Source organism: Streptomyces fragilis, assembly GCF_003112515.1.
GTDB lineage: Bacteria > Actinomycetota > Actinomycetes > Streptomycetales > Streptomycetaceae > Streptomyces > Streptomyces fragilis.
This window is the reverse complement of the sequence record NZ_BEVZ01000001.1, coordinates 1-228,546: the sequence shown is the minus strand read 5'-3', so window position 1 is coordinate 228,546 and position 228,546 is coordinate 1. Positions and strand designations below refer to the sequence as shown.

The following is a 228,546-nucleotide window of genomic DNA, read 5'->3' as shown; positions in this document are numbered from 1 at the left end:
CGTCGGCCGGCACCCGGACTCGGCCTACAACCTGGCCTGGTACGGCGGCATGCACCCGGTCTCCTACAGCGTGCTCTCGCCCTACCTGATGCACGTCCTCGGCGTGCGGACCACGATGATGCTCTCCGGCACGCTGTCCGCCGGGCTGCTCACCCTGATCCTGTGCCGCACCCGCCCGGGCCCCGGTCACCGCCAGGTGTGGCCGGCCGCGCTCGCCGGCGTCTTCGGCCTGCTCTGCAACGCGATCTCCGGCCGCGTCACCTTCGGCCTCGGCGTGCTGTTCGCGCTCGCCGCCGTCGCCGGCGTCTTCTGCCTGCCGCTGCGCGGGCGGCCACGACGGTGGGCGAAGGCGCTGTGGGTGGCCCCGCCGGCCGCCCTCGCCACCATGGCGTCACCGGTGGCGGGGCTCTTCCTCGGCCTGATCGCCGTCGCCCTGTTCCTCCAGCGCCGCCGCCCCGGGGCGTGGGCGCTGGGGCTGGGCCCGTCCGTGGTGGTCGCCGCCTCCGCCTGGCTGTTCCCGTTCTCCGGGACGCAGCCGATGGGCATCCTCACCGCCGTGCTCCCGGTGACCACGGCCCTCCTGGTGTACGCCGTGGCCCCGGCGCAGTGGCGGACCGTGCGGACCACCTGCCTGGTCTACGCCGTCGCGGCCCTGCTGGTGTGGGCGGTCAGCTCCCAGATCGGCTCCAACATCACCCGCCTGCCGATGATGTTCGCCGGCGTGGCCCTGCTCGCCGCGCTGCCGGCCACCGCGCCGCGCTCCCGGGGGCGGTACGCGGTGCTGGCCTCCTTCACGCTGTTCACCGCCTGGGTCGGCGTCAGCACCGTCAACGACGTGATCAGCATGAAGCCGGACGCCATCTGGGCACGCGACCTCGCCCCGCTGGTCGACCGGCTGCAGCGCGACGACGCCCGGACGGGCCGCGTCGAGGTGGTCCCCGCCAGCTCGCACGCCGAGTCCTCCGCCCTGGTCCCCTACGTCAACCTGGCCCGCGGCTGGAACCGCCAGGCCGACCGGGAACGCAACCCGCTCTTCTACGACGGCACGCTGGACGCCGGGACCTACCGCGCGTGGCTGCGCCGCTGGGCCGTCCACCAGGTGGTGCTGCCCCTGCACGGGTCGCCGGACGGCGAGGGCGGCCGCCGGGAGCGCCAGCTGATAGAGGGCGGCCTGCCGTACCTGGAGGAGGTGTGGGCCGACGACAACTGGCGGCTGTACGCCGTGGTCGACCCCACCCCGCTGGCCGACGCGCCGGCCGAGGTCCTGCGCGCCGACGAGGGCGAACTCACCGTCCGGGTGCCGCGCGCCGGCCGCTACACGGTGCGGGTGGCCCACTCCCCGTGGCTGGGCCTCTACGACGCCGACGGGGAGCTGCTTCCGCCGCCCGGGCCGGACGGCCGGAACGTCCACGGCTGCCTGGCGCCCGGCGAGGAGGACGCCTGGGGCGTCGCCTGGACCGTCCTGGACGCCCCCGGCCCGGGCACGTACCACCTCGCCGCCCGCTACCGCATGCAGCGCGGCACCCCGTGCCCGGAGCCCGACGACGCCCTGCCGATCCCTTAGGCCCTGTCCGACGGATCATGCACGTGGGTCGCGGTGACAGGGGCACCCGGCAGCAAGAACGGCAAGATCCGCCGGACAGGCCCCAGGCGCCCCGGACGCCCAAGGGTTCGGCCACTGCCGTGGGGCGGAGCCCTCAGGGACCCGACGGCGTCCGCACCGGGTACGCCACGTCGCACACCGGGTCCGTCGGCCCCGCCGCCGCCCAGTCGGCGAAGTAGACCTCACGGCACGGTCCGGCGACCCGCAGGTCCCGCTCGGTGATCCACCGCTCCACCGCCTCGAAGGCGTTGAGGATCATCGGCTGGGCCACCTCGGCCTTGGTGATGCGGGTGTACGCCAGCCGCCGCGCGGGCTCCTCGCGCACGCCCACGCCGTTGCCGTGGCGCGCGGCCCACTCCCGTGCCGCCCGGGCGTCCCGCACCGGGACGCAGACCTCGGCGGGCCCGTCGCTCTCCTGCGACACCTCGGAGTGGTAGACCACGAACGGCGCCGCCGCGACGCCTCCGCACTCCTCGGCCGCCACCGCGTGCAGCCGGTCCAGGGTGGTTCCGATCCAGGCGGGCAGTTCGCCCACCAGGACGTGCCGCTTCAGGGAGAGCACCGTGCACCCGGGCACGTCCGCCGTTTCCGTCGTGTACCGCTCGCTCATCAGGGAGGTCCTTCCGTCCAGTCGCGCACGGAGGAAGTCCACGAGGGCCCGCTGCCCGGCGAGCCGCGCCTCGACGTCCGCCCAGTAGGCGCCCACCCGCTCGGCCGCCGCCGGACCGTCCCGGCCCATCAGCGCGACCACCTCGGCGACCTCCGCCAGCGGCATGTCGAGATGCCGCAGGTGCACGATCGTCCGGGCCCGCTCCACCTGCTCGGGCCGGTAGTAGCGGTAGCCGCTCACCGGGTCGACGTACGCCGGGGGCAGCAGCCCCAGCCGGTCGTACAGCCGCAGCGCCTTCGCCGACAGCCGGACCCTGGCGGCGAACACGCCGATGCTGATCAGCTCGTCCTCGCCCGCGTCCATGCCCATGGCCTCCTCCGTCACCGGACCCTCGGCCCGGTGACGGGGAGACTGGGCCCTGCCCCAGGGGCAAGGTCAACCGCACGCGGGGCGGTTATCGGCCCAGTACCCGCTCGATCGCGGAGACGACCTCGTCCGACTCCGGCTCGGTCTGCGGGGCGAAGCGGGCCACGACCCGGCCGTCCGCGTCCACCAGGAACTTCTCGAAGTTCCAGCGGACGTCCCCGCTGTGGCCCTCGGCGTCCGGGAATCCCGTCAGCCGCCGGTACAGCGGGTGCCGGTCCTCGCCGTTGACGTCCACCTTCTCGGTCATCGGGAAGGTGACACCGTACGTCGCCGAGCAGAACTCCGCGATCTCCTCGGAGGTCCCCGGCTCCTGCCCCATGAACTGGTTGCACGGCACGCCCAGCACGGCGAACCCGCGCTCCGCGTACCGCTCGTGCAGCTTCTCCAGCCCGTTGTACTGCGGCGTGAGACCGCACCTGGACGCCACGTTGACGATCAGCAGCGCCGTGTTCCCGGCGAACCGGCCCAGCTCCGCGGACCCGCCCCGCAGCGCACCGATCTCGACGTCGAACACCGAACCCTCAGCATTGGTCATGCCACGGAGCCTAACGGGCGGGACGCCGCCGACGCCCGACCCCCGCGGGGTCGGCTGACTACGCTGCCCCTCGGCAGGAGCCATGGGCACTCCACGACTTCACGACTTCACGGGGGTGGGCGCATGTCGGGTACGGACCAGCCGGCCGGTCCGGCGACGGGCCGGGGGGCGACGCCGGGCACGGGACCGGCCGCGGCGGTCCTCGTCACTCCCGCCGAGGCCCGGGCCGCGCTGCTCGCCGCCGACCGGGCCTTCCTCACCGCGGCCGTCGCGCCCCCGCCGCCACGCCGGTGGATCCCGTCGACGGCCCTCACCCTGGGCGCCGCCGCGACCCTGGCCACGGCTCCCCCGCTGCACACCGCGGACAGCCGCCCCCTCCGCCTCGGCCTCCAACTCCTGGTCTGCGCGCTGGTGTTCGCCTTCCTCGCCCTGTACGCCACGCGCGTCGTGGGCAGGCGGGTCCACCCCCGGCCGCCCGCCTGCACCACCGGGCAGCGGGTGCTCCGCGACGGCGCGCAGGCGGCCGCCGTGATCCTGGGCGGCCTCTCCTTCGTCCCGCTCGGCCGGACCGGCGGGGCCCTCGTCCTGGGCGTCCTGTGCGCCGCCGCGACCTGGTGGCGGGAGACCTCCGTGGCCGCCGGTCACGCCCGGCTCGCGTCCCGTCTGGCGGAGCTGGAGGCGCACCGGTGAAGCGGCGCGACGCACACGTCCCCGCCCTCGACGCCCTCCTGGCGGACCCGGTCCACCTGACGGCGCTCGCCTTCCTCGCCGGCTGCCACACGGCGGAGCGGGGGGCGGTCCGCGACCACCTCGCGGTGTCCGCCGAGGCGGCCGACGCCGCCCTGGCCGCCCTCCGCGACGCCGGTCACCTCACCGCCCGCCGCTCCGGCGCCCGCACCTGGCTCAGCCTCACCACCACCGGCCGCACCGCCCTCACCGGCCACCTCGCCGCCCTGAGGGCGATCGCCGGCGCCTCCTGGCCCGCCCGGTCCGCCCCGGCCACGGCGTCGGGGTACTCACTCCCGACTGAGTACGCGCACTCTGCGGACGGACGGGGGCGGACGTCCACGATGGGCCCATGACCGAGCGAACGATCACGTCCTCCGCCCTCCGCCACGTCCTCGTGGCACTCCTCCTCGCCGTCGTGGCGGCAGCCCTCTGGGCCGCCTGGCTCGGCTGGGACCAGCACTACGACGTCCACCCGGACGGCTCCACCACCGGCCCGTACCAGGCCTGGCAGGTGATCGGCCTGGTCCTCACCCTCCTCCCGCCCGTGCTGTGGGCCGCCTACCGCCGCTGGTTCACGGGCGCAGTGCTCGGGACGACGACCGGCCTCGCCGCGGCCGCCTGGTACGACTGGTCGGACGACGCCAGCGGCCTCTTCGCCGTCGGCGTCGCCATGATCACCATCGGCTCCCTGGCCGGCACCGCGCTCCTCTGCGCCGTCACGGCAGCCGTGAGCGGCAGGAAGTCCCCCGGCCGCGGCGCGTGAGCGGGCTGCGACGGGCGGTGCCCCGGCCGCGGGGCGTGAAGGGCTGCGTCGGGGGTGCCACGGACAGGCGCCGGGGGCCGTTGGCTGCCGGGCGGGTGCCGCGGCGAGGTCAGGGGACGGGGCCGGAGCCGGGGCGGCGGGAGCGGGGCGGCCGGCGGGACGGGCGGCGCGCGGCGAGGGTCGCGTAGGCCGGGGCCGCCTTCGCCGCCCGGCGGGCCAGCGCGCCGGCCCGTCCCGCCCGCTCACGGCACCACACCGTGGTCGCCCGGTAGGTGGCCGCGGCCTGACCCGGCGGGCTGTGGTGGGGGAGGAGCCGCTGCGGGTCCACCGCGACCGCGCGGGCCGCGACCTGCTCCCACACCCGCGCCGCGGTCTGCACCGGCACCGGCCCGAACCGCGTCATCAGGACGGCGCCCACGCCGATGCCGATGCCGAGGCCCACGTAACGCCGCACGGGACGGCCCTGCCGCCGGCCGATGTTCTTCGCCATGCCCGCACGCTACGGCCGCCGCGAGGGCCCGGGCATGAGCGTTCGTACTCACGGGCCCGTGGGTAGGGCGGGCCGCTGCGGTTCCACCCACCGGGACCCGGTCGCCGCCCCCGTGCGCCGCGTCTCCGGCGGCCGCGGGCCCACCGCGCTGATGCGGCAGGCCCGGCCGGCGCATGAGAACGCCGCCCCGGTCGGCGGCGGGGCGGCGGACGCAGCGGTGCGCGACGGACGGTGCCGTCAGGTCTTGCGGTAGCGGGCGCTGGCGAACGAGAAGCCGGCGAAGGCCACCAGCCCCACGGCGATCGCGACCAGCAGCCACGGACCGGCCGAGGTCTGGGTGAAGGCGCGCAGGGTGTCGTCCATGCCCTTCGCCTTGTCGGGGTCGAACCGGACGGCCGCGACCAGCGCGAACACGCCGATCGTGCCGAAGAGCACGCCGCGCGCCACGCCGCCGCTGACGCCGAGCACGTCGACGGTCCGGCGGACACGGTGGCTCATCTCCGCCGTCTTGAGGTGCTTGCGGAACTTCCGCCGCACCGCCCGGACGAGGATCCAGCCGCCCGCGACGATCACCCCGATCGCCACGGCGCCCACCAGCCAGCGGCCCGCCGGCATCTCCAGCGCCTTCGCGGTGAAGTCCTTGGACTGCCGGTCGGAGGAGTTCCCGCCCCCGGCGCTGCCGTGATGCGCGGCGAAGGCCAGCACCGAGTAGGCCACGAAGCCGTAGAAGACGGCGCGGCAGGCGGAGAACAGACGCTTGTGCGCCTTGTGCCCGTCCGGCCCGGACGCGCCGAAGGCCGCCTCGGACAGCCGCCACAGCGCCATCCCGGCCGTGGCGATGCCCAGCGTCCACAGCAGCACCGAGCCCAACGGCTTGTCGGCGATCTCGGCCAGCGCGCCGGAACGGTCCGCCTGCTTGCCGCCGTCCTCGTTGAACGCCACGCGCAGCGCGATGAGCCCGATGAGCAGGTAGAGCACGCCGCGTGCCGCGAAACCGGCCCGGGCCGCACGGTCCATCGCGGTGCTGTTGGCGGCGCGCCGAGCGGTGCTCCGGGCGCGCCACGTCGTCGATATACCCGTCATGCCGCCCGCTTGCCCGCTGCTTCCCCCAGGAAACGGAGCGGCACGCCCGCCGGGAACGCCGACCGCCCGGAATCAGCCGCTCCGGCGAGCGGTGCGGCCGGCGCCCGGGTCAGTGCGGCAGACGGCAGGCGTCGTACCGCAGGTGCAGGCGGCGCAGGTCCTGCAGCGGGCCGGCCGGGAAGGGGTGCAGCACCCACCGCGCGCGGTAGCCGGCCTCACCGTGCTCGGCGAGCACGCCCTGCGCCGCGGCCAGCACGGCGTGCGCGAACACCCCCCGCGGATGGGCCGACCGCCACAGCACCGTGCCCTCGGCGTCCGGGAGCGCCGGACTGACGCCCACGTCGGGGAACTGGTAGACGGTGACGTCCACCTCGTCCGCGGCGCCCTCCTCGCCCGCCCGGACCACCCAGCGCAGTTCCTGCGGTTCGGCGTCGAAGAAGAACCGTGCCGTGCGCCGCTCCCCGTACAGCAGCCCGGCCGCGGAGACGAGGTCCGCCAGCGCGTCCGTGCAGTAACTCACCGTGAGCGAAGTACGCCGCGATCCCTCGGCCAGATGACACCTGGCCCAACCATGCTTCCGTAGTTCCCACGTGAGCTGGAAGGCGCCCGTTGACGCCTGATCGACCGGCACGAGGAGCAGGTTAGTGGCCCTGGTCCGGCACAGCCAGGGGCGCGTCACGACGGGATGCCGGCCAGCCGTTCCGGCCGCCCGCATCCGCTCGCTAACGGCCACGCCCGACCACGGTGCGTGTCCTCCCCCGCGCAGCAGGCCGCGCGCAATCGGGGGGACCGGCGGCCCCGGTCCCCGCCGTGACCGCGCTGTCGTCCGTCGTCATTCGTCCCAGGCCTCGATCATCACCTGCTCGGAGATCCTGCCGTCCCGCAGCGTGACCATCGACTCCGACAGGACGCGCGGTCCGTCCGGATACCGGCAGGATTCGCTGAAGGCGGCTTGATCGCCCTGCACCACGCAGCGCTCCAGCTTGTGCGTCATGTCCCGGCTGTAGACGTCGGCGAGCATCTCGCCGATCGCGGCCCGGCCGGACACGACCCGGGGGCGGCTGGGGGTGGCGTCACGGTTGACGACCCGGATCTCGGCGTCGTCCTGGTAGAGAGACAGCAGCGTCTCGGGAGTGTGGCCTTCCAGACCCCGGCGCAGTGTGTCGGTGTCGAAGGCGGGGCGTGTTCCGGTAGCCATGACGACCTCCTTCGTCACCTTCGAGCCTGCTCCGCGCCGGTCACCCGGGCAAGCGTGAACGAGCCGGTCCTGGGCGCGAGGCCGGAGGAGGGCGCCGCGTACGCGGAGCGCCGCGGGCACCGGTGGCCCGGTGCCCGCGGACGGCGCCCGGGGCGCCTAGGACTTCGCGTAGCTGTTCGCCATCTGGCCCGCGAAGTCGTACACCGTGCAGGGTTCGTCGCCGACGGTCCACGCGTCGTGGCCGGGGGAGCACACGAACACCTCCCCGGGGCCGACCTCCGTCTCGGTGCCGTCGTCCATGCGGATGTGCATCCGTCCCTGTGCCACCAGCCCGTTGTGGTGGACCTGGCAGCTGTCGGTCCCGGCTATCGGCGCGAGGTCCTGCGACCAGCGCCAGCCGGGCTCGAAGGTGGCCACCGCGCAGTCCAGCTCGGAAAGGTGGACCGCTTCGAGGTGACCGTGCGGGAAGTCCCGGTGCTCGTCCGGCTTACTGGGGGTCTTGACCTCCAACATGACGATGCCTCCTTGTGCCTCTGGTGTCCTGGTGAGCCACACCTCCATCGTGTGCACCTCGCGGCGGCCGGTGCAACGTCCGGCCGCGGCGACCGGCACGCCTCCTATGTCCGTCGCGTCCGTCGAGTGCCGAGAAGTAGCCTTCAACAAGAAAACACCGAACAAAAGCGGAATTGCAGGGAAAACCCTGGGATGAACCCTCGGTGTTCCGCAAGTTTCTTGTGAGATCTCCGCGTGATCGAACGGTGACTATTCGGTGACGGACAGAAATGCCGATTGTCCGCTTCGTGCTCCGGCCCCCTGCTTGAATGATCAAGGCTTCCGGGGGGCCCGATTGCGCGGGGTATTCATATTCACAGCCGGTCTCATTCTGCGTATTGACGTGTTCCGTTCCCGGGAGAATTCTCTTTTCCTGAAGGGGCTGGAATGAAGACTCTTGGCAGGTACGCCGGTGCCTCCCTCGCCACCGCCGTGGGCGCCGCTCTCGCCGTGCTCGGCCCGGTGCAGACGGCCAGCGCCGTCACCACGTACAAGGTGAACAACAACTGCGACTACCGCAGTTGTGCGATCGGGTACAGCGGACGGCTGTTCCTCTACTACAACTCCAAGGAGAACGACGGCTACTACTCCGGGCTGGCCCACTTCTACGGGAACGTCTACGACTACGCCGGTGAGACGGTCTCCCCCAACGGGGCGATCGCCGTCCGCTACGACTTCGTCTTCGGCAAGAACAACGTCGGCAACACCGCGTCCGGTACCGGTGTCGCCGTGAAGAACAACGCCGCGATGGTCGAGAACTGCGCGCCGTACGACGGCTACCGCGTCTACTACAACTCGGGCTACCAGGGGTCTTCGCAGTACTTCGACCACACCTACGGCAGCGTCAACTGCGCGGGCGGCAAGTCCGTGAACCTCAACTCCACCCTCAAGAACAACAATGCGTCGCAGCACTTCGCGTGACCGGCGCCTCGCGCTGATCGCCATGACCGTGCTGGCCGGCACGGTCATGGCGGGGTGCGGCCCCGAGGAGGGGACGGCGGACGACGCGGCGTCGTCGGCGGCACGGAGCCTGGAGAACGTCGACCGGTCGAAGTGGCCCGAGGCCACTCCCGAGCGCGGTCTCGCGAAGGGGCTCACCCTGCCGCTGGAGCGGTACATGCAGACCTACGAGCAGCGCGTGGTCCTCGACCAGGCGGTGCGGGACCTGCAGACCGAGTGCATGGCGGGGTTCGGGTTCGACTTCCGCCCGCCTCCGGCCGGCGCCACTCCGCCGCCCAACGCCAACGACGCCAACATGGAACGCCGCTACGGCATCACCGACCGCGTCGTCGCCGAGCGGTACGGATACGGAATTCCCGAGAACGGGCCGCAGACCGGTTCGTCCTCCCCGGAACTCACCGAGGCCGCCGGAATGGTTCTCAGTGGAAGCGTACGCACCGGCAAGAAGGAATCTCCCGCACCCCGGTCGTTCCAGGGGAAGGACATTCCCGAGGGCGGCTGCACCGGGTGGGCGAAACGGAAGGTCGGGGTCGAAGGGCTCGATTTCTCGCTGGTGAGCAGACTCAATTACGAGAGCCTCGCCCAGTCGCAGGAATCGCCACAGGTGCAGCGTGCGATCGGCGCCTGGTCCCGTTGCATGAAAGGCAAGGGGTACGAGGTCGCCATTCCCTTCGAGGCCATCGACCTGACCAACGACACCGGCATCGACAGCGACAAGGCGGTCACCATCGCGGTCGCCGACATCGACTGCAAGAAGTCGGTCGATCTGGTGCCGGTCTGGTTCCGCGTCGACTCCGGCATCCAGCGCGACCAGATCGAGAAGCACCAGCTGGCTCTCGAGGAGAGCAGGAAGAAGAACGAAGTCGCCATCAAGGCCGCGGAGAAGATGCTGCGGGGCTGAGACGCCCCGCGTCACCCGGAAAGGAACGGCCATGTCCGATGGCTCCACCTCTGCCGGCGAGCACCACGAGGGTGGCTCGGGGCTGACCCGCCGGCGTCGCTGGGCGGCGGGAATCGCGACCGGTGCGGTCCTGGTGTCCGGCGTGGGCCTGGCCGCGGGGCAGATGATCAAGTCACCCGCGCAGGCCGCCGCCGACTCCCTGCCGCCACCGCCGTCGGTGCTCACCGCGCCCGTGGAGCGACGGGTGCTCGAGGACTCCGTCACGGTCCGCGGCACGGTCACCGCGGCGCAGACGGTGGACGTCGCCCCGACGTCCGGCGCGCCCGAGGGCGGGGCGCCGGTGGTGACGAAGCTGCCGGTCGGCGCGGGCCAGCGGCTCCGGGCCGGGCAGCTGCTGGTGGAGGTGTCCGGGCGGCCGGTGTTCGCGCTGCGGGGCGACCTGCCGATGTTCCGGGACCTGAAGCCGGGAGCCGAGGGCGACGACGTGGCTCAGCTGCAGCGGGCGCTGGGCGACGTCGGGTACAGCACGGCCGGGGACCGGGAGGGCCGCTTCGGCGAACGGACGAAGGCGGCGCTGACCGCGTTCTACTCGGGCATCGGCTACGCGCCCCTGCCCGCGCAGCCGGACGGCGAGCAGAGCGTGGAAAGCGCCGAGGCCGCCGTCACCCGGGCCAGGCGGGCCGTCGAGGACGCGGAGAGCGGCCTGTCGGCGGCCCGACGGCCCTCCACGGACGGCACCGCGGCCGGTGACGACGACGGAACGCCGGACGGTGACGACGGCACGGCGACGGGGGCACCGGACACGTCCGCGCTCGGGCGGCAGGCCCAGCGTGCGCGGGAGGACCTGGCCACGGCGCGCGAGGAGCTGACCCGGGTGCGGGCGGCCGCGGGCCCGACGCTGCCCGCGTCGGAGGTGGTCTTCCTGTCGCGGTTCCCGGCCCGGGTGGACGAGGTCCACTCCCGGGTCGGCGGCCGTGTCGAAGGAAACGTCATGTCGCTGTCGGCGGGGGCGCTGGTCGTCGACGGCCTGCTCCAGCAGCACGAGAAGGGCCTCGTGCGCCCGGGGCAGAAGGTGGAGATCCTCTCCGAGGTGACGGGGCGGAGCGCGTCGGGGAAGGTCACCGGCGTGGCCGACACCCCCGGACGCGCACAGGAGGCCGGCGCGCCGGACGCCGACGGCGGGAACGGGGCCAAGACCGACGGCGCCTCGGGCTACCTGATGGTGGTGAAGCCGGACAAGGCGCTCCCGGCCGACCTGGCCGGACAGGACGTGCGGCTGACCGTGAGGGCCGCGTCCACCAACGGCGAGGCGCTGGTCGTCCCGCTGTCGGCGATCTCGGCCGGGGCCGACGGGAGGACCACGGTGACCGTGGTGCAGGACGACGTGCGGCACCGCGTCCCGGTGGTCACCGGGACGACCGGCGACGGCTACGTCGAGGTGCGCCCCCTGCGGCAGGGCGCCCTGTCCGAGGGCGAGCGGGTGCTGGTCGGCGTGCGCGCGGGCCCGCGGGCCGGTGCGGGAGCGGACCTGTGACGGCCCCCGTCATCGAGCTCCGGCAGGCCGGGCTGACCTACCCCGGGCCGCCGCCGGTCCAGGCGCTCGCGCCCTGCGACCTGCGGGTCGAGCGGGGCGAGTTCGTGGCCGTGGTCGGCCCCTCCGGGGCCGGCAAATCGACCTTCCTGAACATCGTGGGCCTGCTCGACGCCCCGACCTGCGGCAGCTACCTGCTCGACGGGGTCGACACCGGCGCGCTCAAGGACGCCGACCGCACCACGCTGCGCGGCCGGCGCATCGGGTTCGTCTTCCAGTCGTTCCACCTGCTGCCGCACCGCAGCGCCGTCGAGAACGTGACCCTGGCCCTGATCCACAACGGGACACCGCGCAAGGACCGGGCCGCCCGGGCCCGTCACGCCCTGGAGCAGGTGGGGCTCGGGCACCGGATCGACGCCCTTCCCACCGCCCTGTCCGGCGGCGAGCGCCAGCGCGTGGCCATCGCACGGGCGCTGGTGGGGGAGCCGTCCCTGCTGCTGTGCGACGAGCCCACCGGCAACCTGGACTCCGCCACCGCCCACTCCGTCCTGGAGCTCCTGGAGGCGGTGCACGCCAAGGGGATGACGGTCCTCGTCATCACCCACGACCCCACCGTCGCCGCCCGCGGCCGGCGCACGCTGACCATCCAGGACGGCGCCCTCACCGAAGCCGGGCGGAGGTCACGGTGACACGACGTCTCCGCCCGCGCCTGCCGGTGCGCCGTCCCGCGCGGCGCCGGGCGGCAGCGACCGACCGGATGCCGCGGAACCGCCTGTCGGTGCGCGACCTGCTCGCCGAGGCCCTGGCCGGGGTGCTCCAGCGGCCCGGCCGCTCCGTGCTCACCTCGCTGGGCACCGTGCTCGGCGTGGGCGCCTTCGTGGCCGTGCTGGGGCTGACCGCCACCGCCTCCTCGCAGATCGACGACCGCTTCAACGCGCTGACCGCGACCGAGGTGACCGTCGAGGACGTCTCCCACGAGCAGGGCTCGGACGCCGCCGTGGGCTTCCCCGCCGACGCCGACCGGCGCGTCGAGCGGCTCAACGGCGTCCGCCACGCCGGCGCCTACTGGCCCGTCGACCTGGACCCCGGCCAGCAGGTGCACTCCGCGCCCGTGGGCGCCGCCCGCGGCGGAAGCCGGATCCAGGTCGTGGCAGCCGGCTCGGGCGTGCTGCGGGCCGCACGGCCCACCCTCGCGGAGGGACGCGTCTACGACACCTGGCACGACCGCACCGGGCAGCGGGTCGCCGTGATCGGCGCCGGCGTCGCCACCCGCCTCGGCATCACCACCCTGGAGACCCAGCCCGCCGTCTTCATCGGCGACGAGGCGTTCACCGTCGTCGGCATCGTCGAGGACGTCGAGCGCCGCGCCGACCTGCTGCTGTCCGTCGTCGTCCCCCGCTCCACCGCGGAGGAGGTCTGGGGCGCGCCCAGGGGGACGGCGAAGATGCTCGTCGCCACCGACCTGGGGGCGGCGGCGCAGGTCGCCGCCGAAGCACCGCTCGCCCTGGATCCCGCGCACCCCGAATGGTTCAGGGCCGTCCCGCCGCCGGACCCCAGGGCGCTGCGCACCGAGGTCGGCGGCGACCTGGACCAGCTGTTCCTCCTGCTGGCGGCGATCTGCCTGTTCATCGGGACCGTCGGCATCGCCAACACCACCCTGGTCGCCGTTCTGGAACGCACCGGCGAGATCGGCCTGCGCCGTGCGCTGGGCGCCCGCGGACGGCACATCACCGCCCAGTTCCTCACCGAATCCGGGGCCCTCGGCGCGCTCGGGGGCCTCGTGGGGACCTCCCTGGGCATCCTCACCGTCGTCGGCGTCGCCCTGGCCCGTGACTGGACTCCCGTCATCCACCCCGAGGTCGCGGCCTCTGCCCCCGTCATCGGCCTGGCCACCGGACTGGCCGCCGGCCTCTACCCCGCCTGGCGCGCCAGCCGCATCCAGCCCGTCGAGGCCCTGCGCCGATGACACCCGCGGGCCGGCCGGACGACGACCTCCTCCCCTCGGCACCTTCGTAGACAAGGAAACCCGTGCAGGTCCTCAGACACACGACCACCGTCGCAACTGTCATGCTCGCGGCAATTGTGCTCGGCGCATGCTCGTCGTCCGGACCGGCCCCCGGCCCGGCGCAGCACGACGCCCCGGTCGACCGCAGCCACTGGCCCGCGGAGACCCCCGCCTCCGGACTGGTCAAGGGCATGGAACTGCCGCTCGAGGCCTACCTGCCCTCGTACGCGGACCAGGTCACCGTCGACACCGCGCTGCGCACCCTCCAGACCCGGTGCATGGCCGAGTACGGGCTCACCGTCGACCTGCCGCGCCCCGGCGCCAACCCGCCGCCGTACAGCAACGCCCTCGGCATCGAGCGCCGCTACGGCATCACCGACCGCGCCCAGGCCGAGAAGTACGGCTACGGGGTGCCGAAGGAGCAGACGCACAGCCTCGACTCCGTCGAGGAAGGGCTCTCGGGCATCGAGGTGGAGGTGCTCACCGGACACACGAAGCCCGACCTGAGCCCGCCGAAGGGCGCCGAGGGCGACGGCGCGTACATCAGCGGCTCGAACACCGGGCCCGCCCGCGCCGAGTACCGCGGCAGGAAGCTGCGTGAGGGCGGCTGCGAGGGAGCGTCGAAGCGCCGGCTCGGGATGAACGAGGAGGACGCGGGCCAGGTCCAACTGCTCGCCGCGACGAGCCACTCCGAGTCCCGGTCGGACAAGCCGGTCGAGAAGGCCCTCAAGGACTGGTCGGCCTGCATGAAGAAGCGGGGACGGTCCGCCGCCGACCCGTACCGGGCCATGGACCAGGCCTACGCCAAGGGCGACGGCACCACCCAGGACGCGATCGAGCTCGCGCTGGACGACATCGACTGCAAGGAGCGGACCCGCCTGGTCGAGGTGTGGTTCGCGCAGGAGTCGAAGGTCCAGAAGCGGCTGATCGAGGAGAACAAGGGCCGGCTCACCGCCGTCAAGAAGCGCATGAGCGAGGTCCTTGCAGCCGCCAAGGCTGTCAGGTAACCGGAAGAAGAAGGAACGACGTTGAGACGCAGACTGACCCGCCTGCGCGTGCCGGTCACCCTCGCGGTGGCCACCGTGCTGGCTATACCCATGAGCCTGCCCGCGCAGGCCGGCGAACCCGAGCCGCCCAAGGGCGCGGCACAGGGCTGGAGCGACACCGGACAGGAGCGGAAGAAGCTCTCCCTCGAGCCCTCCGCGATCCCCGCCGAGGACCGCCCCGGCCTGCTCGGCGGGGACTACGAGGACTCCGCCGACACCGCCGTCACCGCCACCGGCGACGGCACCGGCTTCCACCTCCTTGCCGGCAAGGAGAAGGACGGCTACCAACTGCGCACCGTGGCCAGCCTGTTCGAGGACGGTTTCGCCTCGGACACCTGGATCGGCAACCACTGCGTCACCGAGTCCGGGAAGTACGCGGCCGTCTCCTACGCGCCGCGCATGTTCACCAACAAGCCCGAACTGATGGTCCGCGGCGCGTTCACCGCTGTGGTCGACCTCCGGTCGGGCGAGGTCACCAAGCTGCCCTTCCAGTCGTCGCTCGCCTACTTCTCGCCCGGCTGCGGCCAGGGCGACAGGGCGGTGTTCACCCAGCTCACCCACGACGGCGACAAGAAGCAGCAGACCCGCCTGATCACCGTCGACGCGGCCACCGGCGAGAAGTCCCAGCCGGTCACGCTGCCCGGTCAGGTCACCTCCGCCGTCCCCACGGACGCCGGCGTCGTCGCCGCGCACGGCAACAGGCTGGTCCGCATCGACGGCACGAGCGAGAAGACCCTGGCGGCCACCACGACGGTGCCCTTCCAGATCACCGCCGACGCCGACGGAGGCGTCACCTTCATCGACCGCGAGCTGGACAAGAAGGCGTCCGCGACGCCGACCAGCTGGGCCAAGCACCTCGACCGCGCCACGATCCGCAAGGGCCGGACCGCCGCGCCCGTCACCGTCGCCTCCGGCGAGCTCGAGGCCTGGGACCTGACCCGCTCGGCACGCGGCGAGGTGTTCGTCACCGGTGAGGCGACGTCCGGGAAGCTGCCCGCGCGGGTGCACAACCCCGGCGAGCTCCCCAAGGGCGCGGCGATCTCCAGCCACGCCCGGACGGCCCTGACCACCACCTGGTCCGACGGGAAGACCACCCTGGTCAACCCGGAGGACGCCGCCAAGCCCCGGCCCGCGCGCACCGTCCTGCGCGTGCTGGAGTCCGGCAGGTCCGTGACCCTCGACCTGCGTCCCGGCGCCCACCGCGTGGGCGACGCGGCCCAGGGGCGCGCCCTGTCCCCCGCCCTGCCCACCGGCGGCCCGGTCGAGTCCGGCCCTGACACCGGCGAGCGGGGCGGAGACGGTCCGTCCCCGCAGACCGTCGGCACCCGGGCCCTCACCGCGCAGGCCGACAACCCGAGCGAGGGCGCCGGGGAACGCTACTGCGCGGTCGCCCGCAACGACGCGCAGAAGCAGGCGTTCCAGCCCACCCCGCGCCAGGTCGAGTGGGCCGTGGACCAGGCCGTGGTCGGCGAGCTGGACTTCTACCGCGAGGGCAACTGGAAGAACACCGGAACCGGCGGCTACCAGCCCCAGGGCCTCTTCCCGCCGACCGTGCTCGCCGGTGACCCGAACGGCACCCTCGACAACGAGGACCCCGACGTCACGGACAAGTGGCACATCCCCGCGCAGGTGATGCTGGGCATCACCGCGCAGGAGTCCAACATGTGGCAGGCCACCCGCTTCGCCGTGCCCGGTGTCACCGCCAACTCCCTGGTCGGCAACTACTACGGCGTGGACTACGCCGCCGACGGCGAGCAGCTCGACCCCTGGCAGATCAACTGGGCCGACGCCGACTGCGGCTACGGCATCACCCAGGCCACCGACGGCATGCGTCTCGCGGGGAAGACCAAGCCGGGCGAGACCGCGCTGTCCCCGCTCGCGCAGGAGGCCGTCGCCCTGGACTACACGGCGAACATCGCCGCCGGCGTGCGGATCCTGTCCGAGAAGTGGAACCAGACCTACAACGCCGGGATGAAGATCAACGGCGGCCACCCGAAGTGGATCGAGAACTGGTTCTTCGCCCTGTGGGCGTACAACTCCGGCTTCTACGACAGCACCGACTCCGCGGGCCACTGGGGCGTCGGCTGGACCAACAACCCGGCCAACCCGCTGTGGAAGGCCAACCGGGTGCCGTTCCTGCAGAGCGCGTCCAACATCGCCGGGGACGACTACAGCCACGCCGCGCACCCGCAGGACTGGCCGTACGAGGAGAAGGTGATCGGCTGGGCGGCCCGCCCGATCTCCGCCATGTTCGCCCCCGGCGACTTCCAGGCCGGGTACCGGGCCGCGTGGTGGACCACCAACCAGGACCGTGCCGACGCCAAGCCGCCGACCGACCTGTTCTGCGACGCGTCGAACTACTGCGACCCGTCGAAGATCGGTGACAACGACTCCAACGACCCGGGCCTCGGCGCCTGCACCGCGGACGCGGGCGACAGCGACTCCAACCCGCACTGGCTGCACTGCTGGTGGCACGACGAGGTGACCAAGGCGGACTGGAAGGACTGCGAGAAGCTCGCCGAGTGCGGAAACGGCGTGCACCGCTTCGGCACGTCCTACGGGGAGCAGGCCGACGCCGGCTCCTACCCCCCGAACTGCTCCACCGGCGCCCTTCCCACCAACGCCCTGGTGGTCGACGACCTGCCCGACGGCACCACACCCGCCGGCGTCGACAGCAGGCGCGGATGCGGGGCGGTGAAGTCCAGCGGCACGTTCTCGTTCACGTACGTCCCGTGGGACACCACCATGGACCTCACCGACGACGGGACGGACAACCCGACCACGGTCACCACGTACCCGGGGAAGATCGACACCCACCAGATAGGCGCCGGCTACGGCAACCACTTCTGGTTCACGCACACCCGCTCCCCGGAACCCCGCGCGGACCAGGCGGACCGGCTGAAGGTCACCGGCACCTGGAAGCTCAGGGCCCCGCTGACCAACACCTCCCGCCAGGCGAAGGTCTTCGCGCACATACCCGACCACGGGGCGCAGACCTCCAACGCCGTCTACCGGATACAGACCGCCGACGGCGAGGAGGAGGCGGCCGTCTCCCAGACGGCCAACCAGTCCAACAAGTGGGTCGACCTGGGCGCCTACGACTTCGGCGACCAGATCCCGGAAGTGCGGCTCGACAACTTCAACGGCGGCAACGGTTCGGCCGACATCGCCTTCGACGCCCTGGCCTTCGTGCCCGGCACCTACAACGGCCAGGCGCTGACCGGCAGCATGACCGCCAACCCGACGGCACCGGAACCGGCGCCCGTCGAGCCCCCCGAGGACATCACCGGCTCGCTCTTCGCGGGCGCCGCCAGCAGCACGGCCGGCGGTACCGCGACGGCTCCGATGACCATGGCCGGTGCCACCGTGGCCTGCTCGACCATCTCGGACTCCGCGGTACGCACACGCACCAGCGGCTGCCTCCACGGCGAGGCGACCCTGACGCACCTCAAGGACGAGGTGCCGGACGGGACCGCGACGTTCGACTACTACAGCACCATTTACCTCGACGCGGCGAGTGACGAGTGGTCCGTGGTCACCACGCTCGAGCTGCAGACGATGACCGGTGTGGTGACCACGGCCAACCCGGACTTCCAGTTCAGGTGCCGCGGGTACTGCGACGTCACCAGCGTCGACTGGGACGGATCGAAGACCTTCAACAAGTTCGACTTCCTGGAACGGACCATCACCACGCGGTTCAAGTGGGCACCGGCCGGAGCCACCAAGGGCACGGTCACCCCGTACCTGTACTTCGCCGGGACGGCCAACGGCACCCCGGCGAGGCTCCCCCTCGAGATCGAGAAGTCCAAGCTGGACATCCGCTGCGACAGCGAGATCACCAACGCCGGAACGGGCTGCGTGTTCTCCGGCTACAAGCCGACCTACGTCATGAACTCCGCGAAGTACCCCGGGGCCGCCGCGCACATCGACATGATGTGGCGCAAGACCAAGATCACCTGGGGCAAGCGCAACGGCGGCAAGCCCCTCACCTACCTGGGCGACAAGATGGCGCTCGACGGCTCCGACAAGACCCAGGTGGACCAGAACCGGCAGTTCATCTGCGGCAGGCAGTGGAAGGCCTACAAGGACACCGGTCTGTTCAGCGACATGTGGAGCCTGGACTCGGGGAAGCCGATCACCGACCTGAAGAGCTGCGACGAGTTCGTCTTCGCCAACGCCTTCCAGAGCGCCGGAAATCCCAAGGGCCCCAACCCCGTCGTGTACAGCGGCAAGGAGTGCGTGCAGACCTACCTCAAGCGCAACGCCGACGACACCATGACGCTCCACCTGCGTCCCGATGCCCCGGCGCCGACGTGGAATGAGCCCTGCGGCCGGTCCTCGATGTCGAACTGGCAGAACACCCAGTCGATGCGTCCGTTCGGCACCTTCATCAAGGAACAGCGCCTGATGGAGGACGACGACTACTGGCTCGACCTGGCCGGGTTCACCGCGCCGACCCCATGACCAAGGACTGAGAAGTGCCTCCCGGATGCTCCGGGGGGCACTTTCGGTTCACCGCCAGACGAGCCGTCCTTCGGTCACCGTGCAGTTCGGATGGTTGCCCTCGGCGATCCTCGTCAGCATCGCCGCCACGGTGTCGAAGTAGTCGGCCAAGGAGGCGTACTCCTCCGCATTCGTGGCCGTACCGATGAACCACCTGCCGACCCGGCCGTCCCGCACGTCGACGAACTTCCCCGTCCAGCCGTCCTGGTCCGACAGGAACGGGATCCACTCGTTGCGCCAGAACGGATCGTCCGGATCGTCCTGAGGATCGACCCCACCGGGCACGCTGCGCATCGCGTACAGCTTCTCGATGGCCCGCAGACCCAGGAAGAAGATCCCCTCGTCCGGGAAGCCCTCGAAACCGCAGCACGCCACGTCGTCGTCCACGTCTTCCTCGGGAAGGTCCAGATTGTTCTGCAGCAGCCACGCCCGCAGGTCCGGATGCAGCGCAATTCCCATCCGCTCCTCGGCCGCCGCGAGCATCTCCTCCGTGGCCGGCCCGGGCAGATCCGCGTAAGTGGCCGGGGCGTGCTGCCTCAGCAGATCCATCACCCGGGACCAGCTCTCCACCGCACCCATGTGCCCGCCACCCTCTCCGCCTGCCCGGAACCCCGTACGACCGCGCGGGCACCGTACCTCGCGGACCGCTGACCGTGCAGCGGTCACAGCGCGCAGGAGCCCCGGTCGACGTGGAAGTACCGGGCGTTCGCCCAGCGGCACAGCCGGACGCCGACGACGATGCCGGCGATGGTGACCAGGGCGGGCAGGTATCCGCCGGCGACCTGGACGATCGGAATCGCGGGGCACCCGCCCGAGATCGCCCATCCCGTGCCGAACAGCACCGCGCCCGGGACCACGCCCCCGTGGATCCGCTCCGGCGTGCGGCGGACCCGCAACACGGCGAAGGCGCACACGATGATCACCACGGCGCCGGCGAAGGAGAGGAACATCCGCAGGTCCTGGAAGGTGAACATGCGGTTCAGCTCGGCGTAGTCGCCGAAGCCGATGTTGGCGACGGTGAAGCCGAGGGCCAGACCGGTGACGACGGTGGCCAGCAGTATCGCGCCCCGGGTACGCATCAGATCACCTTCCACAGGAGGAACGACACCGCGACGGCGGTGCCGAAGAACACGGCGGTCGCCAGGATGCTCACCGGCCGCAGACGGCCGCACCCGTTGAGCCCGTGGCCGGAACTGCACCCGCCCGCCAGCCGCGTGCCGAAACCGACCAGCACGCCTCCCGCGAACAGCAGGACGGTCATCCAGACCGGATCGGCGGTCACCAGGCTCCGGAACCCCGGGCCCATGTCGAGGCGCAGTTCGAACCGCCCCGAGGTGACCGCGGCGATCAGCCCGCCCACGAAGACCGATATCAGCAGGGCGGCCTGGGTGAACAGCGGCGCCGGTCGCCCGCTCGTGGCCGCGGGACGGTCACCCGCCGGCGGTTCGACGTCCACCCGGAGCGTTCCCGGCTGTCCGTACGGGTGCTGCCGCACAGGGGACGGGCCGGGGCCGAAGTGCTCCGCGGTGGCCGCGGCGAGTGCCTCGGCGAGAGCCCGGTCGTCGGCGAACTCCTCGTCCATCCGCTCGAGGCGGCGTTCGCGCCGCCAGTGCACCACGCGGTCCCACGCGGAGGACACGCCGAAGGACCTGTCGGTGGCGAGGGCGTGGTAGACGGTGACCAGGGCGAGCCCGACGGCGCCCGCCCACCAGGGCCAGTAGGTGGTCATGCGGGTCGGCTCATCCAATCGGTCAAGCGGGCCCACAGGCCGCGCTTCGGGCGGGACGCGCGCGGCGCCTGCTGCGCGGGCGGGGCGTGATGCCGGGCGGTGTGCGGAGACGGTGACGGCCGGCCGAGCGTGAGCGGCACCGACGGAGTCTCCGTCGCCCACGGCGTCACGCTCTCCGGAGCCGCGACCCGAAGCCCGGACGGTGCGGGCGGCCGGCCCGACGGCGGCTGTGTCCCGTACGCGCCCTGCGGTTCCCGGTACGGATACGCGCCCTGCGGTTCCCCGTACGCGTCCTGCGGTGACCACGGCTCGCGTCGTACGGCCTGCGGGGGCGCCTGCCCCGAGGCGGGTGCGCAGGTCCCGCCCGCGTCACCGGCGTCCTCGAAGTGCCGCGCCTGGGCCCCGTTGGGCAGCAGGCTGATCGGCACGCGCTCGCCGGTCAGCGACATCTTGTAGCGCGCGCAGCCGCGCCACTGGTCGTTGCTGTCGCAGTAGTAGTCGCGCCAGCCCCGCAGGCTCTCCCTGAGCAGCGGGAACAGGGGACACCCTGTGGCGTGCGAGCAACCCACGTCGCTTCCTCCGATCGGCCGCACCACCCGTGCGGAAAGGGCGGCCGCCGTTCTCGATTTCATGTCTTCGCCGAAACTGAGGCATTCCCCGGTTTCTCCGACCGGCGCGATGGAATCACCGTTCCGCATTCCAGGCAACTTCCGGCGAATTTCCCGGGCTCGGCTCGCTCGACAATGCCGAGTGAGTTGTGCCATGCGCCGCCCATGCCTCTTTGTCCGCCATGTCGGGACATTAACGGGCGACGGTGCGGCCGTTCGGGCCGTCGCGCGGCACCGGGAACGGCGTTCGTGTCGGTGGTGCGCCCAATTTTCGCGGGGGCGGTGAGCGTGTTGATTGCCTTGTGGTGAAAGCGTGAATTCGCGTGTGAAGGAATTGTCAATCTTCCGTGCGCCGCACGCAGAAACCGATCACCTTGTCGTGCCGGGGCGGGGATCGGCTGACCGGATGCGTTCGTGCAGGGAAGCGAAGGACACCGGTGCGCCTGCCGCCTCGCGCACCGTGCCCAGACTGACGCTGTCCGCGTCCAGGGAGGCGACCACCGATCGGGGGAGTACGTAGAAATCCCATTGAGCCGTGTCGAGCGGATCGTAGGCAGCGTGCTCACGGGCGGTCTGGACCGCGAAGACGTAGACGTCGGCATTGCACGACTTCGCCTCCGCGTAACCGCCGTCAGGTGACCACGCACGAGCGCGGAGCCCGCTGAAGCGGATCTGCGAAGGTGCCCGCTGCTCCCAGGCCTGAAGGTAGGCGCCGGCCTTGACTTCGATGCGCAGCCCGTCGTCGGTCTCGACGTCGTGGCTCGCCCACTCCACCCGGGGTGCGCCGGAGCCGACCGCCTGGTGGACCAGGAACTCGGCGAACAGGCCGCGTGTGTTGTTCATCCGGAGATCCGGCATGGCGAACCGCCAGAAGTCGACGACGGTTCTGTCCGGGACGCCGGCGATCGACTCGTCGCCGCGGAGCGGAGGCATCGGCCGTGGGGTCAAGGGCGGACCGGCAGGCTGCGTCATTCGCGGCAGTCTGCCAGCGGGGCGTGGAGCTTGCACGTCTGCGGCCGGCAGCCCTTTCCGACTGGGCGGTAGGGGGGAGAGCACGTCCAGCACCAGCCGGGTCAGCGGGCGCGGACCGGGCCGGCTCCGGGGCGAGCGGACGGGGCGGACGGACGGGGCGGGCCGGCGCGGTCCACTCGACCGGGCCGGCCCGCCCCCGAGGGGCCGCCGCTCCGGGCTACTCCGTGCGCAGCCCCTCCGGCCGCATCAGCCGCAGCAGCGGTGGCAGGCTGAGGAGGGTCACCACCAGGACGACCGCGGCGCCGATACCGGCCATGGCGAGGACACCGGTCCAGTCGACGCGGACCGGGGTGGCCGTCATCTTCAGGAGCACCGCGCCCAGCGTCAGACCCACGACCGAGGCCAGCAGCAGGCCCAGGGCGACGGGGATCGCGGTCTGCCACAGCACCGACAGGCTCAGCGTGCGGCGCCGGGTGCCGAAGGCCACCAGGGCCGACAGCAGCTTCTTCCGCTCCCGCAGCTGCTCCAGCTGCGAGACCAGCAGGCTCGCGCCGATCAGCGCCAGTACGCACGCCGCCCCGACGAACAGACCGGTGCGGACGGCGTCGAACCGTCCGGTGCGCTCCGTCTCCGTCCACGTCACGGTGCTCGCCAGCGGATCGACGGCCGCCACGGTGTTCCGCACCCGGTCGTGGACGTCCGGTACCGACTCGTCCAGCCTGAGGTAGGCGTGCCCCTCCAGGGCCGGCGCGAGCGTGTCCGGCGCGGCCTTCGGCGTGAGCAGGACGCCGCCCCGGTCGATCCCGGCCAGCAGACCGCGACGCGGCTTCGCCGCCTTCACGTCCCGCGGCACCGTCCAGGGGATCTCCAGGCTCTTCGGGCTGCCCTCGTACGACGGGTCCAGGTACAGCTTCCGTCCCGGGGCGGCCAGCTTCGCCATGTCGACCCCCGTGTCCCACTCGGCGCCGTGGACGGCGAACACGTCCCCGTCGGCGCACGAGGGCAGATCGGCGATCTCCCGCAGCGCGGCACAGCCGCCCACCGTCAACGTGGTGGTGGCCTCGGGGTCCAGGGCACGGTCGCCGAGGTGGCCCTCGGAGTAGTCGTACACCTCGTTCACACCTCTGGTGTCCCGCAGCTTCCCGGCCGCCGCCGAGGACACCGGCACGGCGCTCGGCAGGGTCACCTCCATCTGCGCCCACGTCACGTCCTGCCCGGTGGACCTCGTGTAGTCGCCCTCCGCGCCCGCGAACAGCATCTGCAGCGCGATCGCCCCGGCCACGGCCACCGCGATGCCGTTGACCATGCGGGCCGCCGTACCGCTGCTCATCTGCAGCCGGCGCACGGCCAGCTGCCAGGCGACGCCGCCGGCACCGAGCCGGGCGACGACCGTCTCCACGACCCACGGCAGCAGCGCGGTCACGCCGACCAGGACCAGCACCACACCGCCGGTCACCAGGTACTGGTTGAAGTCCCCGTTGTCCCGTCCGGCGCCGATCATCGGGTAGAGCATGGCCAGCCCCGCGAGCGGCAGCAGCAGCCGCCACCACAGCCGGCGCCGGGGCGGCCGGCCCGCGCGCACCACACCGAGCGGCTCGATGACGACCCCGCGCAGCGCCAGCAGCGTCACCAGCACCGCCGCCGTCGGCACGGCCACCGCGACCAGCAGGGCGAGCAGCGGCGAGGGGTTGAGGTAGCTCGGGAACACGCTGATGTCGAACACAACGGCGGTCCCCGCGAGCTGACGCCCGGCCATGAAGAACCCGGCGCCGAAGACCAGCCCCAGCAGCGCGCCCGCCAGCGCCTCACCGGCGGCGATCCGCCGGGTCATGCCGCTGTCGGAGCCCACCAGCCGCAACGCCGCCAGCCGCCGGTCCCGCCGCTCCCCGCCGAACCGCACCGCAGCGGCGATGAAGACCACGACCGGCATCAGCAGCACCACGAAGATGACCAGGATCAGCAGGAGCAGCACCGGGTCGGACCGCTCGGAGGTCGGGTTCGGGTCGCCGTATCCGTCGATGCGGACGATCCGGCCGCCTTCGATGTGCGGCGCGAGCCCCTCGGCGCCCTGGTAGAAGGCGAGTTCGCCCGAGCCGATCAGCCCGCTCTCCCCGATCGTGCCGACGATCCGGTCCGGCAGCCGCTCGCGCAGCAGCGCGCCGGAGTCCGACGCCAGCAGCTCCTTCAGCGCGGGGGAGACCACCATCTCGCCCTTCGCCGGGAACCGCTCCACCCCCGGAGGCAGCGGCGCCCGCGGCCCTTCGGGTTCCAGCGCCCGGCCCCGGATGCTGTCGTCCCGGAAGTCCGAACCGACGTTGGCGACCACGAGGGTGTCGTCGGCCTTCGGCAGCCGCTCGTCGACATAGGTGATGTCGGTCCGGGCGGTCTCCCGCTCGTGGCGGACCTCGAGCGCGTTGGGCAACGCCGTCGTCAGCAGGAGCAGCGCCACGCCGAGCCCGACGCCGACCGCCGTCAGCACCGCCCGCGTCCACCCCTCGCGCCCGCCGGTGAAGGCGAAGCGGACGCCCATGGCCAGGTCCGCGGCCACGCGCCGCGTCCGGCTCCGTCCGCCGTCCGGGACGGGACCCGTCGGCAGGGCCCGCGGCCGTTCTCCCGTGGACAGGCTCATACGGCGCGCTCCATGTTCCTGGACCTGCCGTCGCGCACCACGACCTCGCGGTCGGAGTAGGCGGCCACCCGTGCCTCGTGCGTGACCAGCACGACGGCGGCGTCGGTGGAGCGGGCGGCGTCCGTGAGGAGTTCCATCACGCGCTCGCCGTTGAGGGAGTCCAGGGCGCCGGTCGGCTCGTCGGCGAAGAGCACGCGCGGCTTCGTCACCAGCGACCGTGCCACCGCGACCCGCTGCCCCTGGCCGCCGGAGACCTCACCGGGCCGCTTCTTCCTCAGGTCGTCGACCTCCAGCCGCTCCATCCACGTCAGCGCGGCGCGTTCGGCCTCCTTGCGGGAGGTGCCGTTCAGCCGCAGCGGCAGGGCGACGTTCTCGACGCACGTCAGCTCCGGCACCAGCTGCCCGAACTGGAACACGAAACCGAAGTCGGAGCGCCGGAGCGCACTGCGTTCGGCGTCGCTCATGGCGGACAGCTCCCGTCCGCCGTACATGATCGTCCCCGAGTCGGGCGTGACGATCCCGGCGAGGCAGTGCAGCAGCGTCGACTTGCCCGACCCGGAGGGCCCCATCACGGCGACGACCTCGCCCGGGTGGATCGAGAACTCCGCGCCGTCGAGGGCGAGGGTCGGGCCGTACGCCTTGCGGAGCTGCTCGGCCGAGAGCAGCGAACCTGCGGGAGGAGTCATCGGGTCACCGCCTCACGGAGCTTGTCGAGGCGCGCCGCGGTGAGCTCCAGCCAGCGCAGGTCGGCCTCCAGGTGGAACAGGGCGTGGTCGCAGATCAGCTGGTCGGCGAGGTCACCCCTGCGCTTGCGTTCGGTGAGGACGCGCATGCTGCGCAGGTGCTCCGACCGCTGGGTGTCGAGGACGTCGGCGGCGTCGCGACGGGTGAGCAGCGCGAGGACGACCTTGGTGTACAGCGTCGACTGGAGGTACGGCTCCGGCTTCTCCGGCGTGGCGAGCCACTGCTGGACGTCGGTGATCCCGGCGTCGGTGATCGCGTACCGCTTGCGCTCGGGACCGTCGCCGGCCTCGATGCCGTCGACGACGACGAGGCCGTTCTTCAGCAGGCGGGACATCGTCGAGTAGACCTGGCCGTAGTGCAGCGGCCGGTCGTGACCGAACTGCTCGTCGAAGGCGCGCTTGAGGTCGTAGCCGTGGCGCGGCCCGGACTCCAGGAGTCCCAGAAGGGTGTGACCGATGGACATGCCGAGGACTCTACACACGGTGTATACGCACCATGTATACGCACGGTGCATACGGTGCCGCCGCAGGTGCTGGAGCCCAGGTCGGAGGTGGTTGTCACGGTTTCGCTACGACGGGGCCCGCGCCTCCCCGGTGCGGGGGCGGCGCGGCCTCACGGGCATGCGGTGGCGCGGCTCGGCCGCCGACGGGACCGCCGCCCGGACGAGGGGCGCGAAGTGCGTCCGGTGACGTGGTCCGGTGCGGGGCGCATCAGGAATCGACGGCCTCGTCCACCGTCCGTCGTATCTCCAGGAGGGTGTCGACGCCGGTTATCTCACAGAGCCGCCGAACCTGCTGTGACGGCGCGACCACGCGCAGGGTGCCCGCCTGGTGGGTGAGGATCAGCAGGTTCAGAAGCGTCGAGTCCGCGAAGGTGATGCCGAAGGCGTCCAGCACCACCTTCGGGTGCCGTTCGACGCCGGCCTTCAGCGCGTCCGCCAAGGGTCCGACCGTGGACGTGTCGAAGGGGCCGTGTGCGGTGACGACCCAGGCGCCACGCCATTCGTACTGATGCACCGAGACCCGCGCCGGTGCGGCATCGACGGGCTGTCTCGGCGTCGGCGTCCCACCGGCGTCGCTCGTGAGCGTCAGCGACATGGCCTCGTCCAGGGGCGCCATCGGACTCCTCCTCCTGTGCCACTCCTTCGCAGGAGCAGGGCATCGATTACCGGAAAAGTATGTCACGTATCTGTGTTCCGGCAACGATGAGCCTCTAAAATGCGGAGCATGGCTGGAGTGCCCGAATCCCACACCGGATGGACGTTCATCACCAATCACGCGCGTGTACTTGCAGTGATCGCCGATAACCCGAACGTCCGGATCCGTGACATCGCCGCCCACTGCCGACTCACCGAGCGCGCGGTCCAGCGGATCATTTCGGATCTTGAACATGACGGTTACCTCTCCCACACCCGCGACGGGCGCACGAACACCTACCGCATCGAGCCGGACAAGGTGCTGCGTCACCCGGCGGAAGCGGGCCTCCCGGTGGCCTCCCTGCTGTCCCTGCTCGTGCAGGACGAGACCGAGCGCGTCAACAAGCCGGTCACGCAGCACAGGCGGTTGAGGTCGAGCGCCGCGATGTAGTGCTGGGTCACATGGCCGCCAAGCTTTCTGGCGCTCCCCGCACCGACAACCGTGAGCGCAGGAAGCGTCGTAGTCGCCGGGGACCCGCGTAAACGCGAGGAAACAGGCTACTGACTCGCGGAAAGCGTGCTGGGTGGTTCTCGTGAGTTCGTGCCGCTTCGCGCCCTCATGTGTGCTGGATGCGTGCCGATGGACGGCGGCGTAGGCGCTTGGGAGTGTCAGACCTTCTCGATGCGAACCGGGTGGTCGGCGAGAAGTCGGGTCATGTCGTCGGTGTCGGAGGTGAAGACGGTCACCTGGATCCCTGATGCGGTCTCTCGGGCGGCGATGGCTGCGAGGACGGCGTCGACGGCGTACTTGTGCCCGTGCACGCCGGCGGTCTTCAGCATCTTGCGGGCTGTCGCGATCACTTCGTCGTCTGTGTGGACGACGCGGATGCGGGACAGCGTCCAGTTCCACAGGGACTGCTGGGCGCCCTCGCGCGGGTCCCATGCCTCCAGGGTGGTGAGCGCCGGGGTGATGACCGGAATGTCCAACTGCGGGGCTGCCTTGATCAGGGCGGTGACTTCCCGGTTCCCGTGGACGGCCTTGGACAGGGCTTCGCGGTCGAAGACGAAAAGCCGCTGCGGCGGGCGACGTGGGGCTGGCCTGCGGACGCGGCTCACGCGGCCTGGTCCGACTGCGACTGCCGCTCGTCGTGCCAGGCGTCGACGGCGGAGATGCGGTCCAGCGCGGCCTGGTACTCGTCGTCCGTAACGGGACCGTGCTCCTCCTCCAGGCGCTCGGCGAGCTCGCGCAAGCGGTCCATCTCATCCTGGTGGGCAGCGGCGGCCGCGATGTAGGCGGACACTCCGCGGGCCTCGACCCGCTCCTTGATCGACTCCACCAGTTCTTCCGGCACAGTGACGGTGATCTTCCGGGTGGCCATACTCCGAGCATGCCAGGTGCCCCACGTGCACTGCCGCGTTTCGGCATCGGGGGTTCGCACCGGGACAAGGTGCGAAGTAGGCGGCTTCCTCATACAGATGGAGCGTAGATGTCGGATCCTTCAGTCTGGGCCGCCTACAGACCGCGCAGAGCCTCGTACAGATCGACGTAGGCTGCCCAACAGTCGACGCTGCCGTCGTCGTACAGGCTGCCCATGTACCAGTCGTCATCGTCAACAGGCTTCACAAGGCACAGGCTGTGGAACCCGAGAACGATCTCAGGGTGCAGGACCTCGTCAGCGGCTCCGGGGTGGGCCACCCACTTCACCGCCCGGTTTGGATCCAGGGCGACAGCCTCTTTGTCCCCGGATACGTCACGGATCTGCTGGAGAGACCATCCAGGGGGGAGCTGTGCTTCTGCCATCCACCGATGGTCTCACCCGCCAGATGTGAAGCACCGCTTTAGGAGAGCGGGAGGGCGGTGCTGTACCTGACCTGCACGGATGCTGCGGGAACTGAGCAACGATCCAGGACCCGCCAACGCCCCTCGTTCCCCGTGGCTCCCCGCTCGATCTGGCACGGATGTGGCACGAGTCCGAACGGTGCTGTGTGCACTCGGTAGCTCCCGCCACGGGGTTCGTGACACGTTGACGTGATGAGTGAGACGACAGATTCCTACAACCCGAACGGCATCCAGGTGGGTGACATCTACGAGGACTGCTCGTTCCACCCGGTCCTGTGCACAGCGGTCGATGAGGTGGCGGGTGTCGTGCTCAGCGGTATCTCGCTCATCGACGGCAGCTTCCCCCGCTCGTGCGACGCCCTGCACTGTGGGCCGATTCGTATCCGCGTGGAGGAGGTCATGGCCATCAAGCGAGACCTCGACGGCTACGCCCGCCGGCGAAAGGAAGAGCTGCGATCTCGCGACAGCACCTGATTCGTAGCTCTGTAGAGATCGGTCATTGAACGTCATACAGGCTGTCGGGAAGCCCTCGGGGGCCAGCGTGGGGCGCTGCCGGTCGCTGGGGTTGCGCCGTTTGGGGTCGTCGCTGCTGGTGTCCCCAGGCGAACCGCGAGGCGGCGTGAACGCCGATGGCGAACTCGACCACGAGGCCCTCGGCGGTGTAGGCCGTTCGGTGCAGTTCGACGACCGGTTCACCCGGGGGCAGTTGCAGCAGTTTCACTTCGTCGGCGGTGGGGACGCGGGCCGACAGCTGCTCCTTCATGTGGTCGATCCCGTAGCCGGCGTCGTACAGCACCCGGAACCCGCCACCTAGTCCGGCCGGTCCTGGTGTCGGGTCGACAAGACGGGTTCCCTCGACATGCTCGGGCAGGTAGTAGCTCGTCAGCGTGTGGGTGGGCTGCTCGCCTTCCTTCACCAGCCGTGCGCGTGCGTTCACCTCCGCGGCGGCGAGCGTGTTCCCGGTATGCCGGAGATCGTGGAAGCGGGCTTCCTCGGTGATGCCACTTCGGAGCCTTGTCGAAGAGCGCCCCGGACTGAAGCGGGCCTCAGCACCCCACGGACGGCGCTGATCTACCAGCACATGGTCGACGGTCGTGACCGCGAGATCGCCGATCGACTCGGTTCGATGATCCGCCGCGTGGTGGACGAGAAGGGGTCCTGACCGGGCCCTGTGCCACGTGTGTGGCACGGCCGCCAGCACGACGAAGGGCCAGTTCGAGAGGTTCTCGCCTCCGAACTGGCCCTTCCTGCTTGCCGTCGCAGCATTCGAACCTGCGACACCCGCTTCAGGAGTGGAATCGGATTCCTGGCTGGCGGTGCCTGCGTCTCCCGTGAGGCTTTGCCTCTCCTGGTCAGGGTCATGCGGCAGGTCAGCCACTCCTGCTCGTGTCGCCCCTGCTGCGTCGTCCGCTCGCGCACCGCTCACGCAAGGCGGACAGACAACTCTGGCCAACCCGGAACGGTCCAGAGACCAAGGGGTGCAGCGTGAGTTTTGGTCCGCAGACTGCCTAGACGGCCTGCCCCCTATTCGCTGCTAGGAGGTCACGCTGTAAACGTTGGAGCAGTAAAGTCCCGCACTGTTGCTTCCGATGCAGGCCCAGAACGTGTAACTCCGGTTTTCGGTGAGGTCTCGATGGGCCGTCGCAGTGTACGGAGACGCGTGTCCTGCAGTGTCGGCTATCAGATACGGGTCGGTCGTCACGTATCCAGATATGCCGTAGCCGTCGGCCTTGGAATCGGTTGCAGTGAGCTTGTCGCCAGTAGCGGTCCACTTCACAGTGCCAGCGGTGGTGCCACCAGTGATGATGGTGATGGTACGGGACCCGTCGCTCTGCATGGCGCCCACCGAGAACGACGCAGTGGGAGCTGCGGAGGCAGTCCCGGCACCAACGGTAATGGCAATGCCAGTAGTAAGAGCCGCTGTGGCGAGAATTGACGGAAGGCATGAGCGGTGCACGATCCGGGCAAATTCCTGCTGGGCGTTGCGTTGGCGGTCGCGCTGGGTGGAGGGCTCCCTCGCGGACGTCGGCATGTTGCGGGCCGAGCCGATCGTGCTCGGGCGGGTTGCTTCCGATCCGACGGCCTCGCGCCTTGCCGACACCCTTGCTGCCTTCGGGGAAAAGACTCTGCGGGTGGTCCACACTGCGCGGGCCGAAGCACGCGAGCGGGCTTGGCAGTTGGCCGACGGCCGCCTGGGTTCGCCTAGCTCACCGACGACGTCCTGGACGGCCGACCGAAGGACAGGCGGCTGATCGTCAGGAAGAAACGGCCGCACTGCGAGCCACAGTTGAGGCTCACGGACGCGGACGGCATGCGGCTGACCTGCTTCGCCACCAACACGTCGGGCCGACCGGTCGCCGAACTCGAACTGTGTCACCGGCTGCGAGCGAGAGCCGAAGACCGCATCCGGGCCGCCCGCTCGACCGGCCTGCGGAACCTGTCCCTGAAACGCACCGCTCAGAATTAGATCTGGCTGGAGATCGTCCAGATCGCGATTGGCCTGCTGGCCTGGATGCCGAGGTCGTCCCGACCGGCAGGGCCCGCCTCGGGGAGGCCCGCCGCCTGCGGTTGTGCCTGTCCACCGCGGCCGGACAACTCGTGACCACCGGCCGCCGGCGGATACTCCGCCTAATCCAACATTAGCCCTGGACCAGCCACATCACCGCCGCTCTCGAACGGCTCACACTCCTGCCGACCCCGGCTGACCAACGGATCTCCCGTCCCTACGACAGCACCCCCACACCCGGAGCAGTGGAACCTGGCGCCACCCCGAGGCGACACTCGGGCCCTCAGCCTGCGCAGGCTCAGCCCATGGCACGAAAACGGTCCACCGACTCCGTCGGTGGACCGTCACGCAAGACCGAGGCTGCTTCACTTCTCGGCCAGGACTGGGTCAATCATTTTATGTAGCCTGCTGTAATTGACCTCCCCAAATGCCCTCGCCGCAATTTTTCCTTCCCGATCCAATACCACGGTTGACGGCACCCCTTGCAGGCTGAGAGTTCCTTTCGGGAAGCCCGACAAGATAATTCTTCCTGTCGGGTCGTACAGGCTAGGGTATGTGATCGAGTAGTCTTTTTCGAAGGCTTGAGGGAGTCGCTTGTCTGCATCCCTAGTGTTGATACCGACAAATGCAACCCCGTCACCTTTCAACTCTTTGGCCACCTCGTTGAGGTAGGGAGCTTCGGCTCGACAGGGGGCGCACCATGATCCCCAGGCGTTGATCACGACAATCTTCCCGCGATAGCTGGAAAGATCGAGGGAGTCACCATGCAAGGTTTCGCCTTTGATCTTCCCAACGCTCTTTCGATTTTCCTTTGGGATGGTTTGAATGCCTTCTTCGCCTGAGACAAAGGAAGTCCCGGCGCGGTCGGGCGTTCCGCCGTCTCCGCAGGCGGACAGAGCGGCCGCAGTGACAACGAAGACCGAGGTGAGTGCGACTGCACGAGCAGCGATCTTGAGAGGCATGCGTCAAGCTTCCCATGGGGGACCGCAGCGTTGTACGACGGCCCACTGCGGTTGCTGCTTGTCGGTTCAACCCTGGCTTCGTCAGCGGTGATCCTTGCTTGTCCGGGTTAGCCGGCCCCGTAGCGCCCCAACCCTCACATGTGGATCACTGGGGTTGTCGCATTGCTGCGCCGGGTTCTCCAGCTCGGGTGCGGCGTTCTCCTTGTTCTTATGGGAACGGCTCTGGGCTGTTCTGTTCAGGTGCTCTGGGGGAGGCTGGTGTGCCGTTCCAGCTGAGGGCGAAGGCGGGGGCGCAGGGCCATGATGCGCCGAGTAGGGAGTGCCGCATGTGGGGATGGTGGGCGAGGCGGCAAGCCTGACGGTGGGTCCGCACCCATCGTCCGGAGTCGTCTACGGTTCCGCCTGTCCCCGTGGCGGGCGACTCGTCACCACCGTCGGCGCCCGCTGCCGACCCCGAACCGGGGGCCTTCATCGACCGCGTTGCTGCAGCCTGCGTCACAAGTCCCATCCGACCAGTTTTGACCTCACACTTGGCACTCAGATCGAAACCTCGGCACAGAGAATAAAAGCTCCACATGCTTTTTCCGAGTGCAGATAGTTTTCAGGCAATGCAGATATTCCAGTAGGGGTCGATTGCCGTTCGGGGCTTGCGGAGAGGTGGGATGCCGCCGAATATTCGCCGCGCGGTCATCGAAAATAGCGCAAAATGCGCAGGGGTGGCTGTGGTGGTTGCTTCGCTTTTTGACTGCCGCCGCCCCGGCCCCAGGGCGCTGGGGCGTGGGACGCCCTGGGAGGCTGTGCGATCGCAGAGAACAATGGAATCTGCGCAGCGAAATATTTCCACTTCGGGGGTGTGGATCTCAAGGCGTGCTGGTATACGACCACGGATGGCGGAAATATCTATGGCCTGTGCGAGTATGACCCGGGTGATGCGGGCGATGAAGTCGGGACAATGCACTGGCAGGCCCGGTAGCTCATTGTTTAGAGGGTTTGGCGTTCTCGTCGGCTAGGTGCATTTTGAATTCTGTGGAATCCAGTCGATTGCGGATTTGAGTTCCACCAGTATTCCGCCGACATCCTCGCGAGGTCCGTAGTATGTAAACTCTATCGCTGGAGCCCTTCCGTACGTCCGCAGGGCGCTAACCCCCTCTCTCTCCAGGCGCTCCTCGTCCAATACCCAATCGATACCTTCCGCGGCTATACACAAATTGGTTGTGGGTGGCAGTTCACTCACTCCGCATCGCAAAACCGCAGAGGCGTTGCCCCAAGCTGCGACTCCATTCCCTAGGGTCCAGTCGCGCGTTTTGTCAGATACCTTGCCCGGCGCAAGAGAAGCGACCTTCGTGCACTCGGGCCTATCTCCCTGGGGCGCGGACGAAATATTGTGGATCTTCGTCAGGGCAAGTGCCGAGGTGGCGCAGACGAGTATGGTTGCCACGCTGGCCCATACCCACAGTCTGCGGCGTGAGCCTTTGCGGCGAGGGCTGTTGTGTTCCATGGTGGGTAGACCTATCGAAGTGATCTGGCGAGCGCTGTGAAGGTGTTCTGCTGGCTCCGAGGATTCATCCTAGACGGCCTACCTCCTGCAGTACCCCTGTACTCCGAGACTCCCCTGCCGTGGAGTGCCTGGACCAGGCGGACTTGTGCAAGCGGGTGAGGGCTGGCCGGCAAGGCTTGAAGGCCAGTTGGCGAGGCTCTTTCATCTGACGCAGTTGTCGACGGGGCGGACGGGTTGACGGGGCGACAAAGCAGCTTGAGGAGAGTGCACAGGAGGTGTTGCGGATGTCTGTAAGAGGCTGGTGATCGCGCGTGCAGTAATGCTTGTCGGTCACTCCCCAGCGATTTGGTCCGGGCGATACCCAAATTCCGGTTCCGGTGAAGCCGTAGTGGACCCAGACGTCCTGATGGTTGGTGGGGCCGGGTGCCGGAACAGGCCGCGTGGCGGCTGGAGGCCGCCGGTCTGCACGGTGAGGGAGTGTGTGGTCCAGTCAGGGCAAAGCCCACCCGGGCGGGGGTGGTGGTGTGGCCGAGCATGCAGCGGAGGAGGGCGCCCAGGTCGTCGAGAACGGCGAAGGTGTCGGCGATGCCGCAGACTCCGCCGAGGAGACGGGCGGAGAAGCCATGGGCGATGCCCCTGAGGCGGGTGCCGGTGTCCTGGTTGAGTTCGGTGGGTGCACAGCGTGATGCGGTGTCGGCGGCCAGCGGGCCGAAGCGGATGGAGCTCATCTCGAGTGGGCGCCAGGTACGGATTTCGCAGAGTTGGCCGAGCGGCTGGCCGGATAGGTGTTCCTTCTGGAACGAGGTCACCGACTACCCGTGCCGAGCGGGGCGGCGAGGCCGAGGACGCCGTCTCCCCAGGAGGCTCCGACGGAGGACCGGACTGCGAGGATCGTGGTGATGCCGACGACGTCGAAGACGGGCGGAGTCCCGGCCCGAAGTCCGTGCCGGATGGTGCTGATCCGTCGGGCGATATGCCAATGAACAACTCCCCATCCGCTCACGCAAACGGCCCCGGACGAGACGTCCGAGGCCGAATAGGAGCCCTCCCTGGGGGATAAACCCCCAGGTCGGAGCAGTATTGCGTTGTGCCCCCGGCAGGATTCGAACCTGCGACACCCGCTTTAGGAGAGCGGTGCTCTATCCCCTGAGCTACGAAGGCAGGAGGCCTGGCCGAGGGCCGGGCCGCCGGGGTCAGTGTAGCGGGTGGGGGCTCGTGGTCGAGGGGAGTATGTCGCGTGAGCTGTGCTCGTCGGTGGTGTGGGCGGCGGGGGGCGGTGGGCCTAGGCTCCGCGGCATGGACAAGGAACTGAGGGGCGAGCGGTGCGGGCAGTGCGGGGCCGGGGAGCTGGAGCCCGGGTTCGTCGAGGATGCGGGGGAGGGTTCGCGGGGGTTCGCGCGGTGGGTGGCCGGGCCGCTGGAGCGGGGGATCTTCGGGGGCGCCAAGCGGTTCGGGCGGGAGAGGTGGGAGATCGAGGCGTTCCGGTGCGTGGGGTGCGGACACCTGGAGCTGTACGCGCGGCACCGGGCGTAGAGGGCGGTGGGCTGTGGGCCCCGGCGACGGCGGAGGGCCGGCGGGGTGAGGTGCGGGGGTGGCGGGGCCGGTCAGTCGCGGGTGACGCGGAGGCGGTAGGTGTCGCCGGGGCCCTTGGCGAGGACGCGGAGGCGGATGCCGTTGTCGCGGTCGGTGAAGGTGTCGCCGGGGGTGAGGGTCGCGTCGGAGAGTTCGGCGTGGACGTTGGGGGCGTGGGTGCAGCCGCCGCTGTCGCGCCGGTGGTCGTGGACGGTGACCGGGCCCTGGCCGGTCTCGACGCCCGCCTCGACGCGGTAGACGAGGACGCCCGGGCGGCAGACCAGCTCGTCGTTGCCCTCCTGGGTGCGGACCTCGACGGCGTAGCTGGAGTCCGCGTCGAGCGGGAGCACCACCAGCTTGGGGCCGCCGGCCCGGGCCAGCGGGGTCAGCACGTGGTCGGAGGTGGAGTCGGCGCGCGCCGCGCAGCTGACCTGGCCGGCGTCCAGCCAGCCGAGTTTCCACTTGTGCCAGCCCAGCAGGTCGTTGTTGGCCCCCCAGTCCTCGCTCATGATGTCCCAGTGGCCGGCCGCGCCGCCGCCGTCCTGGGTGTAGAGGTCGGGCAACCCGAAGACGTGGGCGTTCTCGTGGGGGAGGACCCGGTAGCCGGTGCGGCCGTAGCTGCCGGAGCCGTCGTCCTGGCGGGAGTAGACGAACGAGGTGTGGGAGACGGGGACGCCGTCGGCGACCGGGGCCTCGGTGTTGGCGGCGAAGGTCACCGAGAGCACGGTGTCCAGCGCGGAGGGGCCGGCGTTGGGGGTGACCAGGATGTTGAGCAGGTCGTACCGGCGGAAGTCGACGTCCGCGTCGGCCTCGTCGACGATGTCCTCGACCAGCCCGCGGTAGGACGGGTCGAAGGGGGCGCCGCGTTCTATCCCGTACTCCTCGAAGTCCTTCGGCATGCGCAGCCACCGCTTCACCGGGGCGTCGGCGCGGTAGTCGAGGCGGCCGTAGGAGCTGGTGCGGAACCAGTCCTGGGTCTGCGGGAAGAACTCCGCGTACCGGTCCATCGCGTCGCCCTCGCCGTGCGCGTCGGGGAAGTCGACCATCAGGGTCAGGGCGCGGACGGTGCCGGTGGCGGCGGAGTAACCGGCCGGGGTGGGCACGCCCTCGGACATCTGGGCGTCCAGGCCGCCGCTGATCATGCAGGGGGCCAGCCCCACGGCGGCGCGGGCCGGAGGGACGGGGCCGGCCGCGGTCGGGTCCTCGGTGCGCTCGTTCACCGCGGAGGTGCACACCGCGAGGCTGAGGGCGCACAGGGTGGCCAGCGAGGCGATGCGACGGGAACGGGCGGAGCCCGCCCCGTCGCCGGGTATGGAGCGGCGGTACACGCTGCGCGGCATGCTCGGCCTCCCACTCCGCCGTGGCGGCCGGTCGGTTCACCGGGCCGCCCCTGCGATCACCCTGGGCCGGACCGGTGACCGTCGCTCGCTGGGAGGGGCCGGTCGGGGGTTTTCGCGGAGAAGAGGTTTGGCGGAGCGCGCGGGCGTGCGGAAGGCACCGGACGTGCGGGAAAAGGGCCGAGCCCCGGACGTCCACGGGGGGAGAGGACGCCGAGGCTCGGCGGGCGGGACCCGATGCCGGGGGGAGTGCACCGGGGCCCGGTATTGGAGGGGCGGCCTGTCAGGGGCCGGCCCAGTTGTTGTGCCCGCGCTCGGAAGCTTCACGCGGTCTTTTTCCGCCGTTGCGCGGGGGCCGCAACGGCGGGATCACGGCGGAAAAGTCACGCTGCGGCGTCGAACCCGGTGTCGCGGGCCAGCTTCTTCAGTTCGAGCAGGGCGTGCTTCTCGATCTGCCGGATGCGCTCACGGGTGAGGCCGTGTTCCTTGCCCACCTCTGTCAGCGTACGCTCCCGGCCGTCCTCGATGCCGTAGCGCATCTTGATGATCGACGCGGTGCGCTGGTCGAGGTGGTTGATGAGGTCGTCGAGCTCCTCGCTGCGCAGCAGCGTGAGCACCGACTGCTCCGGCGACACCGCGGAGGTGTCCTCGAGGAGGTCGCCGAACTGGGTCTCGCCCTCGTCGTCCACCGACATGTTCAGCGAGACCGGGTCGCGCGCCCAGTCCAGCACGTCGGTGATGCGCTCGGGGGTGGCGCCCAGCTCCTCGGCGATCTCCCGGGGCTCCGGGTCGCGGCCGTGCTCGCGGTTGAACTCGCGCTGCACGCGGCGGATGCGGCCCAGCTCCTCCACCAGGTGGACGGGGAGCCGGATGGTGCGGGACTGGTCGGCTATGGACCGGGTGATGGCCTGACGGATCCACCAGGTCGCGTAGGTCGAGAACTTGAAGCCCTTGCGGTAGTCGAACTTCTCCACCGCGCGGACCAGACCGGCGTTGCCCTCCTGGATCAGGTCCAGCAACGGCAGCCCGCTGCGCGGGTAGCGGCGGGCGACCGCCACGACCAGACGCAGGTTGGACCGGATGAAGACGTCCTTGGCCCGCTCCCCCGCGTCGACCAGGGCTTCGAGTTCCTCACGGGTGGCGTCCGACTTCGACTCCGCCTCGCCGTCGAGGATCTGCTGGGCGAAGACGCCCGCCTCGATCGTCTCGGACAGCTCGACCTCCTTGGCGGCGTCGAGCAGCGGCGTGCGCGCGATCTCGTCCAGGTACATGCCGACCAGGTCGCGGTCCGCGATCTCGCCGCCATGGGCGCGAACGCTGCGTGCCGCGTCGGACGTCCCGCCGGAGGTGGCGGACTTGCGACGGGCGACGGCACGGGTTGCCATGCGTGTGCTCCCTAACGATGGTGGGCGGACGTTTTCCTGCTGTGGACACCGGCCTCCCGGGCGGCCGTTCACCACCCCCGGCGGGCTCGGTGTGACGCTGAAGCGTGTGAGCCTCACTGTCACCGGGTGCCCGGCATCCGTGGGATACAACGACCGGAAACGGGACAGAATTCCCGCACGGTCCCACCAGTCCCTCCCGCATGCAGTACCCTGCCCGCCCGCACCGCGGAGACGGAGGAACACGGTGGGTGAGGAAGTACAGGTCAGAGCCGGTGCCGAACGGGACCTGGCGGCACTGACGGCCATCTACAACCACTACGTGTGTGAGACGCCTTACACGTTCGACACCGAAATCTTCACGCCTGAGGACAGACGCGTCTGGCTGGCCGCGTATTCCCCCAAGGGCCCGCACCGCCTGCTGGTCGCGGAGGACACGGGGACGGGAGAGGTGCTCGGCTACGCGACCTCGGGCCGGTTCCGTCCGAAGCCCGCGTACCTGAGCTCGGTCGAGTGCACGGTCTACCTGGCGCCGGGCGCCACCGGCCACGGGGTCGGGGGCCGGCTGTACGGGGCGCTGTTCGAGGCGCTGGCGGACGAGGACGTGCACCGGGCGTACGCGGCGATCGTCCCGCCCAACGAACCGTCCGAGCGACTGCACCGGCGCTTCGGCTTCGAACCCGTCGGAGTCCTCCGGGAGGTCGGGCGGAAGTTCGGGCGGTACTGGGACGTGGCCTGGTTCGAGAAGGCCCTCTGACGGCTGCGCCGACGGCTGCCGCTACGGGGCGACGCGACGTTCCATCGCGGCCCGCGCCGCCTCCTCGGTCGGGTAGACCTCGCACATGTGGCGCCCGTCCGGCGTCGCCGTGTGCTCGACCTCCCACAGGGAGGTGCGGCGGCCGCCCGGAAGAAGGAAGGCGTGCTCGTACAGCGACAGGCACACCCCCGCCCCGGTGCGGCAGGGCGGTCCGAAGGCCTGGATGATCTCGTGCGCGTACGCCGCCCGCAGGGCCGCCGCGGCCTCCGGGCCCGGACGGTCCGGGTTCTCCGCGCGCCGCAGCAGCCGGCGCAGGTGGTCCGCCGAGTCGTCGGGCGCGTACGGCGGAGCGGAGCCGGTCAGGGGAGGCAGCCTCACCGGCGGCAGGCGCAGCGCGTCCATCGCCGCCGGCGCCGGCTCGTCGGACGGCAGGGGGAGCCGGCCCGTGGCCGCGGACAGCTCCTCCTGGTCCGCGTAGACCTCGTGCCGCACCAGGCCGTCCGGCGCGGTGTTGTGGACCAGCTCCCACAGCGTGAGCACGGAGCCGTCGGAGAGCAGCCAGGTGTGCCGGTGGGTCTCCCGGTACAGGCCCGCGCTGTGGTGGGCGGAATGGAGCGAGCCGTCGTACGCCAGCGCGGAGTCCAGCCGCGTCAGGACCTCGTCGGGCAGTTCGAAGGAGTTCAGGGCGCGGCCGAGGAGCCGGTCCAGGTGCTCCTCCGGGTACGCCGCCGTCTCGTACGGAACGCTCAAGGCTGCTCCCAGCGTCGCTGCTTGTCACCTTGTGGGTGCATACCGTAGCCCCTCGCTCGGACATCATGTCCGGGAACCGAGAAAACGTACGGTTGTTGAGACGCGTACTTCCCCTGGGAGGTTGCCCCGAAGCGGAGGCGTACGCCGGTCGTACGCTTGACGGATGAGTTCCTCCCCCGACGACGCCGGGACCGACGCCCCGGCCGACGCCTCCGGCGGCACCCCGCCCGGCTCTTCTCCCGACGCGGCTCCGGCTCCCGCCGACGCGTCCGCGCCCCGCAGGCCCAGGGCCGCGCTGGTCTTCGACGACCCGCTGGACCAGCAGTCCTCGGACGACACCGACCAGGGATGGGGCGAGCGCCCCCATGGTGGGGGCACCGCCGCGGACCTCCGCCGCTTCCTCGACGAGAAGCCGCCGCACCACCTCTGAACCATCGGGCTGCACGTCCGGACCGTCGGGCTTCGAACCGTCGGGCTCCGAGCCGTCGGGTCCCCCTCCGAGCCGCCGGGTCCGGGCCGGGTCGCCGCCCCGACGCCGCTCAACGTCCGCCCCGGAAGGCCACCGTGAGCCGGTCGTCCGGCGCCGTGCCGAGCAGGCGCACGGCGGCGGGGAGGGGCGCGGAGAGCACCACGAGCGCCCCGCCGCCCGCGCCGCCCGTGTCGAGGTCGCCCGGGCCGGCCCCGGTCGGCCCGGGCAGCCGGACCACCCGCACCCCGCGCGCCAGCACCCGCGGACGGCCCCGCGGTCCCGCGGCCACCACGTCGACCAGGTCCCCGCGCCGCAGCAGCGCCGCCACGGCAGGGTCCGCCAGCCGTACCGGCGCCTCCACCCGCTCCCCGCCCGGCGGAGGCCCGCCCTGCGGCGCGCCCCCTGCTCCGCCCCCGCCCCCGGGGTCCGACGAAGCCGAGGACGCCGCCGGTGAGGCCGAGGTGGCCGGTCCCGGCGCGAGGGCGGCCACCGCGACGGCCGTCAGCGCGGCGGCGAGAACCCGGGGCGCGGCGCGGGCCGGCCGGCCGCCGCGGCGGAGGCGCCCGCCGGGCACCCGCAGCGGGGCGAAGAGCGGGACGCTGCCCGGGGCGGGCACCCCGCCCGGCCCGAGTCGCCGCAGCGGGGCGGCGGATGAGCCGGTGGAACCGGAGCAGTCAGGGGCGCAGGTGTTCGCGGCGTACAGGGGCGTGTTCATGGGCCTACGCTGACCCATTTCCGCAACCCCCGCCGGAGGCTGTGGACAACCCTCCCCGCACCCCCGTCCACAGCTCACTCGGGAGAGTGAAGGGCGGGGGAGCCGGGACTACGGGAGGGCGAAGCCCGGGTCCTGGGCGCCCAGCGCACCCGCGCAGAGGCAGGTGCGCGCGTCGGTCGCCGGGAGTGCCGCCACCGCGTCGAACAGGACGTCCCGCAGGCGGTCCACGTTGGCGCCGAACACCTGGAGCACCTCCTCGTGGGAGACGCCCTCACCGGTCTCCGCGCCCGCGTCCAGGTCGGTGACCAGGGTCAGCGAGGTGTAGCAGAGCTCCAGTTCCCGGGCGAGCGAGGCCTCGGGGTGGCCGGTCATGCCGACCACGGACCAGCCCTGGGCGGCGTGCCAGCGGGACTCGGCGCGGGTCGAGAAGCGGGGCCCCTCGATCACCACCAGGGTCCCGCCGTCGACGGCCTCCCAGTCGCGGCCGCGCGCCGCCTTGAGGGCGACGGCCCGCCCGGAGGGGCAGTAGGGGTCGGCGAGGGAGACGTGGACGACCTGGGGAACGGTGCCGTCGGGAAGGGGGAGCCCGTCGAAGTAGGTGCCGGCCCGGGACTTGGTGCGGTCCACCAGCTGGTCGGGCACCAGCAGCGTGCCCGGCCCGTACTCGGGCCGCAGACCGCCGACCGCGCAGGGACCGAGGACCTGCCGGACGCCCACCGACCGCAGCGCCCAGAGGTTGGCGCGGTAGTTGATGCGGTGCGGCGGCAGGTGGTGCCCGCGGCCGTGCCGGGGCAGGAACGCCACGCGGCGGCCGGCGATCTCGCCGACGAACAGCGAGTCGCTGGGCGGCCCGTAGGGGGTGTCGACCGCGACCTCGGTCACGTCGTCGAGGAACGAGTAGAAGCCGGACCCGCCGATCACGCCGATCTCGGCGCTCACCGTGTTCACCATGGCCCGAACCCTAGGCCCTCCGCCACGGGGACCGACACGGCCCCGACCCCACGACGGACGCGCGAAGGCCCCGTTCCGGTCCCGGTGACGACCGGAAACGGAGCGGGGCCCGCGAGGCGTGGTGGGTCAGGCGGCCGAGCTGCTGCTCGACGAGGACGTCGAGGCCGAGGCCGACGAGGCGGCCGGGGCCGACGTCGACGACGTGGACGAACCCGACGTCGAGGAGGAGGCCGAGGCCGACGCGCTCGAGCCCGTGCTCGAGGAGCCGGACTTCGCGGCCGGGGAGCTGCTCGACGAGGAGCCCCGGCTGTCGTTGCGGTAGAACCCGGAGCCCTTAAAGACGATGCCGACGGCCGAGAACACCTTCTTCAGGCGGCCCTGGCAGTTCGGGCACTCGGTCAGGGCGTCGTCGGTGAACTTCTGCACCGCCTCGAGGCCCTCGCCGCACTCGGTGCACTGGTACTGGTAGGTCGGCACTGTCTTCCTCCTGGCACTCTCACTCAATGAGTGCTAACGACGATCCATCTTGACGCATTCCACGCCGTCAGTCCACTGCCGCACCCCGTCCGGTGACCGAAACCACTGAACGACCGCCTCGCGCACACCCCGCCGCACCCTCACCGGGCCGCGCCCGAAGTGCCCAGCCAGCCGGCCAGCTTTCCGCCCCGGGCCACCGCCCGCAGGCGCCGCTCGGCGGCGTCCTGCACCTGGTCGGTGGCGATCACCAGCAGCTCGTCGCCCCGCTGGAGCACCGTGGCGGGGGACGGCACGAAGGAGGCGCCGGCCCGGACCACCAGGGTCACCGAGGCGCCCACCGGCAGCCGCAGCTCGCCGACCTCGACGCCGTGCATCCGGGAGTCCCGGTCCACGGTCAGCGAGAGCAGGTGCCCGCGCAGCCGCTCCAGGGGCGCGGACTCGATGCCCAGGTCGGAGGCCTCGTTGTCGTCGCCCAGGCGCAGCTTGCGGGCCAGCCAGGGCAGCGTCGGACCCTGGATCAGCGTGTAGACCACGACCAGCACGAAGACGATGTTGAAGATCCGGCGGCTGCCCTCCACCCCGGCCACCATCGGGATGGTGGCCAGGATGATCGGCACCGCGCCCCGCAGGCCCGCCCACGACATCAGCGCCTGCTGCTGCCAGGGTACCCGGAACGGCGACAGGCAGGCGATCACGCTCAGCGGCCTCGCCACCATCGTCAGGACCAGTCCGATCACCAGCGCGGGCAGGATGTCGTCGCCCAGCTCCCGCGGGTTGACCAGCAGGCCGAGCAGCACGAACATGCCGATCTGCGCGATCCAGCCGAGCCCGTCGGCGAAGCCGCGGGTGGCCGGGTGGTGCGGCAGCCGGGCGTTGCCCAGCACCATCGACGCCAGGTAGACGGCGAGGAAGCCGCTGCCGTGCGCGATGGCGCCCGCCGCGTAGGCCGTCACCGCCATCGACATCACGGCGATGGGGTAGAGGCCGGAGGCGGGCAGCGCGACCCGCCGCAGCCCCCAGGCGCCCAGCCAGCCGACCGCCAGGCCCACGGCCGCGCCGATCGCCAGCTCCATCGCCATCTCCGCGAGCAGCAGGTACCAGTGCTCGACCGGCCCGGTGGTGGAGAAGGAGACGACCAGGATGACCACCGGGGCGTCGTTGAAGCCCGACTCGGCCTCCAGGGTGCCGGTGATGCGGGACGGCAGGGGGATCCGGCGCAGCACCGAGAAGACCGCCGCCGCGTCGGTCGAGGAGACCACCGCGCCCACGATCAGCGCCTGCCGCCACTCCAGTCCGGCCAGGTAGTGGGCGGCGGCTGCGGTGACCGCCACGCTCACCGCGACGCCGGCCGAGGCCAGCACGGCGGCGGACGGCAGCACCGGTTTGATCTGGCCCCACTTGGTGCCCAGGCCGCCCTCGGCGAGGATCACGACCAGGGCCGCGTAGCCGATGACCTGGGTCAGCGCGGCGTTGTCGAACTCGATGCCCGCGATGCCGTCGGAGCCCAGCGCGATGCCGATGCCGAGGTAGACGAGGAGGCTCGGGAGCCCGCTGCGCGAGGACACGCGCACGGCGGCCACGGCCACCAGGAGGACGAGCGAGGCGCCGAGCAGAAGCTGGTTGAGGTGGTCGACAGTCAGTTGGCGCCCTTCCCTTCCCTCCGAGGTGCTGCGAACCGAGGTGCTGTGAACCGAGGTGCTGTGAACCGGGGTGCTGCGAACGGCCCCGTGCGAGAACGGGGCGGCAGCGGCAGGTCTTTCGTTACCTTACCTAACTCTTGACGCTTTCTTGACGCGCTTTCGCCATTCCGCGCCCCGCCGGAGTGCTTCGCCGGGGGTCGCACCGGGACGAACGGGACACCGTGGACACCGCGCTCGCTTGATGCCACGGGTTCACAGACGCCGCGTCAAGCCGCCGCGCCCCGTGCGCCTATCGTTGCTCCAGCGCGACGTCGGGCCACGCCGCCGCGCCCAGAACTGACCACCGCCCGCCCCGCCGCTCGCGTGAGGACAGCAAGGACAGCGATGCCCCCCAACACCACCGCCTCTTCCGGTCAGCAGCCCGGCAAGTCCGGCAGGAAGAAGGGGCGCAAAGCCCGACTCCTGGTCCTTCTCGTCGTCCTCGCGCTCATAGGCGGCCTGGTCTACGGCGGGTACTGGACGGTCAGCACCGTCCGTGCCTCGTTCCCGCAGACCAGCGGGTCGCTGACCCTCAAGGGCCTGTCCGGCCCGGTCGAGGTCCGGCGCGACGGCCAGGGCGTGCCGCACGTCTACGCCGACTCCGAGGAAGACCTGTTCATGGCGCAGGGCTTCGTCCAGGCGCAGGACCGGTTCTACGAGATGGACGTGCGCCGCCACCTGACCGCGGGCCGGCTCTCCGAGATGTTCGGCGCGAGCCAGGTCGGCACCGACGAGTTCCTGCGCACCCTCGGCTGGCGCCGGGTCGCGCAGCAGGAGTACGACAAGAAGCTGTCGGCCTCCACCAAGAAGTACCTGCAGGCCTACACCAAGGGCGTCAACGCCTACCTCGGCGACCGTGAGGGCGACGAACTCTCCCTGGAGTACGCGGCGCTCGCGCTCACCGGCGACTACACGCCGGAGCCGTGGACCCCGGTCGACTCGGTGGCCTGGCTCAAGGCGATGGCCTGGGACCTGCGCGGCAACATGCAGGACGAGATCGACCGTTCGCTGATGACCAGCAGGCTCGACGCGCGGCAGATCGCCGACCTGTACCCGGGCTACCCGTTCGAACGGAACCGGACGATCGTGCAGGAGGGCGCCTACTCGCAGGCCACCGGCACCTGGGACCAGAAGGCCACCGCGAGCCAGCAGGCCACCGGGAACCAGCAGGCCACCGGGAACCAGCAGGCCACCGGGAACCAGGAGGCCACCGGGAACCAGCAGGGCCAGGGCGGCGCCGCCGGGCTGCCGGGGGTCGCGGCGGAGGACCAGGCCGGGCTGCAGAGCCAGCTCGCCGGTCTCTACGGCGCGCTCGACGAACTGCCCACCGCGGTCGGCGTCAACGGCAACGGCATCGGTTCCAACTCCTGGGTGATCGCCGGGAAGCACACCGTGGGCGGGGCGCCGCTGCTGGCCAACGACCCGCACCTGTCGCCCGCGCTGCCCTCGGTCTGGTACCAGATGGGCCTGCACTGCCGCACCGTCTCCGAGAGCTGCCGCTACGACGTCTCCGGCTACACCTTCTCCGGCATGCCCGGCGTGGTCATCGGCCACAACGCGCAGATCGCCTGGGGCATGACCAACTCGGGTGTGGACGTCAGTGACCTGTACCTGCAGAAGGTCACCCGCGAGGGCTACCAGTACGACGGGAAGACCGTCCCGTTCCGCAGCCGTGAGGAGACCATCAAGGTCGCCGGCGGGGCGGACAAGAAGATCGTGGTGCGCGAGACCAACAACGGCCCGCTCCTGTCCGACCGCGACGACGAACTCGTCCAGGTCGGCAGGAAGGCCGGCGTGAAGGCCGCCGCCCCCGACCGGGGCGACGGCTACGGGGTCTCGCTGCGGTGGACCGCGCTCGACCCGGGCACCACCATGGACGCCGTCTTCGCCATCAACACGGCGCGCAACTGGCAGGAGTTCCGCAAGGCCGCCCAGCTGTTCGAGGTGCCTTCGCAGAACCTCGTCTACGCCGACCGGAAGAACATCGGCTACCAGCTGCCGGGCCGCATCCCCGTCCGCGCCGAGGGCTACGACGGCGCGCTCCCGGCGCCCGGCTGGGACCGCGCCGCCCGCTGGACCGGCTGGATCGACCAGGACGAGCTGCCCTTCGAGTTCAACCCGGAGCGCGGTTACATCGTCACCGCCAACCAGGCCGTGGTCGACGAGGACGCCTACCCGTACCTGCTGACCGGCGACTGGTCCTACGGCGCGCGCAGCCAGCGGATCAACGACCTGGTCAAGGCGAAGATCGAGGGCGGCGGCAAGGTCTCCACCGAGGACATGCGGGAGATGCAGACCGACAGCAGCAGCGCGATCGCCAAGCTGCTGGTGCCCGAGCTGCTGAAGATCGACCCGAAGGACGACGACGTCCGCGACGCGCAGGAGCTGCTGGAGAGCTGGGACCGCACCCAGACCCCGGACTCGGCGGCCGCCGCGTACTTCAACGCGGTGTGGCGCAACATCCTGAAGCTGGCGTTCGGCAACAAGCTGCCCAAGGAGCTGCGGGTCGAGGGCCAGTGCCTGTGGGTGGAGCCGGTGAACACCACCGGTCCCGCCGAGGAGGCGGACAAGGTCCGCGAGTGCGGCCGGCGCAGCGCCACGCAGGCGCAGCCGGACGGCGGCGACCGGTGGTTCGAGGTCGTGCGGAACCTGATGGAGGACGAGGACAGCGAGTGGTGGACCACCGGTAAGTCGCTCAACGGCCGCGAGGGCGCGAAGAACGACCGGGACAAGCTGCTCGAGCGGGCCATGGTCGACGCGCGGTGGGAGCTGACGGCGAAGCTCGGCAAGGACATGGACAGCTGGAGCTGGGGCCGGCTGCACACGCTGTACCTGAAGAACCAGACCCTGGGCACGGCCGGTCCGGGCTTCCTGCAGCACATGCTCAACCGCGGACCCTGGGAGCTCGGCGGCGGCGAGTCCACCGTCGACGCCACGGGGTGGAACGCGGCAGGCGGGTACGGGGTGGTCTGGGTGCCGTCCATGCGGATGGTGGTGAACCTCGCCGACCTCGACAAGTCGAAGTGGATCAACCTCACGGGCGCGTCCGGGCACGCGTACAGCTCGCACTACGTGGACCAGACGGACGCGTGGGCGAAGGGGGAGCTGTACGACTGGCCGTTCTCCGCGGCCGCGGTGAAGCGGGTCACGGAGGAGACGCTCACGCTGAAGCCGTGACTCCGCGCCCGCCGGGCCCACGACACCGGGGCGGTTCCCCCACGGGGGAGCCGCCCCGGCGGCGTTCCCGGGCGCGGCGGCGCGGGGCCCGGGCCGCGGTGTGGGGGCGCGAGGCCCGCGTCAGGCGCCCGCGTACGGTCAGCCGAAGCGGTGCAGGCCCGAAGGGGTGACCGCTGCGGTGACGGGGCGGTCGTGAGGTTCGGCGGGGACCGTGTCGCGCAGCTCGGCGTCGTGCAGGAGGACCACCAGCGCCGGGGCGGCGCCCGCCGCGTCCAGGCGGGCGAGGACCCGGTCGTAGGAGCCGCCCCCGCGGCCGAGCCGCAGCCCGCCGCGGTCCACCGCGAGCCCCGGCAGGAGGACCACGTCCGCGGCGAGCACCGCCTCGACGCCGTCCGGCGCGCCGCCGGGTTCCAGCAGCGTCATCCGCCCCGCCCCCAGCGGCCGCGCCACCAGCGCGTCCGCGCCGCGGTACTCCCCCCAGTCCAGGTCGTCGTCCTCGCGCAGCACCGGGAGCAGCACCCGCACGCCGCGTCCGCGCAGGGCGTCCAGCAGCGCACGGGTCTCCGGCTCGGAGCCCACCGAGACGTACGCCGCGACCGTCCGCGCCCGCGCCAGCTCCGGCAGCTCCAGGGCTCGCGCCGCCAGCGCGCGCCCGGCCGCACGGCGCTCGTCGTCCGTCAACCTTCTCCTTGCCGCAAGGATCTCCGCGCGCAACCTTCGCTTGGCATCCTCTTCAGTCACTGTTGTCTCCCACCGCGGTGTCTCCCACCGCTTCCCGGCCGCACGATCGGTTCAGTTTTCCGCCCGAATGCAGCCATATGACGTGGAATCGAATGGAGCTACCGATTCCGTACAACTCAATGGATATGGTTGCGAACATGATGAAGGCACATCCTCGGATCAGTAAGGCTGTCATCCCGGCGGCCGGTCTCGGCACGCGGTTCCTGCCGGCCACCAAGGCGACGCCCAAGGAGATGCTCCCGGTCGTCGACAAGCCGGCGATCCAGTACGTCGTCGAGGAGGCCGTCCAGGCCTGCCTGCGGGACGTGCTGATGGTCACCGGCCGCAACAAGCGCCCCCTCGAGGACCACTTCGACCGCAACTACGAGCTGGAGAACGCCCTCGCGCGCAAGGGCGACAACGACCGGCTGGCCCGCGTACAGGAGCCGACCGACCTCGCCACCATCCACTACGTCCGCCAGGGCGACCCCAGAGGCCTCGGCCACGCGGTGCTCTGCGCCGCCCCGCACGTCGGCGACGAGCCGTTCGCGGTCCTCCTCGGCGACGACCTGATCGACCCGCGCGACCCGCTGCTCTCCCGCATGATCGAGGTCCAGGGGGAGTACGGCGGCAGCGTCGTGGCGCTGATGGAGGTCGACCCGGCCCAGATCCACCTCTACGGCTGCGCCGCCGTCGAGTGCACCAAGGACGCCGACGTCACCCGGGTGACCGGCCTGGTGGAGAAGCCCGATCCCGCGGACGCGCCGTCCGCCTACGCCGTCATCGGCCGGTACGTCCTCGACCCGGGCATCTTCGAGGTGCTGCGGCACACCGCGCCGGGACGCGGCGGCGAGATCCAGCTGACCGACGCCCTCCAGCACCTGGCGGCCGACGAGAGCATCGCCGGCCCCGTCCACGGCGTGGTCTTCAAGGGCCGCCGCTATGACACCGGAGACCGAGGCGACTATCTGCGTGCGATTGTCCGACTGGCATGCGAACGTGAGGACCTGGGGCCGGACTTCCGGACCTGGCTCCGCCGATTCGTAGCCGAGGAGATGTAACGGACTTGAGCACCACCGCACCCCGCAGCACCGCGTCGCCGTCGCAGGAGGACCGCCTGTGGACGGTGGAGGAGCACCTCGAGGACATCCTGTCCACCGTCCGCCCCCTCGAGCCGATCGAGCTGCAGCTGCTCGACGCCCAGGGCTGCGTCCTGGTCGAGGACGTGACGGTGCCGGTCTCCCTGCCGCCCTTCGACAACAGCTCGATGGACGGCTACGCGGTGCGCGTCGCGGACGTGACGGGTGCGAGCGGGGAGTTCCCCGCGGTCCTCGAGGTGGTCGGGGACGTGGCGGCCGGTCAGGCCCCCGGGCTGAAGGTGGGCCCGGGGCAGGCCGCCCGCATCATGACCGGCGCGCCGCTGCCGCCCGGCGCCGAGGCCGTCGTGCCCGTCGAGTGGACCGACGGGGGTCTCGGGGGCGGGCCGGCCACCGGCATGAAGGCCCGCAGCAAGGCGCCCGAGGGCGCCTCCGGGCAGGTCCGGGTCTACCAGGGCGCCGAGGCCGGGGCACACGTCCGCCGGGCCGGCAGCGACATGAAGGCGGGCGACCGCGCCCTCGCCGCCGGCACCGTCCTCGGGCCCGCCCAGCTCGCCCTGCTCGCCTCGGTGGGCCGGGCCACCGCGAAGGTGCGGCCCCGGCCGCGCGTCGTGGTCCTCTCCACCGGCAGCGAACTGGTGCCGCCCGGCGAGCCGTTGAAGCCCGGGCAGATCCACGACTCCAACAGCTTCGCGCTCACCGCCGCCGCCCGGGAGGCCGGCGCGATCGCCTACCGGGTGGGGGCGGTGGCCGACGACGCGGAGACCCTGCGCACCAGCGTCGACGACCAACTGGTGCGCGCCGACCTGCTGGTGACCAGCGGAGGCGTCAGCGTGGGCGCCTACGACGTGGTCAAGGAGGCGCTCACCGCACCCGAACCGGCGCGGCTCGAGGCCGGGGACGGCGAGGAAGGCGACGGCGAGCACGGCGGCGCGGAGCCGGCCGCCGCCGGCGTGGACTTCCGGCGCGTCGCCATGCAGCCCGGCAAGCCGCAGGGCTTCGGGCTGATCGGGCCCGACCACACGCCGGTGCTCACCCTGCCGGGCAACCCGGTCTCCTCGTTCGTCTCCTTCGAGATCTTCGTCCGCCCGGTGATCCGGGCCCTGATGGGCCTGCCCGAGGACCAGCTGCACCGGCCGCGCGCCCGGGCCGCCCTCGACGCCGGCAAGGCGCTCTCCTCGCCCCGGGGCCGCCGCCAGTTCCTGCGCGGGCGCCTCGACGGCGACCGGGTCACCCCGGTGGGCGGTGCGAGCTCCCACCTGGTCGGCGCGCTGGCCCAGGCGAACGCGCTGATCGTCGTACCCGAGGACGTCACCTCGCTGGAGCCCGGCGACGACGTCGAGGTGGTCCTGCTCGGCTGACGGACGGATCCTGGCGGTACCGTGTCGCGCATCGCCGTGCACACCTCGCACGGCAGCGCACGGCAGCAGCCCTGAACGACTAAGGACGCCTTCCGCATGGGTACGCAGGACCGACTGACCCACATCGACGAGGCGGGCGCCGCCCGCATGGTCGACGTCTCCGGGAAGGACGTGACCGCCCGCACCGCCCGCGCGAGCGGCCGGGTCCTCGTCCACCCGCGCGTGGTGGAGCTGCTGCGCGGTGAGGGCGTGCCCAAGGGGGACGCCCTCGCGACCGCGCGGATCGCCGGGATCATGGGCGCGAAGAAGACGCCCGAACTGATCCCGCTGTGCCATCCGCTGGCCCTCTCCGGGGTGAAGCTCGACCTCGCCGTCGCCGACGACGCCGTCGAGATCACCGCCACGGTGAGGACCACCGACCGCACGGGGGTGGAGATGGAGGCGCTGACCGCCGTCACCGTCGCCGCGCTCACCGTCGTCGACATGGTCAAGGCGGTCGACAAGGGCGCCGTCATCACCGACGTGCGGGTCGAGGAGAAGACCGGCGGCAAGTCCGGCGAGTGGAGGCGGGCGTGAGCGGCCCGCGGGAGGACGGCCCGCAGGGGTACCGGGCGCTGGTCGTCACCGCCTCCAACCGGGCCGCGGCCGGGGTCTACGAGGACCGCGGCGGGCCGCTGCTGAGGACGGGCCTGGAGGCGCTCGGGTTCGCCGTGGACGGGCCCGTGGTGGTCCCCGACGGCGACCCGGTGGAGGCCGCGCTGCGGGACGCCGCCGCGGCCGGCTACGACGTGGTGCTCACCACCGGCGGCACCGGCGTCTCGCCCACCGACCGCACCCCCGAGGCGACCCGCCGGGTCGTGGCGTACGAGGTCCCCGGCATCCCCGAGGCGATCCGCGCCCAGGGCCGCGGGAAGGTGCCCACGGCGGCGCTCTCGCGGGGGATCGCGGGCGTCGCGGGGCACACGCTGATCGTCAACCTGCCCGGGTCCACCGGCGGGGTGAAGGACGGCCTCGCCGTTCTCGGCGACCTGCTCACGCACGCCGTGGACCAGCTCCGCGGCGGGGACCACCCCTCCTCCTCCGCGCCGTCGGGGGGCCCGTCCTCCGGGGGTGCGAGCTGAACGGCCTGCTCTGGCCCGTGGTCCTGGAACACGGTGACGTCCGGCTGCGGCCGATGCGTATGCGCGACCAGGGCGACTGGCGCGAGGTGAACCGCCGCAACCGCGACTGGCTGCGCCGCTGGGAGGCGACCATCCCGCCGCCGATGCCGGGCGGCCCGGTCACCCACCGGCCCACCTTCCGGCAGATGGTCCGTCACCTGCGCTCCGAGGCGCGGGAGGGCCGCATGATGCCCTGGGTCGTCGAGTACCGGGGGCGCCTGGCCGGGCAGTTGACGGTCGGCAGCATCACCTGGGGCTCCATGTGCTCGGGGAACATCGGCTACTGGGTGGACCAGGCGGTGGCCGGCCGCGGGGTGATGCCGACGGCGGTCGCGCTCGCCGCGGACCACAGCTTCCGCTCGGTGGGACTGCACCGCCTGGAGGTCTGCATTCGCCCGGAGAACGGCCCGAGCCGCCGGGTGGTGGAGAAACTGCGATTCCGCGAGGAAGGGCTGCGGCCGCGCTATCTGCACATCGACGGGGACTGGCGCGACCACCTCGTCTACGCGCTCACCGCGGAAGAGGTCCCCGAAGGGATGCTGACGCGTCTGTCCAGGCTGAGGGGCCGCACGCCCTGAGAGAGGGCCGAGAAGGCACCCGGCCAACGGTAATTGAATAAGTGTTCGAATTTGGGTCCGTTGCGCTCACATTTGGGTGCAGGAATTCATGCTTCCGGCGGTCTGTGATCACATCGGTCGCCTAAAGGCTCGAAATATCAGCCAGATCGTGCGACACACCGTGTGAATTGGCAGATGGCCTCACCCAAACCGCTCTACCGTGTGACCGTGAGCAGCAGCGGCCTCATCTACGCAGTCATTGTCGGGGCCTGGGCCGCCTACTTGGTGCCGATGTGGCTCCGTAGGCAGGACGAGCTGAACGAGGCCCGTCCGACGGAACGCTTCAGCACCGCCATCCGGCTGCTGTCCGGAAGAGCGGGGATGGAGCGCCGTTACGCCAAGGACCTCGCGCGCTCCTCCGACGAGGCGGAGCCCGCGGCCGACACGGTCGACCCGGACGCCGTGACCGACTCGGTCGACGTCCGGGCCTTCGCCGTACCCCCGGACGATCCGCGCCCCGCCGGGCCGGAGCAGCGCCGTGGTGAGGCTTCCGGCGTCCGGCGACGGGGCGAGGGTCCCCCGGCGGGCAGGCGGCCCGGCCATGAGGCGGCCCCGGGCGATCCGGGGCCGGGTGCGCAGCGGCCCGACCGCCCGGACCGCGCCGAGCACCTGGCCAGCGCCGAGCACCTGGCCCGCACGGAGCGCCTGGAGCGGCCCGACCGCCTCGACCGGGCCTCCCGGGCGGCCGCGGAGCGGAAGGCGGAGGCGGCGCGGGCGAAGATCGCGCGCTCGAAGGTGATGGCGCGCAGACGCCGCACCATCACCCTGCTGTTCGTCGCCTTCAGCGTCGGCGCGGTCGCCGCCGCGGTCGGCGGTGTCGCCTTCCTCTGGGCGCCGGCCCTGCCGGCCGTGCTGCTCAGCGTCTACATCGCCTACCTCCGCACCCAGGAACGCCGCCGCTTCGCCTACCGCATGGACCGCGGTCAGGCCGAGGAGGCGGCGCGGCGCGTGCGCGAGCGGGGCCGTGAGCGGGAGCGCGAGCGCGGCGGACGCCGTCGTCCGCGCCCGTCGCCCGCGGCGGACCCCGAGCGCGGCACCGAGCGCATCCCGCGCGGGCCCGGGCACGTTCCTGGCGTCCAGCGGCCCGCCGGCCGTCCCGGCGACGGCGTGCCGGAGCCCGAGGGCCACGACCCCGGGCCGGCCACGCTTTCCTCGCTCGCCGCCGACCGGCTCGCCCTCATCGAGCAGACCGACCACGCCGAGTGGGTCGACCAGCAGCGCGAGCCCGAGCGGGAGGCGGGTCCCTCCGACAGCTGGGAGCCGGTGCCGGTCCCGCTGCCGACCTACGTCACCGCGCCGGTCGCCCCGCGCGCCACCTCCGACGTCGACCTCACCGACGACGCCTGGAGCTCCGCCCGCGCCGCGGTCGGCGCGCAGCGCCACGACCAGCCCGCGGAGCCGCAGGCCGCCGCCGGGGAGGCCGAGGCGTCCGACGCGTCCGCGGCCGAGGAGCCCCAGGCCCACCCGGAGCCCCGCGGCCGTTCCGGCGGCCGCCGGGGCCGTGGGCGGGGCCGCACCCCGCTCTTCGACCAGTACGCCGAGGGTGACCGGGACCGGCCGCGGGCGGCCAACGAGTGAACCGGCGGACGGACCGGCTTCCGGCCTGCGGGGATCGCGCGGAACGGATTTCCAACCACCCGGACGGGGATGCTAGAGTTTCACTCGTTGCAAGGGCCTGTGGCGCAGTCCGGTAGCGCACCTCGTTCGCATCGAGGGGGCCAGGGGTTCGAATCCCCTCAGGTCCACCTGCACGACAAGATCCCGCCGATCTCACGATCGGTCGGGATCTTCGTCGTTTCCGGGGCTGGCCGCTCCCGTCCGCGGCCGCCCCGGGCCGGGCGGAGTGCGCCCGGCCGGGGGGTACGGGTCAGACCGTGGAGCGGGCGCCGGGCAGGGCCTCGCCGAACCTGAGGTCCGCGTAGCGGCGGGTGAGACCGACCCCGTTGCCGCTGATGGTCGCGGAGCCGCCGGCCACCGGGCCGGACGCGGCGCCCTTGGCGAGCCACACCACGCCGTACGCGTTCTCGTTCGGCACGCCCACGACGGTTTCCGCGCGGCCGTCCTTGTTCAGGTCGCTGAGGTGGACGGACCCGCCGAACATGTCGCCGGCCTCGGCGGCGCCGGGCACCCCGGCGGTGTCCTGGGAGTGGGACGTGGAGCCGGCCGCGGTCAGGCCGGCGGCCGACCCGCGCAGCAGGGTCGTGGAGCCGGCGTAGCTCCGGGAGCCGACGGCCTCGCCCGGGGCGCCGATCAGGACGTCGGCGTACCTGTCGCCGTCGACGTCGCCGACGCTGAGCGAGGACCCGAACATGTCGCCGTCCTCGGCCGCACCGGGCACGCCGGCGGTGGCTTGGTGGAAGACCTGGGGCTTCTGGTCGGGAGTGATGCCCAGCGGGCCGCCGTAGAGGACCTGGATTTCGCCACCGCGGTGGGCGGGCGTCTCCCCGGACGTCAGCGACGCGTCGTACGGGACGCCGGTGACCAGGTCGCCGTAACCGTCGCCGTCGATGTCGCCGATCCGGCCCGTGAGGCCGTCGGCGAGGGGGAGAGCGGTGTAGGAGCCGGGGTGGTTCTCCCGGTGCACCGGTCCGGAGGCGTCTCCGTCCATCGGGCCCGGCAGCCAGAACCGTTCGGCCCTTCCGTCCCCGTTCACGTCACCGATGACGACGCCCCGGTTGGTGCCGAGGTCCATCACGAACGCCCGGGACGCCGGGGCCCCGGTGCGGGTGAAGGGGCCGGTGTACGTGGTGGCGCCGCACCGGCCGGTGACCCCGAGGTCGGGCGCCCCGTCGCCGGTGACGTCTCCCGCCGCGACGCCGGCGGCGAAGCCGCAGCCCTCGTCCAGGCCGGTCGGGGTCGGAACTGTGGCGCCGCCCTTCAGGCCCGCGGATCCGCCCCAGACGACGGTGAGCGCTCCGGTGCCCGCCATGGTCCCCGCGGACTCGTTCGGTGTGCCGACGAGCAGGTCGGCGTAGCCGTCCCGGTCGAGGTCGGCGGAGGTGACGGACGAGCCGAAGCCGTCCCACGCCTCCGGGGTGCCGGGGACGCCGGTCGTCGCCTGCGTGACGACGGTGCGGCGGGAGGCGGTGACGCCGGTCGCGGAACCGTAGAACACCACGACCGCGCCCGCCGCGTCGACGGAACCGGCCGCGGCGCCGGGCGCGCCGACGGCCAGGCCGCGGTAGCCGTCACCGTTGAAGTCGTCCTGCACGGCGGCGGTGTTGGCGCCCCGGTAGGGGGAGGCGGCCGCGGCCGGTGCGGCGGGGAGGGCCGACGTGGCCGCCGCGCAGAGCGCGGCCGCGGCGACGAGCGCGGCGCGCGGCGTTCCGCCCGTCCTCCGGCCGGACGCGGGCGGACGGGGCACGGTGGACCGACGGGACGGCATGGCTGCTCCTGGTAGGGGGGACGTGGCGCCGGAGGAACGGACGAAGGGCTGGGCGGCGTCGGGGCGGAGGGAACTCATCGGCCGGTCACCACGTGCGCGAAGCGTGCGGCGCCGGCCGTGCCGAGCCCCACGCTGCCGGGGGTGACGGAGACCGAGCCGGTCGCGGTGACGGAGGAGGCCGAACCGCGCAGCACCCATAGGCCACCCGTCCGGTCGTTCTCGCCCGGAGCACCGACCAGCAGGTCCGCGCTGCCGTCCTTGTTCACGTCGACGAGCTGGACGGCCGTGCCGAAGGCGTCCCCGGCCTCGGCGGCGCCTGGGACGCCGGCGCTGCTCTGCATCCAGGTGCGGGCGTGGGCGGTGTCCAGGCCGTCCGTGGCGCCGCGGACGACGGTGACGGCTCCGGCCGAGCCGTTCTCGCCCGGGGCGCCGATCACCAGGTCGGCCCGGCCGTCCTTGTCGGTGTCGCCGATGGCGACCGAGGCGCCGAAGCGGTCGCCCGCCTCACCCGCGCCGGGGACGCCCGCGGTGTCCTGGGTGATGGTCCGCACGGAGCTGGGCGTGCCGTCGTAGGTGATCCCGAAGTAGACGGTGACCTGGCCGCCGAGCGCGGTGCCGGGGCTCTGCGAGGGGTCCTCGGGGTTGCCGACGACGAGGTCGAGGGAGCCGTTGCCGTCGAGATCGCCGACCGCGGAGCTGGTGCCCGCCGGCAGGGCGGCGGGCATGAAGCCGCCGGGGCGGACCAGTTGCGCGCGGGGGTCGTCGCCGTACCCGTCGTAGCCCCAGCCGCCCTGCCCGTAGCCGCGGCCGTGGATGACGAGGCCGTCGTCGGAGCTGGGCTGGTCCAGGACGGTCAGGGCGACGACACCGTGGCCCGGGTTGAAGTCGCTCCCGGTGCCGCTGGTGCCGGAGGACGCGGACAGGTCCGCCGGCGCGAAGGTGACGGACGAGTCGTTGGCGCCGACGGCGATCGACAGTGCGCCGCCGTTGACCGGGTTGAGGGAGCCGAACGTGCCCACCGCCAGGGTCCCGCCGAACGCGTCGTGCTCGTACGGCCAGGGGTCGGGGACCGTCTTCGCCTTCACCGGGCCGGACGCCGACCCCCACACGACGGTGACCGAACCGCCGCCCACGTCCCCGGCGACCTCCTCGCCGGGGGCGCCGACGACCAGGTCGCCGTATCCGTCGGCGTTCAGGTCGTGGACCACCACGGAGGCGCCGAAGCGGTCGCCCGTCTCGGCGGAGCCGGGTATGCCGGTGGAGTTCTGCGTCAGCACGGTGCGCCGCTTCGGGTCGACGCCCCGGGCGCCGCCGTACAGGATGACCACCGCGCCGGCCCTGGCACGGCCCGAGACGGTGGCGTCCGGGGCGGAGACGACCACGTCCCGGTACCCGTCCTTGTCGATGTCGCCGTGGGTGCCGGCGGCGGCCTGGGCGCCCGCCGCGGTGAGCGGGGTGAGGCCGCAGGCCAGCAGGGCGGCGGACATCAGCAGGTGGCGTTTGCGCATGGGGAATCCTCCAGGACACGCGGAGCGCGAGGTTGCCGGGTGAGGGGCGGCCCCGCACCGGACGGCGCACGGAAGACACCTGAAGGGGCTGGAGGGTTGTACGGGGCGCGAGTTCGGAGGAGCGGGACCGTCGAGGCGGCTTCCGGCGGGAGGTGGCCGCGGAAGCTCGTGTGTATGGTGCGTGCCAACTGCTCGGCGACCGCGGGAGGTTCCCTTGCACGCACTCACGAGTCTGGCCGGCCGGCCGATCTCCTCCCACGAGTGGGCGGTCGTGCTGCTGCTCTTCGGGGGCTTCGCGGGGCTGACGGGCCTGCTCCTCGTCCTCAGGCCCGCCGTCCCGGCGGACTGGAGCGTCCAGCAGCAGCAGGACAGGTACGACGCCTACGGGCGCGGAAGGCCGCCGGCGGCCGCCGACCGGCACGCTCAGCAGGTCCTGGCGCGCGCGATGGGGGGCTTCTTCGCGATCCTGGGACCCGTGCTGATGATCGCGGGAGTGGTGCAGCTGGTCTCGCAGTAGGGCGGCCGGCGGGCCCGGCCCGCGGCTACGGCTTGCGGAGCCGCCGGTCGAGGGCGAGCGAGAGCTCCGCCTGGACCACGCTGCGCGCCAGGGGGCGCAGGCGCTGGGCGTCCTCCTCGGGGGCGTGGGCGCCGATCAGGTCGGCGAAGAGGTCCGCGATGGCGTCGGCGTGCTCGCGCACCCGCCGTCCCGCCTCCAGGACCGCGGCGAGCGGGATGCCCTCCCGGACCAGGGCGGACGACACGTCCAGCAGGTTCCGGCTGATGTGCACGAACTCCTCGCCGTCGACGGCGACATAGCCGAGCTCCATCGCCGCGACCAGGTTCTCCGGGGACACCTCGCCGGCGAAGCGTTCCGCCAGTTCCTCCGGCGAGAGCCGCACCGGCGTCTCCTCGGTGGGGGCCACGCCCAGCAACTCGCCTACGCCCCGGCCGTGTTCGAAGGCCTCCGCCAGCTCGGCGATGCCGCTCAGGGTGTGGCCCCGCTCCAGCAGGGCCGCGATGGTGCGCAGCCGCGCCAGGTGGCGGTCGTCGTACCAGGCGATCCGCCCCTCCCGCCGCGGCGGCGCCAGCAGCCTGCGCTCGCGGTAGAAGCGGAGGGTGCGCGTGGTGATGCCGGCCAGTCGCGCCAGTTCCTCCGCGCGGTACTCCCGCCCCCCGTCGTGTCCCACGGTGTCGTGCCCCACGGTCTCCGCCTCGTCCGTCACGCGATCACCCTAGGCCGTACCGTCGGTAACTTTCCTCGCCCGGACCCCTACCCATCAGTACGCCACTGCCCTACGCTCCCAACAGTGCCAGTGAACACTGGCAGGGTTCGCGAGGGTCACCGGGCGAACCGCGGCACGGCACACGGAATTCGGCACGGCACCAGCAACAGCCAGACACAGCGCGGGAGGCGGCTCGATGGCCGACTACGAGCACGAACACGTACGAGTGGCGGTGATCGGCGCCGGGTTCGGCGGACTCGGCGCCGCGGTCCGGCTGCGCCGGGAGGGCGTCACCGACTTCGTCGTCCTGGAGCGCGCCTCCGCCATCGGCGGCACCTGGCGCGACAACAGCTACCCCGGGTGCGCCTGCGACGTCCCGTCGCACCTGTACTCGTTCTCCTTCGCCCCCAACCCCGACTGGCCGCGCGCCTTCTCCGGCCAGGAGCACATCCACGCCTACCTGGAGAAGGTGACCGACACCTTCGGCCTGCGCCCCCACATCCGCTTCGACTCCGAGGTCGAGCGCATGACCTGGGACGGCGAGAAGCTGCGCTGGGCCATCGAGACGAAGAGCGGCAGCCTCACCGCCGACGTGGTGGTCAACGCCACCGGCCCGCTCTCCGACCCCAAGCTGCCCGACGTCCCCGGCCTCGACTCGTTCCCCGGCAAGGTCTTCCACTCGGCCCGCTGGGACCACGACTACGACCTCACCGGCAAGCGCGTCGCCATGGTCGGCACCGGCGCCTCGGCCATCCAGATCGTGCCCGCGATCCAGCCGAAGGTCGGCCGGCTCACCGTGCTGCAGCGCACGCCCCCGTGGGTGATGCCCCGCGCCGACCGCCCGATCGGCGGACTGGAGCGCAAGGTCCACCGCGCCCTCCCGCTCACCACCCGGATGCGCCGCGGCGTCCTGTGGGGCATCCGCGAACTGCAGGTGCAGGCGTTCACCAAGCACCCCGACATGCTCGGCGTCGTCGAGAAGCTCGCCAAGGCCAACATGGCCAAGGCGGTCAAGGACCCCGAGCTGCGTCGCAAGCTGACCCCGGACTACCGGATCGGCTGCAAGCGCATCCTGCTCTCCAACACCTACTACCCGGCGCTCGCGCAGCCGAATGTCGACGTGGTGGCGAGCGGCCTGGCCGAGGTCAGGGGCTCCACCCTGGTGGCCTCCGACGGCACCGAGGCCGAGGTCGACGCGATCGTCTTCGGCACCGGCTTCCACGTCACCGACATGCCGATCGCCGAGCGCGCGGTCGGCGCCGACGGACGGACCCTCGCGGAGACCTGGAAGGACGGCATGGCAGGCCTGCGCGGCACCACCACCGCCGGCTTCCCCAACTTCCTGCTGGTCATCGGCCCCAACACCGGGCTCGGCAACTCCTCGATGATCCTGATGATCGAGGCCCAGCTGAACTACCTCGCCGACTACCTGCGCCAGCTCGACGTCCTCGGCGGCCGCGCCGCCCTCGACGTGCGGCCCGAGGCGCAGGACGCCTGGACCCACCGCGTCCAGGAGCGGATGAAGCGCACGGTGTGGAACACCGGCGGCTGCACCAGCTGGTACCTCGACGCAGCCGGCCGCAACACCACCGTCTGGCCGGGCACCACCTCCGAGTTCCGCAGGGCCACCCGCCGCGTCGACCTGCTGGAGTACGACGTGGTCCGCCCCGCCCCCGCCGCAGCCGAGGCCGACTCCGGGCCCGGCGCCACCGCCGCCGTGGAGGCCGCCGCATGAGCAGCACGCTGGACCACCTGAAGACGCTGGGCCGCTACCAGCCGCCCGCGCCCGCCCGCGAGCTGACCGCGCTCTCCGCGGACGGCGCCCGCATCTCCGTCGAGGTGCACGGACCCGAGGGCGCCCCCGCCGTCGTGCTGGCGCACGGCTGGACCTGCTCCGTCGCCTTCTGGGCGGCGCAGATACGCGATCTGTCCGACCGGTTCCGGGTCGTCGCCTACGACCAGCGCGGACACGGCGGCAGCCCGCTGCACGCCCCCGTCGGCACCCAGCAGCTCGCCGACGACCTCGAGGCGGTGCTGGCCGCCACCCTCGCCCCCGGCGAGAAGGCCGTGATCGCCGGGCACTCCATGGGCGGCATGACGATCATGGCGGCCGCCGGACGCCCCGGCTTCCGCGAGCACGCCGCGGCCGTCCTGCTCTGCTCCACCGGCGCCCGCGACCTGGTGCCGGAGTCCACGGTGCTCCCGATCCGGCGCGGAGCCGTCCGCACCTGGCTCACCGGGCAGATCCTGGGCTCCCCGCTGCCGATCGGCCGCCGGCCCACCGGCTTCAGCCGGAAGGTCCTCACGTACGGCACCATGGGCGCCACTTCGACGCCGCAGATGGTCGAGGCCTGCGCACGCGTGGTGCACGCCTGCCCCACCAAGGCGCGGCACGCCTGGTCCCACGTCCTGTCCACCCTCGAACTCACCGAGGACGCACGGATGCTGGACCTCCCCACCGAGGTGATCGTGGGCGGCGCGGACCGGCTGACACCGCCGGTGCACGCCCGTAACCTCGCCCGGGAACTGCCCGACTGCCTGCGGGTGACCGAACTTCCGGGCCTCGGCCACATGACGCCGATCGAGGCGCCGGACGTGGTCACCGACCGCATCAGGGCCCTCGCCGCCGACCACCTCATCGGCGCCGGGACCGACGCACGCACCGGGGACACCGGCACGACGGGTACGACGGGCACGACCGGCACGACCGGCACGACGAAGGAGAGCGCGGCATGAGCAAGGTCAACCTGGAAGGGCGGGTCGCCGTCGTCACCGGCGGCGCGCGGGGCGTCGGCGAACTGCTGGCCCGCAAACTGTCGGTGCGCGGCGTGAAGGTGGCGCTGGTGGGCCTCGAGCCGGAGCGGCTCAAGGAGGTCTCCGGCCGCCTGTACGCCGAGAGCGACTGGTGGCACGCCGACGTCACCGACCAGGACGCCATGAACCAGGTGGCCGCCGAGGTCAAGGAGCGGTTCGGGCGGATCGACATCGTGATCGCCAACGCGGGCGTCGCCACCGGCGGTCCGCTCGTCAGCTCCGACGCCGACGCCTGGCGGCGGGTGATCGAGGTCAACCTGATCGGCTCGGCGGTCACCGCGCGGGCGTTCCTGCCGGCGCTGATGGAGACCCGCGGCTACCTGCTGCAGATCGCCTCGCTGGCCGCGCTCACCCCGGCCCCGATGATGTCGGCGTACTGCGCCTCCAAGTCCGGCGTCGAGGCGTACGCGCACTGCCTGCGCGGCGAGGTCGGCCACAAGGGCGTGGACGTGGGCGTCGGTTACCTGTCGTGGACCGACACCGACATGGTGCGCGGCGCCGACCAGGACGACGTGATGCGCGAGCTGCGCAAGCGGCTGCCGTGGCCGACCAACAAGACCTATCCGCTCGGCCCCGCCGTGGACCGGCTGGTGGACGGCATCGAGCGGCGCTCCGCGCACGTCTACGGGCAGTGGTGGCTGCGCGGCATGCAGTCGATCCGGGGCGCGCTGCCCACGCTGATCGGCACGATCGGGCCCCGCGAGGTGCGGCGGTTCGACGACCGTCTCGACCAGGTCAGGCCCGGTCTGGTGGGCGCCGGAGGCGCCGCCGACGAGCAGGAGAGGACGGCCCACCACAGTGGGTGATGATCGAAATGCGCTGCGTGCACGGCCGTGTCACGCTGGTCGAGCCCCGATCCCCTCACCACTCTTGGAGTGACCGACATGGGCATCAAGGACCAGTTCCAGGACAAGGCCGAGCGTCTCCAGCAGGAGGCCGGCCAGCGCATGGGTCAGAACCGTGAGCAGCAGGAGGAGCGCCCGTCGCGCCCGCAGCGCGACCGTTCGTCCTCGCCGCAGCACGAGAACGACCGCCAGCGTCGCTCGCCGTCGGAGGACGACATCTACGACGAGGACACGATCTGACGCAGGCCCCGGCACCGCGCGCAGCCTGATCCTGTGACGAGGGCGCCCCCTTCACCGGGGGCGCCCTTCGCGTGTCCGCCTGCCCGCGCAGGCCGTCGCCTAGAGGTCGTAGACGACCGTCACCGGCGCGTGGTCCGACCAGCGCTCCTCGTGGGTGGCCGCCCGCTCGACGAAGCCCTTGACCGCGCGGTCCGCGAGGCCCTTGGTCGCCGCCTGCACGTCGATGCGCCAGCCGCTGTCGTTGTCGAAGGCGCGGCCCCGGTAGGACCACCAGGAGTACGGCCCCTCCGTGTCCGGGTGCAGGGCGCGGACCACGTCCACGTAGCCGCCGTCGCCGGGCGAGAGCACCCGGGTCAGCCACTCGCGCTCCTCCGGCAGGAAGCCGGAGCTCTTGCGGTTGGCGCGCCAGTTCCTGAGGTCGGCCTCGGCGTGGGCGATGTTCCAGTCGCCGCAGACCAGCACCTCGCGGCCGTCGGCCGCGGCGCGCTCGCGCAGCGCCTTCAGGTACACCAGGAACTCGTCCATGAACCGGTACTTCTCGTCCTGCCGCTCGGTGCCGACCTCGCCGGAGGGCAGGTAGAGGCTGGCGACGGTGACGCCCGGCAGGTCCGCCTCCACGTAGCGGCCGGTGGTGTCGAACTCCTCGGACCCGAACCCGACGCGCACCGCGTCCGGCTCACGGCGGGTGTACAGCGAGACGCCGGCCCTGCCCTTGGCGGCGGACGGCGCGTGGACGACGTGCCAGCCCTCCGGGGCGCCGGCGGCCTGCGGGAGCTGGCCCGGCTCGGCCCGCACCTCCTGCAGGCACAGCACATCGGCGGAGGTCTCCGCCAGCCACTCGACGAAGCCCTTCTTGGCGGCGGCGCGGAGCCCGTTGACGTTGACGGAGGTCACAGTAAGCACCGGAGCACAATACCGGCACACTGGACGGACCCGCCCGTCAGTTCGCCGAAGAGCACGGAAGTACGATCCCCGCCATGAACATCCGCACTGTCCCGTTCGACCACCCCGACGCCGTGAAGCTGAACGACGAGGTCCAGGAGGAGTACCGGCGCCGTTACGGCGACGGCGGCGACGCCACCGTCCTGCACCCCGACGACTTCCGCCCGCCGAACGGGCTCTTCCTGATCGCCTACGACGAGCAGGACCGCCCGGTCGCGACCGGCGGCTGGCGCGCGCAGGACGAGAACGAGGAGGGCAACCAGGACGGCGACGCCGAGCTCAAGCGGATGTTCGTGATCGAGCAGTGCCGCGGCCTGGGCCTGGCCCGCCGCATCCTCGCCCTGCTCGAGGACGACGCCCGCGCCGCCGGCCGCACCCGCATGGTCCTGGAGACCGGCGACCAGCAGCCCGAGGCCGTCGCCCTGTACGGCTCCTCCGGCTACGAGCGCTGCGGCAAGTTCGGCTACTACCGCTTCCACGAGAACAGCATCTGCATGGCCAAGCGGCTCTGACCGCCGGGCGGGCACCGACCGCGCGGTCACGGCCTCGGCGGGAGCGGGGGACGGGTGCGGTCGGGAACGGCGTCGTGGGACGGCGGGGTGGCGGCGGGGCGCTCGGAGAGCAGGTCGAGGGCGATGCGGACGGCCTCCTCGAGGCCGGTGAGGCGGCCCTCGGCCCAGTCCAGCGGCGTGCGCAGCGCCTCGACGTCCGGCTCCACGCCGTGGTTCTCGACGGACCAGCCGTACGCGTCGAACCAGGCCGCGTTCATCGGGACGGTGATGACCGTGCCGTCGCCGAGGCGGTGCCGGCCGGTCATGCCGACCACGCCGCCCCAGGTCCGCTGGCCCACCACAGGGCCGAGCTCCAGCAGCTTGAACGCCGCGGTGATCATGTCGCCGTCGGACGAGGTCGCCTCGTCGGCGACGGCCACCACCGGGCCGCGCGGGGCGTTGGAGGCGTAGGAGACCGGCTCCGCGTGGCGGGTGACGTCCCAGCCGAGGATGGTGCGGGTCAGCTGCTCCACGACCAGTTCGCTGATGTGCCCGCCCGCGTTGCCGCGCACGTCGACGATCAGCGCGGGCCGGGAGACCTCCATCCGCACGTCGCGGCTGAACTGGGCCCAGCCGGATCCGCCCATGTCGGGGATGTGCAGGTAGCCGCACCTGCCCTCGCTGAGCTCCCGCACGATCTCCCGCCGTTCGGCCACCCACGTCTGGTAGCGCAGCGGCCGCTCGTCGGTCAGCGGCAGCACGGCGACCCGGCGGGTGGGCCCGCCGCCGGGGGAGGCGAAGGTGAGCTCCACGGTGGTGTCCCCGGTGCCCGCCAGCAGCGGGAAGGGGCCGGCGGTGACCTCCACCGGGCGGCCGTTCACGTGGGTGAGCACCGCGCCCTCACGGATGCCGGTGCCGGCCAGCGGGGAGCGGGCACGCGAGTCGGAGGAGTCGCCCGGCAGGATCCGCCTGACCTGCCAGCCCGCCGGGCTGCGCACCAGGTCCGCGCCGAGCAGGCCCTGACGGCGCTGGTAGTGCGGCGGGCCCTCGTTGCGGCGGGCCGGGGTGACGTAGGCGTGCGAGGTGCCCAGCTCGCCCAGCACCTCGCGCAGCAGGTCGGCGAACTCGTCGGGGGTGGTGACCCGCTCCACCAGCGGCCGGTACTGGGCGAGGACCGCGTCCCAGTCGATGCCGCACATGCCGGGGTCCCAGAAGTAGGCCCGGGTGATCCGCCCGGCCTCCTCGAAGGCCTGCCGCCACTCGGCGCCCGGGTCGACCCGGTGCGAGATGCGCCGGGCGTCGATCCACACGGTGGTGTCCAGGTCCCCGGGCTCGGTGGCGGGCATCGCCCGCAGCTCGCCGTCCTGGACGACGACCAGCCGGCTGCCGTCCCCGCTGACGCCGAACCACTCCAGGTGGTGGACCAGTTCGGTGCGCCGCGCCTTGGCGATGGTGAAGTGCTCCAGGGACGGCCGGTCGCTCGGGTCGTCCGGGTTGGCGAAGGTCTCGCCGAGCGCCCCGGAGATCGGCCAGCGCAGCCAGACCAGTCCGCCGCCCGCCACCGGCGTGAGCGAGGAGTACTTGGACGCGGCCACCGGGAACGGCGTGACCCGGCTCTCCAGTCCTTCCGTCTCGATGGAGACCACGCCGGGCTCGTCGGACCCCTCCAGTTCCAGTCCGCCCGCCGCCGGGCGGCCCTCGGGGGAGAGGGCGAACGGCGACGGCGTGGCGGAGGACAGCGGCACCAGGTAGGGGCGGGAGCCCAGCGGGAAGGACAGGTCGCCGGTGTGCACGTCGTACACCGGGTCGAAGCCGCGCCAGGACAGGAAGGCCAGGTAGCGGCCGTCGCTGGTGAAGACCGGGCTCTCGTCCTCGAAGCGGCCGTCGGTGACGTCGACGACCAGGCCGTCCTTGATCCGGGCCAGCCTGATCTTGCGCAGGGTCCGCCCGACCGTCGGGTGCGACCAGGTCAGCCAGGCGCCGTCGGGGGAGAAGGCGAGGTCGCGGACCGGGCCGTTGCCGGAGCGGACCAGTTCGGTGACCGAGCCGTACGCCTCCGTGTCGGACCCGGCGTCGTCCGAGACGGTGATCAGCATCAGCCTCCCGTCGTGGGAGGCGACCGCCAGACGGTTGCCGTCCGGGTCGGCGGTCATCTCCAGCACCCGGCCCAGCCGGCCGGAGGCCAGCCGGTGCGGGGCGCGGTCGCCGGTGGCGCGGGGCAGGTAGGCGATCTCGACGGCGTCCTCGCCCTCCGCGTCCGTCACGTAGGCGATGCGTCCGCTGCCGCCCAGCGTCTCCGGCAGCCGCACCCGCACGCCCGGCACGTCGGTGATGGTCCGCGCCGGACCGTCGCGGTGGGTGAGCCAGTACAGGCTGCCGCGCACCACCACGGCGCTCGCCCGGCCGGTCTCGTCCACCGCGATCCCCCCGACGTGCTGCGCGGCCGGCACCTGGTGCACGCGGCGGCCGGCGCGCGGCCCCGAGGTGCGCACGTCCAGCCTGCGCGGCTCGGAGTCCGCCGTCAGGTCGTCGACGATCCACAGGTCGCCGGCGCACTGGTAGACCACCCGGGTGCCGTCGCCGGAGGCGTGGCGGGCGTAGAACTCGGCGTGGTCGGTGTGGCGGCGCAGGCCGGTGCCGTCCAGGGCGCAGGAGTAGAGGTTGCCGACGCCCTCGTGGTCGGAGAGGAAGGCGATCCGGTCGCCGACGAACTGCGGGGAGTCGAGGTGGCCGCCGAGATCGGCGAGCAGCCGCTGCCCGTCCAGCCACAGGCGGCCGGCGGCGCCGCCGCGGTAGCGCTTCCAGGAGGCCGGCTCGTGCGGGGGCGTGCCGGTGAGCAGGAGGGTGCGCCAGTCGTCGCTCGCCCCGCCCTGGGCGGCGGCCTCGGGGGCGGCGGTGAGGTCGATGTCGGAGACCGGGCCCCAGCGCAGCGGCGCGCCGGGGCCGCCGTCCAGCGGGACGGCGTGGGAGAAGGTGACCGGGAAGGGCCGGCCGTGCGAGGAGACGGCGAGGATGTCGCTGCGGCCGCCGAGGTCCGGGTCGGGCGGCGTCCAGCCGCAGACCCGGGCGTCCGGGCCGCCCCAGTAGGTCAGCCGGGTCGGCTCGCCGCCCTCCACCGGCAGCACGTGGACCTCGGGGACCAGGGTGTGCCAGGAGGTGTAGGCGATCAGCGTGCCGTCCGGCGAGAAGCGGGGGTGGCCGACCTTGGTGCGGTCGGAGGTGAGCCGCCAGGCCCGGCCGCACTCGCCGCCCTTCTCCAAGGGCGCCAGCCAGAGGTCGTCCTCGGCCACGAAGCACAGCAGGTCGCCGCGGATGTGGGGCAGGCGCAAAAAGGTCACCCCACCATGCTTCGGCGGCCCGGCCGGGTGGGCAACTCGGGCGGCGGACGGCCGGTGGGGCCCGCGACGCGGGACGGGCCCGCGCGGGGGGCGGCGGAACGGGCCCGCGCGAGGGCGGCGGGCCGGCGCGACGGTCGTCGCCCCCCCCGGCGGGCGGGCCGCCGGGGCGGACGGGTGACGCCGCCGGCGGGCCGGTCCCCGCACCGCCGGCGCGGCGGGGGAAAACGCGTTGTGGGGGTGGGCCGGGGAGGGGAGGATCCGGGGATGGAGATCCGTGAGGCGACCGGGGACGACTGGGCCGGCATCTGGCCGTTCTTCCGGCGGATCGTGGCGGCCGGCGAGACCTACCCGTACCCGCCGGCCCTCGGCGAGCAGGAGGCCCGCGGCTGGTGGGTGCTGCCCGCCCCGGACCGCACCGTCGTGGCCGTGGCGGACGACGGGCGGATCGTCGGCTCGGCGAAGATGAACTGCAACGCGTCCCGCGCCGGCAACGCCGCCCACATGGCCAGCGCCAGCTTCATGGTCGATCCCGACCACCACGGCCGCGGCGTCGGCCGCGCGCTGTGCGCGTACGTGATCGCGTGGGCGCGCGGGTCCGGGTTCCGGGCGATCCAGTTCAACGCGGTGGTGGAGACGAACACCCGCGCGGTGCGGCTGTACGAGTCGCTCGGGTTCCGCGTGGTGGGCACCGTCCCGGAGGCGTTCCGGCACCCCGTGCACGGCCTGGTCGGCGTGCACGTGATGCACCTGCCGCTGCAGGCCCCCTCCTAGCCGCCGGCCAGGGACTCCCGCACCGCCCGCACCAGCGCCTGGGCGCGGGGGTCGGCCGTGACGGACTTCAGGAAGCCGTTGGTGACGTAGCCGAAGGCGACGCCGCTCTCCGGGTCGGCGAACCCCAGGGCCCCGCCCCGGCCGGGGTGGCCGAAGGAGCCGGGGCCGAGCAGCGGTGAGGCCGGGCTGTGCAGCATGTACCCCGCGCCGAAACGGGTGTTGACGACCAGCACCCGGTCGGCGCCCACCGAGTGTTCGGTGCGGGCGAGTTCGAGGGTCTCAGGGGTGAACAGCGCGGCGCGGCCGTCGAGTCCGCCGGACAGCGCCGCGTAGAAGCGGGACAGACCCTCCGCCGTGGCGACGCCGCCCGAGGCGGGGGACTCGCCCGCCCGGTACGCCGGGTCGTTCTCGTCCGCCGCGGGGGAGACCGCGCCGAACGCCCGCCGGGTGAGCGACCGCGGGTCCGCGTACGCCTGCGACACCTCCCGCTTGGGCCGCGCCTTGATTCCGGCCCCGCCCCCCGGCTCCGGCGCCGGCAGCGGCCCGCACCGTCCGGCCCGGGCCGCCTCGGCCTCCGGGAGGCCGATCCACAGGTCGGCGCGGGACGGCCCGGTGACCTCCGCGGCCAGCCAGGAGCCCAGCGACACCCCGGTCACCTGCCGCACCAGCCCGCCGAGCAGCCACCCGTAGGTCTGCGCGTGGTAGCCGTGCGCGGTCCCCGGCTCCCAGGCGGGGGCCTGCGCGGCGATCGCCGCCTCGGTGCGGTCCGGGTCCAGGGACTCGGCGGGGGTCAGCGGGCGGTCCACGGCCGGTACCCCGGCCCGGTGGGCCAGCAGGTGCCGGACGGTGACCCGCTCCTTGCCCGCCGCCTTGAACGCGGGCCAGTACGAGGCCACCGGCTCGTCCAGGTCCAGCACGCCCCGCTGGTGGAGCAGCAGCACCACGGCCGCCGCCACGCCCTTGGTGGCCGACCGCACGATCTGCGCCGTGCCCGGCTGCCAGGGCGCGTCGTCCCCGCCGCCGTCGACGTCCCGGGCGCCGCCCCACAGGTCGACGACCTTGCGGCCGTGCAGGTGGACGGCGACCGCCGCGCCGCGTTCGCCGCGGTGCGTGAAGTTGCGCGCGAAGGCCTCCCGGACCGGGGCGAACCGGTCGGTCACCGTGCCGTCGACGTCCACCTGGTCCACCGCTCCCTCGTGTTCTCGCGGCGCCCTGGACGTTCCCACGACGCCGGTACGCCTTCGCGGCGCGCTGCGCCAACGGGCGCAACAAGCGTGCCACGGCCCCGATTCCGCGCCACCGCGTGGCGGCGGTCACAGGACCCGCGGTCGCCGGGCCGGGTGGTGGCGGGCCGCCGCGGTTCCACAGGACCCGGCTGCCCGGTTCAGCGGGGCGAGAACCCGTACGGCAGCTCCAGCCGGTTCGCCCGCAGCAGCGCCTCGTCGGCCAGCAGCTTCGGCGTCGGCCCGTCGGCCACGATCGTGCCGCCGGAGAGGACCAGCGAGCGCGGGCAGAGCTCCATCGCGTACGGCAGGTCGTGGGTGACCATCAGGACGGTGACGTCCAGCGAGGTCAGGATCTCGGCGAGCTCGCGCCGGGAGGCGGGGTCGAGGTTGGAGGACGGCTCGTCGAGGACGAGGATCTCCGGCTCCATCGCCAGCACCGTGGCCACCGCGACCCGGCGCCGCTGCCCGAACGACAGGTGGTGCGGGGGCCGGCCGGCGTGCTCGGCCATGCCGACCCGTTCCAGCGCCCGGGTCACCCGGGCTTCCAGCTCCGCGCCGCGCAGCCCGGCGTTGGCCGGGCCGAAGGCGACGTCCTCGCGGACGGTGGGCATGAAGAGCTGGTCGTCGGGGTCCTGGAAGACGATGCCGACCCGCTGCCGGATCTCCGCCATGTGGGCGCGGTCCACCGGCAGGCCGGCCACCCGCACGCTGCCCGCGCCGGCCGTGAGGATGCCGTTGAGGTGCAGCACCAGGGTGGTCTTCCCGGCGCCGTTGGGGCCGAGGAGCGCGACGCGTTCACCGCGCTCCAGGGCGAAGTCGACGCCGAACAGGGCCTGGTGGCCGTCCGGGTAGGCGAAGGCGAGGCCGGAGACCTCCAGGGAGTACGTCACATCGTCCGTGGTCACAGGGTCCATCATTCCTTCCAGGGGACCACCGGCTTCAGCCGGTGGGAGAATTGGACCTCCCGCTGCGTCACGGAGTGGCGCACATCACGAGCTCGCCCGGATGTACTCAGCGTGTCGGATCGAACACGTTGTGCGTATATGCTCGTGATGTGTCTCTGTCGGGGCCGTGTCCGCCGCGACCGTGCAGCGGTACATCGACACCCAGTGGGAACGCCCGTGGAAGAAGGAGAGCGGCGAGTGATCCGCGCGTACAAGTTCCTTCTCCGCCCGACCGTCCGCCAGGAGCAGGCCCTCGAAGAGATGCTGCGGGACCACTGCTCCCTCTACAACGGCGCGCTCCAGGAACGCCGGGACGCCTACCGGCACTCCTCCAGGACCACTCTTCGCTACGGGGACCAGTCCGCGCAGTTGAAGGAGATCCGCGCATTCGACCCGGAACGTCAGGGGCGCTGGTCGTTCTCGTCCCAGCAGGCCACCCTGCGACGCCTCGACAAGGCGTTCGCCGCGTTCTTCCGCCGTGTGAGGGCCGGGCAGACGCCGGGTTACCCGCGTTTCAAGGGTGTCGGGCATTTCGACACCGTCACCTTCCCGAAGGACGGTGACGGTTGCCGTTGGGACTCCACCCCCGACGACCGTCCCACCCGTGTCCGCCTCCAGGGCGTCGGTCACGTCCGGGTGCACCAGCACCGGCCCGCCAAGGGCCGCGTCAAGACGATCAGCGTGAAGCGTGAGGGAGGGCGCTGGTACGTCGTCCTGGCCTGTGACGAGGTGCCCGTCGATGAACTGCCGCCGACCGGCGCGATCATCGGCATCGACCTGGGCGTGACGCACTTCCTGACCACATCGGTTGGTGAACACGTCGCCAACCCACGCTTCCTCCAGGCGATGTCCGACGAACTCGCCGAAGCACAGCGGCACCTCGCCACGTTCCCCCGGCGAACGAAGCAGCGCACCAAGAAGCACCGCGCCGCCGCCCGCAAGGTCGCCGGGATCCACGCGAAGATCCGGCGGCAGCGCTCCGACTTCCACCACAAGACCGCCCGTGCACTGGTCCGTGGCCACGACGTGATCGCGCACGAGGTCCTGAACACGGCGGGCATGACGAAGAAGCCCGCACCCAGGCCCGACCCCGAACGGCCCGGTGTGTTCCTGCCGAACCAGCGGGCCGCGAAGGCCGGACTGAACAAAAGCATCCTCGACGCGGGTTGGGGACAGTTCCTCGGAATCCTGGCGAACAAGGCTGAGAGCGCCGGTCGCCGCACGATCCCGGTGGACGCCCGCAACACCTCCCGCACATGCCCACCCTCCCTCGGAGGCTGCGGACACACCGCGAAGGAGAACCGCGTCACCCAGGCAACGTTCCGGTGCACGGCCTGTGGATTCACCGCGAACGCGGACCACGTCGGCGCGACGAACGTCCTCGACAGGGCCGGGCTGGTCCTCTGCGCAGCGGCTTGGCCAGCGACGCAGGAAACCCGCGCGTTCACGCGTGGGTGGAGTCACCCCAGCAGACACACGGCGGCGAGGGTGGCGAGCGCCGTCACCGGGAGGGCCAGTGCGGACGACCACTGGTGCCGGGTCGCCGCGGAGCCGTCGAGCACCGGCATGACGCCGGTGTAGCCGCGGCTCGTCATGGCGAGGTGGACCCGCTCGCCGCGCTCGTAGGTGCGGATGAAGAGGGCGCCCGCGGTCCGGGCCAGCACGCCCCAGGCGCGCGGCCCGCGCGCCTGGAAGCCGCGGGACTCGCGGGCGATCCGCATCCGCGTCAGCTCGTCGGCGATGACGTCGCCGTAGCGGAGCATGAACGAGGCGATCTGCACCAGCAGCGGCGGCATCCGCAGCCGCTGCAGGCCCAGCAGCAGGTCGCGCAGCTCGGTGGTGGCGGCCAGCAGGACGGAGGCGGCGACGCCCAGCGTCCCCTTGGCGAGGATGTTCCACGCGCCCCACAGCCCGGAGACGCTGAGCTGCACGCCCAGCACCTCGGTCTGCTCGCCCCGCGCCACGAACGGCAGCAGCAGGGCGAACGCCACGAACGGGACCTCGACCGCCATCCGCCGCAGCGCGAAGGCGGCGGGCACGCGGGCGGCCCGGGCCACCGCCGCGAGCAGCAGCGCGTACCCGGCGAAGGCCCAGACCGCCTCGCGGGGCGTCGAGACGACGACCACCACGAAGGCGAGGACGGCGACGAGCTTGGTGTGCGCGGGCAGCCGGTGCACCGGCGAGGCGCCGGGCAGGTGCAGCCGGTGCGAGTGCCCGGAGCCCATGCGGGTCACACCCTCTCGTGGTCGCGGTCGGCGGCGGACCCGCCGGTGGTGTGCCCGGAGGTCTCGCGGCGGCGCACCACCACGAAGACGCCGGTGCCCGCGGCCGCGGTGACGCCGACGCCGATGACGCCGGCCAGACCGCCGGACAGCCGCGCGTCGTCCACGCCGCTGACGCCGTAGTCGGCCAGCGGGCCGTCGGCGACGGCGTGCTCCTCGGCCGCCTCGTCGATGCCGTGGTCGCCGGCGACCTTCTCCAGGCCGTCGGGGGAGGAGGAGGCGTAGAAGCTCACGAACCCGGCCAGCACCAGCGAGGCCGCCAGACCGCCGAGCCACACCGCGCGCGAGGACCGCGGCGCGGACGCCGGCGCGGCCGTCGCGGCGTTCGTCGCGGCGGGGGCGGGCGCGTCGACCAGCTCGCCGTTCACCTTGAGCTTCAGCGGGCGGTGCAGACCCCGCGCGCCGTGCACCAGGTCGGGGCGGACGGCGATCACGGCGCCGACGGTCAGGGCGGTGATGACGCCCTCGCCGATGCCGATGAGCACGTGCACGCCGCCCATGGCGGCGGCGACGGAGCCGATCGGCACGTCGGTGGTGCCGCCGACCGCGTACAGCAGGGTGAAGAACAGCGCGGACGCCGGCACCGAGACCAGCGCGGCGACGAAGGCGGAGGCGGTGACGGTGGAACGCCCGGCGGGCAGCAGCCGCAGCAGGGTGCGGAAGACGAGGTGGGCCACGACCACGGTGATCAGGGCCATGCAGGTGATGTTCGTGCCCAGCGCGGTGAGACCGCCGTCGGCGAAGAGGATCGCCTGCAGCAGCAGCACGACGGAGACGCACAGGACGCCGGTGAACGGGCCGACGAGGATCGCGGCGAGCGCGCCGCCCAGCAGGTGCCCGCTGGTCCCGGCGGCGACCGGGAAGTTCAGCATCTGCACGGCGAAGATGAAGGCGGCGGTCAGGCCGGCGAGCGGCGCGGTGCGCTCCGCTCCCATGGCGGCCGGGCCCGCGGGACCGGCCGCGGAGCCCGCGAGTTCGCGGCGGGCACCGCGCAGCGACACGGCGACGGCCGCGGCGGCGATCACACCGGTGGCGACGGATGTGGGGGCGTCGAGGAATCCATCAGGAACATGCACTGTTCGATGGTGCCGCTTGTTGCAACTTCTTTGCAAGAAGGGGTCCGACCTCGAAGGGCGGGAAAGGGGAAAAACTGGGACATTGTGTGAGTGTCCGCGATCGAACAGTACACACGAGCGCAGGTCCTGACCGCGACGCAGGAGGACCGGGGCCGGATCCCGGCGGTGCTGCGGCACGAGGCCGGGGCCTCCGAGGTGACCATCCGCCTGGCCGCCCCCACCCCGCGGGAGTGGCGGGTGGACCGCGCGTTGCTGGAGCGGGGCGTGTGCAGTCCGGCCCGCGGCGCGGAGGCGGAGGGGGTCAGGGTGTGGCCCTGCGGCCGCGCCGCCACGGTGGTGGAACTGCCGGGTGAGCAGGGCGTGGTGGTGGCCCAGTTCGACACCACGGTGCTGCTCCGCTTCCTCGGCCGCATCCACGCCGCGGCCACCGGCGCCCCCACCCCCACCCCGACGGGGGCCACGCTCCCCGTCACCGCCGCTGCGGCGCCCTCCGCCCCGGCCGCCCCCGCCGCCCTGCCCGACGTGGAGGCGGTGCCCCTGACGGGCGTGCGGGCCACCCGGACGGGCGTACGCGTCACCCGCACCGGAGCGACCGCCGCGGCGGCCTCCCGGCCGGGCACGGCCGCACCGCCTCCGGCAGCCGCCGAAGCCACCCGGCCGGGCTGACCGGAGCAGGTCTGCCCGAGCAGGTCTGCCCGAGCCGGGCTGCCCCGAGCCGGGCTGCCCCGGGCAGCGCAGCCCCGGGCAGGGCGGGTCGCCGGCCGCAGAGGGATCCCGCTGGGCGCCGGGTCAGCCCGTGGCGCCGAGGAGGGCGGCGACCAGCGGCCCCGCGTTCTCGCCGCCGTGACCGCTCTCGCGGACCACCGCGGCCGCCGCGTAGTCGCCCCGGTACGCGGTGAACCACCCGTTCGGCTTGTCCTGGCCGTCGACCTCCGCCGTGCCGGTCTTGGCCCCGTAGGAGGGGCCGAGCCCGGCCATCGCCTCCGCCGCCGTGCCCGCCTGCGCCGTGTACCGCATGAGCTCCCGCAGCTGGCCCAGCACCCCGGAGCTCATGGTCCGCGCGGGCCGGGCCAGGGCGCGGTCGTCCACCGTGGGCGGCACCAGGTACGGCTGGTGGAACGAGCCGGCCGAGACGGTCGCCGAGACCGACGCCATGTTGAGCGGGTTCATCCGCACGCCGCCCTGGCCTATCAGCGAGGCGGCCTTCGGCGCGGCGGACTGCACCGGGACCCCGCCGTCGAAGGTGGAGACGCCCACCGCCCAGTTGTCCAGCCCGAGGCCGAAGACCTCCTGGGCCTCGCGCGTCAGCGCGTCGTCCGGCAGCTTCTCGGCCTGGCTGATGAAGGCGGTGTTGCAGGAGCGCGCGAAGCTCGCCTTGAAGGTGGCGTCCTTCATGGCGAACTTGTCGTCGTTCTGGAACTTCCACCCGCCGTACGAGGAGTACTTGGGGCAGGGGTGCTCCCGGTCGTTGGAGGCGAGGCCCTTCTCCAGCAGCAGCGCCGAGGAGATCACCTTCATGGTGGAGCCGGGGGCCAGGGAGCCCTGGAAGGCCGTGTTGAGGCCGGGTTCCGCGTTGGCGGCGGCGAGTATCTCGCCGGTGGAGGCGCGCAGCAGCACCACCGAGGACCGCGGCTTGGCGGCGACCTTCTCCTCCGCCAGCTTCTGCAGCCCCGGGTGGAGGGTGGTCCTCACCTCGCCCGGTGTGGCCTCGGCCAGCCGCAGCAGCTCCCGCCCCTCGGCCTTCTTCCGGTCCTTCTCGCTCTTCGCGTCCTTCTTCCCGCCCGGCGGGGTGTCGCCGTTCTTCCCGGCGGCCGCCGCCACCTCGGCCGGTACCGCGCGCAGGGCGATCGCGCCGGTGCCGCCGGACTTCTTGCCGTACTTCTCCGCCAGGCTCTTCAGCATCGGCGCGACCGACGGGTAGGCCTCGGCGGTCAGTTCCCCGCCGTCGCGGTCCAGCGCCTTGACCGGCGCGGTGCCCGCCTCGCCGGTGAGCAGCCGTTCGTCGTCCTTCAGCTCCGGGTGGAGGACCGCCGGGCGCCACTCGACGACCGGCTTGCCGTCCGCGGCGCGGCGGACCACCGTGAGGGCGCTGTCGTAGGCCAGCGGCTCGGTCAGCTCCTCGTGGGTGACGGTGGCCTTCACCGCGAAGGTGAGGCCGTCGCCCTTGGGCCGGCCGGCGGTGAGGACGGCCCCGGTGATCCGGGCCTCCTCCGTCCAGCCGGCCAGGTGGACGCGGGCGGCCTCCGGGTCGGAGGTGGCCTTCGCCGCCCGGGCGACGTCGCCCTTCTGCCAGGCGGCCAGGAAGGTCTCGGCGGCGGCGGAGACGTCGGCGGCGGTCAGCGGCGCCCTGCGCCGGTCCTCGGCACTCTGCACCGAGCCCGCGGCAAAGGCGCCGTCGCCGAACACGACGTAACCGCCGGCGCCCAGACCCGCCAGGGCCACGGCGGCCAGCAGGCCGGTCAGGGCGGGCCGGCGGCCGAGGCCCCGGCGCTCGGGGACGCGCCTTCTCTTGCCCACGGTCTTCTCCTCCGGAGACGGATTCCTGTCCTGGCCGGAGGAGCCGGCCGGAGCGGTTCGGGAGCGCTAGCGGTGCGGTGCGTGCGGTGCGTGCGGTGCTTGCGGTGCGGTGCGTGCGGTGCGGTGCGGTGCGGTGCTTGCGGTGCGGTGCGTGCGGTGCGGTGCGGGTGCGGGTGCGGTCGTGGTTGTGGTGCGCGGGATGTGCGGGGTGCGGTGCTCATGCTCTCAGCGAGGACGGACATCGCGGGAGGGGGGCGGCGAAATGCCCTCCCGCGAGACCCCGCCGCCGTCCGGGCGGCACCGGCGACCGCAGGTCAGGCGGTGTCCACGGGCGGTCGGGGTGACGGTGGTCACCCCGCCGCGCGCAGCACCTCCGCCACGACCGGGCCCGCGGCCTGCCCGCCGCGCCCGCCCTGCTGCGCCACGGCCGCCGCGGCGACGTCGCCCCGGTAGCCGGTGAACCAGCTGTTGGGGAGCTCCTGCCCGTCGACCTCCGCCGAGCCGGTCTTCGCGCCGATGTCGCCGCCCAGGCCGGCCATGGCCTCACGCCCGGACCCCTGGGTGGCGGTCAGGTGCATCATCTGCCGCAGCTGCGCGGCGACCGCCGGGGCCAGACCGCGGGCGGTGGCGAACGTCCGGCCGTCGGCCTCGGCCGGCACCAGGTAGGGCTGCTTGAACACGCCGGTCTTCGCGGTGGCGGTGATCGAGGCGACGTTCAGCGGACTGAGCTGCACCTGGCCCTGGCCGATCGCGTTGGCCGCCCGGTCGGGGCCGCCGGAGGGCGGGACGCTGCCGTCGAAGGAGACGATGCCGGTCTTCCAGTCGTCGCGGCCGAGACCGAACCGCTCCTGGGCGACGCCGGTCAGGGACTCGTTCGTCACCCCGTCCTCGTCGATCAGCTTGACGAAGGCGGTGTTGCAGGAGCGGGCGAAGCTGTCGGCCAGGTTCGCGCCCTCGTTCTCGGTCACCCCGGAGGCGTTGTGGAAGGTCTGGCTCTGCCAGGTCGCCTCCACCGGACAGGGCGCGGGGCGGTTCGCCGCGGTGACGCCCTTCTCGATCAGCATCGCCGCGGTGACGATCTTCATCGTGGAGCCCGGCGCGAGCCGGCCCTGGAACGCGGCGTTGAAGCCGTCCGAGCGGTGGTTGGCCACCGCCAGCACCTCGCCGGTGCTGGGCTTGAGCGCGACAACGGAGGACTCCGGGTACCGCCGCACCGCCTTCTCCGCCGCCGCCTGCGCGCCGGCGGACAGGGTGGTGCGGACCTTGCCCGCCTTGCCCTTCGCCAGGGTCAGCAGGGAGGTGTCGGCGGTGTCCGGTGCCGCGTGCCGGATCACCAGCTCCAGCGAGGGACTGCCGCCCGCCGCCTCGCCGTAACGTTCCCTCAGTTCGTCGAGGACGGGGCCGAGCGAGGGGTACTTCTCGGCGCTGAGCACCTTGCCCTCGCGGTCCACGGCCTCCACCGCCGGGACGTCGGACGGACCGGCCACCAGGGTGTCGCCGCGCTCGAGCCGCGGGTGGACGACCTGCGGCTCCCAGTCGACCAGCGGCTCGGCGGTGGTGCGCCCGCGCACCACGGTCAGCTCGCTGTCGTAGGCCAGCGGCTTGCTCTTCCCGCCCACGCTCACGGTCGCCCGCACCGAGAACGGCACGGTCGTGCCCCGCGCCTTCCCGGGCGTGATCCGTACCTTGCCCACCCCGCCCTGCTCGGTCATGCCGTCCAGCAGGGCGCCCGCCGACGCCTCGTCGTTGGTGGCGGCGGCCGCGGCGTGGCCGTCGCCCTTCTCCCAGGCGGCGAAGAACGCGGACGACGCCTCCTCGACGTCCTCCGCCTCCAGCGGGTCGTCGGGACTCGCCGCCAGTAATCCGACCCCGTCGTCCCCGAAGGCCGACAGGATGTTGTACGCCCCGTACCCGGCCCCGCCCAGCAGCACGGCGCACACCGTGCCCACCACGGCCGCCTTCGCTCCCTTGCTCATCCGCGTTCCCCTCCCCAGGTGCCCACGCGTCTGTTGGCATGTACAAGCACGCATGAGGCTACGGGGCCGGTTGCCGCCGGGGAGAAGAATTTGAGCATTCGCTCAGTTCCGGTTCTCCTCGGTTCCGGGCCCGGCGGCGGCGCCCTCAGTAGCCGAAGGCGCGGGCGGTGTTCGCGGCGATCGCTTCGCAGAGCGCGTCTTCGGGCATCCCGCGCACCTCGGCCATCGCCCGGACGGTGACCGGGATCAGGTAGGGCGCGTTGGGCCGCCCCCGCCAGGGAGCCGGGGTCAGGAACGGCGCGTCGGTCTCCACCAGCAGCAGCTCCGCCGGGGCGACGGCGACCGCGTCCCGCAGGTTCTGGGCGTTCTTGAAGGTGACGTTGCCGGCGAAGGACATGTAGTAGCCCTCGCGGGCGCAGATCTCCGCCATCTCCGCGTCGCCCGAGTAGCAGTGGAAGACGGTGCGCTCGGGGGCGCCCTCCTCCTTCAGGACCCGCAGCACGTCCTCGTGGGCGTCACGGTCGTGGATGACCAGCGCCTTGCCGTGCCGCTTGGCGATCTCGATGTGGGCGCGGAACGACCGCTCCTGCGCGGCGCGGCCCTCGTCGCCGGTGCGGAAGTAGTCCAGACCGGTCTCGCCGACGCCCTTCACCTGCTCCAGCGCGGCCAGCGCGTCGATCTCCGCGAGCTGCTCGTCGAGCGCCGCCTCCCCGCCGGGCGTCCGCGCGCCTTGCCGGGACCAGCCGTCCGGGTCGCCCAGGACCACCCGGGGCGCCTCGTTGGGGTGCAGGGCGACGGCGGCGTGGATGTCCGCGTGGGCGGCGGCGGTCGCGGCGGCCCAGCGCGAGCCCTTCAGGTCGCACCCGACCTGCACCAGTGTGGTCACCCCGACGGCCGCGGCGGCGGCGAGGGCCTCCTCGACGGTGCCGGACTGCATGTCCAGGTGGGTGTGCGAGTCGGCGACCGGGATCCGCAGCGGCTCGGGCGGGGGCGGGGCCTCGGCGGCGTTGTTCTTCGAAGGCATGCCTGTGATCCTACGAACGCCGGGCCGCCCCTACGCGGTCGCCCGCTGCCACCAGTGCCTGTGGTGACCGGGCGCCTGGTGCGAGCCCTGCAGCAGCTCGTCGAACTCGTGCACCGCGCCGGGCCGCATGATCCGCACGACGTGACTGCCGCAGTGCAGGCAGGTCGGCCGGGACAGCGGCGACGGCACCGACTGCCCGCCGGTCCGGTACGTCACGTAGGCGCCCCCGTCGGGGCGGACGTAGTGCTCGATCTCGTAGTCCTGCTCCCACCCGTGGCCGCAGCGCATGCAGGCGAAGGCGTACGCCTCGTGGACCCGGTCGGGGCTGTGCGTCGTCATGGCGGACTCCTTCCGACGCCCTCCCTCACCAGGTTAGGACTGCCGGGCGGTTCTCACACGGCGTCACGCGCACCGGAGCGTCGTCACTCGTTGTGATGACGTGATCGCGATCAGGCGGCTACCGTGGGAGGCAGGCAGCAGCATCCCGTCCGTGGGAGGAACCATGACCGCCGCCAAGCCCGTGGAGCAGTCGTCCCCGTGGCCGGTGCCGCCGCAGAACGGCTACACCGTGGACGACCTGTTCACGCTGCCGGATCTCCCGCCGCACACCGAGCTGATCGACGGGAGTCTGGTCTTCGGGGGTCCGCAACGACGCTTCCACGGCAACGTGGTCGACCTGTTGGTCCATGGACTGCGCAGCACGCTGCCTGCCGACCTTCGGGTGAGCCGGGAGATGACGATCGTCCTGGACCGGCGCAACGGGCCGGAACCGGACGTGTGCGTCATCCGTGCCGCCGCGATCACAGGACCCGACCAGACCCACTACGAGGCCGCCGACGTCCTGCTCGCCGTCGAGGTCGTCTCGCCGGAGTCCGAGGCCCGGGACCGGACGACCAAGCCGCGCAAGTACGCCGCCGCGGGCATCCCGCATTTCTGGCGGGTCGAGCGCAACGGGGACACCACGCACCCCGTCGTGCACACGTACACCCTCGACCCGCTCACCAAGGCGTACGTGCACACCGGCATGCACCGCGACCAGCTCAAGGTGACCGAGCCGTACGACGTCACCGTCGACCTGACGGCGGTCGACCGGCTCTGACCCCGTCAGAGAACCGTCGCCCCGGGCGCCGGCGACGGGGCCACACGCACGGTGCGGCAGGTGCCCGAGGCCGCGAGGGCGTCGGCGATGCGGGCGGCGGACGCGGCGTCGCGGGCCAGGTAGGCGGTGGTGGGGCCGGAGCCCGAGACCAGGGCGGTGGCCGCGCCGGCCTCCAGACCGGCCTCCAGGGTGCGGGCCAGCTCCGGGAAGAGGGACAGCGCGGCGGGCTGCAGGTCGTTGACGACCGCCCCGGCCAGCGCGTCCACGTCGCCCTTGGCGAGGGCCGCGAGCAGCGGCTCGCTCGCCACCGGCTCGGGGACGGCGGCGCCCTCGGTGAGACGGTCGAACTCACGGAACACGGCGGGCGTCGACAGACCGCGGGTGGCCATCGCGAACACCCAGTGGAAGTCGCCGCCCACCTCCAGCGGCGTCAGCAGCTCGCCGCGGCCCACGCCCAGCGCCGCCCCGCCCACCAGGGAGAACGGCACGTCGCTGCCGAGCTCGGCGCAGATCTCCAGCAGCTCCTCGCGGGAGGCGCCGGCGTTCCACAGGGCGTCGCAGGCGAGCAGCGCGCCCGCGCCGTCGGCGCTGCCGCCGGCCATGCCGCCGGCCACCGGGATGTCCTTGTCGATGTGGACGTGCACGGCCGCGTCCCGGCCGGTGCGCCCGCGGCGCGCGGCCAGTGCCGCCGCCGCGCGGGCCGCCAGGTTGGTGGCGTCCAGCGGCACCTGGTCCGCGTCCGGCCCGGAGCAGGTCACGCGGAGCTCGTCGGCCGGGGTGACCGTCACCCGGTCGTACAGCCCGACGGCGAGGAAGACGTTGGCCAGCGGATGGAACCCGTCCGGCCGCGCGGCGCCCACCGCGAGCTGGACGTTGACCTTGGCGGGCACGCGGACGGTGACGCTCCTGCTCACGCCTGGGCGCCCTTCCGCTCGGCGGTGTCGCCGGCGGCGGTACCGCGGTTCTCGGCGATGCGCGCGAACTCGTGCACGGTGAGCGCCTCGCCGCGGGCCTGCGGCGACACCCCGGCGGCGACCAGCGCGGCCTCCGCGGCGGCGGCCGACCCGGCCCAGCCGGCCAGCGCCGCCCGCAGCGTCTTGCGGCGCTGCGCGAACGCGGCGTCGACCACCGCGAACACCTCCTGCCGGGTGGCGGAGGTGGCGATCGGCTCGGTGCGGCGGACCAGCGAGACCAGGCCGCTGTCCACGTTGGGGGCGGGCCAGAACACGCTCCGCCCGATCGACCCGGCGCGCTTCACCTCGGCGTACCAGTTGGCCTTCACCGACGGCACGCCGTAGACCTTGTTGCCCGGGCCGGCGGCCAGCCGGTCGGCGACCTCGGCCTGCACCATCACCAGCGTGCGTTCGATGCTCGGGAACGTCTCCAGCATGTGCAGCAGCACCGGCACCGCCACGTTGTACGGCAGGTTCGCGACCAGCGCCGTCGGGGCCGGGCCGGGCAGCTCGCGCACCTGCATCGCGTCGGAGTGCACCAGCGCGAACCGCTCGGCGCGCTCCGGCATCCGCGCGGCGATCGTCGCGGGCAGCGCGGAGGCCAGCACGTCGTCGATCTCCACGGCGGTGACCCGGTCGGCCACCTCCAGCAGGGCCAGCGTCAGCGAGCCGAGGCCCGGGCCGACCTCCACCACGGTGTCCTCGGGGCGGACCTCGGCGGTGCGGACGATGCGGCGCACGGTGTTGGCGTCGATCACGAAGTTCTGGCCGCGCTGCTTGGTGGGGCGGACCCCGAGGGCGGCGGCGAGTTCGCGCACGTCTGCGGGACCGAGAAGGGCGTCGGCGGGGGTGGGGCTGCTCACGGCAACCAGCGTACGTTGCCCCGGACGCCCCTCCCGCCGCAGCCGCCCGGGCACCGGGGCGCCGCCGGGGCGGCCGCGCCCCGGCGACGCGCCGTCACACCCAGGTGTCCAGCCACATCCGGGTCTGCCACTCCTCCAGCGGGATCGGCTCGCCGGTGAGGATCGGCAGGAAGTGCACGAAGTTCCACAGCACCAGCAGCACCAGCAGCCCCAGCCCGGAGATGCCCGCCACCCGCCGCGTCTCGCCGGCGTCGGGCCGCCCCAGCAGCGCCCCCGCCGTCATCGCCAGCGCCAGGCAGAGGAACGGCACGAAGACCACCGCGTAGAACAGGAAGATCGTCCGCTCCTGGTACATGAACCACGGCAGATAGCCGGCCGCGATGCCGCACAGGATGCCGCCGGCCCGCCAGTCGCGGCGCAGCGCCCAGCGCCACAGCACGTACAGCAGCGCCAGGCAGCCCGCCCACCACAGCATCGGGGTGCCGATGGCCAGCACCTCGCGGGAGCACTTGTCCACCACGTCGACCGGACAGCCGTCCTGGCCGGGGCCGGGCGACTCGTAGAAGTAGGAGACCGGGCGGCCCATCACCAGCCACGACCACGGGTTGGACTCGTAGGTGTGCGGCGAGGTCAGCTCCACGTGGAACTTCCACACCTGTGTCTCGTAGTGCCACAGGCTCGGCAGCCAGTCCAGGTGCTGCTCGAGGAAGCCCCAGCTGCGGCCCTTGCCCTCGGTGAGCGCCCAGTTGCGGTAGTAGCCGCCGGTGCCGTCGTTGGGCGAGAGGATCCAGCCCGTCCACGACGCCAGGTAGGTGACGAGCGCGACCGGCACCGTGGTGAGGAACGCCGGGACCAGATCCCGCCGCAGCACCACCAGGTGGGGGTGCCGGGCCCCCGCCGTGCGGCGGGCGCCCACGTCCCACAGGACGGTGAGCAGACCGAACGCCGCGAGCACCGCCAGGCCGCTCCACTTGGTGCCGATCGCCAGGCCCAGCATCAGACCCGCCGCCCACCGCCAGGGCCGCGCCCCGAGCCGCAGCGTCCGCGCGACCTCTGCGTCCGGACGCACCCAGCCGTTCCCGTCCGCCGGCAGCGCCGCCGCCAGCCTGGCCCGCGCCCGGTCCCGGTCGACCACCAGGCAGCCGAACGCGGCCACCACGAAGAACATCAGCACGCCGTCCAGCAGCGCGGTCCGGCTCATCACGAAGTGCAGGCCGTCCACCGCCAGCAGCAGACCGGCCAGGCACCCCAGGAACGTCGAGCGGAACATCCGGCGGCCGATCCGGCACACCAGCAGCACCGAGGCGGTGCCGAGCACCGCCGTCATGAACCGCCAGCCGAACGGGTCGAGCCCGAACATCAGCTCGCCCAGCCCGATCACGTACTTGCCGACCGGCGGGTGCACCACGTACGCCGCGTCGGTGGGCAGCGGCACGTCACCGAACCGCTCGATGATCTGCTTGTCGACGTCCTTGGGCCAGCTCAGCTCGAAGCCCCGGTGGACCAGCGCCCACGCGTCCTTCGCGTAGTACGTCTCGTCGAACATCACCGCGCGGGGGCTGCCGAGGTCCCGGAAGCGCAGCAGGCCGGCGACCAGGGTCACCAGCAGCGGCCCCACCCAGCCGTTCCAGCGCGCCAGGACGTCGCCCAGGGCGGGCGGGATCCGCAGCGTCTCCCACAGGCGGGGGCCTGGCGACATGAACGGCGGCACCAGCCGGCTGCGGACGTCGTCCGGGGGCGGCGCCGCCGCCTCCTTCAGGAGCGGCGGCCGGGCCGGCCCGGGATCCGTTTCGGTCGGGGTACTGGTCACCGCGCCATCGTAGGGAACAGGGCGGTGCGTGGGGCAGTGTTGGACGGCTGCGACGATGGAATGGTGACCGATACGTCTTCCGTGCCGCCTTCCTCCACCGCCTCCGACGCCCCGCGCGCCGTGTCCCCCGCCCCCGGGAGCGGTGTGCTCGTGCTCGCCGGGACACCCATCGGGGACGTGGCGGACGCCCCGCCGCGCCTCGCCCAGGAGCTCGCCACGGCGGACGTGGTCGCCGCCGAGGACACCCGCCGGCTGCGCCGCCTCACCCAGGCGCTCGGGGTGCGCACCGAGGGGCGGGTCGTCTCCTACTTCGAGGGCAACGAGAGTGCCCGCACGCCCGAGCTGGTGGAGGCGCTGCGGGGCGGGGCGCGGGTGCTGCTGGTGACCGACGCGGGCATGCCGTCGGTCTCCGACCCCGGGTACCGGCTCGTCGCCGCGGCCGTCGAGCACGACATCAAGGTCACCGCGGTGCCGGGGCCGTCGGCGGTGCTGACCGCGCTGGCGCTGTCCGGGCTGCCGGTGGACCGGTTCTGCTTCGAGGGGTTCCTGCCGCGCAAGGCGGGCGAGCGGCTGGGACGGCTGCGGGACGTCGCCGGGGAGCGGCGCACCCTCGTCTACTTCGAGGCGCCGCACCGGCTGGACGACACGCTCGAGGCGATGGCCGAGGTGTTCGGCGCCGACCGGCGGGCCGCGGTCTGCCGGGAGCTCACCAAGACGTACGAGGAGGTCCGGCGCGGAGGGCTGGCGGAGCTGGCCGCCTGGGCGAAGGAGGGCGTGCGCGGCGAGATCACCGTGGTCGTCGAGGGCGCGCCCGAGCCGGCGCCGGGGGACGTCGACGCGGCCGAGCTGGTCCGGCGGGTCCGGGTGCGCGAGGAGGCCGGCGAGCGGCGCAAGGAGGCGATCGCGGCGGTCGCGGCGGAGGCGGGCCTCCCCAAGCGGGAGGTCTTCGACGCGGTCGTCGCCGCGAAGAACGCCCCCCGGTGACGCACGCGACGCCCTCTCCACGGTGCCCGAGCCGCGCCGCCCCCCCGGGCCCGTTCCACGTGAGCCCTGCTCTCGCGGGACGCGGACCGACGCGGCGCGAACGAACCGTCCCGTGCGCACGCACCGCCTGCGCCCACCCGTGCCGCCCAGCGGCACGATTGCCCGCAGGGTGCCCGGGCGCTGCCCGCACCACCTGACGTGAGCCGACGGTGGCGTGCGCACGGGAGGGCCCCCGGCGCGGGGGTGAACCCGCGCGCGGCGAGAGGGAGCCCCCGCGCGGGCTAACCTGGACCGCTGAGCTCGTTCCCCTCGGTTGGAGTGAAATGGCCGTCAACCTGGTCAATGTCGAGAACGTCCACAAGGTGTACGGCACCCGTACCCTCCTGGACGGCATCTCCCTCGGCGTGTCCGAGGGCGACCGCATCGGCGTCGTCGGCCGCAACGGCGACGGCAAGACCACCCTGATCCGCATGCTCGCGCAGCTGGAGGAGGCGGACTCCGGCCGCGTCACCCACGTCGGCGGCCTCCGCATGGGCGTCCTGACGCAGCACGACTCCCTCGACCCCACGGCGACCGTCCGCCACGAGGTGATCGGCGACCTCGCCGACCACGAGTGGGCGGGCAACGCGAAGATCCGCGACGTCCTCACCGGCCTCTTCGGCGGTCTGGACCTCCCCGGATTCCCGCAGGGCCTGGACACCGTCATCGGCCCCCTCTCCGGCGGCGAGCGCCGCCGCATCGCGCTCGCCCAGCTGCTGATCGCCGAGCAGGACCTGATCGTCCTGGACGAGCCCACCAACCACCTCGACGTCGAGGGCATCGCCTGGCTCGCCGCCCACCTGGCCGCCCGCCGCTCCGCCCTCGTCTGCGTCACCCACGACCGCTGGTTCCTCGACCAGGTCTGCACCCGCATGTGGGACGTGCAGCGCGGTGACGTCCACGAGTACGAGGGCGGCTACTCCGACTACGTGTTCGCCCGCGCCGAGCGCGAGCGGATCGCGCAGACCGAGGAGGTCAAGCGGCAGAACCTGGTCCGCAAGGAGCTGGCCTGGCTGCGCCGCGGCGCCCCCGCCCGCACCTCCAAGCCCCGCTTCCGCGTCGAGGCCGCCAACGAGCTGATCGCCGACGTCCCGCCGCCGCGCGACAGCAGCGAGCTGATGAAGTTCGCCTCCTCCCGCCTCGGGAAGACGGTGTTCGACCTGGAGGACGTGACGATCCAGGCGGGCCCCAAGACCCTCCTGCAGCACGTCACCTGGCAGCTCGGCCCCGGCGACCGCATCGGCCTGGTCGGCGTCAACGGCGCGGGCAAGACCTCGCTGCTGCGCGCCATGGCCGCCGCCGCCCGCTCCGACGGCGACGAGCAGCCCGCCGCCGGCCGGATCAAGGTCGGCAGGACGGTCAAGCTCGCCTACCTCTCGCAGGAGGTCGCCGAACTCGACCCGAACTGGCGGGTCCTGGAGGCCGTGCAAAAGGTGCGCGAGCGCGTGGACCTCGGCAAGGGCCGCGAGATGACCGCCGGTCAGCTCTGCGAGACCTTCGGCTTCACCAAGGAGAAGCAGTGGACGCCGGTCGGCGACCTCTCCGGTGGTGAGCGCCGCCGCCTCCAGCTGCTGCGGCTGCTGATGGACGAGCCCAACGTCCTCTTCCTCGACGAGCCCACCAACGACCTCGACATCGAGACCCTCACCCAGCTCGAGGACGTCCTCGACGGGTGGCCCGGCTCGATGATCGTGATCTCCCACGACCGGTTCTTCGTCGAGCGCACCACCGACCGGGTGTTCGCGCTGCTCGGCGACTCCACGCTGCGGATGCTGCCGCGCGGCATCGACGAGTACCTGGAGCGCCGCCGGCGGATGGAGGAGGCCGCGGCCGCCTCGGCTCCCGCGCCGGCCGCCAGGCCGGCCGCCGAGAAGAGCGCCGCCGACCAGCGGGCCGCCAAGAAGGAGCTCCAGAGGATCGAGCGGCGGATCGACAAGATCTCCGAGCAGGAGAGCAAGCTGCACGCACAGATCGCCGACAACGCCACGGACTTCGCGAAGGTGGCCGAACTGGACGCGCAGCTGCGCACCCTGGCGGGCGAGCGGGACGAGCTGGAGATGGCGTGGCTGGAACTCGCCGAGGACGCCTGACGGTTGTCCCACGGCCGCTCGGCAGGCGCACGGTGCTGACGGCGCGTCACCGATAACGGCGGCGTCACGGGCCGGTTCTCCCTTGGGAACAGGGGAGGAACCGGCCCGTCGCGTTCCGGCCCGGGTGATAGAAAAGCCACCGGTATGACAACTGGTCCTTGAGTACCGCTGAGGGGCCCGGAAGCGGACAGGCGCGGCGCGTCGGTCAGTGAATGAGGTGGAGACGCTGTGACACAGCCGCCCGAGGAACAGCCGCCCACGCCGTCCGGCGACCCGTTGCGCAAGTCCCCGGAGCCGCAGGACGCCCCGCCGCCCGGCCACCCCGCCCCGCAGGAGCCGCCCGCGGCCCCCGCCGGTCCTCCCGGACAGCCCGGCCAGGCCCCGCAGGAGCCGCCCGCGCCCCCGGCGGCGCCCCCCGTGCCACCGGCCGCGCCGGCCGCCCCGCCCGCGGGCGGGTTCGGCGCCCCGCAGCAGCCGCAGGGGCAGCCCGCGGCGGGCTTCGGCGCCGCGCCGTCCGGCTACGGCGCCCCCCAGCCGGGTCAGCCCCAGCCTGGTCAGCCCCAGCTGGGCCAGCCGCAGCCGGGTCCGTACGGGCAGCCCGGCCCCTACGCCGCGGGGCCGTACGGTCAGCCGGGCGGCGCGCAGGCCGGGCCGTACGGTCAGCCGGGCGGCCCGCAGGGGCCGTACGCGCCGCAGCAGGGATGGGGGCACCCCCGGCCGGAAGCTGGGGGAGGGTACCCGCAGGGCGCCCCGCAGGGCGGCGGCGCCTGGCCGCCCGCCGGCCCCCAGCAGCCGCCGTCCGGCGGCCCGGGCCCCTTCAGGAAGCGTCCCGCGCTGGTGGTCGCCGCCGCCGTGGTCGCGGCCGCGCTGGTCGCCGGCGGCGTCTGGGCGGTGACCGGGAACTCCGACGAGCCCGCCCGGAAGAAGGCGGCCCCCACGGCCACGCAGGAGGCCCCCGAGCCCACCGCCACCGTCGACCAGGGCGACGGCGACGGCGGAGGCGGCGAGGAACTCGACATCAACGGCGACCGCGCGCCCGGCGAGGACCGCCTCGCCTGGTACAAGGGCGCCCCCGACGCCCCGGGCGACGGCGCCAAGGCCCCCGGCATGTGGGTCGTCGGCGACGTGGCCGTGAAGGCCGCGTACAAGCAGGTCTTCGGCTGGAAGGCCGCCGACGGCAGCGAGGCGTGGAAGCCGGTCGACTTCCCGCAGGAGATATGCGCCGTCACCCGGCGGGTGTCCGCCGACGGGCGGATAGCCGTCGCCTACAAGAGCGGCAGCAGCGACCGCGCCAAGTGCAACCAGGTCCAGGAGCTCGACCTGCGCACCGGCGAGAAGGGCTGGGAGACCGAGATCGGCGAGGGCGGCCTCTTCGACGGCACCAGCGACATCTCGCTCAGCCTGGCCGGGGACACCCTGGTCGTCGGCCGCGGCCAGTCCGCCGTGGCCCTCGCCATGAAGACCGGCAAGAAGCGCTACGACATCAAGAAGTACGGGGCGTCCTGCTTCCCCGGCGGTTTCGCCGGCGACGAGCGGAAGCTCATCGTCGCCGCGTCCTGCGCGGCCGGCGGCGACAACCAGCACGACGAACTGCGCGAACTCGACCCGGCCACCGGCAAGGTCCGCTGGACCAGGGCGCTCGGCAAGGGCTGGGAGGTCGAGAAGGCCTACAGCGTCAGCCCGCTCGTGGTCTACAGCGCCAACCGCGACAAGAAGACGGGCAACATCTCCGTCTTCGAGGGCAACGGCCGGATCGGCCCGCACGTGCAGCTCGACGGCAAGACCGAGCTCGACATCCGCTGCTCCGGGTTCTCGATCTTCAACAAGGCGCTGGAGTCCTGCGACTTCGTCGCCGACGACACGAACATGTACCTGCCCACCAGGAGCATCGGCAAGGCCAACGAGATCCTCGCGGTCGGCCTGGACACCGGCAAGGTGAAGTGGCGGGTCGAGTCCCCGGCCGAGTCGTCGATGATCCCGGTGACGCTGGAGAACGGCCGGCTGATCGCCTACGTCGAACCCACGTACGACAAGGGCGGTCAGGTGGTCGCCGTGCCGACGGCCGGTTCGCACACCCCGCAGAAGCTGCTGCAGAACCCGGCGGCCGGGGCCCAGCTGGAGAACTCCTTCCTCAACCCGGCCGTCGCCTGGGCCGACGGCCGGCTCTTCCTCTCCGTCGACCGGCTGACCGGCAGCGACGAGCTGGAGGAGAAGCTGATGACGGTCTACGCCAAGTAGCCCCGCCGGCCGGCCCCGCACCCCCGGGGCCGGCCCCCGCACCCAGGACCCTCGTACGCCCCGGCCGGGCCGACGCCCGCCCGCACGACCCTCCCGAGGAATGTGATGACCCAGCCGCCCGAGCCCGGCCGGCCCCCGCAGGGGGACGGCGGCGCCCACGAGCCCGCCGCCCAGGGCCCCTACGGCGCCACCCCGCCGCCGCACCAGCCGCCGGCCCCGCCCGCGGCGGGCTACGGGTACCCGCAGACCCCGCCGGCGCCCAACCCGTACCTCCAGCAGCCGGGGCAGCAGCAGGCCCCGCACACGCCGAGTTACGGCTACCCCGCCCCGCAGCCGCCGACGGTCCCGGCGCCCGCCGCCGCGCCGCCGCGCACCGAGGCCGAGCGCAAGGCGCTGCGCGCCCAGATCGCCATCGTGGTCTCCGCCCTGGTGGCGATCGCCCTGATCATCGGCGGCGGCGTCTGGTACTCCGGCAGCAAGGACGACGGCGGGAAGCCCGTCGCCGGCGGCACGGAGGGCGGCAAGGGCAAGGGCGGCGAGGAAGGGGGCGGCACGGAGAAGGTCCCCTCGGACCCCGAGGGGCGGCTGCTCTTCGAGGTGCCGATGCCGAAGGTCGAGAAGGACCTGCAGATCAACGTCAAGGGGTCCTGGGCCACCGGGGAGCTCTACGCGAAGTCCGGCGCGGACGGCATCACCGCCTACGACCCGCGCACCGGTGAGCAGAAGTGGAAGCTTCCGTTGCCCGGCCCGGTCTGCTTCTCCTCCCGCCACACCACCGAGGACGGGCGGACCGCGATCGTCCACGAGCCGGCCATGCCGACCGCCAAGGAGCCCACCAAGGGCTGCAGCGAGGTCACCGCGATCGACCTGACCACCGGCAGGAAGCTCTGGACGAAGAACGCCAAGAACGGCGACCGGCCCGTGCGGTTCGACAACGTCACCCTCAGCGGCACCACCGTCGCCGCCGGCTCCAGCTCCGGCGGCGCCGCCTGGGACCTGACCAACGGCTCCTCGCTGTGGCAGCCCAAGCCGGGCGACACCTGCTACGACGCCGGTTACGGCGGCGGCCAGGCCCTGGTCGCGCTGCGCAAGTGCGGCGAGTACGGCAACTACCAGCTGCTCCTGCAGACCCTGGACGCCAAGAAGGGCACCGTGCTCTCGGAGTACAAGCTGCCCGAGGGCGTCGACTACGCGTCGATCGTCTCCACCGTTCCGCTGGTGGCCGCCGCCGACGTCGGCGACACCGCGGGCGACGGCAGCGGCATCTCCGACTTCTTCTCCGTCGACGCCGCCACCGGCAAGCTCCGCGCCAAGATCTCCGCGCCGGGCGAGACCTACGCCGCCGACTGCGACGGCGTCACCGGCGTCGAGCAGTGCGGCAACCTGGCCGTCAGCCAGGACACGCTCTACCTGCCGACCGAGGAGCGCGAGGCCGGAGGCGGCACCGCGCGGACCAACGAGGTCGTCGCCATCGACCTCGCCACCGGCAAGACGGGCCGGAAGGCCGACGCGGGCGAGGGCCACAACCTGCTCCCGCTGCGCATGGACGGCGACGACGTGCTCGCCTACAAGAGCGGCCCCTACGACAAGGGCGGCCAGGTGGTCCGTCTGGACGGCGACACGCTGAAGGAGACGCTCCTGCTGCAGCTGCCGAACGACCGGGCCAGCCGCGAGCTGGAGATCTCCTTCTCGCCGGACTACCAGGAATTCCTCTTCTCCGGCGGCCGGCTCTTCATGAGCGAGGTCTACGCCCGCGGCGACGACAAGGACGACGAGCCGCTCGCGGTCGCCTTCGGGCCCAAGGGCTGACGGCCCGCACGCACGCCGCGCGCCCCCATGGGCCGGCTGTGCCCCCCTGGCGGATTCGCCGATACGGGGCACATGTCGGCCGATGGGGGCGCGCGGCGTCGAACAAGCGTGTAGCTTCGCGGTCCATACGGGCCGCGAGTGCCGGGGGCATCGGGCCGGGGGCAAGGTGGGGGGTTCGATGGGAGTGCGGCTCATGGTGGTCGACGACCACCGACTGCACGCGGAGGCGCTGGCCTCCGCCCTGAAGCTGCGCGGGCACCGGGTGCTGGCAGCGGCCGCGCCGGCGGCCGGCGCGGCCGATCTGGTGATCGGCCGGGCGCCGGAGGTGTGCCTGCTGGGCACCGCGGAGCCTGCCCGGCCCGGGGCGTTCGACCCGGTGGAGCGGATCCGGCGGGAGCGGCCGCAGGTGGCGGTGGTGGTGCTGGGCCCGGTGCCCAGTCCGCGCGGCATCGCGGCGGCCTTCGCGGCCGGGGCGTCCGGCTACGTCCGCCACGACGAGCGGATCGAGGGGGTCGAGCGGGCCATCGTGAAGGCGCGGGCCGGTGAGGCGGCGATCGCCCCGGCCCTGCTGCAGGGCGCCTTCCACGAGCTGCTCCACCCGGTGGCGGAGCCCAACGACGAGGGGCGGCGCCTGCTGGCCTCGCTCACCCCGCGCGAGACGGAGGTGCTGGTGCGGGTCGCCGAGGGGGAGGACACCCGGCTGATCGCGGAGGGCATGGGCATAGCGCCCAGTACCGCGCGCACCCACGTCCAGCGGGTGCTGATGAAGCTGGGCGTGGGCTCGCGCCTGGAGGCCGCCGCGCTCGCCGCCCGCACCGGGCTGCTGGACCACTCGCCCTCCTGACCGGGCCCCCTTGCCAGGGACGCGGAAAGGGCCGGGCCCCCGTGTGGGGAGCCCGGCCCTTCGTTCTCCGTGTGGTGGACCGCCGCGCGGGTCCTCGCCCGACCCGGCCGGTCAGCGGCCAGGGGATTCAGCGGCCCGGAGGGCTCAGTGGCCCAGGGGGTTCTGTTCCTCCATGCCCGTCGGGGGCGGCGGCGGCGCGGTCGGCCGCAGCTTGAGCCAGATCAGGAAGAACAGGCCGAGCGCGAGCATGGCCAGCCCGGTCCACAGGTTGATGTTGACGTTCTCCGACTTGTCGAGGGAGCCGTCGGACGGCGCGATCCCGCACAGCGTGACGATGACGCCGTAGACGACGAACAGCAGGCCGATGATGCGGCGGACGTCGAAGAGCCGGGCGGCACTGGCGGACTTGGTCTCCAGCTCGGTGACCGACCGCTGGACGTCCTTCTCGGAAAACTCGGACATGGTCTCTCCATTCTCCCGCGTTCGTCGCTAGAACGAGAACGGGATGTAGCAGGCGGCGGCCAGGATGATCGCGGACCAGCCCAGCAGGGCGGGCTTGCGGTACCAGGCGTCGTCGCCCTCGGCGGGCGGCTCGGACATGCCCGGCGACTTGGTGCCGTAGACCAGACCCTGCAGTTCCTCGATCGGCTTGGGCTTGGTGAAGAGCGAGACCGCGACCATGACCACCGCACCCGCCACGAAGCCGACGATCGCCGAGACGAAGTTGGCGCCCTGGTCGGAGGGGATGTCGATGACGCCCTGCTTGTAGATCACGAAGTAGTTGACCATCGCGGAGACCGTGCCGGCGAGCAGGCCCCAGAAGCCGGAGACCATCGACGCCCGCTTCCAGAACATGCCGATGATGAACACCACGAACATCGGCACGTTGAAGAACGAGAACAGCGTCTGCAGGTAGGACATGATGTTCGAGAAGGTCGACGCGAGGAACGCCGTGCCCATCGAGGCCAGCACGCCCAGGACGGTGATCAGCCGGCCGAAGCGCAGGTAGTAGGCGTCCTCCTGGCCGCGCTTGACGTACTTGGCCCAGATGTCCGTGGTGAAGACGGTGTTGAAGGACGAGACGTTGGCCGCCATGCCGGCCATGAACGCCGCCACCAGACCGGTGATCGCGATGCCGAGCACACCGTTGGGCAGCAGCTGGCCCATCAGGTAGGGGATCGCGTCGTTGTACTCCAGGCCCGAGGACGCCTGGCCGATCTTGGGGACCAGCACGGCGGCGACCAGGCCGGGGATCATCACCAGGAAGACGATGAAGATCTTCGGGAACGCGGCGATCAGCGGGGTGCGCTGGGCGGCGGAGAGGTTCTTGGCGGACAGCGCGCGCTGCACCTCGGCGAAGTTGGTCGTCCAGTAGCCGAAGGAGAGCACGAAGCCCAGGCCCAGGACGATGGTCAGCCAGTTGGCGCCCAGCGGGTTGTCGCTGCCGATGCCTGTTCCGCCCCAGGCGGTGACGAAGTCGCCGCCCTTCTGCGCGGTGAGCGAGTCGGTCAGGCCGTCCCAGCCGCCGACCCGCTTCAGGCCGAGGACGGTGATCGGGATGAGCGCCGCCAGGATCACGAAGAACTGCAGCACCTCGTTGTAGATCGCCGAGGACAGACCACCGATGGTGATGTACGCGAGGACGAAGAAGCCCGCCACCACGATGGCCACCCACTCCGGCCAGCCGAGCAGCGCCTCGACCACGATCGCCAGCGAGTACAGGTTGACGCCGGCGATCAGGATGGCCGCGAAGGCGAACAGCACCGAGGACAGCAGGTGCGCCGACTTGTCGAAGCGCAGCAGCAGGAACTCGGGCACCGACCGGACCTTGGAGCCGTAGTAGAACGGCATCATCACCAGGCCGAGGAAGACCATGGCCGGGATGGCGCCGATCCAGTACCAGTGCACCGTGTAGACGCCGTACTGGGCGCTGTTGGCGGCCATGCCGAGGACCTCGGTGGCGCCGAGGTTGGCGGAGATGAAGGCGAGTCCCGTGACCCAGGCGGGCAGCGAGCGCCCGGACAGGAAGAAGTCGAGGCTCGTCTTGACCGACTTGCGCGCCAGGAAGCCGACGCCCAGGACGAAGAGGAAGTAGATGGCCAGCAGGCAGTAGTCCAGCCAGTTGGCGGGGAGTCGCAGCTCAGCTGCCAGAAGTGTGGGGGGCATAGGAACTCGCTTCGTCGCGCGTTACGGGGATCACGGCGGGTCTCTTCTTACCGATGCTGTCGGAGATTGAACACTCCTGTTGTTTCTCGTCGTCTGATTGTGACATCAGTGAGGGGGAAGCGTTCTTATGTGGTCTGTTATGTTGACTTCTGTTCGAGGCATCGCGCATCCGGACGGGACATCCGAGGGAGCCGGGCGGTGCGGCGGGAAGGCGATCGACGGTGCGGAAGACTTCGACCCGGCTTGCCGACGGGCGCGAGCTCATCTACTACGACCTGCGCGACGGCGCGCCGCGCGACGCCGTCGACCGGCGGCCCCTGGACGCCACCGTGACCACCTCCGAGGTGCGCCACGACGTGCTGCTCGGCGACGACATCGCGGTCGCCTCGCACCGCCAGGGCCGCACCTACCACCCGCCGGCCGACCAGTGCCCGCTGTGCCCCACCCGCGGGGATCGGCTCAGCGAGATCCCGGACAGCACCTACGACGTGGCCGTCTTCGAGAACCGCTTCCCCTCGCTGGCCGGCGACTCCGGCCGCTGCGAGGTCGTCTGCTTCACCGAGGACCACGACGCGTCGTTCGCCCAGCTGTCCGAGGAGCAGGCCCGGCTGGTGCTGGACGCCTGGACCGACCGGACCGCCGACCTGTCGCATCTCTCCTCCGTCGTGCAGGTCTTCCCCTTCGAGAACCGGGGCCACGAGATCGGGGTGACGCTCGGTCACCCCCATGGGCAGATCTACGCCTACCCCTTCGTCACCCCGCGTACCGCGCGAATGTTCCAGTCGCTGGCGGCGCGCCGCGCCGAGGCGGACACCGCCAATCTCTTCGACGAGATCGTCGAGCGCGAGTCGGCGGGGGAGCGACTGGTCCTCGCGGGTGACCACTGGGTCGCCTTCGTCCCGTACGCCGCCCACTGGCCGTACGAGGTGCACCTCTACCCCCGCCGCCGGGTCCCCGACCTGACCGCCCTCGACGAGGACCAGCGGGCCGAGTTCCCCCGCGTCTACCTGGAACTGCTGCGCCGCTTCGACCGGATCTTCGGCCCCGACGAGCCGCCCACCCCGTACATCGCCGCCTGGCACCAGGCGCCGTTCAGCGGATTGGACGCGTACGAAGGGGTGACGCGGGACGACTTCGCCCTGCACCTGGAGCTGTTCACCATCCGCCGGACCTCCGGCAAGCTCAAGTTCCTCGCGGGCTCGGAGTCGGGCATGGGAGTGTTCATCAACGACGTGCCGCCGGAGGCGGCCGCGGCGCGACTGCGGGAGGTGGCGAGCGCGTGAGCGAGGGCATGGGCGCGGGCGAGGGGACGGGCGTGGACGGCGGCGGGACGTACCTGGTGACCGGCGGGGCCGGCTACATCGGCGGCGTGGTCGCCCAGCACCTGCTGGAGGCCGGGCACCGGGTGGTCGTCCTGGACGACCTGTCCACCGGCGTGCGCGAAGGCGTCCCCGAGGGCGCCGAGTTCGTCGAGGCGGGCCTGCACGAGGCCGGGCGCGTCCTCGATCCCTCCTTCGACGCGGTCCTCCACTTCGCCGCCTCCTCGCAGGTCGGCGAGTCGGTGGTGAAGCCGGAGAAGTACTGGCGCAACAACGTCGGCGGGTCCATGGCCCTGCTGAGCGCCATGCGCGAGGCGGGAGTGCGCCGGCTGGTGTTCTCCTCCACCGCCGCCACCTACGGCGAGCCCGCCACGGTCCCCATCCCGGAGACCGCCCCCACCGCGCCCACCAACCCCTACGGCGCCAGCAAGCTGGCCGTCGACCACATGATCACCGGCGAGGCGAACGCCCACGGTCTCGCGGCGGTCAGCCTGCGCTACTTCAACGTGGCCGGGGCGTACGGGGACCACGGCGAGCGGCACGACCCCGAGTCCCACCTGATCCCGCTGATCCTCCAGGTCGCCCTCGGCCGCCGGGGCCACATCTCCGTCTACGGCGACGACTACCCGACGCCGGACGGCACCTGCGTGCGCGACTACATCCACGTCGCCGACCTCGCCGAGGCCCACCTGCTGGCCCTGAAGGCCGCCGCCCCGGGCGAGCACCTGATCTGCAACCTGGGCAACGGCAACGGCTTCTCCGTCCGCCAGGTCATCGACACGGTCCGGCGGGTGACCGGCCATCCGATCCCCGAGGAGGTGGCGGCGCGCCGCGGCGGCGACCCCGCCGTGCTGGTCGCCTCCGCCGCCACCGCCCGCGACCGTCTCGGCTGGCGCCCGCGCCGCGCCGACCTCACCACCATCGTCTCCGACGCCTGGGCGTTCGCACGCGCCCACGCGTGAGCCCCCGCCGGCTTGCCGGCTCCCGCCGCGCGTCCCCCCGCACGCGCGGCCGGCCCCCCTCCTCGCACGGAAGGCTCCCCGCACATGACCGAGTCGGTCCAGAACCCCGCCGACGTCACGGCCGCGGCCGAGGCCGTCGCCCGCCGGTTCACCGAGCTGTACGGCGCCGAGCCGGCCGGCGTCTGGGCGGCCCCCGGCCGGGTCAACCTGATCGGCGAGCACACCGACTACAACGGCGGCTTCGTGATGCCCTTCGCGCTGCCGCAGGTCGCCGTCGCCGCGGTGTCGCCCCGCGAGGACGGCCTGCTGCGGCTGTCCTCCGCGGACGTCCCCGGCGGGGTGGTGGAGCGCCGGGTGGACGAGCTGCTGCCCGGCTCCGACAAGCGCTGGACCGCCTACCCGGCGGGCGTCGTCTGGGCCATGCTGGAGGGCGGCCACGCGGTCACCGGCGCCGACGTCCACCTCGCCTCCACCGTGCCCAGCGGGGCCGGCCTGTCCTCCTCCGCGGCGCTCGAGGTCGTCGTCGCCCTCGCCCTGGACGACCTGTTCGGCCTCGGCCTCGACCGGGCGCTGCTCGCCCGGATCTGCCAGCGCGCGGAGAACGAGTACGTCGGCGCGCCCACCGGGATCATGGACCAGACCGCGTCCGCCTGCTGCGAGGCCGGGCACGCGCTCTTCCTCGACACCCGCGACGGCACCCGCCGGCAGATCCCCTTCGACCTCGCCGCCGAGGGGATGCGGCTGCTGGTCGTCGACACCCAGGTCAAGCACGCGCACAGCGGCGGCGAGTACGGCAAGCGGCGGGCCGGCTGCGAGCGCGGCGCCGAACTGCTGGGCGTGCCCGTCCTGCGGGACATCCCCTACGCGGAGCTCGACGAGGCCCTGGAGCGGCTGGAGGACGAGGAGATCCGCCGCCTGGTCCGCCACGTCGTCACCGAGGACGAGCGCGTCGAGCGGGTCGTGCGGCTGCTCAACGACGGCGACACCCGGGGCATCGGCCCGGTCCTCACCGAGGGCCACGCCTCCCTGCGCGACGACTTCCGGGTCTCCGCGCCCGAGCTCGACACCGTGGTCGAGGCCGCGCTGGCCGCGGGGGCGCTCGGAGCCCGCATGACCGGCGGAGGGTTCGGCGGCTCCGCCATCGTCCTGGTCGACGACGACAAGGCCGACGCGGTCGTCTCGGCGGTCGGGTCGGCCTTCGCCGAGGCCGGTCACCAGCCGCCCCGCGTCTTCCCCGCCGTGCCCTCCCGCGGAGCCTGGCGCGTCCACCCGGCGTAGCCGTCCGCCGCGCTCCGGGGGGTCGGGCGATCCCCCGGAGGCGGTCGGGCGATCCCGTGGCGGACCGCGACGCCCTCGACCGGCGCCCCCTCCCCGGGCCGCGGGGAGGGGGCGCCGTGGCGTCCGGGGGCGGGTCAGCCGGTGTTGCGCAGGCCCGCGGCCACACCGTTGACGGTCAGCAGCAGCGCCCGCGACAGCAGCGGGTCGACCTCCTGGCCCGCCGCCGCCTCGTCCCGCTGCCGCTTCAGCAGCATCACCTGCAGGTAGGAGATCGGGTCCAGGTAGGCGTCGCGGATCGCGAAGGTCTGCTTCAGCACCGGGTTGGCGTCGAGCAGCTCCGCCTCACCGGTGACCTTCAGGACCTCCGCGACGGTCAGCTCGTGCTCCTCCCTGATCACGTCGAAGACGTGCTTCAGCTCGTCGGGCACCAGGTTGTCGACGTACAGCGACGCGATCCGCAGATCCGTCTTGGCCAGCGTCATCTCGACGTTGGAGATGAAGTTCCGGAAGAAGTGCCACTCCTGGTGCATCTCCTCCAGGACCGTGTCCAGCCCCGCCTCCCGCAGCGCCTTCAGGCCGGAGCCCACGCCGAACCAGCCCGGCACGATCTGCCGGGACTGCGTCCAGCCGAACACCCACGGGATCGCCCGCAGCGAGTCCAGACCGCCGCCCGCGTCCGGCCGGCGCGAGGGGCGCGAGCCCAGGTGCAGGTCGGCGAGCTGGTCCACCGGGGTGGAGGCGAAGAAGTACGCCGGCAGGTCCGGGTCCTCGACCAGCTTGCGGTACGCCACGTGGGCGGCGTCGGAGACGACCTCCATCGCCGCGTCCCAGCGGGCCAGCGCCTCCACCGACTGCCGCGGCGCGGTGTGCAGCGCCGAGGCCTGCAGCGTCGCCGCCACCGTCAGCTCGAGGTTCTCCCGGGCCAGCGACGGCACCAGGTACTTGTCGGAGATGACCTCGCCCTGCTCGGTCACCTTGATCTCGCCCTCCAGCGTGCCCCACGGCTGCGCCAGGACCGCGTCGTGCGACGGGCCGCCGCCCCGGCCGACCGTGCCGCCCCGGCCGTGGAACAGGCGCAGCCGCACCCCGTGACGGTGCGCCACGTCACGCAGCCGCCGCTGGGCACGGTGGATCTCCCACTGGCTGGTGGTGATGCCGCCGAACTTCGAGGAGTCCGAGTAGCCGAGCATGACCTCCTGGACGTCGCCCCGAAGCGCCACCAGACGCCGGTAGGACGGGTCGGAGAGCATGTCGTCGAGGATGGTGTCCGCGGCCTTCAGCTCGTCGGTGGTCTCCAGCAGCGGCACGATGCCGATCTTCGCCCAGCCCGCGTGCAGGTCCAGCAGCCCGGCCTCACGGGCCAGCACCGCCGCCGCGAAGACGTCGTCCGCGCCCTGGCACATCGAGATGATGTACGACTCGATGACCTCCGGTCCGAAGACGTCGAGCGCGCGCTTGATCGTGTCGAAGGTGCCCAGCGTCTTCGCGCCCGCCTTGTCCAGCGGGGCCGGACTCGGCGCCAGCGGACGGCGCGAACGCAGCTCCTTGGCGAGCAGCCGCGTCCGGTAGTCCCGCGGCATGTCCGCGTACCGCCAGGACTCCTCGCCCAGACGGTCGAAGAGCTGCCCCAGCGCGTGGTGGTGGGCGTCGGCGTGCTCCCGCACGTCCATGGTGGCCAGCTGGAGACCGAACGCCGCCAGCGTGCGGATCGTGCGGTCCATCCGGCCGTCCGCGAACAGCCCGGCCCGGTGCTCGCGCAGCGACACCTGGATCAGCACCAGGTCCGCCAGCAGCTGGGCGGTGCCCAGGTAGTCGCGGCCCGGCCGGTGCGCCGTGCCCTTCGCCAGCCGCTCCTTGGTGTTGAGCAGCTTCTGCCGGATGCAGGTCGCCTTCAGCCGGTACGGCTCCTCGGCGTTCAGCCGCTTGTAGCGCGGGCTGATCTCGTGCAGGACCTCCAGGTCCTGCCGCAGCGACTCCAGCAGCTCCTCGGTGGCGCCGGTGTAGCGGATCGAGTTGGAGAGGAAGCCGCGGAGCTCGTCGATCATCTCCAGCGCGTCGTTGATGCCGTGCTCGTGCTGCAGGATCAGCACGTCCCACGTCACCTCCGGGGTGACGTTCGGGTTGCCGTCCCGGTCGCCGCCGATCCAGGTGCCGAAGGTCAGCGGCCGCGTCTCGTCCGGAAGCTCGACGCCGATCCGCTCCAGCTCGGCGGTCAGGTCCTCCAGCACGTCGCCGACCGCGCCGGCGTGCAGCTCGTCCAGGTAGTAGATCGCGTTGCGGGCCTCGTCGGCCGGCTCCGGGCGCACCACCCGCAGCTCGTCCGTCTGCCACACCAGGTCGATGTTCTCGGCCAGCCGGGTGTCGTGACGACGGCGGTCCGCCTCGATCACCGGAGTCTCCAGCAGGTGCGCGATCCGGCGCAGCTTGTTCAGCACGGAACGGCGCGCCGCCTCCGTCGGGTGTGCCGTGAACACCGGGCGGATGTTCAGGTTGCGCACGGTCTCCCGCAGGTGCGCGGGGTCCGCGTCCTTCAGCCGGTCCGCCGTACGGGCGAGCTGGCTGCCCTCAGCCGCCCGGCGCGCCCGCAGTTCGCGCCCCCGGTGCACCTGCTCGGTGACGTTCGCGAGGTGGAAGTAGGTGGAGAAGGCCCGCACCAGCTTGGCGGCCGTCTCCAGCTCGGTGCCCCGGAGCAGCTCGGCCGCGGCCTCGCCGTCCTCCCGGGTCAGTCTGCGGACCTTCTCCACGAGTTCCAGCAGCTCAGGACCTTCCTGCCGGACCAGGGTCTGACCCAGAAGGTCACCCAGACGGCGGATGTCACTCCGCAGTTCGCTGCTCGTGGTGGTGGTCCGGTCGTCGACACTGCTCACAGGTGCGGCTCCTTGCAACGGTGAAGCTCTGTCTGGCAGGGCATCCGGGCGCACCACCCGTGCGGCCGTTCACGGCTTTCGGGGTGGGTACGTCCGGGAAGAGACTGAATGGAGGAGCGGACCACGCTGTCCGACCGGTTCAAGGATAGGCAGCCACCGGCACACGCGGGTGAACGGCTCTTGCTGTGAGACACGGCGCTGCCATACTTACGATGCCGTAGGTTACGGAACCGTAGGAAGTGGGGCGCCTCCGGATCCCCGTGGCCCCGCCCATCGCCTGCCCTTCTCCACCACTCGAGGGATGCCCATGACGACCAGCTCCGACGTGATCGACGAAGACTCGCGGCGCGCCGACGCCGCCGGACAGCCACTGCCGAGTGCCACCCTCGGTGGCGAGCAGAAGCGCTCGATCGAGCAGATCACCCTGCTCCTGTTCATCATCGTGCCGTTCGCGGCACTGCTGGCGGCCGTGCCGCTGGCCTGGGGCTGGGGGGTCAGCTGGCTCGACCTGGGCCTGATGGTCTTCTTCTACTACTGGGGCTGTCACGGTGTGACCATCGGGTACCACCGGCACTTCACGCACGGTTCCTTCAAGGCCAAGCGCCCGCTGAAGATCCTGCTCGCCATCATGGGCTCCATGGCCGTCGAGGGCCCGCTGGTGCGCTGGGTGGCCGACCACCGCCGCCACCACAAGTTCTCCGACGCCGAGGGCGACCCGCACTCGCCGTGGCGCTACGGCGAGACCGTCCCCGCCCTCGTCAAGGGCCTCTGGTGGGCCCACATCGGCTGGATGTTCGACGAGGAGCGCACCCCGCAGGACAAGTACGCGCCCGACCTGATCAAGGACCCGGCGCTGCGCGCCATCTCCCGCCAGTTCATCGGCTGGACCGTCCTCTCCCTGGCCATCCCCCCGATCGTCGGCGGCCTGGTCACCATGTCCTGGTGGGGCGCGTTCACCGCGTTCTTCTGGGGCTCCCTCGTCCGGGTCGCCCTGCTGCACCACGTGACCTGGTCCATCAACTCCATCTGCCACGCCACCGGCAAGCGCCCCTTCAAGTCACGCGACCGCTCCGGCAACGTGTGGTGGCTGGCCGTCCTGTCCTGCGGCGAGTCCTGGCACAACCTGCACCACGCCGACCCCACCTCCGCCCGCCACGGCGTGTTCAAGGGGCAGATCGACTCCTCCGCTCGCTTCATCCGCTGGTTCGAGCAGCTGGGCTGGGCCTACGACGTCCGCTGGCCCTCCGAGGAGCGGCTCGCCGCACGGCGTGACCCCGAGGCTCGCCGGTCCCGCCGGGAGCGCGCCACGGCCGACGCGGCATGATTGACACGTGGTGACCGACTCCAGCAGCTCCAGCGACGACGACCGGACCCGCGACGAGACGCGCGACGGCAAACCGCCGAGGCGCACGCGCCGCACCCGGATGACGGGGGCGGAGCGACGCCAGCAGCTGCTGGAGATCGGGCGCACCCTCTTCGCCGCGAAGGGCTTCGAGGGGACCTCCGTGGAGGAGATCGCGGCCAAGGCCGGGGTCTCCAAGCCGGTGGTCTACGAGCACTTCGGCGGCAAGGAAGGGCTCTACGCGGTGGTCGTCGACCGTGAGATGCGGCGGCTGCTCGACATGGTCACCAGCTCGCTGACGGCCGGTCACCCGCGGGAGCTGTGCGAACAGGCGGCGTTCGCCCTCCTCGACTACATCGAGGAGTACACCGACGGCTTCCGCATCCTGGTGCGGGACTCCCCGATCCCGCAGTCCACCGGGACCTTCGCCTCGCTGATCTCCGACATCGCGACCCAGGTGGAGGACATCCTCGGACGGGAGTTCAAGAGCCGCGGCTTCGACCCGAAGCTGGCGCCCCTGTACGCGCAGGCACTGGTGGGGATGGTCGCCCTCACGGGGCAGTGGTGGCTCGACGTCCGCCGGCCCAAGAAGGCGGAAGTGGCGGCCCACCTGGTCAACCTCGCGTGGAACGGGCTCGACGGCCTCGAACAGAAGCCGAAGCTCATCGGCCACCGCAAGTCCTGACCCCGGCTGCGCAGTCCGGGCCGGCCCCGGTCACGTCCCCGGGGCGAGGGCCACGCAGAACAGCCGGCGGAACGGCAGGACCGTGCCGTACGGACGGCGCGGATACGCCTCCCGCAGCCGCGCCCGGTACTCCGCGACGAACGCGTCCCGCGCCTCGGGGTCGCCGGACAGCGCCGCCAGCACCGGCCGCAGCCCCGTGCCCGACACCCAGTCCAGCACCGCGTCCTCACCCGGCAGGACGTGCAGGTACGTCGTCTCCCACACGTCCGCCGCGAACCCCAGCCGCGCGAACAGGTCCAGGTAGACGGCGGGATCGGCCACCGAGTCCGCGCCGCGCAGCACCTCCCGCAGCCGCCCCGCCCACCGCGGGCTCCGCGCGCACTCCCGCATCAGCGCGTGCACCGGCGCGTCCAGGTTGTACGGCACCTGGAACGCCAGCACCCCGCCCGGCGGGAGCGCCTCCGCCCACCCCGGCAGCGCCTCCACGTGCCCCGGAACCCACTGCAGCGCCGCGTTGGAGACGATCAGGTCGTACGACCCGCCGGGCGTCCACTCCGTGAGGTCCGCGTGGGCGAACTCCAGCGAGCCGCCGCCCCCCGTCGGCCCGGCCAGCGCCGCCGCCCGCTCCAGCATCGCGGGCGAGTTGTCGTACCCGGTGATCCGCGCACCCGGCCACCTCCCCGCGAGCAGCGCCGCCGTCGTGTTGCCCGGCCCGCAGCCCAGGTCCGCGATCCGGGGCGTGGACCCGGGCAGTTCGGGCACCCGGGCCAGCAGATCGGTGAACGGCCGGGCACGGTCGCCCGCATGACGCAGATACTGCTCGGCATCCCAGTCCATGCCCCCAGTGCACCAGGCGAATATCTCGACGTCAAGAGAGTTGATGTCAAGACAGTGGATGTCAAGAGACTTCACGTCGACACAACCACTACACTGATCGCATGGAGGACGAGGTCGATCGGCTGGTCGCAGCGTGGCGCCGGGAGCGCCCTGACCTCGACGTGGAACCGCTCGAAGTGCTCAGCCGGGTCAGCCGGCTCGCCCGCCACCTCGACCGCGCACGCCGGATCGCCTTCTCCGAGCACCACCTCGAACCCTGGGAGTTCGACGTGCTCACCGCCCTGCGCCGCGCCGGAGCCCCCTACCAGCTCTCCCCGGGCCAGCTCCTTACCCAGACCCTGGTCACCTCCGGCACGATGACCAACCGCATCGACCGGCTCACCAAGAAGAGCCTCGTCGAACGCCTCCCCGACCCCAGCGACCGCCGAGGCGTCCTCGTCCGCCTCACCGAGGACGGCAAGAACCGCGCCGACCTGGCCCTCGCCGGCCTCCTCGACCAGGAACGCGCCCTGCTGTCCGAGCTGTCCCGCGGCGAACGCGGCGAACTCGCCACCCTGCTACGCCGGCTGACCGCCCCGTTCGACAACATCCCCGGCTAGGTCCACCGGCCCCACCCCGGCACGGCGCGCCAGCGCCACCGCCGCCAGCGTCGAATGCACACCCAGCTTCCCCAGCACGTTCTGCATGTGCGTGCGCACCGTGTGCGGCGACAGGAACAACCGCTCCGCGACCGCCTTGCGGCCCAGCCCCGCCACCATGCAGCGCAGCACCTCACGCTCCCGGGGCGTCAGCGACTCCACCAGCCGCTCGCTCTCCGTCCGGTGCCGCCGCGCCGCGGTCATCTCCCGCAGCACCCCCGTCAGCAGGGCCGGCGGCAGATGCGTCTCGTCCCGCAGCACCCCCCGCACCACCGTCAGCAGCCGCGACAGCGAACAGTCCTTCGCCACCCAGCCCGACGCCCCCGCCTGCAACGCCTGCGCGGCCCGCCGCGGATCGTCCTTCTCCGCCAGCACCACCGTCCGCACCCCCGGATGCGCCGACCGCACCGTCGCCACCAGCGCGATCCCGTCACCCGCCGCCGCACCCTGACCGTCCGCACCGGCGGCCGCCGGCCCCGCGGAAGCCTGGGACGGCAACGACAACCGGGCCCCCACCGGAGAACCCGCCACCGCACCCGCGGCGCCGGGGACCCCCGGATGCGCACCACCCGGATGTCCGCTGCCTGAATGCCCGCCCCCCGGATGCGCGCCGCCCAGGTCCGCGTCGACCAGCAGCACGTCGAAACGCCGCCCCTCCGACGCCGCCCGCTCCAGACATCTCAGCGCCGCCACCGTGCTGCCCGCCGCGGACACCTCGACGTCGGGCTCGGCCGCCAGGGCGGCGGCCAGCGACTCGGCGAAGATCCGGTGGTCGTCGACGACCAGCACCCGAACGCGGACCATACGACCCACCCCGTCCCGTCTGACTCAGTGTGCGGGGCACGCGCCGCGGCGCCGGCGCCCCGGGCCGCGTCCCGGCGCCCACCGGCGAAGCCGACACGGCGCCCGGACCGAACCCAGGCCGCCGGGTCCGGCGACAGCGAGCCGCACCGGACGAAGACGGGCCGGCCGCCGCCGAGCCCCTCGTCCGCACGCCTCTCCGCCCACCGGGTCCGGACGCCGTACCCGACCGACTCGCCCCCTGAACGGCACCGGCCCCCACCGGTGCTGCTCCACAGAGTACGGGCGGGGGCCGGGACGGGAAGCGGATTCGCCGAACCCGGGGGAGCGGGCACGGCACACCGGGGCGCACGCGGACCGGCCGCACCCCCGCAGCGGCGGGTACCGCCCAAGGATCAGGAGTTGTACGCGGTCTGCGCCCGCTCGAGACCCTCCAGAACCAGCGACTCGACCGCGTCGGCCGCCCGGTCCACGAAGAAGTCCAGCTCCTTGCGCTCCACCGACCCGAAGTCCTTCAGCACGAAGTCCGCCACCGGCATCCGCCCCGGAGGCCGGCCGATCCCGAACCGCACCCGGTGGTAGTCCGGCCCCATCGCCTTCGTGATCGACTTCAGGCCGTTGTGCCCGTTGTCACCGCCGCCCAGCTTCAGCCGCAGCGTCCCGTAGTCGATGTCCAGCTCGTCGTGCACCGCCACCACATGCGCCTGCGGCACCTTGTAGAAGTCCCGCAGCGCGTTCACCGGACCACCGGACAGATTCATGAAGGACATCGGCTTCACCAGCACCACCCGGCGCCCCATCGGCCCCGGAGGACCCACCCGGCCCTCCACCACCTGGGCCTGCGCCTTGCCGGCCCGCTTGAACCGGCCACCCATCCGCCCGGCCAGCAGATCCGCCACCATGAAGCCGACGTTGTGCCGGTTCATCGCGTACTCCGGCCCCGGATTGCCGAGCCCCACCACCAGCCACGGGGCATTCGCGTCAGTGGACACCACGTCACTCTCCCTGGAAACAGAACGACACCGGCCGCCGCCCCGAAGGAGCGGCGGCCGGTGACACGACTACGCGGGAACTCAGCCCTCGTCGACGACGTCGCCCTCGGGGGCGGCGGCCTCCTCGGCAGCCTCCTCCTCGGCCGACTCCTCCGCCTGCGGCGCGACGACGGACAGCACCACGGCCTCCGCGTCACCCGCGAGCGACGCGCCCTTGGGCAGCTCGACGTCCTTCGCCAGGACGCTCGCACCCGCCTCGAGGCCCTCGACGGAGACCACGACGGACTCGGGGATGTGGGTGGCCTCGGCCTCGACCGTCAGCGACGCCTGGACCAGCTCGACCAGACCGGCACCCGGGGCGATCTCGCCCTCGGTGACGACCGGGATCTCGACGGAGACCTTCTCGCCCCGCTTGACCAGCAGCAGGTCGACGTGCTCCAGGAAGCCCTTCAGCGGGTCACGCTGCACCGACTTCGGGATCGCCAGCTCGGTGGCCCCACCGTCGATCGACAGGGAGATCAGGACGTTCGGCGTACGCAGCGCCAGCAGCAGGTCGTGACCCGGCAGGGACAGGTGCTTCGGGTCCGTGCCGTGGCCGTACAGGACGACCGGCACCTTGTTCTCGCGGCGGATGCGACGGGCCGCACCCTTGCCGAACTCGGTGCGGGTCTCGGCGGAAAGCTTCACCTCGGACATGGCTCACACTCCTCGTAGTACAACGAAAAACGGTCGGGATCGGTCACCCGGCCAAACATCGGCCTGCTACGAAGAGCGCGTCGATAACGGACCGCCGTACACAGAAGTACGGCCTCCCTCGCCGAGCAACTCCAGAAGTCTACTCGGCGAGGGAGGCCGCACAAAAACGATCTAGCAGAGCCGGCTCGCGGTCACCGCTGCCGCACCACCGCTCGTCGCATCACTGCTCGTCGAACAGGCTCGTCACCGAACCGTCCTGGAACACCTCACGCACCGCGGAGGCGATCGTCGGAGCGATCGACAGCACCGTGATCTTGTCCAGCTCCAGCTCACCCGGCGTCGGCAGCGTGTTCGTCAGCACGAACTCACTCACCCGCGAGTTCTTCAGACGGTCCGCGGCCGGACCCGACAGCACACCGTGCGTGGCCGTCACGATCACGTCCGCCGCACCGTGCGCGAACAGCGCGTCGGCCGCCGCACAGATCGTGCCCGCCGTGTCGATCATGTCGTCGACCAGCACGCACACCCGGTCCTTGACCTCGCCCACGACCTCGTGGACCGTCACCTGGTTCGCCACGTCCTTGTCACGCCGCTTGTGCACGATCGCCAGCGGCGCGCCCAGACGGTCGCACCAGCGGTCCGCCACCCGCACCCGGCCGGCGTCCGGCGACACCACCGTCAGCTTGTCCCGGTCCACCTTCGCGCCCACGTAGTCCGCCAGCAGCGGCAGCGCGAACAGGTGGTCCACCGGACCGTCGAAGAAGCCCTGGATCTGGTCCGTGTGCAGGTCGACCGTGAGGATCCGGTCCGCACCCGCCGTCTTCATCAGGTCCGCGATCAGACGCGCCGAGATCGGCTCACGGCCACGGTGCTTCTTGTCCTGACGGGCATAGCCGTAGAACGGGACGATCACCGTGATCGATCGCGCCGACGCACGCTTCAGCGCGTCGATCATGATCAGCTGCTCCATGACCCACTTGTTGATCGGGGCCGTGTGGCTCTGCATCAGGAAGCAGTCCGCGCCACGCGCCGACTCCTGGTAACGGACGTAGATCTCACCGTTGGCGAAGTCGAACGCCTTGGTCGGGACGACCTCGACGCCCAGCTGGTGCGCCACCTCCTCGGCAAGCTCGGGGTGGGCGCGGCCGGAGAAGAACATCATCTTCTTCTGGCCGGTCGTCTTGATCCCGGTCACAGCACTGTCTCCTCAGAGGTGTGGTCTCACAGCGGGCGGGCGAGGCAGGGGAGAGTGCCGGACGGCGCCTGCCCGCCCGGCTGGGGGGTGGTGCGGTTTCTGCACTTATCACGGTACGCCCGATCAGACGGGCCTGAACACGCTCAGCCCTCGTCGCCCGCCCCCCGGGACGCCTCCTCGGCGGCCTTCGCCGCCGCGCTCCCGGGACGCTTGCGCACCACCCAACCCGCGATATTCCGCTGCTGGGCACGGGCCACGCCCAGCGCGCCGGGCGGCACCGGCTGCGTCACCACCGACCCCGCCGCGGTGTACGCGCCGTCCCCGACAGTGACAGGAGCCACAAACATGTTGTCCGCACCGGTACGGCAGTGGGACCCGATCGTTGTGTGGTGCTTCTCCTGGCCGTCGTAGTTCACGAACACGCTCGCCGCGCCGATGTTCGTGTGATCACCGATCGTGGCGTCGCCCACGTAGGTCAGGTGCGGGACCTTCGTCCCCTCACCGATCTCCGCCTTCTTCGTCTCCACGTACGTGCCGATCTTCGACCGCAGGCCCAGACGCGTACCGGGCCGCAGGTACGCGAACGGACCCACCGACGCCTGAGGCCCCACGATCGCCCCGTCCGCCACCGTGTTGTCCAGCCGCGCGCCCGGACCCACCTCGGTGTCGTTCAGCCGGCTGTTCGGACCCACCTCGGCACCCTCCCCGACGTGCGTCGAACCCGTCAGCTGGGTGTTCGGGTGCACCAGCGCGTCCTGACCGAACGTCACCGTCACGTCCAGGTACGTCGACGCCGGATCCACCACCGTCACACCGGACAGCATCGCCTGCTCCAGCAGCCGCTCGTTCAGGATCCGCCGCGCCTCGGACAGCTGCACCCGGTTGTTGATGCCCGCGATCTCCCGGTGGTCCGCCGCCACACTGGCACCCACCCGGTGGCCGTCCGCGCGGAGGATGCCGAGTACGTCCGTCAGGTACTCCTCGCCCTGGCTGTTGTCCGTGCGCAGCCGGCCCAGCGCGTCCGCGAGCAGCCGGCCGTCGAACGCGAACACACCCGAGTTGATCTCCCGGATCGCCCGCTCGGCCTCGGAGGCGTCCTTGTGCTCCACGATGCCCGTCACCGCGCCCCGCTCGTCACGGACGATCCTGCCGTAACCGGTCGCGTCCGGGACCTCGGCGGTCAGCACCGTCACCGCGTTGCCGTCGGCGGCGTGCGTGCCGGCCAGCGCGCGCAGGGTCTCGCCGCGCAGCAGCGGGGTGTCGCCGCAGACCACCACCACGGTGCCGTCCACGGCGCCGAGCTCGCCCAGCGCGATGCGGACGGCGTGACCGGTGCCGTTCTGCTCCTCCTGCACGGCGGTGCGCACGGCGGGGTCGATCTCACCGAGGTGCGCCGTCACCTGCTCACGGGCGTGGCCCACGACGGCCACCAGGTGCTCCGGCTCCAGCTCCCGGGAGGCCGCGAGCACGTGGCCCACCAGCGACCGGCCGCAGAGGGTGTGCAGAACCTTGGGGGTGGCGGACCGCATGCGGGTGCCCTCACCCGCTGCGAGTACGACGACGGCGGCCGGGCGGATGGCGCTCACGGTGGTGCCCTTCGGCTGTGTTACGAGTGGGTCCCTCGCAGGATACCGGGGGGTCGGTGGGGGGACACGTGAGAGCGGGCCCCGACCGCGTGCGCGGTCAGGACCCGAAACGAGGTGTTCACGTTGTGCGGCTCCCCCGCAAGGATTCGAACCTTGAACTGCTGGCTCCAAAGGCCAGTGTGTTGCCAGTTACACCACGGGGGACAGTCGCCCAGAGCTTACCCGAGAGTGCTTCGCGCCTGCTGCACGATTCCGCTCCAGGCGCCTTCGACGCGACGGTACAGGTCGGCACCCTGGCGGACGTAGATGACCAGGCAACCTCGGTACGCGCTTCCCGTGTTGAGCCGCACCGTCCTGGGATTGTGTTTCTTGAGCGTCGTCTTGCCCAGGAGGCCGGGGTCGATGCCCACCTGATCCGCCCAGAAGCCCTCGGCGGCACGTACGTCCGCGCTCTCGTGGATCATGACGCGGAAGCGCAGCCGTTCCTGCTCCACGCCCAGCAGGCGCAGCCAGGCCATGAAGACGTGGATCACGCCCGGGTCGCTGTTGACGAACAGCACCGTTTCACGGCGTGCGTAGGGCTTGTCCTTGGCTCCTTCGGCCCAGTAGAGGGCCACCCCCGTGAGGAAGAGCTCACGGTCCGAAAGGGTGCCGACGCTGTCACGGGCCTCCTTCTTGGTCTTCTGCCGCTCCTCCTCCCGTGCGCGGAGTCGCGGTTCCCAGCCCCGTCGGCTGATCTCGGAGGCTTCCTCGCGGGTGCGTGTGCGTTCGGGCCTCGGCAGGTCCCTCACCCACAGGGACACGGAGCTCTTGGAGCAGCCGAGCTCCGTCTTGATCTGGTCGTAGGTCCAGCCCTGGGACCGGAGCTCGCGGGCGCGTTTTCGGAGGTCGTCCTTGGCGCGCGGGCGCTTGGTCCACTCGGGCGGCGGCTCGCCCGCGAGGAGGGGGCGGAGGTCCCAGTTGTTGATGCCGAGTTCCTCGCGGATCTGGCGGGTGCTGAGGCCTTGGCGGCGGAGGGCGACGGCTTGGTGCGGGAGGTCGTCGGGAGGGGGTTCGTGCTGGTGCATGGGTTCACTCTCCGCCGGTCCGGGCGGGTTGGGAACAGATTCCTGTGCGATTCACCAGTTCGAGCGTTTTTACCTTGCGTTCGATGGCCATGTATCGATATGTCCACTCACAAACCCACAGGAACGTCCCTGGACTCCTTACGTAGGCTGGGCGCATGACCACGACGGGGGAAGAGCGAAGGACGGCGGTGGAGCGGGCCGGGCCGGACGCGGGGCACGCGGGCGGCGGCTGGTGGCACCGCTGGCGCGCGGTGGTGCTGGACGTCTCGCTGGCGCTGGCGTCGTCCGTGGAGTGCGCGGCCGAGGGCGTGGGCTTCGCCCGGGACGCCGGGCTGCCGGTGGCCGTGGGCGTGGTGTTCGGCGCGCTGGTGGGTTCGGTGCTCGGGTTCCGGCGCCGGTGGCCGGTGGCGGTGGTGCTGGTCGGGCTGGCGGTCACGCCCGCGCTGATGGGTTTCCTGCTGGCGGTGGTGGGCCTGTACACGGTGGCCTCCTCCGACCTCCCGCGCCGGCTGACGGGCGCGCTGGCCGGGATGTCGCTGGCCGGTGTGCTGGTGGTGACGCTGGTGCGCACGAGCCCCGAGGTGGACGGGTGGTTCCGGCTGTTCGCCGCGGTCACCACCGCGCTGGGGCACACCGCGCCGCCCGTGCTGCTGGGCCTGTACGTGGGGGCGCGGCGGCGGCTGATGGAGTCGTTGCGGGAGCGTGCGGACAGTCTGGAGCGGGAGCTGCAGCTGCTGGCCGAGCGGGCCGAGGAGCGGGCGGAGTGGGCGCGGAACGAGGAGCGCCGGCGGATCGCCCGGGAGATGCACGACGTGGTGGCGCACCGGGTGTCCTTGATGGTGGTGCACGCGGCGGCGTTGCAGGCGGTGGCGTTGAAGGACCCGGAGAAGGCGGTGCGGAACGCGGCGCTGGTGGGGGACATGGGCCGGCAGGCGCTGACGGAGCTGCGGGAGATGCTGGGGGTGCTGCGGAGCACGCCGGCGGCGGGCGCGGCGCCGGTGTCCGCGTCGCGGGAGGCGGCGGTGGCGCCGCGGATCCCGGAGCAGCGGGGCGGTGTCGAGGACGGGGAGGAGAGCGGGGGCCCTGCGCGGTTGTCGGCGCTGGCCGAGCTGGTGGGGCAGTCGCGTGCGGCGGGTGTGGTCGTGGAGCTGCTGGAGGAGGGGGAGTCGCCGGGGTATCCGCCGGTGGTGGAGCGGACGGCGTTCCGGGTGGTCCAGGAGGCGCTGACCAACGTGCACAAGCACGCGGCGGGGGCGCGGACGCGGGTGCGGGTGGCTCACCGGGAGGGGGAGGTGGCGATGCAGGTGGAGAACGAGCCGGCGGGTGGCCTCCCGGCCGGGGCGGAGCCGGGGCTCCCGTCGGGCGGGAACGGTCTGCTGGGGATGCGGGAGCGGGTGACGTCGCTCGGCGGTGCGTTCGTGGCGGGGCCGACGGACCCGGGCGGGTTCCGTGTCTCCGCGGTGATCCCGGTTCCCCCGGTGGCGGACGCGGCGGCCCTGGCGGAGTGACGTCGGGACGGTGACGGGCCGAGGCCCCGCCCGGGGGGTGGGCGGGGCCTCGGGGTCGAGGGCCGGTGGGGGCCGGGTGGGTTACTCCGTGGCGATGGCGTCGAGGACGTTCATGCGGCCCGCGCGGAAGGCGGGGGCGAGGGCGGCGAGGAGGCCGACCACCGCCGAGCCGGCGAAGACGCCGAGGATGGTGGGCCAGGGGATCTCGAGGATGGTGAGGCCCTCGAGGGCGAGGAGCTGCTGCGCGGAGGCGCCCCAGCCCATGCCCAGCCCGAGACCCAGCAGCGCGCCGAAGAGGGCGATGACCACCGACTCCAGCCGGATCATGCGTCGCAGCTGGCGCCGGGAAAGGCCGATGGCCCGCATGAGCCCGATCTCCCGGGTGCGCTCGATGACCGACAGCGCCAGGGTGTTGACGACGCCGAGGACGGCGACGATCACCGCGAGGGCGAGCAGCGCGTAGACGATGTTGAGGAGCTGCCCGACCTGGTCCTTGAGGATCTCCTTGTAGTCGGTCTGGTCCATGACCTGGTACTGCGGGTAGCCGTCGAGGGCCTTCTTGAGCGCGGTGTAGGCGGCGTCCTCCTGGCCGTCCTCGGCCGCGGCGAAGACCAGGGAGTCCAGCGGCATCCTGTCGGCCGGGATGTGGGCGGCCGCGGTGTCGATGGAGAGGTAGAGGGCGCCCTTGTCGACGGTGACCTCGTCGGTGGTGATGGCGCGGACGGTGAGGGTGGCGGTCTCGCCGCCGGGGAAGTCGACCTCGACCTTGGAGCCGATGGTGAGGTCGTACTTCTCGGCGAAGTCGCCGAAGACGGACATGGAGTCGGGCTTGTAGGCGTCGGCGAGGTTGCCGGCCTCGGTCTCGATGCGGAGGTCCTGGGCGTAGGTGGGGTCGGCGGCGTTGAGCCATTCCTTGGGCGCTACGCGTCCGTCGGGCATGGTGAGCCTGGCGTCGGGGAGCAGCTTGTACTCGGTGACGCGGTCGATGCCCTTGGTGTCGCGGACGGCGTCGACGGCCTGCGGGTTGATCAGCTGGCCGCTGGGCGACTGGATGATGAAGTCGGTGCCGACGGTCTTGTCGAGCTGGTCGGTGGCGGAGGCCACCATGGAGGAGCCGACGACGGACAGGCAGGCGACGAGTGCGAGCCCGATCATCAGGGCGGCTCCGGTGGCGCCGGTGCGGCGTGGGTTGCGCAGGGCGTTGCGTTCGGCCATGCGTCCCACGGGTCCGAAGAACCGGAGGATGAGGGCGCCGAGGACGCGGACGACTCCGGAGGCGAGGACGGGTCCGACGACGATGAAGCCGACGAGCGTGGTGACGATGCCGAGGCCGAGCCATTGGGAGCCGGCTCCGGCGGTGTCGGCCTGGGTGGTGACGTAGAGGGCGGCGGCTCCGGCGAGGGTGAGGACGGTGCCGAGGGCGAGGCGGATGCGGCCGGCGCGGGCGTCGGAGGGCATGCCGGGGTCGCGCAGGGCGGCCATCGGGGACACCTTGGAGGCGCGCCGGGCGGGCAGGTAGGCGGCGACCACGGTGACGACGACGCCGAGGACGACGCCGGCGACGGGGGTGGTCCAGGCGATGGTGAGGTCGTCGGTGGAGAGGTTCATGCCCAGGGCGCCCATGGCTTCCATGAGCAGGACGGCGAGGCCGATGCCGGCGCCGACGCCGAGTGCTGATCCGACGACGCCGAGGATCAGGGCTTCGGCGAGCACGGTGCGGTTCACCTGCTTCCTGGAGGAGCCGATGGCGCGCATGAGGCCGATCTCCCGGGTGCGCTGGGTGACGAGCATGGAGAAGGTGTTGAAGATCAGGAAGACGCCGACCATGGCCGCCAGGAGGGCGAAGCCGAGCATGGCGTACTTCATGACGTCGAGGACTCCGGCGAAGTCGGCGGAGGCGTCGTCGGCCGCTTCGGCGGCGGTGCGGATCTTGTAGTCGCCGCCGTCGGCGGTGCCGGCGAGGGCGGTGGTGAGCGCCTTCTTGACCTGTGCGTCGGTGTGGCCGGTGGCGGTGGTGACGTAGACGTCGGTGTAGACGTCCTTCTGGCCGACCAGTGTCCGCTGGGCGGTGGGGGTGTCGAGGTAGAACATGGCGGCACCGGGGTTGGTGACGAGGAAGGCGGCGATGCCGCTGATCTTCGCGGTGTGGGTGCCGGTGACGTTGATGACGGAGACGGTGTCGCCGAGGGCGAGGCCGTGCTTGTCGGCGGTGTCGGCGTCGACCATGACCTGGTCGGGGCCGCGGGGTGGTGTGCCGTCGGTGATCTTCATGGTGCGGGCGTCGTTGGCGGTCCAGTTGGCGACGACGGTGGGTGCTCCTCCGGTGGGGGAGAGGCTGTCCTTGTCGGCGTCGACGACGGTGACGCTGGTGGACCAGACGGCGCCTTCGGCCTTGGCGACGCCGTCGGCCTTCTTGACGTCCTCGAGGAGGGTGGCGGGCAGGACGGGTGGTTTGCCGTTGGTGGAGGCGTTCTCGGCGTTGGCGTCGCCGGGGCTGACGGTGACGTCGGCGGAGGTGGTGGCGAAGAGCTTGTCGAAGGTGGTGTTCATGGTGTCGGTGAACACCAGGGTTCCGCAGACGAAGGCCACGGAGAGCAGGACGGCGACGGCGGAGAGGGCCATGCGTCCCTTGTGGGCGAGGGCGCCGCGGAAGGCGTCGCGGGTGGTGCTCATGCGGTGCGCCCCCGGGTGTCGGACGAGGGGGTCTGGGGGTGTCCCCCGGAGAAACGCAGCATGCGGTCGAGGACGGCTTCGGCGGTGGGGGTGCGCATCTCGTCGACGATGCGGCCGTCGGCGAGGTAGATGACGCGGTCGGCGTAGGAGGCGGCGACCGGGTCGTGGGTGACCATGACGATGGTCTGGCCGAAGTCGTCGACGGAGCGGCGCAGGAAGCCGAGGATCTCGGCGCCGGCGCGGGAGTCGAGGTTTCCGGTGGGTTCGTCGCCGAAGATGATCCGCGGCCGGGAGGCGAGGGCGCGGGCGACGGCGACGCGCTGCTGCTGGCCTCCGGAGAGCTGGGTGGGGCGGTGCTTGAGGCGGCCGGAGAGGCCGACGGTCTCGACGACCTGGTCCAGCCACTGGCGGTCGGGCTTGCGGCCGGCGATGTCCAGGGGGAGGGTGATGTTCTCCAGGGCGTTGAGGGTGGGGACGAGGTTGAACGCCTGGAAGACGAAGCCGACCTGGTCGCGGCGGAGCTGGGTGAGCTTCTTGTCCTTGAGGCTCGTGATCTCGGTGTCGTCGAGGAAGATCTGGCCGGAGGTGACGGTGTCGAGTCCGGCGAGGCAGTGCATCAGGGTCGACTTGCCGGAGCCGGAGGGGCCCATGATGGCGGTGAACTCGCCGCGCATCAGGTCGACGTCGACGGTGTCGAGGGCGACGACGCGGGTCTCTCCGGTGCCGTAGGCCTTGACGACCTGCCGCGCCCGCGCGGCGACGGCCGATGTCCTCCCGGTGCCCCCGGACTTGGGGATGGTCACAGCCGAAGTCACGGTATATCTCCTTGGGTTGTCCGTGTCAGGCGGAGTCCGGCCCTCGCGGTGTGCGGCGGGCCGGTGGTGCGGTGTTCTCGGTGCGGGTGGCGCGCTGTTCACGCGCGGGTGGTGCGGCGTGCGCCGGTCGGGCGTGGCGCGGGTGTCACGTGCGGCGTCGGGCCGCGCGTCCGGGTGGGTCGTTCGGTCGCCGGGCGCGGTGTCCTGCCGTCGTGTCGAGTCTTCTCGCCGGGCGGGGCGGGCGCGATGGTGCCCGGTGCAGTTCGCGGTGGGGGGTAAACCCCACCGCCGCTGGTGCCGTCCGCCTCCCCCTGTGGCGTGTGACCAGGCTAGGGAGCGGGGGCCGCGGGGGGCGTCGTCCGGCGGGTGGAGGTGTCCCCGACCGCGCGTACACCCTTACCCCTAGGGGGAATTGGCCTCAGGGACGAGTCGTCTCGGGGTTCGGTGCACCTTGGCGTGGGGGGCGGGGCCGGTGCGAAGCTGTCCCCGGGCATATAGATGCATAGGGAAAGGAATCCCGGTGGCCAGGACGGAGACTTCCGCGAAGGAGGCCGGGCAGGCGGCCGTCGCGACGCGGCGCGGCCCGGTGATGGTGGCGTTGATGCTGTCGATGGCGCTGGTGGCGCTGGACTCGACGGTGGTGGCCACGGCGGTGCCGCAGATCGTGGGGGACCTGGGTGGTTTCGCGTACTTCTCGTGGCTGTTCTCGGGCTACCTGCTGGCGGTGACGGTGACCCTCCCGGTGTACGGGAAGCTGTCGGACACCTTCGGCCGCAAGCCGGTGCTGCTGTTCGGGGCGGCGTTGTTCCTGCTGGGCTCGCTGCTGAGCGGGGTGGCCTGGAACATGGGTGCGCTGATCGCCTTCCGGGTGGTGCAGGGGCTGGGCGGCGGGGCGTTGCAGGGCACCGTGCAGACGCTGGCGGCGGACCTCTTCCCGCTGGCGGAGCGGCCGAAGATCCAGGCGCGGCTGTCGACGGTGTGGGCGGTGTCGGCGGTGGCGGGGCCGGGGGTGGGCGGTCTCCTGGCGGCGTACGCGGGGTGGCGGTGGATCTTCTTCGTCAACCTGCCGGTGGGCGCGGTGGCGCTGTGGATGGTGGTGCGGCACCTGCGGGAGTCGCCGCGGGAGCCCGGCGGGGCGGCGGCGCGGGCGCGGATCGACTGGGCGGGCGCCCTGGCGATCTTCGCGTGCGCCGGGGCGGTGCTGACGGCGCTGGTGCAGGGCGGGGTGGCCTGGCCGTGGCTGTCGGCGCCGTCGCTGGCGCTGTTCGGCGCCGGGCTGGTGCTGGCGGTGGTGGTGGTGCTGGTCGAGCGGCGGGCCGAGGACCCGGTGATCCCGGGCTGGGTGTGGCGGCGGCGGACGATCGTGGCGGTCAACGTGGCGTTCGGCGCGGTGGGGCTGCTGATGGTCGCGCCGACGGTGTTCCTGCCGACGTACGCGCAGGGCGTGCTGGGGCTGGAGCCGGTCGCGGCCGGGTTCGTGATGTCGGTGTGGACGCTGACCTGGCCGGTGTCGGCGGCGCTGAGCCAGCACGTGTACCGCAGGATCGGTTTCCGTGACTCGGCGCTGCTGGGGGTCGGGGTGACGTCGCTGGCGCTGGCGGCGTTCCAGTGGCTGCCGTACCCGGGGTCGGTGTGGCAGCCGGTGCTGCTGATGGCGGTGGTGGGGGCCGGGCTCGGCCTGTTCTCGGCGCCCCTGATGGTGGGGGTGCAGTCGACGGTGGGCTGGTCGGAGCGGGGGACGGTGACGGCCTCGGTGCTGTTCTGCCGGCAGACCGGTCAGACGCTGGGGGCCTCGTTGTTCGGCGCGCTGGCGAACGCGGTGCTGGCGGCCCGGCTGGGCGGCGTGGGCGACCTGGACGCGGTGACGCGCGCCGTGGACTCCGGCGCGCGGGTCCCGGAGGCGACGGGGCGGGCCGTCGCGGCGGCGACGCAGGCGGTGTACCTGGGCGCGGCGGTGGCCGCGGGGGCGGCGTTCGTGGCACTGCTGGCGCTCGCGCCGCGGCGTTTCCCTGTGCGGGCGACCAGCGCGGGGGGCGCCGGGGAGTGAGCCCGCACCGATCCCCGTCCTCACCGGGCCCTCACCGGGTGGAACCGCAGCGTGTGCGGCGGGTGTGTCTGTAGCTTGCGTGGGCTCGTCCAACTCCCCTCCCTGCGGCCCCTCTTCGGGCCCGAGCCTCGCAAGGAGCACGGGATGTCCTACGACCCGTACCCGTCGTACCAAGCTCCGCCCCCGCCCCGCCCCCGCACCGGCCGCCCACCGACCCCTCCCCGCCGAACGGGCAGCAGCCCTCGCCCCACGGCCCACCCCACCGGCCCGCCCCGGACCCGCACCCGTACCCGGCCCGCGGCGCGGAGCCGTACCCGGCCCACGGCGCGGACCAGTACCCGGCCCGGGACGCCGAGCCGTACCCGGCCCGCGGCGCGGACCAGTACCCGGCCCGGGAGGCGGGGCGCTATCCGGCCCGGGACGCCGAGCGGCAGCCGGCCCGGGACGCCGAGCAGTACCCCTCCGAGGGCACGCCGCGGTACTCCGGCCGCGGTGCGCGGCGGTATCCGGCCCGCGGCGGACGCTTCCCGGCGTACGGCGAGCCGCTCCCCGCGGCCGGCCGGCCACCCGCGGGCGACCCGGTCCCCGTGTACGACGACGTGTTCCCCGCCCCCGCCCAGGCCCCCGCGACCGCCCCGACCCCCGGCCCGGCCGCCACGTCGGCCTCCGGCTCCGTCAACGGGCAGCCGCGTGCCGCCCGGCAGGCGGACGACGTCGCCCCGCTGCGGGCCGCCTACGCCTGGCAGCGGCGGATCGCCGGCGCCACCGTCCTCGGCTTCTTCGCGCTGTACGTCCTGCTGACGGTGTACGTCCCGTCGGCGACGGGCGCCGGGCTGGGCGAGGGCCTGAACCTCGGCCTCGTGCTGGGCCTGCTGCAGCTTCCGGTGACGGTCGCCGCGCTGATCGTCTATGAACGCACGGCGCTCCGGCGGATCGACCCGCTGGTGGACCGGGCACGGGCGCGGCGGGAGGAGGGCCGGTGAACGACTTCTCCGCCCAGTCGATGTCGCTCGTCGCGTTCTGCGCGGTCGCCTCCGTCACCCTGCTGCTGTGCGTGATGACCGGGCCGGACCGGGACGACCTGCAGGAGTTCTACACGGGCTACGGCACCCTGACGCCGTTCCGCAACGGCATGGCGATCGCCGGCGACTACATCTCGGCCGCGACCGCGCTGGGCACCTGCGGCCTGGTGGCGTTCTTCGGCTACGACGGGATGCTGCTCGCGCTGAGCACCGCGCTGTCGATGATGCTGCTGATGCTCCTGCTGGCCGAACCGCTGCGCAACACGGGCAGGTTCACCATGGGGGACGTGCTGGCCGGGCGTACCGCGTCGCGGGCGGTGCGGATCACGGCGTGCGTGGTGACGGTCCTGTCGCTGATGCCGATGATGCTGGTGCAGCTGGCGGGTGCCGGGCAGCTGATGTCGTTCATCCTCGGCTTCGACAGCGACGCGCTGGAGACCGGAATGGTGGTCGGACTCGGCGTGCTGATGATCAGCTACGCGGTGATCGGCGGGATGAAGGGCACCGCCTTCATCCAGCTCCTCAAGATCTTCGTGCTGCTGGGCTCCGGGGTGATGGTCGCCCTGGTGATCCTGGCCCGGTACGGCTGGGACCCGGGCGCGCTGTTCGACGCGGCGGCGGCGCGCAGCGGCATCGGTGATGCCTTCCTGCGCACCGGCGTCGAGTTCGCGGGCCACCCGTTCCCGAAGCTCGACATGATCTCGATCCACGTGTCGATCGTGCTGGGCGCGGCGGTGCTGCCCCACATCACCATGCGCATGTTCACCGCGTCGGACGCCCGGCAGGTGCGGAGGGCGATGTCCTGGGCGGTGTCCTCGGTGACGCTGTTCTCGCTGGTGATCGTGGTCGTGGCGTTCGGGGCGGTGGCCATGGTCGGCCGGGGCGTGATCGCCGCCGCCGACCCGCAGGGCAACACCACCTTCCTGCTGGGCTCCAGGGCGGCGCTGAGCGCCGACGAGTCGTACCTGGCGGCGCTGCTGTTCACCACGGTGACCACGGCGGTCTTCCTGACCCTGCTGTCCTCGGTGGCCGGCATGATCCTGGCCTGCGCCAACTCGCTGGCGCACGACGTGATCGCCGGCCGGGGGACGGCGGGCGCGCGCCGGGAGGTGACGGTGGCGCGGGTCGCCGCGCTGGCGGTGGGCGTGGTGGCGGTCGTCCTGGCCACGCTGGTGCAGCACAGGAACCTGCAGCCGCTGGTGACGCTGTCGATCAGTCTGGGGGCCTCGGCGATCGCGCCGGCGCTGGTCTACAGCCTGTTCTGGCGGCGGTTCACCCGGCGCGGCGTGCTGTGGACGCTGATCGGCGGGTCGCTGGCGGTGCTGCTGCTGGCGCCGTTCACCAACCTGGTCTCCGGCTACCCCAACTCGGCGCTTCCGGAGGCCCACTTCAACTGGTTCCCGTTCACCACGCCGGGCCTGGTCACGATCCCGGTGGGCTTCGCACTGGGCTGGCTCGGCACGGTGACGTCCGGCTCCCGCAAGGTGCGGGAGCAGGAGCGACGCTACGAGGACCTGGAGCCCCGCCTCCTCGCGGGCGTCGATTCCCGCTGACCCCCGGGGCGGGGACGCCGACCTCCCCCCGCCCCCGGGCACCAACCGTCCCGTGCCCGCGGCCGCCCGCGCGCCCTCCGCGGTGACGGCCACGCCGTCCCCTGCCCTGCGGGCATCCGCGCGGCCGCCGCACGTACTGCCGCGCCGTCCTCCGCGCGGCCGCCGCGCGCACTGCGGGGCCACCTGCGGGCGTCTGGGCCGCCCAGGGGGCGGCACGGGCGGGCGCAGGGGGCGCCCCCTCCGCGGGGCGGTTCGCTCAACGCCGCGCAAGCGGGGGTCCAGTCCCGCCGCGCGCGGAGGCGGGGGAGTCCCAGGGGGCGGCACGCCGGGCCCGGGGAAGCCCCCGCGCGGAACCGGTACCGCCCGCGCGGGGGAGGGGACGTCAGAGCAGGCCGTCCCAGAACTGCTCCAGCAGCACGGACCACCAGCTGTCCGGCGACCCCAGCGCCGCCGGGTCCAACGCGGCGAGCTGCGCCTGGAAGTCGACCGTCCAGCGAGCCGCCTGCTCCTGGTTGAGCCCGAACCGCAGCGGCCACATCCGCCCCAGCAGCGCCAGGCACCGCGCGAACTCCGGCAGCCCCGTGTTGACGAACTGCGGCGGCACCGGCGCACCCCCGGGGCCCGCCTCCACCGGCACGGCGACGATGTGCGCGGTGCCGTACTGCACGCAGACCGCCTTGCCGAAGTCGGTGCCCATCACCAGGTACGACCCGGCGTCCGGGGCCGCCTGCACCCCACGTTCCTGCGCCAGCTCGGCCAGCGTCGGCACCGGCCGCCCCGGCTGGGCCTGCGCCCAGAAGAACGGGCCGAGGTCGAACGGCAGCCCCGCGACCACCAGGGTGTGGGCGACCACCGGCGGCACGCCCTGCCGGGACACCGCCGCCTGGTCGAAGCGGAACACGCCCGGCCCGAAGACCGCCGCCAGCTCGTGGGCGACGCCCTCCGGCGGCACGGGCGGAGCGGGCTGCACCGGCGGCAGCGGCGCGCGCACCGGGCCGGGCCGCGCGGGTCCGTCGGCGACCTGGTGCAGCTCGCCCTGGTGGGCCAGCAGCTGCGCGATGCCCTGCTGTCGGCCGGCGTGGTCCTCGCCGTAGGGGGCGATGGAGGTGATCCGGGCCTGCGGCCACTGCTCGCGGATCATCCGCGCGCAGTACGCGCCGGGCAGGGAGCAGGACTCGAGCTCGGTGTGCAGCTCCAGCACCTGGTTCGGCGGCACGTTCATGGCGCGCAGCTCGTGGAAGATCTGCCACTCCGGGTGCGGGAGCCCCGGCGCGCTGCGGCGGATCAGCTGGTGCTCGGAGCCGTCCGGGGCGCGGTAGCGCAGCACGGCCTGGTAGCCGGGCCCCACCATCGGCTGCTGGGGCTGCTGCGGGTACCCGTACGCGGCGGGCGCCCCGGGAACGCCGGGAGCGGCGGGCGGCGGCGGAACGGTTCCCGGAGGCGGCACCGGACCGGGTGCGGAGGGTGCCACCGGCGGACCCGACGGCGGCGCGAACATCGTCTCCGCGTGGTGCACGCTCCCCGGGGTGCCCGGCGGGGGCGGCGGCGGAGGCGTGGTGACGCCGGACGGACCGGAGGGCGCGAAGACGGTCTCCGCGTGGTGGGCCGCCTGGCCCGGAGCGGCGGGCGGCGGGGGCGGAGGCGGAGGCGTGTGCCCGCCGGGAACGCCGGGCGGACCGGGCGGGCCGGGCGGCGGCGGAGGCGTGGCGCCCCCGGACGACGGGTCGGCCAGCATGGTGACCGCGTGGTGCATGCCGCCGTCCTGCGGACCGCCGGGGCCGCCCTGCGAACCACCGGGAGCCCCGGGCGCCCCGGGCGCACCGGGCGCACCGGGCGTGCCGGGCCCCTGGGGGCCGAGGGAGGAGACCATCTGGGTGGGCACGTACCCCAGGGAGTCGCCCCCCGAGGACTGCGACGCGGGGCCCGGACCGGCCGGAGCCGGCGGGGGCGGCGGCGGAGGCGGCGGGGTGGACCCGGTCGCCGGACGGCGCGGCGGCGCGGCCTTGGCGGTCGCGGCGTCCGCGATGTCGCCGGCGTCGGCCGGCAGCGGACGCGCGGGGGTGGCCGGCCCGGACTGCGGCGCGGGCGGCTGCGACGGCGGCACCGGCGGCCCGGCGTCCGGCATGGCCGGCGTGACGCGGGTGGGCGGCAGCCGGCTGCCGCCCTGGATGAGCGCGGTCTGCGCGTCGGACACACCCGCGCCTCCCGGTCCGCCGGGTCCGTCGGCCACCGGCGGCGCGAACACCGTCTCCGGCAGCGGCACCGACCGGTCGTCGGCGGCCTGCGCGGTGGTGTCGGTCCCGTCCCAGGGGGTGCCCCCCGCGGTGGCGGGCGACGGCGCGGCAGGCGTCGACGACGCCGACGGCGTGGTGTCGCGGCCGCGCCCGGCGTCCCGCTGGTCGGGGATGCCCATCCGGTCGGCCGCGTCCTGCAGCCACTGCGGCGGGCTGAGCAGGAACGACGTCTGGTTCAGGTCGACCCGCGCGGGCGCCGGCGGCGGCGCGGGAGCGGCCTCCTCGCGGCCGTACAGCTCCTCGTACCGGCGGATCACCTCGCCCACCGGCAGACCGGGCCACAGCGTGGCCTCGCCGCTGTCCCGGGCGATCACCAGCCGCTGCGCGCCGCCCTCGGAACGCGGGCCGTCGGCGCGGTCCTCGGCCCACACCACGAAGCCCAGCTCGAACTCGCGTACCCGCACCTCACGGTGCTGGTACGCGGGCGCCTCGCCGTTGATCCATTCCTCGCCGCGCTCCTGCGCCTGCGCGTAGGTCACCATCGGCCGTTCACTCCCCTGTCGGGCCCGACACCGGCACCGCGCGCGCGAAACCGCCGTCCACCATCAGATTCGCCACCGTGTCCAGCTCGGGCGGGCTGCCCGCGAGCCGGCCGAGGAACGCGTCGAAGTCCTCGCCGCAGGGCAGCAGCAGGCGCTCCACCCGTTCGGCGGGGGTCCACGACGGGTCCACGTCGCGCACGTCGTCGTAGGCGCAGAACCACACCGTTCCGCGCCGCTCGCCCCTGACCTTCACCGCGAGGATGCCGCCCTGCAGGAACGCCACCCCCAGGTAGTCCTTGGTGAGGTGGTCGCGCAGGCACTTGTTGACGTACACCAGGTCGTTGACCGCCGCCTCGTCCCGCACGGTGAGGAAGGGCTGGTCGACCAGCAGGCCCAGCTCCGCGTCGAGCGCGGTGCCCACCGGGGCGCAGCCGCCGGCGGCCTTCAGGAACGCGCGGTAGGGGCCGGGCAGCTGGTACCCGAGCTCCTCCTCGACGGCCTGCACCTGCTGCTCGCTCACGGCCACGGAGTTCTTGGGCAGCCGGAAGTGGGCCGGCCGGGTGTCCTGCAGCGGGCGGGTGCCGCGCTTGCCGTGCTCCACGGCGGCGGTGGAGATGCCGCCGTGGTGGCGCAGCAGCGCCTTCACCTCGACGGGAATCAGCTCCAGGCGCCGGGTGCGCGGGACGTGGTGCCAGGTCCAGCCGTGCGGGGTGGCCACCGGCTCGACGGTGTCCCACAGGGGGTGACCGGACGCGGCGAGGGCGGCGTTGGCCGACACGTGGTCGGTCAGCCGCAACTCGTCGACGCCGAAGCCCTCCGGCGGGTCGGCGATCTCGGCGGCCGCGCGGGCGTAGGGCGAGAAGTCCGGGTAGCCGTGGTCGTCGACCCGTACGCCTGCCGGGTGCCGGGCGGCGCGGACCGGGTCGGGGAAGTGCACGACCTGTCCTGCGTACGCGGCGTTCGGCGGCGCGGGCCGTCCTCCGGTCCCGTGGCCGGGAGAGACCCCCAGCCCGAGCCCACCTGTCGTCATGGCGGTTGCCCCCTGCGGCGTTCCGGCGGCCGGTGAAGCCGCGCTCTCCCATAGTGTCGACCACCGCGTGGGTGGCGGTTCCCGACAGACTATGCGGTGCCGCTCGCGGCGGTCATGGTGCGTCCGGATGCGTCCACCTGTGTGACCTCGCGTCAACACTCCGTGGTCACGACGCCCCGCCACGGGCGTGTCACGGGCCCTGGCTTCCTCCTCGGCCGCCGGGTTTGGCACTCTAAGGCGACCGAGGGGATGCTCGGGAGGTGAGAACGATCATGCAGGCCGCACAGACCACCGGGACGGAACCGCCGTCCGGTCCGTCGCAGGACCCGCGAGTGGGCTGGAGCAGCGCGGACGGCGCCGTGGCTCCGGTACTGCTGCACCGCCGTGACGGGATACTCCCGACGGTGGCCGCCGCGCTGTCCGTCCGCGGCACCACGCTCACCGGCACGGCCGCCCGCGGCGACCAGAGTCCGGTCCTGCACCCGCTGGTGCAGGACTTCCTCGACACCCTCACCAGCGACCAGCGTGACCGGTTCACCGGCCGGTGCGCCGAGGCGCTGCTGATCTCCCGGCACATCGCCGCGGCCGACGCGGCGCGCAACAAGCGCGCCGCGCGCCGGCCCATGACCGCCGGCGAGGCGCGCAAGGCCCTGAAACACGCCAAGCTGACCGCGCGGCGCATCCGGGAGGACGGCGACCCGCTGCACGGCAGCTTCGCCGAGCCCTGCCGGGCGTGCGCAGCCCTCACCGCCCACTTCGGGGTACGGGTGGTCGACCCGGGCGCCGGCGGCTGAGCCGCCGCCCGCCGCCGCTCCTCGCCGCCGCCCGTCGCGGTCCGCCACCGTCCCGGTCCTCCGCCGTCCGCCCGTTGCCTCCGCCCGTCCCGTCCTGAAGGACTCCAGGTACCTGATGCAAGCCGAGCGCACCTCCTCGACCCGTTTCGCCGTCCACGTCGACGTCGCGCTGCGCGCGGCCGGCTGGGAGCCGGGACGCTGGGACATCCGGCAGGCCGAGGTGTGGGCCGACGCGCTGCGCGAGCACGCCTCGCCGGCCGGTCACACGCACGCGGTGTTCCCGGCGGCGGTGGAGGCGTGGGCGGAGTTCGGCGGCCTGCGGATCGCCCCGTCCGGGCCGGGCCGTCAGGTGGCGCCCGCGGTGCTGGACATGGACCCGATGCACGGACTGCACATGGCGCGCACGCTGGGGGACCTCGGGCGGGCGCTGGGGACGGAGCTGTGCCCGGTGGGTGCGGAGGCGGACACCGGGGCGCTGCTGGCCGTCGACGCGGTGGGGCGGGTGTACGCGCTCGACCACGCCGGTGACTGGTACCTCGGCGTCACCCTCGACCAGGCCCTCACCGCCCTCCTCACCGGCACCGCCCCCACCCGCCTCACCGCCGTGGAGCTCCCGGCCCCCCGCGCGGAGGCGTGAGCCGGCCGCACGGATCCCGCTCCGCGCCCCGCCCGCACCGGAGCCTCGGGGCGGCACGGGGTCCGGTGACCCCCAGGGGGGCGGGGGAGGGTCGCCGTGGCGGACGCGCCGCGTCGAGGGCGTGCGCGACGTACGCTGGAACCCCCGGTCCGCCCCGCGTACCGGGCGCTTCGCGTGACACGAGAACCCCGCGGGACCCCCGCTGGACGGAAAGGCCTCCATGAGCCTGCACGGTCTGCTCGACGCCGTCGTCAAGGACGCCGCCCTCACCGACGCGGTACGCGCCGCCGCCGAGGGCCACCGCACCCACGTCGACCTGGTCGGCCCTCCCGCCGCCCGCCCCTTCGCGGTGGCCGCGCTGGCCAGGGACGCCGGCCGCACCGTCCTCGCGGTGACCGCGACCGGCCGCGAGGCCGAGGACCTCGCCGCCGCCCTGCGCTCGCTGCTCGACCCGGACGCCGTCGTGGAGTACCCGTCCTGGGAGACCCTGCCCCACGAGCGGCTGAGCCCCCGCAGCGACACCGTCGGCCGCCGCCTCGCCGTGCTGCGCCGCCTCGCGCACCCCAGCGCCGACGACCCGGGCGCCGGCCCCGTCCAGGTGGTCGTCGCACCCGTCCGCTCCGTGCTGCAGCCGCAGGTCAAGGGCCTGGGGGACCTGGAGCCGGTCTTCCTGCGCACCGGGCAGCAGGCCGACCTGGACGAGGTCGTCGAGGCGCTCGCCGCCGCCGCGTACAGCCGCGTCGAACTCGTGGAGAACCGCGGCGAGTTCGCCGTCCGCGGCGGCATCCTCGACGTCTTCCCGCCGACCGAGGAACACCCGCTCCGCGTCGAGTTCTGGGGCGACGACGTCGAGGAGATCCGCTACTTCAAGGTGGCCGACCAGCGCTCGCTCGAGGTCGCCGAGCACGGCCTGTGGGCCCCGCCCTGCCGCGAACTGCTGCTGACCGACGAGGTCCGCCGCCGCGCCGCCGAACTGGCCAAGGAACACCCGGAGCTGGGCGAACTGCTCGGCAAGATCGCCGAGGGCATCGCCGTCGAGGGCATGGAGTCCCTGGCCCCGGTCCTCGTGGACGACATGGAACTGCTCCTCGACGTGCTCCCCAAGGGCTCGATGGCGGTCGTCTGCGACCCCGAGCGGGTCCGCACCCGCGCCACCGACCTGGTGGCGACCTCGCAGGAGTTCCTCCAGGCGTCCTGGGCGGCGACGGCCGGCGGCGGCGAGGCTCCCATCGACGTCGGCGCGGCCTCCCTGTGGTCGATGGCGGACGTCCGCGACCGGGCCCGTCAGCTCGACATGCTCTGGTGGTCCGTCTCGCCGTTCGCCGCCGACGAGATCACCGGCGACTTCGCGGACGACGCGACCGCCGACACCCTCAAGCTCGGCATGCACGCCCCCGACACCTACCGCGGCGACACGGCCCGTGCGCTGGCGGACGCCAAGGGCTGGGTGGCCGACGGCTGGCGCATCGCGTTCCTCACCGAGGGCCACGGCCCGGCGGCCCGGATCACCGAGGTCCTCGGCGGCGAGGGCGTCCCGGCCCGCATGGACAAGGACCTCACCGAGCTGACGCCGTCGCTGGTGCACGTCTCCTGCGGCAGCGTCGAGTACGGCTTCGTGGACCCGGTGCTGAAGCTGGCCGTGCTCACCGAGACCGACCTGTCCGGTCAGCGCACCGCCACCCGGGACGGCGCGAAGATGCCGGCCCGCCGCCGCAAGACCATCGACCCGCTCACCCTGGAGCCCGGCGACTACATCGTGCACGAGCAGCACGGCGTGGGCCGCTACCTGGAGATGGTGCAGCGCACCGTGCAGGGGGCGACCCGCGAGTACCTGGTGGTCGAGTACGCCCCCGCCAAGCGGGGCCAGCCCGGCGACCGGCTGTACATCCCGACCGACCAGCTGGAGCAGATCACCAAGTACGTCGGCGGCGAGGCGCCCACCCTGCACCGCCTGGGCGGCGCGGACTGGACGAAGACCAAGGCGCGGGCGAAGAAGGCGGTCAAGGAGATCGCCGCCGACCTGATCAAGCTGTACAGCGCCCGGATGGCGGCCCCCGGACACGTCTTCGGCCCGGACACCCCCTGGCAGCGGGAGCTGGAGGACGCCTTCCCGTACGCGGAGACGCCCGACCAGCTGACCACCATCGCCGAGGTGAAAGCCGACATGGAGAAGTCGGTCCCGATGGACCGCCTGATCTGCGGCGACGTCGGCTACGGCAAGACCGAGATCGCGGTGCGCGCCGCCTTCAAGGCGGTCCAGGACGGCAAGCAGGTCGCCGTGCTGGTGCCCACCACCCTGCTGGTGCAGCAGCACTTCGGCACCTTCAGCGAGCGGTACGCGCAGTTCCCGGTGAAGGTGAAGGCGCTCTCGCGCTTCCAGTCGGAGGCGGAGTCGAAGGCGACCCTGGAGGGGCTGCGCGACGGCTCGGTGGACGTCGTGATCGGCACCCACCGGCTGTTCTCCTCGGAGACCAGGTTCAAGGACCTGGGCCTGGTCATCGTCGACGAGGAGCAGCGGTTCGGCGTCGAGCACAAGGAGCAGCTGAAGAAGCTGCGCGCCAACGTGGACGTCCTCACCATGTCCGCCACGCCCATCCCGCGCACCCTGGAGATGGCGGTCACCGGCATCCGCGAGATGTCGACGATCACCACCCCGCCGGAGGAGCGCCACCCGGTGCTCACCTTCGTCGGCCCGTACGAGGAGCGGCAGATCGGCGCCGCGATCCGGCGCGAACTGCTGCGCGAGGGACAGGTCTTCTACATCCACAACCGGGTGGAGTCGATCGACCGGGCGGCGGCGCGGCTGCGGGAGATCGTGCCCGAGGCGCGGATCGCGACGGCGCACGGCCAGATGTCGGAGCAGGCGCTGGAGCAGGTCGTCGTCGACTTCTGGGAGAAGCGGTTCGACGTGCTGGTGTCCACGACGATCGTGGAGTCCGGCATCGACATCGCCAACGCCAACACGCTGATCGTGGAGCGCGGCGACAACTTCGGCCTCTCCCAGCTGCACCAGCTGCGCGGCCGGGTCGGCCGTGGCCGGGAGCGGGGCTACGCGTACTTCCTGTACCCGCCGGAGAAGCCGCTGACCGAGACCGCGCACGAGCGGCTGGCGACCATCGCCCAGCACACCGACCTGGGCGCGGGCATGTACGTGGCGATGAAGGACCTGGAGATCCGCGGCGCGGGCAACCTGCTCGGCGGCGAGCAGTCCGGCCACATCGCGGGCGTCGGCTTCGACCTGTACGTGCGGATGGTCGGCGAGGCGGTCGCCGAGTACCGGGCCTCGCTGGAGGGCGGCGTCGAGGAGGCGCCGCCGCTGGAGGTGAAGATCGAGCTGCCGGTGGACGCGCACGTCCCGCACGACTACGCGCCGGGCGAGCGGCTGCGTCTGCAGGCCTACCGCTCGATCGCCTCCGCCAACTCGGAGGAGGACGTCGCGGCGGTCCGTGAGGAGCTGGTGGACCGGTACGGCAAGCTGCCGGAGCCGGTGGAGAACCTGCTGCTGGTGGCGGGGCTGCGGATGCTGGCCCGGTCCTGCGGGGTGGGTGAGATCGTGCTGCAGGGCAACAACATCCGGTTCGCGCCGGTGGACCTGCGGGAGTCGCAGGAGCTGCGGCTCAAGCGGGTGTACCCGGGGACGGTCATCAAGGCGACGGCGCAGCAGGTGCTGGTGCCGCGGCCCAAGACCGCGAAGATCGGCGGCAAGCCGCTGACGGGGCGCGAACTGCTGTCCTGGACCGGGGAGTTCCTGACGACGGTCCTGTCCTAGGAGGGGGTGTCGCCGGCATACGGGTCACGCGGCCTCAGGGACGGCGGTGTCGGCGAGGGCTCCGGTCTGCCGGAACCGGTCATGTCTGCGGCAGCAGTTCGTCGGACAGGCCGAGGTGGCGGCGGAGTGCCTGCCGGCCGAGGGAGGTGACGGTGACGGCGCGCGTGGTGCCGACGGGAGTGACCCAGCCCGCGTCGAACGCGTGCCGGCACAGGGCGGCACCGACGGCGCCGCCCAGATGGGGGCGGCGTTCGGTCCAGTCCAGGCATGACCGTACCGACGGTCGTCGCGTGCAGGCCGGGACGGTGACGCCGAGGTTCTCGAGCCAGGTCGCTCCGGCGCTGGTGAGCCCGAGTCCCCGCTCCAGGTTCAGCAGCCTGCGCTCGAGCATCGCATCGGTGATGGCGACCCCGACGGTCCCGGCGAGGTGGTCGTAGCAGGTGCGGGCGAGGGCGAGGGCCTGCCGGCGGCCGGCCGCCGACAGGGTACGGGGTGCCGGGGTGCGTTCCGGTGCCATCGCGGCGAGGCTCTCGATCAGCTCGGCGACCTGTGGACCGGCCAGACGTACGTAGCGGTGGCGGCCCTGTCGTTCCTCGGCCAGCAGGTTTCCGCGGACGAGCGCGTGCAGGTGCTCGGTCGCGGTCGAGGGCGCCACCCCCGCGTGACGTGCCAGTTCCGTCGCCGTCCAAGCCCGGCCGTCGAGCAGGGCCAGACAGAAGCCTGCCCGCGTCCCGTCGGCCAGAAGCTTCGCCACGGTGGCCAGATCGGGCCCGGCCACCTGCGCGCGCTGCGTGTCCATGCGGTCCATTGTCCCCCGTGACGTTTCGGCCATGGCCGAAATGACCGGACCCTAGGTTTCTCACCATGAACACGGCACCTCCCAGCACCCTGCCCGCACAGACTGCCGCCACCCACCTGGAGATCGAGCCGAGCATCCTGTACTTCGGGACGCCGGTGGTGCTCCTGTCGACGGAGAACCAGGACGGCTCGTTCAACCTCGCCCCGGTCTCCTCCGCATGGGCCCTCGGGCGGACGGTCGTCATCGGACTGGGCCGGGAGGGGCACACCGCGTACAACCTCGGCAGCCGCCCCGACCTGGTCATCAACCTGCCATCCCCGGCCCAGTGGCCGGCCGTGGAGCGGCTGGCGCCACTGACCGGCCGCGATCCAGTGCCCCCCAGCAAGCCCGAAGGCTGCCGCTTCGAGCCGGACAAGTTCGCCGCCGCAGGCCTGACCTGCGAGCCCTCCCATCTGGTCCGGCCTCCTCGCGTGGCAGGATGCCCGATCCAGTTGGAGGCCCGTGCCGAGCGGGTGCGGCCTGACGTCTCCGGGGACTTCCTCATCGTCGAGACCGTCGTGCGCAAGGTGCACGCCGACTCCCGCATCGTCGTTCCGGGCACCGACCACATCGACCCCGCCGCCTGGAGCCCCCTCATCTACAACTTCCGCCACTACTTCGGACTCGGCCCGGAACTCGGCCACTCCTACCGCACCCGGACACCCCGCACCTTCCAGGGACCTGGCGCGGAGCCCGCGCTCGCCGGCACGGCGCCCGACCGAGACCGGGTGGCCTGGCCGAAGCCGGCGGCAGCGGAGTCCTGATCGCGCAGGGGGCGTCCGCCGCGTCCGCTTCCCCGGCGGCGACGTCGGGTGGGATGCCCCGGCGACCGACTCCCTCCACGCCGGCGTGTCGCCGCGCTCGTCCGGCCGGTCCAGGCGCTCGGCCGGGTTCTTGAGCCTCCCGCTGCTCGGCCGGGTTGGGAGCCCCCGCACATCGGGAGCCGGGGGCCGCCCCCGCGGCGGGGTCGGGAAAGCCGCCGTGCCTACGGAGTGTCCGCGCCGCCTCCGGGGCGGAACAACGTCGTGGCCAGCTCACGGAACGTCTCCTCGGGGTCGCCTCCGTCGAGTGCGTCGTCCAGGTTGTGCGCCAGCAGCAGCGTGGCGAAGCCGTGGGCCAGGGACCAGGCGGCGACGCCCGCCAGCCGGGCCTCCACCCCGCGGTCGCGATCCGGGACCCCGGCCACCGCGTCCCGCAGCGCGGCGCCGGACAGCGCCTGCGCGGTGACCAGTTCGACGTCGTCGGGCCTCAGCAGCTGCGGGCTGAACATCACCTGGAAGTGCGCCGGGTGCTCGCGGGCGAAGCGGACGTAGCGCACGCCGGCCTCCCGCAGGTCACCGGCCAACCGCAGCGCGTCGGCGAGCAGTTCGTGCCCCTCGGCGGCGATGGCGGTGAGCAGGCCCGCGCGGTCCTTGAAGTGGTGGGCGGGCGCGGCGTGCGAGACGCCGGCCCGGCGGGCGAGGTCGCGCAGGCTCAGCGCCGCGGGGCCCTCGGCGGCGATGGCCTCCAGGGCGGCGGACATGATCGCGCGCCGCAGGTCGCCGTGGTGGTACGGGCGGTCCGGGGGCGTCGGGCGGGTGGTGGCCATGGGACCAGGTTACTCCGATCTGGCCATTGACAAGTTCTGCCCCGCCGTTCAATCTGGACAGTGACAAGTTCGGGTTCTTCCTCACCGACGGTGGAGGCATCTCATGGCCGAGCAGACCGGAACCACAGCCGCGGCAGCGGTCGGCCTCACCGAGGTCCGCCGGATCTGGCACCTTCTCGAACCGCTGCACGCGGTCCTCTACTACGCCCCGGAGGCCTTCGAGGAGGCGGCGGCCCTGGGCTACGACGTGGAGGAGCGGTGGCCCTCGTACTTCGCCTTCCGGGCCGCTCCGCTCGGCGCCGTCGGGGCCGTGCGGGCGGCCTCGGCCTTCTACAGCATGAGCCCGCGGATGGTGGAGCGGCAGCTGCCGGCCGTGTGGGAGGTGGCGAGCCCGGAGGAGGTTCTGGCGGCGCGGCTGCGGGGCGTGGACCGCGCCTACCGCTCGTTGTTCGGCGAGCGGGTGGACGGCCCGGAGATACGCGCCGCGGCTGCGCTCACCCGGCGTGCGGCCGAGGCCGCCGACCTCGCCGGCAGGCCGCTGGCCGCGGCCAACGCCGAGTTGCCCTGGCCGCGGGAGCCGCACCTCCAGCTGTGGCACGCGGCGACGATCCTGCGCGAGCACCGGGGTGACGGGCACGTGGCCGCACTGATGACGGCCGGGCTCGACCCGGTGGAGGCGCTGGTCTCCTTCGAGGCGATCGGTGCCGCCAGCCGCCAGACCCTCGCGAGCAGGGAGTGGAGCGCGCAGGAGTGGGAGGCCGCCCGGAGCCGGCTGGCCGGTCGCGGCCTGGTGACGGAGGCCGGTACGGCCACGGAGGAGGGCAGGGCGCTGCGTGAGCGCGTGGAGCGGGAGACCGACCGGCTGGCCTCGGCGCCCTGGCGGGCGTCGGGCGCCGCGGACACCACCCGACTCGCCGATCTGCTGGGCGACTTCTGGGTGACGGTGATCGCCTCCGGCCTGCTGCCGGCCGACAACGCCCTGGGCATAGGCAAGGTGTGAGCCCGGCCGTCGCCGACCCGTACGGGTGAGGGCCGGAATGCACGCCACCGCCGGGGGCATGATCGCATCAGTTCGTGCAGTTCCGACACGACCGGAGGTAGCGAACTATGCGCAACAGAAGGCCGGGCGGCGACCGCCGACGAGCCCTCGGTGTCCTGCCCGCTCTCGCGGCGGCGGCGGCGGTACTGGTCTCCGGGTGCGAGATGCCGGAAGGCTCCCTCGACAACTCGCCGTCCGATCACGCCGGTTCACCGACCGGCCCGGCGGCGGCCGCAGGCCGCGCCGTCAGCCCGCTCGACAACCCGGACGGCACCAAGCCGGGCCTCGCGGTGGTGTCCTCGGACGCCGACCGCGCCAAGGCCCGTGACCTGATCGAGAAGGTGACCGTCAAGGGCCGCGGCCCCAAGACGGGTTACGACCGTGACGAGTTCGGCGAGGCGTGGCTGGACACTGCCGATGTCCCTTTCTCCCGCAACGGCTGCGACACCCGCAACGACCTGCTGAAGCGGGACGGGGACGAGGTGAAGTTCCGCTCCGGCTCGAACTGCGTGGTCGTGGAGATGACGCTCGCGGACCCCTACACGGGGAAGGAGATCGACTGGGCCAAGGCGGACGCCGCCGAGGTGCAGATCGACCATGTGATGGCGCTGTCCTACGACTGGCAGATGGGCGCGTCCCGCTGGTCGAAGGACAAGCGGAAGGCCATCGCCAACGACCCGCTCAACCTGCTGCCGGTGGACGGCCCGACCAACTCGTCCAAGGGCGACTCCGGCCCGGCGGCCTGGGTCCCGCCGAACAAGCAGATCCGCTGCGCCTACGCGGTGCGCTTCGCCCAGGTGTCCCTGAAGTACGAACTCCCGGTGACCAAGGCGGACAAGGCGGCCATGCTCAAGCAGTGCGGCGGCTGACGCGAACCCGGGTGCCCGCGAGGGCGAGGGAGCGACCGGGAGCGCGTTCGCCCTCGCCGTGACGGCCGCCGAACGGGCCGCGGGGCCGCTCCCCGTGTGGACGGAGAGCGGCCCCGCGGCCGGTACGGCGACTCGGAGACCGGCCCGGAGGCCGCCGGGGTCGGCTCAGAGGTTGTCGAGGTCCACGATCTCGCCCTTGGGGGCGCCGGTCGGGACCGGCTTGTCGTAGTCGCTGAACTTCAGGGAGACCGGGGAACCGCTCTCCGTGGTGTCGACCTGCAGCAGGTAGGGCTTGCCCTCGGTGGCGACGTACATCGTGGTGGAGCCCTTGCCCTCCTTCGCCGTCACGGTGAAGGCCGGGGTGCCGGCGAGCTCGGTCTCCTTGCCGCGCTTGGAGCCGGCGGTGCTCGCACCCTCGAGCTCGTCCAGCACGGTGTCGACGTTGCACATCTCCGCGACGTCGGCGGCGCCCTCGGCCGAGGTCTTGGCCCACTTGCCGCCGATCATGTCGACCATCGCGTCGACGGTCGCCTTGTCCTGGTCCTTGTTCTGGGCGCGCAGGGACTTCTCGTCGAGCTTCATGTACAGCGTCTTCCCGGTGCGGATGATCTCCATGGTGCCCTCGCCCTCGGGGCTGACGGTGCCCGCACACTCGCCCTTGTTGTTCATGGCGATGTCCAGGGTCATCGTCTTGCCGGTCTCCTCGTCCGGCACCGAGCCCGCGAAACGCAGCGACTCGGCGTCGGTGGTGGCCTTCAGGGCCTTGTCGGCGATCTGCTCGCCGGACAGGCCCGCGAAGACCTCCTCCTGACCGCTGCCCTTGGAGTCCTTCGAACCCTTGGAGTCCTTGGCGTCCGTGCCGGACTGGCAGCCGGTGACGAGCAGGACGGCGGTGGCGGCGGCCGCGGTCAGCCGGGCGGCGGTACGGGTGGAAGAGCGCATGGCAGGTGGTTCCTTCTCAGGTCCTGGAGACAGCGGCAGGTGTCCGGCGGCCGCGAAGACGCTGCACGGGCCGGTCGAGCAGGACCATGACAGCACGATTGTGTGAACGGGGTCAACCAGGTTCACAAATTAATGCCCGTACACGCTGTGTACCGGGCGTCCTGATGGCTATGCTCTGCTCCTAGCCGTCCGAGGGGAGTGCCTGGTGCAGGACAACGCGACCGAGGTGACGGCCGCCGACATCGCCCGGCTCGCCGGTGTGGGACGGGCGGCGGTCAGCAACTGGCGTCGCCGGCACGCGGACTTCCCGAAGCCGGTCGGCGGCACGGACACCAGCCCGGCGTTCCTCCTCGCGGAGGTGGAGCAGTGGCTGCGGCGGCAGGGGAAGCTGGTCGAGGTCCCGCTGCGTGAACGGGTCTGGCAGCAGGTGTCGGGTCACCCCGAGAGCCCGGCCGCCGCCCTGGTGCAGGCGGGCTGCGTGCTGCTCCTGGTGCACGAGCGGCCCACCCGCTGGCTGGAGATCGCCGCCGGTTCCGACGAGCGGCTCGCCGCCCTCCTGCCGGCGGACCTCGAGCAGATCCTCACCCGCCGCCTCGGTGGCACTGCGGCCTCCACAGAGGCGGGCGGACCGGACGGCCCGCGGGCCGTCCGGGTGCCCGCCGGGCCCGAACTCCTGGCGTCGGCGGCCCTGTTGCGGGGTGTCGCCGAGCTGGCCGGGGGGAGCGGTCCGCGCCAGACCTACGAGTTCCTCCTCGACCGGTTCGTCGACCTCCGCCACCACGCCCTCACCCCGCCCGGCCTGGCCGAGCTGATGGCCGACCTCGCCGAGACCGTGCCCGGGCCGGGCGGCGACGGGGGCGACGGCGACCGCGCGGCACCCCGCGTCGTCCTCGACCCGGCCTGCGGCACCGGCGCCTTGCTGCGCGCCGCCGCCTCCCGGCCCCACCCCGAGCCGGTGCTCCTCGGCCAGGACAGCGCCCCCGCCCTCGCCGCGCTCGCCGCCCTGCGGCTGGCGCTGCACACCCCCGGGCCGGTGCACACCGCCCCCGGCGACACGCTGCGCGCCGACGCGTTCCCCGCGGTGCGGGCCGACGCGGTCCTGTGCCATCCGCCGTTCAACGAGCGCAACTGGGGCCACGAGGACCTCGCCTACGACCCCCGCTGGGAGTACGGCTTCCCCGCCCGCACCGAGTCCGAGCTCGCCTGGGTCCAGCACGCCCTCGCCCGCCTCAAGGACACCGGCACGGCCGTGCTCCTGATGCCGCCGGCCGCCGCCTCGCGCCGCTCCGGCCGCCGGATCCGTGCCGACCTGCTGCGCCGGGGCGCGCTGCGCGCGGTCATCGCCCTGCCCGCCGGGAGCGCGCCCCCGCACAGCCTTCCGCTCCACCTGTGGGTGCTGCGCCGCCCCGGCGTCACACCGGCCCAGCCCCGGCTGCTGCTCGTCGACACCTCCGGCGGCACGGGGGGCCGCCCGGAGACCGACCGGCGCGAGGTCCGCGAAACCGCCTTGAACGCCTGGCGGTCCTTCGACCGCGACGGCGACGTCGCCGAGGAACCCGGCCGGGTCCGCGCGGTCCCGGTGATCGACCTGCTGGACGACGACGTCGACCTGACCCCCGCCCGGCACCTGCCCCCGCCCGTCACCGCCCAGGACACCGAGCAGCTCACCGTCGTGCGCGAACGCCTCGGCGAGACCCTCCGGCGGACCGCCGAACTGGCCCCGCTCCCACCGTCCGACCTCGCGCCCGCCCCGGGCGCCGGCGGCCCCGGCCCGGTCACCACCGTCGGGGAGCTCGTCCGCGGCGGGGTCCTCACCCTCCTGCAGGGCGGTACCGGCGGCCGTCGCGGTCTGCCGGTCCTGACCGACCACGACGTCCTCGCCGGCACGGCGCCCTCCGGCGCGCTGCCCGACGACGGCACCGGCGACGAGGAGCCGGTCGTCACGCGGACCGGGGACGTCGTCCTGCCCGTGCTCGGAGGCGAGCCCGTCGCCCGCGTGGTCGGCGACGAAGCCGCGGGTGCGGTCCTGGGCCGCAACCTGGTGCTGCTGCGGCCGGACCCCGACACCCTCGATTCCTGGTTCCTCGCCGGGTTCCTGCGGGGCACGGGCAATCAGCGCCGGGCCAGCAGCTTCGCCTCCACCGCCACCCGGCTGGACGTGCGCCGCCTGAGAGTGCCGAGGCTGCCCCTGGAGGACCAGCGCCGCTACGGCGAGCGGTTCCGCGCTCTCGACGAGTTCGAGGCGGCCCTGCGCCAGGCCGCCGCCCTCGGCACGCGCCTGGTCCGCGGCTCCTACGACGCCCTCACCGACGGCGTCCTGCCCCCGGTCTGACCCCCCCTCACCCCGTGCGCTCCCGCGTACCGCTCCGGTTCCCCGCAGACCTCGGCGACCGGAACGGGGAGGGACGGTGAAAGGGCCGCCCCCGACGGGGGCGGCCCTTTCACCGTGTGCGGGCGGCGACCCGTGAACGGTCGCGCGGGGTGCGGGTCAGGGGGTCTTGAGCTCCCAGACCACCGGCTCGGACATGAAGTCCGGGGTGATCGACAGGTCGATGCTCTTGGCACCCGCCTCGACGCTGAAGCCGTAGACGAGGGTGGCCTTCTTGCCCGGCGCGACGGTGCCCGCGTTGAGCTCCAGGCCGGAGTCGAAGTCGAACACCTGCGAACCGGGGGTGCCGTTCTCGCCGGCGGTCGCGTCGACCATGAGGTTCGCCAGCTTGTAGTTCTTCTTGGTGGTGTTCTCCACGACGACCGTCACCTTGTACGCGTCGTTGCCCTTCTCGTGGCCCGCGGAGACGTCGCTCGGCGAGAACTTGGCGATCTTGTCGATGCTGACGCTGACGCCGTCCTCCCACTCCGCCACCTCGTCGATGGTGAAGGGCTTGCCGTTCGCGGCCTCACCCTCGGGGCCCGCCTCGTCCGCGGACTCCTCGGTACCCGGATCCAGCGGCGCGCTCGTGCTGCCGGCCTCCTTCTCGAGCCGGTCGAGGTCCTTGGCGATGTCGTCGCCCAGCTTGTTGACCAGGAAGACCGAGGCGATCGTGATGGCGGCGGCGGCCACCACGGAGAGGGCGCCGAGCACCACACCGGTGACGGCCGCGCCCTTGTTGGTCGCCTCGCCCTTCTTCGTCTTGCTGATGCCGATGATGCCGAAGACCAGCGCGAGGATGCCGAGCACGCCGCCGAGCGCGGAAAGGATGACCGTGGCGGTGAGCACGAGGGCGATGATGCCGAGCACCAGGCCGGCGGTACCCATGCCGTTCTTCGGCGGCTGCTGGTACGGCGGCATGGGCGGCGGCGGTACGGGCGCGTAAGGCATCTGCTGGGACATGCGGGTTCCCCCTCCAAGGGTCGTGACTGCCGCCCGTTGTCGTGTCCACGTGCAGCACGCACAAGGAGATCATGGGTTGTGAACCCAATCAACCAGATTCCGGAGGCCGAGACGGTCTTGTGATGAATCGGGGACCTGAGTGTGAACAGTCGCCCAGTGACGTCCGGAGGGAGGCGGGGATCGCGGATCCGCTTCGGCGGCAGCGAGGGCTCTGATCCGACGTCCCGCCAGGTGGCACCGCCGTGGGTGTGGACGCTGTCAACCATGTTTCACGGCAGTGCTCTTTACGCGCTGTGAGCGTCATGATCCTGTAGCTATGCTCGGCCCACCGAACGAGGGAGAGGGGCCCCGTGCAGGAGGACGCGACCGTGGTGACGGCCGCCGGCATCGCCCGGCTCGCCGGTGTGGGACGGGCGGCGGTCAGCAACTGGCGTCGCAGGCACGGAGATTTCCCGAAGCCGGTCGGCGGCACGGAGACGAGCCCGGCGTTCCTCCTCGCGGAGGTGGAGCAGTGGCTGCGGCGGCAGGGGAAGCTGGTCGAGGTCCCGCTGCGTGAACGGGTCTGGCAGCAGGTGGCCGGACACCGGCAGGGAACGGCCGCGGCTCTCGTGCAGGCGGGCTGCGTGCTGCTCCTGGTGCACGAGCGGCCCACCCGCTGGCTGGAGCTCGCCGCCGGTTCCGACGAACGGCTCGCCGCCCTCCTGCCGGCGGACCTCGCCCACCTCCTCGCCCTGCGCCTCGGTCCGGACGCTCCGGCCGCGCCCGACGCCCCCGCCCTCGCCTCTGCCGCACCGATGCTGCGCGGCGTCGCCGAGCTGGCCGCGGCGAACGGTCCGCGCCACACCTACGAGTTCCTGCTCGACCGGTACGCGGACGCCCGCCATCACGCCCTCACCCCGCCGGGCCTGGCCGGGCTGATGGCCGACCTGGCGACAGCGCACGGCCCGGACCGTCCCGGCTCACCTCGGGTCGTCCTCGACCCGGCCTGCGGCACCGGCGCCCTGCTGCGCGCCGCCGCGCGGCCCCACCCCGGCCAGGTGCTGCACGGTCAGGACAGCGCCCCCGCCCTCGCCGCGCTCGCCGCCCTGCGTCTCGCCCTCCACACCCCGGGCCCGGTGCGCGTCACCACCGCCGACACCCTGCGCGCCGACGCCGTCCCCTCCCTGCGGGCGGACGTCGTCCTGTGCCATCCGCCGTTCAACGAGCGCAACTGGGGCCACGAGGACCTCGCCCACGACCCCCGCTGGCGGTACGGCTTCCCGGCGCGCACCGAGTCCGAGCTGGCCTGGGTGCAGCACGCGCTGGCCCGTCTGCACGAGGGCGGGACCGCCGTGCTCCTCATGCCGCCGGCCGCCGCCTCGCGCCGCTCCGGCCGCCGGATCCGTGCCGACCTGCTGCGTCGGGGCGCGCTGCGCGCGGTCATCGCCCTGCCCGCCGGAAGCGCGCCCCCGCACGGCCTCCCGCTCCACCTGTGGATACTGCGCCGCCCCGGCCGCGGCCCCGTCCCCGCGCAGGTGCTGATGGCCGACACCACCGACGTCCTCGCCCCCGAGGCACGGGCGGCGGACCTCTCGGCGGCCGGCAACCACGTCTCGGCAGCCTCCGCCCCCGCGCCCTCCGCCCCCGCGCCCTCCGCCCCCGCGCCCCCCGCCCCCGCGTCCCCCGCCCCCGCGCCCTCCGCATCCGCGCCCCCCGGGGCCGACGCGTCGGTGTCCGGCGTTCTCTTCCGGCCGGGGCGGGACTGCGGAGCCGTGCGGGAGGTGGCGCTGGGCCTCTGGCGCAGCTTCGACCGCGACGGAACGCTGGACGAGTGGCCCGGTGTCGCCCGTGCGGTCACGGTGATCGACCTGCTGGACGACGACGTCGACCTGACCCCCGCCCGGCACCTGCCCCCGCCCGTCACCGCCCAGGCCGCCGAACAACTCACCGTCGTGCGCGAACGCCTCGGCGACACCCTCCGGCTGACCGCCGACCTGGCCCCGCTCCCGCCGTCCGGCGACGCGCCCGCTGCCGGCGGCCCCGGCCCGGTCACCACCGTCGGGGAGCTCGTCCGCGGCGGGGTCCTCACCCTCCTGCAGGGCGGGGCAGGCGGGAGGCGAGGCGCCCGGGTGCTGACCGACCACGACGTCGTCACGGGCGCGGCGCCCTCCGGCACGCTGCCCGAGGACGGGACAGGCGAGGACGAGCCCGTGGTCACACGGGCCGGGGACGTCGTGCTCCCGGTGACCGGGGGAGAGGCGGTGGCCCGCGTGATCGGCGACGGGGCGGCGGGCGTGGTCCTGGGCCGCAACCTGGTGCTGCTGCGGCCGGATCCCGGCACCCTCGACCCCTGGTTCCTCGCGGGCTTCCTGCGGGGCACGGCCAATCAGCGCCGGGCCAGCAGCTTCGCCTCCACCGCCACCCGGCTGGACGTGCGCCGCCTGCGGGTACCGAGGCTGCCGCTGGAGGACCAGCGCCGCCACGGCGAGCGGTTCCGCGCCCTCGACGAGTTCGAGGCGGCCCTGCGCCAGGCCGCCGCCCTCGGCACGCGCCTGGTCCGCGGCTCCTACGACGCCCTCACCGACGGCGTCCTCGCTCCCCACTGACGCTCCCTCACCCCCAGCCGCCTCCGCGGCCGCCCCCGCACGCCACCCCCGGCTGCGATCCGGAAACGGATCCCGGACTCCGGGGCCAGGCACGCGAACCGGCCAGTACCCTGCTCGAAGCCGTCGATTCAACACAGGAGATGCCATGCAGGGCCAGGGCCATCACCACCCGGTCGCTCCGCCGCCGACCACCGGACTGCTGGTCTTCCTGCGGATCCTCTTCGTGACGATCGCGCTCGGCAGCATCGGCTTCCTGATGTGGGTCCCGCTGCTGCGGCTGGCGATCGTCACGCGCAAGACCGTCGACTGGGTGCTCTGCGGCCTCTCCTTCGTCCTGCTGGTGGTCTCCGTCGCGCTGCTGCTGTCGGAGCCGGACGACGAGGTCGACACCCCCGCCGAGACGGTCGGCGTGCTGCTGCTGCTGCTCACGATGCTCGCCGTCGTCTCCTACTACCTGGCCGCGGACATCCGGCACTTCGACGAGCGGCGCCGGCAGGCGGACGCCGCGCTCGCCGGGCACGGGCACGGGCACGGTCACGCCAGGGCGTACGGCTACCCGCAGAACACCGGCCCCTACGGCTACCCCGTGCTCCCGCAGCAGCAGCCCGGCACCTGGTCCGGCGGCGGCCACACACCCGCGCCCCACCACACCCCCACCCCGAGCCACACCCCGGCCGCGGCCCACACGCCCCCGCCGCCCACCACTCCCGCGCCCGGCGGCCGCATCGACCAGGTGCGCGCCGAGCTCGACGAACTCAGCGAACTGCTGCGCAAGCAGGACGGCGGCCCGGAGGACGTCAGGTGACCACCACCACCGGCCGTGTCGTCGCCGGACGCTACGAGCTGTCCACGCTGATAGGGCAGGGCGGCATGGGCCAGGTGTGGACCGCCTACGACCGACGTCTCGACCGCCGCGTCGCCGTCAAGCTGCTGCGCCCCGACCGGGTCGCCGGGGCCGAGGCGGAGGAACTGCGCCGCCGCTTCCTGCGCGAGTGCCGGGTCACCGCCCAGGTCGACCACCCCGGCCTGGTCACCGTCCACGACGCGGGCAGCGAGCAGGACGACCTGTTCCTGGTCATGCAGTACGTCGACGGCGCGGACCTCGCCGACCACCTCGCCGAGCACGACCCGTACCCCTGGCCGTGGGCGACCGCCGTCGCCGCCCAGCTGTGCGCGGTGCTCAGCGCGGTGCACGCGGTGCCGATCGTCCACCGCGACCTCAAGCCGCGGAACGTCATGGTCAAGCAGGACGGCACGGTGACCGTGCTGGACCTCGGCGTGGCCTCCGTGATGGATTCCGACACCACCCGCCTCACCCACACCGGCTCGCCCATCGGCTCGCCCGCCTACATGGCGCCCGAGCAGGCCATGGGCGGCGCCGTAGGCCCCTACACCGACCTGTACGCGCTCGGCGTGGTGCTCCACGAACTCCTCTCCGGCGAGGTCCCGTTCGCCGGGACCACCGCGCTCGGCGTCCTGCACCGGCACCTCTACGACCCGCCGCTGCCGCTGCGCCGGCTGCGCGCGGAGGTGCCCGAGCCGCTGGAGCGCCTGGTGCTGCGGCTGCTGGAGAAGGACCCGCAGAACCGCCCGTCCTCCGCCCAGGAGGTCTACGAGGCGCTGCTGCCGCTGCTCCCGGAGCGAGGGCTGCCCAGCGGCGCGCCGCTGGACCCCACCCGGCCCTTCCTGCGCCCGCACGCGCCCTGGCCCGACCGCGCCCGCACACCCGCCCCGCGGCCCGTCACCCCGCCGCCCCCCGTCGGCCCCGCGGCCTCCAGGGCGGCCAAGCCGGCCGTGGCCGACGCCGTGGACGAGGTCAAGCGGCTCCTCGGCGACGGGCGGATCACCCAGGCCGTGGACCTCCTCGGCGCGATCCTCCCGGACGCCGCCGACCAGCACGGCGAGCGCTCCCCGGTGGTGCGCACCCTGCGCAAGCTGTACGCCGCCACCCTGATGGACGACGGCCAGTACCGCCGCGCCCTGCCCGAGCTGCGCCGCCTCGCCGAGGAACGCGCCGCCGAGGCCGGACACGACGACCGGCAGGCGCTCGGCTTCCGCTTCGACGCCGCGCTGTGCCTGGAGCAGCTCGGCGAGGCCACCGCCGCGCTCGCCGAGTACCGCGCGCTGCTGCCCGCCTACGAGAACCCGTACGCCGGCGGCGACCCGGCCCGCGCCCACGACCTGCGCCGCCGCATCGGGCACCTGCTGCTCGCCCTCGGCGACCGCCAGGCCGCCCACGACACCCTGGCCCGCCTGGCCCTGGACGTGGAACGCCTGCACGGCCCCGCCCACCCCCTGGTCGGCGACCTGCGCCGCACCCTCCAGTGGCTCGGCCAGATGGGCGGCTGACCCCGAGGCCGACCCCGCGTCGGCCCCGCGCCGACCCCGCAGCCGCCCCGCGGCCGGTCCGGGGGCCGACACCCGCCTCGTCCGGACGGGCGGGCACCCGTCCGGGCAACGCGCGGCGCTCGCCGGTTGCGGCGGGACTTCCCGATCGTTGGCACGACGTTGGCGCCAGGGGCTGGTTCACAGCCCCGGCGCTGCCTACCATCGATCACCGCAAGACTTTGTGCACCAAAGCACAAACTCCAACGGGAGGTTTCCTTGCAACGCCGCCGTCGCCGTACCGCGCTCCTCCTCACCGCCGCCTTCGCGGCGCCACTGCTCACCGCCTGCGGAACCGAGGCGCACCCGGGCGCCGCGGCCGTGGTGGGCGGGGAGCGGATCACCCAGGCCCAGGTCGAGGAGCGGGTCCGCGAGGTGCGCGACGCCCAGCGCGCCGTGGTCCCCGACGACGAGCAGTACCGGCAGGTCGTCGCGCAGTCCGGGTCGCTGGCCCGGTTCACCGTGCAGTCCATGGTCGTCGACCGGGTGCTGCACCACGCCGCCGAGGAGGCGGGCGTCACCGTCACGCCCAAGGAGGTCCAGGACCTGCGGACCAACCTGGAGCGGCAGCTCGGCGGGGAGAAGGGGCTCCGGAACACCTGGCTCCAGCAGTACGGCGTCGCTCCCGCGCGGCTGGAGGAGAACCTGCGCCTGCAGGTCGCCGCGGGCGAGCTGGCGCAGCGGCTCGGCACCGAGACCGACAGCCCCGCCTTCACCAAGGCGCTCGCCGACGCCTCCAAGGACCTCGGCGTCGAGCTCAACCCGCGCTACGGGACCTGGGACGCCGACAAGAGCGCGCGGGTCGACCTCAAGACCCCGTGGGTGCGGGACGTCGAGGCCTGAGCCGAGGGGGCCGGGGGCGGGAGCCGGCGCACCGCTGCGTTACGTTCGAAGGGTGAACGCCAACGCCTCGCCCGACGCCCCCGGCCGCGTCGTCCTGCTCACCACCAGCCACCGGGTCGCCCCCGGTCTGCTGTCCTGGCCCGCCTGGCGCGTCCTGCGCGAGGCGGACCGGGTGCTCTGCGCGGACGGCACGCACCCGCAGCTGCCGTACCTGCGGGAGGCCGGGGTGACGGTGGAGGAGGCCTCGCCCTCCGCCCAGGAGCTGGTGGACGCGGCGGCCGGCGGGCGCACCGTGGTGGTGGTCGCCGGCGGCGAGGGAGAGCCCGCGCTGACCGACGGCCTGGCCCGGATGGCCGGCTCCGGCCGCGTCGCGATGCCCGACCTGGAACTGCTGCCCGCCTCCTACGACCTGCCCGGAGCGCGGCTCCTGGACCTGGTCGCGGTGATGGACCGGGTCCGCACCGACTGCCCGTGGACCTCCCGGCAGACCCACGAGGGCCTCGCCAAGTACGCGCTGGAGGAGGCGTACGAGCTGGTCGAGGCGATCGAGACGGGCAACCGCGAGGAACTGCGCGAGGAGCTGGGGGACGTGCTGCTGCAGGTCGTCTTCCACGCCCGGATGGCCGAGGAGGACGCCGAGGAGCCGTTCTCCGTGGACGACGTGGCGGGCGGCCTGGTCGCCAAGCTGATCCACCGGCATCCGCACGTCTTCGGCGAGGAGTCCGCGGCGACGCCGGAGGAGGTGGAGGAGCACTGGCTGCGCACCAAGGCGGTCGAGAAGCAGCGGTCCTCGGTCACCGAGGGGGTGCCGCTCGGGCAGCCGGCGCTGGCACTCACCGCCAAACTGGCGTCGCGGGCCCGCAAGGCGGGACTCGACGCGGCGCTCCCGGCGGGTGAGGGCGTCGGCTACGAGCTGCTGACCCTCGCGGTCCGCGCGGAGGAGGCGGGCGTCGACCCGGAGTCCGCGCTGCGCGCCGCCGCCCGCGCCTACCGCGACGCCATCCGCACCGCCGAGGCAGCGGGCCCCCCGAACGCCTGAACCCGGTCCCGCGCCGCCCTCACGTCTCCTGAGCAGGGGCACCGTCGCCCAGCGGCACGAATGCCCGCAGGACGGAGCGGCGTGGGCCTGATCCGCGCGTCGGGCGAGGGGGACTCAGCTTTCCGCGATACGGGGGGTGAACTCCACCGGCAGCGTCCGTACACCCCGCATGATCAACCCTCCCCGCCAGCGCAGCTCCTCCGGTTCCACAGCCGGCCGCAGATCCGGCAGCCGGGTGAACAGCGACCCCAGCGCCACCCGCCCCTCCAGCCGCGCCAGAGGCGCCCCCAGGCAGTAGTGGATGCCATGGCCGTACCCGAGGTGCTGGTTGTCCTGCCGGCCCAGGTCGAGCAGGTCAGGCTCCCCGAACCGGGCCGGATCACGGTCCGCAGCCGCCAGCACCACCAGCACCGGATCGCCCGGCGCGATCCTCTCGCCGCCGATCTCCACGGCCTCACGCGCATAACGCCAGGTTGCGATTTCCACCGGACCGTCGAAGCGGATCAACTCCTCGACCGCCGAATCCAGCAGCTCCGTATCGCCGGCCTCCAGGGCCGACTGGAACACCGCCCGCTGCTCCGGATTCCGCAGCAACGCCAGTGCCCCGTTACCCACCAGATTGATGGTCGTCTCGAAACCCGCGAACAACAGCACGAAGCACATCGCGACCACCTCGTCCTCGCTGAGATGCTCGCCGTGATCGCTCGCCCGGATGAGCCCGGAGATCAGGTCGTCCCCCAGCGCTCCCCGCTTGCGGTGAATCAGCTCCGCCAGGTACGCGCGAATCCTCTTCACCGCCCGCGCCACCCCGCCGCGCGGCCCGGAACCGTGGCGGATCATCATGCCCGCCCAGTCCCGCAAGTCGTCCTGGTCCTCCTGCGGAACGCCGAGCAGATCACAGATCGCGTAAATCGGCAGAGGGAACGCGAACTCGTGGATCAGGTCGGCGCTTCCCCGATCGGCGAAACCATCCAGAAGGCGATCCGTCAGCTCCTGCACCCGCGGTTCGAAAGCAGCCACCCGCTTGGGAGTGAATGCCTTGGAAACCAGTCGGCGCAACCGGGTGTGATCAGGCGGGTCGATGTTCAGCAGGTGCGTCATCACGTTGGCACTTCGTTCGCCCGGGATGCCGGTCTTCCCGCGACCCTCGGCGTCTTCGGCGTGGTGCACCGGATTCTTCGACAGACGCTGGTCTGCCAGGGCCGCCCGCGCGTCCGCGTATCGCGTCACCAGCCACGCCTCGACCCCGCTGGGGAGGCGGGTCCAGTACACCGGAGACGATTCCCGCAGCTGCCCGTAGGCCGGGTACGGGTTGCTCGCGAACGACCACGAGAAGAGTTCAGGAACCACATCGCCACTCACACAGGGGACGGTACCTCCCGCCCGGTAACCGAGGGACCCATGCTCAGGCGCAGTGCCTGCTCACGGCGGAGCCGCCGGCAGTCGTGCTGCTCCAGTCGTGATGTCCGGTAAGCGCCGCTAACTCGTTCGGATGAACGGCAATCACTCGCGGAGCGCGGTGCCGGCGGCCCCGGCGGGCCGTTGCCCAGGCCCGCCTGGCCACCACTTCTCCCGTTCGAGCGAGAAGGTTCCGACAAGCCCTCTTCGTCGGGCTCGTACGGGTAGCTTTTGCCACAAAACAGCACCGGCCCTCGTCCGCTCCGAGGAGCGGACGAGGGCCGACACCAACCCGGCGGTGCGGGAACACCCCGGGGAGGGAACAGTCGCGGAGGACTGAACCATGCCGATTGTGGCACGCCCGCGCGCCCAGGAAACGGCGGCGCTCGTCGTCGCCAAGTACCGGCGCGTATCCACCCCGGACCAACTCGACGGCTTCGGCCTGGAAGAGCAGGACCGGATCTGCAACGAGTGGCTCTCCCGCCACCCTGGGACCACGCTCTACGACGACTACGTGGACGGGGCCGCCTCCGGAGCCTTGGAGAGCCGACCCGACATGGACCGCCTTGTCGCTGACGGCAAGGGCCAGAACTTCAACCGCATCCTCGTCCCCAAGGTCGACCGCATCGGCCGCACCGCCAGGGCGGCTTACCAGTGGGCCTGGAACATGGCGGACATCGGCATCCACTTCATCTCGGTCGCGGAGGGCATCGACACCTCCACCGAGAACGGCTGGCAGCAGTTCATGCAGTACGTCACCTTCTCCGAGACGGAGTGGCGACGCATCAAGGAACGCACCGTCGCAGGCCGCGAGCTCAAGATCAGCTACGGAGGCTGGCCCGGCGGTCCCGCCCCGTACGGATACCGCATCGCCGAGAATTCGCCCCTCGTCGCCGAACGCAGGCGGAAGAAGTTCACCGTCCTCGTGACCGACTCCCATGAGGCGATGGTGCTGTCCGTCGCCGTCGCCCTTCTCGTGGACGACGGCCTCAACATCAGCGAGACCGCCGAAGAACTGAACCGGCGCAAGCACTACACCCGCAGCGGGGTCCCCTGGTCGGCCGCCAACCTCCGCGCCCGGCTGCGCCACGAGTCCATCCAGCACGGATACGTCCTCTACCGGAAGGCCAACCGCGGCAACGGGAAGAACACCACCCTGCGCCACGAGGACGGCAGCCCCGTCCACGGCGAGACCCTCAAGATCGCCGTACCCCGCATCTTCGACGAGGCTCGCGCCAACACCCTGGTCGAGAGGCTCAAGGAAGTGGGCTTCAGGAACGCCCGGAAAGCCGACCGCCCCTACCCCTTGTCGAACCACATCAAGGGCCGCTGCGGACAGGACTACGTCGGCGGTGGCACCGCCGAGCGGCGGGCCTACCGGTGCAACGGACTCACGGTCAAGGGCGCTTCGTGCGGTGAGCCCTCCTTCGGAGCCGACGAGATCGAAGAGGCTGTGTGGACGCCGCTCAGCGGACTTCTCAAGGACGAGCGCCGGCTGCGCGACATGGCCGGGGAACGCGTCAGGACCCTGCCCGGGGACCGCGCGAAGTACGAGGCGCGCGTCCACGCCTACACCGAGCAGATCGCGCAGCAGGAGACCCTCCTTCAGCAGCGCGTGCCTGAGTACGTCCGCGCGGGCGTCTCCCCGCAGGTGCTCGACGCGGCCGTCAGGAGTCTTGAAGGGGAGAAGCAGCGGCTGGCAAAGGAGAGGGCCATCGCCCAGCAGTGGCTCGACCAGCATGCCGAGCAGGAGGACCGGGTCCGCCGTCTCGTGGGCATCGTCAGCAACGCCCCCGAGCACCTGGACACCATGACGCCCGAGGAGCGGGCGGACATCTTCGCCATGCTGAAGCTGGAGATTCACCCCGGCCCCGTGGAGAACACGGCGAAGCCCGGCGTCCGGTGCGAGGTGACCGACTGGCACCACGAGACGGGGATGCTCGTCCCGCCGGATCCGACCGACGAGGAATGGGAGACCGTCCTCGAAGTGCTGCGTGGCTACTTCCACGGCCGGCGCAGGAAACACTTCGCTGGCAAGTACGACATCCGTGAGCAGTACAGGGGAATGCTGCACCGCCTGCGCCACGGTCTGTCCTGGGTGGGTATGCCGCTGACCTTCGGTCCGGTGAACGCCATCCGCGAACGCCAGTTGACGTGGTGGAAGGAGGGCGCCTGGAAGGACGTCATGACAGCCCTCGGGGCAGACAAGAGGGGGGTACCGGCCTACAGGCGGCCGACCCTGCCGACGCTTCGGATCGTGGCGCAACTCGGCGTCGGCCTGCTGGTGGAGGTGAACACCGGGAATGCGCTGGACAAGCCGAAGAGCGAGGCGGAGTTGTCCTCCTCACATCACGTTTCTTCTCTTCCCTGCCACATCAGGGCTGAGAGCTCACGGTCGACCTGATCGGCGACTGCGCCAACGTGTTGCTCACTCACTCCGCCGAGCGCGAGTGACTGCCCCGCTCGCCCGCCTCGAGGGCCGCGCCGCTCTCGCGACCTTGCTCACTCGCCTGCCCGACCTCCAACTCGGAGCGGCGCCCGAGGAGTTGCGCTGGCGCGGCGGGCTCATCATGCGTGGCCTGCGGACTCTTCCGGTCGAGTTCACTGCCGAGACGGGACCAAGTGGAAGCAATAGTTCGACAGTTCTGTGATGTTCGTGTGTTCTCCGCGACATCGAGTTGTGACGAACGTTGATCACCGGCTACGTTCCCGCACAGACGTGGCGACCCCCCGGCGGCCTGCCGGGCGCGGTCGCGCGCCCACAGCAGTCGACGAAAGGCATCCGCATGCTCTCCGGAAACGGTCGTCACCGCCGCCCCCGTCAGGCGCCGGCGGTCGTCGTCGCAGCCGGCGTGACCGGGTCCGCCCTCGCCCTGCCGCTGTTCGCGGCCTCCGGCGCGAGCGCGGCCGACGGGGCGACCTGGGACCGGGTCGCCGAGTGTGAGAGCGGAGGTGCCTGGAGCGCCGACACCGGTAACGGGTTCTTCGGCGGTCTCCAGCTCACCCAGGACCAGTGGAAGGAGAACGGCGGCCTGTCGTACGCCGCCAGCCCGGCCGAGGCGAGCCGTTCGCAGCAGATCGCCGTGGCCGAGCCCATCCTCGCCGAGCAGGGCGCCACTCCGTGGCTCGCCTGCGGTGCGATGAACGGTTTGCGCGAGGACGCCCCCGCCGCCCAGGTGGACACCGGCGTGGACGCGCTGCGCACCGGCGACGTGACGGACACCGGCGCGTTCGACGGTTCGGCCTCCGGCTGGGGATCCGCCGGCGGCGACCGCACCGGCGGTTCCGACGCCGGGCGGGCCGACGAGGCGCGCGGCGGCGGCCTGGCCGGGGCGGCCGGCGACACCGACCAGGGTGCACTCCGGGGCGGGGGCCACGGCCTCTTCCCCGGCGGCGACTACGCACCGGCGGACGGCGGGTCCTTCGACCTCGGTCAGGAGGCCGGCCAGGACCAGGGCCAGGGTCTGGACCTCGGTGAGGACCTGGGCCTGGTCGACACCGGCACCGGCGCCCCCGTCGTCCCGGACCTGCCCGAGGTCGGCGGCGGCGACACGGGCGAGCACGGCGGCGGCCAGTCCGGCGACCAGGGCGACAACGGCACCGGCAAGGGCGACGGCGAGGACAAGGGCGACACGGGCCAGGAGGAGACCGGCGACACCGGCTCGTCCGACGAGGACGCGCCGCTGCTCGACGGCGAGGGCGACCCGCTGTTCGGGGACGACACCCCGCTCTTCGGCGACGACGCCGCCGCGGAGGAGGACGCGGACGCCTCCTCCGGCTCCGGCCGCCACCGCGGGGCGAGCGCCGAGGAGAGCACGGAGACCACGAGCGGCTCCTCGGGCCGTCACGCGGCCCCCGTGGGCACCTACACGGTGCAGGCCGGTGAGAGCCTCATCTCCATCGCCAAGTCGCAGGACGTGCAGGGCGGCTGGCGCGCCCTGTACGAGGCCAACGAGGACCTGATCGGGGACGACCCGAACCGTCTGGTGGCGGGCACGAAGCTGTCGCTCCCGGCCTGAACGGGGCCGGCGGCAGGAGCGGACGAGACGATCAGGCGGGGTGAAAGTCGGGCAAAATCGGGGGAGTTACCCACCCTTTCGTCCTGGAATGTCTGATTCCGGAGAAGTGAGAGATGGGTCTCAGAAGCCCTGATCGTCTTTGAAATCCCGGCATGGGCGTGGCTAACGTCGAACCGCTCGCTCCAGCGGGCCCCGGCGGCCGTCACGCCTAATCCTGCCAACGGCCGTACGGGACATGTCGTCGCGTCATGCGCCGTAGGCAGGAGCGGGGGAACCAGGTAAGCGCCGGGTCCGGCAGCCAGATCGCCGGACCGGCTTGGGGTGAAGCCGTGCACCGGGAGGTGCGCGGCCGGGCGACCCTCATAGCCCGAACCCGACAGCTCACCTCGCAGGCGTCGGTGAGGGGATACCTCCATGTCGTTTTCCTGCCAGGGCAAGCACCGTCGCCCCTCCAAGGCCAAGCGCGCCTTCGCCGTCGCCGGTCTCGCCGGCGCCGTCGTGGCCGCCCCGCTGATCACCGCGGGCACCGCCTCCGCCGCCACCGAGTCCGAGTGGGACGCCGTCGCCCAGTGCGAGTCGGGCGGTGACTGGTCCATCAACACCGGCAACGGTTTCTACGGCGGTCTGCAGTTCACCAACCAGACCTGGGCCGGCTTCGGCGGCACCCAGTACGCCGCCCAGGCCAACCAGGCCACCAAGGCCCAGCAGATCGAGATAGCCGAGAAGGTCCTCGCCGAGCAGGGCCCGGGCGCCTGGCCGCACTGCGGCGTCGGCCTGTCCAGCGCTCCGTACCAGGGCGGCGGTGCCGCCGAGGCCCCCGCCCAGGAGCAGGCCCCGCAGCAGGAGGCCCCGGCCCCGGCCCCCGCGCCGGAGACCGAGAAGCCCGCCCAGCCCGTCAAGGCCGAGAAGCCCAAGAAGGCGGAGAAGGTCACCACGCCCACCGGCAAGAAGGTGCTGAAGGGTGACGGCGAGTACAAGGTCCGCAAGGGCGACTCGCTCAGCCTGATCGCCGAGAAGCACCACACCAAGGGCGGCTGGAAGAAGCTGTACAAGCTGAACAAGGGTGTCGTCGAGAACCCGCAGCTGATCTACCCGGGCCAGATGCTCCACCTGAGCTGACCGCCCGCCCCGGCGGCGGCCCTGCCCTCAGCGGCGGCCCCGCCCCGTGGCAGCCCCGCCCCCGTGTGCGTGATCCGCGCACGGGGGCGGGGCATTTGCGCGCAATACGTCCACCGACTTTTTGTTTCGGGTCGGAACAATTAATCTCCTGTTACCCCTCCGTAGAGGGGGCGACCGGCTGGCCGATCCCGTCCGGCCGGTTAGGCTCGGTCTCGCAGAGCCACGGAGGCTGTGCACCCCGTGCCGGACCAGGTGGTCCGGCACCACCCGCGTCACATCCCAGAAGGAGATGCTCGTGCCGTCCATCGACGTCGTCGTAGCCCGGGAAATCCTGGACTCCCGAGGCAACCCCACGGTCGAGGTCGAGGTCGGCCTCGACGACGGCAGCACCGGCCGTGCCGCTGTTCCGTCCGGCGCCTCCACCGGCGCCTTCGAGGCCATTGAGCTTCGCGACGGTGACAAGAACCGCTACCTCGGCAAGGGCGTGGAGAAGGCCGTCCTCGCCGTCATCGAGCAGATCGGCCCGGAGCTCGTCGGCTACGACGCCACCGAGCAGCGCCTGATCGACCAGGCGATGTTCGACCTGGACGCCACCGACAACAAGGGCTCCCTCGGCGCCAACGCCATCCTCGGCGTCTCCCTCGCCGTGGCGCACGCCGCCTCCGAGGCCAGCGACCTGCCGCTCTTCCGCTACCTGGGCGGCCCCAACGCGCACCTGCTCCCGGTGCCGATGATGAACATCCTGAACGGCGGCTCGCACGCCGACTCCAACGTGGACATCCAGGAGTTCATGATCGCGCCGATCGGCGCCGAGTCCTTCTCCGAGGCCCTGCGCTGGGGCACCGAGGTCTACCACACCCTCAAGAAGGTGCTGAAGACCAAGGGCCTGGCCACCGGCCTCGGCGACGAGGGCGGCTTCGCCCCCAACCTCGGCTCCAACCGCGAGGCGCTGGACCTGATCCTCGAGGCGATCAAGGAGGCCGGCTACACCCCCGGCCAGCAGATCGCCCTCGCGCTCGACGTCGCCGCCTCCGAGTTCTACAAGGACGGCAAGTACCTCTTCGAGGGCAAGGAGCGCTCCGCCGCCGAGATGACGGAGTACTACGAGGAGCTCGTCGCGGCCTACCCGCTCGTCTCCATCGAGGACCCGCTGTTCGAGGACGACTGGGACGGCTGGAAGACCATCACCGAGAAGCTGGGCGACAAGGTCCAGCTCGTCGGCGACGACCTCTTCGTCACCAACCCGGAGCGCCTGGGCCGCGGCATCGAGGAGGGCGCCGCCAACGCCCTGCTGGTGAAGGTCAACCAGATCGGCTCGCTGACCGAGACCCTGGACGCCGTCGAGCTGGCCCAGCGCAACGGCTTCAAGTGCATGATGTCCCACCGCTCCGGCGAGACCGAGGACGTCACCATCGCCGACCTCGCCGTCGCCACCAACTGCGGTCAGATCAAGACCGGCGCCCCGGCCCGCTCCGAGCGCGTCGCCAAGTACAACCAGCTGCTGCGCATCGAGGAGATCCTCGACGACGCCGCGGTGTACGCCGGCCGCAGCGCCTTCCCGCGCTTCAAGGGCTGACACCCCGGCCCCCGGGCCGCGACGTCAGACGGTGTGCCCCCGGAGCTCCGGCTCCGGGGGCACACCCCTGTCCGTCTCCCGGGGCGGCCCGCCGCGCTCCGCCGCGCCCCGGCGTCACGTACCGTGTGCGGGGAAGAAGACGCAGGACGGTCGCCAGGACGGTCACGCGGCACAGCAGGCACACGGCACGCCGACGGGGAGGCGCGGAGAAGATGGCGCAGAACCGGGACCGGTTCTCCACGACCACCCGGCTGCGGCTGCTCGGTGAGCAGACCGCCGCCCGCGTCTACCGCTCCCAGACCCGCCGCCAGGCCCGCCGCTCCCGGCTGACCGGCCGGGCCGCGCTGCTCGCCCTGGTGCTGTGCACCCTGATCGTCGCCCTGGCCTACCCGACCCGGCAGTACGTCTCCCAGCGCGCCGAGATCGCGAAGCTGGAGGAGGAGCGCGACGCCGCCCGCCGGCGGGTGGAGGAGCTGCGTGACCTCAAGGCGCGCTGGAAGGACGACGCCTACGCCGAGCAGCAGATCCGCAAGCGGCTGCACCAGCTGCGGCCGGGGGAGACCGGGTTCACCGTGCGCGGCGCCGCCTCGGCGCGGCGGCCGGACGCCGGACGGCCCACCGCGGACCGCCCCTGGTACGACATCCTGTGGGAGGACGTCGACACGGCGGACGAGGCGGACCGGGCCGACGCCGGCCGGGGCGCCCACGCGGCCGCCCGCGCAGACGCCGCCCGCGCCGACGCCGCCCGCTGACGCCCGACCGCCCCACCCGTAGACCGAGAGAGCAGAACCCCAGGCATGGAAACGCCCCCGCCGCCCACCGAGCGCACCGAGCCCACCGACGCGGACGTCGAGGCGTTCCAGCTCCAGCTGGGCCGTCCCCCGCGCGGGCTGCGCGCCATCGCGCACCGCTGCCCCTGCGGGCAGCCGGACGTCGTGGAGACCGCGCCGCGGCTGCCGGACGGCACGCCCTTCCCGACGACGTACTACCTGACCTGCCCGCGCGCCGCCTCCGCGATCGGCACGCTGGAGGCGGACGGCGTGATGAAGGAGATGACCGAGCGCCTCGCCTCCGATGCGGAGCTCGCCGCCTCCTACCGCGCCGCCCACGAGGACTACATCCGGCGCCGCGACGAGATCGAGGTGCTGCAGGGCTTCCCCAGTGCGGGCGGCATGCCCGACCGGGTCAAGTGCCTGCACGTCCTGGTCGCGCACTCCCTGGTGGCCGGTCCGGGCGTCAACCCGCTGGGCGACGAGGCCCTCGCCATGCTGCCGGAGTGGTGGCGCAAAGGCCCCTGCGTGACGCCGCAGGCGTGCGCCGCGCCCGAGGCGGGCGAGGGCGCACACGTCGCGACCACGGAGGACGGCTCGGGGTACTTCAGCGCCGAGCCGGTCGAGGAGGGCGACAAGTGACCCGGGTCGCCGCCGTCGACTGCGGAACCAACTCCATCCGCCTGCTGGTGGCCGACGCCGACCCGGCGACCGGCGAGCTGACCGAACTCGACCGCCGGATGACGATCGTGCGGCTCGGCCAGGGCGTCGACCGCACCGGCCGGCTCGCCCCCGAGGCGCTGGAGCGCACCTTCGCCGCCTGCCGCGAGTACGCCGCCGTCATCGAGGAGCACGGCGCCGAGCGGATCCGCTTCGTCGCCACGTCCGCCTCCCGGGACGCCGAGAACCGCGACGAGTTCGTGGCCGGGGTCCTCGGCATCCTGGGCGTCGAGCCCGAGGTGATCACCGGCGAGCAGGAGGCCGAGTTCTCCTTCACCGGCGCCACCCGCGAACTCGCGGGCCGCACCGACCTGGCCAAGCCCTTCCTGGTCGTGGACATCGGCGGCGGCTCCACCGAGTTCGTCGTCGGCGACGACCGGGTGCGCGCCGCGCGCTCGGTGGACGTGGGCTGCGTGCGGATGACCGAGCGCCACCTGGTCGAGGACGGCACGGTGGTGGACCCGGCGACGGCCGAGCGGATCGCCGCCATACGCGCCGACGTGGAGGCCGCCCTGGACCTCGCCGAGGAGAGCGTCCCGCTGCGCGAGGCCCGGACGCTGGTCGGTCTGGCCGGCTCGGTCACCAGCGTCTCGGCGATCGCCCAGGACCTGCCGGAGTACGACTCCGCCGCCATCCACCACTCCCGCGTCCCCTACGAGCGGGTCCGCGAGATCACCGGGCGGCTGCTGGGCGCCACGCACGCCGAGCGTGCGCGGATCCCCTCCCTGCACCCCGGCCGGGTCGACGTGATCGGCTCCGGCGCCCTGGTGCTGCAGGCGATCATGGAGCGGATCGGCGCCGAGGAGGTCGTGGTCAGCGAGCACGACATCCTCGACGGCATCGCCTGGAGCATCGCCTGAGCGGCCGCTCGGGCGAGGCCCCGTGCAGCGCATGACATGACTCACACAACCGGTGCGGACCGGGAGGGCAACCCTCCTGGTCCGTACCTGTTTGTCCCCGACGCCGGGCTGTCGGCCCGGCGGGAATCATGCGCAAGACCAGGGCGGATACGGTCAACCGCTCGTAAAATCCAGCGAGTTGACCATCGCCTCGCGCACCGCGCACGGCGGCCCCGGGGAGGGCCCTGGTGGTGGTCCCGCCGTTCCTCGCCGCACCCGCGCACTTCGCCCCAGGAGGCAGTCCGTGCACAAACGCCGTTACCTGGCAGTGGCCGCCGCTCTCGCCGTGACCGCGCCGGTCGCCCTGTCCGCCTCCTCGCCGGCCTTCGCGGAGCCGTCGGCACCGGCGGCCGCCGAGGCCGGTACCACCGTCCAGGAGCTGGAGAAGGCCCTCGAGGAGGCGCGCGCCGCCCACAGCGCGGCCGTCCTCGCCCGGATCGAGGCGTACGGCGAGCTCGAGGCCCTCGTCGACCCCGACAAGAGCGACCCGCCGGCCCTGGTGGTCGCCGCCGAGGAGGCCAGGAAGGCCGCCGACGAGGCCAAGGCCGCCCTCGACGCCGCCGTGACGCGCGTCGGGGCGGCGAGGACCGCGCTGGCCGAGGCGGACGAGGCGGGCAGGGCCGCCGCCGAACAGGAGCTGGCCGACGCCGAACTCGCGCTCGAGGACGCCCGGCAGGCCCACGTCGAGGCGGCCGAGAAGGCGAAGACGGCCGGCACGGCGCTCGACGACGCCCAGGTCGAGGCGGCCCGCGCGTACGAGCTCGCGAAGCAGACCGAGAAGGCCGCCAAGGAGAAGGCCGAGGCCGCCGAGAAGGCCCTCGCCGACGCCAAGAAGTGCACCCAGGCCGAGGAGCTGAAGTCGAAGGCGGTCGGTCTGCCCGAGCAGCTGGTCGCCGGCGACCGGGTGCCCTTCACCTTCCGGATCACCAACGGCACCGAGCACACGGTCGACGTCGAGCCGCTGACCTTCGTCGTGCTCGACAGCCCGGGCGCCGACCAGGAGGACCTCGAGGTCGAGTGGAAGAGCCGGGACGGCTGGGTCGAGCTGGAGCCCGCCGGGAGCCCGGAGCTGGTCGTCGAGGACCTGGAGCCCGGCAGCCAGGCCAGGATCAGGATGCGGCTGACCGTCGACGAGGACACCCCGAAGAGCCACCTCCACGCCTCCTTCGCCGCGGACCCGGTCACGGGCTCCGTCCCGTGCCTCTTCGGCCCGATGAAGAACTACGGGATCGACGTCCTGCCCGCGGGCAGCACCCCGAGCCCCTCGCCGGGCGACGGCGCCTCGCCGAGCCCGTCCACGAGCGCGAGCCCGGCCCCGGGTGCGAGCGCCACCCCGGGCGCCGCCCCGCAGGGTGGCACCGGCAGCCTCGCCGCGACCGGCTCCACGGTGACCCCGGTGGCCCTGACCGCCGCCTCCGCACTGGTGCTGGGCGCCGGAGCGGTGGTCGTCTCCCGCCGCCGCAGGGCCGAAGTCCGGTCCTGATCAGGTCCCCCACCGCGGCCCGGCGGCGCGCCTCCGCGCAGCGCCGGGCCGCGGCGCGTCCAGGGCCGTTCGGACCTGCGAGGGTCCTTCCCGGGGCCTTCTCCACCCCTCCGCGAAGAACCTTCGTGAAGTTCTTCACAAGGAATTGGCCCCTGGAGGGCGACAAGCGGCGCGACGAGCGGTCGACAGGGGGCGGAAGAGGCGGTTCCGTGCATCCGTGCGAGGGGTCCGCCGCGATGCGGGCGCGGACGCGCGCCCCGTCGCCGCGTGTTCCTCACACCGTCCTTACACGGACAAGGAGCAGCTCACGGGCCATGGACAACGAGGGGAAGGTGCACACCGTTCCCCGTCCGCGCAATGATCTCGGTCACGTGAGCGGCGCAGTGTAGCAGAGCACCGGTAGAAGCTTGTGAAGGGGCGCACGAAGGTCACCCCCTGATGAGGTGGATACTCGATGCCATGAGCACCACGGAGCGTCCCAGGATCCTCGTTGTAGGCGGTGGGTACGTAGGCCTGTACGCGGCACGACGCATTCTGAAGAAGATGCGCTTCGGCGAGGCGACCGTCACGGTCGTCGACCCGCGCTCGTACATGACCTACCAGCCCTTCCTCCCCGAAGCCGCCGGCGGCAACATCTCGCCGCGCCACGTCGTCGTCCCGCTGCGACGCGTGCTGCGCAAGGCCGAGGTGCTGACCGGTCGCGTCACCACCATCGACCAGGACCGCAAGGTCGCCACGGTCGCCCCGCTCGTCGGCGAGTCCTACGAGCTCCCCTTCGACTACCTCGTGGTCGCGCTGGGCGCGGTCTCGCGGACCTTCCCGATCCCGGGTCTGGCCGAGCAGGGCATCGGCATGAAGGGCGTGGAGGAGGCCATCGGCCTGCGCAACCACGTCCTGGCCCAGCTGGACAAGGCCGACTCGACGACCGACGAGGAGATCCGCCGCAAGGCGCTCACCTTCGTCTTCATCGGCGGCGGCTTCGCCGGCGCCGAGACGATCGGCGAGGTCGAGGACATGGCCCGCGACGCGGCCAAGTACTACAAGAACGTGTCCCGCGAGGACATGCGCTTCATCCTGGTCGACGCCGCGGACAAGATCCTCCCCGAGGTCGGCCCGAAGCTCGGCCAGTACGGCAAGCAGCACCTGGAGTCGCGCGGCGTCGAGGTGCACCTGTCCACCTCCATGGACTCCTGCGTCGACGGCCACGTCGTCCTGAAGAACGGCCTCGAGGTCGAGGCGGGCACCATCGTGTGGACCGCCGGCGTCAAGCCCAACCCGGTGCTGTCCCGCTACGGCATCGCGCTCGGCCCGCGCGGTCACGTCGACTGCGCACCGACCCTCCAGGTCCAGGGCACCGACTACGTCTGGGCCGCGGGCGACAACGCCCAGGTTCCGGACCTGGTCGGCCGTGCGGCCGGCAACCCGAACGCCTGGTGCCCGCCCAACGCGCAGCACGCGCTGCGTCAGGCCAAGGTCCTCGGCGACAACGTCCTCTCGGCGATGCGCGGTTTCCCGCAGAAGGACTACAAGCACGCCAACAAGGGCGCCGTGGCGGGCCTCGGCCTCCACAAGGGCGTGGCGATGATCGTCATGGGCAAGATGAAGATCAAGCTCAAGGGCCGTCTCGCCTGGTACATGCACCGTGGCTACCACGGCATGGCCATGCCGACCTTCAACCGCAAGATCCGTGTCCTCGCGGACTGGACCCTCGGTGCGCTGACCAAGCGCGAGGTCGTCTCGCTGGGTGCCATGGAGCACCCGCGCGAGGAGTTCTACGAGGCCGCCAAGCCGGCCCCGGCCGCCGCCGTGGCCGCCCCGGCGCCGAGCGCCGTCGCCGCCGGCAAGACCGAGGAGAAGGCCAAGGCCTGACCTCCGGTCACCTGCGTGAGCCCGAAGGGGCTGCCCACCTTCCGTGGTGCGGGCAGCCCCTTCGGGCGTTCCGGCGTTGCTTTTCGGCCGATCGTTTGCTTTTCGGACGCCCGCGGCGGGCGGTGCCGATGTTTCGGGATGTTTCGTTGCCGCGGGCTGTTTACAGCAGGTTCACAGTCGCCCTATGGTCCGGAGTGGGAGCGCTCCCACCCCCACGTTTCTATGTCATGCCCATGTGCTGCACTCGGGTGGACGACCCGGCGGCGCACGACCGGCGTGACCGGCGAAAGGCACTTGCCGTGACCAGACTGACCAGCCGCTTACGCGGCCTCAGGCGCAAGACCTCCCTGCTCACCGCTTTCGCGACTCTGCTCTCCGGTTTCGGCCTGGTGCTGCTGGCCCAGGGGCCGGCCGAGGCTCACGGTGTCGCCATGTCTCCGGGCTCCCGGACCTACCTTTGCTACAAGGACGCGATCACCGGCTCCGGCGCGGCCTCCCCGACCAACGCGGCCTGCGCGGCGGCCCTCGCCCAGAGCGGCTCCTCCTCCCTCTACAACTGGTTCGCGGTCCTCGACTCCAACGCCGGCGGCCGTGGCGAGGGTTACGTGCCCGACGGCACCATCTGCAGCGCCGGCGACCGCTCCCCGTACGACTTCAAGGGCTACAACCTGGCCCGCAGCGACTGGCCCAAGACGCACCTGACCTCGGGTTCCAGCTTCCAGTTCAAGTACAGCAACTGGGCCGCCCACCCGGGTTCGTTCCGCGTCTACATCACCCGCCAGGGATGGTCGCCCACCTCTCAGCTGAAGTGGTCGGACCTGCAGCTGATCCAGACCGTCACCAACCCGCCCCAGACGGGTTCGGCGGGTGCCGACGGCGGCTACTACTCCTGGAACACCTCGCTGCCGTCGGGCCGCTCCGGTGACGCCCTGATCATGGTCCAGTGGGTGCGCTCGGACAGCAACGAGAACTTCTACTCCTGCTCCGACGTCGTCTTCGACGGCGGCAACGGCCAGGTCACCGGCATCGGCGGCAGCACCACGCCGAGCCAGCCGCCCACCAGCACGCCGCCCACCAGCACCCCTCCGACCACGCCTCCGACCTCGCCGAGCCCCAGCTCCTGCATGGCGTCGTACAAGGTGGTCAGCTCCTGGGGCGGCGGCTTCCAGGGCGAGGTGCAGGTGATGAACCACGGTACCTCGGCCCTCAAGGGATGGCGCGTCAACTGGACCAACGCCGCCGGGACGTCCGTCGCCAGCCTCTGGAACGGCAACCTGACCACATCCGGATCCTCGGTGACGGTCACCAACGCGGCGCACAACGGATCGGTACCGGCCGACGGCACGACGACCTTCGGGTTCACGGCCAACTCCTCCGGGAGCAACCTGCCGACCGGATCCGTCTCCTGCACGGCCCTGTAGCCGCCCAGGACCGCACTTCCCGAGGGTGAAGGGTCTGTGGACAGTCGCACGGCTGTCCACAGACCCGGCGGGACCGGAACCTCCGGCTCCGCGCCTGAAGGGCGCCCTGACGGGCAGAGTGAATTCTCGTCAATCTCCGGTTGACCTCGGTAGCCTGCCGGAGGGTCCAGGGTGGGTCTGTACAGATCAGGAGCGGTTCTGACGGTCCGTCAGCAGCCCGTAAAATAAGACAACTTCACGGGTGTGCTGCTGTTCGAACGGGGTGCCGCCGCTAGGCTCAGGCCTCGCGCGCCCCGCGACCGGCCCGGGTGGTGGAATGCAGACACGGCGAGCTTAAACCTCGCTGCCCCTCGGGGGCGTACCGGTTCGAGTCCGGTTCCGGGCACATCATTCTCGCCACGCGGCCCGGCAGGGTCCGTGGCCGAGCAGGCCGAGAAAGAACCCACGCACCGCACAGCACCGCGACGGCCCCCGGGCGCCCACCACGAGGTGGGCGCCCGGGGGCCGTCGCGTTCCCGCGTCGCGTTTCCGGGTGGTGTCCCGAGGGGCCGTTCCGTCCGGATTCGTGCCGCTTCGGACGGGCGGAAAAAAGCAAGCGCTTAGAAAAATGCGGCCGGTGTCACACCCCCATCGCGGTGACCGCGCGGGTACGGACCGGTAACTTCCCAGGAAGTCCGACCTATCCGCCGCGTACGCCTCTGGAGCCCTGATGCCCGAAGCCGTGATCGTCTCAGCCGCCCGTTCCCCCATCGGCCGCGCCTTCAAGGGCTCCCTCAAGGACCTGCGCCCGGACGACATCGCGTCCACCATCATCCAGGCCGCCCTCGCCAAGGTCCCCGAGCTCGACCCGCGCGACATCGACGACCTGATGCTCGGTGTCGGCCTCCCCGGCGGCGAGCAGGGCAACAACCTCGGCCGCATCGTCGCCGTCGAGATGGGCATGGACTTCCTGCCGGGCTGCACCGTCACCCGGTACTGCTCCTCCTCCCTGCAGACCAGCCGCATGGCCCTGCACGCCATCAAGGCCGGCGAGGGCGACGTCTTCATCTCCGCGGGCGTCGAGATGGTCTCCCGCTTCGTCAAGGGGAACTCCGACAGCCTCCCGGACACGCACAACCCGCTGTTCGCGGACGCCGAGGCGCGCACCGCCGAGGTCGCCCAGCAGGAGGGCACCACCTGGCACGACCCGCGCGAGGACGGTCTGCTCCCCGACCCCTACATCGCGATGGGCCAGACCGCCGAGAACCTGGCCCGCCTGAAGGGCGTCAGCCGCCAGGAGATGGACGAGTTCGGCGTCCGCTCGCAGAACCTCGCCGAGAAGGCCATCAAGGACGGCTTCTGGGAGCGTGAGATCACCCCGGTGACGCTGCCCGACGGCACCGTCGTCTCCCAGGACGACGGCCCGCGCGCCGGCGTCACCCTGGAGGGCGTGCAGGGCCTCAAGCCGGTCTTCCGCCCCGACGGCCTGGTCACCGCGGCCAACTGCTGCCCGCTCAACGACGGCGCCGCCGCCCTGGTGATCATGTCCGACACCAAGGCCCGCGAGCTCGGCCTGACCCCGCTGGCCCGCATCGTCTCCACCGGCGTCTCCGGCCTCTCCCCGGAGATCATGGGTCTCGGCCCGGTCGAGGCGTCCCGCCAGGCGCTGAAGCGGGCCGGCCTGTCCGTCTCGGACGTGGACCTGTGGGAGATCAACGAGGCGTTCGCCGCCCAGGTGATCCCCTCCTACCAGGACCTCGGCATCGACCTGGACCGCCTGAACGTCAACGGCGGCGCGATCGCCGTCGGCCACCCCTTCGGCATGACCGGCGCGCGCATCACCGGCACGCTGATCAACTCCCTGCAGTGGCACGACAAGCAGTTCGGCGTGGAGACCATGTGCGTCGGCGGCGGCCAGGGCATGGCCATGGTCATCGAGCGCCTCAGCTGACCTCGGCCGGCACGGCGCGCGCTGCGCCGGCCGGAGCGCCGGCGGGAGGCGACCGACCCGCGGCGGGCCCCGCTCCCGGACGATCCGGGAGCGGGGCCCCGCTGGTTTCCGGGGCCCTGCACGGCCGGGCTTCGCGTGGTCGCGCAGGGCCGGCGCGGGGCGGAGCGCACCCCTCCGGCGGTCTCTCCAGGGCCTCTCCGGGACCTCTCCACCCCTGTGCGGCAGTCTCCGGGACGAGGTTCTTCACAGGACCGGTGCCGTCCCGTGACCCAACCTCCGCCAGGATGTGACCTATCTCCCTCGGGCCACGATCGCGGCCGAGAACGCGCAGGTCAGCCGCACCGCGGACACCGATGCGCCCCCGCTGTGCGCCCGATTCGCGGTGGTTCGCACTGACATCCGGGCCGTTCAGGCGTCAAGCTCGGTAGGGGAACTCGATGTAGGAAAGTCGGGGTCGACTCGTACGGGGGTGCGCCGGTCGTCGTCCGGCGCGTTTGTCCGTGGGAACCGGGAGTACGTCAGTGAGCGCCATGCAGACCGCCCTGCTGGTCATCTCCGCCGCCGCCTGTGTCGTGGGGGCCGCGGTCCTCGTCGCCCTGCGGCGGCTGCGCGGGGAGTTCGCCGCGCTGCGCGCCGAGTTGGAGAGCGCGGTGCCGGACGGGTCCGCCGCCGGGCGTGACGGTACGGCGCCGCGGATCCCCGCCGCGCGGGCCGCCGCCGATACCGAGGACATACGCGCGGCCGTCGCCGAGGCGCTGGCCGAGGAGCGGGAGCGGGAACTGGCCGAGGCGCGGGCCTTCTGGGCCGCGCAGGAGGCGCGTGACGCGTCCGAGGCGCGGTCCCTGCTGGGGCTGCCGCCGGACGGCGAGTTCTTCCTGCCGCACCCGGCCGACTTCGCCGGGCTCGAGCTGGACGCGGAGGGCGGCGAGGGCGAGTCCGCCGAACTGGCCGCCGCGCGGCGCCGTCACCCCTCCCACCCCGACTTCACCCCGCTCGGCGCGCAGTCGCCGGCCGTCGCCGACGACGAGCAGACGCTGGCCCGGCTGGAGGAGCTGGCCCAGGCGGAGACGCCGCTGGCCGACGTGCGGCCCGGGCCGATGGGGACGCTCGACGTCTACGAGTTCGCCGACGGGACGACGCTGTGCGTCACGCCCGGACACCGGGAGACCGCGGAGCGGCTCGCCACCGCGATAGACCAGGGTGACGCGCCGTCGCTGCTCGGCGGCTCCGGGATCTCCGGCGGCTACGTCCTCACGTTCACCTGCGGACCCACCGACAACGTCTGCGTCCTCGCCGACCGGGTCATAGCCTCCCTCTGACCGCGCCGTAGCCTCCCCCGGGCCACGTCACGGCTTCCTGCCGCGCAGGGACGGGTCGACGCGCAGGGACGGTTCGACGCGCAGGCGGCGCCCCGTGGGGCGCGGACGCGGCGTGGACGAGAGCGTCGCGGGAACCGTCGCACCCCTCGCGGACGAGGGGTCGGGACGACGACGGTTCCCGCGCCGGACGCGGACCGGGTCAGGACCGGGCATCGCGCACACCGGCCCGGGGCGGGGAGCCGCTCCCACCCCCACCGGCACGCACCACCCTGCCGGACCCGTGTTAACCCCATGCTGCGCGCACGTGACACGCGGGTACCACTTGCCGCGACGGCACCCGCGCGGCCCCGCACCGCGGGCTCACGCCCGGCCGGCGCTCCCGCCCGGCCGGCGTTTCCGCCGGGTCAGCGCTCCCCGCCCCTGGCGAGGAACGACAGCAGGTCCTGCCGGCTGACGACACCCGTCGGCTTGCCGTCCACCAGCACGATCGCCGCGTCCGCGGAACCCAGCACCGCCATCAGGTCCTCCACCGGCTCGCCCGACCCCACCTGCGGCAGCGGCGCCGACATGTGCCGCTCCAGCGGGTCGCCGAGGTCCGCGCGCTTGGTGAACAGCGCGTCCAGCAGCTCCTTCTCGACGACCGAGCCGATCACCTCCGCCGCCATCACGTCCGGGTGACCCGCGCCCGGCTTGACGATCGGCATCTGCGACACGCCGTACTCGCGCAGCACCTCGATGGCCTGGCCGACCGTCTCGTCGGGGTGCATGTGCACCAGCGACGGCATGCCGTGGTCCTTGTCGTCCAGCACGTCGGAGACCCGCGCGCTCGGGCCCGCGTCCTCCAGGAAGCCGTAGTCGGCCATCCACTCGTCGTTGAAGATCTTGCTCATGTATCCGCGGCCGCTGTCCGGCAGCAGCACCACGACGACGTCGTCCGGGCCGAGCCCCTTCGCGACCTCCAGGGCCGCCACCACGGCCATGCCGCAGGAGCCGCCCACCAGCAGGCCCTCCTCCTTGGCGAGGCGGCGGGTCATCTGGAAGGAGTCACGGTCGGAGACGGCGACGATCCCGTCGGCCACCTTCCGGTCGTAGGCGCTGGGCCAGAAGTCCTCGCCCACGCCCTCGACCAGGTACGGACGGCCGGAGCCGCCGGAGTACACGGAACCCTCCGGGTCCGCGCCGATCACCTTGACCCGGCCCTCGCTCGCGTCCTTCAGGTAGCGGCCGGTACCGGAGATCGTGCCGCCGGTGCCCACGCCCGCGACGAAATGGGTGATCCTCCCCTCCGTCTGCTCCCACAGCTCGGGGCCGGTGGAGTGGTAGTGGGAGAGCGGGTTGTTCGGGTTGGAGTACTGGTCCGGCTTCCAGGCGCCCGGGATCTCACGGACCAGGCGGTCGGAGACGTTGTAGTAGGAGTCCGGGTGCTCGGGGTCGACGGCGGTCGGGCAGACCACGACCTCCGCGCCGTACGCGCGCAGCACGTTGATCTTGTCCGTGCTGACCTTGTCCGGGCAGACGAAGACGCACTTGTAGCCCTTCTGCTGCGCCACGATGGCCAGGCCCACGCCGGTGTTGCCGCTGGTCGGCTCGACGATGGTGCCGCCCGGCTTCAGGTCGCCGCTCTGCTCCGCGGCCTCGATCATCCGCAGGGCGATGCGGTCCTTCACGGACCCGCCGGGGTTGAAGTACTCGACCTTGGCGAGGACCGTGGCCTCAATGCCCTCGGTCACCCTGTTGAGCCTCACCAGCGGCGTGTTGCCGACGAGGCTGATCATCGAGTCGTGGAATCGCACCGTTGTCTCCGGTCGCTCAGGTCTTGATTCGGTGACCACCAGCCTACGGGCCTGACACAGGGTCGCCGACTCGTCACGATCGCGATTGGCCGACCACCTCCACGGGGCAAGCAAGGAGTACGGGACCGCGCGGGTGCGCAGGTGACGAGGAGGTGGCGGCGAAGGATGTGGAGTACGTCGAAGGCACGCGTGGCCCGGCGGATCGCGGCCGGCGCCGCGTACGGCGGGGGCGGCATCGGCCTGGCGGGCGCCGCCGCCGCGGGGCTGCTGCTGGCCGAGATGCATCTGGCCCGGCGCACGGTGACGACCAACGGGTACGACCCGCACGTCCCCAGCGCCGACGGCCTCTACGGAGTCGGCTACGCCGTCCCGGGCCGCGCACCGCTGCGGCTGGTGATGCTGGGCGACTCCACGGCCGCCGGGCAGGGCGTCCACCGCTCCGGGCAGACCCCCGGAGCGCTGCTCGCCTCGGGGCTGGCCGCGGTCGCCGAGCAGCCGGTGCGGCTGCGCGTGGTGGCCGTGCCGGGGGCGACCTCGGAGGACCTCGACCGGCAGGTGTCCGAGGCGGTCGCCGCGCACGACGGCCCGCCGGACGTGTGCGTGATCATGGTGGGCGCCAACGACGTCACCAGCCGCACGCCCGCCACCCGCTCGGTGCGCTGCCTGGCGGCCGCGGTGCGCCGGCTGCGCACCGCCGGGGCGGAGGTGGTCGTCGGCACCTGCCCGGACCTCGGCACCATCGAGCCCATCCAGCAGCCGCTGCGCTGGCTGGCGAGACGGACCTCGCGCCAGCTGGCCGCCGCCCAGACCATCGGCACCGTGGAGCAGGGCGGGCGGACCGTCTCGCTGGGAGACCTGCTGGGGCCCGAGTTCGCCGCCCATCCGCGGGAGCTGTTCGGCCCCGACGCCTACCACCCCTCGGCCGAGGGGTACCAGACGGCGGCGATGGCGGTGCTGCCCACGGTGTGCGCGGCCCTGGCGCTGTGGCCGGCCGAGGAGGAGCGTCCGGACGCCACCCGTGACGAGGGCTTCCTGCCGGTGGCCCGCGCCGCGGCGGAGGCGGCCGAGGAGGCCGGCACCGAGGTCACGGCGGCCTCGCCGGGCGGGGTACGGGGCGCGTGGGCCATGCTCAAGCGGCGCCGCCGCCGGCGGGTGAACCCCCCGACGGTCCACGAGCCCGCCTCCCGCAGCTCCATGGGGGCATAAACGAGCAGGCCGGATGCGTTGCGTCGCAGCAGAGGGGAAGGAAAGATCCTACCCAAGCAGTAGAGTCACTTTTTTGCCTGTCCATTACTCTTGAGGCCAAGGCCGCGCAGGGTGGCCATGGAGGAGTGAAATGAGGAGCAGCAACCCGGTCTTCTCGCGACGGGGGTTCAGCCGCGACAACGGCTACGCGGGCTTCAACACCGCGCCGCAGGCCGGGGGAGCAGCTGTCGGCACGCAGGGCGCCAACCCCTACGCGCAGAACCCGTACGCGCAGAACCCCTACGCCCAGGACGCCGCCCAGTACGGCGCCCCGCAGGCCCCGGTCTCCGCCGGCCGCATGACGATGGACGACGTCATCATGCGCACCGCGAGCACCCTCGGCGTGCTGATCGTCACCGCCGCCCTCTCCTGGGCGCTGCTGCCGGTCGACATGGGCAACATCAACCGGTCGTACGGCGTCGCCATCGGTGCGGCCCTCATCGGCTTCGTGCTGGCCATGGTCCAGTCGTTCAAGCGCAAGGCCTCGCCCGCGCTGATCCTGACCTACGCCGCCTTCGAGGGCGTGTTCCTCGGCGTCCTGTCGAACATCGTCGACACGCACATCGCGAGCGGCGCGGCCATGCAGGCCGTGCTCGGCACGATGGCGGTCTTCGCCGCGGTCCTGTTCGCGTACAAGATGCGCTGGATCCGGGTCAACCGCCGCTTCGCCGGCTTCGTCATGGCGGCCGCGCTCGGCTTCGTCCTGCTGATGATGGTCAACATGCTGTTCGCCGTCTTCGGCGGCGGTGACGGCCTCGGCTTCCGCAGCGGCGGCCTGGGCATCATGTTCGGCGTCATCGGCGTCCTGCTGGGCGCCTGCTTCCTCGCCCTGGACTTCAAGCAGGTCGAGGACGGCATCGCCTACGGCGCGCCCCGCGAGGAGTCGTGGATGGCCGCCTTCGGTCTGACGCTGACCCTGGTCTGGATCTACACGGAGTTCCTCCGTCTGATCGCGATCCTGAACAGCAGCGACTGACCACCCCGCGCACGCGGAAGGGCCCCGGGTCTCCCGGGGCCCTTCCGGCGTTCCGGGCGGGCGGGACGGGCGTAGTCTCGGGGTGTGGTTGATACGACGCCCCTGACCCGAGCCGTGGAACAGTTCGCCGACCGCTTGCGCGCCGCGCCGCAGAGCCGGCTGCAGCGCGGGGCGGCGGGTGAGGCCCTCGGCGTGGCCCGCGAGCTCGCGGCGCGGGCCCAGCGGCTGGAGGCGCCCGGCGCCGAGCCGCGGGAGATGCCGGACGCCGGCATGTTCGCCGTCGCCGACCAGCTGACCGTCGCCGCCCACGACCTCGCGACGGTGGCCCCGGACGAGTCCACGGTCGCCGAGGCCGCCGACCTGGTCGTCGAGGCACAGCGGCGCGCCGGCGTCTGACCGGGCGTTCCTCCGGGCCCGCCCGCGCCGAGCCCGGTGCCGGCACGCCGTGACGGTCCGCTCCCCGGGCACCCCTCCCGTCGCCGCGCCGGGCTGAATAAAGTCATGCGGAGTGACCCGCCGGGAGAGGGAGTATGCATTGAGCACCACCACCGGGAGCCCCGCCGACGCCCGGCTGAGGGCGCTCTTCGAGGGCCGGCGGCTCACCCCCACCCAGCGCCGCATCGCCCACTGCATGGTGCGCCGCGCCGCCGAGATGCCGTACCTGTCCAGCGTGGAGGTCGCGGAGCTGGCCGGCGTCAGCCAGCCGTCCGTCACCCGCTTCGCGGTGGCCCTGGGCTTCGACGGCTACCCGGCGCTCCGCCGCCGTCTGCGCGAGATGGTGCCGGCGCCGGCGGACCCGTCGCAGGGCGGGGAGCGGGCGGAGACGAACTCCTACCAGCGCGCCGTCGAGGCGGAGATCGACAACCTGCGCCGTCTGGCCGACGCGCTGGCCGACCCGGAACCGGTCCGCGAGGCGGGCCGGCTGCTGGCCGCCTCCCGCCCGCTGCCGGTCCTCGGCCTGCGGGCGGCGGCCGCGCAGGCCCACGGGTTCGCGTACTTCGCCGCCAAGGTGCACCCGGACGTCCGCCTGCTCACCGAGGGCGGTTCGATGCTCCACGACCGGATCGACGGCGCCCGCCGGGCCGGTGCGGGCGGCCTGCTCTGCTTCGCGCTGCCGCGCCACCCGAAGGAGACGGTCGAGGCGCTGGCCCACGCCCAGCAGGAGGGCCTGACCGTGGTGACCGTCGCCGACTCCGCCTTCGCGCCGGTGGCCAGGGTGTCCGACCTGCTGATCCCGGCGGCCGTGGGCACCGGTTTGGCCTTCGACACGGCGTGCGCGCCGATGCTGCTGGGCCGGGTGCTGCTCGAGGCGATGTGCGACGGCCTGCCGGAGGCGCAGGCCCGGCTCGAGGAGTTCGACGTCCGCGCCGCGTCCCGGGGGCTCTTCGCCGAGTAGCGGGGGCCGGCGCGGGGCGGCGCGCGGCGTGCGGCGTGCGGCGGCGCATGTTGATCTCGTCCGTACTGACGCCGTTCTGACAAGCCTTGACTACGATTTTCGCTCGAACGGTCCGACACAGGAGACGAGCGCGACAGCGCGGGAGGACGAGGAGGGATCGTGGCGCGCGGAGGTCAGGGACTGGCCCGGGTGGCCGTGGTCGTGAGAGCGGGAGCGGCCCCGATGTGGTGGCTCGGGGTGCTGGCGGCGGGGGCGGGATCGCTCCTGCCGGGACTGACCGGCCGGCGGATCGGCTGGTACGCGGGGGCGGTGCTGTTCCTGCTGACCGCCGCCGTGGTGGCCGTCGCCCGGCGCAAGCGGTACCGGGCGCTGGTGAAGGCCGCGGCCAGGGCCGGCCGCAACGACGTACTGCAGGACCGTGCGGTGTCGTCCCGGGTGTGGCGGCGCGGACACGGGTGGTGGCTGGTGCTCGGCTTCCTCGCCGCGGCGGCGTCCTCGTTCGCGATGCCGGCGGCCGGCGGTATGGCGCTGGCGGGCGCGGGCGTCGGCCTGTGGCTGAAGGCGGCCTGGCTGGGCCACCAGGAGCGGGCCGGCGAGGCGCTGCTGTGGGTGCGGGTGGACTGGCTGCGGCGCGGAGGCGCCCCGGCCGGGAAGACCGTCCGGGGCTACCGCGTCACGGGCGTCGCGGCGGGTGACGCGACGCCTGGTGGGGCACGCCGCCGCCGCACCCCGGTTCCGGCCTGACCGGACAACGGGTTCCCGCGGGTCCCCGGCCGGGACCGTACGCCGGAGCGCACCGGGTGCGGTCCCGGCCGGGGAGTCAGACCTCCAGGTCCGCCTCGATGCGCTTCAGCTGGTGGCGGGCCATCGCCAGGTTGGAGCGGGCGGCGTCCAGCGCCAGGTAGAGGAACAGCCCGTTCCCGCTGCGGCCCTTGATCAGCCGGATCAGGTGGTACTGGTCGGTGAGGGTGATCAGGATGTCCTCGATCTCGGACTGGATCCCGAGGTGCTCCATGGTGCGCATCTTGGCGCGCACCACGTCGGTGTTGCCGGCGGCGGCGACGTTCAGGTCGAAGTCCTTGCTGCCGCCGAGCGTGCCGAGCGCCATGCCGCTGGTGTAGTCCACCAGCGCGACGCCGGTGGCGCCCTCGATGGTCGTCAGGGCTTCCTTCAGGGCGGTCTCGGTGCTGGCCATTGCGGTGCTTCCTCTCAACGGTGGGTGGTGGGCGCGCTCGCCCCGTCGGTGCGGGGCGGGTGCGTCCGGTGCGGTACGGACGCGGGAGCCGCGGTGGCGCCGACGGCGCCGGGGGCCGCGACGGCCGCGGTGGTGGGTGCGGTGGTGGGGGAGAGGGGCGCGGGGTCCGGGGCCGGCGGAGCAGCCGTCCCCCCGTCGACGAGCTCGCCGATCCGGGCGGCGCAGCGGCGGCCCTCCAGGTGCAGCCGGCCCAGGTTCACCCCGTCCTCGGCGAGCAGGGTGAGCACGGTGGACCGGCCGGCCGCGTAGGTGGCCAGGTAGCCGGACCCGCCGCGCACCACCAGTTCGCGCGGCGTCCCGCGTCCGGTGACGTCGGCCAGCCGCAGGACCGCGGCGAGCACGTCCGCGGTCTGCGCCGCGGCCGCCTCCGTCTCCACGCCGGGGGAGTCCTCGGCCAGCACCGTGCCGTCGGCCGAGGTGGCGAGGGCGCCGGTCAGCTGGAACATCCGCGAGCGGATGCGGCGCAGTTCGCTGCGCACCTCCGTCTCCACGGCCGGCAGCTGCTTCCTCCCGGCACGGTGCCTCAGCGCGCGGATCACAGGGCCTCCAAGGCTGCCCGCAGTCGCTGGAGCAGGGTGACGTCGGGGTCGGCGAAGTGGGTGGGCGGCATCGGCGCCGGGGCGGCCGCCGGAGTCCGCTGCGGCGGGAGGGCCGGGGCGGCGGGCACGGCCGGCACCGGGGGCGCCGCCGGTACCGCGGGCACGGCCGGAATCGCGGGCGCCGTCTCGGGGGTCGGGGCGGCCGGAGTCGGCGGAGCGACCGTCACGGCGGGGGCCTGGCCCGCACGGTGCCGGCCGCCGGAGGGGCGGCGCGGCAGCGGGGTGTCCACGTCGGGGTGGTTGCGGGCCGGCTGCCCCGCCCTGTCGTCCGGCGGACGGACCGGGCGCGGGGGCACCGCCGGCGGCAGCGGCTGCACGGGCGGCACCAGCGGGGCCGGGTGCACCAGCGGGGCCGGGCGCACCGGCGGGGCAGGGCGCACCGGCGGGGCAGGGCGCACCGGCGGGGCAGGGCGTACCAGCGGGGCCGGGCGCACCGACGGTCCGGAGTCCGGACGGGTCCGGGCGGTGGGCTGCTCCAGGAACGGCGCGGGCAGCACCTGCCCGGCGAGGCCCTGCCGGGGGTACGGCGCCCGCTCGGGGTGCGCCTGCCCGGCGTGCAGCCCGTCGGCGTACGACTGCCCCGGGGACGGCGGCGGCGGTGGCGCGCACCGTTGCCCCGCGTGGGCTTGGTTACCTTGGGCCGGTTCTCGGTGGGGTTGGCCCGGGTGGGGCCGGTCCGGAGAGGTCCGGTCCCCGTGGGGCTGGGCGGGGACGGATCCGTACCGCGCCTCCGCCCCGGATACGGCCGACCGGGTGGTCTCGGGCGTCTGCCCGGGGGCGTCGTCGGGCGCGCTCCCGGAGTCCTGACCGGACCCGCCACCGGACAAGGGCGGGAGCGAGGCCGGTGGCGCGGGCCACGGAAGGAGGGGGAGGGGTGCCGCACCGGACTCCGCCGCCGGGCCGGTGGCCCCGGGCGCGGGAGGCGCCGGGCGGTGGGTGGCGGCGACCAGCCCTGCCGCCGCCAGCCGGCGCAGGTCCACCAGCGTGTGGAACGCGGGCCGGCCCAGCTCGCGCGCGATGTCGGTGGCCGTCCGCCGGCCGTCGACCAGGTCCAGGATCGCCTGCCGCCGCACGCAGACCTGGGCGGTGCGCGCCGGCCGTATCAGGCTGAGCGGGGCGGTGTCGGTGGACGGGTCCGGCCAGATGCGGTTCAGCAGCGAGCGCCGCCGCATCGTCTCCCGCTCCAGCGCCGAGACGGGCACCGGCCGCACGGCCCCCATCCAGTGCCAGGCGCCGTAGCGGAAGTGCCCCGGTGCGCTGCTCGGGGCGAGCGCGAAGTAGGCGGCGTCGAAGAGGCTGCCGAGGTGGCACAGCTCCAGCTGGCCCTGGGAGAGCACGCCCTGCGAGATCAGCGTGCGGCTCACCGGCCGCTCCGGGTCGGCCTCCGCGCCCTCGACGGCCCGCTGCCATCCGTCCGGGTCCACCGCGCCGCCGGCGGTGAGCAGCACGTCGATGCCGGGAGTGGCCGGGCTCTCGGCGTGCACCACGCGGCCCCCGGAGAGGTAGAGCGTGCCGCGCTCGCGGACCAGGACGCCGGTGGCGTGCTCGGCGGCGAGGCGGTTCAGCATCGGGGAGACGCTGCCCCAGGGGCGCTGCCGTGCGGACGAGGGGTCCCGGACCGGGAGTCTCGGCGGGGGCGTGTTCACGGGCGTCATCCGAGCACCAGCCGCCCGGCCAGGTCGCCCAGACGGATCCGGGCCAGCGCGAGGTTGCCCTCGTCGCGGTCCAGCCACAGGTGGAGGAAGACGCTGCTCTCGTAGGTGGCCCGCAGGAAGCGCAGGACGTGGTAGCTGTCCCGGTTGCTGATGATGACGTCCTCCACCGGCGGCTCGGAGCTGTCCCAGCCGGCCCCCTCGTCGGGGGTGAAGGCGCCGTGCTCGGCGGCGAGGCGGGCGAGTTCGGCGGCCTCCGCGGCGGCGGTGTCGTGGTCCTCGCCGCCGGGTGGGTCGCCGACCGTGCCGAGCGGCAGTCCGCTGGTCCAGTCGACCAGCGCGGCGCCCCTGGCCCCGGGCAACCGCATGACTTCCAGCAGACACTCGTCGATCCCGGGCACGCGCGGCCCCCTCCACCTGGCGGTCGGCTGAACGACGGAGACGCTACGCAGGGGCTGTGGGGATGAGTGAGCGTTCTGGCATTTTGCAGCGGAACATGCGACAACCCCACTATCGTGGGTCAACTGCCCCGCTGTTGCCCCACCTTGCCCCCATTCCTCCCGCCCGGGATCGCGGGTGATCGTACGGGCGCCGCCCCCTGCCCCCGCCGCACCGTCGCGCCGCCTTGGCCCAGCTGGGCGCAGGGCCTCACGTCCGCACCGGACAGCTCGCTCCGCGGGACACACGCCCTTGCGGGAGGGGGGCGGCGCTGTTGACTGGAGCTATTCACGCGGACAGGATGTGAATAGAGGTCAAGCAATCGCGCCCAGGAGGCCACCGGCATGCCAGGTCCCCGCCCCGTCCGCTCCCCCCGCGGCACCGAACTCACCACCGCCGGCTGGCAGCAGGAAGCCGCCCTGCGGATGCTGCAGAACAACCTCGACCCCGAGGTCGCCGAGCACCCCGACCGCCTGGTCGTCTACGGCGGCACCGGCAAGGCCGCCCGCGACTGGCGCTCCTTCGACGCCATGGTCCGCACCCTCCGCACGCTGAAGCAGGACGAGACGATGCTCGTCCAGTCCGGCCGCCCCGTCGGCGTGATGCAGACCCACGAATGGGCGCCCCGCGTCCTGATCGCCAACTCCAACCTCGTCGGCGACTGGGCCAACTGGGAGGAGTTCCGCCGCCTGGAGGCCCTCGGCCTGACCATGTACGGGCAGATGACCGCCGGCTCGTGGATCTACATCGGCACCCAGGGCATCCTGCAGGGCACCTACGAGACCTTCGCCGCCGTCGCCGCCAAGCGCTTCGGCGGCACGCTGGCCGGCACCATCACCCTCACCGCCGGTCTCGGCGGCATGGGCGGCGCCCAGCCCCTCGCGGTCACCATGAACGAGGGCGTCGCGATCTGCGTGGACTGCGACCCCCGCGCCATCGAGCGCCGCATCGAGCACCGTTACCTCGACGTCCGCGCCGACTCCCTCGACCACGCGCTGCACCTGGCCGTGGAGGCACGCGACGCCCGCCGTCCGCTGTCCATCGGGGTGCTCGGCAACGCCGCCGAGGTGCTGCCGAAGCTGCTCGCCATGGGCGCGCCGGTCGACGTCGTCACCGACCAGACCTCGGCCCACGACCCGCTGAGCTACCTGCCCGTCGGCGTCGCGTTCGACGAGATGGCGGACGCGGCGGCCAAGGACCCGGCCGGCTTCACCGCCCGCGCCCGTGAGTCGATGGCCCGCCACGTGGAGGCGATGGTCGGTTTCCAGGACGCCGGCGCGGAGGTCTTCGACTACGGCAACTCCATTCGCGGCGAGGCGCAACTCGCGGGCTACGACCGGGCGTTCGCCTTCCCCGGCTTCGTGCCCGCGTACATCCGTCCGCTGTTCTGCGAGGGCAAGGGCCCCTTCCGCTGGGCGGCCCTCTCCGGCGACCCGGCGGACATCGCGGCCACCGACCGCGCCGTCCTCGACCTGTTCCCGGAGAACGAGTCGCTCGCCCGCTGGATCAAGCTGGCCGGTGAGCGGGTGAAGTTCCAGGGCCTGCCCGCCCGCATCTGCTGGCTCGGCTACGGCGAGCGCGACAAGGCCGGCGAGCGGTTCAACGACATGGTGGCGAGCGGCGAGCTGAAGGCGCCGGTGGTCATCGGCCGCGACCACCTCGACTGCGGCTCGGTGGCCTCCCCCTACCGGGAGACCGAGGCGATGCTCGACGGCTCCGACGCCATCGCCGACTGGCCGCTGCTCAACGCCATGGTCAACGTGGCCTCCGGCGCGTCCTGGGTGTCGCTGCACCACGGCGGCGGCGTCGGCATGGGCCGCTCGATCCACGCCGGCCAGGTCACCGTCGCCGACGGAACGCCGCTGGCCGGGGAGAAGATCCGCCGGGTCCTCACCAACGACCCCGGCATGGGCGTCATCCGCCACGTCGACGCCGGCTACGACATCGCCGAGACGGTGGCCGGCGAGCGCGGGGTCCGCGTCCCCATGCGCGAGGGCGAAGGCGGGGGCGAGGGCGCGTGAGCGTGCCGGAGGAGCCCGCCGCTCCCAAGGGCGCGTCGTTCCACGAGATGTGGCGGGACCTGGCCGGCATCGGCCGGGACCGCTCCTGCGGCGGGTACCGCCGGTTCGCCTGGACGGCGGCCGACGGCGACTGCCGGGCCTGGTTCCGTGAACAGGCCGAGGCCCGCGGCCTGTCCGTGGAGACCGACCGCAACGGCAACCAGTGGGCGTGGCTGGGCGACCCGTCGGCCGGCGACGCCGTGGTGACCGGATCCCACCTGGACTCCGTGCCGGACGGCGGCGCCTTCGACGGCCCGCTGGGCGTGGTGTCCGCCTTCGCCGCGCTCGACGAACTGCGCGCCAGGGGCACCCGCTTCGGCCGCCCCCTCGCGGTGGTCAACTTCGGCGACGAGGAGGGCGCCCGGTTCGGCCTGGCCTGCGTCGGCTCCCGCCTCACCGCCGGGCTGCTCACCCGCGAACAGGCGCACCGGCTCACCGACGCCGACGGCGTCACCCTGCCCCGCGCCATGGAGGCCGCCGGGCACGACCCGGACGCCATCGGCGCGGACCCCGAACGCCTCGGCCGCGTCGGCGCGTTCGTGGAACTGCACATCGAGCAGGGGCGCGCCCTGGACCTGACCGGCGACCCGGTGGGCGTGGCGAGCGCCGTCTGGCCGCACGGCCGCTGGCGGTTCGACTTCCACGGCGAGGCCAATCACGCCGGAACCACCCGCCTCGCCGACCGCCGCGACCCGATGCTGCCCTACGCCGAGACCGTCCTCGCCGCCCGCCGCGAGGCGGTGCGCGCGGGCGCCGTCGCGACCTTCGGCAAGGTCGCCGTCGACCCCAACGGGGTGAACGCCGTGCCCTCCCTGGTGCGCGGCTGGCTGGACTCCCGCGCCGCCGCGCAGGACGCCCTGGACGACGTGGTCGGTGCCGTGGAGCGGGCCGCCCGCGCCGCCGCCGAGGAGCACGGCGTCCGGCTGGAGGTGGCCCGCGAGTCGTTCACCGGCGAGACCCGCTTCGACCACGCGCTGCGCGACCGCCTCGCCGCCCTGCTCGGCGGCGAGCGCGGGCCCGCCCCCGTGCTGGGCACCGGCGCCGGACACGACGCCGGGATCCTCGCCGGGAGCATCCCCACCGCCATGCTGTTCGTGCGCAACCCCACCGGCGTCTCCCACTCCCCGGCCGAGCGGGCCACCGAGGACGACTGCGTCGCGGGGGTGCGCGCCCTCGCCGACGCCCTGAAAGGACTGGCAAGCGCGTGACGCCCCCGAACACCGCCCGCCCCGGCTCCGGCCGCACCACCGCCTACTGGCTGGAGCACGCCCTGCTCACCGCGGACGGCCCCGTGCGCGACGGCGTCCTGGTGGAAACCGGCCCGGACGGCCGCGTCGCCGCGCTCACCGAGGACGTCGCGGCGCCGCCGCCCGGGGCGGAGCCGCTGCGCGGCCTCACCCTGCCCGGCCTGGCCAACACCCACTCGCACGCCTTCCACCGGGCGCTGCGCGGCGTCGTCCACGCCGACCGCGGCACCTTCTGGACCTGGCGCGAGGTGATGTACCAGGTCGCCGGACGGCTCGACCCGGACTCCTACCTGGCCCTCGCCCGCGCCGTCTACGCCGAGATGGCACTGGCCGGCGTCACCGCCGTCGGCGAGTTCCACTACCTGCACCACGCACCCGGCGGGGCCCGCTACGACGATCCGAACGCCATGGGCGAGGCGCTCATCGAGGCCGCCGCCCAGGCCGGCGTGCGGATCACCCTGCTGGACACCGCCTACCTGTCCGCCGGCTTCGGCGAACCCCCCACCGGGGCGCAGCTGCGCTTCAGTGACGGCGACGCCGAGGCCTGGGCCGCCCGCGCCTCGCTGCTGAAGGAACGCGACCACGTCACCCTCGGCGCGGCGATCCACTCCGTCCGCGCCGTCCCGGCAGGCCAGCTGGCCCAGGTCGCCCGCTGGGCCGAGGAGCGCGGCGCGCCGCTGCACGTCCACCTCTCCGAGCAGCCCGCGGAGAACGAGGCGTGCCTGGCCGCCCACGGCCGCACCCCGGCCGGGCTGCTCGCCGACCACGGCGTCCTGGGCCCGCGCACCACCGGCGTGCACAACACCCACCTCACCGACGAGGACATCGCCCTGATCGGCGGATCGGGTACCGGTACCTGCATGTGCCCCACCACCGAACGCGACCTCGCCGACGGCATCGGACCGGCACCCGCCCTCCAGCGGGCCGGATCGCCGCTCAGCCTCGGCTCCGACAGCCACGCCGTCATCGACCTGTTCGAGGAGGCACGCGCCCTGGAGCTGAACGAGCGGCTGCGGACCCGGGTGCGCGGCCACTGGGGCGCCGGGGCGCTGCTGCGCGCCGCCGGGGCCGACGGCCACGCCGCCCTCGGCCGCCCGGAGGCGGGCACGCTCGCGCCGGGCGCGCCGGCCGACTGGACGACCGTCGCCCTGGACACCGTCAGGACCGCGGGCCCGCCGCCCGAGCGGGGCGCGGAGACCGCGGTATTCGCCGCGACGGCCGCGGACGTGCGCCACACCGTGTGCGCGGGCCGCCACGTGGTCCGCGACGGGGCGCACACCCTGGTCCCCGAACCCGCCCGAGAACTGGCGACGGCCGTCGCCCACCTGCGCACAGGACGAGCATGAGCACCCTTCCCGGCACCCCCGCCGGCACCGCGAGCAGCACCCTGATCGACAACATCGGCCACCTGGTCACCAACGACCCCTCCCTCGGCTCCTCCCCGGACGGCTCACCGCTCGGCGTGGTCCGGGACGCGGCCGTCGTGACGGAGGGCGACCGCGTCGTGTGGACCGGTATGTCCAGGAAAGCACCCGCCACCGACAACCGGGTCGACGCCGGGGGACGCGCGATGCTGCCGGGATTCGTGGACTCCCACACGCACCTGGTCTTCGCCGGTGACCGCACCGAGGAGTTCAACGCGCGCATGTCCGGCCGGCCCTACACCGCGGGCGGCATCCGGACCACGGTCGCGGCCACCCGCGCGGCCACCGACGCCGAGCTGGAGGCCAACCTGGTGCGGCACCTGACGGAGGCGCTGCGGCAGGGCACCACCACCGTGGAGACCAAGTCGGGGTACGGGCTGACCGTCGAGGACGAGGCCCGCTCGCTGCGGATCGCCGCCCGGCACACGCGGGAGGTCACCTACCTCGGCGCGCACATCGTGGCCCCCGAGCACGCCGACGACCCGGCGGCCTACGTGGAGCTGGTCACCGGCGGAATGCTGGACGCGTGCGCCCCGCACGCCCGCTGGGTCGACGTGTTCTGCGAGCGCGGCGCCTTCGACGGCGACCAGGCCCGCGCGATCCTCACCGCGGGCCGGGAGCGCGGCCTGGTGCCGCGCGTGCACGCCAACCAGCTGGGGCACGGCCCGGGCGTCCGGCTGGCGGTCGAGCTGGACGCGGCCAGCGCCGACCACTGCACCCACCTGAGCGACGCCGACGTGGACGCGCTGGCGAGCTCCGGCGGGCGGACCGTGGCCACCCTGCTGCCCGGGGCGGAGTTCTCCACCCGGGCCGAGTGGCCCGACGCGCGGCGGCTGCTCGACGCCGGGGTGACCGTCGCCCTGTCGACGGACTGCAACCCCGGATCGTCGTACACCTCGTCCATGGGGTTCTGCGTCGCGCTCGCCGTGCGGGACATGGGCATGACCCCCGACGAGGCGGTGTGGGCGGCCACCGCGGGCGGCGCGGCGGCGCTGCGCCGCGCGGACGTCGGACGGATCACGCCCGGCGCCCGCGCGGACCTGCTGCTGCTCGACGCGCCCAGCCACGTGCACCTGGCCTACCGGCCGGGCGTCCCCCTGGTGGCGGGGGTGTGGCGGGGCGGCGTCCGCGAGGTATGAGGCCCCCGAGGCTCCCCACACCCGGCGGTCGGGCTACTCCTCGCCGGTGAGGCCCGCACGCAGCTTGACGAGCGTCCGGGACAGCAGCCGGGAGACGTGCATCTGGGAGATGCCGAGCTCCTCACCGATCTCGGACTGGGTCATGCCGGCCGTGAACCGCAACGAGAGGATCTTCCGCTCCCGGGCCGGGAGCCCGGCGATCAGGGGCTTGAGCGACTCGATGTACTCGACGCCCTCCAGATCGTCGTCCTCGTAGCCGATGCGGTCGGCCAGGGCGCCCTCCGAGTCGTCCTCCTCGGGCTGTGCGTCCAGCGAGGAGGCCGTGTAGGCGTTGGAGGCGACCATGCCCTCCAGCACCTCCTCGCGGGAGATCCCCAGGTGCTCGGCCAGCTCGCCGACGGTCGGCGCGCGGTCGAGCCGCTGCTGCAGCTCGTCGGTGGCCCTGGCGAGGTCCAGCCGCAGCTCCTGCAGCCGGCGCGGGACGCGCACGGACCAGGAGGTGTCGCGGAAGAAGCGCTTGATCTCGCCGATGATGGTCGGCATGGCGAATGTGGGGAACTCCACACCGCGGCTCAGTTCGAACCGGTCGATCGCCTTGATGAGGCCGATGGTCGCGACCTGGATGATGTCGTCCATCGGCTCGCTGCGGGAGCCGAAGCGGGAAGCGGCGAACTTCACCAGGGCCAGGTTCAGCTCGACCAGCGTGTTGCGTACGTAGCTGTGCTCCGCGGTCCCCTCCTCGAGCGACTCCAGCCGCGCGAACAGGGCCTTGGAGAGGGCGCGGGCGTCGGCCGCGCGCACTCCCGAGTAGTGCGGGATCTCGGGGAGGCCGTCCAGCAGCCCGGCGGGATCCGCGGGGGGAGCGGTGCCGGCGGGGCCGTGCGGCGCGGGGTCGGGACCGGCTTCGAGCACGGTCGCGGTCCGCTGGTGGGGGAGGTGGGGAAGGGTCTGGGCGGGGAGCGTCGCGTCCACCGTGGGGGACGTGCTCTCCTCGTGCGAATGAGGCGGGATTGCCGACGTCGCTGTGGGGGTATGCGATGCGTCGAGCCGGGGTGACATGAAGTCCTCCATCGTTCTCGGCATATGGCTGCCGATGCCAGTACGTGCGCCTCTGCGGTGTGCGGCGCCTCCAAAGCCGGCCGGATCGGATGTGTTCTCATCAGCCCTACCCGCTCGAGCAACAAGACCGCAAGTACGCTCTGTACGCGTATGTCCCAATTCTTATGATTGTTCGACTGCCGAATTCTGCGCAGAGGGCGTAGGGTTCGGAGGCGGTATCAGCAGATCGGACGTCGAGAGAGAGACGGCAATGGACCACGGGACGGTCGGCAGCGCGCAGTCGGGCCGGCTTCTGGTGGAGGTACGGGAAGAGGGAGCCAGTGCCGTCGTGATCCCGGCGGGCGAACTCGACCACCACACCGCCGAACTCCTCCGCGAGCCGTTGGAGCGCAACCTGGCGAAGGGGCGCACCCGGCTCGTGGTGGACTGCTCCCAGCTGGAGTTCTGTGACTCCACTGGGCTGAACGTGCTGCTCGGCGCCCGCCTGAAGGCGGAAGAGGTCGGCGGCGGTATCCACCTGGTGGCGATGCGGCCCGCGGTGGCGCGCGTCTTCGAGATCACCGGCGCGGACACGGTCTTCTCCGTGCACGACACGGTGGAGGGCGCGCTCGCGGAAGGCACGGGAACCGGCTGATCGGTGACGGACGTCACGGAGGGCGACGCGATGCGCGGTCATTCGTGACATCTTGTGCTGAATCGGTGAAAGATGGCGGATAGGGCGAAACGGGGCGAATCGGTGAGTGTTCCGACGTCCGGGGCGGGCAGGAGAATGCTGAGGACAGGGGGCGCCTTCGACGGGGCCGGGCCGACGGCCCGAACCGTTTCCGACGCCCCGAAGACCCCGAGGTCCACTCGTGTATCGGTGAATCGGTGAGGTGAAGCGCTGATGAGCACCACCCGGCCCTATCCGCCGGGCGACCGCGGCCCGCAGCCCGGCGCTTCCACCGCTCCGCCCGCCACGACGGTGGACGGGACGTCTCCCGCCCTGGAACAGGGGACGGGGGCTTCGAACGGAGGCGCGCCGGTGGCGCCGGAGGTACGGCAACTGAATCTGGCGGGGGAAAGCGGCGTCGTTCCCCTCTCCCGCGACTTCACGCGACAGGCCCTGTACGCGTGGGGCTGGTTGCCGTCGTCCACGGACGACGGACGCGCGGCGGCCGAGGACGTGCTGCTGATCGTGTCCGAGCTGGTCACCAACGCGTGCCTGCACGCGGAGGAGCCGGAGTCGCTGACGCTCACCTTCGACGGCAAGGCGATCCGCATCGCGGTCACCGACCGGGGCGAGGGACAGCCGACGCCGCGCACGCCGCACCAGGCGGGGCGGCCCGGCGGCCACGGCATGTTCATAGTCCAGCGGCTGTCGATGGACTGGGGGGTCGCCGCGGCCCCCGAGCTCCCCGGCAAGACCGTCTGGGCCGACCTCGCCCGCCCCACCGCCTAGGACCTGTCCGCGGCGCGCGGACCCGCTCCCGCGCCGCACCACCCCACGGTGCCTCCAGGCCCTCCTGGGCACCCACGCCGCAGCGCGCCGGCCACCGCCCCCGCGCTGCGGCGTCGTCGTCTCCCCACCTCGCCCGGAGGGGGTCACGTGCCCCGGAGCGAGCCGGACAACGCGAAGGGGCCCTCCCGTGGGTACGGGAGGGCCCCTTCGGGGTCGGGGGACGTCAGCGGACGTCGCCCATGAGCTGCTTGACCTTGCCCCGGTACATGTAGACCGCGAACCCGGCCAGCACCGCCAGCGCCGCCTCGAGGGCCACGAACCCGGTCCGGTCCAGGTTCACCCCCGCCTCGGCGACCAGCCCGGTCACCGCGTCGCCCGCGGTGACGGCCAGGAACCAGACGCCCATCATCTGCGAGGCGTACTTCGCCGGCGCCATCTTGGTGGTGACCGACAGGCCGACCGGCGAGAGCATCAGCTCACCCACGGTCTGGCAGAAGTAGATGAGCACCAGCCACCACGGCGAGACCTTGCCGTCGCCCGAGGCCACCAGCGGCAGCATGAAGACGAAGAAGGAGATGCCGACCAGGGCCAGACCGCCCGCGAACTTCGCGATGGTGCTGGGCTCCTTGTCCTTGCGGGCCAGGGAGAGCCAGATCGTGGCGAAGACCGGGGCCAGCGCCATGATCAGGACGGGGTTGACCGACTGGAACCAGGAGACCGGGAACTCCCAGCCGAAGACCTGGTTGTCGACGTGCTCGTCCGCGAAGAGCGACAGCGTCGAGCCGCCCTGGTCGTAGATCATCCAGAAGATGGCGGCGGCGACGAAGAACCAGACGTAGCCGGAGACCTTCGACTGCTCGGTGGCCGTCAGCTCCTTGTCCCGCTTGATGCGGACCAGGACCGAGACCGGCACGACCAGGCCGAGGACCAGCAGCGGAACGGTGGCCCACTTCAGCGTGAAGGAGCCGGTCAGCGTGACGATGCCGTAGAAGACGACGGCGACGAGCAGCCAGACCATGGCCTTGCGCAGCGTGGCGGCCCGCTCGAGAGGCGACAGCGGCTTGGGGACGATGCTGGACTCGGGGGCCAGGTGACGGGTGCCGAGCAGGAACTGCAGCAGACCCAGGCCCATGCCCACCGCGGCGAGGCCGAAGCCCAGGTGCCAGCTGACCGTCTGGCCGATGGTGCCGATGATCAGCGGAGCGGCGAAGGCACCCATGTTGATGCCCATGTAGAAGAGGGTGAAGCCACCGTCACGGCGCGGGTCGTCCGGGCCGTCGTAGAGGTGGCCGACCATCGTGGAGATGTTGGCCTTCAGCAGACCGGAGCCGACGGCCACGAAGAGCAGGCCGACGTAGAAGATGGCGTTCAGCGGGAGCGCCAGCAGCAGGTGACCGGTCATGATGATGCCGGCCGCGACCGCGGTGGTCTTCCGGGCGCCCCAGACGCGGTCACCGAACCAGCCGCCCGGCATCGCGAGCAGGTAGACCGTGGCGACGTACACGGAGTAGATCGCCACCGCCGTGGTGGCCCCGAGGGCCAGGCCCTCCTCCGCCACCAGGTACAGCGGGAGCAGCGCGCGCATGCCGTAGTAGGAGAAGCGCTCCCACATCTCGGTCATGAAGAGGGTGGCCAGTCCGCGCGGGTGGCCGAAGAAAGTCTTGTCGGGCCCGTTCACCGGGGCCGAGGACTTCGTCAGGCTGGACGCCATGATCGTTCCTTGCTGTCGGGACGCGCGAGGGGATGGGTGCGCGCCCGGTGGGGGGAGGCCGGCACCGGTGTCGTCCGCCCAGATCCCGCCGAGGGGAGGAACGCTCCATGGGTGGGGAGCGGGAGGACGACCCCGGGATCCACGCCCCGGGCGTCGTCGTCGACGCGAGGGACCCGGCCGCAGGTCTGTCACTGTCAGGGCCGGCTTGGGAACCGGCCCGCACCCACGTGCGGCATCCGACGCGCATACGCGGAGGCTGCCCATGAGGCCAGAGCCATTAGACAGCAGGAACGCGTGTCAATGGGCATATAGGGGGCATGTGAGGTGATGATCACACCTCTGCCGTCTCGTCCGCCCCCATGATATCCGTGGCCGATACAGCTTCTTACCCCGGCCGGTCGCGCGCGGGGAACGAGGACGGCGGAACGAGCACCGGAAGGGCCCGCCGTCCTCGAAATGCGGTGCGAAGGCGGGCTCCGGTGATCACGGGGGCGGGACTACCATCACCCCATGACCCGTGTACTGCTCGCCGAGGACGACTCGTCCATCTCTGAGCCGCTGGCCCGCGCCCTGCGCAGGGAGGGCTACGAGGTCGAGGTGCGCGAGGACGGCCCGACCGCCCTCGACGCCGGGATGCGTGGCGGGGTGGACCTGGTCGTGCTCGACCTGGGGCTGCCCGGCATGGACGGCCTGGAGGTCGCCCGCCGGCTCCGCGCCGAGGGCCTCGGTGTGCCCATCCTCATCCTGACCGCGCGCGCGGACGAGGTGGACACCGTCGTCGGCCTCGACGCGGGCGCCGACGACTACGTCACCAAGCCCTTCCGGCTCGCCGAGCTGCTGGCCAGGGTCCGGGCCCTGCTGCGGCGCGGCGCCGCCGAGCCGCAGCAGCCGCCCGCCATCCACGGCGTGCGGATCGACGTCGAGTCGCACCGCGCCTGGATGGGCGAGGAGGAGCTCCAGCTCACCGCCAAGGAGTTCGACCTGCTGCGGGTGCTGGTCCGCGACGCCGGCCGGGTCGTCACCCGGGACCAGCTGATGCGCGAGGTCTGGGACACCACCTGGTGGTCGTCGACCAAGACCCTCGACATGCACATCTCCTGGCTCCGCAAGAAGCTCGGCGACGATGCGGCGAACCCTCGCTACATCGCCACCGTGCGCGGCGTGGGCTTCCGCTTCGAGAAGAGCTGACACCCTTCCCCCATGCGCCGCCGCCTCATCCAGTCCACCCTCCTCGTGGTCCTCGTGGTGATCACCGTCTTCGGCGTCTCCCTGGTCCTGGTGGAGACCCGCACCATCAGCGCCAGCGCCCAGGAACGGGTCGAGTCCGAGGCGGTGCGGCTGGCGAGCATCGTCGACGCCCGGGTCCTCGGGGAGGAGGACGTCAGCGCCGCCATCCTGGAGAACCAGGTCGAGGCCGGACGGCACGCGGTGATCACCCTCCCCGGCGGGCAGGTGATCGAGGTCGGCGACAAGCCGTCCGGCGACGTCATCCACGCGACCACCCGCGGCGAGGGCGGCGAGACGGTCCGGGTCGAGGAACCCCGCTCCGCGGTGACCCGCGAGGTCGGGCGCACCCTGCTGATCATCGGAGGCGTGGCGCTGCTCGCGGTCGTCGCCGCGATCCTGCTGGCCGTGCGCCAGGCCAACCGGCTCGCCTCCCCGCTCACCGACCTCGCCGAGACCGCCGAGCGTCTCGGCTCCGGCGACCCCAGGCCCCGCAACAAGCGGTACGGCGTGCCCGAGCTGGACCGGGTCGGCGACGTGCTCGACCGCTCCGCCGAGCGCATCGGCCGGATGCTGACCGCCGAGCGCCGGCTGGCCGCCGACGCCTCCCACCAGCTGCGCACGCCACTCACCGCGCTCTCCATGCGGCTGGAGGAGATCACCCTCACCGACGACCTGAAGACCGCGCGGGAGGAGGCCTCCATCGCGCTCACCCAGGTCGAGCGGCTCACCGACGTGGTGCAGCGGCTGCTCACCAACTCGCGCGACCCGCGCACCGGCTCCGCGGTCTCCTTCGACATCGACGAGGTCATCCAGCAGCAGATCGCCGAGTGGCGGCCCGCCTACCGCAGCGCAGGCCGGGCCATCGTCACCTCCGGCAAACGGCATTTGGAGGCGATGGGCACGCCCGGCGCCGTGGCGCAGGTGCTGGCGGCGCTGATCGAGAACTCGCTGATGCACGGTGGCGGGACGGTGGCCCTGCGCACCCGCGTGGTGGGCAACCAGGCGGTCGTCGAGGTGACCGACGAGGGGCCGGGCATCCCGGCCGACCTGGGCGCGCGGATCTTCGAGCGGACGATCAGCGGGCACAACTCGACCGGCATCGGCCTGGCCGTCGCCCGCGACCTCGCCGAGGCGGACGGAGGGCGGCTGGAGATGCTGCAGGCGCAGCCGCCGGTGTTCGGCCTCTTCCTGAGCCGGCCGCAGCCCGGGCGCCCCAGCTCCAAGCCCTCGGGGCCGACGGTCCGCTGAGCCGCGGGCTGCTAAGGCCGCCCGACCCGTTCCGTGGTGCGCCCCTGCGGATGCACCCGTGACGGGCGCTCCCGCGGCTCGGGCAGGGCCCGGAAGACCCAGGTCCGGTAGGACCAGAAGCGGAACAGCGTGGCCACCCCGACGCCCACGAACTTGAAGACGTTGTTCTCCAGCGGGGTGTCCCAGCCCATCCCGTACGTGGCCAGGAAGAGCACACCGTTCTCGATGACCAGGCCCACCGCGCTGAACGCCAGGAACAGGCTCATCTCCCGCGTGCGGTGCCCGCGGTCGCGGTCACGGTAGGTGAAGTAGCGGAAGCCCAGGTAGTTGAAGGCGATGGCCAGCGCGGTCGCCGCCACCCCGGCCCGGCCGGGGCGCACGCCCATGTGCAGCAGCACGTTGAACGCGGCGAAGTTGACCAGCAGGCCGGCCCCGCCGACCGCGCCGAACTTGACGATTTCACGCCACAGGGCGCGCAGGCGGCGGCGGAACCCGCCCGGCGCGGCGGTGCGAGGAAGCTCTCTGCCCATCGCGGCCCAGCCCCGTTCATGTGATCGACGTCAACTCAGTCATGCTAACCACGGCCTCTCCGGCCTCGCGCGCGCAACGACGTGGGGCGTGTGGAAGTCGGGCAGAAGTGGTACCCGGCTGACCGGTTTCCGCCCACGGGGACGGAAAGCGGAACCGGAACGCGCGCCCGATACCCTTGACGCGTGACGTTCCCGGTAGTCGGCATGATCGGCGGCGGCCAGCTCGCGCGTATGACGCACGAGGCAGGCATCCCGCTCGGCATCCGTTTCAAGCTGCTCAGTGACACCCCGCAGGACTCCGCGGCCCAGGTCGTCAACGAGGTCGTCATCGGCGACTATCGCGACCTGGACACCCTCCGCGACTTCGCCCGCGGCTGCGATGTCATCACCTTCGACCACGAGCACGTGCCCACCGAGCACCTGCGGGCCCTGGAGGCCGACGGCATCCCCGTGCGCCCCGGCCCGGACGCGCTGGTGCACGCCCAGGACAAGGGCGTGATGCGGGCCAGGCTGACCGCGATCGGGGTGGCCTGCCCCCGGCACCGCATCGTCGCCGGCCCGGCCGACGTGGCGGCGTTCGCCGCCGAGGGCGCCGCCGAGCGCACCGGCGGGGGCGCCGGCGGGGGTTCCGGGGAGGGCGACGGCTTCCCCGTCGTCCTGAAGACCGTGCGCGGCGGGTACGACGGCAAGGGCGTCTGGGTGATCAAGGGCGCCGACGACCCGGCGATCACCGAGCCCTTCAAGGCCGGCGTCGAGGTGCTGGCCGAGGAGAAGGTCGACTTCGTCCGCGAGCTCGCCGCCAACGTGGTGCGCTCCCCGCACGGCCAGGCCGTCGCCTACCCGGTGGTCGAGTCCCGCCAGGTCGCGGGCGTCTGCGACACCGTGATCGCCCCCGCCCCCGACCTCGACGCCGCCCTCGCCGCCGAGGCCACGGAGATGGCGCTCACCATCGCCAAGGAGCTCGGCGTCGTCGGCCACCTCGCGGTCGAGCTGTTCCAGACCCGCGACGGCCGCATCCTGGTCAACGAGCTGGCGATGCGCCCGCACAACTCCGGCCACTGGTCGATGGACGGCGCGGTCACCTCGCAGTTCGCCAACCACGTGCGGGCCGTCCTCGACCTGCCGCTCGGCGACCCGCGCCCCCGCCAGCCGTGGACGGTGATGGTCAACGTCCTCGGCGGCGACTACCCGGACATGTACTCGGCGTACCTGCACTGCATGGCGCGGGACCCCCAGCTGAAGATCCACATGTACGGCAAGGACGTGAAGCCCGGCCGCAAGGTGGGTCACGTCAACACCTACGGCGCCGACCTGGACGACGTCCTGGAGCGCGCCACGCACGCGGCCCACTACCTGAGGGGAATCGTCACCGAATGAGCAGCGAAGCGCCGCTGGTCGGCATCGTCATGGGGTCGGACTCCGACTGGCCCGTGATGGAGGCCGCCGCCCAGGCCCTCGACGAGTTCGAGATCCCCTACGAGGTGGACGTCGTCTCCGCCCACCGGATGCCCCGCGAGATGGTCGCCTACGGCGAGCAGGCCGCGGAGCGCGGGCTCAAGGCGATCGTCGCGGGCGCCGGCGGCGCCGCCCACCTCCCGGGCATGCTCGCCTCGGTGACGCCGCTGCCGGTCATCGGCGTTCCGGTGCCGCTGAAGTACCTGGACGGCATGGACTCGCTGCTCTCCATCGTCCAGATGCCGGCCGGCGTGCCCGTCGCCACGGTCTCCGTCGGCGGCGCCCGCAACGCCGGTCTGCTGGCCGCCCGGATCCTCGCCGCGCACGACGAGGCGCTGCTCGAGCGGATGCGCGAGTTCCAGCAGGAGCTCAACGACCAGGCCACCGAGAAGGGCCGCCGGCTCCGCGCCAAGGCCATGGGCGCCGGGTCCGGGAACGGCCGGTGAGCGCCTCCCGGGAGTCCCTGGCGCGGGCCCGCGAGCTGCTGCGGGAATTCCCGGTCGTCGACGGCCACAACGACCTGCCGTGGGCGCTGCGCGAACAGGTCGGCTACGACCTCGGCGCCCGCGACATCGCCACCGACCAGAGCGCCGCGCTGCACACCGACCTGGCGCGGCTGCGCGAGGGCTGCGTGGGCGCCCAGTACTGGTCGGTGTACGTGCCCTACGAGCAGCCGTACCCGCTCGCCGCGACGCTGGAGCAGATCGACTGCGTGCGGCAGCTCCTCGACCGGTACCCGGGCGACCTGCGGGCCGCGTCCACCGCGGACGACCTGGAGGCGGCCCGCGCCGAGGGCCGCATCGCCTCGCTGATGGGCGCCGAGGGCGGCCACTCCATCGAGAACTCGCTGGGCGCGCTGCGGATGCTGTACGCGCTGGGCGTGCGGTACATGACCCTCACCCACAACAGCAACGTCGACTGGGCGGACTCCGCCACCGACGAGCCGCGGCACGGCGGGCTCACCGCCTTCGGGCGGCTGGTGGTGCGGGAGATGAACCGCGAGGGCATGCTGGTCGACCTCTCCCACGTGGCCGCGTCGACCATGCGGGACGCGCTGGACGCCTCCGCGGCGCCGGTGATCTTCTCCCACTCCTCCGCCCGCGCCGTCTGCGACCACCCGCGCAACGTCCCGGACGACGTGCTGGAGCGGCTGGCGGCCAACGGCGGCGTCGCCATGGCGACCTTCGTGCCGAAGTTCGTCCTGCAGGCCGCGGTGGACTGGACGGTCGAGGCGGACGAGAACCTGCGGGCGCACGGCTTCCACCACCTGGACACCACCCCGGAGGCGATGAAGGTCCACCAGGCCTTCGAGGAGGCCCACCCGCGCCCGCGGGCCACGGCCTCCACGGTCGCCGACCACCTCGACCACATGCGTGAGGTCGCCGGCGTGGACCACATCGGCATCGGCGGCGACTACGACGGCACGGCGTTCACCCCGGACGGCCTGCGCGACGTCGCCGGCTACCCGAACCTGGTCGCCGAGCTCCTGGACCGCAACTGGTCCCGCGACGACCTCGCCAAGCTGACCTGGGGCAACACGGTCCGCGTCCTGCGCGACGCGGAAGCGGTGGCCCGCGATCTCCGCGCCACCACCGCACCCTCCCACGCGACGATCACCACGGTCGACGCGTAGCCGCCCCCGGCCGGCCGTGCTCCACAGGTGAGCCCCGGGTGTGCTGCTCCAGCAGACACCCCGGGCTCACCCGTTGTGTACGGGCACTTCCGCCCTGGGCCCCGGGGGTCAGGCGGCGGGGCGGCCCATGCCCCGGTAGGTCCAGCCGGCGGCGCGCCACGGCTCGGGGTCCAGCGCGTTGCGGCCGTCCAGCAGCACCCGCCGCGCCGCGACCTGGCCCAGCTTCTCGGGATCCAGCTCCCGGAACTCGCGCCACTCGGTCAGGTGGAGCACTATCTCCGCCCCGCGCACGGCGTCCTCTGCCGTCTCCGCGTAGCCCAGCGTCGGGAAGACCCGCCGCGCGTTGTCCATGCCCTTGGGGTCGTACACGGTGACCTGGCCGCCCTGCAGGTGGATCTGCCCCGCGACGTTCAGCGCCGGCGAGTCCCGGACGTCGTCGGAGTCCGGCTTGAACGTGGCGCCGAGCACCGCGACCCGCTTGCCGAGGAACGGCCCGCCGCCCAGCGCCTCCCGGGCCAGCTCCACCATCCGGCCGCGCTGGCGCATGTTGATGGAGTCGATCTCCCGCAGGAAGGTCAGCGCCTGGTCCGCGCCCAGCTCGCCGGCGCGCGCCATGAACGCCCGGATGTCCTTGGGCAGGCAGCCGCCGCCGAAGCCGATGCCGGCCCGCAGGAACTTCCTTCCGATCCGGTCGTCGTAGCCGATCGCCTCGGCCAGCTTGGCGACGTCGCCGCCCGCCGCCTCGCACACCTCGGCCATCGCGTTGATGAAGGAGATCTTGGTGGCGAGGAAGGAGTTCGCCGAGGTCTTCACCAGTTCGGCGGTGGGGAAGTCCGTCACCACGAACGGCGTCCCCTCGGACAGCGGCGTCGCGTACACCTCGCGGAGCAGCTTCTCGGCCTGCCCGCCGCGCACGCCGACCACGATCCGGTCCGGGTGCAGGGTGTCGTCGACCGCGAAGCCCTCGCGCAGGAACTCCGGGTTCCACGCCAGCTCCACGTCCGCGCCGCCCGGCGCGTGCTCGGCCAGGTAGGCGGCGAGACGGTCCGCCGTGCCCACCGGCACCGTGGACTTGCCGACGACCAGCGCGGGCCCGGTCAGGTGCGGGGCCAGCGAGGCGATCGCGGAGTTCACGTAGCTCATGTCCGCCGCGTACTCACCATGCCGCTGCGGGGTGTTCACGCAGACGAAGTGCACGTCGCCGAAGGCGCCGGCCTCCGCGAAGTCCATCGTGAAGCGCAGCCGCCCGGAGGAACCCTCGATGCCGGCCACGTGCCGCCGCAGCAGGTCCTCGAGACCGGGCTCGTACATCGGGACCTCGCCCCGCTGCAGCATCTCGATCTTCTCGGGGACGACGTCCAGGCCGAGGACCTCGAAGCCGAGCTCGGCCATGGCCGCGGCGTGTGTGGCGCCGAGATAGCCGGTGCCGATCACGGTGATCTTGAGGGCCATGGATGCTCCTGGTGGTGACGTCCTTGCGGGTCCGCGTGCCTGCTGCGCGCCGACCGAGCATAACCGGGGGTGCGAGGGCTCCCTCATGGGAAGACCCTGGAACGCGTCACCTCCGCCGTCAACTCTGTCGTCAACCTCACGGTGCCGCGGCGGAGGAGACGGCCTAGGATTTGGCTACTAAACGGTAGTTAACTGAATGTCCCCTCTTCTTCCTTCGCTTGGAGCGTGAGAGACCTTGGCCGGATCGGCTGACTTCGACCTGTACCGCCCGTCCGAGGAGCACGACATGCTCCGTGAGTCGGTGCGCGCCCTCGCCGAGGCGAAGATCGCCCCGTACGCCGCGGCGGTGGACGAGGAGGCCCGCTTCCCCCAGGAGGCGCAGGACGCCCTGGTCGCCAACGACCTGCACGCCGTGCACGTCCCCGAGGAGTACGGCGGCGCGGGCGCCGACGCCCTCGCCACGGTGATCGTGATCGAGGAGGTGGCGCGCGTGTGCGCCTCGTCCTCCCTGATCCCCGCGGTCAACAAGCTGGGCTCGCTGCCGGTGATCCTCTCCGGCTCCGAGGAGCTGAAGAAGAAGTACATGACCCCGCTCGCCAAGGGCCAGGGCGGCTTCTCCTACTGCCTCTCCGAGCCGGACGCCGGCTCGGACGCGGCGGGCATGAAGACCCGCGCGGTGCGCGACGGCGACTTCTGGGTGCTCAACGGCGTCAAGCGCTGGATCACCAACGCCGGCGAGTCCGAGTTCTACACGGTGATGGCGGTCACCGACCCCACCAAGCGCTCCAAGGGCATCTCCGCCTTCGTCGTCGAGAAGTCCGACGAGGGCGTCTCCTTCGGCGCCCCGGAGAAGAAGCTCGGCATCAAGGGCTCCCCGACCCGCGAGGTCTACTTCGATAACGTCCGCATCCCCGCCGACCGCATGATCGGCGCGGAGGGCACCGGCTTCGCCACCGCGATGAAGACGCTGGACCACACCCGCATCACCATCGCCGCCCAGGCCCTCGGCATCGCCCAGGGCGCGCTGGACTACGCCAAGGGCTACGTCCAGGAGCGCAAGCAGTTCGGCAAGCCGATCGGCGACTTCCAGGGCGTGCAGTTCATGCTCGCGGACATGGCCATGAAGATCGAGGCCGCCCGCCAGCTGACCTACGCGGCCGCCGCGAAGTCCGAGCGGGGCGACGCGGACCTGACCTTCCAGGGCGCCGCGGCCAAGTGCTTCGCCTCCGACGTCGCCATGGAGGTCACCACGGACGCCGTGCAGCTGCTGGGCGGCTACGGCTACACCCGTGACTACCCGGTCGAGCGCATGATGCGCGACGCGAAGATCACGCAGATCTACGAGGGCACCAACCAGGTGCAGCGCATCGTCATGGCGCGCAACCTGCCGTAGCCGTCCGCAGCCGTCCGCGCGACGCGCGAAGGGCGCCCCGGCCGCACGGCCGGGGCGCCCTTCGGCGTTCCGCGGGGGTGAGTGACTCAGTTCCCCTTGACCGTGACCCGCTCGTCGTTCTTCAGCTGCTCGACCAGCTTCTTGACCTTGGCCTTGTCCCAGACCAGGTTGCCGCCGCTGGAGCCGGATATCGGCATGTTCATCGACGTGCCCTCGCCGCCGGTGACGCCCTTCATCGCCCAGAACATCGAGGCCAGGTCGAACAGGCCGGTGCCCTCGCTGACGATCAGGGTGTCCAGGCCCGCGCTCAGCGTCGGGTAGAGGCGGAACGGGTTGAGGACCGTGCCCGGGGTGGCCGCCTGGTTGGCGAGCGCGGAGAGGAACTTCTGCTGGTTCTTCGTCCGGTCCAGGTCGCTGCCCGCGAAGGCGTACCGGGTGCGGACGAAGGCCAGCGCCTCCTCGCCGTTCAGGGTCTGCTTGCCGGCCTCGAAGTCGGCGCCGGAGTTCTTGTCCTTGAACGCCTTGGGGATGTCCATCTCCACGCCGCCGACCGCGTCCACGATGTTGGCGAAGCCGGCGAAGCCGATCTCCACGTAGTGGTCGATGTGCAGCCCGGTGTTGTACTCGACCGTGCGCACGAGCAGCTCGGGGCCGTCCATGGAGTACGCGGCGTTCAGCTTGATGCGCCGGCCCGTGGCCGGGTAGGACTTGCCGGACTCGGAGCCCTTGAAGTCGGGGAGCTCCACGTCGGAGTCGCGGGGCAGGGATATCAGCGTCGGGCCGTTGCTGCCGGTGTGCAGGATCATCATCGAGTCCGTGCGCTTGCCGTCGGCGGAGCCGGTGTGCAGGCGCTTCTTGTCCTCGTCGGACATCCCGTCGCGGCTGTCGGAGCCGACGATCAGGTAGTTGGTGCCGTCGCCCTCCTCGGGCCGGCTGATGACCTTGGAGAGGTCGACCTCTTCGCGGAGCTTGGAGTCGGCCCAGAAGTAGGTGCCGACCGAGATCACGAGCAGGGCCACCACGACGGTGGTCAGCGTGCGCTTGATCCTGCGGCCCCAGTCCGGGGTCTGGCGGTAGCCGCCGGTGTACCCGCCGTCGTCGTAGCCGCCACCGCCCTGGCCCTGGCCGCCGTAGACCTGGCCGGTGTTGTAGCCGCTGTCGTACGCGGGCTCGTACGGCGGCGAGGCGGGCTGACGCGGCACGCTGCCGCCGTACTGCGGAGCCTGGCCCGGGTAGGGGCCGGACGGCTCGCGGCGGACCTGGCGCATGACGCGGGCGGGCTCGGGCTCGCCCGCGCTGCCGCCGCGGTTGTTCTCCGACCATCCCTGGGGCCACTCATTCATGACCGACAGTGTGCACGTTCGGAAGGGGCCCCCAGAAGGCCTGTGGAAAACCCGGGGCCCGGCTGTTGCGAACCCGACACATGAACGGGGACAAATCGGGCGGGGGAAAAGATCCGGCATAAGGTGGAGGGCATGACAGAACAGGCCCTGACCTCCGATTCCGGCATAGCCGCGGGCAAGCCCGCGTCCGCTTCACGCCTCACGCTGAGCCACATCATGACCCACCACGACACCAACCTCCTGGGTACCGTGCACGGCGGTGTGATCATGAAACTGGTGGACGACGCCGCCGGGGCGGTCGCAGGCCGGCACTCCGAGGGGCCCGCTGTCACCGCGTCCATGGACGAGATGGCCTTCCTCCAGCCGGTCCGGGTCGGCGACGTGGTCCACGTGCGCGCCCAGGTGAACTGGACGGGGCGCACCTCGATGGAGATCGGCGTGAAGGTGCTCACCGAGCGGTGGAACGAGTCCGTGCCGCTCAGCCACGTGGGGTCGGCGTACCTGGTGTTCGCGGCGGTCGACGAGGGCGGGAAGCCGCGGCCGGTGCCGCCGGTGATCCCGGAGACGGAACAGGACCGGCGGCGGTGCCAGGAGGCGCAGATCCGCCGCAGCCACCGGCTGGCGCGGCGGCGCGCCATCCTCGAACTCCGCGAGCAGCGCACCGCCGCCGGGCTCGCCGACTGACTCCCCGCGCGGGCGGGGAAGGCCTCAGCCTCCCCGGGTCACTCGCAGACGACCTGGTCGCCCGTGACGACGCCGTCCTCGCCCTGGTAGGGGTCCTCCGCCCGCACCCGCCGCACCCCGTGGAAGTCGGCCCCCGCCAGGACCCGCAGCGTCGGCCCCAGCCCCGGCCGGGCCCGCAGCTCGCTGCCGGGGAGCGCCGCCGCGAGGGACCGCGCGGAGCGGTCCCAGCGGGGGTCGTACAGCACCACCGTCCGCCGCACCGCCCGGTCCGCCGCGTTCACCGGCCTCCCGGTCGTCACGAACCCCGTCGCCGCCAGCCTGGCGTCCACCCGCCTGCCGAGTCCGGGCGTCAGGGTCCCGTTCTCCACCTGGACCCGGATCTGCTCCGGCGCCACCGGCACCCGCAGCGCCTTGGGCCGCTTCGCGACGTGCGGCGCCAGCGGCTGGTCGGCGCGCAGCGCGGCGAAGATGCGCCGCGCCTTCCTCTCGTCCCACTTGAGCGTCTCGCCGACGACGCCCCGGGCCCGGTACCTGCGGTCGGCGATCGGCACCGTGGTGAACTCCGACGAGGACGGCGAGAAGTGCCGCATCGCCCGCCCCAGGTCGATCATCACGCCCGCTCCGAAGCCGCGGTCCGCCCGCACCGAGTCCAGGACCGTGCCGGCCACGTCGCGCAGCTTGACCGGGTTGAGCAGCACCCCGGAGGAGGTGGCCTGCTCGATCAGCGCCGCCAGGAACCGCTGCTGGCGGTGCATCCGCCCGAAGTCGGACGCCGCGTCCACGTGCCGGGAGCGGACGTACTGCAGGGCCCGCCCGCCGTCCAGCCGGTGCTGCCCGGGCGCCAGGTCCAGGCCCGTGTGCGAGTCCTTCAGCGGGTCGATCGTGCAGATCCGCACCCCGCCCAGCACGTCGACGGTGCGGATGAAGCTGGTGAAGTCGACCTCCACGTAGTGGTCGATCTTCACGGCGGTCATCCTCTCCACCGTCCGCACGGTCAGCTCCGGTCCGCCCTCGGCGTAGGCGGCGTTCAGCCGCACCGGGTGCGCGGCCCGTTTCCTGCCGGTGGCGGGCTCCGTGTACTCGGGCGCCACCGCGAACGAGTCGCGCGGCAGGCTCACCACACTGGCCCGGTCCCGGTCCTCGGAGATGTGGACGATCATCACGGTGTCCGTGCAGTGGCACGGCGTGCCCCCGAGGCGGTACTTGCGCCTCGCCTGCGCGGAGACCTTGTCCCGCCCGTCCGTGCCGACCACCAGGACGTTGGTGCCGTTGCCGTCGTGCGGGCGGTTCTTCATGTCGCGGAACGGATCGATCCGCGCGATGCCGTCGTCGATCCCGGACAGGACCGAGTGCCCCACGCCGGCCAGGGCGAGGACCGTCACCGAGAGGGCGGTCACCATGCGACCGCCCCATCCGCGCCGGCGTCCCGCGGGCCGCCGGGGCCCGCCCCGGCCGCGACCGGGGCCGCCCGTCTTCCGCGGCGGCACGCCGTCGCCGCCGGAGCCCCACCCGGAACCCGGGCCGGAGCCGCGACGCCCGGTGCCTGCACCCGGCCCGCCGTCCCGCCGGGATCCCTGGGGCCCCCGGGGCACGCGCCCCACGGAACTCCCCTCGGAACGCCCCACCACCCGCCCGCCCACCTGCCGACGGTCCACCGGCCGACCGTCCATCGCGCGGTCGTTCACCGATCGGTCACCCACCTGCCGACGGTCCATCGACCGGCCGCTCACCTGCCGACGGTCCATCGACCGTCCGCCCACCGGTCGTCCGCTCACCGGCCGGTCGTCCACGGACCGACGGCCCACGGACCGCCGGCCCCAGCCGCCACCCACCGGGCCGTCCCCGCCCCGGCCGCCGCCGTCCCGCCCGGCGGCTCCGCCGCTCGCCCGGAGGGTGCCGTCCCGTCCGGGCGAGCCGTCGGCCGTCCGGGAGGGACGGGGCGATGCCGACCGCCGCCCGGCCGCCCGCGAGGACCCGCCCCGTGAGGCGGGACCGGCCGTGGGCGCCCCGGACCGCGGCGTCCCCGCCCGGGACGCGGCAGGCGAGTCGGGCCCCTGGGGGGCGGTGCGCCCGCCCCGGGGGACCCGGGGCGCGGGCGAGGAACCCGGCACCGGACCGGGCTGCGGGCGACGGCGCCGGGGGTCCGGTCGTTCGGGCGGTCGGGGCGGTGTGGCGGGCATGGGGCGGTACACCTCCACGAGGGCCTGGGGAGGGCCGGGGGCTCCGTAAACGGGCCATATGCATCCGTTCCGTGAGCACGGTAGGCCGATAGGATCTGCAGCCCGGACCCCAGGCAGGACGGCGCGCGACCGTGTCCCCCGATCGCGGTAACGTGAGCCCTGATGAACGCCAATTCCGCCGCGCAGCTTCCCGCCGTGTCCGTGATCATGCCGGTCCTCAACGAGGAGCGGCACCTTCGCGAGGCAGTCCGTGCGATCCTCGCCCAGGAGTACGCGGGCGAGATGGAGGTCGTGATCGCCCTCGGCCCCTCCACGGACCGCACGGACGAGATCGCCGCCGAACTCGTCCGCGAGGACCCGCGGGTGCACACGGTCCCCAACCCGACCGGCCGCACCCCCGCCGCCCTGAACGCGGCGATCAACGCCTCCCGCCACCCCGTGGTGGTCCGCGTCGACGGCCACGGGATGCTCTCCCCGAACTACATCGCCACCGCCGTCCGCCTCCTGGAGGAGACCGGCGCGCAGAACGTCGGCGGCATCATGCACGCCGAGGGCGAGAACGACTGGGAGCACGCGGTCGCCGCCGCCATGACCTCGAAGATCGGCGTGGGCAACGCGGCCTTCCACACGGGTGGCACGGCCGGCCCGGCGGAGACGGTCTACCTGGGCGTCTTCCGCCGTGAGGCGCTGGAGCAGCAGGGCGGCTACAACGTGGAGTTCATCCGCGCCCAGGACTGGGAGCTCAACTTCCGGATCCGTGAGGCGGGCGGCCTGATCTGGTTCTCGCCCGAACTGCGGGTCTCCTACCGGCCGCGGCCCAGCGTGAAGGCGCTCGCCAAGCAGTACAAGGACTACGGCCGCTGGCGGCACGTGGTGGCCCGCTACCACCAGGGTTCCATCAACCTGCGCTACCTCGCCCCGCCGACCGCCGTGTGTGCCATCGCCGCGGGCCTGGTCGCGGGCGTCGCGCTCACCCCGTGGGCGCTGCTGGTGCCCGGCGGCTACCTGGCCGCGATCGTGGCCGGGTCCGTCCCGGCCGGCAAGGGCCTCCCGCTCAAGGCGCGGCTGCAGATCCCGGTCGCGCTGGCCACCATGCACATGTCCTGGGGCTGGGGCTTCCTGACCAGCCCGAAGTCGCTGGCCCGCAAGGTCATCGCCTCCCGCCGCCCGGCCGTGCTCACCCCGGCCGCCGACTGACGCGCCGCCACATCCCCGCACGTCCCGCACTCCAACGGCGGAGGGCCCCGGTCGATGCGACCGGGGCCCTCCGCCGTTGGCAGCGCGGCCAGGCGCCCACCGGGCCGGGCGCCCACCAGGCCGGGCGACTACCAGGCCGGGCGCCCACCGGACCGGGCGACTACCAGGTGTAGATCTTCTCGGCGACCGGCATGCACTGCTTCGTGTCGGCGCCGTTCTGCGCGCCCGCGCTGTCGGGGAGCCTGCCCTCCTCCAGCACCTTCTCCTTGGGGTAGCTGGTGCCCTCGCGCCAGTCGCCGCCCACCGTCAGCGTCACGCCGTCCACCGCGGAGGACTTCTTCACCGAGGCGGCGGGGATGCCCAGCGACGTGGCGACCCGCAGGGCGTCGCCCTTGAGGTCGGCGCTCGGGTACTGCACCACGGTCCGCTTGGCGGGATCCGCCGCGGCCTCGTCCACCGCGGCAAGCTCGAAGCCCTCGCCCACCAGCGTGTCCTTGATCGTCAGGGCGCGGCCCGACACGGGGCCGAGCGTCTCGTCGGCCGTGCCGTTGCGGACCCGGACGGCGATCTCCCCGTCGGGGGCGGCCTCGTCCTTGGGGCCGGTGTCCGCGCCCTTCTTCTTGCCGTTGCTGTCGAAGGGCACGTCGTCCTGGAGCATCGCCCACAGCTGGTCGGCGTCGCCCTGCTTGGGTATCAGCCGGTTGTTGTCCTGGGGCCACGGGACGTTGGGCATCGTGGTCGTGGTGATCCGGTTGACCGGGACGTCCTTCAGCTCCAGCGCCAGGTCGGCCAGCTTGGCGACGGTGCCGATCTCCTCGGAGACCTTCAGCGCCTTGGTGGCGGCCTCCGCGAGTCTCCTCAGTTCGCCGGTGTCGGTGAAGATGCTCTTGCTCTGCAGCTCGCGCATCATCGAGTTCATGTACATCTGCTGAGCCTTGGCACGCATCGGGTCGCTGCCCCAGGCGTGCCGGGTGCGCAGCCACTGCAGCGCCTGCTTGCCCTTGATGGGGCGCGTACCGGCCTTGAGCTTCAGCCCGGAGCCGCCGCGCTGCATGGCCGTCGACCGGTCCCAGACGTTCTCCTCGACGCAGACGGGAACGCCGCCGATGGCGTTCGTCATCTCCACCACGCCGATGAAGTCGATGACGATCCAGTGGTCGATGTAGACCCCGGTGAGGTTCTCCCAGGTCGACAGCGTGCAGCCGGGGCCGCCGCGCTGCAGCGTGGAGTTGATCATGTCGTAGTCCGCCGGGTAGACCGTGCCGTCCTCGGCGTCGCGGCACTCGGGGATCTTCACCATGGTGTCGCGCGGGATGCTCACCATCGAGGCGTTCTTACGGTCCGCCGATATGTGGAGGAGCATCTGCACGTCGGCGCGGGGCTTCTGGCCGACGTTGTCCTTGCTGCCGCCCAGCTTCAGGTTCCGCGGGTCGTTGCGGTCGTCGGACCCCATGATCAGGATGTTCAGCGGAGTCTGGCCGGCCGCGTTGGGCTTGGTCTTCTTGGCGTGCGACTTCCCGCCGGCGCGGGCATCGGTCCTGATGTTGCCGTTGAGGTGCTGGTAGTACAGGTAACCCGCCACGCCCGTGCCGACCAGCAGAAAGGCGAGCGTCAGCCCCGTCCAGCGCAGGACGCGGCCTCTTCCCCCGCCGCTGCCGCGTCTACGGCTGCCGCGGCCACCACCGCCGCCGTGCCGGCCGGCGTCCCGCGGGGACGTGTCGGAGCGGTCCCCGTCCTCGCCGAGCGGTCCGTCCTCGGTGCGGTCGGCCCCGTACAGGCTGTCGTCCCACCCCAGGTCGGCTGCGTCCCCCGCAGAGCGGCGGCGCCGGCCCTCGCCGCGCACACGCGTCTGTGCCATCGTGCCCCTCCCCCTGTCCTCGCTCGCCTACGGGACCGCCCCGCGCGTCTCACCTGTGAGATGCGCGAGGCGGCCTTTTCGTTGCGTGCTTCGTGCCGTGTGTTTCGGTAACTCGACTGTGACGTGCGCTACTTGGCGCACTGGACCTTGTCGGCCGTGGACTTGTCGATGTCGTCCGGCGCCTTCTCCGGCGCGGTCAGCGGCACGCCCGCCCCCTTGAAGTCCTCACCCAGGACCAGCGTCATGGTCGGCATGCCCTGGGCGTTGGTGGCGCTCTCCCCCTCCTTGAGCGCCGAGCCCGGGAGCCCCATCATCGCGGCCAGCGCGCGGGCCTGGTCGGCCTGGTCCGGGGCGTACTCGAGCGTCGTCCTCGCCTGCGTCGCGTCGGCGTTGCCGCCGTTGTCCGACTTGAGGACGCCCTGGTCGTTCTGCAGCCAGGTCAGGGTCGCCGAGGCGGAGCCCGCCTTGGCGCCGCCGTTGAAGACCTGGACCCGCACGTCGGCGGCGTCGGCCTTGGAGCCCTTGAGGCGGGCGGCGTCGGCGTCCTTCTTCTTCTGCTTCTCCTTCTTCACCTCGGTGAAGGAGACGTCCTCGCGGATCAGGCCGAAGACCTCCGGGGCCTTGGCCGGGTTGGGCACCACGGTGACCGGGGTCGGCTCGGCCGGGTTGTCGACGACCGGAACCGTCACGAAGGACATGTTCTTCGGGTTGACCTTCTTGATCTCCAGCGCGATGTCCTTGAGCACCGAGACCGAGCCGATCGCCTCGTCGACCTCGAGGGCCTTGGTCGCGGCCTGCGCCAGGTTGTTGAGCTTGGTGGGGCTCTTGAGGGTGTCGCCGGAGGACATCTTCCGCATCATCGAGGCGAGGAAGGCCTGCTGGGCCTTGATCCGGTCCAGGTCGCCCGAGTTGCCGAAGCTGTAGCGGGTGCGCAGGAAGGCGAGGGCCTGCTCGCCCTCGATGGTCGACTTGCCGGCGGGCAGCTTCAGGTGCGACTTCGGGTCGTCGACCGCCTTCTCGACGCACACCTCGACGCCTTCGATGGCCGCGGTCAGCGTCTTCACGGCGTTGAAGTCGGCGACCATGAAGTGGTCGACCTTGATGCCCGTGACTTCCTTGATGGTCTTCGCGGTGCAGCCCGCGTTGCGGCCGCCCTGCCCGAGGCTCTCGTTGAAGCGGGTGTTCGGGGTGCCCGGCACGATCTTGCTGGTGCCGTCCTGCGAGACGGTCTCGCAGTCCGGGATGTCGATCACGAGGTCGCGCGGGATGCTCAGCACCGTGGCGTTGCTGCGGTCCTCGGCCACGTGCAGCAGCAGCGTGGTGTCGGCGTGGCCGACGCTGTTCTTGTCGCCGTAACCCTTGTTGCCGCTGCCGGTGCGCTTGTCGGTGCCGATGATCAGGAGGTTGAAGGCCTCGTCCTTGGCGAACCCGTCGGAGCAGGCGTCGCCGCAGTTGGTCTTCTGGATGTTGTCCTCGAGGTCCTTGATGTACCAGTAGCCGTAGCCCGAGGTCGCGAGGATCACGAAGGCCAGCGATCCGCCGGTCCAGGCGAGGATCTTCCTGGCCTTGCTCTTCTTCTTCGGGCGGCCCCGGCGGCGGCCGGTCTCCGGCTCCTCCGGCTCGCCGCGCCGCCTGCGCGGCGGCGGCACCTCGCGGCCCGGACGCGGACGCGCGGGGGCCTCACGGCTGTAGCCGGCCTCGTGGGAGGTGCGCTCGCGCGGCGTGCCCTCCTCGCGGGGAGCGGGGCGGCGCGGACCCGGCACCGGCGGTGGCGCCGACTGCGGAACGGCACTGCTCAGTCGCAGTTCGTACTCGCCGGTCTGCGGGTTGAGCACCCACTGGTCGGCGGGATCGATGTTGTCCGCCCGTCCACGGCCATGCGCGTCCACGGTTGTTGAATCCTCCGTCGGGGCCACGGCGCCTTCCCCCAGGCGCGGGGTCTCGTCATGGTGCCGACAGCGGGGCGGACCCTGGCCGGGGCACCGGATCGCTCACACTATCCGCCCGCAACGGCGCGCAGCGACGACGGTGACACATTCCACTTCCCTACAACCGGGCAATCTGCCCCATTCTGTTACCTCTGCGCGACGCCTTGGCCATGGTTTTACCTGCGGTACGCCGGGCATAAGGAAGTGTTTCGGCCCGCGTGGGCCGTCGTTCACCGGCAGGGGTCCTCCGCGGCGGTCCTGCCGCTGAACGAGGGCGAGGGGCCGGGCGCCGCGGGGACGCCGGACGCGTCGACGGCGCCCGTGCGGGCGGTGGCGGTCGGCGCCGCGACGGGCACCGGGCGGTCGTGGCGCAGCAGCCGGAAGAGGCGGCCGGCGGCCGGCTGCAGGAGCCGGTCGCGGTTGGGGTCGGCCGGGTACGCCTCGCGCGGCACGGTGGTGAACCGGATCCGCTCGGAGGGGATGCCGCGCACCTCGCGCACGAAGCCGTACAGGTCGCGCAGCCCCGCCAGACCCGGGTCCGTGGTCAGCGAGGAGGTGGCCGCGTGGAGCACCGGGTAGAGCCGCAGCGGGTTGTACAGGACGTGGTCGCTGCGGACCTTCTGCACCAGGGCGCCCAGGAAGCGCTGCTGCCGTTCCATCCGCGCGGTGTCGCTGCCGTCGCCGAGGGACTTGCGGGCGCGGACCCAGCCGAGGGCCTGCTCGCCGTCCAGGGTGACCCGCCCGGCCGGGAGGTCCAGCTTCGCCGCCTTGTCCCGCACCGGCCCGGCCAGGCACATGTCGACGCCGTCGACGGCGTCCACCATCTCCTTGAAGCCGTGGAAGTCGATCACCATGTGGTGGTCCACGCGCACCCCGGTCATCTTCTCCACGGTGCGGATCGTGCAGGCCGGGCCGCCCGTGGAGAAGGCGCTGTTGAACTGGGCGAGGCGGGCCGCCGTGGTGCCGCGGCCGTCGCGGTCACGGCAGGCGGGGACGCGCACCATCAGGTCGCGCGGCAGGGAGACGGCGACGGCGCTGTCCCGGTCGCCGGCCAGGTGCAGCAGGATCGTGGTGTCGGAGCGCTCGCCGCCCAGGTTCGGGCCGTAGCGGGTGTTGCCCTTGCCGGAGCGGGTGTCGGAGCCGATCAGCAGCACGTTGCGCGCGTCGGGGGCCAGCCGCTTCGGCCGCTCCGCGGCGTGCCGGGCGAGCTCGGCGGCGGTCGCGTCGTCGGAGGTGACGTTCTCGCTGAGCCGGCTGTAGGCGGCCCAGCCGGCCAGCACAGCGGCGATCAGCAGCACGGCCGTGAGCGTGCCGAGGGTGACGACGGCGATCCGGAGCCGGCGACGGCGGGACGGGGTGGGCGACGACACGGGCGGCACCCCGGTGCCATGCCCGTCCGGCGCGACCCTCTCCCGCCGGTGCGGCCGGGTGAGTGACAACTTCGCCCTCACGGGCGCACCTCACGGGCGCACCTCACGGCCGCACCTCACGGCCGCACCTCACGGCCGCGCCCCGGGGCCGGGCCGCGGGGACGCCCCGCAGAACCGGGCGGCAGGGCGCGCCGTCGCCGTGGCCGCGCCCCGCGCCCCCGGTTCAGCGTGCCGTCGCCGTGACCCGCTCGGAGTCCACCCGCTTGGCGAGGGCCTCGTCGGAGAGCTGGTCGAGGTTGCGGCACAGGACCACCGAGCCGCCGATCGCCAGCGGCGCGTACAGACCCGCCGCGACGCCCGCCCAGGTGTCGTAGGGCAGCGCGCTGAGGATCCGTGAGGTGGGCCCGGTCAGCCCGAGGCCGGGGGCCTCGGCCCCTGCCCGCTCGACCAGTTCGGCGCCGCTGAACTCCCGGCCGGCGACGACCAGCGCGGGCTCCTCCGGGTCGACCGGCGCGTAGGGCGCGAACCGGTCGCCCATCCCCGGCACTTCGAGGGCGTAGTCGCGGAAGCCCGCAGGGGGCTGGGGGAAACGCCCGCCGAGCGGCCGCAGCGCGAGCGCGATCCGCTCGCCGGAGCAGGCCCGGGCGGCCTCCAGTGTGTCCGGCCCGGAGACGACCAGGTCCGCCGCGCCCGGGTCGCCGCCCGGAGCCGCGACCACGCCGACGGAGTGACAGGCCATCAGCCAGACGGCCGTCTGCCAGTGTCCGGGCAGCAGCAGCGCCACCCGGTCGCCCGGCTCGGCGGACAACTCGTCCTGGAGGTAGTTCGCCGTCTTGGCCACCCAATTGGCGAAGGTGGCGACGGAGAGTTCGACGCGCTCACCGGTGGCGTCGTCGTAGAAGGTCACCAGGGGGCGCGCGGCGTCCGCGGCGAGCGCGGAACGCAGCAGGTCGGCGGGGGTGCGATCGGTGGCGTTCACGGGCCCAAGCCTACGCGCCGCGAGGAGGCCGCCGGGGTGCCGGAGACGGGTCGGCGCAACCGGTTCGGCGGAACGACGCCCGACAGGCCGTCAGGAGAACGATGGACAAGAATGTCCGATTATGTTCAGGATCGGGGGTATGCGCGGACTCCTCTCTTCCACATTCGCCTCCCCCTTCACCTCCTCACTGGGCATCACCTGTGCGACCACGCTGGTCGTTCCGCTCGCCGTGGTGGCGGCGGCCCCCGCCATGGCGGGCGGACCCGCCCCCCGCGCCGTCGCGGCGGAGACGCAGGACGCCGGCTCCACCCAGTCGCTGCCCCTCGCCCCCCTCGCCGGCCGCCGGGCCGCCGGCGCCGCCCCGGACCGGGCCGAGCGGGGCCTCGTCCGGCAGCACGTGCGGCCGTTCTCCCTCGTCGGCGTGGTCTGGGACGACCCGGACGCCGAGTTCCACGGCCGGGTCCAGGTCCGCACCCGCGCCGCCGCGACCGGCGGGTGGAGCGACTGGAAGGACCTGGAGACCCACACCTCCGAGCACGGCGCCGACCCCGGCACCGCCGAGAAGGCGGCCCGTGGCGGCACCGCCCCGCTCTGGGTCGGCGCCTCCGACGGCGTGGAGGTGCGCACCGGGCCCGAGGCGGACGCGCACGCGGAGGGCGGAGCGCTCCCCGCGCTCCCGTCGGGGCTGCGGGCCGAACTGGTCGACCCGGGCGACGGTTCCGCGGCGGCCCCGGTCGGCCGCGCGGGCGCCCCGGCCCGGTCCGGCGGCCTGCCCGGGGCTCCGGCCGGACGCGGACCGGAGGTCCTGCCCGCACTGAGCCGCGCGGAGACCCGACGGGAGGCCGTGGCGCTGCGCGCCGTCACCCCCGACCCGGACGCCACCCCGGAGCAGGAGGCGCCCGCACCGGCCGCCGGGGACGTGGTGGACGAGCCCCTGGCCGCCCCGTACATCGGCCCGCGGCCCGCGATCGTCACCCGCAAGGGCTGGAAGGCGAACGAGGGCCTGCGCGAGCAGGGGTTCGTGTACACCAGCAAGGTGAAGGTGGCCTTCGTGCACCACACCGCGACCGGCAACGGGTACACCTGCGCCCAGGCACCCTCGGTCATCCGCAGTATCTACCGCTACCACGTGGGCAGCATGGGCTGGCGGGACATCGGCTACAACTTCCTCGTCGACAAGTGCGGCAAGATCTACGAGGGCCGCGCGGGCGGCGTCGCCCGCCCCGTGATGGGCGCCCACACGCTGGGCTTCAACAGCAACAGCATGGGCGTCGCCGTGATCGGCAGCTTCGGCTACACCAAGCCCTCCGCGAAGGCCGTGCGCGGGATCGCCCGCCTGACGGCGTGGAAGCTCGGCCTGCACGGCATGAACCCGAAGGGCAAGACCTATCTGACGTCGGGCGGTGGCAACCGCTACCGAAAAGGCAAGAATGTACGGCTGAACACCATCTCCGGGCACCGGGACGGATTCGCCACGAGCTGTCCGGGCGGTCGCCTCTACAGCAAGCTCGGCACGGCCCGGACGACCTCGGCCCGCTACCAGGGGCGTTGACGCCGGGGCAGGGGCGAACCCCCGGCCCACGGCCGGGGGCCGGCCGGCCCCTGACGCTCGCACAGCCATCGAACGGTCTGCGTACACTGGCCGGCCGACATCACGAGCGGCCGGTCCCGGCAGGAAGCAGAGACGACAGGTGACAGAAGCGATCCTCCTGGTCGGCGGCAAGGGCACCCGGCTGCGCCCGGTGACGGTGAACACGCCGAAGCCCATGGTCCGCGCGGCCGGGGTGCCGTTCCTCACGCACCAGTTGGCCCGGGCCGCCGCGGCGGGCGTGGAACACGTGGTGCTCGCCACGTCCTACCTTGCCGAGGTGTTCGAGCCGCACTTCGGCGACGGCTCCGCGCTGGGCCTGCACCTGGAGTACGTCACCGAGCGGGAGCCGCTGGGCACCGGCGGCGCCATCCGCAACGCGGCGACCCGGCTGAGATCCGGCGCCGACGAGCCCGTCCTCGTCTTCAACGGCGACATCCTCACCGGCCTCGACATCCGCGCCCTGGTCCGCACCCACGCCGCCGGCGGGGCGGACGTCTCCCTCCACCTCACCCGGGTCGCCGACCCGCGCGCCTACGGGCTGGTCCCGACCGACGCCACGGGCCGGGTGACGGCGTTCCTGGAGAAGCCGCAGACGCCCGAGGAGATCGTCACCGACCAGATCAACGCCGGGTGCTACGTCTTCCGGCGCTCGGTGATCGACACCATCCCGGCGGGGCGGCCGGTCTCCGTCGAGCGTGAGACCTTCCCCGACCTGCTCGCCGCGGGCGCCCACCTGCAGGGCATGGTCGACTCCACCTACTGGCTGGACCTCGGCACCCCCGAGGCCTTCGTCCGCGGCTCGGCCGACCTGGTCCTCGGCCGCGCCCCGTCGCCCGCGGTGCCCGGCCGCTGCGGCGACCGGCTGGTCCTGCCGTCGGCGGTGGTGGCCGCCGACGCCAAGCTCACGGGCGGCACCGTGGTCGGCGAGGGCGCGCGGGTCGCCGGTGGCGCGCGGATCAGCGGCTCGACCATCCTGCCCGGCGCGGTGGTCCGGCCCGGCGCGGTCATCACCGACTCCCTGGTCGGCGCCCGCGCACACGTCGGGGAGCGCACGGTCCTCACCGGCGCGGTGATCGGCGACGGCGCGTTCGTCGGCCCCGACAACGAGCTGCGGGCCGGGACGCGGATCTGGTGCGACGCGCGCATCCCGGCGGGCGCGGTGCGCTTCTCCTCCGACGTGGCCTGACCCCCGCCGCCCTGAACCCCCGGGGGACCGCCGGGTTCCCCCGGGCGTTCCGCCCCGGCTCCTCACGCGCCTGCGCGACGGTGCCGTGTTCTCACGGGCCTGGGCGACGGTGCCGTCCCTCGCGCCTGCGTGCCCTGTTATTACTTTCGCGGGCCCGCGCCGACCGTCTCCGTGCCTCGCGGGCCCGCGCGACGGGCCTGTCCCTCGCGTCCCCGTGCCTGTCACTTCCCTCGCGGCCCGTGCCGACCGTGCCGTTCCTCGCGGGCCTGCGGGCCTGTCCCGTGCCTCGCGAGCCCGCACGACAGTGCCGTCTCTCGCGGGCCTGCGCGAGGGTCCCGCCCTTCGCGGGCCCGCGCGACCGTCCCTGGGGGCTGCCGGCTCACGTGACCGTCTTGCGGGCGCGCGGATCGCGGCGGCCGCTCCCGTGACGGCCCCGGGCGTCACCAGACGCTGATGTCGCCCCGCCGCATTCGCGGCGCCCGCCGCGCCGGCGTCCGCCCGCTGAGCAGGACGAGCCGGGCGGCCCGGTGACGCTGGCCGGCCCCCGCGTACGGCTCCAGCAGCCGCAGCATCGCCGCGTCGTCGGCGTCCCGGTCGTCGGCCAGCGCGTGCCCGACGATGCCCGGCAGGTGCAGGTCGCCGGTGGTCACCGCGTCCGCGGCGCCGTGGGAGCGCTGCACCACCTCCGCCGAGGTCCACGGCCCGATGCCGGGCAGCACCTCCAGCCGGGCCCGGGCCGCCTCGGGCGGCATCGCCGCGGCCTCCTCCATCCGCTCGAAGACCCGCACCGCCCGCAGGATCGTCGCCGCCCGCTTGTCGTCGACCCCGGCGCGGTGCCACTCCCAGGACGGCACCAGCGCCCACGCCCGCGGGTGCGGCATCACGCGCATCCCCTCCGGGGCGGGGCCGGGCGCGGGCTCCCCGAACGCCTGGAGCAGCCGCCGCCACCCCCGGTAGGCCTCGTCGGCGGTGACCTTCTGCTCCAGCACCGAGGGGATCAGCGACTCCAGCACCAGCCCCGTCCGCGTCAGCCGCAGCCCCGGCACGCGGCGGGCGGTCAGCGCCAGCAGCGGGTGGTGCGGCACGAACACCGAGGGGTCGTCCTCCATGCCGACCAGGCCCGGCAGTCCTTCCAGCAGCCACCGCGCGCCCGGGCCCCAGGCCTCGCCGCGCACCGTGCCCAGCGAGGGCCGCGCGGTGACGCGGAGCGTGCCGGGCCCCAGCGGCGTGCGGGTGGCCCGCCACACCGCGCCGTCCGGGGTGATCCGGAACGACGGGTCGCCGGCCCCGCGCCGCAGCACCCCGAGCACCAGCGGGAGGTCGACCGGTCCGTCCGGGACCACTTCCCGCACGGCGCCGGGAACCCCGGCCTGCCGGGGGACACCGCCGCCCCGGGGCGCCCGCGGCGCGAAACGTCCTGCCATGCCCCCGAGGGTACGGGCCGCCCCGCCCCGGCCCGAGGCGGTGTCAGCGCACGGTGAGGAAGGTCTCCGCGTCCCGCTCCGCCCGCGCCCGCGGCTCGCCGGCCGGATGCCCGACCGCGACCGCTCCCATCGGGTCCCAGCCCTCGGGCAGGTCCAGCACGTCCCGCACCACGTCGCGGCAGAACATGGTGGACGACACCCAGGCCGACCCCAGCCGTTCCCCGGCCAGCGCGACCAGGAAGTTCTGCACGCCCGCGCCCATGGCGACGACGAACATCTCCCGCTCCGCCCCGTCCCGCCGGGCGTCGCCGTAGTGGTGCGAGCCGTCCATGACCAGGCAGGGCACCACCAGGTACGGCGCGTTGCGCAGCACGTCCCCGCGCCGCACCCGCCTGGCGATCGACTCCTCGCTCTTGCCGTCCCGCCGCAGGTCGGCGATCCAGGCGTCCTTCATCGCGTCCAGCAACCGGGTCCGCGACTCCTCGCTCTCCAGCAGCACGAACCGCCACGGCGTCGTGTGGTGCGGCGCGGGCGCGGTCACCGCCGACGCGACGGCCCTGCGCACCGCCCCGGGGTCGACCGGCTCGTCGGTGAACGCCCGCACGGTGCGCCGCTGCGCGACGGCCTCCCGCACCGCCTCGGAGGTGCCCAGCCGGAACATGTCGTCCCGCGCCGACCGCACCAGCGCCCGCGCCCCCGCGGCGTCGTCCTGGTCGCCGACGAGGTCGGGGAGCCCGCGCACCACGGCCACCGGCCGCCCGGCGGCCTTGCCCTTGACCAGGTCGCCCGCCGCCGCGAGCTCGTCCGCGAGGGCGACCACCGTGGCGGACAGCGGGTTGCCGAACGCGTCGGTCCCGCCCCGCAGGTCGTCCAGCACCCGCACCCCGGCCGCGCCGATGCCGACGTCGGTGAGCCCGTTGCGCCACGGCCGTCCGAAGGTGTCGGTGACGACCACGCCGACCCGGACGCCGAGCGCGGCCCGCAGGCCCTCCCGGATCGCGCGCGCCGACGCGTCGGGGTCCTCGGGCAGCAGCAGGACCGTCCCGGCGGGGGTGTTGGAGGCGTCCACGCCGGCCGCGGCCATCACCAGCCCCTGCCGGTTCTCCACGATCCGCAGCGTGCCGCGCCGGGCGACCACCCGGACCGTCTCCGCGTCGATGGCGGCCTCCCGGTCGGCGGCCGCCATGATCCGGCCCTCCGCCTTGGAGACGACCTTGGAGGTGACCAGGACCACGTCGCCGTCCGCCAGGCCGGGCTCCGCGGCGGCGATCAGCTTGGCGAGGTCGTCGCCCTCCTGGATCTCGGGGAGCCCTTCGACCGCCCACACCCGGAATTCGGGCCGCCCGTCCGGCTGCTCACCGCTCACGCCTCCCGCACCTCCTCGGCGAGCGCCAGCGCCTCGCGGGCCATCGCCGCGGTGGCGTCCAGGTCCGTCATCATCAGCGGCACGGCCCGGCAGCGGATGCCCGCCGCCTCCACCCGCTCCACCGCGCCGGCGTCGACGGTGTCGACCAGCCAGCCGTCCAGCAGCCCCGAGCCGTAGTGCTCGGCGACCGCCGCGGCCGTGGCCTCCACGCCCACCGCCGCCAGCACCTTGTCGGCCATCCCGCGCACGGGGGCGCCGCCGACGATGGGGGAGAGCCCCACCACCGGCACCCCGGCCTCGGCGACCGCCTCGCGGATCCCGGGCACGGCGAGGATGGTGCCGACCGAGACGACCGGGTTGGACGGCGGGAAGAGGATCACGTCGGCCCCGGCGATCGCCTCGAGCACGCCGGGCGCGGGCTTGGACTGCTCCGCGCCGACCGGCACGATCGCCTCCGCCGGGACCGAGGCCCGCAACCGCACCCAGTACTCCTGGAAGTGCACCGCACGCCGCTCGCCGTCCACCGTCACCGCGACATGGGTCTCCACCCGGTCGTCGGACATCGGGATCAGCCGCACGCCGGGCTTCCACCGGTCGCACAGCGCCTCGGTGACCGCGCTCAGCGGGTAGCCGGCCTCCAGCATCTGGGTGCGGACGATGTGCGTGGCGAAGTCGCGGTCACCGAGCCCGAACCAGTCGGGGCCCACGCCGTAGGCGTTGAGTTCCTCCTTGACGTGGAAGGTCTCGTCGGTCCTTCCCCAGCCCTGCTCCTCGTTGATGCCGCCGCCCAGGGTGTACATCACCGTGTCGAGGTCCGGGCAGACCTTCAGCCCGAAGAGGTGGATGTCGTCCCCGGTGTTGCCGATCACGGTGACGTCCGCCTCGGGCGCCGCCGCCTTCAGACCACGCAGGAACCGGGCACCGCCGATGCCGCCTGCCAGAACCACAATGCGCATGGGCCCCAGTCTCGCAGGCGTGCCCCGGCGACCGGCAGGCGGCCACGGGCGTGCGGCGGCGCGTCAGAGGGCCGCGCGGGCGCCGGTGCGCGCGGGCGTGTGCATGGGCATCTCGGTCAGGCCCGGGAAGTAGACGTGCAGGCTGACCGCCGGTTCCAGGGAGTCGTTGACGATCTCGTGGACGTACCCCGGGGCGAAGACCCGCTGGGCGCCGGTCCCCAGCACGCGGCGGGCGGGCCCGGAGCGCCCGCCGGCGGCGCCGTGCTCGGTGAGGGAGCCGTCCAGGACGGTGAGCACGCCGGAGGAGGCGCCGTGGTCGTGCAGACCGGTGCCCTGGCCGGGCAGCCAGGACAGCAGCCACACCTCGTACCCCGGCCCGGTGCGCAGGCGGTGGTACCAACGGGTGGTGGTGTCGTAGCGCACCAGGTGCTCCCACCGGCCGCGGTCCGCGGCGACCGTCCGGGAGAGACCGACGAAGTCGGCGACGGTGGAGGGGTGTTCGGGCTGCGGCCGGAGCAGGTGGAGGACCTCGAGGATGTCGCCGGCGATCTGCAGGTCGCTGTCGCTGTTCATGGGTGCGCTGGTTCCTGGGGCGAGGAGGGCGGTGGGGGTGCGGGGCGCCGCCTGCGCCGGGGTCCGGATCACGGACCGTGACGGCTGGGCCCGGGTGCGGGCCGCGGAAGGCGGTGGGGACGAGGCGTCCCGGAAGGGGTGCGCGTACCCGCCCGGGGATCGTCGGGCGGGCTACGGCCGGAGCGTCAGAGGCTCAACAGCCGGTGCGGCGACAACAGCGGCGAACGAGGGCAGCACCGAGGACCGCGACCGGCACGTGCGTGGCGGTGCGCGACGGGGCGGATGCCGAGTTCGCGAACATGCCCCACAGCACAGCGGCTCACACCTCGGGTGTCAACCTGGCCACGCGCGAATGGGACGAACTTCACCTTCTGGGGTCGTCTTGAAAGAAGGAAGGTTTGTGCCGTGTGTGGCCGGGACACATGGCGCACAACCGGTCGCGTCAAACCTGTCGGTGCCGATCGCCTCCCGGCGAGCCCTGATCCAGCTGTGATCGAGCTCGCAGGGGGCGTCTGCTGAGCCAACGTCAGCCCGTGGAAGTTCAGGATGATTTGAACACTTTCGACGGGTCCTTGGTTCCGCAGGGTGAATAAGGGGCTCAATAGCAGATCCTGGCTTGACTCGCCCGGAGCGGCACACTTGTAATTTCACTCGTGTCGTTCGGCCACAGTCAGTAACGGCCGAATCACACGGGGACATCACGGGGACGCGGAAAGACAGACGAGGGGCGCAGCATGACCGAGCTGGTGCAGCAACTGCTGGTCGACGACGCGAACGAGGAGCTCGGCTGGCAGGAGCGCGCGCTGTGCGCCCAGACCGACCCCGAGTCCTTCTTCCCGGAGAAGGGCGGCTCCACGCGGGAGGCCAAGAAGGTCTGTCTCGCCTGCGAGGTGCGCTCCGAGTGCCTGGAGTACGCGCTCGCCAACGACGAGCGCTTCGGGATCTGGGGCGGGCTCTCCGAGCGGGAGCGCCGCAGGCTCAAGAAGGCCGCCGTCTGACCGACCGGACGCCTCCCGGCGACCGGACAGACGGCACAGTTCGTTCCACAACGTACGGCCCGCCGCCCGTGGTTCTCCACAGGCGGCGGGCCGTTTGTCGTCCAGCCGTTAGTGTGGCTCTCCGTCCGAGACGCCACACCGTCGCCGGCCGAGGCCGCAGCCTCCGGGGCTGCCGCCTGTGCCGGGGGTGGGGCGTCCACCGCAGTCCATCGAACCGGGGCCTGTACCTCGATGACCGTGCACAGCCAAACGGCAGTCCCTCGGGACGCCGCCACTCCCGAGTTCCCGCGCCACGTGGTCACGGCGGTGCTCGTCGCACACGACGGCGCCCGCTGGCTCCCCGACGCGCTCGCGGGGCTGCTCGGCCAGGAGCGTCCGGTGCAGGACGCCTTCGCCGCCGACACCGGCAGCGCCGACGACTCCGCGCGCCTGGTCACCGAGGCGCTCGGCCCCGACCGCGTGCTGCACCTCGCCCGCCGCACCGGCTTCGGCCAGGCGGTCGACGAGGTGCACCGCTCGGCGCCCGTCCTCACCCCCGAGGACCTGCCCTACCTGAAGAGGCCGAGCGGCTGGGACCCGGCCACCCGCAGCTGGCGGGACGAGGCCTACGACCTCCCCGACCTGCCCCACGGCGAGCCGGTGCACTGGCTCTGGCTGCTGCACGACGACTGCGCGCCCGCCCCGGACGCCCTGGCCCAGATGCTGTCCGTCGTCGAGCGCGAGGCCCAGGTCGGCCGCGACATCGCCGTCGTCGGGCCCAAGCTGCGCGGCTGGTACGACCGCCGCCAGCTCCTCGAGGCCGGCGTCACCATCGCCAACAGCGGCCGCCGCTGGACGGGCCTGGACCGCCGCGAACAGGACCAGGGGCAGCACGACTTCGTCAAGCCCGCCCTCGCCGTCTCCACCGCCGGCATGCTGATCCGCCGCGACGTCTACGAGGAGCTCGGCGGCTTCGACCGCCGGCTGCCGCTGATGCGCGACGACGTCGACCTGTGCTGGCGCGCCCAGTCCCGCGGCCACCGCGTCCTGGTCGCCCCCGAGGCCGTCGTCCGGCACGCCGAGGCCGCCTCCCGCGAGCGCCGCGACGTCGACTGCGTGGGCCGCACCGTCGCCTCCCCGCACCGCGTGGACAAGGCCGGCGCCGTCTACACGCTGCTCGTCAACAGCCCCGGCTCCGCGCTGCCCTGGGTGCTCCTGCGCCTGGTCGTCGGCACCGTGCTGCGCACCCTGGGCTACCTCGTCGGCAAGCTCCCCGGCCAGGCCGTCGACGAGATCCGCGGCCTGCTCGGCGTGCTGCTGCGCCCCGAGCGGATCCTCGCCGGGCGCCGCCGCCGAGCCCGCCCCGAGGTCCCCAGGAGCGAGCTGAAGGAACTCTTCCCGCCCCGCGGCGCGACCCTGAGGGCCACCCTCGAACAGGCCGCGGGCAGCCTGACCGACCGCTCCGACCCGGACGCCACCACCGGCGCGGGCCGGCACGGCGGCGGCGGCGACTCGGACGAGGCGTTCGTCGCGCCCGAGCAGCACGCCCGCCTCAAGCGGGTCGCCCGCAACCCCGCCCCGGTCCTCTTCGCGCTGCTCCTGCTGGTCTCGCTGGTCGCCTGCCGCTCGCTGTTCTCCGGCGGAGCGCTGGCCGGCGGCGCCCTGCTGCCCGCCCCCGACAGCGCCTTCGACCTGTGGGCCTCCTACACGTCCGCCTGGCACGCGGTCGGCGCCGGCGGCACCGGCGCCGCGCCCCCGTACCTCGCCGTGGTGGCCGCCCTCGGCACCCTGTTCGGAGGCTCCGCGGGCTTCGCGGTCACCTTCCTGCTGGTGTGCTCGGTGCCGCTGGCCGGCCTGAGCGCCTACTTCGCCTCCCGCCCGCTGGTCCCGTCCCGGCTGCTGCGCGCCTGGGCCTCCGTCGTCTACGCGTTCCTGCCCGCCGTGACGGGCGCCCTGGCCGGCGGCCGCCTCGGCACGGCCGTGCTGGCGATGGTGCTGCCCCTGATGGCCCGTGCGGCGGTCGCCGCGAGCGGCCTCACCGCGCGCGGTGACGCCCGCGGCACCTGGCGCGCCACCTGGGCCTACACCCTGCTGCTCACCCTCACCACGGCGTTCACGCCGATCGTGTGGCCGCTCGCCCTGGTCGTCGGGGTCATCGTGCTCGCGCTGCGCCGCCGGGACCTGGTGCCCTACGCGCTGCGCCTGCTCGCCCAGCTGGGCACGCCCCTGCTGGTGCTCGCGCCCTGGTCGCTCTCGCTGCTGCCGACCGGCTTCTTCACCGAGGCCGGCATGGACTTCGGCGTCGGCGCCGCCTCGCCGCTCGACCTGCTGGGCGCCAGCCCCGGCGGGCCCGGCACGGTCGGCGGGCTGCTGCTGGTCGGCGTCGTCCTGGCGGCGCTGGCCGCCCTGCTGCGCGACGAGCGCCGCATGCCGGTCACGGGCGCCTGGGTGGTCGCCCTGCTGGCCCTGCTCCTCGCGGCCCTGTCCAACCGCTCCGCCTGGGCCGGCCCGGCCACCCTGGTCTACGGCCTGGCCCTGCTGTGCGCCGCCGCCATCGGCGCGGACGGCGCGCGCTCCCGGGTCGCCGAGCAGAGCTTCGGCTGGCGCCAGCCGGTCGCCGCGCTGATCGGCCTGGCCGCCGCGGTCGGCCCGCTGATCGCGGCCGTCGGCTGGATGGTGGCCGGCGCCGAGGGGCCGCTGGAGCGGCGCGACCCGGTGCAGGTGCCCGCGTTCGTCGCCGAGGAGAGCGGCGACGACGACCAGGCCCGCACCCTGGTCCTGGACAGCACCTCCCCGGCCCACGTCGGCTACACCCTGGTCCGCGGTTCCGGCGCCCGCCTCGGCGACGCCGACGCGGCGCTCACCATGGGCGACAACACGGTCCTCGACAAGGTGGTCGCCCACCTGGTCGCCGGTTCCGGCGCCGACCAGACCGACGAGCTCGGCGACTTCGCGATCCGCTACGTCCTGGTCCGCCCGGGCGCCCCCCGCGAGATCACCCGCGTGCTGGACGCCACCCCCGGTCTGAGCCGGCTGAGCCAGCAGGACGGCAGCGGCCTGTGGCGCCTGGACCGTGAGGTCTCCCGCGCCGTGGTCCTGCCCTCCAAGGACGCCCCCGCGGGCAAGGCCGAGCCGGTCGCCGCGGGCCCGGTGGACGTCGCCGGCCGGATCCCGGCCGGTCCCGAGGGCCGCGTCCTGCGCCTCGCCGACACCTTCGACGACGGCTGGACCGCCACCGTCGACGGCGCCGAGCTCACCCCGGTCGAGCTCGACGGCTGGGCCCAGGGCTTCCGGCTGCCGCCCGGCGGCGGCGCGCTGGAGGTCACCCACGAGAACACGCTGACCCACACGGTGTGGCTCGGCGCGCAGGGCCTGCTCGCCCTCACGCTGGTCGTGCTCGCCCTGCCGGGCCGCCGCCGCGACATCGACGACGACCTGCCCGACGAGGCCCCCGTGATCACCGCGGAGGACCTGGAGGGAGACGGCCGCCGGGCCCGCCGTCTGCGCGCCCAGGCCGAGGCGGAGGCCGCCACCCAGGGGGCCACCGCGCAGGGGGCCACCGCGCAGGGGGCCGCCGCGCAGGCGACCACCGGGCAGGGGGCCGCGGTGCCGCACCAGCAGACCGGCGAGCCGTACCCCCGCCCCGGGGACGCCCGGGAGGACGACGGCCGTGACGACGACGGCCGTGACGACGACGGTCGTTCCGGCGCCCCGGCCGAGGAGGCCTACGCCGCCGCGGCGCAGTCCGGCGGCTACGGCAACGGCGGCTGGCCCGCCGACGCCTACGACCCGTACGGCCCCGCTGCCGGCGACCCCGCGGCCCCCGCGGGCGGCGGCGAGTACAACGGCCCCTACGGCGACTTCGTCGCCGGGGAGGCGTACGCGCCGGACGCCGACGCCCAGGGCTACCGCCAGGACGGCCAGGAGTACGGGGGGTCCTACGGCCAGCAGTACGGCCAGGAGTACGACGCCGGGTACGGCCGGGAGCACTACGGCCACGACTACGGCAGTGAGCGTCCCGACGGGAGCCAGCAGTGAACCGCACCATGTCCCTGATCGCCGGCACGGTCGCCCTGGCCGCCGTCACCGGCGTCGCCGTGCTGACCGCCCCCGAGGCCCCGTCGGCCGAGGTGGCCCGGGCGGCCGCCGAGCGGCCCGTGGAGCGCACCAAGCTGCTCTGCCCGTCGCCCAGCCGCTCGGACATCGCGGAGACGCTCTACACGACCTTCAGCCCGGTCACCGAGGGCGCCGCCGAGGGCGGCGGGGCCGAGCTGGTGGCCGCCGCTCCGCCCGGCGGCGCCTACGACGGCGCGGAGCAGCAGGAGGGCGAGGACGGCGGCACGTCCGAGGACCCGGAGAAGTCCGGGGACCGGGAGAAGTCCGGGGACGGCGGGAAGTCCGAGGGCGCCGGCGCGGCGTCCGGCAAGCCGGTGCTCAAGCTCAAGGAGCCCGGCAAGCCGGCCACCCGGGAGGTCTCCGGCGGCGAGGGGGACGCGCTGCTCGGCACCGCCGACGGTCGCTTCGCCCCCGGCTGGGCGGTCCAGCAGACCACCACGGTCACCGTCGGCTCAGGCCGCGGCCTGCACGGCGCCGCCTGCACCGTGCCCGACACCGACTTCTGGTTCCCGGGCGCCAGCACCGCCGAGTTCCGCACCGACTACGTCCACCTGACGAACCCGGACGACTCGGCCGCCGTCGTCGACATCGAGCTCTACGGTCCCGAGGGCCAGCTGGAGACCTCCATTCCCGACGGGATCACCGTGCCGCCCCTGGGCAGCGAGCGCGTGCTGCTCTCCACCCTGACCGACCAGCCGCTGCCCGACGTCACGGCGCACGTCGGCGTCCGCAGCGGCCGGGTCGCCGCCCAGGTGGAGGCCCTGGACACCGGCAACGGCGGCGACTGGATCGCCCCCGCCGCCGAACCGGCGGGCTCGCTGGTGCTGCCCGGCATCCCCGAGGACGCCACCTCGGTCCGCCTGATCGCCTACGCGCCCGGCGACTCGGACGCCGACCTCACCGTCCGCCTCGCCTCGCCGACCGGGACCATCACCCCGGCCGGTCACGAGTCCCTGCACGTCAAGGCGGGCATGACCGCCTCCACGGACCTCAAGGACGTCACCCGTGGCGAGGCCGGCTCGCTGCTGCTCACCCCGACCGGGCGCGACGTGCCCGTGGTGGCCGGACTCCAGGTGGTCCGCGGCAAGGGCGGCAAGCAGGAGACGGCCTTCATCCCCGCCACCGAGGCCGTCACCACCCGCGCCACCGCGCTCGGCAACACCGCCAAGGGCACCACGCTCTCCCTGGTCGCGCCGACCGGGGACGCCACGGTGAAGGTGACCTCGTCCCCGGGCAGCGAGGGCGGCACCGGCGCCTCCCGGACCTACAAGCTGAAGAAGGGCACCACCACGAACGTGGAAGTGCCCGTGCCGAGCGGCCTCAAGGGCACCTACGCCCTGGTGGTCGAACCGGTCTCCGGCGGTCCGGTGTACGCGTCGCGCACCCTGGTGGACAGCCTGGGCGGCATCGCCGCGTTCACCGTGCAGACCCTGCCGGACGACCGCGGCCGGGTCGCCGTCCCCACCGCCGAGCAGGACCTGACGGTGCTGCAGGACTGACGGTCCGCCACGTCGGACCACCGGCAGCGGGGGAGGAGGGCGCGAGCGCCCTCCTCCCCCGCTGCCGTCCGCACCGCGCGCACCACGGGACGCCGGCCCCCGGCGGACGCCGGCTCAGTCCTCGTCGTCGTAGCGGGGATCCACCGCCTCCGGGGTGAGGCCCAGCAGATCCGCGACCTGCTCGACCACCACCTCGTGCACCAGCGCGGCCCGCTCCTCCCGGCCCTTGCTCCGGATCTCCACCGGCCGCCGGTAGACCACGACGCGGGCCGGGCGGCCCTCCCGGCCGGGGACCGTACCGCCCAGCGGCACCGCCTCGTCGTTCCACGCGTCGTCGGAACCCGGCGCGGGCGGCACCTCGAGGACCAGGAAGTCGACCTCGGCCAGCTGCGGCCAGCGCCGCTCCAGCCGCTCCACCGAGTCCTGCACCAGGTCGGCGAAGAGCTCCGCACGGCTCGCGGCGAGCGGCACCTGCGGAGGCGCGATCGGGCCGCGCATGCCGCGGCCGTGGCGGTCCCGCCGGCGGGGCCCGGGGCCCGTGGGGCGGGGCGGTACGGGGTTCTCCATCACCGGTGCAGCGTAATCGTCCGCGCCGCCCCGCGCCCGCCCGCGCGGCGGGTACCGGTTGATCCCTTTTTGCCGTGAGTTCGCCGGAGGTGTCGTCGCGACACGGGCGGGTGACGTAGGGGAGAGTCGTCGCGGCCCGCTCAAGAGTGCGGTACCGTCCATCGTCGTGAGCCCTGTACGTCGCTGTTCGCGCACCGCCTGCGGCCGACCCGCCGTCGCGACGCTGACGTACGTCTACGCCGACTCGACCGCGGTCCTCGGCCCGCTCGCCACCTACGCCGAGCCCCACTGCTACGACCTGTGCGCCGAGCACTCCGAGCGCCTCACCGCCCCGCGCGGCTGGGAGGTCGTCCGGCTCCTCGACGGCTCGGCCCCCGCCCGCCCCACCGGCGACGACCTCGAGGCCCTCGCCAACGCCGTGCGTGAGGCGGCCCGTCCGCCGGAGCGCACCACCGAGGGCGGTTCCGCCGGCCGGTCCGGCGACCCCCTGGAGGGTCCCCGCCGCGGACACCTCCGCGTGCTGCGTTCGCCCGACAACTGACCCGCCCGGCCCCGGCGTCGACCGCGTCTCCCGGACAACCGCCGCCACACGGCCGACGGTTGTGCGCGCGGTCTCCACGCCCTCGTCGGCCGAGCCGCTCCCCGCCGGCCCGCGGTCGCCCGGACGGCGGGCCGGTCGCACGGTGTGGCGAAAAGGGCGGAGGGTAACTTGGGGTCATCAGCCGACTTCCAGGAGGACAGGCCGTGGCCGTAGATCTGTCGCAGCTCGTGAAGGCGTACGACGTGCGCGGTGTGGTGCCGGACCAGTGGGACGAGCCGCTGGCCGAGCTCTTCGGGGCCGCCTTCGTCGACGTCGTGGGCGCCACAGCGATCGTCACCGGGCACGACATGCGCCCGTCGTCCCCCGGCCTCTCCCGCGCCTTCGCGCGCGGCGCGGCGGCCCGTGGCGCGGACGTCGTCGAGATCGGCCTCTGCTCCACCGACCAGCTGTACTACGCCTCCGGCGCCCTCGACCTGCCCGGCGCGATGTTCACCGCCTCGCACAACCCGGCGCAGTACAACGGCATCAAGATGTGCCGCGCGGGCGCCGCACCGGTCGGCCAGGACACCGGGCTCGCCGAGATCCGCGCCCTGGTCGAGGGCTGGGCCGAGACCGGCGGGATCCCCGAGATCGCCGAGAAGCAGGGTTCCATCACCCAGCGGGAGACCCTCGAGGACTACGCCGCCTACCTGCGGTCGCTGGTCGACCTCACCTCGATCCGCCCGCTGAAGGTCGTGGTCGACGCCGGCAACGGCATGGGCGGCCACACCGTCCCCACGGTGCTCGGCGGTCTGCCCCTCGAAGTCGTCCCCATGTACTTCGAGCTCGACGGCACCTTCCCCAACCACGAGGCCAACCCGCTCGACCCGGCCAACATCGTCGACCTGCAGAAGCGGGTCCGCGAGGAGGGCGCCGACATCGGCCTGGCCTTCGACGGCGACGCCGACCGCTGCTTCGTGGTCGACGAGCGCGGCGAGCCGGTCTCCCCGTCCGCGATCACCGCGCTGGTGGCCTCCCGCGAGCTCGCCAAGCACGGCGGCGAGGGCGTGGTCATCCACAACCTCATCACCTCCTGGTCCGTCCCCGAGGTGGTCGAGGAGTGCGGCGGCACCCCCGTGCGCACCCGGGTCGGCCACTCCTTCATCAAGGCGGAGATGGCGAAGTCCGGTGCGATCTTCGGTGGCGAGCACTCCGCCCACTACTACTTCCGCGACTTCTGGAACGCCGACACCGGCATGCTGGCCGCGCTGCACGTCCTCGCCGCCCTCGGCGGACAGCAGGGCACCCTCTCGGAGCTGGTCGCCCAGTACGACCGGTACGCGGCCTCCGGCGAGATCAACTCCACGGTCGACGACCAGGCCGGCCGCCTCGCCGCGCTCAAGGAGACCTACCAGGGCCGCGAGGGCGTCACCCTCGACGAGCTCGACGGCCTGACCGTCACCGCCGCCGACTGGTGGTTCAACGTCCGGCCCTCCAACACGGAGCCGCTCCTGCGCCTCAACGCCGAGGCCCGCGACGAGCCGACCGTCAACCGTGTCCGCGACGAGGTCCTCACCATCATCCGCGGCTGACCACACCCTGCGCCTGTCCTCCCCCTGCTCGAGCGAAGCCGAGAGCTCGGGGGAGGGCCGGCGCAGGCGGTGCGTTCCATGCGTGACGGTTCGCTCAACAGTGGCCGAGTCCGCGGCGGAGCCCCGGTCAGGCGGGGGAGAGGCCCCACGCGGCGGACCACCGCTGCCCCGCCGCGGCCCTCACCCCCCCCCACAGCCGACCGGGTACGCTGACGTCGCCCTACAGCCCCACCCCTCCGGAGGGACCCCATGCCGCTCGAACCCGGCCTCCTCGAGATCCTCGCCTGCCCGGCATGCCACGCTCCCCTCCAGGAGCGCGACGAGGAACTCGTCTGCACCGCAGACGACTGCGCCCTGGCCTACCCCGTCCGCGACGGCATCCCCGTGCTGCTCGTCGACGAGGCCCGCCGCCCCGCCTAGGCGACGCGGCCCCGCCGCCCCGCCCGGACGGACGCCCCGCCGCCCACCCGGGCGCACGGCAGGGCCCGCCCCTCCCGGGCGAACCGACGACACGACCCGCCGCCGGAGGCTCCCCGCCATGTTCGACGAATCGCTGCTCGACGACCCCGAGGGCCTGTCCACGGCGGACCGGCGCGCACTCCTCCGCGGCGCCGCCGAGGCGGGCGCCCGCGTCCGCATCGCCCTGCGCAACGCCGACGAGGCCGGCGTCCCCGGCCTGCGCCCGGACGGCCGCCCGCGCGCCGTGCTGATCGCCGGCCCCGGCGCCGCCGCCACCCACACCGCCGACCTCCTCGGCACCCTGGCCGGCCCCGGCAGCCCCGTCATCCGCCTGGCCCCCACCGGCGTCGCCCCGGCGGCGGGCGCCCTGCGCTGGGACCTGCCCGGCTGGGCGGGCTCCCTGGACCTGCTCCTGATCGCCACCCCCGACGGCGCCGAACCCGGCCTGTCGCTCCTGGCCGAGCAGGCGTACCGCCGCGGCTGCACGGTCGTCGCCGTGGCCCCCGGCCGCAGCCCGCTGGCGGACTCCGTCGGCGTCGCGCGCGGCCTGTTCCTGCCGATGGCGGCGGCGCCCCGGCGTTCCGACGACGAGCGGGACGACACCCGGCCCGCCCTCACCGCCTCGGCCCCCGGCGTCCTGTGGGCACTGCTCACCCCGCTGCTCGCCCTCCTGGACCGCACCGGCGTGCTGCACGCGCCGCCGGCCGCCCTGGAGAAGGTCGCCGACCGCCTCGACGCCGTCGCCGAGCGCTGCGGGCCCGCCCTGCCGGCCTACGGCAATCCGGCCAAGACCCTCGCCGCCGAACTCGCCGAGTCCCTGCCGGTCGTCTGGACCGAGGGCCACTCCGCCGGACCGGCGGGCCGCCGCTTCGCCGCGGCCCTCGCCGAACTGGCCGGCCGCCCCGCCGTCGTGGCCGAGCTCCCCGAGGCGATGGACGCCCACAGCGCCCTGCTCTCCGGCCCGCTCGCCGCCGGCGGCGACCCCGACGACTTCTTCCGCGACCGCGTCGAGGAACCGGCGGCCCTCCGGGCGCGTGTGGTCCTCCTGCGGGACCGCCCCACCGGCGGCCTCAGCGCGGCCCCCGCCGCCCGGGACCTGGCCGTCGGCCACGACACCCCGGTCAGCGCACTGGAGCCGGAGGACGGCGAGGAACTCGAGACCCTGGCGGAACTGATCGCCATCACCGATTTCGCCGCCGTTTACCTGGCGCTCGCCTCGGGTGTCTGAGCTGGTGCCGGAACACCGCACCCGCCCCGGAACCCCCGGCGCGGGGGACACGCCGAGACACCCGGAGACGAAGGGTATGGACCTCCTCACCAACACCATCCGCCCCTACGCGTGGGGCTCCACCACCGCCATCGCCGAACTGATCGGCGAACGGCCCACCGGTGAGCCGCAGGCCGAGATGTGGATGGGGGCCCACCCCGGAGCGCCCTCCCGGACCCCGCGCGGCAGCCTGCCCGACGTGATCGCCGCCGACCCCGAGCGCGAACTCGGCGCCGGGACCGTCGCCCGCTTCGGCCCGCGGCTGCCGTTCCTGCTCAAGCTGCTCGCCGCCGCCAGTCCTCTCTCGCTGCAGGTCCACCCCGACCTCGTCCAGGCCCGCGAGGGGTACGAGGCCGAACAGCGCCGCGGCATCGCCCTCGATGCCCCGGACCGCAACTACAAGGACGCCAACCACAAGCCCGAGCTGATCTGCGCCCTCACCGACTTCGAGGGCCTGTGCGGCTTCCGCCCGGCGGCCGGGACCGCCGACCTGTTCGACGGCCTCCAGGTGCCCGCCCTCGCCCCGTACGTCGAGGCCCTGCGCACCCTCCCCGAGGAGGACGCGCTGCGCCAGGTCCTGACCGCGGTCCTCACCGGCGACTCCGAGGAGACCGCCCGGACCGTCGCCGCCACCGCGGCGGCCTGCGAGCGCCTCGGCGGGCGGTACGAGGTCTACGCCCGCATAGCGCGCCACTTCCCCAGCGACCCCGGGGTCCTCGCCTCGATGCTGCTGCACCACGTCCGCCTGGCGCCCGGCGAGGCCCTCTACCTGTCGGCGGGCGTCCCGCACGCCTACCTCCGGGGCCTGGGCGTCGAGCTGATGTCCACCTCGGACAACGTGCTGCGCTGCGGTCTCACCCCCAAGCACGTCGACGTCCCCGAACTGCTGAAGGTGGTCCGCTTCGCGTCCTGCGGGAGCGAGGTCCTCACCCCGCGCGCCCTGCCGGACGGCGAGGAGCTGTACGAGACCCCGGTGGACGAGTTCCGCCTCTCCCGCCTCCGCCTCACCGACGGATCCGCCGGCGTCGACCTGACCCGGCCCGCGCCCCAGGTGCTGCTGTGCACCGAGGGCGGTGTCCGCGTCGGCGAACTGAAGCTCGGGCCCGGCGCTTCGGTGTTCGTCCCCGCCGGAGAAAGAACCGAAGTGTCCGGGAGCGGGACGCTTTTCCGGGCAACCGTCTCCTGCTGAGGACCGCTCGGCAGCACGGCCGTCACGCCCCGGGGGCAGCGGCCTGCAACAATGCCGACGGTCAACGGACATGACGGCTGAGCAGGAAGGACCACGCGAACTCATGAGCGCGTCAGGCGGAACCAAGGCGATCGTGGCGGCACTGGCCGCGAACCTCGCGATCGCGGTAGCGAAGTTCGTGGCGTTCCTCTTCAGCGGCTCGTCGTCGATGCTCGCGGAAAGCGTCCACTCGCTCGCCGACTCCGGCAACCAGGGCCTGCTGCTGGTCGGCGGCAAGAAGGCCAAGCGCGAGGCCACCCCGCAGCACCCCTTCGGCTACGGGCGCGAGCGGTACATCTACGCCTTCCTGGTCTCCATCGTGCTCTTCTCGCTCGGCGGCATGTTCGCCCTGTACGAGGGCTACGAGAAGATCAAGGACCCGCACTCGCTGGAGCACTGGTACTGGCCCGTCGGCGTGCTGGTCTTCGCGATCATCGCCGAGGGCTTCTCCTTCCGGACCGCCATCAAGGAGTCCAACGGCCTCCGCGGCGGTCTCTCCTGGACCCAGTTCGTCCGCCGGGCCAAGGCGCCCGAACTGCCCGTCGTCCTGCTGGAGGACCTCGGCGCGCTGGTCGGTCTGGTCCTCGCCCTCGGCGGCGTCGGCCTCGCCATCCTCACCGGCGACGGTGTCTGGGACGGCATCGGCACCCTGTGCATCGGCGTCCTGCTGATCGTGATCGCCCTCGTGCTGGCCGCCGAGACCAAGTCGCTGCTGCTCGGCGAGGCCGCCGGCATCGAGGAAGTGAAGAAGATCGAAGCCGCGGTGGTCGACGGCGACACCGTGCCCCGTCTCATCCACATGCGCACGCTGCACCTGGGCCCCGAGGAGCTGCTGGTCGCCGCGAAGATCGCGGTCAAGGCCGACTCCAGCGCCGCGGAGATCGCCGGCGCGATCGACGCCGCCGAGAAGCGCGTGCGCGCCGCGGTTCCCATCGCCCGCGTCATCTACCTCGAGCCGGACATCTACAGCGAGACCGCCGCGGCCGCCGGCCCCGACCCCGAGGCCACCCCGGGCGGCGCCGCCCCCGGCCACTGACCCGCCTCCCCTTCCCAGGGCCCGCCCCGGCACCCCCGGCGGCGGGCCCGCTTGTTTCCCGTCCAGTTCCCGCCCTGTTCCCGCCCCGGCTCGCTCGACGGGGTCGGGGGCGGGGGCGGGGGTGCGGTCCGGTTCCGGGGAAGCTGCCGGCCGGTTTCCGGGGAAGGGCCGGCCGGGTTGGTTCCGGGGAGGGGCCGGCCCGGGCGGGAAGCCCCGAGCAGTGGCCCAGCCCTCGGCACTCAGGGCCGTGCCGCCCACTCCGGCATCGCGACCCCCACCGGCACCTCCCGGCGCCGCCCCACCGCCCCGACGATCCCCAGCACGATCCCCACGAGCAGCACGAGCACCCCCGCCGCAGCCCCCACCAGCAGCCACCGCAGCGCGGACCCCGGCACCACCCGCCCCACCACCGCGTCCACCGCGACCGTGCCACCCCGGTCGTCGAGGAAGGACCGCGAGTCGCGCGCGTTGCCCCGGTTGTCGCCCAGCAGGAACAGCCGCCCCTCGGGCACCGTCACCTCGTAGGGCGACGTCGAGGCGGTCCTCCCGTCAGGCAGGTACGGCTCGTCCAGCTTCCGCCCGTCGACCGTCACCTCCTCGGTCCACCCCTCGCGGCGCGAGGCCACCCGCTCCCCGCCGGTGGCGACGACCCGCTGCACCACCAGCACGTCGCCGTACCGCTCCGGAGCCGAGTACAGCACCACGTCGCCGCGGCGGAGCCGGTCCCCGCCCGCGCCGCCCGACCCGAGGTCCGTCCCGTCGATGCGCTCGTAGAACATCCGGTCACCCGGCTCGAACGTCGGCCGCATGCTCTCCGAGGGGATCGTCGCCGTTCCGTAGCCCGTCAGCACCCGCACGAGGCACGTCGCCGTCAACGCGGCCCCCACCACCGCCGCCGTCACGCCCGCCGTCACCAGCCGCGCCGCTCCACTCATCATCTGCCCCTTCTGCAGGCCCCGTTGGGCCTGAAGAGGCTAGCGGGGCCGTCCCGGACTGGGGCGCGGCGGGGCGGCCGGTGTAGCTTGGGACGGAGCCAGACGTCGCTGCTGATGGCGGTCGGGCGGTACCCCGCGGTGAGCGGCGGGCCGGCCGAGGGAGAGAGGGCCTCCGACGGACTGCGCTGCGCGCGCGTGGGCACTCCTGTGCCGACGAGGCACCGCGGTGCCCCGTACGCCGTCGCGCAGACCAGCCGTACCCGACCTCTACCCGCACACCGCTATCCGCGAGGAGCAGCACTTCATGACTGTCGACAACCGACAGGACTTCAAGGTCGCCGACCTCTCCCTGGCCGAGTTCGGCCGCAAGGAGATCACTCTCGCCGAGCACGAGATGCCCGGCCTGATGGCGATCCGCGAGGAGTACGCCGAGGCGCAGCCGCTGGCCGGCGCCCGCATCACCGGCTCCCTGCACATGACGGTCCAGACCGCCGTCCTGATCGAGACCCTGGTCTCCCTCGGCGCGCAGGTCCGCTGGGCCTCCTGCAACATCTTCTCCACCCAGGACCACGCGGCCGCCGCCATCGCCGTCGGCCCCGACGGCACTCCGGACGACCCGCAGGGCGTTCCCGTCTTCGCCTGGAAGGGCGAGACGCTGGAGGAGTACTGGTGGTGCACCGAGCAGGCGCTGACCTGGCCGGACAGCCCCACCGGCGGCCCGAACATGATCCTCGACGACGGCGGCGACGCCACCCTCCTCGTGCACAAGGGCGTCGAGTACGAGAAGGCCGGCGAGGTCCCCGCCCTGGAGACCGCCGAGTCCGAGGAGCACCTCGAGATCCTCCGCCTGCTGCACCGCACGATCGGCGAGGGCTCCCAGAAGTGGACCCACCTGGCGTCGGAGATCCGCGGCGTCACCGAGGAGACCACCACCGGCGTGCACCGCCTGTACGAGATGCAGCGCGACGGCGTCCTGCTCTTCCCGGCGATCAACGTCAACGACGCGGTGACCAAGTCGAAGTTCGACAACAAGTACGGCTGCCGCCACTCCCTGATCGACGGCATCAACCGCGCCACCGACACCCTGATCGGCGGCAAGACGGCCGTGGTCTGCGGCTACGGCGACGTGGGCAAGGGCTGCGCGGAGTCGCTCCGCGGCCAGGGCGCCCGGGTGATCGTCACCGAGATCGACCCGATCTGCGCGCTGCAGGCGGCGATGGACGGCTACCAGGTCACCACGCTCGACGAGGTCGTGGAGACGGCGGACATCTTCATCACCACGACCGGCAACAAGGACATCATCATGGCCGCCGACATGGCCAAGATGAAGCACCAGGCCATCGTCGGCAACATCGGCCACTTCGACAACGAGATCGACATGGCCGGCCTCGCCAAGGTCCCCGGCATCGTCAAGGACGAGGTCAAGCCGCAGGTCCACACCTGGACCTTCCCCGACGGCAAGAAGATCATCGTGCTGTCCGAGGGCCGCCTGCTGAACCTGGGCAACGCGACCGGCCACCCGTCGTTCGTCATGTCCAACTCGTTCGCGGACCAGACCCTGGCCCAGATCGAGCTGTTCACCAAGCCCGACGCGTACCCGATCGGCGTCTACGTGCTGCCCAAGCACCTCGACGAGAAGGTCGCCGCCCTCCACCTCGCCGCGCTCGGCGTCAAGCTCACCAAGCTGCGCCCCGAGCAGGCCGCCTACATCGGCGTCGAGGTCGACGGCCCGTTCAAGTCGGACCACTACCGCTACTGAGCGGCGGTCCGCAGCACGGCACCTCCCGGCAGGCCCTCGCCCTCGCGGCGGGGGCCTGCCCCCGTCCGGCACCCCGAGCACCCAGGACATCCGATGCCCACCGGCCGCTACCTGCTCCACGACCCGCACGACGGCGCCCCGCTCGGCGAGGAGCACTTCCAGTGCGCGCCCGGCCCGTCCGGCTGGCGCTACGTCTCCCAGCTGCTCACTCCCACGGGTGACCACCGGGGATCGGTCGACGTCACGCTCGACGATCTCGGCCGCCCGCTGCGCGTGGAGCTCCACGCCGGCGGCTGGCAGGTACGCGGCGCCGCCCTCGACGGCGTCACCTGGGTGCGCACCGACCCGACGGGGACCCACGCGACCGAGGGGAACGTCCGCGCCCACGCCTTCACCGGCGACTCCCCGGCCTTCCTGGTCGCCACCGCCCGCCTGCTGCGCCCGGAGCCGTCCGGCGGGCCGGTCCGCGTCCGTCTCGTCGCGTTCACCGACCCGGTCCTCGCGCCGCTCACGGTCGACCGGACCTGGGCCCTCGTCGGCAGGGACGCGCACCCCACCGACGCCGGCCCGCTCGTCGTGGACGAGTACCGGGTCACCGACCTCGACACGGGGGAGGTGCACGCCGTCCACCTGGCGGGTGACGTGGTCCTGTCCGCACCCGGGATCGAGCTCGACGACCTGCGGTCACCGCCGTCGGCCTTCGCCGACGGCGGCGCGTAGGCCACCTCAGGCCGGGGGCACGTGGACCCCGGGCCTGAGGCGCGCAGACCTCAGGCCGGCGGCGCGAAGCCGCCGCCGCGGGCCGGGGTCTCCTCCGGCACCGCCGGCTTCACCGGGCCCGCGGGCCCCGACGGCGCCGAGGGCGGCACGGGGAGCGCCGGGGGCACGGGGAGCGCCGGGGGTGCCGGGTCCGTTGCCGGAGCGGGAGACGGAGCCGCTGCGGGAGCGGGGGAGTCCGGGTGGGCCGGCGGTGTCGTCGGAGGGGGCGCAGGGGTTGCCGCCGTCGGCGGAGCCGGAACGGACCCCGGAGCCGGAGCGGGCCAGGACGCCGGAGCAGGAGCGGCCGCGGGCCAAGAGCCGGGAGCGGCCGCGGGGCCGTACCCCGGAGCGGGAGCGGAGCCGTACCCCGGAGCGGGAGCGGAGCCGTACCCCGGAGCGGCCGCGGGGCCGTACCCCGGAGCAGGAGCGGAGCCGTACCCCGGAGCCTGCCCCCATGTGGGGGCGGCCCCGCCCACCGGCGAGGGGTACGCCCCGCCCACCGGCGCCTGCACCCGCGCCCGCGCCTGCGCGGCGGCCTGCGCCCGAGCCGCCTCCCGTATCTGCCGCTCGTAGAACACCGCCCCCAGGAACTCCGGCGCCGACATCCCCTGCGTCTGCGCCCCCGTCCGGGCCGCGACGTCCCCGGCCAGCCGGTGCGCCACCTCATGGCCCACCGCGGGGTCCAGCTGGAACATCCGCGTCAGGTACTGCCGCACCGCCAGCCACAGGTCGTCCGGCACGGCGGAGAGGTCCAGTGCGGCGAACCGGCCGATCAGCCACGGCGGCGGCGGAGGAGTCCCCGTCACCTGCCCGCCCGGCACCCGCTCGCGCACCACCAGCGTCCCGGCGAACACGTCGCCCAGCCGCCGGCCCCGTGCCGAGGCCAGGGAGGCGATGCAGGCGACCACGCCGAAGGTCAGGATGAGCTCGAACATCCCGATCAGTCCCCGGACCAGCGCGTGACGGAACCCGATGGGCCCGCCGTCGTCCCGCACCACCCGCAGTCCCAGGGCCAGCTTGCCCAGTGACCGACCGCGGGTGAGCGCCTCCACCGCGATGGGCGCGCCGACGGGGATCAGCAGGAAGGTCCCGAGCGAGATCGCGGCGCCCGCCGCGTCGTCGACGGTGTTCATCGTCGCGAAGAGCAGCATCATCACGATGACCCAGGCCAGCAGCACCACCATCAGGTCGAGCACCACCGCCAGAGCCCTGCTCGGCAGCCGCGCCGGTCTGACCTCCAGGGCCACCGCCTCCCCGGTCACCAACTGATCCATCCGCCCCGCCCCTTCCGACCGCCCCGACTTCCGACACCGTGATCATGCCGCCGCCGGGATTCCTCCCGCACTGACGTACGGGCCGCCAGTCTGCCAAGCTGTGCAGCACGCCGCCGCAGGACCGCCCTGTCGACACAGGTTGAGGAGCAGCCGACACCCATGGATCTGGACGTCTTCGTCTCCACCCATCGTGCCGAGTGGGACCGTCTGGAAGCGCTGCTCAACCGCCGGCGCCGCCTGACCGGCGCGGAGGTGGACGAACTCGTCGCCCTCTACCAGCGCGCGGCGACCCACCTCTCCGCCGTCCGCTCCAGCGCCCCGGACCCGCGGATCACCGGCCGGCTGAGCCAGCTGGTCGCCCGCGCCCGCAGCCGTGTCACCGGCACGCGCAAGGCGTCCTGGAAGGACGTCGCCCGTTTCCTCGGGCAGGGCTTCCCGGCCGCCGTCTACCGCTCCCGCCGCTGGTGGGTGCCGACCGCGATCCTGTCCATCGCGGTCGGAGCCCTCCTCGCCTGGTGGGTGGCCACCCACCCCGAGGTCCAGGCGATCCTCGGCTCGGACGAGGACCTGCGCGAGATGACCCGTCCCGGCGGTCAGTACGAGAACTACTACTCGAGCCACCCGGCCGCCTCGTTCGCCGCCCAGGTGTGGACGAACAACGCCCAGGCCGCGGCGCTCTGCCTGATCATGGGCGTCTTCCTCGGGCTGCCGGTGCTCTACGTCCTCTACCTCAACATGCTGAACCTGGGCATCGGTGTGGGCCTGATGGCCGACGCCGGACGACTCGAACTCTTCCTCGGCCTGCTCCTGCCGCACGGTCTGATCGAGCTCACCGCCGTCTTCGTCGCCGCGGGGACGGGTCTCAAGCTCGGCTGGACGGTCATCGACCCGGGACCGCGGACCCGCAGGACGGCGCTCGCCGAGGAAGGGCGGGCGGCTCTGGCCATGGCGATCGGCCTGGCCCTGGTGCTCTTCGTGGCCGGCGCGATCGAGGGCTTCGTGACCCCGTCGGGCCTTCCGACCTGGGCGCGCGTGGGCATCGGGGTCGTCGTCGAGCTGGCGTTCCTCGCCTACGTCTGGGTACTCGGCGGTCGCGCGGTACGGGCGGGCGAGACGGGCGACGTGGAGGAGAGCGGCCGGAGCGCCGAGGCGCCGGTCGTCGCCTGATGTGCATCGGACCCTTACAAGCTGCTACTCTCCTCTTCGCCCCCGGAACTGCCGTTGACGCGGCACGATGGGGGAGGTAGATTAGAACAGTTGCCCGGAGCGGTGCGGAGCACCCACTGGCAGCCGGTAGGATCTACCGAGTCGCTTACCGGACGTTCACCGGACCGGAGCGGCAATCCCCCGATAAATCGGAAATTCGAAGCCGGCAAGACCGGCCGAAAACATCTGATAAAGTC

At 73.0% G+C, this 228,546-nt stretch carries 191 protein-coding genes, 4 tRNA genes, 6 pseudogenes and 1 riboswitch (1 of these 202 only partly in view); of the genes and pseudogenes, 111 read left to right on the top strand and 90 right to left on the bottom strand.

Going from position 1 to position 228,546, the window contains the following annotated elements; translation table 11 throughout:
• Positions 1-1,564: the 3' portion of a DUF8823 domain-containing protein gene (locus Sfr03f_RS01005; RefSeq protein ID WP_435841897.1), read on the top strand. It extends 392 nt beyond the left edge of the window; the window shows 1,564 of its 1,956 coding nt (coding positions 393-1,956); the start codon falls outside the window, past its left edge; it ends in the stop codon at positions 1,562-1,564.
• 133 nt (positions 1,565-1,697) lie between these two features.
• On the opposite strand, the gene Sfr03f_RS01000 is transcribed toward Sfr03f_RS01005, so the two are convergent.
• Positions 1,698-2,582 carry a MerR family transcriptional regulator gene (locus Sfr03f_RS01000; RefSeq protein WP_435841896.1) on the bottom strand — a complete coding sequence of 295 codons (885 nt, stop codon included), beginning with the start codon at positions 2,580-2,582 and terminating at the stop codon, positions 1,698-1,700.
• 85 nt (positions 2,583-2,667) lie between these two features.
• Entirely contained in the window at positions 2,668-3,174 is a 507-nt protein-coding gene (locus Sfr03f_RS00995) for a glutathione peroxidase (protein WP_108951727.1), read from the bottom strand.
• A 123-nt stretch (positions 3,175-3,297) separates the two neighbouring features.
• Here Sfr03f_RS00995 and Sfr03f_RS00990 point away from each other — a divergent pair, with 123 nt between their 5' ends.
• The 3 genes from Sfr03f_RS00990 to Sfr03f_RS00980 are packed head-to-tail and all read left to right on the top strand — an operon-like array spanning position 3,298 to position 4,666.
• The gene (locus Sfr03f_RS00990) at positions 3,298-3,864 is read left to right on the top strand and encodes a hypothetical protein (RefSeq protein WP_108951726.1); all 567 of its coding nucleotides are present in this window, start codon (positions 3,298-3,300) and stop codon (positions 3,862-3,864) included.
• Positions 3,861-4,256 carry a transcriptional regulator gene (locus Sfr03f_RS00985; protein WP_218028118.1) on the top strand — a complete coding sequence of 132 codons (396 nt, stop codon included), beginning with the start codon at positions 3,861-3,863 and terminating at the stop codon, positions 4,254-4,256. Before Sfr03f_RS00990 ends, Sfr03f_RS00985 begins: the two co-directional genes overlap by 4 nt.
• On the top strand, positions 4,253-4,666 hold the full coding sequence (locus Sfr03f_RS00980) for a hypothetical protein (RefSeq protein WP_108951725.1): 414 nt from the start codon (positions 4,253-4,255) through the stop codon (positions 4,664-4,666). The genes Sfr03f_RS00985 and Sfr03f_RS00980 overlap by 4 nt, the downstream gene beginning before the upstream one ends.
• A 109-nt stretch (positions 4,667-4,775) precedes the next feature.
• Here the strand turns inward: Sfr03f_RS00980 and Sfr03f_RS00975 are convergent, their stop codons facing one another.
• The 5 genes from Sfr03f_RS00975 to Sfr03f_RS00955 form a co-directional block, all read right to left on the bottom strand.
• Positions 4,776-5,156: a hypothetical protein gene (locus tag Sfr03f_RS00975; RefSeq protein WP_108951724.1), complete on the bottom strand. Its 381-nt coding sequence runs from the start codon at positions 5,154-5,156 to the stop codon at positions 4,776-4,778.
• A gap of 237 nt (positions 5,157-5,393) precedes the next feature.
• The gene (locus Sfr03f_RS00970) at positions 5,394-6,239 is read right to left on the bottom strand and encodes a DUF1206 domain-containing protein (protein ID WP_372514338.1); all 846 of its coding nucleotides are present in this window, start codon (positions 6,237-6,239) and stop codon (positions 5,394-5,396) included.
• A 109-nt stretch (positions 6,240-6,348) separates the two neighbouring features.
• Positions 6,349-6,759, bottom strand: coding sequence for a hypothetical protein (locus tag Sfr03f_RS00965; protein WP_245967325.1), 411 nt, complete (start codon positions 6,757-6,759; stop codon positions 6,349-6,351).
• Positions 6,760-7,071: 312 nt separating this feature from the next.
• Positions 7,072-7,437 (bottom strand): nuclear transport factor 2 family protein, encoded by a 366-nt coding sequence (locus Sfr03f_RS00960; RefSeq protein WP_108951932.1) that lies wholly within the window; start codon positions 7,435-7,437, stop codon positions 7,072-7,074.
• Positions 7,438-7,593: 156 nt separating this feature from the next.
• On the bottom strand, positions 7,594-7,950 hold the full coding sequence (locus tag Sfr03f_RS00955; RefSeq protein WP_108951721.1) for a cupin domain-containing protein: 357 nt from the start codon (positions 7,948-7,950) through the stop codon (positions 7,594-7,596).
• Between the two features lie 426 nt (positions 7,951-8,376).
• Here Sfr03f_RS00955 and Sfr03f_RS00950 point away from each other — a divergent pair, with 426 nt between their 5' ends.
• The 7 genes from Sfr03f_RS00950 (at position 8,377) to Sfr03f_RS00920 (ending at position 18,896) form a co-directional block, all read left to right on the top strand.
• The gene (locus Sfr03f_RS00950) at positions 8,377-8,910 is read left to right on the top strand and encodes a hypothetical protein (RefSeq protein ID WP_245967324.1); all 534 of its coding nucleotides are present in this window, start codon (positions 8,377-8,379) and stop codon (positions 8,908-8,910) included.
• Positions 8,888-9,850: a hypothetical protein gene (locus Sfr03f_RS00945; RefSeq protein WP_108951720.1), complete on the top strand. Its 963-nt coding sequence runs from the start codon at positions 8,888-8,890 to the stop codon at positions 9,848-9,850. The genes Sfr03f_RS00950 and Sfr03f_RS00945 overlap by 23 nt, the downstream gene beginning before the upstream one ends.
• A 31-nt stretch (positions 9,851-9,881) precedes the next feature.
• Positions 9,882-11,384, top strand: coding sequence for a peptidoglycan-binding protein (locus Sfr03f_RS00940; protein ID WP_108951719.1), 1,503 nt, complete (start codon positions 9,882-9,884; stop codon positions 11,382-11,384).
• On the top strand, positions 11,381-12,070 hold the full coding sequence (locus Sfr03f_RS00935) for an ABC transporter ATP-binding protein (RefSeq protein ID WP_108951718.1): 690 nt from the start codon (positions 11,381-11,383) through the stop codon (positions 12,068-12,070). The genes Sfr03f_RS00940 and Sfr03f_RS00935 overlap by 4 nt, the downstream gene beginning before the upstream one ends.
• 68 nt (positions 12,071-12,138) lie before the next feature.
• Complete coding sequence (locus Sfr03f_RS00930; RefSeq protein WP_108951930.1) at positions 12,139-13,347, top strand: ABC transporter permease; 1,209 nt, start codon at positions 12,139-12,141, stop codon at positions 13,345-13,347.
• A 62-nt stretch (positions 13,348-13,409) separates the two neighbouring features.
• Positions 13,410-14,393, top strand: coding sequence for a hypothetical protein (locus Sfr03f_RS00925; RefSeq protein WP_245967323.1), 984 nt, complete (start codon positions 13,410-13,412; stop codon positions 14,391-14,393).
• A 90-nt stretch (positions 14,394-14,483) separates the two neighbouring features.
• Positions 14,484-18,896, top strand: a complete 4,413-nt coding sequence (locus tag Sfr03f_RS00920; protein ID WP_108951929.1) for a carbohydrate-binding protein — start codon at positions 14,484-14,486, stop codon at positions 18,894-18,896.
• A 48-nt stretch (positions 18,897-18,944) separates the two neighbouring features.
• Here the strand turns inward: Sfr03f_RS00920 and Sfr03f_RS00915 are convergent, their stop codons facing one another.
• The 9 genes from Sfr03f_RS00915 to Sfr03f_RS00875 form a co-directional block, all read right to left on the bottom strand.
• Positions 18,945-19,514, bottom strand: coding sequence for an SMI1/KNR4 family protein (locus Sfr03f_RS00915; protein WP_108951716.1), 570 nt, complete (start codon positions 19,512-19,514; stop codon positions 18,945-18,947).
• A gap of 83 nt (positions 19,515-19,597) precedes the next feature.
• Entirely contained in the window at positions 19,598-20,014 is a 417-nt protein-coding gene (locus Sfr03f_RS00910; RefSeq protein ID WP_108951715.1) for a YeeE/YedE thiosulfate transporter family protein, read from the bottom strand.
• Entirely contained in the window at positions 20,014-20,664 is a 651-nt protein-coding gene (locus Sfr03f_RS00905; protein ID WP_108951714.1) for a YeeE/YedE family protein, read from the bottom strand. Before Sfr03f_RS00905 ends, Sfr03f_RS00910 begins: the two co-directional genes overlap by 1 nt.
• Positions 20,661-21,233, bottom strand: a complete 573-nt coding sequence (locus Sfr03f_RS00900) for a hypothetical protein (protein WP_108951713.1) — start codon at positions 21,231-21,233, stop codon at positions 20,661-20,663. Before Sfr03f_RS00900 ends, Sfr03f_RS00905 begins: the two co-directional genes overlap by 4 nt.
• Before the next feature lie 408 nt (positions 21,234-21,641).
• Positions 21,642-22,205, bottom strand: a complete 564-nt coding sequence (locus tag Sfr03f_RS00895; RefSeq protein WP_108951712.1) for a hypothetical protein — start codon at positions 22,203-22,205, stop codon at positions 21,642-21,644.
• Positions 22,206-22,461: 256 nt separating this feature from the next.
• Complete coding sequence (locus Sfr03f_RS00890) at positions 22,462-24,774, bottom strand: ABC transporter permease (RefSeq protein ID WP_159105517.1); 2,313 nt, start codon at positions 24,772-24,774, stop codon at positions 22,462-22,464.
• A gap of 95 nt (positions 24,775-24,869) precedes the next feature.
• On the bottom strand, positions 24,870-25,559 hold the full coding sequence (locus tag Sfr03f_RS00885; RefSeq protein ID WP_108951710.1) for an ABC transporter ATP-binding protein: 690 nt from the start codon (positions 25,557-25,559) through the stop codon (positions 24,870-24,872).
• The gene (locus tag Sfr03f_RS00880; protein ID WP_108951709.1) at positions 25,556-26,080 is read right to left on the bottom strand and encodes a PadR family transcriptional regulator; all 525 of its coding nucleotides are present in this window, start codon (positions 26,078-26,080) and stop codon (positions 25,556-25,558) included. Before Sfr03f_RS00880 ends, Sfr03f_RS00885 begins: the two co-directional genes overlap by 4 nt.
• A 247-nt stretch (positions 26,081-26,327) precedes the next feature.
• The gene (locus tag Sfr03f_RS00875; RefSeq protein ID WP_108951708.1) at positions 26,328-26,735 is read right to left on the bottom strand and encodes an STAS domain-containing protein; all 408 of its coding nucleotides are present in this window, start codon (positions 26,733-26,735) and stop codon (positions 26,328-26,330) included.
• Positions 26,736-26,843: 108 nt separating this feature from the next.
• Here Sfr03f_RS00875 and Sfr03f_RS00870 point away from each other — a divergent pair, with 108 nt between their 5' ends.
• Positions 26,844-27,203, top strand: coding sequence for a helix-turn-helix transcriptional regulator (locus Sfr03f_RS00870; protein ID WP_170145006.1), 360 nt, complete (start codon positions 26,844-26,846; stop codon positions 27,201-27,203).
• A gap of 218 nt (positions 27,204-27,421) precedes the next feature.
• Here the strand turns inward: Sfr03f_RS00870 and Sfr03f_RS00865 are convergent, their stop codons facing one another.
• From Sfr03f_RS00865 to Sfr03f_RS00855, 3 genes are all read right to left on the bottom strand, one after another.
• Positions 27,422-27,868: a hypothetical protein gene (locus Sfr03f_RS00865; protein ID WP_108951706.1), complete on the bottom strand. Its 447-nt coding sequence runs from the start codon at positions 27,866-27,868 to the stop codon at positions 27,422-27,424.
• Positions 27,865-28,131, bottom strand: a complete 267-nt coding sequence (locus Sfr03f_RS00860) for a hypothetical protein (protein WP_108951705.1) — start codon at positions 28,129-28,131, stop codon at positions 27,865-27,867. The genes Sfr03f_RS00865 and Sfr03f_RS00860 overlap by 4 nt, the downstream gene beginning before the upstream one ends.
• A 134-nt stretch (positions 28,132-28,265) precedes the next feature.
• Positions 28,266-28,553, bottom strand: a complete 288-nt coding sequence (locus Sfr03f_RS00855) for a hypothetical protein (protein WP_245967321.1) — start codon at positions 28,551-28,553, stop codon at positions 28,266-28,268.
• Positions 28,554-28,784: 231 nt separating this feature from the next.
• On the opposite strand from Sfr03f_RS00855, the gene Sfr03f_RS00850 reads away from it, so the two are divergent.
• Positions 28,785-29,066 carry a hypothetical protein gene (locus tag Sfr03f_RS00850; RefSeq protein WP_108951927.1) on the top strand — a complete coding sequence of 94 codons (282 nt, stop codon included), beginning with the start codon at positions 28,785-28,787 and terminating at the stop codon, positions 29,064-29,066.
• A gap of 22 nt (positions 29,067-29,088) precedes the next feature.
• Here Sfr03f_RS00850 and Sfr03f_RS31000 read toward each other — a convergent pair whose 3' ends face one another.
• A complete protein-coding gene (locus Sfr03f_RS31000) occupies positions 29,089-29,970 on the bottom strand; it encodes a UTRA domain-containing protein (protein ID WP_245967320.1) in 882 nt (293 codons plus the stop codon).
• Between the two features lie 570 nt (positions 29,971-30,540).
• Between Sfr03f_RS31000 and Sfr03f_RS31760 the strand changes: the two are divergent.
• Together Sfr03f_RS31760 and Sfr03f_RS31755 are read left to right on the top strand one after the other, a co-directional pair.
• A pseudogene (locus Sfr03f_RS31760) lies at positions 30,541-30,775 on the top strand (IS1380 family transposase); the annotation flags it as partial.
• 23 nt (positions 30,776-30,798) lie between these two features.
• Positions 30,799-31,232: pseudogene (locus tag Sfr03f_RS31755) on the top strand (transposase); the annotation flags it as partial.
• Positions 31,233-31,463: 231 nt separating this feature from the next.
• Here Sfr03f_RS31755 and Sfr03f_RS00830 read toward each other — a convergent pair.
• The 4 genes and pseudogenes from Sfr03f_RS00830 to Sfr03f_RS00820 all read right to left on the bottom strand — a co-directional run bounded on the left by Sfr03f_RS00830 (position 31,464) and on the right by Sfr03f_RS00820 (position 34,719).
• Positions 31,464-32,060 (bottom strand): TlpA family protein disulfide reductase, encoded by a 597-nt coding sequence (locus Sfr03f_RS00830; RefSeq protein ID WP_108951703.1) that lies wholly within the window; start codon positions 32,058-32,060, stop codon positions 31,464-31,466.
• Between the two features lie 1,006 nt (positions 32,061-33,066).
• Complete coding sequence (locus Sfr03f_RS00825) at positions 33,067-33,558, bottom strand: DUF3515 family protein (protein ID WP_108951702.1); 492 nt, start codon at positions 33,556-33,558, stop codon at positions 33,067-33,069.
• A 274-nt stretch (positions 33,559-33,832) separates the two neighbouring features.
• Positions 33,833-34,477, bottom strand: a pseudogene (locus Sfr03f_RS30995) (serine hydrolase); the annotation flags it as partial.
• A 169-nt stretch (positions 34,478-34,646) separates the two neighbouring features.
• A tRNA-Arg gene (locus Sfr03f_RS00820) sits at positions 34,647-34,719 on the bottom strand.
• 135 nt (positions 34,720-34,854) lie between these two features.
• Between Sfr03f_RS00820 and Sfr03f_RS00815 the strand changes: the two genes are divergently transcribed.
• Positions 34,855-35,091: a hypothetical protein gene (locus Sfr03f_RS00815; RefSeq protein WP_159105505.1), complete on the top strand. Its 237-nt coding sequence runs from the start codon at positions 34,855-34,857 to the stop codon at positions 35,089-35,091.
• A 71-nt stretch (positions 35,092-35,162) separates the two neighbouring features.
• Here the strand turns inward: Sfr03f_RS00815 and Sfr03f_RS00810 are convergent, their stop codons facing one another.
• Together Sfr03f_RS00810 and Sfr03f_RS00805 are read right to left on the bottom strand one after the other, a co-directional pair.
• Positions 35,163-36,470, bottom strand: a complete 1,308-nt coding sequence (locus Sfr03f_RS00810; protein WP_108951700.1) for a M6 family metalloprotease domain-containing protein — start codon at positions 36,468-36,470, stop codon at positions 35,163-35,165.
• A gap of 380 nt (positions 36,471-36,850) precedes the next feature.
• Positions 36,851-37,852 (bottom strand): sigma-70 family RNA polymerase sigma factor, encoded by a 1,002-nt coding sequence (locus tag Sfr03f_RS00805; protein WP_108951699.1) that lies wholly within the window; start codon positions 37,850-37,852, stop codon positions 36,851-36,853.
• A 244-nt stretch (positions 37,853-38,096) separates the two neighbouring features.
• On the opposite strand from Sfr03f_RS00805, the gene Sfr03f_RS00800 reads away from it, so the two are divergent.
• Positions 38,097-38,606 carry a GNAT family N-acetyltransferase gene (locus tag Sfr03f_RS00800; RefSeq protein ID WP_245967319.1) on the top strand — a complete coding sequence of 170 codons (510 nt, stop codon included), beginning with the start codon at positions 38,097-38,099 and terminating at the stop codon, positions 38,604-38,606.
• 21 nt (positions 38,607-38,627) lie between these two features.
• Here Sfr03f_RS00800 and Sfr03f_RS00795 read toward each other — a convergent pair whose 3' ends face one another.
• On the bottom strand, positions 38,628-39,356 hold the full coding sequence (locus Sfr03f_RS00795; protein WP_108951697.1) for a DUF6227 family protein: 729 nt from the start codon (positions 39,354-39,356) through the stop codon (positions 38,628-38,630).
• A gap of 163 nt (positions 39,357-39,519) precedes the next feature.
• Between Sfr03f_RS00795 and Sfr03f_RS00790 the strand changes: the two genes are divergently transcribed.
• Positions 39,520-39,786, top strand: coding sequence for a hypothetical protein (locus Sfr03f_RS00790; protein WP_108951696.1), 267 nt, complete (start codon positions 39,520-39,522; stop codon positions 39,784-39,786).
• 109 nt (positions 39,787-39,895) lie between these two features.
• On the opposite strand, the gene Sfr03f_RS00785 is transcribed toward Sfr03f_RS00790, so the two are convergent.
• From Sfr03f_RS00785 to Sfr03f_RS00770, 4 genes are all read right to left on the bottom strand, one after another.
• A complete protein-coding gene (locus Sfr03f_RS00785; RefSeq protein ID WP_108951695.1) occupies positions 39,896-40,540 on the bottom strand; it encodes a hypothetical protein in 645 nt (214 codons plus the stop codon).
• A 108-nt stretch (positions 40,541-40,648) separates the two neighbouring features.
• The gene (locus tag Sfr03f_RS00780; protein WP_108951694.1) at positions 40,649-41,491 is read right to left on the bottom strand and encodes an S-methyl-5'-thioadenosine phosphorylase; all 843 of its coding nucleotides are present in this window, start codon (positions 41,489-41,491) and stop codon (positions 40,649-40,651) included.
• 126 nt (positions 41,492-41,617) lie between these two features.
• Positions 41,618-41,968: an FmdB family zinc ribbon protein gene (locus Sfr03f_RS00775; RefSeq protein WP_108951693.1), complete on the bottom strand. Its 351-nt coding sequence runs from the start codon at positions 41,966-41,968 to the stop codon at positions 41,618-41,620.
• 140 nt (positions 41,969-42,108) lie between these two features.
• The gene (locus Sfr03f_RS00770; RefSeq protein WP_108951692.1) at positions 42,109-43,608 is read right to left on the bottom strand and encodes a potassium/proton antiporter; all 1,500 of its coding nucleotides are present in this window, start codon (positions 43,606-43,608) and stop codon (positions 42,109-42,111) included.
• Between the two features lie 384 nt (positions 43,609-43,992).
• Between Sfr03f_RS00770 and Sfr03f_RS00765 the strand changes: the two genes are divergently transcribed.
• Positions 43,993-46,824, top strand: a complete 2,832-nt coding sequence (locus tag Sfr03f_RS00765; RefSeq protein WP_108951691.1) for a penicillin acylase family protein — start codon at positions 43,993-43,995, stop codon at positions 46,822-46,824.
• Positions 46,825-46,962: 138 nt separating this feature from the next.
• On the opposite strand, the gene Sfr03f_RS00760 is transcribed toward Sfr03f_RS00765, so the two are convergent.
• Complete coding sequence (locus tag Sfr03f_RS00760; protein WP_372514333.1) at positions 46,963-47,505, bottom strand: 5-formyltetrahydrofolate cyclo-ligase; 543 nt, start codon at positions 47,503-47,505, stop codon at positions 46,963-46,965.
• A gap of 197 nt (positions 47,506-47,702) precedes the next feature.
• Here Sfr03f_RS00760 and galU point away from each other — a divergent pair, with 197 nt between their 5' ends.
• From galU to Sfr03f_RS00725, 7 genes are all read left to right on the top strand, one after another.
• A complete protein-coding gene (gene galU, locus Sfr03f_RS00755) occupies positions 47,703-48,605 on the top strand; it encodes a UTP--glucose-1-phosphate uridylyltransferase GalU (RefSeq protein ID WP_108951689.1) in 903 nt (300 codons plus the stop codon).
• A gap of 5 nt (positions 48,606-48,610) precedes the next feature.
• Positions 48,611-50,002: a molybdotransferase-like divisome protein Glp gene (glp, locus tag Sfr03f_RS00750; protein WP_108951688.1), complete on the top strand. Its 1,392-nt coding sequence runs from the start codon at positions 48,611-48,613 to the stop codon at positions 50,000-50,002.
• Between the two features lie 96 nt (positions 50,003-50,098).
• A complete protein-coding gene (moaC, locus tag Sfr03f_RS00745; RefSeq protein WP_108951687.1) occupies positions 50,099-50,578 on the top strand; it encodes a cyclic pyranopterin monophosphate synthase MoaC in 480 nt (159 codons plus the stop codon).
• A complete protein-coding gene (locus tag Sfr03f_RS00740) occupies positions 50,575-51,123 on the top strand; it encodes a MogA/MoaB family molybdenum cofactor biosynthesis protein (protein ID WP_108951925.1) in 549 nt (182 codons plus the stop codon). Before moaC ends, Sfr03f_RS00740 begins: the two co-directional genes overlap by 4 nt.
• 17 nt (positions 51,124-51,140) lie before the next feature.
• Positions 51,141-51,740 (top strand): GNAT family N-acetyltransferase, encoded by a 600-nt coding sequence (locus Sfr03f_RS00735; protein WP_281262815.1) that lies wholly within the window; start codon positions 51,141-51,143, stop codon positions 51,738-51,740.
• Positions 51,741-51,947: 207 nt separating this feature from the next.
• Positions 51,948-53,357 carry a SepX/GlpR family protein gene (locus Sfr03f_RS00730; protein ID WP_108951923.1) on the top strand — a complete coding sequence of 470 codons (1,410 nt, stop codon included), beginning with the start codon at positions 51,948-51,950 and terminating at the stop codon, positions 53,355-53,357.
• Positions 53,358-53,450: 93 nt separating this feature from the next.
• A tRNA-Ala gene (locus Sfr03f_RS00725) sits at positions 53,451-53,524 on the top strand.
• A 122-nt stretch (positions 53,525-53,646) separates the two neighbouring features.
• On the opposite strand, the gene Sfr03f_RS00720 is transcribed toward Sfr03f_RS00725, so the two are convergent.
• Positions 53,647-55,164 carry an FG-GAP-like repeat-containing protein gene (locus Sfr03f_RS00720; RefSeq protein ID WP_108951686.1) on the bottom strand — a complete coding sequence of 506 codons (1,518 nt, stop codon included), beginning with the start codon at positions 55,162-55,164 and terminating at the stop codon, positions 53,647-53,649.
• Positions 55,165-55,238: 74 nt separating this feature from the next.
• Positions 55,239-56,672, bottom strand: coding sequence for an FG-GAP repeat protein (locus tag Sfr03f_RS00715; protein WP_108951685.1), 1,434 nt, complete (start codon positions 56,670-56,672; stop codon positions 55,239-55,241).
• A 214-nt stretch (positions 56,673-56,886) separates the two neighbouring features.
• Between Sfr03f_RS00715 and Sfr03f_RS00710 the strand changes: the two genes are divergently transcribed.
• Positions 56,887-57,189, top strand: a complete 303-nt coding sequence (locus Sfr03f_RS00710; protein WP_108951684.1) for a hypothetical protein — start codon at positions 56,887-56,889, stop codon at positions 57,187-57,189.
• Positions 57,190-57,214: 25 nt separating this feature from the next.
• On the opposite strand, the gene Sfr03f_RS00705 is transcribed toward Sfr03f_RS00710, so the two are convergent.
• Complete coding sequence (locus Sfr03f_RS00705; protein ID WP_245967318.1) at positions 57,215-57,895, bottom strand: MerR family transcriptional regulator; 681 nt, start codon at positions 57,893-57,895, stop codon at positions 57,215-57,217.
• Between the two features lie 196 nt (positions 57,896-58,091).
• Here Sfr03f_RS00705 and Sfr03f_RS00700 point away from each other — a divergent pair, with 196 nt between their 5' ends.
• From Sfr03f_RS00700 to Sfr03f_RS00685, 4 genes are all read left to right on the top strand, one after another.
• Positions 58,092-59,630 carry a flavin-containing monooxygenase gene (locus Sfr03f_RS00700; RefSeq protein WP_108951683.1) on the top strand — a complete coding sequence of 513 codons (1,539 nt, stop codon included), beginning with the start codon at positions 58,092-58,094 and terminating at the stop codon, positions 59,628-59,630.
• Positions 59,627-60,631 (top strand): alpha/beta fold hydrolase, encoded by a 1,005-nt coding sequence (locus Sfr03f_RS00695; RefSeq protein WP_108951682.1) that lies wholly within the window; start codon positions 59,627-59,629, stop codon positions 60,629-60,631. The genes Sfr03f_RS00700 and Sfr03f_RS00695 overlap by 4 nt, the downstream gene beginning before the upstream one ends.
• Positions 60,628-61,515, top strand: coding sequence for an SDR family oxidoreductase (locus Sfr03f_RS00690; RefSeq protein WP_108951681.1), 888 nt, complete (start codon positions 60,628-60,630; stop codon positions 61,513-61,515). The genes Sfr03f_RS00695 and Sfr03f_RS00690 overlap by 4 nt, the downstream gene beginning before the upstream one ends.
• A gap of 78 nt (positions 61,516-61,593) precedes the next feature.
• Positions 61,594-61,794 carry a hypothetical protein gene (locus tag Sfr03f_RS00685; RefSeq protein WP_108951680.1) on the top strand — a complete coding sequence of 67 codons (201 nt, stop codon included), beginning with the start codon at positions 61,594-61,596 and terminating at the stop codon, positions 61,792-61,794.
• A 99-nt stretch (positions 61,795-61,893) separates the two neighbouring features.
• Here Sfr03f_RS00685 and Sfr03f_RS00680 read toward each other — a convergent pair whose 3' ends face one another.
• Entirely contained in the window at positions 61,894-62,697 is an 804-nt protein-coding gene (locus tag Sfr03f_RS00680; RefSeq protein ID WP_170145005.1) for an exodeoxyribonuclease III, read from the bottom strand.
• Between the two features lie 74 nt (positions 62,698-62,771).
• Here Sfr03f_RS00680 and Sfr03f_RS00675 point away from each other — a divergent pair, with 74 nt between their 5' ends.
• Positions 62,772-63,248 carry a GNAT family N-acetyltransferase gene (locus Sfr03f_RS00675; RefSeq protein WP_108951678.1) on the top strand — a complete coding sequence of 159 codons (477 nt, stop codon included), beginning with the start codon at positions 62,772-62,774 and terminating at the stop codon, positions 63,246-63,248.
• Positions 63,249-63,274: 26 nt separating this feature from the next.
• On the opposite strand, the gene Sfr03f_RS00670 is transcribed toward Sfr03f_RS00675, so the two are convergent.
• Positions 63,275-66,565: a S41 family peptidase gene (locus tag Sfr03f_RS00670; RefSeq protein ID WP_108951677.1), complete on the bottom strand. Its 3,291-nt coding sequence runs from the start codon at positions 66,563-66,565 to the stop codon at positions 63,275-63,277.
• Positions 66,566-66,829: 264 nt separating this feature from the next.
• Here Sfr03f_RS00670 and Sfr03f_RS00665 point away from each other — a divergent pair, with 264 nt between their 5' ends.
• The gene (locus Sfr03f_RS00665; protein ID WP_108951676.1) at positions 66,830-67,336 is read left to right on the top strand and encodes a GNAT family N-acetyltransferase; all 507 of its coding nucleotides are present in this window, start codon (positions 66,830-66,832) and stop codon (positions 67,334-67,336) included.
• Here the strand turns inward: Sfr03f_RS00665 and Sfr03f_RS00660 are convergent.
• On the bottom strand, positions 67,333-68,514 hold the full coding sequence (locus tag Sfr03f_RS00660) for a serine hydrolase domain-containing protein (RefSeq protein ID WP_108951921.1): 1,182 nt from the start codon (positions 68,512-68,514) through the stop codon (positions 67,333-67,335). The genes Sfr03f_RS00665 and Sfr03f_RS00660 overlap by 4 nt on opposite strands.
• A 206-nt stretch (positions 68,515-68,720) precedes the next feature.
• Positions 68,721-69,476, bottom strand: coding sequence for an energy-coupling factor ABC transporter ATP-binding protein (locus tag Sfr03f_RS00655; protein ID WP_108951920.1), 756 nt, complete (start codon positions 69,474-69,476; stop codon positions 68,721-68,723).
• 145 nt (positions 69,477-69,621) lie between these two features.
• On the opposite strand from Sfr03f_RS00655, the pseudogene Sfr03f_RS31750 reads away from it, so the two are divergent.
• A pseudogene (locus tag Sfr03f_RS31750) lies at positions 69,622-69,708 on the top strand (IS200/IS605 family transposase); the annotation flags it as partial.
• Positions 69,705-70,922: pseudogene (locus tag Sfr03f_RS00645) on the top strand (RNA-guided endonuclease InsQ/TnpB family protein); the annotation flags it as partial. The pseudogenes Sfr03f_RS31750 and Sfr03f_RS00645, both read left to right, overlap by 4 nt.
• Positions 70,923-70,966: 44 nt before the next feature.
• Here Sfr03f_RS00645 and cbiQ read toward each other — a convergent pair.
• On the bottom strand, positions 70,967-71,731 hold the full coding sequence (cbiQ, locus tag Sfr03f_RS00640; protein ID WP_108951919.1) for a cobalt ECF transporter T component CbiQ: 765 nt from the start codon (positions 71,729-71,731) through the stop codon (positions 70,967-70,969).
• A 5-nt stretch (positions 71,732-71,736) separates the two neighbouring features.
• Positions 71,737-72,864, bottom strand: coding sequence for an energy-coupling factor ABC transporter permease (locus tag Sfr03f_RS00635; protein ID WP_108951675.1), 1,128 nt, complete (start codon positions 72,862-72,864; stop codon positions 71,737-71,739).
• Between the two features lie 90 nt (positions 72,865-72,954).
• Between Sfr03f_RS00635 and Sfr03f_RS00630 the strand changes: the two genes are divergently transcribed.
• Positions 72,955-73,530 (top strand): SsgA family sporulation/cell division regulator, encoded by a 576-nt coding sequence (locus Sfr03f_RS00630; RefSeq protein ID WP_108951674.1) that lies wholly within the window; start codon positions 72,955-72,957, stop codon positions 73,528-73,530.
• 123 nt (positions 73,531-73,653) lie between these two features.
• On the opposite strand, the gene Sfr03f_RS00625 is transcribed toward Sfr03f_RS00630, so the two are convergent.
• The 4 genes from Sfr03f_RS00625 to Sfr03f_RS00605 all read right to left on the bottom strand — a co-directional run bounded on the left by Sfr03f_RS00625 (position 73,654) and on the right by Sfr03f_RS00605 (position 78,720).
• Positions 73,654-75,381 (bottom strand): penicillin-binding transpeptidase domain-containing protein, encoded by a 1,728-nt coding sequence (locus Sfr03f_RS00625; protein WP_108951673.1) that lies wholly within the window; start codon positions 75,379-75,381, stop codon positions 73,654-73,656.
• Positions 75,382-75,731: 350 nt separating this feature from the next.
• Positions 75,732-77,357 (bottom strand): penicillin-binding transpeptidase domain-containing protein, encoded by a 1,626-nt coding sequence (locus Sfr03f_RS00615; protein WP_108951671.1) that lies wholly within the window; start codon positions 77,355-77,357, stop codon positions 75,732-75,734.
• Positions 77,358-77,502: 145 nt separating this feature from the next.
• Positions 77,503-78,381: a TatD family hydrolase gene (locus Sfr03f_RS00610; protein ID WP_108951670.1), complete on the bottom strand. Its 879-nt coding sequence runs from the start codon at positions 78,379-78,381 to the stop codon at positions 77,503-77,505.
• 30 nt (positions 78,382-78,411) lie between these two features.
• Positions 78,412-78,720, bottom strand: a complete 309-nt coding sequence (locus tag Sfr03f_RS00605; RefSeq protein WP_108951669.1) for a hypothetical protein — start codon at positions 78,718-78,720, stop codon at positions 78,412-78,414.
• A gap of 163 nt (positions 78,721-78,883) precedes the next feature.
• Between Sfr03f_RS00605 and Sfr03f_RS00600 the strand changes: the two genes are divergently transcribed.
• Positions 78,884-79,480, top strand: coding sequence for a Uma2 family endonuclease (locus Sfr03f_RS00600; RefSeq protein WP_108951668.1), 597 nt, complete (start codon positions 78,884-78,886; stop codon positions 79,478-79,480).
• 5 nt (positions 79,481-79,485) lie between these two features.
• Here the strand turns inward: Sfr03f_RS00600 and Sfr03f_RS00595 are convergent, their stop codons facing one another.
• The 3 genes from Sfr03f_RS00595 to Sfr03f_RS00585 form a co-directional block, all read right to left on the bottom strand.
• Positions 79,486-80,394 carry a 4-(cytidine 5'-diphospho)-2-C-methyl-D-erythritol kinase gene (locus Sfr03f_RS00595; RefSeq protein ID WP_108951667.1) on the bottom strand — a complete coding sequence of 303 codons (909 nt, stop codon included), beginning with the start codon at positions 80,392-80,394 and terminating at the stop codon, positions 79,486-79,488.
• A complete protein-coding gene (gene rsmA, locus Sfr03f_RS00590) occupies positions 80,391-81,296 on the bottom strand; it encodes a 16S rRNA (adenine(1518)-N(6)/adenine(1519)-N(6))-dimethyltransferase RsmA (RefSeq protein ID WP_108951666.1) in 906 nt (301 codons plus the stop codon). Before rsmA ends, Sfr03f_RS00595 begins: the two co-directional genes overlap by 4 nt.
• Positions 81,297-81,390: 94 nt before the next feature.
• Complete coding sequence (locus Sfr03f_RS00585) at positions 81,391-83,106, bottom strand: dolichyl-phosphate-mannose--protein mannosyltransferase (protein ID WP_245967317.1); 1,716 nt, start codon at positions 83,104-83,106, stop codon at positions 81,391-81,393.
• A gap of 60 nt (positions 83,107-83,166) precedes the next feature.
• On the opposite strand from Sfr03f_RS00585, the gene rsmI reads away from it, so the two are divergent.
• The 5 genes from rsmI (at position 83,167) to Sfr03f_RS00560 (ending at position 91,110) form a co-directional block, all read left to right on the top strand.
• Positions 83,167-84,090, top strand: a complete 924-nt coding sequence (rsmI, locus tag Sfr03f_RS00580) for a 16S rRNA (cytidine(1402)-2'-O)-methyltransferase (protein ID WP_245967348.1) — start codon at positions 83,167-83,169, stop codon at positions 84,088-84,090.
• Positions 84,091-84,413: 323 nt separating this feature from the next.
• The gene (locus Sfr03f_RS00575; protein ID WP_108951665.1) at positions 84,414-86,219 is read left to right on the top strand and encodes an ABC-F family ATP-binding cassette domain-containing protein; all 1,806 of its coding nucleotides are present in this window, start codon (positions 84,414-84,416) and stop codon (positions 86,217-86,219) included.
• Positions 86,220-86,447: 228 nt separating this feature from the next.
• The gene (locus tag Sfr03f_RS00570) at positions 86,448-88,457 is read left to right on the top strand and encodes an outer membrane protein assembly factor BamB family protein (RefSeq protein WP_245967316.1); all 2,010 of its coding nucleotides are present in this window, start codon (positions 86,448-86,450) and stop codon (positions 88,455-88,457) included.
• A gap of 105 nt (positions 88,458-88,562) precedes the next feature.
• Entirely contained in the window at positions 88,563-90,266 is a 1,704-nt protein-coding gene (locus Sfr03f_RS00565; RefSeq protein ID WP_108951664.1) for an outer membrane protein assembly factor BamB family protein, read from the top strand.
• A gap of 178 nt (positions 90,267-90,444) precedes the next feature.
• The gene (locus Sfr03f_RS00560) at positions 90,445-91,110 is read left to right on the top strand and encodes a helix-turn-helix transcriptional regulator (RefSeq protein ID WP_108951663.1); all 666 of its coding nucleotides are present in this window, start codon (positions 90,445-90,447) and stop codon (positions 91,108-91,110) included.
• Between the two features lie 144 nt (positions 91,111-91,254).
• Here Sfr03f_RS00560 and Sfr03f_RS00555 read toward each other — a convergent pair whose 3' ends face one another.
• Entirely contained in the window at positions 91,255-91,572 is a 318-nt protein-coding gene (locus Sfr03f_RS00555) for a hypothetical protein (RefSeq protein ID WP_108951662.1), read from the bottom strand.
• A gap of 27 nt (positions 91,573-91,599) precedes the next feature.
• Positions 91,600-93,276 carry a sodium:solute symporter family protein gene (locus tag Sfr03f_RS00550; RefSeq protein ID WP_108951661.1) on the bottom strand — a complete coding sequence of 559 codons (1,677 nt, stop codon included), beginning with the start codon at positions 93,274-93,276 and terminating at the stop codon, positions 91,600-91,602.
• A 221-nt stretch (positions 93,277-93,497) separates the two neighbouring features.
• On the opposite strand from Sfr03f_RS00550, the gene galT reads away from it, so the two are divergent.
• From galT to galK, 3 genes are all read left to right on the top strand, one after another.
• Entirely contained in the window at positions 93,498-94,559 is a 1,062-nt protein-coding gene (gene galT, locus Sfr03f_RS00545; protein ID WP_108951660.1) for a galactose-1-phosphate uridylyltransferase, read from the top strand.
• 8 nt (positions 94,560-94,567) lie between these two features.
• Entirely contained in the window at positions 94,568-95,557 is a 990-nt protein-coding gene (gene galE, locus Sfr03f_RS00540) for a UDP-glucose 4-epimerase GalE (RefSeq protein ID WP_108951915.1), read from the top strand.
• Between the two features lie 84 nt (positions 95,558-95,641).
• On the top strand, positions 95,642-96,835 hold the full coding sequence (gene galK / locus Sfr03f_RS00535) for a galactokinase (protein ID WP_108951659.1): 1,194 nt from the start codon (positions 95,642-95,644) through the stop codon (positions 96,833-96,835).
• 134 nt (positions 96,836-96,969) lie between these two features.
• On the opposite strand, the gene ppc is transcribed toward galK, so the two are convergent.
• Positions 96,970-99,702 carry a phosphoenolpyruvate carboxylase gene (gene ppc / locus Sfr03f_RS00530; RefSeq protein ID WP_108951658.1) on the bottom strand — a complete coding sequence of 911 codons (2,733 nt, stop codon included), beginning with the start codon at positions 99,700-99,702 and terminating at the stop codon, positions 96,970-96,972.
• Positions 99,703-100,009: 307 nt separating this feature from the next.
• Here ppc and Sfr03f_RS00525 point away from each other — a divergent pair, with 307 nt between their 5' ends.
• Together Sfr03f_RS00525 and Sfr03f_RS00520 are read left to right on the top strand one after the other, a co-directional pair.
• The gene (locus Sfr03f_RS00525; RefSeq protein WP_108951657.1) at positions 100,010-101,026 is read left to right on the top strand and encodes an acyl-CoA desaturase; all 1,017 of its coding nucleotides are present in this window, start codon (positions 100,010-100,012) and stop codon (positions 101,024-101,026) included.
• Positions 101,027-101,033: 7 nt separating this feature from the next.
• Positions 101,034-101,729 carry a TetR family transcriptional regulator gene (locus Sfr03f_RS00520; RefSeq protein WP_372514331.1) on the top strand — a complete coding sequence of 232 codons (696 nt, stop codon included), beginning with the start codon at positions 101,034-101,036 and terminating at the stop codon, positions 101,727-101,729.
• Between the two features lie 30 nt (positions 101,730-101,759).
• Here Sfr03f_RS00520 and Sfr03f_RS00515 read toward each other — a convergent pair whose 3' ends face one another.
• Positions 101,760-102,566 (bottom strand): trans-aconitate 2-methyltransferase, encoded by an 807-nt coding sequence (locus tag Sfr03f_RS00515; protein ID WP_108951656.1) that lies wholly within the window; start codon positions 102,564-102,566, stop codon positions 101,760-101,762.
• Positions 102,567-102,667: 101 nt separating this feature from the next.
• Here Sfr03f_RS00515 and Sfr03f_RS00510 point away from each other — a divergent pair, with 101 nt between their 5' ends.
• The gene (locus Sfr03f_RS00510) at positions 102,668-103,165 is read left to right on the top strand and encodes a MarR family winged helix-turn-helix transcriptional regulator (RefSeq protein WP_108951655.1); all 498 of its coding nucleotides are present in this window, start codon (positions 102,668-102,670) and stop codon (positions 103,163-103,165) included.
• Here Sfr03f_RS00510 and Sfr03f_RS00505 read toward each other — a convergent pair.
• The 7 genes from Sfr03f_RS00505 to Sfr03f_RS00475 all read right to left on the bottom strand — a co-directional run bounded on the left by Sfr03f_RS00505 (position 103,124) and on the right by Sfr03f_RS00475 (position 109,541).
• Positions 103,124-104,008, bottom strand: coding sequence for a LuxR C-terminal-related transcriptional regulator (locus Sfr03f_RS00505; RefSeq protein ID WP_108951654.1), 885 nt, complete (start codon positions 104,006-104,008; stop codon positions 103,124-103,126). The genes Sfr03f_RS00510 and Sfr03f_RS00505 overlap by 42 nt on opposite strands.
• 392 nt (positions 104,009-104,400) lie before the next feature.
• Complete coding sequence (gene pth, locus Sfr03f_RS00500; RefSeq protein ID WP_108951914.1) at positions 104,401-104,997, bottom strand: aminoacyl-tRNA hydrolase; 597 nt, start codon at positions 104,995-104,997, stop codon at positions 104,401-104,403.
• An 81-nt stretch (positions 104,998-105,078) separates the two neighbouring features.
• Positions 105,079-105,693 carry a 50S ribosomal protein L25/general stress protein Ctc gene (locus tag Sfr03f_RS00495; RefSeq protein WP_108951653.1) on the bottom strand — a complete coding sequence of 205 codons (615 nt, stop codon included), beginning with the start codon at positions 105,691-105,693 and terminating at the stop codon, positions 105,079-105,081.
• Between the two features lie 220 nt (positions 105,694-105,913).
• Positions 105,914-106,888 (bottom strand): ribose-phosphate diphosphokinase, encoded by a 975-nt coding sequence (locus tag Sfr03f_RS00490; RefSeq protein ID WP_108951652.1) that lies wholly within the window; start codon positions 106,886-106,888, stop codon positions 105,914-105,916.
• Positions 106,889-107,031: 143 nt separating this feature from the next.
• Positions 107,032-108,474, bottom strand: coding sequence for a bifunctional UDP-N-acetylglucosamine diphosphorylase/glucosamine-1-phosphate N-acetyltransferase GlmU (gene glmU, locus Sfr03f_RS00485; protein ID WP_108951651.1), 1,443 nt, complete (start codon positions 108,472-108,474; stop codon positions 107,032-107,034).
• Between the two features lie 131 nt (positions 108,475-108,605).
• Positions 108,606-108,678, bottom strand: a tRNA-Gln gene (locus tag Sfr03f_RS00480).
• A 14-nt stretch (positions 108,679-108,692) separates the two neighbouring features.
• A complete protein-coding gene (locus Sfr03f_RS00475) occupies positions 108,693-109,541 on the bottom strand; it encodes a hypothetical protein (protein ID WP_108951650.1) in 849 nt (282 codons plus the stop codon).
• A gap of 155 nt (positions 109,542-109,696) precedes the next feature.
• On the opposite strand from Sfr03f_RS00475, the gene Sfr03f_RS00470 reads away from it, so the two are divergent.
• On the top strand, positions 109,697-111,049 hold the full coding sequence (locus Sfr03f_RS00470; protein WP_108951649.1) for a sensor histidine kinase: 1,353 nt from the start codon (positions 109,697-109,699) through the stop codon (positions 111,047-111,049).
• An 81-nt stretch (positions 111,050-111,130) separates the two neighbouring features.
• Here Sfr03f_RS00470 and Sfr03f_RS00465 read toward each other — a convergent pair whose 3' ends face one another.
• Together Sfr03f_RS00465 and Sfr03f_RS00460 are read right to left on the bottom strand one after the other, a co-directional pair.
• The gene (locus Sfr03f_RS00465; RefSeq protein ID WP_108951648.1) at positions 111,131-113,722 is read right to left on the bottom strand and encodes an ABC transporter permease; all 2,592 of its coding nucleotides are present in this window, start codon (positions 113,720-113,722) and stop codon (positions 111,131-111,133) included.
• A complete protein-coding gene (locus Sfr03f_RS00460; RefSeq protein ID WP_108951647.1) occupies positions 113,719-114,537 on the bottom strand; it encodes an ABC transporter ATP-binding protein in 819 nt (272 codons plus the stop codon). The genes Sfr03f_RS00465 and Sfr03f_RS00460 overlap by 4 nt, the downstream gene beginning before the upstream one ends.
• A gap of 520 nt (positions 114,538-115,057) precedes the next feature.
• Between Sfr03f_RS00460 and Sfr03f_RS00455 the strand changes: the two genes are divergently transcribed.
• From Sfr03f_RS00455 to Sfr03f_RS00445, 3 genes are all read left to right on the top strand, one after another.
• Complete coding sequence (locus tag Sfr03f_RS00455; protein WP_245967315.1) at positions 115,058-116,584, top strand: MFS transporter; 1,527 nt, start codon at positions 115,058-115,060, stop codon at positions 116,582-116,584.
• Positions 116,585-117,171: 587 nt separating this feature from the next.
• Positions 117,172-117,567 carry a DUF485 domain-containing protein gene (locus tag Sfr03f_RS00450; protein ID WP_108951646.1) on the top strand — a complete coding sequence of 132 codons (396 nt, stop codon included), beginning with the start codon at positions 117,172-117,174 and terminating at the stop codon, positions 117,565-117,567.
• Between the two features lie 20 nt (positions 117,568-117,587).
• A complete protein-coding gene (locus tag Sfr03f_RS00445) occupies positions 117,588-119,159 on the top strand; it encodes a sodium/solute symporter (protein ID WP_108951912.1) in 1,572 nt (523 codons plus the stop codon).
• 382 nt (positions 119,160-119,541) lie between these two features.
• On the opposite strand, the gene Sfr03f_RS00440 is transcribed toward Sfr03f_RS00445, so the two are convergent.
• Together Sfr03f_RS00440 and Sfr03f_RS00435 are read right to left on the bottom strand one after the other, a co-directional pair.
• A complete protein-coding gene (locus Sfr03f_RS00440; protein WP_108951645.1) occupies positions 119,542-121,935 on the bottom strand; it encodes an SUKH-4 family immunity protein in 2,394 nt (797 codons plus the stop codon).
• Between the two features lie 7 nt (positions 121,936-121,942).
• Positions 121,943-122,965 carry an SMI1/KNR4 family protein gene (locus Sfr03f_RS00435; RefSeq protein ID WP_108951644.1) on the bottom strand — a complete coding sequence of 341 codons (1,023 nt, stop codon included), beginning with the start codon at positions 122,963-122,965 and terminating at the stop codon, positions 121,943-121,945.
• 272 nt (positions 122,966-123,237) lie between these two features.
• Here Sfr03f_RS00435 and Sfr03f_RS00430 point away from each other — a divergent pair, with 272 nt between their 5' ends.
• The 3 genes from Sfr03f_RS00430 to mfd all read left to right on the top strand — a co-directional run bounded on the left by Sfr03f_RS00430 (position 123,238) and on the right by mfd (position 128,165).
• The gene (locus tag Sfr03f_RS00430; protein WP_108951643.1) at positions 123,238-123,759 is read left to right on the top strand and encodes a YwqJ-related putative deaminase; all 522 of its coding nucleotides are present in this window, start codon (positions 123,238-123,240) and stop codon (positions 123,757-123,759) included.
• 115 nt (positions 123,760-123,874) lie between these two features.
• The gene (locus Sfr03f_RS00425; protein ID WP_108951642.1) at positions 123,875-124,396 is read left to right on the top strand and encodes an SUKH-3 domain-containing protein; all 522 of its coding nucleotides are present in this window, start codon (positions 123,875-123,877) and stop codon (positions 124,394-124,396) included.
• Positions 124,397-124,616: 220 nt separating this feature from the next.
• A complete protein-coding gene (gene mfd / locus Sfr03f_RS00420) occupies positions 124,617-128,165 on the top strand; it encodes a transcription-repair coupling factor (RefSeq protein ID WP_108951641.1) in 3,549 nt (1,182 codons plus the stop codon).
• 79 nt (positions 128,166-128,244) lie between these two features.
• Here the strand turns inward: mfd and Sfr03f_RS00415 are convergent, their stop codons facing one another.
• Positions 128,245-128,973, bottom strand: coding sequence for an ArsR/SmtB family transcription factor (locus tag Sfr03f_RS00415; protein ID WP_108951640.1), 729 nt, complete (start codon positions 128,971-128,973; stop codon positions 128,245-128,247).
• Between the two features lie 56 nt (positions 128,974-129,029).
• Here Sfr03f_RS00415 and Sfr03f_RS00410 point away from each other — a divergent pair, with 56 nt between their 5' ends.
• A complete protein-coding gene (locus tag Sfr03f_RS00410) occupies positions 129,030-129,767 on the top strand; it encodes a flavin reductase family protein (RefSeq protein ID WP_108951639.1) in 738 nt (245 codons plus the stop codon).
• Positions 129,768-129,988: 221 nt separating this feature from the next.
• Here the strand turns inward: Sfr03f_RS00410 and Sfr03f_RS00405 are convergent, their stop codons facing one another.
• The gene (locus tag Sfr03f_RS00405) at positions 129,989-130,591 is read right to left on the bottom strand and encodes a TetR/AcrR family transcriptional regulator (protein ID WP_108951638.1); all 603 of its coding nucleotides are present in this window, start codon (positions 130,589-130,591) and stop codon (positions 129,989-129,991) included.
• Positions 130,592-130,694: 103 nt separating this feature from the next.
• Between Sfr03f_RS00405 and Sfr03f_RS00400 the strand changes: the two genes are divergently transcribed.
• Positions 130,695-131,591, top strand: a complete 897-nt coding sequence (locus Sfr03f_RS00400; RefSeq protein ID WP_108951637.1) for an SCO6745 family protein — start codon at positions 130,695-130,697, stop codon at positions 131,589-131,591.
• Positions 131,592-131,698: 107 nt separating this feature from the next.
• On the top strand, positions 131,699-132,499 hold the full coding sequence (locus Sfr03f_RS00395) for an HNH endonuclease family protein (protein WP_372514328.1): 801 nt from the start codon (positions 131,699-131,701) through the stop codon (positions 132,497-132,499).
• 165 nt (positions 132,500-132,664) lie between these two features.
• Here Sfr03f_RS00395 and Sfr03f_RS00390 read toward each other — a convergent pair whose 3' ends face one another.
• Positions 132,665-133,441, bottom strand: a complete 777-nt coding sequence (locus tag Sfr03f_RS00390; protein ID WP_108951636.1) for a hypothetical protein — start codon at positions 133,439-133,441, stop codon at positions 132,665-132,667.
• Between the two features lie 205 nt (positions 133,442-133,646).
• Between Sfr03f_RS00390 and Sfr03f_RS00385 the strand changes: the two genes are divergently transcribed.
• Complete coding sequence (locus Sfr03f_RS00385) at positions 133,647-135,773, top strand: N-6 DNA methylase (protein WP_108951635.1); 2,127 nt, start codon at positions 133,647-133,649, stop codon at positions 135,771-135,773.
• 156 nt (positions 135,774-135,929) lie between these two features.
• Here the strand turns inward: Sfr03f_RS00385 and Sfr03f_RS00380 are convergent, their stop codons facing one another.
• Positions 135,930-136,772: a DUF4190 domain-containing protein gene (locus Sfr03f_RS00380; protein ID WP_108951634.1), complete on the bottom strand. Its 843-nt coding sequence runs from the start codon at positions 136,770-136,772 to the stop codon at positions 135,930-135,932.
• A 350-nt stretch (positions 136,773-137,122) separates the two neighbouring features.
• Between Sfr03f_RS00380 and Sfr03f_RS00375 the strand changes: the two genes are divergently transcribed.
• The 5 genes from Sfr03f_RS00375 to Sfr03f_RS00355 all read left to right on the top strand — a co-directional run bounded on the left by Sfr03f_RS00375 (position 137,123) and on the right by Sfr03f_RS00355 (position 143,624).
• The gene (locus Sfr03f_RS00375; protein WP_108951633.1) at positions 137,123-139,357 is read left to right on the top strand and encodes an N-6 DNA methylase; all 2,235 of its coding nucleotides are present in this window, start codon (positions 137,123-137,125) and stop codon (positions 139,355-139,357) included.
• A 145-nt stretch (positions 139,358-139,502) separates the two neighbouring features.
• On the top strand, positions 139,503-140,162 hold the full coding sequence (locus tag Sfr03f_RS00370) for a hypothetical protein (RefSeq protein WP_108951632.1): 660 nt from the start codon (positions 139,503-139,505) through the stop codon (positions 140,160-140,162).
• Positions 140,159-141,706 (top strand): serine/threonine-protein kinase, encoded by a 1,548-nt coding sequence (locus Sfr03f_RS00365; RefSeq protein WP_108951631.1) that lies wholly within the window; start codon positions 140,159-140,161, stop codon positions 141,704-141,706. The genes Sfr03f_RS00370 and Sfr03f_RS00365 overlap by 4 nt, the downstream gene beginning before the upstream one ends.
• Positions 141,707-141,961: 255 nt before the next feature.
• Positions 141,962-142,585: a SurA N-terminal domain-containing protein gene (locus Sfr03f_RS00360; protein WP_108951630.1), complete on the top strand. Its 624-nt coding sequence runs from the start codon at positions 141,962-141,964 to the stop codon at positions 142,583-142,585.
• A 52-nt stretch (positions 142,586-142,637) separates the two neighbouring features.
• The gene (locus tag Sfr03f_RS00355; protein WP_108951629.1) at positions 142,638-143,624 is read left to right on the top strand and encodes a nucleoside triphosphate pyrophosphohydrolase; all 987 of its coding nucleotides are present in this window, start codon (positions 142,638-142,640) and stop codon (positions 143,622-143,624) included.
• Between the two features lie 114 nt (positions 143,625-143,738).
• On the opposite strand, the gene Sfr03f_RS00350 is transcribed toward Sfr03f_RS00355, so the two are convergent.
• Positions 143,739-144,986 carry a cytochrome P450 family protein gene (locus tag Sfr03f_RS00350; RefSeq protein ID WP_108951628.1) on the bottom strand — a complete coding sequence of 416 codons (1,248 nt, stop codon included), beginning with the start codon at positions 144,984-144,986 and terminating at the stop codon, positions 143,739-143,741.
• A 379-nt stretch (positions 144,987-145,365) separates the two neighbouring features.
• Here Sfr03f_RS00350 and Sfr03f_RS00345 point away from each other — a divergent pair, with 379 nt between their 5' ends.
• The 14 genes and pseudogenes from Sfr03f_RS00345 (at position 145,366) to Sfr03f_RS00280 (ending at position 162,147) form a co-directional block, all read left to right on the top strand.
• Positions 145,366-147,426, top strand: a complete 2,061-nt coding sequence (locus Sfr03f_RS00345; RefSeq protein WP_108951627.1) for a recombinase family protein — start codon at positions 145,366-145,368, stop codon at positions 147,424-147,426.
• 52 nt (positions 147,427-147,478) lie between these two features.
• Positions 147,479-147,673: pseudogene (locus Sfr03f_RS30990) on the top strand (cytochrome P450); the annotation flags it as partial.
• Positions 147,674-147,808: 135 nt separating this feature from the next.
• Positions 147,809-149,041, top strand: coding sequence for a LysM peptidoglycan-binding domain-containing protein (locus tag Sfr03f_RS00335; protein WP_108951626.1), 1,233 nt, complete (start codon positions 147,809-147,811; stop codon positions 149,039-149,041).
• Positions 149,042-149,282: 241 nt separating this feature from the next.
• Positions 149,283-149,451, top strand: a riboswitch (cyclic di-AMP (ydaO/yuaA leader).
• A 4-nt stretch (positions 149,452-149,455) separates the two neighbouring features.
• On the top strand, positions 149,456-150,160 hold the full coding sequence (locus Sfr03f_RS00330) for a LysM peptidoglycan-binding domain-containing protein (protein WP_108951625.1): 705 nt from the start codon (positions 149,456-149,458) through the stop codon (positions 150,158-150,160).
• A gap of 295 nt (positions 150,161-150,455) precedes the next feature.
• Positions 150,456-151,736 carry a phosphopyruvate hydratase gene (gene eno / locus Sfr03f_RS00325; protein WP_108951624.1) on the top strand — a complete coding sequence of 427 codons (1,281 nt, stop codon included), beginning with the start codon at positions 150,456-150,458 and terminating at the stop codon, positions 151,734-151,736.
• Between the two features lie 212 nt (positions 151,737-151,948).
• Positions 151,949-152,488, top strand: a complete 540-nt coding sequence (locus Sfr03f_RS00320; RefSeq protein WP_108951623.1) for an FtsB family cell division protein — start codon at positions 151,949-151,951, stop codon at positions 152,486-152,488.
• Positions 152,489-152,533: 45 nt separating this feature from the next.
• Complete coding sequence (locus tag Sfr03f_RS00315) at positions 152,534-153,148, top strand: DUF501 domain-containing protein (RefSeq protein WP_108951622.1); 615 nt, start codon at positions 152,534-152,536, stop codon at positions 153,146-153,148.
• On the top strand, positions 153,145-154,086 hold the full coding sequence (locus Sfr03f_RS00310) for a Ppx/GppA phosphatase family protein (protein WP_108951621.1): 942 nt from the start codon (positions 153,145-153,147) through the stop codon (positions 154,084-154,086). Before Sfr03f_RS00315 ends, Sfr03f_RS00310 begins: the two co-directional genes overlap by 4 nt.
• A gap of 283 nt (positions 154,087-154,369) precedes the next feature.
• Positions 154,370-155,608 (top strand): LPXTG cell wall anchor domain-containing protein, encoded by a 1,239-nt coding sequence (locus Sfr03f_RS00305; RefSeq protein ID WP_159105504.1) that lies wholly within the window; start codon positions 154,370-154,372, stop codon positions 155,606-155,608.
• Positions 155,609-156,067: 459 nt separating this feature from the next.
• Positions 156,068-157,477, top strand: coding sequence for an NAD(P)/FAD-dependent oxidoreductase (locus Sfr03f_RS00300; protein ID WP_108951619.1), 1,410 nt, complete (start codon positions 156,068-156,070; stop codon positions 157,475-157,477).
• 299 nt (positions 157,478-157,776) lie between these two features.
• Positions 157,777-158,898 carry a lytic polysaccharide monooxygenase gene (locus Sfr03f_RS00295; RefSeq protein ID WP_435841903.1) on the top strand — a complete coding sequence of 374 codons (1,122 nt, stop codon included), beginning with the start codon at positions 157,777-157,779 and terminating at the stop codon, positions 158,896-158,898.
• 302 nt (positions 158,899-159,200) lie between these two features.
• Positions 159,201-159,283, top strand: a tRNA-Leu gene (locus tag Sfr03f_RS00290).
• A gap of 324 nt (positions 159,284-159,607) precedes the next feature.
• Entirely contained in the window at positions 159,608-160,828 is a 1,221-nt protein-coding gene (locus tag Sfr03f_RS00285) for an acetyl-CoA C-acetyltransferase (protein WP_108951617.1), read from the top strand.
• A 530-nt stretch (positions 160,829-161,358) separates the two neighbouring features.
• Positions 161,359-162,147 (top strand): hypothetical protein, encoded by a 789-nt coding sequence (locus Sfr03f_RS00280; RefSeq protein WP_108951616.1) that lies wholly within the window; start codon positions 161,359-161,361, stop codon positions 162,145-162,147.
• 404 nt (positions 162,148-162,551) lie between these two features.
• Here Sfr03f_RS00280 and Sfr03f_RS00275 read toward each other — a convergent pair whose 3' ends face one another.
• Positions 162,552-163,940: a cystathionine beta-synthase gene (locus Sfr03f_RS00275; RefSeq protein WP_108951615.1), complete on the bottom strand. Its 1,389-nt coding sequence runs from the start codon at positions 163,938-163,940 to the stop codon at positions 162,552-162,554.
• Between the two features lie 165 nt (positions 163,941-164,105).
• Here Sfr03f_RS00275 and Sfr03f_RS00270 point away from each other — a divergent pair, with 165 nt between their 5' ends.
• From Sfr03f_RS00270 to Sfr03f_RS00250, 5 genes are all read left to right on the top strand, one after another.
• Positions 164,106-165,146 carry an SGNH/GDSL hydrolase family protein gene (locus Sfr03f_RS00270; RefSeq protein ID WP_108951614.1) on the top strand — a complete coding sequence of 347 codons (1,041 nt, stop codon included), beginning with the start codon at positions 164,106-164,108 and terminating at the stop codon, positions 165,144-165,146.
• A 130-nt stretch (positions 165,147-165,276) separates the two neighbouring features.
• A complete protein-coding gene (locus Sfr03f_RS00265; RefSeq protein ID WP_108951613.1) occupies positions 165,277-166,161 on the top strand; it encodes a Bax inhibitor-1/YccA family protein in 885 nt (294 codons plus the stop codon).
• Positions 166,162-166,245: 84 nt separating this feature from the next.
• Positions 166,246-166,557, top strand: coding sequence for a hypothetical protein (locus tag Sfr03f_RS00260; RefSeq protein WP_170145003.1), 312 nt, complete (start codon positions 166,246-166,248; stop codon positions 166,555-166,557).
• A gap of 139 nt (positions 166,558-166,696) precedes the next feature.
• Positions 166,697-167,557 (top strand): MurR/RpiR family transcriptional regulator, encoded by an 861-nt coding sequence (locus Sfr03f_RS00255; protein WP_245967313.1) that lies wholly within the window; start codon positions 166,697-166,699, stop codon positions 167,555-167,557.
• Positions 167,558-167,716: 159 nt separating this feature from the next.
• Complete coding sequence (locus Sfr03f_RS00250; protein ID WP_108951611.1) at positions 167,717-168,301, top strand: hypothetical protein; 585 nt, start codon at positions 167,717-167,719, stop codon at positions 168,299-168,301.
• Positions 168,302-168,377: 76 nt separating this feature from the next.
• On the opposite strand, the gene Sfr03f_RS00245 is transcribed toward Sfr03f_RS00250, so the two are convergent.
• The 4 genes from Sfr03f_RS00245 to Sfr03f_RS00230 all read right to left on the bottom strand — a co-directional run bounded on the left by Sfr03f_RS00245 (position 168,378) and on the right by Sfr03f_RS00230 (position 171,464).
• Positions 168,378-168,752: a hypothetical protein gene (locus tag Sfr03f_RS00245; protein WP_108951610.1), complete on the bottom strand. Its 375-nt coding sequence runs from the start codon at positions 168,750-168,752 to the stop codon at positions 168,378-168,380.
• Between the two features lie 14 nt (positions 168,753-168,766).
• Positions 168,767-169,303, bottom strand: a complete 537-nt coding sequence (locus Sfr03f_RS00240; RefSeq protein WP_372514324.1) for a roadblock/LC7 domain-containing protein — start codon at positions 169,301-169,303, stop codon at positions 168,767-168,769.
• A gap of 44 nt (positions 169,304-169,347) precedes the next feature.
• Positions 169,348-170,979 carry a helix-turn-helix domain-containing protein gene (locus tag Sfr03f_RS31605; RefSeq protein WP_159105503.1) on the bottom strand — a complete coding sequence of 544 codons (1,632 nt, stop codon included), beginning with the start codon at positions 170,977-170,979 and terminating at the stop codon, positions 169,348-169,350.
• An 83-nt stretch (positions 170,980-171,062) separates the two neighbouring features.
• The gene (locus tag Sfr03f_RS00230; protein ID WP_108951607.1) at positions 171,063-171,464 is read right to left on the bottom strand and encodes a hypothetical protein; all 402 of its coding nucleotides are present in this window, start codon (positions 171,462-171,464) and stop codon (positions 171,063-171,065) included.
• A gap of 381 nt (positions 171,465-171,845) precedes the next feature.
• Here Sfr03f_RS00230 and hutU point away from each other — a divergent pair, with 381 nt between their 5' ends.
• From hutU to hutI, 4 genes are read left to right on the top strand one after another with little or no spacing between them, the layout of a single operon-like run.
• Positions 171,846-173,522 (top strand): urocanate hydratase, encoded by a 1,677-nt coding sequence (hutU, locus tag Sfr03f_RS00225; protein WP_108951606.1) that lies wholly within the window; start codon positions 171,846-171,848, stop codon positions 173,520-173,522.
• 47 nt (positions 173,523-173,569) lie between these two features.
• Positions 173,570-174,769 carry an allantoate amidohydrolase gene (locus tag Sfr03f_RS00220; RefSeq protein WP_108951909.1) on the top strand — a complete coding sequence of 400 codons (1,200 nt, stop codon included), beginning with the start codon at positions 173,570-173,572 and terminating at the stop codon, positions 174,767-174,769.
• Positions 174,766-176,154, top strand: a complete 1,389-nt coding sequence (locus Sfr03f_RS00215; RefSeq protein WP_245967312.1) for a formimidoylglutamate deiminase — start codon at positions 174,766-174,768, stop codon at positions 176,152-176,154. The genes Sfr03f_RS00220 and Sfr03f_RS00215 overlap by 4 nt, the downstream gene beginning before the upstream one ends.
• Positions 176,151-177,371 carry an imidazolonepropionase gene (hutI, locus tag Sfr03f_RS00210; protein WP_108951605.1) on the top strand — a complete coding sequence of 407 codons (1,221 nt, stop codon included), beginning with the start codon at positions 176,151-176,153 and terminating at the stop codon, positions 177,369-177,371. The genes Sfr03f_RS00215 and hutI overlap by 4 nt, the downstream gene beginning before the upstream one ends.
• Positions 177,372-177,404: 33 nt before the next feature.
• Here the strand turns inward: hutI and Sfr03f_RS00205 are convergent, their stop codons facing one another.
• Entirely contained in the window at positions 177,405-178,442 is a 1,038-nt protein-coding gene (locus Sfr03f_RS00205) for an RNA polymerase sigma factor SigF (RefSeq protein ID WP_245967311.1), read from the bottom strand.
• Positions 178,443-178,680: 238 nt separating this feature from the next.
• On the opposite strand from Sfr03f_RS00205, the gene Sfr03f_RS00200 reads away from it, so the two are divergent.
• Together Sfr03f_RS00200 and Sfr03f_RS00195 are read left to right on the top strand one after the other, a co-directional pair.
• A complete protein-coding gene (locus tag Sfr03f_RS00200; RefSeq protein ID WP_108951604.1) occupies positions 178,681-179,064 on the top strand; it encodes an STAS domain-containing protein in 384 nt (127 codons plus the stop codon).
• Between the two features lie 252 nt (positions 179,065-179,316).
• A complete protein-coding gene (locus Sfr03f_RS00195; RefSeq protein WP_108951603.1) occupies positions 179,317-179,871 on the top strand; it encodes an ATP-binding protein in 555 nt (184 codons plus the stop codon).
• A 223-nt stretch (positions 179,872-180,094) separates the two neighbouring features.
• Here Sfr03f_RS00195 and Sfr03f_RS00190 read toward each other — a convergent pair whose 3' ends face one another.
• Entirely contained in the window at positions 180,095-181,582 is a 1,488-nt protein-coding gene (locus Sfr03f_RS00190; protein WP_108951602.1) for a peptide MFS transporter, read from the bottom strand.
• A 510-nt stretch (positions 181,583-182,092) separates the two neighbouring features.
• Between Sfr03f_RS00190 and Sfr03f_RS00185 the strand changes: the two genes are divergently transcribed.
• Together Sfr03f_RS00185 and Sfr03f_RS00180 are read left to right on the top strand one after the other, a co-directional pair.
• Positions 182,093-182,770 carry a response regulator transcription factor gene (locus Sfr03f_RS00185; RefSeq protein WP_108951601.1) on the top strand — a complete coding sequence of 226 codons (678 nt, stop codon included), beginning with the start codon at positions 182,093-182,095 and terminating at the stop codon, positions 182,768-182,770.
• A 12-nt stretch (positions 182,771-182,782) separates the two neighbouring features.
• On the top strand, positions 182,783-184,057 hold the full coding sequence (locus Sfr03f_RS00180; RefSeq protein WP_108951600.1) for a sensor histidine kinase: 1,275 nt from the start codon (positions 182,783-182,785) through the stop codon (positions 184,055-184,057).
• Positions 184,058-184,068: 11 nt separating this feature from the next.
• On the opposite strand, the gene Sfr03f_RS00175 is transcribed toward Sfr03f_RS00180, so the two are convergent.
• Entirely contained in the window at positions 184,069-184,587 is a 519-nt protein-coding gene (locus tag Sfr03f_RS00175) for a GtrA family protein (RefSeq protein ID WP_108951599.1), read from the bottom strand.
• Positions 184,588-184,770: 183 nt separating this feature from the next.
• Here Sfr03f_RS00175 and Sfr03f_RS00170 point away from each other — a divergent pair, with 183 nt between their 5' ends.
• Genes Sfr03f_RS00170 through Sfr03f_RS00160 form a run of 3 tightly spaced genes read left to right on the top strand, consistent with a single transcriptional unit; the run spans position 184,771 to position 187,675 of the window.
• Positions 184,771-185,964, top strand: a complete 1,194-nt coding sequence (locus Sfr03f_RS00170; protein WP_108951598.1) for a 5-(carboxyamino)imidazole ribonucleotide synthase — start codon at positions 184,771-184,773, stop codon at positions 185,962-185,964.
• The gene (gene purE, locus Sfr03f_RS00165) at positions 185,961-186,488 is read left to right on the top strand and encodes a 5-(carboxyamino)imidazole ribonucleotide mutase (protein ID WP_108951597.1); all 528 of its coding nucleotides are present in this window, start codon (positions 185,961-185,963) and stop codon (positions 186,486-186,488) included. Before Sfr03f_RS00170 ends, purE begins: the two co-directional genes overlap by 4 nt.
• Positions 186,485-187,675, top strand: coding sequence for a dipeptidase (locus Sfr03f_RS00160; protein WP_108951596.1), 1,191 nt, complete (start codon positions 186,485-186,487; stop codon positions 187,673-187,675). Before purE ends, Sfr03f_RS00160 begins: the two co-directional genes overlap by 4 nt.
• Positions 187,676-187,783: 108 nt before the next feature.
• On the opposite strand, the gene Sfr03f_RS00155 is transcribed toward Sfr03f_RS00160, so the two are convergent.
• Positions 187,784-189,127: a UDP-glucose dehydrogenase family protein gene (locus Sfr03f_RS00155; RefSeq protein ID WP_108951595.1), complete on the bottom strand. Its 1,344-nt coding sequence runs from the start codon at positions 189,125-189,127 to the stop codon at positions 187,784-187,786.
• Between the two features lie 235 nt (positions 189,128-189,362).
• Between Sfr03f_RS00155 and Sfr03f_RS00150 the strand changes: the two genes are divergently transcribed.
• Positions 189,363-190,520, top strand: coding sequence for an acyl-CoA dehydrogenase (locus Sfr03f_RS00150; RefSeq protein WP_108951594.1), 1,158 nt, complete (start codon positions 189,363-189,365; stop codon positions 190,518-190,520).
• Positions 190,521-190,606: 86 nt separating this feature from the next.
• On the opposite strand, the gene Sfr03f_RS00145 is transcribed toward Sfr03f_RS00150, so the two are convergent.
• On the bottom strand, positions 190,607-191,863 hold the full coding sequence (locus tag Sfr03f_RS00145) for an LCP family protein (protein WP_108951593.1): 1,257 nt from the start codon (positions 191,861-191,863) through the stop codon (positions 190,607-190,609).
• A 132-nt stretch (positions 191,864-191,995) separates the two neighbouring features.
• Here Sfr03f_RS00145 and Sfr03f_RS00140 point away from each other — a divergent pair, with 132 nt between their 5' ends.
• Positions 191,996-192,547: an acyl-CoA thioesterase gene (locus Sfr03f_RS00140; protein ID WP_108951906.1), complete on the top strand. Its 552-nt coding sequence runs from the start codon at positions 191,996-191,998 to the stop codon at positions 192,545-192,547.
• Positions 192,548-192,585: 38 nt separating this feature from the next.
• On the opposite strand, the gene Sfr03f_RS00135 is transcribed toward Sfr03f_RS00140, so the two are convergent.
• The gene (locus Sfr03f_RS00135; protein ID WP_435841901.1) at positions 192,586-194,034 is read right to left on the bottom strand and encodes an LCP family protein; all 1,449 of its coding nucleotides are present in this window, start codon (positions 194,032-194,034) and stop codon (positions 192,586-192,588) included.
• Between the two features lie 855 nt (positions 194,035-194,889).
• On the opposite strand from Sfr03f_RS00135, the gene Sfr03f_RS00130 reads away from it, so the two are divergent.
• The gene (locus Sfr03f_RS00130) at positions 194,890-195,924 is read left to right on the top strand and encodes a glycosyltransferase family 2 protein (RefSeq protein WP_108951592.1); all 1,035 of its coding nucleotides are present in this window, start codon (positions 194,890-194,892) and stop codon (positions 195,922-195,924) included.
• 160 nt (positions 195,925-196,084) lie between these two features.
• Here the strand turns inward: Sfr03f_RS00130 and Sfr03f_RS00125 are convergent, their stop codons facing one another.
• The 4 genes from Sfr03f_RS00125 to Sfr03f_RS00110 form a co-directional block, all read right to left on the bottom strand.
• Positions 196,085-197,782, bottom strand: coding sequence for an LCP family protein (locus Sfr03f_RS00125; protein WP_108951591.1), 1,698 nt, complete (start codon positions 197,780-197,782; stop codon positions 196,085-196,087).
• A 128-nt stretch (positions 197,783-197,910) separates the two neighbouring features.
• On the bottom strand, positions 197,911-199,671 hold the full coding sequence (locus Sfr03f_RS00120; RefSeq protein ID WP_108951590.1) for an LCP family protein: 1,761 nt from the start codon (positions 199,669-199,671) through the stop codon (positions 197,911-197,913).
• Positions 199,672-199,940: 269 nt separating this feature from the next.
• The gene (locus Sfr03f_RS00115; protein WP_372514323.1) at positions 199,941-201,080 is read right to left on the bottom strand and encodes an LCP family protein; all 1,140 of its coding nucleotides are present in this window, start codon (positions 201,078-201,080) and stop codon (positions 199,941-199,943) included.
• A gap of 223 nt (positions 201,081-201,303) precedes the next feature.
• A complete protein-coding gene (locus tag Sfr03f_RS00110) occupies positions 201,304-202,059 on the bottom strand; it encodes a TIGR03089 family protein (protein ID WP_108951588.1) in 756 nt (251 codons plus the stop codon).
• 139 nt (positions 202,060-202,198) lie between these two features.
• Here Sfr03f_RS00110 and Sfr03f_RS00105 point away from each other — a divergent pair, with 139 nt between their 5' ends.
• Positions 202,199-203,611: a peptidoglycan recognition protein family protein gene (locus Sfr03f_RS00105; protein WP_245967310.1), complete on the top strand. Its 1,413-nt coding sequence runs from the start codon at positions 202,199-202,201 to the stop codon at positions 203,609-203,611.
• A 139-nt stretch (positions 203,612-203,750) separates the two neighbouring features.
• A complete protein-coding gene (gene manB, locus Sfr03f_RS00100) occupies positions 203,751-204,836 on the top strand; it encodes a mannose-1-phosphate guanylyltransferase (RefSeq protein WP_108951586.1) in 1,086 nt (361 codons plus the stop codon).
• A 440-nt stretch (positions 204,837-205,276) separates the two neighbouring features.
• On the opposite strand, the gene Sfr03f_RS00095 is transcribed toward manB, so the two are convergent.
• From Sfr03f_RS00095 to Sfr03f_RS00080, 4 genes are all read right to left on the bottom strand, one after another.
• Positions 205,277-206,260, bottom strand: coding sequence for a DNA-3-methyladenine glycosylase family protein (locus Sfr03f_RS00095; RefSeq protein ID WP_108951585.1), 984 nt, complete (start codon positions 206,258-206,260; stop codon positions 205,277-205,279).
• 43 nt (positions 206,261-206,303) lie between these two features.
• Positions 206,304-207,626, bottom strand: coding sequence for a coenzyme F420-0:L-glutamate ligase (locus Sfr03f_RS00090; protein WP_108951584.1), 1,323 nt, complete (start codon positions 207,624-207,626; stop codon positions 206,304-206,306).
• Positions 207,623-208,582 (bottom strand): 2-phospho-L-lactate transferase, encoded by a 960-nt coding sequence (cofD, locus tag Sfr03f_RS00085; RefSeq protein WP_108951583.1) that lies wholly within the window; start codon positions 208,580-208,582, stop codon positions 207,623-207,625. The genes Sfr03f_RS00090 and cofD overlap by 4 nt, the downstream gene beginning before the upstream one ends.
• 63 nt (positions 208,583-208,645) lie before the next feature.
• Positions 208,646-209,155, bottom strand: coding sequence for a cysteine dioxygenase (locus tag Sfr03f_RS00080; protein ID WP_108951582.1), 510 nt, complete (start codon positions 209,153-209,155; stop codon positions 208,646-208,648).
• A gap of 734 nt (positions 209,156-209,889) precedes the next feature.
• Here Sfr03f_RS00080 and Sfr03f_RS00075 point away from each other — a divergent pair.
• From Sfr03f_RS00075 to Sfr03f_RS00065, 3 genes are all read left to right on the top strand, one after another.
• Positions 209,890-210,153, top strand: a complete 264-nt coding sequence (locus Sfr03f_RS00075) for a WhiB family transcriptional regulator (RefSeq protein WP_108951581.1) — start codon at positions 209,890-209,892, stop codon at positions 210,151-210,153.
• A gap of 231 nt (positions 210,154-210,384) precedes the next feature.
• Complete coding sequence (locus tag Sfr03f_RS00070) at positions 210,385-214,170, top strand: glycosyltransferase family 2 protein (protein WP_108951580.1); 3,786 nt, start codon at positions 210,385-210,387, stop codon at positions 214,168-214,170.
• Positions 214,167-215,747 carry a DUF5719 family protein gene (locus Sfr03f_RS00065; protein ID WP_108951579.1) on the top strand — a complete coding sequence of 527 codons (1,581 nt, stop codon included), beginning with the start codon at positions 214,167-214,169 and terminating at the stop codon, positions 215,745-215,747. The genes Sfr03f_RS00070 and Sfr03f_RS00065 overlap by 4 nt, the downstream gene beginning before the upstream one ends.
• A gap of 114 nt (positions 215,748-215,861) precedes the next feature.
• On the opposite strand, the gene Sfr03f_RS00060 is transcribed toward Sfr03f_RS00065, so the two are convergent.
• Positions 215,862-216,314: a metallopeptidase family protein gene (locus tag Sfr03f_RS00060; protein ID WP_108951578.1), complete on the bottom strand. Its 453-nt coding sequence runs from the start codon at positions 216,312-216,314 to the stop codon at positions 215,862-215,864.
• A gap of 160 nt (positions 216,315-216,474) precedes the next feature.
• On the opposite strand from Sfr03f_RS00060, the gene Sfr03f_RS00055 reads away from it, so the two are divergent.
• The 6 genes from Sfr03f_RS00055 to Sfr03f_RS00030 all read left to right on the top strand — a co-directional run bounded on the left by Sfr03f_RS00055 (position 216,475) and on the right by Sfr03f_RS00030 (position 222,416).
• Positions 216,475-216,855: a DUF3499 domain-containing protein gene (locus Sfr03f_RS00055; protein ID WP_372514354.1), complete on the top strand. Its 381-nt coding sequence runs from the start codon at positions 216,475-216,477 to the stop codon at positions 216,853-216,855.
• A 203-nt stretch (positions 216,856-217,058) separates the two neighbouring features.
• Positions 217,059-218,426: a phosphomannomutase/phosphoglucomutase gene (locus tag Sfr03f_RS00050; protein WP_108951577.1), complete on the top strand. Its 1,368-nt coding sequence runs from the start codon at positions 217,059-217,061 to the stop codon at positions 218,424-218,426.
• A 249-nt stretch (positions 218,427-218,675) separates the two neighbouring features.
• Entirely contained in the window at positions 218,676-218,846 is a 171-nt protein-coding gene (locus Sfr03f_RS00045; protein WP_108951576.1) for a Trm112 family protein, read from the top strand.
• 118 nt (positions 218,847-218,964) lie between these two features.
• Positions 218,965-220,113, top strand: a complete 1,149-nt coding sequence (locus tag Sfr03f_RS00040; protein WP_108951575.1) for an SIS domain-containing protein — start codon at positions 218,965-218,967, stop codon at positions 220,111-220,113.
• 76 nt (positions 220,114-220,189) lie between these two features.
• On the top strand, positions 220,190-221,341 hold the full coding sequence (gene manA, locus Sfr03f_RS00035; RefSeq protein WP_108951574.1) for a mannose-6-phosphate isomerase, class I: 1,152 nt from the start codon (positions 220,190-220,192) through the stop codon (positions 221,339-221,341).
• Positions 221,342-221,444: 103 nt separating this feature from the next.
• The gene (locus Sfr03f_RS00030; RefSeq protein ID WP_108951573.1) at positions 221,445-222,416 is read left to right on the top strand and encodes a cation diffusion facilitator family transporter; all 972 of its coding nucleotides are present in this window, start codon (positions 221,445-221,447) and stop codon (positions 222,414-222,416) included.
• Between the two features lie 239 nt (positions 222,417-222,655).
• On the opposite strand, the gene lepB is transcribed toward Sfr03f_RS00030, so the two are convergent.
• Positions 222,656-223,354: a signal peptidase I gene (lepB, locus tag Sfr03f_RS00025; RefSeq protein WP_108951572.1), complete on the bottom strand. Its 699-nt coding sequence runs from the start codon at positions 223,352-223,354 to the stop codon at positions 222,656-222,658.
• A gap of 301 nt (positions 223,355-223,655) precedes the next feature.
• Here lepB and ahcY point away from each other — a divergent pair, with 301 nt between their 5' ends.
• Both ahcY and Sfr03f_RS00015 read left to right on the top strand, forming a co-directional pair.
• Positions 223,656-225,110 (top strand): adenosylhomocysteinase, encoded by a 1,455-nt coding sequence (gene ahcY, locus Sfr03f_RS00020; protein ID WP_108951571.1) that lies wholly within the window; start codon positions 223,656-223,658, stop codon positions 225,108-225,110.
• Between the two features lie 93 nt (positions 225,111-225,203).
• Positions 225,204-225,830: a hypothetical protein gene (locus Sfr03f_RS00015; protein WP_108951570.1), complete on the top strand. Its 627-nt coding sequence runs from the start codon at positions 225,204-225,206 to the stop codon at positions 225,828-225,830.
• 50 nt (positions 225,831-225,880) lie between these two features.
• On the opposite strand, the gene Sfr03f_RS00010 is transcribed toward Sfr03f_RS00015, so the two are convergent.
• Positions 225,881-227,143, bottom strand: coding sequence for an RDD family protein (locus tag Sfr03f_RS00010; RefSeq protein WP_108951569.1), 1,263 nt, complete (start codon positions 227,141-227,143; stop codon positions 225,881-225,883).
• Between the two features lie 159 nt (positions 227,144-227,302).
• On the opposite strand from Sfr03f_RS00010, the gene Sfr03f_RS00005 reads away from it, so the two are divergent.
• The gene (locus tag Sfr03f_RS00005) at positions 227,303-228,310 is read left to right on the top strand and encodes a stage II sporulation protein M (RefSeq protein WP_108951568.1); all 1,008 of its coding nucleotides are present in this window, start codon (positions 227,303-227,305) and stop codon (positions 228,308-228,310) included.
• Positions 228,311-228,546: the final 236 nt, after the last annotated feature.

Bases quoted from the DNA above. Each gene is read 5' to 3' on its own strand.
- cbiQ (WP_108951919.1), bottom strand. From the start codon at position 71,731: ATGGGCTCCGGGCACTCGCACCGGCTGCACCTGCCCGGCGCCTCGCCG.
- Sfr03f_RS00415 (WP_108951640.1), bottom strand. From the start codon at position 128,973: ATGGACCGCATGGACACGCAGCGCGCGCAGGTGGCCGGGCCCGATCTG.
- Sfr03f_RS00715 (WP_108951685.1), bottom strand. From the start codon at position 56,672: ATGCGCAAACGCCACCTGCTGATGTCCGCCGCCCTGCTGGCCTGCGGC.
- Sfr03f_RS00975 (WP_108951724.1), bottom strand. From the start codon at position 5,156: ATGGCGAAGAACATCGGCCGGCGGCAGGGCCGTCCCGTGCGGCGTTAC.
- Sfr03f_RS00615 (WP_108951671.1), bottom strand. From the start codon at position 77,357: ATGAGCAAGGGAGCGAAGGCGGCCGTGGTGGGCACGGTGTGCGCCGTG.
- Sfr03f_RS00075 (WP_108951581.1), top strand. From the start codon at position 209,890: ATGACCGAGCTGGTGCAGCAACTGCTGGTCGACGACGCGAACGAGGAG.
- manA (WP_108951574.1), top strand. From the start codon at position 220,190: ATGGACCTCCTCACCAACACCATCCGCCCCTACGCGTGGGGCTCCACC.
- Sfr03f_RS00155 (WP_108951595.1), bottom strand. From the start codon at position 189,127: ATGGCCCTCAAGATCACCGTGATCGGCACCGGCTATCTCGGCGCCACA.
- galU (WP_108951689.1), top strand. From the start codon at position 47,703: ATGATGAAGGCACATCCTCGGATCAGTAAGGCTGTCATCCCGGCGGCC.
- Sfr03f_RS00695 (WP_108951682.1), top strand. From the start codon at position 59,627: ATGAGCAGCACGCTGGACCACCTGAAGACGCTGGGCCGCTACCAGCCG.
- Sfr03f_RS00245 (WP_108951610.1), bottom strand. From the start codon at position 168,752: ATGGCCAGCACCGAGACCGCCCTGAAGGAAGCCCTGACGACCATCGAG.
- Sfr03f_RS00205 (WP_245967311.1), bottom strand. From the start codon at position 178,442: ATGGAGGACTTCATGTCACCCCGGCTCGACGCATCGCATACCCCCACA.
- rsmI (WP_245967348.1), top strand. From the start codon at position 83,167: ATGGTGACCGATACGTCTTCCGTGCCGCCTTCCTCCACCGCCTCCGAC.
- Sfr03f_RS31605 (WP_159105503.1), bottom strand. From the start codon at position 170,979: ATGCTGAACCGCCTCGCCGCCGAGCACGCCACCGGCGTCCTGGTCCGC.
- Sfr03f_RS00045 (WP_108951576.1), top strand. From the start codon at position 218,676: ATGCCGCTCGAACCCGGCCTCCTCGAGATCCTCGCCTGCCCGGCATGC.
- Sfr03f_RS00525 (WP_108951657.1), top strand. From the start codon at position 100,010: ATGACGACCAGCTCCGACGTGATCGACGAAGACTCGCGGCGCGCCGAC.
- Sfr03f_RS00080 (WP_108951582.1), bottom strand. From the start codon at position 209,155: ATGAACAGCGACAGCGACCTGCAGATCGCCGGCGACATCCTCGAGGTC.
- Sfr03f_RS00190 (WP_108951602.1), bottom strand. From the start codon at position 181,582: ATGGCGTCCAGCCTGACGAAGTCCTCGGCCCCGGTGAACGGGCCCGAC.
- Sfr03f_RS01000 (WP_435841896.1), bottom strand. From the start codon at position 2,582: ATGGGCATGGACGCGGGCGAGGACGAGCTGATCAGCATCGGCGTGTTC.
- purE (WP_108951597.1), top strand. From the start codon at position 185,961: ATGAGCAGCGAAGCGCCGCTGGTCGGCATCGTCATGGGGTCGGACTCC.
- Sfr03f_RS00610 (WP_108951670.1), bottom strand. From the start codon at position 78,381: ATGCCTTCGAAGAACAACGCCGCCGAGGCCCCGCCCCCGCCCGAGCCG.
- cofD (WP_108951583.1), bottom strand. From the start codon at position 208,582: ATGCGCATTGTGGTTCTGGCAGGCGGCATCGGCGGTGCCCGGTTCCTG.
- Sfr03f_RS00495 (WP_108951653.1), bottom strand. From the start codon at position 105,693: ATGTCCGAGGTGAAGCTTTCCGCCGAGACCCGCACCGAGTTCGGCAAG.
- Sfr03f_RS00700 (WP_108951683.1), top strand. From the start codon at position 58,092: ATGGCCGACTACGAGCACGAACACGTACGAGTGGCGGTGATCGGCGCC.
- Sfr03f_RS00440 (WP_108951645.1), bottom strand. From the start codon at position 121,935: ATGGTGACCTACGCGCAGGCGCAGGAGCGCGGCGAGGAATGGATCAAC.
- Sfr03f_RS00600 (WP_108951668.1), top strand. From the start codon at position 78,884: ATGACCGCCGCCAAGCCCGTGGAGCAGTCGTCCCCGTGGCCGGTGCCG.
- mfd (WP_108951641.1), top strand. From the start codon at position 124,617: ATGAGCCTGCACGGTCTGCTCGACGCCGTCGTCAAGGACGCCGCCCTC.
- Sfr03f_RS00880 (WP_108951709.1), bottom strand. From the start codon at position 26,080: ATGTCCATCGGTCACACCCTTCTGGGACTCCTGGAGTCCGGGCCGCGC.
- Sfr03f_RS00910 (WP_108951715.1), bottom strand. From the start codon at position 20,014: ATGCGTACCCGGGGCGCGATACTGCTGGCCACCGTCGTCACCGGTCTG.
- Sfr03f_RS00125 (WP_108951591.1), bottom strand. From the start codon at position 197,782: ATGGCACAGACGCGTGTGCGCGGCGAGGGCCGGCGCCGCCGCTCTGCG.
- Sfr03f_RS00555 (WP_108951662.1), bottom strand. From the start codon at position 91,572: ATGTCCGAGTTTTCCGAGAAGGACGTCCAGCGGTCGGTCACCGAGCTG.
- Sfr03f_RS00380 (WP_108951634.1), bottom strand. From the start codon at position 136,772: ATGTCCCAGCAGATGCCTTACGCGCCCGTACCGCCGCCGCCCATGCCG.
- Sfr03f_RS00435 (WP_108951644.1), bottom strand. From the start codon at position 122,965: ATGACGACAGGTGGGCTCGGGCTGGGGGTCTCTCCCGGCCACGGGACC.
- Sfr03f_RS00410 (WP_108951639.1), top strand. From the start codon at position 129,030: ATGAACACGGCACCTCCCAGCACCCTGCCCGCACAGACTGCCGCCACC.
- Sfr03f_RS00940 (WP_108951719.1), top strand. From the start codon at position 9,882: ATGTCCGATGGCTCCACCTCTGCCGGCGAGCACCACGAGGGTGGCTCG.
- Sfr03f_RS00565 (WP_108951664.1), top strand. From the start codon at position 88,563: ATGACCCAGCCGCCCGAGCCCGGCCGGCCCCCGCAGGGGGACGGCGGC.
- galE (WP_108951915.1), top strand. From the start codon at position 94,568: ATGGGCGCGGGCGAGGGGACGGGCGTGGACGGCGGCGGGACGTACCTG.
- Sfr03f_RS00465 (WP_108951648.1), bottom strand. From the start codon at position 113,722: ATGAGCACCACCCGCGACGCCTTCCGCGGCGCCCTCGCCCACAAGGGA.
- Sfr03f_RS00185 (WP_108951601.1), top strand. From the start codon at position 182,093: ATGACCCGTGTACTGCTCGCCGAGGACGACTCGTCCATCTCTGAGCCG.
- moaC (WP_108951687.1), top strand. From the start codon at position 50,099: ATGGGTACGCAGGACCGACTGACCCACATCGACGAGGCGGGCGCCGCC.
- ahcY (WP_108951571.1), top strand. From the start codon at position 223,656: ATGACTGTCGACAACCGACAGGACTTCAAGGTCGCCGACCTCTCCCTG.
- Sfr03f_RS00390 (WP_108951636.1), bottom strand. From the start codon at position 133,441: ATGCGCTCTTCCACCCGTACCGCCGCCCGGCTGACCGCGGCCGCCGCC.
- Sfr03f_RS00885 (WP_108951710.1), bottom strand. From the start codon at position 25,559: ATGACTCCTCCCGCAGGTTCGCTGCTCTCGGCCGAGCAGCTCCGCAAG.
- Sfr03f_RS00720 (WP_108951686.1), bottom strand. From the start codon at position 55,164: ATGCCGTCCCGTCGGTCCACCGTGCCCCGTCCGCCCGCGTCCGGCCGG.
- Sfr03f_RS00130 (WP_108951592.1), top strand. From the start codon at position 194,890: ATGAACGCCAATTCCGCCGCGCAGCTTCCCGCCGTGTCCGTGATCATG.
- Sfr03f_RS00105 (WP_245967310.1), top strand. From the start codon at position 202,199: ATGCGCGGACTCCTCTCTTCCACATTCGCCTCCCCCTTCACCTCCTCA.
- Sfr03f_RS00270 (WP_108951614.1), top strand. From the start codon at position 164,106: ATGTGGAGTACGTCGAAGGCACGCGTGGCCCGGCGGATCGCGGCCGGC.
- Sfr03f_RS00200 (WP_108951604.1), top strand. From the start codon at position 178,681: ATGGACCACGGGACGGTCGGCAGCGCGCAGTCGGGCCGGCTTCTGGTG.
- Sfr03f_RS00005 (WP_108951568.1), top strand. From the start codon at position 227,303: ATGGATCTGGACGTCTTCGTCTCCACCCATCGTGCCGAGTGGGACCGT.
- Sfr03f_RS00425 (WP_108951642.1), top strand. From the start codon at position 123,875: ATGCAAGCCGAGCGCACCTCCTCGACCCGTTTCGCCGTCCACGTCGAC.
- Sfr03f_RS00140 (WP_108951906.1), top strand. From the start codon at position 191,996: ATGACAGAACAGGCCCTGACCTCCGATTCCGGCATAGCCGCGGGCAAG.
- Sfr03f_RS00785 (WP_108951695.1), bottom strand. From the start codon at position 40,540: ATGAACACGCCCCTGTACGCCGCGAACACCTGCGCCCCTGACTGCTCC.
- Sfr03f_RS00575 (WP_108951665.1), top strand. From the start codon at position 84,414: ATGGCCGTCAACCTGGTCAATGTCGAGAACGTCCACAAGGTGTACGGC.
- Sfr03f_RS00395 (WP_372514328.1), top strand. From the start codon at position 131,699: ATGCGCAACAGAAGGCCGGGCGGCGACCGCCGACGAGCCCTCGGTGTC.
- Sfr03f_RS00875 (WP_108951708.1), bottom strand. From the start codon at position 26,735: ATGGCGCCCCTGGACGAGGCCATGTCGCTGACGCTCACGAGCGACGCC.
- Sfr03f_RS00370 (WP_108951632.1), top strand. From the start codon at position 139,503: ATGCAGGGCCAGGGCCATCACCACCCGGTCGCTCCGCCGCCGACCACC.
- Sfr03f_RS00945 (WP_108951720.1), top strand. From the start codon at position 8,888: ATGCGTCGCAGCACTTCGCGTGACCGGCGCCTCGCGCTGATCGCCATG.
- Sfr03f_RS00790 (WP_108951696.1), top strand. From the start codon at position 39,520: ATGAGTTCCTCCCCCGACGACGCCGGGACCGACGCCCCGGCCGACGCC.
- Sfr03f_RS00040 (WP_108951575.1), top strand. From the start codon at position 218,965: ATGTTCGACGAATCGCTGCTCGACGACCCCGAGGGCCTGTCCACGGCG.
- Sfr03f_RS00320 (WP_108951623.1), top strand. From the start codon at position 151,949: ATGGCGCAGAACCGGGACCGGTTCTCCACGACCACCCGGCTGCGGCTG.
- Sfr03f_RS00860 (WP_108951705.1), bottom strand. From the start codon at position 28,131: ATGGCCACCCGGAAGATCACCGTCACTGTGCCGGAAGAACTGGTGGAG.
- Sfr03f_RS00515 (WP_108951656.1), bottom strand. From the start codon at position 102,566: ATGGACTGGGATGCCGAGCAGTATCTGCGTCATGCGGGCGACCGTGCC.
- Sfr03f_RS00010 (WP_108951569.1), bottom strand. From the start codon at position 227,143: ATGGATCAGTTGGTGACCGGGGAGGCGGTGGCCCTGGAGGTCAGACCG.
- Sfr03f_RS00030 (WP_108951573.1), top strand. From the start codon at position 221,445: ATGAGCGCGTCAGGCGGAACCAAGGCGATCGTGGCGGCACTGGCCGCG.
- Sfr03f_RS00550 (WP_108951661.1), bottom strand. From the start codon at position 93,276: ATGCCCCCCACACTTCTGGCAGCTGAGCTGCGACTCCCCGCCAACTGG.
- Sfr03f_RS00990 (WP_108951726.1), top strand. From the start codon at position 3,298: ATGTCGGGTACGGACCAGCCGGCCGGTCCGGCGACGGGCCGGGGGGCG.
- Sfr03f_RS00905 (WP_108951714.1), bottom strand. From the start codon at position 20,664: ATGACCACCTACTGGCCCTGGTGGGCGGGCGCCGTCGGGCTCGCCCTG.
- Sfr03f_RS00830 (WP_108951703.1), bottom strand. From the start codon at position 32,060: ATGCCTCTCAAGATCGCTGCTCGTGCAGTCGCACTCACCTCGGTCTTC.
- Sfr03f_RS00145 (WP_108951593.1), bottom strand. From the start codon at position 191,863: ATGAATGAGTGGCCCCAGGGATGGTCGGAGAACAACCGCGGCGGCAGC.
- Sfr03f_RS00285 (WP_108951617.1), top strand. From the start codon at position 159,608: ATGCCCGAAGCCGTGATCGTCTCAGCCGCCCGTTCCCCCATCGGCCGC.
- lepB (WP_108951572.1), bottom strand. From the start codon at position 223,354: ATGATGAGTGGAGCGGCGCGGCTGGTGACGGCGGGCGTGACGGCGGCG.
- Sfr03f_RS00930 (WP_108951930.1), top strand. From the start codon at position 12,139: ATGCCGCGGAACCGCCTGTCGGTGCGCGACCTGCTCGCCGAGGCCCTG.
- Sfr03f_RS00765 (WP_108951691.1), top strand. From the start codon at position 43,993: ATGCCCCCCAACACCACCGCCTCTTCCGGTCAGCAGCCCGGCAAGTCC.
- Sfr03f_RS00280 (WP_108951616.1), top strand. From the start codon at position 161,359: ATGCAGACCGCCCTGCTGGTCATCTCCGCCGCCGCCTGTGTCGTGGGG.
- Sfr03f_RS00015 (WP_108951570.1), top strand. From the start codon at position 225,204: ATGCCCACCGGCCGCTACCTGCTCCACGACCCGCACGACGGCGCCCCG.
- Sfr03f_RS00470 (WP_108951649.1), top strand. From the start codon at position 109,697: ATGACCACGACGGGGGAAGAGCGAAGGACGGCGGTGGAGCGGGCCGGG.
- Sfr03f_RS00950 (WP_245967324.1), top strand. From the start codon at position 8,377: ATGAAGACTCTTGGCAGGTACGCCGGTGCCTCCCTCGCCACCGCCGTG.
- Sfr03f_RS00175 (WP_108951599.1), bottom strand. From the start codon at position 184,587: ATGGGCAGAGAGCTTCCTCGCACCGCCGCGCCGGGCGGGTTCCGCCGC.
- Sfr03f_RS00335 (WP_108951626.1), top strand. From the start codon at position 147,809: ATGCTCTCCGGAAACGGTCGTCACCGCCGCCCCCGTCAGGCGCCGGCG.
- Sfr03f_RS00345 (WP_108951627.1), top strand. From the start codon at position 145,366: ATGCCGATTGTGGCACGCCCGCGCGCCCAGGAAACGGCGGCGCTCGTC.
- Sfr03f_RS00510 (WP_108951655.1), top strand. From the start codon at position 102,668: ATGGAGGACGAGGTCGATCGGCTGGTCGCAGCGTGGCGCCGGGAGCGC.
- Sfr03f_RS00855 (WP_245967321.1), bottom strand. From the start codon at position 28,553: ATGGCAGAAGCACAGCTCCCCCCTGGATGGTCTCTCCAGCAGATCCGT.
- Sfr03f_RS00675 (WP_108951678.1), top strand. From the start codon at position 62,772: ATGAACATCCGCACTGTCCCGTTCGACCACCCCGACGCCGTGAAGCTG.
- Sfr03f_RS00505 (WP_108951654.1), bottom strand. From the start codon at position 104,008: ATGGTCCGCGTTCGGGTGCTGGTCGTCGACGACCACCGGATCTTCGCC.
- Sfr03f_RS00980 (WP_108951725.1), top strand. From the start codon at position 4,253: ATGACCGAGCGAACGATCACGTCCTCCGCCCTCCGCCACGTCCTCGTG.
- Sfr03f_RS00805 (WP_108951699.1), bottom strand. From the start codon at position 37,852: ATGGCAACCCGTGCCGTCGCCCGTCGCAAGTCCGCCACCTCCGGCGGG.
- Sfr03f_RS00430 (WP_108951643.1), top strand. From the start codon at position 123,238: ATGCAGGCCGCACAGACCACCGGGACGGAACCGCCGTCCGGTCCGTCG.
- Sfr03f_RS00300 (WP_108951619.1), top strand. From the start codon at position 156,068: ATGAGCACCACGGAGCGTCCCAGGATCCTCGTTGTAGGCGGTGGGTAC.
- Sfr03f_RS00180 (WP_108951600.1), top strand. From the start codon at position 182,783: ATGCGCCGCCGCCTCATCCAGTCCACCCTCCTCGTGGTCCTCGTGGTG.
- Sfr03f_RS00400 (WP_108951637.1), top strand. From the start codon at position 130,695: ATGGCCGAGCAGACCGGAACCACAGCCGCGGCAGCGGTCGGCCTCACC.
- Sfr03f_RS00685 (WP_108951680.1), top strand. From the start codon at position 61,594: ATGGGCATCAAGGACCAGTTCCAGGACAAGGCCGAGCGTCTCCAGCAG.
- Sfr03f_RS00895 (WP_108951712.1), bottom strand. From the start codon at position 22,205: ATGCCTCCGCTCCGCGGCGACGAGTCGATCGCCGGCGTCCCGGACAGA.
- Sfr03f_RS00825 (WP_108951702.1), bottom strand. From the start codon at position 33,558: ATGGAACACAACAGCCCTCGCCGCAAAGGCTCACGCCGCAGACTGTGG.
- Sfr03f_RS00915 (WP_108951716.1), bottom strand. From the start codon at position 19,514: ATGGGTGCGGTGGAGAGCTGGTCCCGGGTGATGGATCTGCTGAGGCAG.
- Sfr03f_RS00315 (WP_108951622.1), top strand. From the start codon at position 152,534: ATGGAAACGCCCCCGCCGCCCACCGAGCGCACCGAGCCCACCGACGCG.
- hutI (WP_108951605.1), top strand. From the start codon at position 176,151: ATGAGCACCCTTCCCGGCACCCCCGCCGGCACCGCGAGCAGCACCCTG.
- Sfr03f_RS00475 (WP_108951650.1), bottom strand. From the start codon at position 109,541: ATGCACCAGCACGAACCCCCTCCCGACGACCTCCCGCACCAAGCCGTC.
- Sfr03f_RS00810 (WP_108951700.1), bottom strand. From the start codon at position 36,470: ATGCCGCGCAGCGTGTACCGCCGCTCCATACCCGGCGACGGGGCGGGC.
- Sfr03f_RS00560 (WP_108951663.1), top strand. From the start codon at position 90,445: ATGGGAGTGCGGCTCATGGTGGTCGACGACCACCGACTGCACGCGGAG.
- hutU (WP_108951606.1), top strand. From the start codon at position 171,846: ATGCCAGGTCCCCGCCCCGTCCGCTCCCCCCGCGGCACCGAACTCACC.
- Sfr03f_RS00445 (WP_108951912.1), top strand. From the start codon at position 117,588: ATGTCGCTCGTCGCGTTCTGCGCGGTCGCCTCCGTCACCCTGCTGCTG.
- Sfr03f_RS00070 (WP_108951580.1), top strand. From the start codon at position 210,385: ATGACCGTGCACAGCCAAACGGCAGTCCCTCGGGACGCCGCCACTCCC.
- Sfr03f_RS00330 (WP_108951625.1), top strand. From the start codon at position 149,456: ATGTCGTTTTCCTGCCAGGGCAAGCACCGTCGCCCCTCCAAGGCCAAG.
- Sfr03f_RS00265 (WP_108951613.1), top strand. From the start codon at position 165,277: ATGAGGAGCAGCAACCCGGTCTTCTCGCGACGGGGGTTCAGCCGCGAC.
- Sfr03f_RS00850 (WP_108951927.1), top strand. From the start codon at position 28,785: ATGAGTGAGACGACAGATTCCTACAACCCGAACGGCATCCAGGTGGGT.
- Sfr03f_RS00405 (WP_108951638.1), bottom strand. From the start codon at position 130,591: ATGGCCACCACCCGCCCGACGCCCCCGGACCGCCCGTACCACCACGGC.
- Sfr03f_RS00220 (WP_108951909.1), top strand. From the start codon at position 173,570: ATGTGGCGGGACCTGGCCGGCATCGGCCGGGACCGCTCCTGCGGCGGG.
- Sfr03f_RS00815 (WP_159105505.1), top strand. From the start codon at position 34,855: ATGGACAAGGAACTGAGGGGCGAGCGGTGCGGGCAGTGCGGGGCCGGG.
- Sfr03f_RS00655 (WP_108951920.1), bottom strand. From the start codon at position 69,476: ATGGACCCTGTGACCACGGACGATGTGACGTACTCCCTGGAGGTCTCC.
- Sfr03f_RS00095 (WP_108951585.1), bottom strand. From the start codon at position 206,260: ATGGCAGGACGTTTCGCGCCGCGGGCGCCCCGGGGCGGCGGTGTCCCC.
- Sfr03f_RS00955 (WP_108951721.1), bottom strand. From the start codon at position 7,950: ATGTTGGAGGTCAAGACCCCCAGTAAGCCGGACGAGCACCGGGACTTC.
- Sfr03f_RS00890 (WP_159105517.1), bottom strand. From the start codon at position 24,774: ATGGGCGTCCGCTTCGCCTTCACCGGCGGGCGCGAGGGGTGGACGCGG.
- Sfr03f_RS00060 (WP_108951578.1), bottom strand. From the start codon at position 216,314: ATGGAGAACCCCGTACCGCCCCGCCCCACGGGCCCCGGGCCCCGCCGG.
- Sfr03f_RS00665 (WP_108951676.1), top strand. From the start codon at position 66,830: ATGGAGATCCGTGAGGCGACCGGGGACGACTGGGCCGGCATCTGGCCG.
- Sfr03f_RS00920 (WP_108951929.1), top strand. From the start codon at position 14,484: ATGAGCCTGCCCGCGCAGGCCGGCGAACCCGAGCCGCCCAAGGGCGCG.
- Sfr03f_RS00780 (WP_108951694.1), bottom strand. From the start codon at position 41,491: ATGGTGAACACGGTGAGCGCCGAGATCGGCGTGATCGGCGGGTCCGGC.
- Sfr03f_RS00970 (WP_372514338.1), bottom strand. From the start codon at position 6,239: ATGACGGGTATATCGACGACGTGGCGCGCCCGGAGCACCGCTCGGCGC.
- Sfr03f_RS00605 (WP_108951669.1), bottom strand. From the start codon at position 78,720: ATGACGACGCACAGCCCCGACCGGGTCCACGAGGCGTACGCCTTCGCC.
- Sfr03f_RS00960 (WP_108951932.1), bottom strand. From the start codon at position 7,437: ATGGCTACCGGAACACGCCCCGCCTTCGACACCGACACACTGCGCCGG.
- Sfr03f_RS00995 (WP_108951727.1), bottom strand. From the start codon at position 3,174: ATGACCAATGCTGAGGGTTCGGTGTTCGACGTCGAGATCGGTGCGCTG.
- Sfr03f_RS00870 (WP_170145006.1), top strand. From the start codon at position 26,844: ATGGCTGGAGTGCCCGAATCCCACACCGGATGGACGTTCATCACCAAT.
- galK (WP_108951659.1), top strand. From the start codon at position 95,642: ATGACCGAGTCGGTCCAGAACCCCGCCGACGTCACGGCCGCGGCCGAG.
- Sfr03f_RS00690 (WP_108951681.1), top strand. From the start codon at position 60,628: ATGAGCAAGGTCAACCTGGAAGGGCGGGTCGCCGTCGTCACCGGCGGC.
- Sfr03f_RS00195 (WP_108951603.1), top strand. From the start codon at position 179,317: ATGAGCACCACCCGGCCCTATCCGCCGGGCGACCGCGGCCCGCAGCCC.